Raw genomic sequence first — 222,374 nt, 5'->3', positions numbered from 1 at the left:
CGCGCGATCGTATTCGGCGCGCTGCTCGCCGCTGCCGGCGTGCTGGTGCTGACCCTGGTCACGCCGTGGCAGGCATCATTGGCGGGCTATGTGCTGGTCGGCCTCGGTTGCGCCAACATCGCGCCCGCGCTGTTCTCGCTGGCCGGCCACCAGACCCGTATGCCCGGCGCGCTGGCCATCACCGCCGTTTCCACGCTGGGCTTTGCCGGCATCCTTGCCGGACCGGCGTTGATCGGCTTTGCCGGCAATCATTTCGGTCTGATTGCTGCGTTCATCGGTGTGGCCACGGCCTTGTTGCTGGTGGCCGTGTCCACACGTTGGCTGCGGGTTTAGTCCAAGGCATCAGCGCCGCCTGCGCCGCAGCTTCATCCGCAACCGGCGGTAGCCGATCACCGTGGCCGTTGCACACAACGCAGCGCCAGCCAGGCTCAGCAGCAGCAACACCGCCAGCCGGGCGGTGTCCTGACGCAGCATCGCCGGCAGGTCCCAGCTGTGCAGGAAGTAGAACAGCCAGCGACCCACGCGCTCGCGACGCCCCATCGTCAGCAACGGATCGCCAGTGGCCAGATCGAGGTAGACCCGCGTCGCCTCGGCATCGCCGAAATCAGCCACCGCCACCGGGAAGCGGCGTACCGCTGCGCCGTTCATGGCTTCCGGTGCACGCGGGTAGAAGTACGCATCCGCTGCGAGCTGGACCCAGTACCCCTGCATGGGCGCATCCGACAACGCCCGCACCTTCTGCTGCAGCCATGCGGCCGGCAGCAACCGCGCAACCTGCAGATGACCATCACTGCCGGACACAATGCGGGTCTCGCCCTGCCCGTCCAGCAACACCGCGAACAGCTCACCATCGATGCGTCGCCACTGGATCTCCACCGGCTTGAAGCGCGCGTCGTCGACGGCCGCCAGCAGCGCCGCCGGTTCACCCAACGCGCCATCCACCGCCACCGTACCGCCACGATAGCGTCCGCTGTCGATCGCTTCACGCGTGCTGCTGAAAACTCCCAACGGATTCATCGACATCAGCCCGCTGAAGATCCAGGTGAATACGAAGGCCGCAGCCACCAGCCCGATCAGATGGTGCCAGCGCATCCAGGGCTCGACGTACGGCGTCTTCGCGCCAGTGCGGTAGTGCCCGCGGAAGCGCCAGCGCCACACACCCACCACGATGCCGCTGATCGCCGCCACCGTGCACAGCGCGGACAGCGCGATCACCCCCCACGTCCACACCGGGTCCACCGACTGCATGCGCAGGAAGTACAACCAGTGCAGCCAGGCGCCCACATAGTTCCAGCGCTGCTGCACATGCGGTGCGTCCTGCACCACTTCGCCGGTGTGTGAGGACACATACACATCCCCTGGCTGCGCGCCGCCCACTTCAACCCGGTACAGCGGCCGATGCGCATCCAGCGCACGCGAATGCGTCCAGCGGTCCTCGTCCACGCGTGTCGCGCCGACGAAGGCTTGGCCGCCCGCGAACTGTGCGGCGGATGCTTCGGCTCGCTGTGCCGACACCGGCAGCAGCGCCTGGCCGGTGTACGCCGACCAGGCGCCCACGTTGCGGCCATTGCGCACCACATACGCAGGCTCGCCACGCAGCGTGGTCAGTGCCACGCTTTCCGGCTCGGCCTGCACCGCCGCCGGCAGTACCGACAGTCCCTGCAGATCGCGGGCATCAGCCAGCACCGGCAACGCCGCCAGCCGCTCACCGGGTGTCAGCTTCGGGTAACCAATGAACAGCATCACCATGCCGCTGACAAACCACAGCAACATCAGCAGGCATCCGCCGATGCCCAGCCAGCGGTGCACCAGGTAGGTCCAGCGCTTGGCGGTGGATCGCAACGTCATCGCCAGCCTCCTCAGAAGCGATGGTCGACGGTGAACTCGACGCGCCGGTCCGCACCCAGCAGCCACTGCGTGCTGGTGTAGTACGCGGTGGCGTAGTAAGCCTTGTCGAACACGTTGAACAGCCGCGCCGACAGCCGCGTGCGCGGTGCCGCCTGCCAGGTCAGTGCCAGGTCGGTGGTGCTGTAGCCGGGCAGCTCCAAGGTGTTGGCGTTGTCGGCGTAGCGCTTGCCGACGTAACGCACGCCACCCGCCGCACTCCAGTCCGGTGCGAACTGCCAGCTCAGCCACACATTGGCCAGGCGCTCGGCCACGTTCGGTGGCACATTGCCATCACGCGACACCAGCACCGCCGGCGAACCGGTGGTTTCCAGGAAGTCCTCGAACTCGGCCTTCAGCACCGTGGCGTTGGCATCGAGCGACCACCGCGGCGCGAAGGCCCAGTTGAGCGATGCCTCGATGCCGCGCGAGGTCTGCGCGCCCACCTGTACCCGGCGATCCGGCACCAGCGGGTCGCGGCTGAGCAAGCCGGTCTTGCGGATGCGATAGGCCGCCAGGGTCCACTCGCCACCGTCGAATGCCTGCTTCAGGCCCACCTCGACCTGCCGTCCCTTGGCCAGGTCGAAGGCACCGTTGGCCGGGCTGATCATCAACAGGCCACTCACCGGGTCCGCCGCCTGCGAGTACTGCGCATACAGGTTCAACGTCGGCTGCAGCGCGAATACCGTGCCTGCACGCCAGCCGGTGCTGCGGTAGGTCTTCGAGAACGCGTTCTGGCCGCTGATCAGATCGGTACGATCAATGCGCGCGCGGTCGTGGCGCAGCCCACCCAGCACCGACCAGCGCTCGCTCAGCGCCAAGCGGTCTTCCACGAACAGCGCGTACTGCTCGGCACGATTACGGTAGCGCGGCAGGTTCGGCGCGTCGCTGGTGAACTGGCCCGGCACCGGATCGAACGGATCGACCGGGCCCGAGCTGCCGGCATAGGTGTTGTTGGTGTGCTTGAAGTGCGCGCGGTTGGCATCGAGGCCCACGGCGAAGCTGTTGGCCAGGCCCGCAATGTTCCCCTGTACCCTCAGCGTCGAGGTCAACCCGGTCTGGTCCTGGTCGTGGGTGATCTCGGTATTGCCTGAGCGATCGATCAAGCCGGTAGCGCGGTTGTAGACGTAGGCTTCGGCATTGCGCCAATCGCGCTGGCTGTCGATCTGGTAGAGGCGCGTGCGCCATTCGACGCTTGCGTTCGGCGTCCACAGCGCATCGAGCTGGGTCCAGCGGTCGCGGTAGCGGATGTCGCTGTCTTCCACGTTGTAGTTGCGGTGGCGCAGCGCCTCCAGCTTGCGGCCATCCACCAGTGGCGTGCCGAAGTAGCGCATCGGTTGCTGATAGCCTTCCGCATGGGTGAGCGACAGCTGCAGATCCGCACGCGGTTGCCACAGCAGTGCGCCGGAGAAGGTGGCATCACTACTGCGCCCGCGATCAACCCAGCCACCGCCGTAGTTGCCACTCACATCCAGCCGGTAGGCCAGCTCGGGCGTCAGCGCGCCGCCACTGCCGAAGCCCAGACGTGCGGTGTCCTCGCTGCCCACGGTCACGCTGATCTCGTTCTCGATGGCACCGCGCGTCGGCTTCTTCGGCACGATGTTGATGACCCCGCCAATGGCACCATCGCCATGGATGACCGAGGCCGGACCGCGCAGCACTTCGATGCGCTCGATGGACCAGGTATCGAACGGAAAGGTGATGCCCACGCCGCCATACTGGCGCAGCCCGTCATACAGGCGCATCACCGAGGCACCATCGGTGAAGCCACGGCTGGACAGCGCACTCAGGCCGTTGCCCGGGTGCGGCATCGCACTGATCGCACCGGCGCGGCTGATCGCATCATTGAGGTTGGTGTCGCCGCGCTGTTCCAGCTGCCCGCGCGAAATCACCGTCAGGCTGGCCGGTGTCTGCAGCACGCTCAGGCCCAACGCAGAGCCTGCGCTGGAGGTGGAAGACAGCTCGCCGCTGCGGGTATCGACCACGCGCACGGTATCCAGCGTGGTCGGTGGTGCCGCATCGGCGGCAAGGGCGGGCACGGCGTGCAGCAGGGACATGCACAGCGCAGGCAGCGCCGCCCTGCGCAGGCGCGCGGAGTTGGGGTTGGTTTTCATTTGTTCACGGCATGCAGGGCCACCCCGCAGTGGCAGGGCAGCTCAGGGAGTTCGGGGAACGCGCACGCAGTAGTGCCAGGCCATGCCTGGCAGCTTGGGAAAATCAATCCAAAGGCGTGCGCGCAGGGCTCAGACAGCCATGAAGACCGGCGGCCCACGCGCTCCCAATGTGCCGCTGATCCGTTGCGGCAACGCCCGCACCGCACCGCGCAACGCGCGGCATACCGGCGCCATCGGCGCCAACAGCAGCAATGCCGCCACCAGCAGGGTGATCAGCCGCGCGGCGATCAGGCAGTAATCGCAATCCACGCCCATCTCATGGTCGGCATGTGGATCGGCAACCGGCTTCGGCGTCGATTCGCCGTGCTGCATCGCCATCGCGTGATGGTCGTGGTGCCCGTCCATCGCGTGCTGCGCATGGTCTGCGTGCATCGCATGGTCCATCGCCGCCACCGGCGCAGCGGTAGCCACGTGACCGTGCGCCAGCCAACGGCTCACCAACGGGGCGAGCAGCACCAGCAGCATGGCAAGCCATGCCAGGGACTGGAACCGGCGGTGGAGGACAGAACGACGCACGCCGCCATTCTACGGGGCTGCCGCCAACCCTGGACCACGTTCAGGATTTCCAGAAGGGTGGTGCGACGTTATGACGCAGCCACGGACGCAAGCGCTCTCCATGACACCAAGGGGGACGGAAGGCACCCATACGGCCCCTTCCGTCCCCGCATCACATCGCTAGAACCGCGCCGGTTGCTGCACCGCGCGCTCCAGGAACATGAAACCCGCCTGCAGGCTGTTGCGGGCGTTCTCCAACCAGCGCTCCGGATCGGCTACCGCAAATCGCTCCTGTGCATCCAGATCACCCGAGTCGGCCAGATCAGCCAGCTGCAGATGGATGTGGTTCTCCACCAGGCTCACCAGCACGGCGAGCTCGGCCGATAAACCGGCGATGCGTTCGGTGAAGCCAGCGTCGTTGCTGTTCAGAGACATGTCCCCTGTTCCTATGCGTTGCGGTGTTGATGGATGGCTTCGAAACGCTCGGCACAGGCAGGCCCGCAGAACAGTCTTGCCGGATCGTTGTCGAAGTCCTCGCTGCAGTCCGGGTTGTGGCATTCCCCCATGGGAGTGAGAGGGGCAACGTTGCTGGCCCGCGTTGCGTGCTGGGCCAGGGCGCGTTGCAGGTGGCGCGCTTCCATTTCCTGCGCTTCGTCGATGGTGTCCGTCATGCGGGTTGTATTTTATCGAGGGGTGGTCGCACCGGTTGAGAACGTCGCAACGACGGTCAACGACGCGGATTCCGCGGCGGATCGGCGTTCGTGGTTGCAGTGGATTTCAGGCATGCAGGCTCCTTGTGCACGGGCGCCCGAAGGCGCGATGGAGAGAAACGATGGGCCGTCGTTGACGGCGATCGCATCATCCGAAAACCGGTTCTCGCCAACTGCGACGCATCGGCACGATCACAGTGATCTGCGAACGCCATCGCAGATCCAACGCGTACTGGGTGGCGCCATCGCGGTCAGGGATGCAAGGTGTTGGAAGGTGTTGCAAATGAAGCCCCGTTCCGACACCATGACCGTATCACCACTCCCATCACATCCTGACCACACTGCGTCGGTCGGCCGCTGCGTGACCTGCGCACGCCGGACACTGCACAGCACGTTGGCCGCCATCGGCCGCGGTGGACCGATCCACGTTCCCAGGGGCCTTGTCGAATGCACACACCGCATCCCACGCAGGACATCGTTCCCGCGTTCCTGCAGGCCATGCACGCGCACGGCATCGTGCCGGACGCGCGCGGCCGCGACGCGCTCAACGCCGATGGCACGCTGGTGCGCTTCCATGTGGAAGGCGACCGTCGTGGCACGCGCAATGGTTGGGCGGTGTTGTTTGGAGACCACGTGCCGGCCGGCGAGTTCGGCAGCTGGCGGACCGGCACCCGCCATGCCTGGTGCGCGAAATCGCCGACCGCGTTGAGCGCCGCCGAGCAGCGTGCCATCAGGCAACGCCAGGAGGCGGCCCGCAGCGAGCGCGAACGGCATCAGCGCGAACGCGAGGACGCCGCCGCCAGGGCGGCCAACGTGCTGTGGAACCGAGCCATTCCTGCCGATGCCCACCACCCCTATCTCGTACGCAAGGGCATCCATGCACATGGCCTGCGTGTGGCGCCATGGCCGGTGCGCAACAGCGATGGCCTTGTCTTCCGCCACATCAACAGCGCCCTGCTGGTACCGGTGATGAACAGCGCGGGCCGTATCGTCTCGTTGCAGGCGATCTTTCCCCGCGTGGATCCAGCACTTGGCCGCGACAAGGACTTCCTTTCCGGTGGCCGCAAGCAGGGCTGCTTCCATGTCATCGGCAAGCCGGTTACCGGCCAACCGATCGCCATTGCAGAGGGCTATGCCACCGCCGGATCCATCCACCAGGCCACGGGCTGGTGCGTGGTGGTGGCCTGGGATGCAGGCAACCTTGGCGCGGTCGCCCGAGCCTGGCGCGGCGCCATGCCGGACGCGTCATTCGTGCTGTGTGCCGACAACGATCAGTGGACGCGGCAGCCGCTGGACAACCCTGGCGTCACCCTGGCCACGCAGGCTGCCGCGGACATCGATGCCCGCGTGGTCTGGCCCGAGTTCGCCACGCTGCATGGCGACGATGACCGCCCTACCGACTTCAACGACCTGCATCTGCGCGAGGGGCTGGACACCGTGCGTGCCCAGTTGTTGCCCCCCATGCCGCCGGCAGTGGGCGACGACGTGGCACTGGACGATGCGCCGTCATCGGCCAGCGCGCGCTACCAGGTGCCTGGCAACCTGTCCGCATTCGATGCCTTCACCCCGTTTCCCGATACCAACGCGCGCGGGCGGCCGTTGCCAACCGCCCGCAACCTGGCCGAGCTGTGCCGTCGTACCGGTGTGACCGTGCGCTACAACGTCATCCGCAAGGATCTCGAGATTCTGGTCCCTGGGCTGCAGACGACCGTGGACAACGCCAAGGAGGTCGCGGCGGGCGAAGTGATGGATTGCATGCACCGCGCCGGCATGGCCACCGCCAGCTTCGAGACCAACCTGTGCCAGGTGGCCGAAGCCAATCCCTACAACCCGGTCGCCAGCTGGATCACCTCACGGCCGTGGGATGGCCAGTCCCGCCTGCAGGCGTTCTTCGATACCGTGCAGGAAGCCAAGCCCACGCACATGGCCGACGGCCGCGTGCTGAAGGAAGTCCTGATGCGGCGCTGGCTGATCTCCGGCGTGGCCGCGGCGTTTGAGCCCGATGGCGTGGTCGCGCGCGGCGTGCTGACGTTCGTTTCGAAACAGAACCTGGGCAAGACACGCTGGGCGCGGCAGCTGGCGCCGGTAGAGCTGCAACTGATCGCCGACGGGGTGGTGCTCGATCCGGCCAACAAGGACAGCGTCAAGCAGGTCATCTCCAAGTGGATCGTCGAACTGGGCGAAGTCGATGCCACCTTCCGCCGTACCGATATCGCGGCACTGAAATCATTCATCTCGCGCAGCCATGACGAGATCCGTCGCCCCTACGCGCGCACCGAATCCCGCTATGCGCGGCGCACCATCCTGTTTGCCAGTGTCAACGACGAACGCTTCCTCCGCGATGCCACCGGCAACACCCGCTGGTGGACCGTGCACGCCGTGGCGCTGGGCGAACCGGCGCGGATCGACATGCAGCAGGTCTGGGCTGAGGCCCATGCGTTGTACTGCAGTGGCGAGACCTGGCACTTGAGTGCCGAGGAACTGGATGCGCTCAATGCCACCAACAGCGAACACGAGCCCATCTCGCCGATCGCCGAACTGATCGATCGTCATTTCGACTGGTCGCTCCCTGCCGAGTACTGGAGCGCGCACTACCGCGCCACCGAGATCGTCATCGCGGTGGGCATCGACAGGCCCAACCGTCGCGAGGTGAACGAGGCCGCCGCCTACGTGGTGAAGCGGCATGGTGTGCGCACCCGCGTGGTGGGCAAGGAGCGCGCCAAGGTCTGGCTGATGCCACAGCGCAAACGCAGTCTGGCCGAGCACGCGGCAGGGCCGTTCTAGATGCCGCGCCTCCATGATGGTCGCGACGTTGACAGCAGCAGCGGCGACTGGCGCCTGCACTGCGAAGCACGTCGCCTGCTGCAACTGGACGGCTACCGGCGCGTGGGCACCGACGGGCGCTGGACGGTGGTCAGTCCGCGCCGGCACCGCCAACAGTATCTCGAGGGTGTCCTGGCCGCACGCGGCCCGGTTGAGCGTGAGCGCCTGGCAGCAGCGGCATTGCGGCTGTGGATCGCCAGCCCGCCCGCCCAACCGCACCATGATGCAAGTAGATGAAAGGTGTTGACTAGAGGCGTCTACAGGGGCAAGATGCCGGTATCGGCCCGCCACCTTCCAGGAGCGCTTCCGCCATGTCCCGTCCCCGACTGCATGCCTTCGAAGGTGAGCAGCTGACCGTGCAGCAGATCCACCAGCGGGTACCGGTGCTGTCCGAGCGGACCATCCGCGACCACCTTGCTGCCGGCCGGCGTACCCGCACCGCCATGTTGTGCTTTGACCCGATCGCCGCAGCGGCCCGGGGCGGACGCATCACCCAGCGCATCCTCCGCGCCCGCAGCATCGCCGGTCGCGATTCCTGATCCTCCGGCACCTGCCGCATTTCTCCAGGAGTAGATTCCGCATGATTCCCGCCTCCCTCGACAGCGGTCATCGCCTGATTGCCGACACACTGGCCGCGTTCCGTGCCGGCCCTGCACTGGGCAGCATCGCCCTGCGGCCGGCGCCACGCTCTCGTGTGCCGCTCTACATCGGCATCGCCGGCAGCAAGCGCTCGGGCAAGGACACACTCGCCAATGGACTGGCGTCGGCGTTGTCACTGCCATGCGACAGCTTCGCGGCCCCGCTGCGGCAATTGGTCGCCTCCCTCCTCGGGCTCTCCCTGCACGAACTGGACAGCCGCAAGGAGGACGCCATCGACTGGCTGGCCGAACTCACCCCGCGCCACCTGATGCAGACCGCCGGTACCGAGTGGGGGCGTGACCGCGTCCATCCCGAGCTGTGGGTACGCTCGCTGTTCGCACGCCTGCCCGAGGGCGGGCTGGTACCCGACGTCCGCTTCGCCAATGAGGCCCGCGCGATCCGGCGCCGTGGTGGTGTCGTGATCCGCGTCAATCGCCCAGGCCATCGCAGCAGCGACCCTCATGCCAGCGAGCAGCCGCTGCCGCATGAGCTGGTCGACATCGAAGTCGACAACGACAGCACCGCGGCCGATCTGGTCCGCAGATCGCTGGACCAGCTGCGTTCGCGCGGTGTGATCTGATCCGGAATGCCGGCCCGCCATCCGGTCCATCCCCCGAACCCAGCGCAGGCCCCGACCCATCATCGGCGAAAATGATGTAAGGTCATCCCCCATCACCGACGACACCTGTCGTCACCCTGCATCCCCAACCCATTTCGCAAAGAGGAAACGCCATGGAGGTCGAACAGTTCACGTCGACGCGCCTGAAGGCCATCGAGTTGTTCAAGTCCCAGCCCAAGGGCAGCAAGGACACCGTGAGCCTGGATGCGATCTTCATCTCGCTGTGCACGCTGGCCACTGCCCGGGCAGGCGCAGGCAGCGCCCAGCAGGCGCGTACCGTGGCCCGCCCGGGCAGCCAGCAGCCGCCCGCGCCATGGTTCGTCGAAACCCTTGCGGCCCTGAAGGGCAAGGGCGAGTCGATCACCGTGGCGCGCTTCCTGATGTTCGCCAACCGCTTCCCGGTCAAGCGCATGGACCAGGTCAACGCGGCACGCTGGCTGCGCGACGCCGGGTACATCCCCCGCAAGACCGGCGGCAACCTGGTGTTCGATCTTTGATCCAGCGCCCCCCGCAGTCCTGAAGCCCCGGCATCGTCCGGGGCTTTTTCGTTTCCGGCCAGTACACAGCGCATGAGGCTGTGTGGCAGGTGGCCGTCCTCACCCTGTACCTGCCCCATCCCCTTGATCTGCCTCTGTTCCTGCCAGGTGAGGACAACGAGTACGGATGCACAGAAAAACACCAGCGGCCAGAGCAAGCGGATTCGGCTCACTGCAAGCAGGCGTGTCGTGCTCCTCCCCCCTCCTCACGCACGACTGAACGTCTTCAGCGCACCGATATAAAAGTAGATGAAAGGTGTTGACTGGTCATGCGGGATGGCAACAGTGGAGATCAATGCCACTGAAGACATCCTCCATGAACGCCCTGCCCGACAGCATCCAGACCCTGGCCGAGGTCATCGGCGAATCCGCAGCCCTCACGCTGGTGCGTGCCTGGCCGCCGACCACCTCCAGCACCACCGGCCGTCACCGCGTCATCGTCTACGTACCCTCAACCCTGCCCGACCAGCACCGGCTGATCGACATCCTTGGCCACGACGTCGCCCAGCGGCTGGTCGCGCACTTCGGCGGCGAACTGTTGTTCCTGGCATCCTGCTTCGCTGCCGGCGCGCACGAACGCCGCGAGCAGATTGCCCGCGCGGTCGCCAGCGGCATGCCACGCGACCATGTCGCGCGTGAGTTCGGCGTCTCACAGACCACCATCAAGCGCGCCCTGCGCGGTGCGCGCACCGCGTTGCCACCGGCTGTCCACCCGGCCCTGCTCAAGGGATACGCACGCGCATGAACGAGAGCGACCTGCTGGCCGGCGTGCCGGATTGGGCCAAGTACCTGGGCGGGACCTCGGGCGTGCTGATCGCAGTGTCGCTGTGGCTGCGCCAGTGGCTGTCATCGGCCAAGGTCGACCGCACCGCCGATGAAGCCACCAGCAACACCCTGCGCACCCTTCAGGAACAGCTCGCGGCCGAACGTACACGCGCTGATGGGCTGATGCACGAGCGCGAGGCAATGGCCCAGGAGATCGGGCAGCTGCGCGGTGAAGTCAGCGCCCTGCGTGCACAGATCGCCCAGCAGAGCGTACAGATAGACGCCCTGCTGGCCCTGGTGCGCAAGCAGCCGGGGGCCGCCGCATGACCGCCGCTGCAGCCAGCGCCCTCGGTGGCACCAACGTTGCTGCGTTCCTGGACATGCTGGCGGTGTCCGAAGGCACCGATATACCCAGCCAGCGTTCGCGTGACCGCGGCTACGACGTCATCGTCGGTGGCCAGCTGTTCACCGACTACCGCGACCATCCCCGCGTGCTGGTGTCGCTGCCGCGCTACGGCATCAAATCCAGCGCCGCCGGCCGCTACCAGTTCCTGCGCAGCACCTGGGATGACCTGCGCGCGCGACTGGGTCTGCCTGACTTCGGGCCAGTCTCCCAGGACCGTGCAGCAGTCGCCCTGCTGAAACAGTGCGGTGCCTACGAGCTGATCCGGCTGGGACGCTTCGATGCCGCCGTCACCGCGGCCCGGCGCATCTGGGCATCGCTGCCGGGCGCCGGCTACGGCCAGAAGGAGCACGCACTGGAAACACTGCGCGCGGCGTACCGTGCCGCCGGCGGAGCCCTGCAGTGACGCCCGCGGGACTGAGGTTGGGCATCGGGTTGCTGGTCCTTGCCGGTAGCCACGCGAGCTGCGCCTGGCTGGGATGGACCCTGCGCGACCGCACTGCGGACCTTGCCGTTGCCACCACCCGGGCAGCGCAGCAGGAGGCCCGCACCGATGCAGTCCAGCGCGCGCACCAGCAGGCCCTCGCCAACAGCGCCGCAGGCGCGCAGGCCGAATCACAGCGCCTGGCCCACCAGGCCCGGCACACCGAACAGTTCAACACCCTGCAACGGGACATCGAGACCCATGCCAAGACTCCTGGTCGTGATCGCGGCGACGCTGACGCTGAGTTCGTGCGCATCTGGCGCGAGGCCAACGCCGGCCACGCCCTGCCGCGCTGACCTCAGCATCGCACCTGCCCAGCTGCTTCCCCCACCCCGCCTGCCGGACCTGCACGCAGCCAGCGATGACGCGCTGCTGCGCAATCACGTTGCGGTCGCACAGCAGTACCACGCGCTGGCCGACCAGCTGAGTGCGCTGCTGTGCAGCCTCGGCAGCCAGCGCGGCATCACCATCAATGGCGCCGCGCCGGCAGCACCCGCCGACTGCGGCAGCAGTGCCACTCCCACGCACTGAGCCTTCCGGACAAGGCCACGCCTGCAATGCCGCCTCACTGCGGTGATGGCAACACTGGCTGCAGACCGTGCGCGCCTTGCAGCGCTACGCCCCTCCTTCCTTCCCTGCATGAGCTGACATGGCGAACGATTCCTTCCCTCCCACGCTCGATCCGCTGATTGCCGCGATCGAAGCCGCTATCCGCGCACGCTTTCCGGGGTTTGCAAGCGTCGAGTTCCATCGCGAGGCCAACGCTGAGGGGATGCCCCTGCCGGCCTGTCTGCTGGCGATGACCCGCTGTGACCGCAGCAGGGACAACAATGATGGCAGTGGCCTGCTGCAGGCCACGCTTCGCTTCGAAGCGCGCATTGCGCTGCCGGCGACCGATGCAACCACAGCGCTGCAGCTGCGCAACGCGGCCCTCGCCCTGGCGACCTGGCTGCACCAGCTCGGCCGCTTCCCCGGCGTTGCCAGCGGTGCGATCAATGTGATTGCAGCATTGCCGGAAGACCCCGCGGCGGCACAGCCGGGCCTGCGCACCTGGATCGTCGAGTGGTCACTGCCGGTCGCGCTGGGCGACAACCCTTGGGACGACGCTGGCGGCGTGGTGCCGCAGGCGTGCTACAGCTTCGCGCCGGAGATCGGCCGCGTCCATGAGTCCCGCTACCAGCCATTGCCGGAGCGCGCACCATGAGCGCCGAACACGCGCGGTTGATCGGCAACCTGCTGATGATCGGTGTGGTACGCGAACTGGACGAGGCAAACGGACGCGTTCGCGTCGATGCCGACGGCATGCTTACCGACTGGATTCCCTGGCTGGAGCGCCGCGCCGGACCGGGCATGCGCAGCTGGTGCGCACCCGAACCCGGCGAGCAGGTCGTACTGGCGTGCCCCTATGGCGACCCGGGCCAGGCGCTGGTACTCGGCAGCCTGTACCAGGACCGCTTTCCGCCGCCGGCCGACTCGCGCCTGCGGCAGCGCACCGAGTTCGCCGACGGCAGCAGCGTCGAGTACGACCAGGAAACCACCACGCTCAATGTCCATGTCGGCAGCGGCAAGGTCATCGTCACCTGCGCGAATGCACAGGTGATCGCCAGCGAATCGATCGTGCTCGATACACCCTCGATCAAGGCCACCGGCGATCTGGATGTCAGCGGCGCGATCAGCGCCGGCAAGGACATCAGCACACCGGGCGAGGTCAAGGCCGGTGCCATCGGCCTGAAGGCACACACGCACACCGCACAGGGCCCAACCGCCCCGACCACGCCGGCCCAGGCCTGAGCGGCCACGCCTGCAATGCCCTGAAAAACCGCACTCCACGACGATAGAGGCCATGCGAGGAATCGACGCCAACACCGGCAAATCACTGGATGGGCTCGCCCATCTGCACCAGTCCGTGCGTGACATTCTCACCACGCCCCTTGGCTCCCGCGTACTGCGCCGCGAATACGGTTCACGCGTATTCGAACTGATCGATGCGCCGACCAACCGCTCGCTGCGCATGGACCTGATCGCGGCCACCGTCGACGCGCTGGCGCGATGGGAACCGCGTCTCCACGTCGAGAACGTCGACGTCTCCCTCCCCGCCCCCGGCGTGATGATCCTGGCAGTGACCGGGATCCACCTGCCGGACGGCGAGGCCATCACCATCGAAGGAATCGAGGTTCGCTAACCGTGGCATCCGGCTCGTTCACCAGTGTCAATCTGTCCCAGCTGCCTGCACCGGCGGTCATCGAAGTGCTCGATTTCGAAGCCATGTTCGATGAATCGCTGACCGCACTGCAGGCCCTGGATCCCACCTTCGACGCGCTGCTGCCGTCGGACCCGGCCTTCAAGATCCTGGAGGTCTGCACCTACCTGCGCCTGCTCGATCGCCAGCGTGTCAACGACGCCGCGCGTGGCGTGATGCTGGCCTATGCCGGTGGCAGCGACCTGGACCACCTCGCCGCGATCTTCGGCGTCGCCCGCCAGGTGCTCGACCCGGGCAGGCCGCAGGAAGGCATTCCACCGCGATATGAGAGCGATGAGGACTTCCGCCGCCGCATCCAGCTGGGCCCGGAAGGGTTCAGCGTGGCGGGGCCGGAAGGTGCCTATGTATTCCATGCGCTGAGCGCCGACCCGCGCGTGCTCGACGCCAGTGCGACCAGTCCCGCCCCCGGCGAAGTGGTGGTCTCGGTGCTGTCGCGCGAAGCGGATGGAACCGCCACCCAGGGGCTGCTGGACATCGTCGAGGCGAAGCTGAGCGCCGATGACGTGCGACCGCTGACCGACCACGTGCTGGTGAAGCCGGCCACGATCGTCACCTACTCGGTCGACGCCACGCTGTTCACCTTTGCTGGCCCGGATTCGCAGGTCGTGCTTGCCGAAGCGCGCACCCGCCTGGACCGCTACATCAGCGAGTCACATCGCCTCGGCCGCGATGTCACCCGTTCGGGGTTGTTCGCCGCATTGCATGCCGAGGGCGTGCAGCGCGTGGAGATCGTCCATCCGGCTGCAGATGTGGTGGTGGACCGAACCCAGGCCACCCACTGCGCCGGCGTGACTCTGACCCACGGCGGCACCGATGAATGAGCCGAGCACGCGCCTGATCAACGCGCGCCTGCGCGGCGCGATCGATGGCCGCAACCGCACCTTCCGCCACCCCGGCGGCACGCTGGCGAGCCTGCAGGCGGTGTACCGCACCGATGCACGGGGGCGGCAGCCGTTGCAGGGCAGCGTCATCGAGGGCAGCAGGGTCACCCTGGCCGCTGCACCGGCGCCCGGCGAGGTCATCGATGGTGACGCCCAGGTGGTGGTGCCCTCGGCGGCAAAGCTGCTACCCGCCAACGCCACCCGTGCCGAGCGCGCGCTTGCCCGCGCCATCGTTGTACGTCCGTTGCCGGTGGACATCACCGCGCTGTGGGATGCCGATCGCTGTCCGACCGCACTGCTGCCCTGGCTGGCCTGGGCGCTGTCGGTGGACGAATGGAAGGCCTACTGGCCCGAGGCCGTGAAGCGCGCCCGGGTGCGTACGGCCATCGCCATCCAGCGACGCAAGGGCACCGCCGGCAGCGTGCGCGACGTGGTGGCCGCCTTCGGCGGCTCGGTGCTGATCCGCGAGTGGTGGCAGCTGCAGCCCAGGGGCGCGCCGCACACCTTCGAAGCGGTGATGACCATCGCCAACCAGGATGGCCAGTCCGCCACGGCGATGTTCGTGGAGGACGTCATCGGCGAAATCACCCGGACCAAGCCGGTGCGCTCGCATTTCACCTTTACCCAGGGCATGCAGGCCGACGCCGCCATCGGCGCACTTGCAGCCGCCCACGCCACGGCCTTCCGCCGCCTTCAACTGATCGGAGAGTAACCCCCGCATGCGCCTGAAAATCACCGATGCCGGCTTCGCCAAGCTGGTCAATCCGCCGAACACCGGCACCAACGCCGTCCTGATCACCCAGATCGGCCTGACCTCGACCGCCTTCGTGCCGTCGGCGGGGCTCACCGCACTGCCCGGCGAGATCAAGCGCGTCGCCACCTTCGGCGGCCAGGCCGTGGGCGATGACACCGTGCACGTCACCATCCGCGATGACAGCGCCACCTCCTACACGCTGCGCGGTTTCGGCCTGTACCTGGCTGACGGTACGCTGTTCGCCAGCTACGGCCAGGCCGATCCGATCATGGAGAAGTCGGCCGCATCGATGCTGCTGCTGGCCACCGACACACGCTTCAGCGGGATCGACACGACGCAGATCCAGTTCGGCGATGCCGGCTTCCTCTATCCACCGGCCACCACCGAGGTCGTCGGCGTGGTCGAGCTGGCCACCAGCACCGAAGCCGAAGATGCGACCGACACCCAGCGCGTGGTGACTCCGCGTGGCATGCGTGCTTACACCGACAAGCGCTTCGGCGCCAGCGCCCCGACCGCGCTGGCGAAGACACTGCTGTCTGCGGCGAACACCGCGGCGGCGCGCACTGCGCTGGAACTGAAGAGCGCCGCGCTGAAGGACACCGGGCATGGCAACGGCCTGGACGCCGACACCCTGGATGGCAAGCACGCCTCCGAGTTCGCCCTGGCCGGTGACTTCGCCACCGTGGGCCACAAGCATGTGATTGCTGATGTGACCGGGCTGCAGTCGGCACTGGATGGCAAGGCGTCCAGGGGCGGCAACACGTTCACCGACCAGCAGTTCATCAGCGGCACGTATCCGTTGCTGGGCTTCGGTGCCGCCGGTGCCGAGCAGTCCTTCATTGGTGGCTGGGCAAATTCCAGCCTGTGGCGCGTGTGGAGCGCGGACCGCAGCGCCAGCAGCGAGATAACCATCAAGCATGGTGATGGCCCGCGCTGGAATGGATCGGTGATGTGGCATGCCGGGAACTTCGCGCCTGAAGCGAAGATGGACAAGAGTGGCGGGACGTTCACTGGACACGTCGGCGTGAATGGAAACTCGCTTCGTTCCTATGGATGGAATGGTGTGGCCAATGACGGCGTACTCGTGCTCGGCGATACCAACTCCTACATTTTCAAGAACGGCTCGAACTTCACTTTCGCCAACGCGGCAGGCGGATACACCGCCATGCTCAACGCGGGCGGCACTGTCTGGACCAGTGGAAACTTCGATCCAGCAAGCAAGGTAAGCAAAGCCGGCGACACGATGACCGGCGAGTTGAAGAATCTCTCGCACATCACCGCTGGCCCGGCAGCCAGCAATAAAGTTCGCATCACTGTTTCCGGGGACGGCTTCCCGTGCATCATGGGTACCAACCCAGCTGTCGATGCATATGTGCCGATGAACTACTACGGCACGCGGCACAACTTCAACTCCGGAATTTTCGCGAGCGGGCCGTCATTGTTCCGTGCTGCGGGCGATTCCCAGCCAGGCATCCGATTCCACTCGCAGACTCTCAACGGCTATCCACGTACAACGATTGAAGCCGTCACCGGTGACAGCAGCAGCTTCGCGGAGATGCATGCGATCAGCAACGGCTTCCACTTCTACAACCCCTCGTTGCGACGTGGTATCCGCATGTCCAACTCGGGACAAGTGACCACTACGCCGGAGTTCACTAACCCCGCCACCGGCATCACAGGTTTTGGCTTCACTTCGGAGGGTTCATTCGGCGGCGGATTCGGCATGCTGGACAACTCCATCCAGGGTGGATGGTGGATGGCCGCCGGCACCATGCAGTGGGGCATCAGCACCTATCCGAACAGCATGGGTGCAGCAATGATCCTTGGTGGTAACGGCGCGCTCACTACGACGGGTGGTTACGACTTCGGATCTTCGCGCAAGCTGAAGAACATCGATGGCGAACTCTCCTACGGTCTGGCTGTTGTAGAGAAGATGGAACTGGCGGCCGGTCACTACAAGCCCGAATACAACGACGACGGTCGCCGTCGCCTGTTCTTCGTCGCCGAGCAGCTGGCCGAATTGGTGCCGGAAGCGGTCGACCTGGAAGGCGTCGAGTTCCAGGGCGAGCGCGTGGCATCGGTCAAGCTCGACCAGCTGCTGCCGGTGATGGCCAAGGCCATCCAGGAACTGGCCGCTGAAGTGCGCGCACTGAAAGCGGAGCGCTGACATGCCCAGCGGATATCGCTCTTCCGGTGTCGACTTTGACGACCTGTTCGATCCGTACGTTGAAGGTCCACTGGCGCAGGATTCGGGCCGCCGTATCGGCGGCGGCGACCTGAGCCGCCGCTATGCCCACATCCAGTACGGCAGCAAGCGTGCCGACGTAGGCCATCGCATCAACGGAATGGACGTGTCCAACCTGTGGGCGGCCCGGGGCACCGCAAGCTACCGGCCGCCCTTCCATGGCAAGGACTACTCAGCCGGCAATGGCGCCAAAACAAACTCATTCGGCGATGTCACGGCGTCGGTGCAGATCAGCCTGCTGTCCGACGGCAACTTCACCGTCCACAGCAACAGTTACGGCGGTGGCAACGATGCCACCGCCCAGGTGGATTCCGGTCGCTGGGCACCGGCGGGTGCAAACCCCAGCCAGTACGAAGTGCAGTTCACGGCCAGCAACACAGGGGCTGCTTCGTTCAGCACAAGCGCACCGTCATTCTCCTCACTTGCGACATCGCGCTCGGCAACCGTATCCATCAGCATTCCTGCGGCATCTTCCATGTACGAGAGCATCACGGTTGAGATAGCCGTTCATCTCCGTCGTTCCGGTAGCCCCGCTCAGGTTTCAACCGTATACGCCAACGTCGCCGTTTCGGGCTGGTACTGATTGCACATCGGGCCACCGCTGCAATTATCGCGACCGCCACATTCTCCGAACATTACCCCGTCGCCTGCACAAGCCGGCACACACCCACACCGAGGAAGAACCCCGAATGACCGAATTTCTCCATGGCGTACAGGTCGTCAACATCGATACCGGTGCCCGATCGATTGCCATCGCCTCCAGCAGCGTGATCGGCATCGTCGGCACCGCACCGCTGGCCGACACCGAAGCGTTCCCCGTCAACACGCCCGTACTGGTGACCTCGCCGTCGCAGGCCGCCAAGCTGTCGGCGACCACCGGCACCGATGCCGGCACCCTGCCCGGTGCGCTCGACACGATCTTCGACCAGTCCAGTGCCGTCGTCGTCGTCGTCCGCGTCGAGAAGGGCGCCAATGAAAGCGCCACCCTGGCCAACGTGCTGGGCGGCGTGAACGCCCAGACCGGCGCCTACGAAGGCGTGCATGCGCTGCTGGCCGCCAAGTCCATCGTCGGCGTCAAGCCGCGCATCCTGGTCGCACCCGGCTTCACCCATGTGCACCCGGCCGATCCGGCCAAGCCGGAGGCCGTGCTGGCCAACCCGGTCGTAGCGGAACTGCTCGGCATTGCCGACAAGCTGCGCGCAGTGATCATCAAGGATGGGCCGAACAGCAACGACGACGCTGCCAAGTCTACCGCCGCCCTGACCGGCTCCAGGCGCGTCTACGTGGTCGACCCCGCGCTGCTGGTGCAGTCCGGTGATGCCATCGTCACCCGCCATGCCTCCGGTGCCGTGGCCGGTGCCATCGCCCGCAGCGACAACGAGCGCGGCTGGTGGGCGTCGCCGTCGAACCTGGAACTCAACGGCGTGGTCGGTACCGCGCGTGCGATCGACTTCGGCCTGTCCGATGCCACCAGCCGCGCCAACCTGCTGAACCAGGCCAACGTGGCCACAGTCATCCGCGAAGGGGGCTTCCGCCTGTGGGGCAACCGCACCACCAGCATCGATCCGAAGTGGCAGTTCCTGTGCGTGGTGCGCACCGCCGACATCATCGCCGACAGCCTGGAAGCCGCCCACCTGTGGGCCGTCGACCGCGGCATCAGCAAGACCTACGTCGATGACGTGCGCGAAGGCGTCAATGCCTTCCTGCGCGGCCTGAAGACCCAGGGCGCGATCCTCGGCGGCAACTGCTGGATCGACCCGGAACTGAACGCAGCGGACAGCGTGGCCCAGGGCCGCTTCTACTGGGACTTCGACTTCACTCCGACCTACCCGGGTGAGCAGCTGACCTTCCGCATGCACATGAACAACAACTACGTCTCGGAGATCTTCTAAGCATGGCGCGCAAGATCCGTAAAAACTTCAACTTCTACGTCGACGGCAAGGGTTATGCCGGCAGCGTGATGTCCTTCACCGCCCCCAAGCTGTCGCTGAAGACCGAGGACTTCCAGGCCGGCGGCATGCTCGCCCCGACCGAGATCGTGCTCGGCCATGAAAAGCTGACCGCCGATGTCGAGTTCGCCTCCGACGACGCGGAGATCATGAGCAAGTTCCACGTCATCGAAAGCAAGGAATACGGCTTCACCGCCCGCGAGGCGCTGGAAGGCGACGACGGCGAAGTGACCCAGGTCGTGCACAACATGCGCGGCAAGGTGAAGCTGCTGGACCGTGGCGAAACCAAGGTCGGCGAGAAGGGCACGATCAAGGTCAGCCTGGCGCTGAGCTACTACAAGCTGACCCATGGCGCCCAGGTCGTGCAGGAGATCGACGTGGTCAACATGATCGCCCGCCAGGGTGGCGTCGACGTCCTGGCCGGCATCCGCGGCGCGCTGGGCATCTGAGCCCACGCCGCACCGAAGAACCCGGGGGCGCCTCGCGCCCCCGCATCCATCGCACTGCATCGCATTCCAGGAACGCACCCATGTCCAGCAAGACCAAGACCCCCACCGACACCGTCATCGAGCGCGATGGCTTTGCCGAGATCACCCTCACCCGTCCGCGCCAGGTCAATGGCATGGAAACCGCCGTGCTGCGCATGCGCGAGCCGACCGTGGAAGACATGGAGCGCTACCAGGACGACAAGGGCAGCGACGCCCAGCGTGAGGTGCGGATGATCGCCAACCTGTGCGAGATCTCGCCGGACGACGTGCGCAAGATGCCGTTGCGCGACTACGCCCGACTGCAGGCAGGCGTCGCGCTTTTTACCACCTGACCCTGCCGCAGATCAGGCAGGGAGTGCTCGCCCTGGCCGGACATACCGGCTGGGGCCTGCGCGAGATCATGACGCTGCGGGTGTCGAAGTTCATCTGGTGGATTCAGGGGTTGCCGGTACATGGCCAATAACGTTCAAACGACAACGATCACGATCGGCGGCGAGGTGTCCAAGTCGCTGAAGGACGCATTGTCCTTCGCCAATGATGGCGTGAAGCGCCTCGGCGATGAAGCCGGCAAGCTGGAGCTCAAGCTCGCCGCGATGAAGAAGTCGGGCACCGCATACACCCGCATGCGCGCGCAGGCCGATGCGCTGCGCGCCTCACAGGAAGCGCTGGAGCGTGTCGAAGCCAAGCGCACCGCCAACCTGGAGAAGCGCGAGAAACTCGGCGCCTCGTTCAAGGCAGCGCGCGGCACACTCGGCACCGCCGTCACCGCACTGGCCAAGCCGGTCGAGAACGCCTCCGGCTTCGCCCGCCAGAACCAGCAGATCGGCGTGGCAGCCAACCTCAGCCGCGCGCAGGTGAGTGCGCTCGGCCAGGCGATCCTGCAGCAATCGCGTGCAACCAACCAGGGCGCCGACGATCTGCAGCGATCGATCAAGCTGATGGTCGCGGCCGGCATGGACGCACAGTCGGCCCAGGCCAGCCTCGGTGCTGTCGGGCGGACCATCACCGTCACCGGTGCCAGCATCGATGATGTGGCCCAAGCTGCGGCCGCCCTGCAGCAGTCGTTCGATATCGATCCCTCGCGCATGCAGAACGCGCTGGACGTGCTGGTGGTGAACAGCCAGCAGGGCGGCCTGGGCCTGAAGGACATGGCCCAGGTGCTGCCGGTGCTGGGTTCCTCGTTCGAGGCGATGAAGCTGCAGGGCACATCGGCGGCGGCTACGCTGGGTGCGGCACTGGAAGCCACGCTGGACTCGGCAGGTGGCGCCGACAAGGCCGCCAGCAACATGAAGAGCTTCATATCCGAGGTGCTCTCGCCGGACATTCAGGAGAAGGCCAAGAAGAGCCTGAACCTGGATCTGCGCAAGATCATCGGCGATGCACAGACCAGCGGCGGCAATCCCTTCGATGCTGCGATGCAGGGAATCATCCAGGCGACCGCGGGCGACCAGAAGAAGATCGGCACCCTGTTCAGCGATGCACAGGCGAAGAACTTCGTCCAGCCCATGATCGAGAACTGGGACACCTACATCCGTGTCCGCGACAAGGCCTTGAATGGATCGGCGGGTACCACCGATGCGGCCTATGCCGACGCGATGCAGACCGATCCGCAGAAGATCGACGGCGCCAAGATCGCCGTGGACAACCTGTCCAAGGCGTTCGGTGCGGCGCTGCTGCCCGCGGTGGGCGAGGCCGCGGTCAAGCTGACCGAGCTGTTGAACGGGGTTACCACGTTCGTACAGGAAAACCCGAAGCTGATCGCCAACACCACGCAGATCGTGGTCGGCATGCTGGGCATGCGCACGGCTGTGCTCGGCGCTCGCTACGCCTGGACCTTCCTGCAGGGCCCGATCCTGGGCGTGCAGAAGGCCTTCCAGCTGTTCCGTGGCGGCAGCCTGCTGGCACAGCTGGGGCGCTTCGGGCCGATGGCCATGCGCCTGGCATCGGGTTTCCGCATCGTCGCAACTGCCATTGGTGCCATCGGCGGTGGCTCCATCGCCGTTGCGGTCGCCGCCATCACCGCCGGCGCCCTGCTGGTGCGCAAGTACTGGGAACCGATCAAGGCATTCCTGGGCGGCGTCTGGGAAGGCCTGAGCGGTGCAGGCACCGCAGCGATGGGTGAACTGATGCGCGCGGTTGAACCACTGCGCCCCGCCTGGGAAGTCATGAGCGGGCTGATCGGCCAGGCCTGGGACTGGCTGTCGAAGATGCTGGAACCGGCGCAGTACACCGGCAATGAATTGTCACGCGTCGCCCAGATCGGCTCGCTGGTGGGTGAGGCGCTGCTGACCAATTTCCGGTTGGTGATCCAGGTCATCGGCGGCGTGGTGGGGGCGGTGGTGTGGCTGGGCGAGATGCTCGGCACCGTCGCCGGCTTCATCAACGAAACCCTTGGCAACATCTGGGAGTCGATCAGCCAGAAGGCGACCGCAGCGTTCGACCGCATCCTGGAAAAGCTCAAGCCAGTCATCGAAGGCGTCGGCTGGTTCATGGACAAGCTTGGTGGTGGCGTAGGGGCTGCCAACGACAAAGCGCTGGAGGTCGCCGAGGGCGGGCTGCAGACCGCAGTGGGCGCCGCCAACATCTACAGCGGCATGAAGGCGCGCGGCGGTGGTGGCATCGGCGACATGGCGCGCGTGGCGTACGCGGTCGGCACCAACGACAACGATGGCCTGAACCGCCGCATGGCCGAGCTGAGCGGCGCGCAGGGACGCCGTGCGCCGGACATGCCTTCGCCCACCCCGCGCAGCGCCACCACGGTGCAGCAGCAGCAGACCAACCACATCACCATCCACCAGCAGCCAGGCGAATCCAGCGAAGCGGTGGCGCGCCGCACGGCCGACGAGCTGCAGCGTCGCAACGCGGTTGCCGCCCGTGGTGGCCTTGCAGACAGGAACTGAGCATGAAACGCGAATTCGTAACCGGCACTGTGGACAAGCTGCTGTCGCAGTTCAAAGCCAATGACTCCGGCAACGCCCCGGTGCTGCTGATGCTGGGCGGCTTCAAGTTCAGCCTCAACACCGCGGTCTTCCGGGAGATCCAGCAATCCAACGAGTATCGCTGGCAGGCGCAGGACCGCATCGGCCAGATGGCGGCCCTGCAGTACACCGGCCCGGGCTCAGCCAGCATGACCCTGCCGGGCGTCATCTACTACCAGTTCCGCGGCGCCGGCAATGAGCTCTCACAGCTGCGCAAGCTGGCCGCGCAGGGCACACCTCATCGACTGCTGACCGGCAAAGGCGGCAACCTGGGCCTGTGGGTCATCGAGAAGATCGATGCCACCGCCAGCGAGTTCACCGCCGACAGCGCGATCCTGAAACAGGAATTCACCCTTTCACTGCGGAAGCACAGCAATGGCACGAACGTATAGCACCCGCGACGGCGACGTCGTAGACCGTATCGCGTACGCGCATTATGGCGAGCAGTCACCGGCCATCCTGCGTGCGGTGTTCGATGCCAACCCGGGCCTGGCCGCACGCGGCCCGGTACTGCCTGCCGGCGTAGCGATCACCCTGCCGGAGGTGCAGCGCCCGGCCAGCGAGCGCAAGGGAGTCGCCCTGTGGGATTGAACATCACACCGGCCTTCCGCGTGGTGGCCAACAGCCAGGACATCACCGACAAGATCATGGCGCGCTTCAAGTCGCTGCGCATCACCGACGAGACCGGCAACACGTCCGACACGCTGGAACTGCAGCTGGCCGACCACGATCCGTCCGACCCGATCCAGCTGCCACCGGTTGGCGCGGAACTGGAGGCCTTCATCGGCTATGACGGCGAAGTGCGGCGCGTAGGCCTGTACATCTGCGACGAGGTGGAGATCTCCGGCTTTCCCGGCAGCATGACGCTGCGCGCCCGGGCGGCACCGTTCGAGACCAGCAAGGGGGGCAAGAGCGACCTGCAGACGCAGAAGACACGCACCTGGAAGAAGGGCACCACGATCGGCGACATGGTGCGACGCATGGCCGGCGAGCATGGGCTGAACGCAGCGGTGAGCGCATCGCTGGCGTCCATCGTGCTGCCGCTGACGGTGCAGTCGCAGGAGTCGGACATGAACCTGCTGCTGCGCCTGGCCAAACAGCACGATGCCATCGCCAAGCCCGGAGGCGGGCGCCTGGTGTTCGTGAAGCGGGGCGAATCCACCAGCGCCAGCGGCGAGCGCATTCCCGATGTCACCCTCACCCCGGCCGATGGCAGCGACTACCGGGTAACCCTTGCCGCACGCGAAGATGCCGGTACCACCATTGCGTACTACCGCGACGTGCGCAGTGCCAAGCGCCAGGAAGTGAAGGTCGGCAGCGGTGAACCGATCATGCGCCTGCGCATGGCCTATGCCGACCGGGAGAGCGCAGAAGCGGCGGCGCGCGCCAAGCATCGCGAACAGGCACGGCAGACGCGGACGCTCAGCTACACCCTGCCCGGCCGCGAAACACTGATGGCCGAAGCCACCGTGGTGATGCAGGGGTTCCGCGAGGGCGTGGATGGCCAGTGGTTGGTCAAGCGTGCCGAGCACAGCATCGGCAGCGAGGGCTATGTCACCCGCATCGAATGCGAACAACCCAACAGCGCCGACGCAGTGAAAGCGGCCAGCAATGCCCCGGCCAGCGAAGGCGAACAGGTCGGCAGCGAGGTGTAGATTCACGGCATGCGTGGTGCTTTCCGCGCATCAACTCACGTACTGCGCCACGCCATTACCGAAGGACCAGTTCTCCTTCTTTACTTCAACAAGATTGATGAACACATCCTCGCGGCGGATGCCCACCGCCGCGTGCAGTCCATCGGCGATGCCGGCGTACAACGCCTTCTTCTGCTCCAGCGTACGCCCTTCGTTCCAGGTGATCTGGATGCAGATGAAATCGTCAGTGCGGTCCACGCCCAGGTAGCTGGGGTCGTAGATCAGCGTGCCGGCGTCGTGCTGCTGGAAGATCTGGAAGCGGTCGTTCTCCGGCACGCCCACCGCGCGCATGGCCTGGTAGATGGCTTCGCCGACACGTTGCAGGTAGTCGGCGGATTTACCTTTGCGAAGATCGATGCGGGCGAGCGGCATGGTGGCACTCCAGGGAATGGGGGCACGGCACTGCCTCGAGAGTACGCCGGCCGTGAACCACGGAACAGCGCATGGATGGAATCCTATGCCCGCATCGGTGAAGTGCGTCCCCCGAGCGCTTCGCGCGGTTGAGGGAGCCGGTGAGTCGCGCTGCCAACGATGCCGGAAAGCCGCGCTGATGGTCAGGCAACAAAAAAGCCCCCATTTCTGGAGGCTTCTTTCGTTCTGCAACATGGTGGGCGGTACAGGGATCGAACCTGTGACCCTTGCCGTGTGAAGGCAATGCTCTACCGCTGAGCTAACCGCCCGGTGTGTTGCTGAGCCGCTCATTATAGGGGCTTTTCAGAGGCCGTCAACACTTTTTCACATTGGTGTTCACGGGCGTTTCGAGGCATGCAGCCGCATGGCCCGGCGCTACCTCACATCGTGTGGGTCGGCTTGTCCGAACCGGTCAGGCCGGCCAGCAGGGTCTCGATCTTGTGGCGTACGCCCTCGCCTTCTGCACCGTCGGCCAGCTGCACGCCGATGCCGGCGGTACGGTTGCCCTGCGCGCCGGCCGGGGTCACCCAGATCACCTTGCCGGCCACCGGCAGGCGCTCGCTGGAATCGGGCAGCGTCAGCAGCAGGAACACCTCGTCACCGAGGAAGTAACGCTTGGGCGTGGGCACGAAGATGCCGCCGTTCTTCACGAACGGCATGTACGCGCTGTACAGCGCGGCTTTGTCCTTCACGGCCAGGGACAGGATGCCCTGGCGGGCGTTGCTGGCACTCATCGATTTCCCCTTGCGGCAGGCCGCTCGTTCACCTTGTTCCAGGCCAGCAGCAACTCGACCACCGCAAGGTCTGCACGCACCGTGGTGCGCAGCAGGTCGCGGGTGCGGTTGGCCGCATCGAACCAGGCTGCAAGCTTGTGCAATCGCTCCGGCGTGGTCAAGGCATCGGTGCTGGCCTGGGCCAGCGCCAGGTCGGCGGCAAAGCGCAGGCGCAGCGCCGCGTTGTCGTCACCACACCACTTCTGCGCCAGCTCCACCGCGCCGGTCTTGCCGGCGGCCAGCTGTTCCAGATCTCGACCGACTTCGCGGCGCAGGCTCAGGCCGTCTTCGCGCAGCCAGTTGTCGGCCTGGCCGGGATGGCCGCGGGCGGCCTCCAGCGCTTCGCGCGCCGATGCTTCGCTGTGGCCCTGCTGCTGCAGCCAGGCCAGCGCTTCGTGCTGCGGCGGCAGCTTGAATTCCAGGCGCTGGCAACGGCTGCGGATGGTCTGCGGCAGGCGCGCCGGGTCGCTGCTGATCAGCCACAGGTAGCGGCCGGGCTGCGGCTCTTCCAGCGTCTTCAGCAGCGCGTTGGCCGCCGAGCGGTTGATCGCATCGGCCGGGTCCACGATCACCACCTGCGCCACGCCGTACTGCGGGGTCAGCGCCAGCTTGTCGGTGATCTCGCGCACCTGCTCGATGACGATCTCGGTGCGCAGCTTGTCGCCGCTCTTGTTTGGAATGAAGCTGACCAGCTGCAGGTCCGGATGGGTACCGGCGGTGATCAGCTGGCGCGTGCGCGTGGCATGCGCGGCATCACCGCGCGCCAGCACGTGGTCGGCCAATGCCAGCGCCACCTCACGCTTGCCCAGCCCGGCCGGCCCGCAGATCAGCAGGCCATGGCCGAGGCGACCGGCATCGAGCGCGGCCACGGTCTGGTCGAACGCGCGCTGCTGCCAGGGCGAAAACGTGCTCATGCGCCCTCCCCGTCCTGCAGCCAGCGCTCGACACGCGCGACCACATCGGCGGCCACGCGCGCCTGCTCCTGGCCCGCATCAATCAACGCAAAGCGCTGCGGATCCTGCTGCGCACGGCTGCGGAACACTTCGCGCACGCGCTGGAAGAAATCATCCTGTTCGCTCTCGATGCGGTCCGGCCACAGGTCACGGCCATTGGCGCGTGCCCGGCCGACGGCCACGTCCACGTCCAGCAGCAGGGTCAGGCCCGGCAGCAGGCCCACCGCGCGGCGCTCCAGATCGGCAATCCACTGCGGATCGAGGCCACGGCCACCGCCCTGGTAGGCATAGCTGGAATCGGTGAAACGATCGCTCAGCACATAGGCACCGCGCTGCAGCGCCGGCTGGATCACCTGGCGCACATGCTGCGCACGTGCAGCGAACACCAGCAGCAGCTCGGCTTCGGCGCTGAGCGGTTCGGCGGCGATCTCGGCATCGGGCTTCAGCACCAGGCCGCGGATGCGCTCGGCCAGCGGCGTACCGCCCGGCTCGCGGGTCAGTACCACCTCATGACCGTGGCTGCGCAGGCAGTCACGGATGGCATTGATGGCGGTGGTCTTGCCCGCGCCCTCGCCGCCTTCCAGGCTGACGAAACGCGGGTGGCGAAGCAGCGCGGGACTCATTGCGCCGGGGTCTCCTGGGTACGTTGCTGGCGCAGCTGCTGCAGGTAGCGGGCGACTGCGGCGTTGTGCTGGTCCAGGCTGGGCGAGAACACGTGCGCGCCGCTGCCATCGCCCACGGCGACGAAGTACAGCGCGTCGCCCGCTGCGGGTTGCGCGGCGGCCATCAGCGCGTCGCGGCTGGGCATCGCGATCGGGGTCGGGGTCAGGCCGGCACGGGTGTAGGTGTTGTACGGCGTATCGGTGGTCAGGTCGCGACGGCGGATGTTGCCGTCATACGCGGCACCGAGGCCGTAGATCACGGTCGGGTCGGTCTGCAGGCGCATGCCGATCTTCAGGCGGCGCATGAACACGCCGGCAATCTGCGGGCGTTCGCTGGCCAGCGCGGTTTCCTTCTCGATGATCGAGGCCATCGTCAACAGCTCGTAGGGCGTGTTGATCGGCAGGTCCGGTGCACGGCTTTCCCAGGCCTCATCCAGCGCCTTTTCCATTGCGGCATGGGCGCGCTTGAGCACGTCCAGATCGCTGTCGCCACGCTGGTAGACATAGGTCTCCGGCAGGAAGCGGCCTTCCGGATGCTGGCCACCGAAGCCGAGGCGCTGCATCAGCGCGGCATCATCAAGATTGTCGGTGGTGTGCAGCAGCGGCTCGGCGCGCTTGAGCGCAGCACGCAGCTGGCGGATGTTCCAGCCCTCGACGATCGTGACGCGGTGCTGCAGCACCTTGCCCGCGCGCATGCGCAGCAACAGCTCGCGCGGGGTCAGGTCGGCGCTGAGCGCGTACTCGCCCACTTTCAGTTTGCCGGCGGCGTCGAGCTGGCGCGCCAGCAGCTGCCATTGGGTGTCCTGGCCCTCGTCCACGCCGGCATCGCGCAGCTTGCGCAGCACGCTGTTCATGCCATCGCCGCTGGCGATGACCACGCTCTCGGCAGTCGGGGTGATCGGGGCATCGGCGAAACGCGTCTGCTGGTAGAAGAACCACGCGCCCACGCCGGCCACGACGGCGCCCAGCACCACCACCAGCGTTACCACGAACAGACACCCGCGCTTGGCTCCCGCCATGGACTACCTCTGAACTCGATTCCGTCGTGCAGGATACCGTGCTGGTGGATTGGGGTCATGACCGGGGCCACGCAGCCGTGCCGACCAACGGTCGGCACCCACCGGAACAACGGCACCCGCCGGTACCGGTAGTGCCGGCCGCTGGCCGACAATCGCGTGGATCGTGGATGAATGAGGTTGCCGGCCAGCGGCCGGCACTACCCCTGCTGGCCCAGTGCGCGCAGCAGGCCGCGGGCCTTGGCGCGGGTCTCGTCCAGCTCCTTGTCCGGGTCCGAATCGACCACGATGCCGGCGCCGGTGCGGAAGCTCACCTCGTGGCCATCCACTTCGGCGGTACGGATCAGGATGTTCAGGTCCAGGTCGCCATCGCGGTTCAGCCAGCCGAACGCGCCGGTGTAGGCACCACGCGGCACCTGCTCCAGCTCGCTGATGATCTGCATGCAGCGCACCTTCGGGCAGCCGGTGATGGTGCCACCCGGGAACGTGGCGGCGATCACCTCGCCGGGCGTGACCTCCGGGCGCAGGTGGCCGCTGACGTTGCTGACGATGTGGTGCACGTGCGCGTAGCTCTCCACGGTCATCAGCTCATCGACCACCACGGTGCCCGGCAGGCAGATGCGGCCCAGGTCGTTGCGCTCCAGGTCGATCAGCATCACGTGCTCGGCGCGCTCCTTGGGGTGACCGACCAGTTCCTGGATGCGCGCGGCATCGTCGTCGCCTTCGAAGCGTGGACGGGTACCGGCAATCGGACGGGTCTGCGCATGGCCGGCGTGCACCGACACCAGCCGCTCCGGCGAGGAACTGACCACATGGCGGCCGTGCGCGCTGAACAGGCCGGCAAACGGCGCCGGGTTGGCACGACGCAGCTGTGCGTACAGCGCCTGCGGGCTGACCGGCGCAGCGAACTGCGCGTTCCAGCGCCGCGACAGGTTCACCTGGAACACGTCGCCGGCGCGCAGATACTCGATCACCCGGCGCACGCCATCGGTGAAACGCTGCGGCGCGTCCTCGTCGACCGCCTGCGGTGGCTGCCAGCCCTGCCCGGCTTCGGGCAGCGCGGCCGAGGCCAGTGCCACCAGCGCATCCAGCAACGCCTGCTCGCCGGCTTCGGCGATGACGAAGCTGGCATCGTTGTGATGGTCATGCAGCACCGCGGCCGGGCAGCGCAGCGCCAGCGCGGTCGGGCGACCATCCCCGCGAGCACGCGCCAGCAGCACTGGTTCGATCTGGCTGGCCACTTCGTAATCGAGCATCAACGCCCAACCGCCGCGGAACGGCAGGCTGTGGCTGCCGTCATGCGGCAGGCGCTCAAGCTGCCAGGCGCGATCCAGTGCCTGCAGGAACGTGCCGGGCTGCACCACGTCGTGCTGGTCGCGCACCTGGCCGTCGGCATCCAGCCGCAGGCCATCGCCCTGCGCGACCAGCAGCAGGCTCCAGCGGCCCTGGGCGGTGCCCGAGGCGGTGGATTCCATCAGCAGCGGGAAGCGCGCCGGGTCGTGCTGCTGCAGGGCCAGCAGATCGATCGGGTGCGGCAGCGGGTGGATCAGCGGTGCGTGGGTCATGGCAGCCAGTTCGGGAATTCAGATGCACGGAAGCCGCCTTGCGGCGGCTCCGTGGTGCACGGCGTTGATCCGTTTGTCGGATTGCCGATGGGTAGAGTCGACTGTCAGTCGACTGCTTTCCCATCAACGATCACCGCGGCGGATCGAAAGGCAGTCAACTAACAGTCGACTCTACCAATGCGACGTCGAGCGTGGCGCGGCGTCGCAACACCGGTCAGACGCGCTTGAAGATCAGCGTGCCGTTGGTGCCGCCGAAGCCGAAGCCATTGGACATCACCACGTCCACCTTGGCCTGGCGTGCTTCGTTCGGCACGTAGTCCAGGTCGCAGCCTTCGCCCGGCTGTTCCAGGTTGATGGTCGGCGGAATGACGTTGTCCTGCAGCGCCATCACCGAGAAGATCGCTTCCACGCCGCCGGCAGCGCCCAGCAGGTGGCCGGTCATCGACTTGGTGGAGCTGACCATCATCTTGTAGGCGTGGTCGCCGAAGGCGGTCTTCATCGCCATGGTCTCGCCCAGGTCGCCCAGCGGCGTGGAGGTGCCGTGCGCGTTGAGGTAACCCACCTGCTCCGGGGTCACGCCGGCGTCCTTCATGGCCATGACCATGCAGCGCGCGGCGCCTTCGCCGTTCTCGCTCGGCGCGGTCATGTGGTACGCGTCGGAGCTTGCGCCGAAGCCGGCCAGTTCGCAGTAGATCTTCGCGCCACGTGCCTTGGCGTGCTCGTACTCTTCCAGGATCAGGATGCCGGCGCCGTCGCCCAGCACGAAGCCGTCACGGTCCTTGTCCCACGGGCGCGAGGCCTGTTCCGGGGCATCGTTGCGGGTACTCATGGCCTTCATCGCGCAGAAGCCGCCCAGCGCGGTCGGCGACGAGCCACGCTCGGCACCGCCGACCACCATCACGTCGGCATCGCCATACTGGATCATGCGCATCGCGGTACCGATCGAGTGGTTCGAGGTCGCGCACGCCGAGACCGCCGAGAACGACGGACCCTTCAGGCCGGTGATGATGCTCAGCTGGCCCGGGAGCATGTTGATGATGGTCTTGGGTACGTAGAAGGGCGAGATCTTCTTGCCCTCGTGGAACTCGATGGTCTGCTCTTCGATGCCGAGCAGGCCGCCGATGCCGGCGCCGACGATGGCGCCGATGCGCTCGGCATTGGCGTCGGTGATCTCCAGGCCCGAATCATGCAGGGCCATGAACGAGGCACCGAGGCCGTAATGGATGAACGGGTCCATCTTCTTGGCATCCTTGCCGCTGACCCGGAACTTGCCGAACAGTTCATTGTCGGCGGTAATGTCGAATCCCTTGACCTCACCTGCAATCTTGGTGGTGAACCGATCCACGTAGGCATCAGCAACGTTGGTCAGCGGACCGATGCCCGAACGACCGTGGGTGATGCCTTCCCAGCTGCTGGCCAGATCATTGCCCAACGGCGAGACGATACCCAGGCCGGTTACGACGACGCGACGCTTCATTGCTGTTTCTCCTGACCCGGATGATTTCTACGGGTAACTCGGTTTGCTTCGATGTGATGCCCAAACACACGGGGCCGCAACAGCGGCCCCATGGGGTGCGGTGCGCGGCAAGGAAATACCTGCACGCGCACTGCCGTCTGACATCAGGCCTTGACGTGGGCCTTGACGTAGTCGATGGCGGCCTGCACGGTGCTGATCTTCTCGGCTTCTTCGTCCGGGATCTCGCACTCGAATTCTTCTTCCAGGGCCATCACCAGCTCGACGGTGTCCAGCGAGTCAGCGCCCAGGTCATCGACGAACGATGCGCTGTTGGTGACTTCTTCTTCCTTGACGCCAAGCTGTTCGACGACGATTTTCTTGACGCGTTCTTCGATGGTGCTCATGGGATCTCGCTCCAGATGGAGTTGTGGTTCAAAAGTGGTCGCCATCAAAGGCGATGGCCGTGGGATAGTGTAGTGGAAACCGGCGCGGCCTTGCATCGCAGCAAAAACCTCAGCAGATCAACCACTTGCGGCGCAATCCCTGCGCCCCTTGCTTACGGCATGTACATGCCACCGTTCACATGGAGGGTTTCGCCGGTGATGTAACCGGCAGCCGGGCTGGCCAGGAAGGCCACCGCATGGGCGATGTCCTCCGGCGAACCCAGGCGTTCGAGGGCGATGTCGTTGATCAGCGCGGTGCGCGCTTCTTCCGGCAACGCCTTGGTCATGTCGGTGTCGATGAAGCCGGGAGCAACCACATTGACGGTGACACCGCGCGAACCGATTTCCTTGGCCAGCGACTTGCTGAAGCCGATGATGCCGGCCTTGGCGGCCGCGTAGTTGGCCTGGCCGGCATTGCCGGTCACGCCCACCACCGATGCGATGTTGATGATGCGGCCCTTGCGTGCCTTCATCATGCCGCGCATCACCGCCTTGCTGGTGCGGAACACGCTGGTCAGGTTGGTGTCGATGATCGACGCCCAATCCTCGTCCTTCATGCGCATCAGCAGGTTGTCGCGGGTGATGCCGGCATTGTTGACCAGGATCGAGATCGGGCCGAACTCCTTGGCGATGCCGTCCAGCACGCTGTCCAGCGCGGCAGCGTCGGTCACGTTCAGTGCACGGCCGTGGCCGCCGTGGGCGGCCAGGCGCTCACCAATCGCGGCAGCGCCGGATTCGGTGGTGGCGGTGCCGATGACGGTGGCGCCCTGGGCGGCCAGCAGATCGGCGATGGCGGCACCAATGCCACGGCTGGCGCCGGTGACCAGTGCGATTTCACCCTGCAGGGGCTTGCTCATGATGTTTTCCTCAGGCTGGGGCGGCCGCCGTACCCGTACCGCGTGCAGCGGCCACCGGTACGGTCGGCAGGAACAGGGGGAGTCAGGCCGACCATGCCTCGCGGGCGGCTTCGAAGTCGCCCGGGGTGGCCAGTGAACGGCCGTCGATGGCCTTGTCGATGCGCTTGACCAGGCCGGTCAGCACCTTGCCCGGGCCGCACTCGGCGATCCGGGTGATGCCACGGCCGGCCAGCGCCTGCACGCATCCGGTCCACTGCACCGGCTGGTACAGCTGCTGGACCAGCGCGGTACGGATCGCGTCGATACCGTCATGCACCTGGGCATCCACGTTCTGCACCACCGGCAGCTGCGGCGCCTGCCAGGACAGGCCGGCCATCACTTCGGCGAGGCGGTTGGCGGCTTCGCGCATCAGCGGGGTGTGCGAGGGCACGCTCACGGCCAGCTTGACGGCCTTGCGCACGCCCTTCTCGGCCAGCAGCGCCAGCGCGCGGTCAACCGCATCTGCGTCGCCGCCGATCACGATCTGGCCCGGCGAATTGAAGTTGGCCGGCACCACCACCTGGCTGCCCGCGGCTTCGGCGCAGACGTCCAGCACCAGCTGGTCTTCAGCACCGAGCACGGCGGCCATGGCGCCGACACCGGCCGGTGCGGCTTCCTGCATCAGCTGGCCGCGCAGGCGCACCAGGTGCGCACCGTCATGCAGGCTCAGCGCGCCAGCGGCGACCAGGGCGGTGTACTCGCCCAGGCTGTGGCCGGCCAGCACCGACGGGCGCGGACCGCCCACGGCGTTCCAGGCACGCCACACGCCGATGCTCGCGGCCAGCAGGGCCGGCTGGGTGTATTCGGTACGGTTGAGCATTTCCTCCGGGCCACCCTGGGACAGCGCCCACAGGTCGACGCCGGCACCATCGGATGCTTCGGTGAAGGCTTCACGCACCTGCGGGTGCAGTTCGGCCAGCTCGGCCACCATGCCCACAGACTGCGAGCCCTGGCCGGGGAAGACAAAAGCGAGGGTGGATACGGTCACGCGGTCATCCGCTTGTTGCAATCGAAGCGGGCCATGATAAGGGCGAATCCGCTGTGTCGTCTGTACGTGCGCGTATGCAGGCGTATGGAGCGCGGCCGGGCAAGCGCAACGGGGTCAGATCCCTTTTCCGCAGGAAAAGGGATCTGACCCCTGTCAGCCATCAGCAGAACAGCTGCAGCACGTCCAGGTCGCCGTCGGCGAGGAAGTCCACGCACAGGCCCACCAGCATCAGTACGCCCGCCGTGCTGGCGCCATGGGCGATGAAGATCGAATGCGCCAGCGCGCGCGCTGAACGGCCCAGCTTCATGCAGACCCGGGCCAGGCTGCGCAGGCGGCCGCTGACCGCGTGCACGTGTTCGCGCACCGGCGCCTGGGCCTCGCCCATCGCCTCGGCCATCATCGCCTGCAGCTGCTCGGGGCGGTCGGCGTAGTACTTGGCCACGCCGTAACCGAACATCAGCCAGTCGCGGGCCTGCGCTTCGGACAGATCCATCACTTCCAGCGGATCTTCCTCGAAGTCGATGAAGCCCACCTTCTGCCCATCCCAGGTGAGGTTGCGCGGCAGCGGCTGGCCGAAATAGGCGCCGCGCGCATGCGCTTCGGCGATGGCCTGCATGGCCGCCATCACCAGCCGGTCGCGGCCGGCCTCGTCGGCCTGGCGCAGGCAGGTATTGAACGAGCTGCCGTTGTCACCGATCACCAGCGCGGCGTGGCCGCTGCCCAGCACGTCGGGCACGTTCACGCCCTGCGCCTGCAGTTCTCCCAGGCGACGGGCTTCGGTTTCTCGCGCGGCATCACCACCACGGTGCGGCGGTGGCCGCAGGGCGTCCAGATGGAAACGGCGGGCAACGAAATTGAGCAGGCCCAGGGCCACTGCGCGGCTTCCCTTGCCGTACTGCTTCAGCCAGGCGCGCTGCCCTTCGATGACGATGGGCTCAACCATGACGTGTACTCCTTTAAACGCGTTACGGCCCCAGAGGGGCCGTAACGACAAAACTTCACATTGTCGTAACTTGCACTATCAATAGCGCAGCAGGGCCGAACCCCACGTGAAGCCGCCGCCGAAGGCTTCCAGCAGCAGCAGCTGGCCGCGCTCGACGCGGCCCGAACGCACCGCGGCGTCCAGCGCCAGCGGCACCGAGCCGGACGAGGTGTTGCCGTGCTTGTCGACAGTCACCACCACCTGGTCCATCGACATGTCCAGGCGCTTGGCGGTGGCTTCGATGATGCGCAGGTTGGCCTGGTGCGGAATCAGCCAATCCAGGTCGGACTTGTCCAGGCCATTGGCAGCCAGGGTCTCGTCCACGACCGAGTCCAGCGCCTTGACGGCGTACTTGAACACGTCGTTGCCCTTCATGTTGATGGTGCCACCACCGTTGGCGCCGTCCTTGAAGCCGGTCGAGACGCCCACCGGGTTCCACAGCAGCTCCTTCTTGCTGCCGTCGGCATGCAGGTGGGTACTGAGGATGCCGGTTTCCTCGTCGGCCTTGAGCACGACGGCGCCGGCGCCATCGCCGAACAGCACGCAGGTGGTGCGATCGTTCCAGTCGACCATGCGGGTCAGCGTTTCGGTGCCGATCACCAGCACGTGCCTGCAGTCGCCGGAACGGATGAACTTGTCGGCCACGCCCAGCGCGAACACGAAGCCCGAGCAGGCGGCGTTGACGTCAAAGGCAGGGCACCCCGCAACACCGAGCTTGGCCTGGATCAGGCACGCGGTGGAGGGGAAAATGAGGTCGGGCGTGGTCGTACCGACCACGATCATGTCGAGCTGCGAAGCGTCGATACCGGCCGCTTCAAGTGCGCGCAACGCGGCCTGGTAGCCGAGGTCGCTGGTGGTTTCGCCTTCGGCCGCGATGTGCCGTTCACGAATTCCGGTGCGCGACTGGATCCACTCATCCGAGGTTTCGACCATTTTTTCCAGGTCGGCGTTGGTCAGGACTTTTTCCGGCAAATAGCTACCGGTGCCCGCGATCCTCGAATAGATCCGCTTGCTCATCATGTTTCCTGTTGCGCGGGCCGCCGATCACCGGCACGCCCGGGAAAGAAGGCAAAGGCCGCTGCCCGGGGGCAGCGGCCTTCCCGGCACATCAATCTTCTTCGACGGCCGAGGTCTTGGTCTGGATGACCTTCTTGCCGCGGTAGAAACCGTCGGCAGTGATGTGGTGACGCAGGTGCACTTCGCCGGTGGTCGGGTCGGTCGACAGCTGCTTGGCGCTCAGGGCGTCATGCGAACGGCGCTGGCCGCGGCGGGACGGGGTAACACGGGATTTCTGCACAGCCATGGGATTGCTCCAAACTCGGTTCGTTTTGCTTCGTCGTATCGTCGCGCAGGACGCCAGCGCCCAGCACACTTTCGCTTTCGCCGCAGCCGCCGACGACAATCCGGCTGCTATTGTTTCTTCAATGCCGCCAATGCCGCGAACGGATTGGCCTTCTTTGTTTCTTCTTCGCTCGGCGCCCAGTCCTTGTCGACTGCTTCACCGTCGGGCGACAGTGGAACCACCGGCACCGCCAGCACCAACTCGTCTTCGACCAGGTCCAGCGGACGCAGCTGGCCGTCTTCCGGCACCAGCAACGCCTCGTACTCCTCCGGCAGGGACGATTCCTCGTCCTCGTCGCGGATCAGGCCAAGCCTCTGGGTCACCTTCACCGGCAACAGGAATCGCTGCATGCTGCGCTGACAGGTCAGCGGCAACGCGGTGTCGATGGTCAGTTCCACATAGGATACCCGCAGGACTTCGTCGCGACCGAATTCAAGCGAGTAGGAACACTCGCCGTCGGTATCTGCGACCAGCCCCTGCAGGCGGGTCAATTCAGCCAGGGAGACCTGGCCGTCGAAGCGCCTTCGCGCTACGACCATCCGCCAAGCATCCAGCGATTCGGGCACGTTCGCGGACATAAGCCGCTGAATACTAAGGATCGGGGGGGCTGCTGTCAAATGCCCGCCATACAGCACTTGCTGCTGGCGCTGCGCACAGGCCAGACTGCCGCACCCTGCCCCGGTATTCTCGCATGTCACTGGTCCTGGCCTCCACCTCCCGCTACCGCCGCGAGTTGCTGCAGCGGCTGGGCCTGCCCTTCGACTGCGCGCGCCCGGAGGTGGATGAAACCCCGTTGAACGGTGAGACGCCGCTGGCCCTTGCAACGCGCCTTGCCACGGCCAAGGCAACCGAAGTCGCCGCCCGCCACCCCGGCGCCTGGGTGATCGGCTCGGACCAGGTGGCGGACCTGAACGGGCGGCCGCTGGGTAAACCGGGCACGGCCGGGGCGGCCTGCGCGCAGCTGGCGGCGATGTCCGGGCAGACAGTACGCTTCCATACCGCCATCAGTCTCACGCGAGACGGAGAATCATTCAGTGCCGTGGATCTGACCGAGGTCCGTTTCCGCGCGCTGGGCCAGGAGGAGATCGCACGCTACGTGGCCACCGAACAGCCCCTGGACTGTGCCGGCAGCTTCAAGTGCGAGGGTCTGGGCATCAGCCTGTTCGAAGCGATCGACAACCGCGACCCGACCGCGCTGATCGGCCTGCCGCTGATCGCGCTGTGCGGGTTGCTGCGCCAGGCAGGGTTCGCGGTGCCCTGAAGGCGACACACTGACTGCCGGCACCGATCGCGGAAACAGGCCGGACATGGGCCGGGTAGGACCTGAGCCGGGTAACGTCGACTGTCAGTCGACCATCGCGCCCAGCGCGGGGTTTTGCCGGCGGCTGGAAGAGCAGTCGACTAACAGTCGACTCTACCAGCGTGGAGCCCCCGACCAACCTGGAGCACCCGACCAACCTGGAGCACGCAACCAACCTGGCGCGCGACCACCTGGACCGCGCTCCGCCTCAGCGCCCGCGAACCTCGAACGGCTGCTCCTGCCATTCCTCTACGCTGCCATCGCGACCGTGCAGGCGCAGGCCCAGCCAATGTCGTCCCGGCGCCAGCGTGCTCGTGTCCAATGAAGCATCGAAGCCCACCGCCGGATGCCGCGGATCGGTGCTGTCCGGCCAGGTCTGGCGCACGTCGAATGCGCGGCCATAGCGCGCATCCCCCATCGAGCGGCCATCGACCAGCACCTCAACCCGTGCCAGGCCGACACCATCCTTGAACGCCCATCCCTTGATCGCCAGCGTGCCAGACACCTTTTCGCCGTTGGAAGGAGTATCCAGCCACGCCATTGCCGGAGTCACGCACGCCCCGGGCGCGCGCTGCGCCGGCAGCCGGAACAGCAGGAAACGCTGGAAGCCATGGTCACTGCTGACCACCCGCGGCGCCGGCAACGGCCCCACCTGTCCGCAGATGGCGTGATAGCGCGCCAGCAGATCGCGGTAACGCTGGTCGCTGGGTGAAAGCACCAGCAGCATCGGCGTCGAGCGCTTGCCCTCATGCAGCAGTTCCCACTGCGCCAGCTGCGCGGTGCGCCCATGCTTGTCGTTGAGCGGATGCGGCAGCACTTCGATATCGCCATTGCCGAGCTGGAAGCCCAGCTCGGCGCCAACCTTGAAGTTCCCCGCCAGCACCCGCGTGCCCGCCGGCATCTGCTGCAACTCTTCGCGCACCGCCATCGCCAACGGCTGCCAGCCAGCGAAATTGCGCGGGTGGTACTTGCTGCCTGCCAGCTGCTCACGCAACGCAGGCGTGGAGGCCATCAGGTAATAGCCGAACGCCAGCACCATGCCTGCGCCCGCCAGCCACCAGCCGGTGCGCCGCAGCCAGCGTGGCCAGCCGTTGAGCACCACCGGCACCGCCACCAGCAGGGCCAGGTAGCCCGGCAGCGGCCAATGGAAACTGATCCGCTCGACGTCGGTGAAGAAGCCCAGCAGGAAGATGCCCAGCGTGGATACGCCCCCGACCAGGCCGAAGTAGCGCCACTGCACGCGCGTGCCGCCGCCCCTGCGGGTACCGGCCAGCGCCACCTTCCACATCGCCATGCACAGGATCGGGGTGACCAGCATGGGCTGGATCACCAGGAACCACAGCCCGTTCCATTCGAACGTCCAGGGATGGCGCTCGACCACCTGGAACTTCAGGCCGGCGTCGTGGTTGTCCGCGTTCCATGCCAGCAACGGCAGCCACGCCAGCACGCCCACCGCCAGCGCGACCCATACGCGCGGATCGGCCAGCATGCGCCGCCCCTGCGGCAGCGCCAGCAACGCGATGAAGCCAACGCCGATGACACCGATGAAACGGTAGTGACTGAGCGCACCGATCGACAGGCCCAGCGCAAGCTTCATCGCCGACGATGCATCAACGTTGTGCAGCAGCCGCGCACCGGCGTGCAGGCAGATCACCGCGGCCAGTGCCATGGGCACATCCGGCACCGCCAGCAGGCCCAGCGTCGCCGACAACGGCATCAACAGCGTGAGGCTGCCCGCTTGCCAACCGGCCACATTGCCGAACCAGCGCGTGGCCGTGCGCACCACCAGCAACGGCAGCAGCGCGCCGATGGCCAGGAACGGCAGGCGCAACGCGAGCACATGGTGGCCACCGATCTCCACACCCAGGCGCGCCAACCACGCGGTCAGTCCGGGAAGGTCCGAATACGCAGCGGCCAGATGCTGGCCTTCCTGCCAATAGAACGCCTCGTCAACAAACAGTGGTAGCCGCGCAGCCACTACCAGCTTGGCCGCTGTGACCAGCGTCCATAACCAGAGAAATATTGTCCGCGCGCGCTGTTCGCCCTGCATTGCTCTATGGATAATCGAATGGATTCCAGACCTGAGACGATCATGCCAGCCTCGTCCCCCAATCCCAGCATGCTAACCGATCAACTGCGCCAGGCCCTGCGGGAGGCACAGGATCAGGTAAACGCACTGGTGCTGGGCAAGGTGCCGGAAGTCAGGCTGGCTTTCGTCGCCCTGCTTTCCGGTGGCCATCTGCTGATCGAGGATCTGCCCGGCCTGGGCAAGACCACGCTGGCGCATGCGTTGGCCAGCAGCCTGGGCCTCAGTTTCCAGCGCGTGCAGTTCACCTCCGACCTGCTGCCCGCCGATGTACTGGGCGTTTCGGTATACGAGGCCGGCAGCCGCCAGTTCCAGTTCCACCCGGGGCCGGTGTTCACCCACGTGCTGCTGGCCGATGAGATCAACCGTGCGCCGCCGCGCACGCAGAGCGCGCTGCTGGAGGCGATGGCCGAACAGCAGGTCACCCTGGATGGGCAGACCCATCCCCTGCCCGATCCGTTCTTCGTGATCGCCACGCAGAACCCGGTGGACCTGTCCGGTACCTTCCCGCTGCCGGATTCGCAGCTGGATCGTTTCCTGCTGCGCCTGGCGATGGGCTACCCCAGTGCGCAGGCCGAACGCGAACTGCTGCGTGGTACAGACCGCCGCGACCTGATCGCACGTGCCGTACCGAAGCTGGATGACACCCAGGTACGCGCGCTGCGTGAAGCCGTCAGCCAGGTCCATGCCAGCGATGCACTGGTCGACTACGTGCAGGCCCTGCTGACCCGCAGCCGCCAGCACGCCGGCGTGCGCGTGGGCCTGTCACCGCGTGCCGGCCTTGCGCTGCTGCGCGCGGCCAGGGCGCATGCACTTCTGCTGGGCCGCGGCCACGTGGTGCCCGAGGACGTGCAGACCCTGTTCGTGGCGGTGGCCGGTCATCGCCTCGTGGCCGAAGCCGAGTCCAGCTCGGGGCCGGCACTGGCACGGGCCATCCTGCAGACCGTTGCGGTGGATTGAGGGTGGCCACGCGCTGGGCACGACTGCAACTGCTGGCACGCCCGCGCAGGCCTGAAGCACTGCCGCAGCGCCTGGACCGCCATCGCATCTACGTGCTGCCCACCCGTTTCGGCCTGTTCGTCGCCGCGCTGCTGGCGGCAATGCTGCTGGGCGCACTGAACTACAACAACAACCCGGCGTTGCTGCTGGCCCTGCTGCTGGCGGCAGCGGCGATCGCCAGCGCCATCGCCGCGCACCTGCAGCTGTCCGGCGTACAGATCGACGCGATCTCCGCCGAGCCGGTTCCTGCCGGGCAACCACTGCGCCTGCGCGTGGACCTGTCACTGCGTGATCCGCGCGCACGCCACGGCCTGCACCTGCAGCTGGGTGACAGCGAAGCCTGGACCTCGCTGCCTGCACACGGCCGCGGTGAAGTGGAGCTGCACGTTCCCAGCGAACGCCGCGGCTGGCTGGAGCTCCCGCGCATCCGCCTCTCCACCACCCAGCCACTGGGCCTGGTGCGGGCATGGTCGTGGGTGTGGCCGGAACAACCGCTGCTGGTCTATCCGCAACCCGAGGCGCTGGCCCCTGCACTGCCGGAAAGCGGCAACGATCCGCTGCACACGCGCGCCCATGCCAGTGGCGAGGAACTGCATCAGCTACGGCCCTATCGTGCGGGCGATGCGCCACGCAGCATTTCGTGGAAGCACTCGGCACGCCGCGACAGCCTGCTGGTGCGCGAGTACGAAAAGCCGGTTGGCATCGAAGTCATCCTCGATTGGCGCACGCTGTCCCCGCTGGGCCATGAAGCACGCATCGCGCGTTTGGCGCGATGGGTCGACATGGCCGAGCGCGAAGGCCGCCGCTACACCCTGCTGCTGCCTGCACACCCGCCGTTCGGGCCAGGCCAGGGCGCCAGCCACCACCACCTGTGCCTGCGTGCACTGGCATTGATGCCGCATGACTGAGACCACGCCCGCGCTCGACCGCAATGCCCGCAACTGGACCCTGGCCAGCGCGGCGTTGGCGCTGTTGCCGTTGCTGCTGCAGTTGCCGCCCCTGCTGGCGGGCGTGATCGCGGCCGCAGCGCTCGTGACTGCGGTCCTGTCGTGGCGGAAGGTGCTGCCCATGCCGGTGCGCCTGCTGCTGGTGCTGGCCATGCTCGGTGCCATCGCCTGGCAGATGGGGATGGTCCGACCTGGGCGCGATACCGGTTGCGCCCTGCTGGCAGCGATGCTGGCGATCAAGTCCAGCGAACTGCGCAGCCGGCGCGATGCCCGCAGCCTGCTCGGGTTCGCGCTGTTTTCCCCGTTTGCGGCGTTCCTGCTCGACCAAGGACCACTGACCACGGTGTTGGCCGCACTGGCGGGGATCAGCGCGCTGCTCGCCCTGCAACGGCTGGCCGGGGATGAAGGCCACGCCGCGCCGCTGCCCTTGCGAGGGCAGCTGCGCGGCGTTGGCCGCCTGCTGGCGATCGGCCTGCCGCTGGCATTGGCCTGCTTCTGGCTGTTCCCGCGCCTGGCCACGCCACTGTGGGGTGTTCCCGAGCGCGCCGTGGGTACGCCGGGGTTGTCCGACAGCATGGAGCCCGGCCAGTGGCTGGACCTGATGGCCGACGATGCCCCGGCGCTGCGCGTGCAGTTCTTCGGCGCGGTACCCGAGCCGATGCAACGCTACTGGCGAGGACCGGTACTGACCGCCTTCGATGGCCGGCGCTGGACACGTGACCGCGCCAGCGAGCGACGGCCGGCGGCCGTGGTCGAGGCCGGCACGCAGGGCTGGGACTACCAGATCGACTACGAACCCACCGACCGCCGCCAGCTGGTGGCACTGGACCTGCCCAGCCGCGCGCCTGCAGGCAGCACGCTGGATGCGGACATGAGCCTGAGCAGCGAGCGGTCACTGGCGTCGCTGAGCCGCTGGCGGTTGCATTCGGCGCCACCACAACGCTTCGACAGCACGCTGTCACCCTATCTGCGACGGGCCGCGCTGCAGTTGCCCAGTGGCTTCAACCCGCGCACCGCCACGTTGGCGCAGCAATGGCGGCAGCAGGCTGGCAGCGATGACGAGGCCATCGTGCGCCGCGCGCTGCAGTGGATCACCACCGACTTCTCGTACACGCTGGACACCCCTGCGGCAGGGCGCGACCCGATCGACGAGTTCCTGTTCGGCTACAAGGCCGGCTTCTGTGAACACTTCAGCTCGGCCTTCGTGGTGTTGATGCGCAATGCCGGCGTCCCGGCACGGGTGGTGACCGGCTTTGCCGGTGGCACCTACAACCGCCTTGGCGACTACTGGATCGTGCGGCGGATGGACGCCCATGCCTGGGCCGAGGTATGGCTGCCGCAGCGCGGCTGGGTACGGGTTGACCCGACCGCAGCCGTGGCACCGGAACGCATCCTGGACACACTGGACGACCGCCTGCAGGCCGGTACGGACACGCCACTGCAGCAACGCTGGCAGCAGCTGGGGCAGATGGGCGACTGGCTGCGCCGCGGCTGGAACGACCTGGTGCTCTCGTTCGATGCACGCCGCCAGCAGCAACTGCTCACGCCGTTCGGGCTGGATGATCTGGGCCCCACGCAACTTGTCGCTGGCTTCGTGGTGGCAACGATGCTGGCCTTGGCGTGGATGGCCTGGCTGCTGGCCCGTGGCGAGCGCGAACGCGACCCGCTGCTGCGCGCCTGGCACCGGCTCGGACGGCGCTACGCCCGCCTCGGCCTGGCCCGTGAACCGCACGAAACCGCACAGGACTGGGCCCAGCGGGTGCACCGGCAGCGCCCTGACCCGGCCCTGCTCGCACTCAGCCAGCGTTTCGCCGACGCGCGCTACGCTGGAACTTGCACCGACCTCGCTTCATTATTGCGGGACCTGCGCAGGCATCGCCCGACTTCCGGAGCCTCCCCATGAACACCAAGTTCCTTCTCACCGCTGTGGCCACGCTGGCCCTGTCGGCCTGCGCCACGGCCCCCAAGCCGCTGCAGGGACAGTTCAGCCTGGTCTCCCCGCGCGACTCGGTCGCTACCCAGCAGGTCGGCACGCCGGTCCGTTGGGGCGGTCGCATCATCGAAACCAAGCCCGGCCAGGGCGAGACCTGCTTCCAGATCATCTCGCGCCCGCTCAATGGCAGTGGCCGCCCGAACACCACCTCGTCCGACGCCAGCGACGGTCGTTTCATCGCCTGCCGTGCCGGCTTCTACGACCCGGCCGTGTTCGAAGCCGGTCGTGACGTGACCTTCATCGGCAAGATCGACGGCTACCAGAACACCCGCATCGGCGAGTACGACTACCGCCTGCCCAAGCTGTCGGCCGATGTGATCTACCTGTGGCCGGAACAGCGCCAGGTCGACGTGGTGCCCTACCCCTATGGCCCGTGGGGCCCGGGCCCGTATGGTCCGTACTGGGGCGGCTATGGTCGCTGGGGCTGGTGGTGATCGTCACCGCACAGGCATGACGGAAAAGGCCGCCCTCGGGCGGCCTTTTTCATCCGCGCATGGCGTGGACAGGGGCTTCAACGCCCAGGCGCACCGAAATGCCCCAGCGGCGCACCGGCCAGCAGGTGCATGTGGATATGGAACACGGTCTGCCCGGCATGCTCGCGGCAGTTCATCACGATGCGGTAGCCGTCCTGTGCGAAGCCCTCGCGGCGCGCGTACTCGGCGGCAGCCAGCGCCAGCTTGCCGATCAGGTGCGCCTGCGACGGCTGCAGGTCATCCAGGGTCGGAATGATCTCGTTCTTCGGAATGAACAGCACGTGCACCGGTGCCTGCGGTGCGATGTCCTTGAAGCCCAGCACCTCGTCATCCTCGTAGACGATGGTGGCCGGGATCTCGCGACGGATGATCTTGCTGAAGAGGGTTTCGTTGCTCATGGTCGGCCTCGGCGGGGATGTCATCCGCATTGTAGGCCGGCCGCGCCGGGGGATGCCCGGCCGGCATTCAATCGCGGAATTCGCTGCGCGTTCCGAACGCGTGCGAGAGCGTGCCGCGATCGACGTATTCGAGTTCACCGCCAAGTGGCAGGCCCTGCGCCAAACGGCTCGGCTGCACCTTGCGTGCGCGCGCCAGCTGCGCCAGGTAGTGCGCGGTGGCCTCGCCCTCGACAGTGGCGCTGGTGGCGATGATCAGCTCCTGCACCTCGCCTTCGGCCAACCGTCGCTCCAATTGCTCCAGGCCCAGCTCGCGCGGGCCGATGCCATCGAGCGGCGACAGCCGCCCCTGCAGCACGAAGTAGACACCGCGGAAGCCGGTGGCGTTCTCGATGGCCAGGCGGTCGGCCGGCGATTCGACCACGCACAGCTGGCTGCGCTCGCGGCTGCCGTTGGCACAGGTCGGGCACAGCTCAGTTTCGCTGAAATCGCGGCACTGCACGCAGTGGCCGATTCGCTCCACCGCCAATGCCAGTGTCTCGGCCAGACGCTGGCCACCTTCGCGCTCGCGCTCGAGCAGGTGATAGGCCATGCGCTGTGCAGTCTTCTGGCCGACGCCAGGCAGCACCCGCAATGCGTCGATCAATTGTTCAAGCAGGGGTGCGGACACGGCGGCATGCTTTCATGGCGTCGAGCACGCTCGACAGCTGTCTGTAGAGTCGAGCCATGCTCGACCGAGGGTTGGAGCGGGCACCTGCAGCGGCAGGCGCCCCCTGGGAAATCAGAACGGCAGCTTCATGCCCGGCGGCAGCTGCATGCCGGCGGTGGCCGACCCCATCTTCGACTTCGACTCGGCATCGATCTTGTTCGAGGCATCATTGAAGGCGGCGGCGATCAGGTCTTCCAGCATCTCCGGGTCGCTGGTCAGCGACGGGTCGATGCGCACCTTGCGGCATTCCTTGGCACCGGTCAGGGTCACGCTGACCATGCCGCCGCCGGCGCTGCCGGTCACTTCGATCTTGGCGATTTCTTCCTGGGCCTTCTGCAGGTTTTCCTGCATTTTCTGGGCCTGCTGCATCAGTTGTGCGATGTTTCCGCGCATGGTGTCTTACTCGTCAAAAGAACGGATGGAATCGGAAACAACCCGGGCACCGTGCTGTTGGATCAGCACCTGCACTTCCGGGTCGTCCATGAAAACGGCCTCTGCCACCTGCTGCCGCTCACTACGCTGGCGGTCGGCACGCTGGTGCAGGGTCTCGGCCGGAACGTGTTCGGTTTCCACGGTCTCGACCACGATCTTCGGCGCCTGGCCGAGGGCCTTCTCCAGCATCTCGCCCAGGGCGGCCAGCGCGCGCTCCGAGCGCAGGTATTCAAATCCGGGCGAAAGGCCCAGTTTCAAGGTCCCGTGCTGGCAACTGATGAAGGCGGCGTTGGCGGCCAGCTGCCGCGACGGGCCGCTCAGGCCACTGTTGGCGACCAGATCCAGCCAGTCCTCGGCGCTGGCCAGGTCGCTGACACCTTCCAGCGGCGCGTTCTCCTGCACTGGCGCCGGCTCGACCGGCGCGATGGCAATGCCTTCCGTGCGGAACGGGCGTGCGGGCGGTGCAGGCTCGCTGGGAGCCGCGACGGGAGCCGGCGGCTCATGCCAGGGCGCCACCATGGCAGCTTCCGGCCCAGCCATCTCGGCCGCCAGCGCCTCGTCACGTGCCTCGGCTTCGTCGGTGGCCCACGGCGGCAGGTCGTCGCCCGCTTCTGTTTCAACGGACGGCGGCGCCGCTGCTTCGGCCTTCACCGGCGGCGGTGACACCGGCTCTTCCACCGGAACCGGCTCGGGCTCCGGCGTCGGGTCCGGTTCGGGTTGCGGGGCCGGCTCAGGTTCGGGTTCAGGTTCGCGCGGCGCGGCCTGCACCGGAGCGGCCACCTGCGCGACCACGGCCGGGCTTGCCGAAGCAGCGGCAGTCGCCGGCGTCGCTTCGTGGGTACCCGCACCGGTGCCACCACCGGCAGCATTGCCACCCGGCGCATTGCCTGCCCCCTCCACCGACTTCGGCACCGGCGGGACCGCCGCGGCCGGGCGGAACGCCAGCATGCGCAGCACGGCCATCTCGAAGCCCGCGCGCGGGCTCGGCGCCATCGGCAGGTCACGACGGCCGTTCAAGGCCATCTGGTACCAGAGCTGCACCACTTCCGGGCGCAGGCGCTCGGCGAATGCGGCGGCATCCAGGCCTTCGGCAACGGCCGCACCCGGTACCAGCTGCTGCACCTGGATGCGGTGCAGGCCTTCGGCCAGCGCTTCCAGCACGCCACTCCAGTCCGGCGAGAATTCGGCCAGCGCGGCCACCACCTGCAGCAGGCGCGGGCCATCGCCGTTAGCCAGCGCATCGAGCATCGCCGCCACCTGGGTGCGGTCGACCGTGCCCAGCATGGTACGCACCACGTCCTCGCGCAGCGCGCCGCCGGCATAGGCAATCGCCTGGTCCAGCAGCGACAGGCCATCCCGCAGGCTGCCATCAGCGGCCTTGGCCAGCTGCACGATGGCACTGCCGTCGGCCTCGATCTCCTCGGCCGCCAGGATGCGGGTCATCTGGCCCTGGATCTGGTCCTCGTCCAGGCGCTTGAGGTTGAACTGCAGGCAGCGGCTGAGCACGGTGACCGGCAGCTTCTGCGGATCGGTGGTGGCCAGCAGGAACTTCACGTGCTCCGGCGGCTCTTCCAGCGTCTTCAGCAGCGCGTTGAACGCCGCCTTGGACAGCATGTGCACTTCGTCGATCAGGTAGACCTTGTACTTGCCACGCGAAGGCATGTACTGCGCGTTCTCGATCACCTCGCGCACGTCGTCCACGCCGGTGTTGGACGCGGCGTCGATTTCCAGCAGGTCGATGTAGCGGCCGGCGTCGATATCCAGGCAGGCTGCACACTGGCCGCAGGGATCGGCACTGGTGCCCTGTTCGCAGTTCAGCGACTTGGCGAAGATGCGCGCGATGGTGGTCTTGCCCACGCCGCGGGTGCCGGTGAACAGGAACGCATGGTGGACCCGGCCGCTGTCCAGTGCGTTGCTGAGCGCACGGACCACGTGTTCCTGGCCCACCAGCTCGGCAAAACGCTTTGGACGCCACTTGCGGGCAAGGACGAGATAGGACATCAGGCCACCGTTTTCCATCGGATGTTCCATTGTGCCATGCCTGTCCAGCCCCCCTCGCCTCCGGCACATCTTTCGCGGGTTCCTGGCCGGGGTGCTTGTGAAGTGCCGCGCAGCCCGCTAGAATCTGCGCCCCTGCTGAGGCGTTTGCCGATGGCAGGGATCCGGAGAGGTGTCCGAGTGGTTGAAGGAGCACGCCTGGAAAGTGTGTAAGCGTCTAAACCGCGCTTCGGGGGTTCGAATCCCCCTCTCTCCGCCAGATCAATGCAAACCCCCTGATTTATCAGGGGGTTTTGCTTTTCTGGGGTGACCTTCGGCGGGACACAAATCGGGACACAACCCGATGCGAATTCCCCACCATCTCATCCGCTCCCCCGCTGGCCGTTGGTCCTTCCGGCAGCGAGTCCCGTCCGACCTCCAAGCTAGGCTTGGCCGGACGATCATCAAGCGAAGTCTGCGAACCACGGTTCTGCGCCAAGCCCAGTTGAAGGCGATCATCTTGGCGTCGCGTTATGCTCAGGTCTTCGATGCAGTTAGGGGACTGCCGATGGACCAGATCACTACTAAGGATGTGGACGCGCTCATCGAGCGTTTGACCAAGGAAACGGGTCGGCAAGATCTGACGCTCCATCGCACCCAAGCGCCTGATGGGACCGTCAGTGAGCGCTGGCAGATCGACAACGACGAAGACGTTCGGCTCTTTCGAAAGGCCCAGGTCTGGAACGGTGCTTCGGAAGTAGCGGGCATTGGCGCTCTTCCCCTAGATCTTGTTCGCCAGCCGGAAGCACAAGCCAAAGTGGCCGAAGTCATCTCGCTGCGCAAAGCCCGAGAGGGTTGGCTTGCATCGTTGAAGGCGACAACGCTTCCGAAGACGTATGTGATCAAGAAGTCTGCCATCGACTTCTTCGTCAAATACATCGGTGAAAAAACCAAGGTCCACACGATCAAGCGACCCGACTTGGCCCGCTGGTATCAGCACATGCGGGAAGGTGGTGCTTCGACCCCTACGCTGACCAATAAGCAAAGTTACATTGGCGGCAAGGGCGGTTTTTTCGAGTGGTGCATGGCCTCGGGCTACTACCCGCAAGGCGACAACCCAGCCAGTGGCCACATCACCTATTCTGTTCGCGAAAAACGGGTTCGGCGTAAGTTGGGCTTCAAGGCGTATGACTTGCGCCAGATCCAGGCGCTTTTTGACCCAAGTAATTTTGAAAAGCTTTCACCTAGTGCGAGGTGGGCAGCATTGATTGGACTCTACACGGGAGCAAGAGGCTCGGAAGTTGGCCAACTTCTGCTCTCTGACGTCTTCAAAGATGGCGACATTGTTTGCATCCGCATCAATGATGAAGGTGAGTTCCAAAAGGTCAAAACGGAATCGAGTCTTCGAACTGTCCCCATTCACCCCGACCTTTTGAAGCTTGGTTTCTGGGAATGGACCGAAGAACTTCGATCCAAGGGCCATGACCGGCTTTTCCCACAAGCCAAAGCCAATGCAACCAATGGCGCTGGCAACTGGATCAGTAAAGCATTCAGTCGTCATGTCGCGGAGGTGGGGAAGAACTGGCCCAAGGCAAGGCGTGGCTTCCACTCTTTGCGCAAAACACTGATTCAAGAGATGCAAGGCGCGGGTGTGCCCTCGGAACTGAGGGCTCAGATCGTTGGGCATGAGCTCGATGACGAGCATCATGCGACTTACAGCAGAGAGTTCACCAATGCAGAAAAGCTTCATGGGCTTGGCTCTCAGCCTGGTGGACTCAGCGCAGTAAATTACGGATTGAAGATCACACGCCTTTCAAATTTTAGAAATTAAACGGAATTTGGAGAAGACAATGATGTCCAACGAAGCTAATCAAGCATCTCCCGAAGAAAACGAACTAGCATCCGAAAACATTACCGCCGTTGAAACATCTGGAATCATTAGACGCCGAATTCCAGAGGAAGCGCTAGCGGACTTTGATTGGGAGGGTGAGCTTCGCGATCATGACTGGACAATGCATCGCTACGGGGCGGTCTTAGCGGTTCGGGAGCGAGCGAAAGCCTTCGAAGGCCAGGGCGAATTGGCTAAGGCGGGTCTACTTCAACTCCTGGCTGCCGTCATTTCCATGCACCTGACGGGAACGACATCGAAGCCGTTCACCGCATTGATGCGAGATGGTAATAAGAGCACGGCGATGCCAGAGCATCTTGACCAACAAGATGTCAAATTCCTTTACGAAATGGCCGACAATTGTTCAAGTTCCTGGCTCCGAGCGCGCATTGCAGACGTCGCTTGTGTCGCTGGACGTGAGCTCGGTGTGCCGGAATGGAGGATTGGCCCAGTCGCAGCGCACGCCTACTTGGAAGAGGCCAAGAAGTTCATTGACGGCACCGAGCCGGTCCGAGCGATGGACGCGGTCAAGTATCTTCAAAGAGCGCTGCAATTGGGCTGGGTCTACGCTAAGAAGGATCCAGTCTTTCAAGCCGACCTCTGGACAACAACTCAGTCAGCCTTTAATACCGCGCTTGAAAAGCGCCTCTTGGGAATTCTCTTCCCATTGGCAGAAGAGATCATCCAAAGACGACCTGACTTAGCATCTTTGCATGCGACGAAACTGGAAGAATTAGCTGAGAGTTGGTGCAGCGACCCCGACCCCAGTGCTCTGGATTTCGCTTCGCGTGCGTTCAACCATGCGGCACGTCTTTGGAATGCGGCAAAAAATGATGCACGATCCAGAGCCTGCTACTTAAAATCAGGCGAAGCTTTGATCGAAAAATCGAGGCAACCTAGTCAGGCTATGGCACGGGCCGAATGGATGAGCGAGGGCATTGCAATCCTACGCCGCCATGGCGGAGATCGACCCACTATTCAAAAACTGCAAATCGAGCTCGCAGATGTGCGTCAATCGATCCAAGGTGAGATGCATGTGATTAGCCACCCATTCGATGTCAGTGAGATCATCGAACATGTAAACCAAAGAGTGAATGCTAAAACTTTCCCGCAAGCGCTATTGCAAGTTGCATTTGCCTTTTCCCAATTTAAATCGGCAGAAGGCATTAGAAAAGAAGTTGTCGAGTCAAACGAGAGAAACGTATTCCAGCAACTCTTCCCACGCGTTACCTACAATGCGGAAGGTGTTCCAATCGTTCGGTCAGCGCCTCTTGATATCAGCGACCAAGTAAGTATGGAGCGACACATGGTTCAGACCTTGTGCGAGGTCCACCATACACTTTTGGCAGATGTTGCCATTGTTCGTTCTATCAATATTTTACGCCATAGCTTTGAGCCGTCGTTCAACGACATCATGACCATTGTCCGTGCCTCGCCTTGTGTGCCAGAAGGTCACCATTGGTCTTTGTCTCGCGGACTATTAGCGGGGCTAGATCATAATTGGCGCGAGGCGGCAGTTTTTCTCATCCCACAAGCAGAGCCATTTATTCGAGCGGCTTTCAAGCGCCTCAATATCAATACTATTTCAGTAAAAGAGCACGGAGAAGAGGAAAAGCCCTTGAATGAACTACTGGATCATCCAGACGTTTCGGAGGTGCTTTTCCCTGATTTGGCGTTGGAGCTAAAAGCGATCCTTACCCACAAGGCTGGTCACAACCTCCGCAATCGCTATGGACATGGGCTTATCAAGGACGATGAATTGGCATCGACGGCCATCATCATGCTGTGGTGGACTATTTTGCGCCTTATTTTGTGGCCATATCGTCAGGAGATTGTGGACATAGAAACAAGTGAAGCCATAGACTGATGCCGGAAAACCAGCAAAACTATGCTGGTTTCCGAAATATTGCTGCGAATTCTGGCTTAGAGGATATCAGCCTTCTCCCAAGGGACGCCCTTCCTCACTACCCCTCAAAGGCGTGGGTTGCGAAACCTAAGTTGCCAACTGCCTGCCGCAGAGTTATCGACCTGGTCGTCCTGGCTATCCGGAGGTAGACTCGGACCTCTTGTCGCCACCTTAAAATACTTTTTCAAATTTTCGCATGCGTCCCTCATCGTTAGCCTTGCATATGCGGTCCTTCGCACCTGAACTTGCAAGATGCGCTTAGACACCAAATATTTCTTCCGTTGGTATATCTGCCGCGCCCGAGCTGCTTCTGGTGAGTTCGGATCATCGTCATGTTCAGAGAGCTTTGCTGTTGCCATAAGGAGCGCTATGCGGGCTCTGTGTGGCCTTGCGATCATGCATGCATAGCGCATGACGGATTTTGCTAACGCTTCCGTGTCCTCGAACAGGAACGGCTTTCCGGAGTAGTCTCCTGGCGAACGACATACGAGCACATCGTAGGCCTCTTGGAAGGACGGCTCCACTTCGATGCCTGGTATCGTTCGAAGCAGATCAAGTGAGTCCTCAGCCGCCTGGCGCTGGACGTCGAGCCACTTCTCAATGAGCTTGGCCTCGGCATTGAGCACTTCTGCATCGCGACCGTGCGAGCGAGCCAATCGAGCGGTCCGGCTGAGATGTCGAGTGAGATTTGGAGCCGACTGACGGACTCTTGGGCCAAGGGGATGTTTTGGACGGCCAACGGGACCCGGAGTCACGTGCCCTATTGGAGAGAACCTGATCTCCGAATTATTTTGCCCAGCACAAGCCCTTGATCTTCTCTCTCTCAGACGGTCACGCAGTGCTGCTCCGTGACTATGACCTTGGGGTGCTTCGTGCGTTGCTTTGTCAAACATGGCTGAAATCAGGTCAAGCGTCAGCTTCTTCACCTCGGCCTCTGGGCCGGTGATCTTCGTCGACAACTTCGTCTTTCTCACCATAGCGACCTGGCTTTTTCCCAAGTGCTTGGTGGGTTGACGGGTCAGCTCATGTGCTCGCTCAAAGTCACCACGGAATGCAGCATCCGCAGCTTGTGCTCGCAATGAACGATGATCGACCTTGGCCGATGCCCCGCATCTTCTCAGATGCTCATTGATCACTTCACCAACGACTTTGCGCAAGCCACGAATGGCCTTTGCGCCTCCACCCTGTTTGGCATCAAATTCCAGACAAGCCCGTCCGCCTAGGCCTTCGTCTGTGATCGTTCTAGCAGATAGAAGAAGGTGGACATGATGGTTGCGCTGATCGCCTTGTCCGCTTGGGTGATGGATCGCAACAAGCACTGCAACTTGATAGCGGTCTACGAGCATTTGACCCAACGCTAATGCCAAGATCTGGCGCTGCCCTTCATCGAGTTCGGCAGGCAAAGCAATCTCTACCTCTCGGGCAACGCGTGCGTTTGCTCTGGTTTCGTGAGACTCGTTGATGTCCCAAAATAAATGTGGATCGAGACACCAATCGGGTGCATGCCTGGGTGCGAGCATGTGGTGGGACGCTACGCCGGAGCGTTTCGAGTAGTCGTATCGGATCGATGTCCGTGAGTCGATGAGGTGGAGGCCAGCCCGATAAGCAGCTGCTGCGACCGAAGACTCCCCTTTGCCGCGTCCAAACGATTTCATACTTGTGTGATATATAGCCAATTTTGTCGCCCATTCAGTTAAATGAAGGATTGATCAAAAGTGCTGGAAATCTCTTGTCTAGCCCCCAGAGCCGTTTTTTATCGTGAGAAAAATCACAGGGATTGCGCAACATTTTCGTTACCACTGCAAAAGTAACGCCGTGCGAAGCCCACTGCTTTTCATCGCAAAGCGATGCGCACGGAATTTGCGGAGCAAAATCCATAAGTGCGCTCTTACCTCTCCTTTTTTTGAGATTTTACACAAACAACTTTATCGGAGAGAACGCTGGACTGTTGTCACCTAGAATCTCACCATGCGCTCCACTTGTAGAATTTGTGCTTGCTTGGAACGCAACAATGAGCGAGCATCTGGCTTGGGTTCTCAACAAGGATGCCTTACCAGAACAATGGAAGGCGTTGCCAAATGATTGAAAGATTCCGAATTGACTTACGTCTTGGCTTGCTAAATATCTCAGGTAAATATAGGAGGAATTTTTTATGGTGAAGAAGTTGCAAGCAAGATTTGGCGAGTTGGTTGAGCAGCTCGACCGTATCGGCTCCACTAGGCAGTCCCAGCATTCGGAATATACTGGTAGCTATGAGGAGGTCGATGCAGATCTGCTCCTCGGGTGGCTCGTTAAAGCGCGAAATTTGCTCTCGACTGCGTGCGGGAAAGAATCGGAGCACTACGAATCCTTCGCCAAGGCTGAAACTCCTGGCATTTATGAAAGCAACTTCACAATATACAAGCGGGTTCGAGCTGTATTCATGGCCGCGAAAGAGGATTTCGAAGGGGGCTATTTGGTGTCAGTGCGCCATTTGGTTCAAGCCGAAATTGCCGACTCAGAGCTGGACCAAGCGAGGGAGTTGCTAGCGTCTGGCTACCATACCGCTGCGGCTGTGGTGGCAGGAATTGTGCTGGAAACGACGCTCAGAAGCCTCTGTGATGCCCAAGGAATTGCGCATGGCAAGTTAGACAAAATGAACGCTGACTTAGTCAAGGCTGGCCAGTACAACTCGCTTGTCCAAAAGAAGATCACATTTTTGGCTGGCGTCAGAAACAGCGCAGCACATGGTAAGCCTGAGGAGTTTAAACCCAGCGATGTCGAGTCAATGATTTCTGAAGTCGAACGGTTTGCCAGCGACGCCTATTCTTGAACCTTCTGATTCACTGCGTAATCTTTTACACGAGCAAGTGGTTTGGTGATATTTCTACATCAGGCTATTTCAGTGTTTTCCCCCGAATCGCATCAAGAATTTCCTTTTGTTCCCCACTCGACAGCGATGTGAATTCCTTGATGAGCTCAGCAAGCTCATCTGTCTCTGCATAGAGATAAGCCAATGACACGCCCAGCGCCTTGGCCATCTTCTGGGCCGTCTCCGTATCGCAATCGTGCACAGCCCGCTCGTATCGGTTGATCCGAACGCCTGCAACGTCCTCTGGCAGTCCCATCGCCACTCCTAGTGTCTTCTGACTAATCCCGAGATCGCGCCTCAGCTTTTTCATACGGAGGGCGAAAATTTCTCGGGCACTGCGGGCGTTGGGAGCATTCATGCCCCAAGGATGAACGTAAGCTACGTTGCTCGTAAATTACGTTGCCCGTAGCCTACGTTTATCGTACTCTACGCCCTGTAGCAACCCGGTCTTGCACTGCCCACCCCCTCTCAAAGGACCCGTCATGTTGAAGTCTCGCCTTGCCGTCATTGGCGCGCTGATCGTCTCTCTGGCTGCCTGCTCCGGTGGCGGCCCGTCCCATGACGACCGTCAGAACGCATTCTTGCAATACGTCAAAGACAACAGCAACGACAAGGCAAAGATCGGGGATTTTGAAAGCGGCAAGTGCGTCAAGGCCGAGGGCACCCCCAGCTACAACTGTGCGGTGTCGAGTCAGGTTGAAGCCATGCAACGAGACTTCGGCCACGAGATGGATGGCGTCTACACGTTCACCGAAGTCGGTGACACTTGGAAGATCACTGGGCGAGTGCAGTGACCGGCTCGCCCACCCCGACCCCCGCCTCGCACCAGGAGCGTCAATGACTGTTGGCACCTTTCTCCTTCTGCTTGTCCTGTGCGCAGCGGTGCTGGTCGTCATTGCCGTCAATCGGACCTTCCAGTTCCGTAGCCAGCGGGAGAACTTTGGTCGGGACTTTGAACGCTCCTACTTTGGTGGGCAAGGCGGCTTGGCGTTCTCCGTCGAGCGGTCCAGGTTGAAGATCCGTGCTGGCAAGGCAGTGAAGATCTATCCCTTCATGGATGTGCGTTCTTGGGAGAAGCACTGGCATAAGTCGAAGCAGGAGGGGACGATCACAGTCAGTGTTCGCGATTTGGATCATCCGGTCTGGACCATCCAATTCAGTAGCGAAAGCGAGATGAACCGGTGGTATGAAATTTTTAACCAAGCCATCAACGACACTTGAAGCTTGGCGAGCCGGAGTTGAGGAAGGCACTACGTTGAATTATAGAAGCCCCTCTTGGGGCTTTTATATTTTGGGGAAGGTCGATTCTGAAAAGGAATCCAAGCGACTCGTTTAGAATCGCCACAATTTAAGCGCTTTGGCCATTCCGGGATTGTGATGCCCTTGACTAGCGCTGATTCTGGACTATTAATCGGTTATGGAAAACGACCGCATAACCGAAGAAGAGTGGAAAGAATTACTGACAGATCCGGGCTTCCGAAGATCTTTGGTGGACCTCGCCATCGAGAAATATACAAACAACGACGGCACGATCACGATGGAGATCACCGCTGAGCTGCTGAGGTTCTTAGACTTTTCTATCGACGATGAAGGTCTCGACGCGGCCCTTGGTCGGGTGGAGAACGGGGACAAGCTCCACTGATCGGATTTTCCTATAGATCAGGCGCAAACAACGTAACACTGCAAAGATGCTTGCAGCGCATAGGGTTTCGGATTTTTGCTAATTTATTAGAACCCCTCGAAACAGATGCGATTTACGGCGCGCATCTATATTATTTATTTATTTTGCCAACCAGATTGACAGGATACGACTTCACGTTAGGTTCTCCAGATGAACGAGGACAGCTCCAACAGCATCAGCCAAGACGTCAACAGATGCTCCACCGGAAAAATCACGGTCGGGCCATTGACCATAGACAATATTCAATTCGAGGGGCCTAATGCTGCCCACGAATTTAGAAGAACGCTCCGAGAGCTTTTTGATCAAGCGCACAAGAAAGGATATACAGCAGTCCCGTCCTCAAATCCAGATGGGGAAATGGACGTAGGTCCACTGTCGATAGAAATAGACAAGTTCATCACGGGGATGCATCTTGACAGAGACACGCCTCAAAACATAACTACCACGCATCACACCCTCAAATTGCTCTTAGGGATTATTGGAAATAAAAGAATTGCGGATATCAATCAGGACGACATTCATGCCTTCAAAGACGGAATTAGGTGGTGGCCAGCCAAAGCCAATCTTAAAGCGGCCTATCGCGGCCTTTCGGTAAAACAAATTATTGACCATGGCAAATCGCTGGGCCTGGACGAACCGTCTGGTCATACAGTGAACAACCACATGGCCAAGCTCAATAAATTCTTTAGCAAGCTTGTTCGCCAGAGAAAACTTAAATATTCTCCTCTTGCAGGCATATCCCTCCGAGTCAATGGACACGTTGGTCCGATTGAAGAGCGTTATTATTCGGAAGCTGAACTTGGTAGCATATTCAACGCTAAGGCATATTTGCGCTGGGCGAAAGGCAGACCACATCGCTACTGGCCGCCACTCCTAAGCTACTACACAGGGGCTCGCATTAATGAAATTGCGCAGCTCAAACTTAGTGATTTTGAGACTGTCCGGGGCGTCTTGTGCATCCATATTCGCGTCAGCAAAGATATAGGAGAGGACGGTCTTCCGCTGGATACAGTTAGCCAAAAGTTGAAGACAAAATCCTCAGCCCGAACCATTCCGGTGTCACCCGAGCTCATCGCTCTCGGCCTGAAAGACTATCTTGAAGACGTGCGTGTAACCGGGCATGCACGTCTATTTCCTCACTTGTCTGCGGGCATTTCCGTCAAGAACGGCAGACGGCAAGTGCTTGGTTACTCGCATAGCCTTACCCCACCCTTTTCGAGATACCTGAAAATCAAGGGTTTCCCATCCGGTGTTGTCTTTCATGCTTTTAGGCACACCTTCGTGAGCGTGCTTTACGAGCAAGGAGCGACAATTGAGCAGATCGAGAGCATCACTGGCCATCTCGACTCACCTGGAAATCGAGGTGGCAGGACACTGCATCGCCACTATCTTCACAAGAAGTCTAATGGAAGCATCCAAGAAGCGCTTGAAACCCTAAAATTGCTGCGTCCAATAGATGGTGTGCCAGCCTATGAGTCGAAGCTATTTGCCGCATCATTGGGTGAAAAGAGCAAATTCCAACCATAAGAGAGCCCCACATGGGGCTCTCTTACTCCTCGACTGTAAGACTAATACGATTTACTGGGACCCTATTTTATCGCCCAGCCCCGAAGACGCGATCAAGTAGGAACTCCGTGAAATTCGACGAACGAGCCGGAGAATTTCCCCTTGCATTCTGGGAGCGGCGGTCACGACTGTAAAGGAAATCCTTTTCCGCCTGCTCCGCAAGCTTGAATGCTGTGGTCACTGCGAGAGAGAATTTTTCCGGCGCCATGCAGACTTCCAGAATACTATCGCAGAGCTTATCCACGGACTTCGCACTTGCTATCGGCAGAATTCTGTCATTAGCGATAACGGCGGCAATAAGCATCGCAACATGGAATCGGAACCTCATAAGATGGGCCCCTCTGGGGTTGCCATTTGCATGCTCGTTTATTTTGTAAACCAACATGGCAGATGCAAGATAAGGCGAGAACTTATGGTCCTTACCAAAAACTGCGACGCTGCCCTTTTCGCGGAGGATGGAGCTTGGGTTGTTCGCCATGACCATGTGTGGCTTTTGCATGAACACGGCAGCATAAGCTCGCACCATGCCATGAAGACCGACGACTCTCTTCTTATCGGGGGCGTCATCCAAAAGAGTGAACTCTCGGGAGCGTCGTTCATAGTAGAGGCTCTCGCCTATTCTTTTGGATTCCAGGGAAACATACTCCTGAAGGTCCTTATGCCACTTATCCAGCGTGAGGAATGCCTCATTCGGAACAGGTGTTTGCCTATTGTTTGCCCTAATGATTTTCGAGACAACATCAGCGTCGGAGGTATGGACAACTTTAATAGGTATCAGCGCGTCGTCGAAGCCGGGCTTTCCTTGGTTAGAGAAAAGGACGTTACTAGTCTGGCAACCATTCACGATCTGGTAATTGCGGAGCAAGAAACGATGTGCGCCGAGATTCTTCATAAATGAAGAGACGACTGTGACGCCGTTATTGTATAGCACGAACTTATCGGAGGAATCCTTAGATGAAACAGCCTCGGCGATTTCTTTATTTACCGAATTATCCTCCCCCTGGAAGTCTCTAACGTTGTCGTAGAAGACATTTCTGCGAATTCCGCCGTCCGGCGCTCTTATCAATTTTATGAATTCACCGACTTCCACGAAGCCAATATATGCTTGATCAACGCCGCGAATGGTGTCGAGCGTTAGGTTATTCTTAATCCGCAACTCGACTTCGAACTGGTTCTCTACCTGCTTAAACGACTCGATTAGGCTTTCCGCGTTCCAATACTCAAAGGTAAAGCTCTTGAAATCGGAAACGCTTTCTTTCAGCTCTTCACATTTTCTCTCTGCAAGCTCGCTTAACTGCGCCGAGGGCATATGGCCGCCTGCGTAAGCAAATACCATCCTACACGACGGAGAATCGGAAGAAAGCAGCTTTACAATTTGGGAAGAAAAAATGTGACACAAGAGCATCGCTGGGTTTTGAAGAGCATCTTGGTCGCTCGAAGCATATTCATCAAGGCGCTTTAAAAAATCCTTAGATCCTTCGATAAATTTAAGTACCTCTCCAGAATCCAAGCTCTTTGACGTCTTCGCTTGAATGAGCAAAACCTGCACATCCAAATTCCTAGACTTTGCTAACTGATCAATTTCGTCGGTCGATTTTACCAAATTGTTATTGACAAAAATTGCCACGGCATCGAGACCGAACGTTCCATCTTGGTCGACGTCGACATCTGACAAGTCCGCCACTTCCGAAAACGCCTCCGGATGAACCTGCGACATGATGGTGTAGTTTGCAAAATACTCGAACTGCTTGTGCTCAGGCAGTCCGTCTATTTGTGACTTTCGTCCAAAATCTTGAACGTAAGTTGATAAAATTCGATGTTCCATATCCGTTCCTTGCGCCACTGCGCTCTGCTTATTTAATTTCTACTGCAATATTTTTTTGGCCTGACTCCTACTTCACTGCGGAGTCGTCGTGGATAAATATATCCAGTTCCGACTTGGCAAAGCGTTCCTTTAGCCATGATCTGGAATGCTCAAAAAAGCCCCTTGCGGGGCCTTTTTATTTCACCCCGGATACTTGGGGAATTTCTCATCTGGATGCTTGGCCTTCCACTCCTTGTAAGCGGCGGAACCTTCCCATGCTGCGAAAGCACGCGGCGTGCGGCCACGGCCAGTCCAGGTCTCTTGGGTATGCGGCAGCCAATACTTCGGGGCGACCTCTTTGCGCGTGCCAGTGCCAGCAGACTTCTTCGGGCGACCTGGCCCATTGGAAGAACTGCCAACTTGGCTGGCGATATCGGCCTTCTGCTTAGCGGTGAGGTGCTGCCCGTAACGGCTTAGCAGATCCGAAATCTGCAAGAACGCGTCAGACGCTTCGTCTTCAATGAGCTTCGCTTCTTGCTCTTCAAGCTTGCGCAGTTCTTCGGCCAGCTTAGCTTTGGCCGAAGCAATTGAATCAAGGGTCGGTTTGCTCATTTCGCATAGCCTTGGAGATTGGAAGAAAATTATAACAACGAACTGCGCCACAGGTTCAATTGAGGCACGAAATTTTCGAGAAACCTATACGGTTGACAGTTCAATGGATCGCATTAGAACTAGGGGGCCGCCATCGAAGGAGCAACCATTGAAATTTCTCATTGAAGTCATTCCATCTAACGAATATCCGGTATCTCTGACGTCCCAGATCGCCGACAAAGGATATGTTGATACCAATGCCCCTCCAAAGTTCTTCCAGTGCTTCGTGATGGGAGATGACCAACTGACCACCACGCCTTCTTTCATTCAGTGCCCAGTGCTAAACGAAATAGAGCCAGGCTCTCTCCTTCGGATAACCAAATTATCCGAGCCTGAGACCTAGGTTCGCATTCTGGCAATTCATTTCCGCCTCTTCAACGTTATCGTAGACAGGGCCGACATACGTGTTGGTCTGTGTATCGTAGATTTGATAGCCATCCTTTTTCCCAGGGCGACTGATAACTTGCACACGATACCGCTTCTTCTTGCTTGTAAATTTTCCCATTGTCAGATCCTCACCTTCCCACGAACGATCTAAGATACATTTTCAGAATGGTAGAAGGGTAGCGCTCTCAGTCTTCCTCGACCTCTTCTCCTTCTTCCAATGTCAAGAGTGTCAAGGTGCGGCCATACGAGCCTAAGCCAATCGCCTCTTCTGTGAGGTAAACGCCACTCTTTGCGCCGAAGAACCAATCACTGGCTTCTGCACTATCACTGTCTTCCATCGCGATTTTTATTGCATCGGGATCATCAGCCAACCTCTGAGTAGCGCTGTCGGAGGGGACCTTTGTGTTGCGACCCAATGGCTTTGCCCACCCAACGTGGGATTGGAGTGGATAGGTCGCACAAAACTCAACGCGACCATTCAAACACTGCAAAACTCCCGTGGGCAAGTGCCCGATTTCAGCATAACGCAGTGCGGCGGCAGTCAATGAGGTATTGCAAGCTTCCGCCAATGAACGAACAGCAGCCATGCCATCGCCATTCTTATTAATAATAGGCTTGCATAGCGATTTTGGCATCATCAAACACGATGCAAAATAATCCGCCTCTCGCTCAATAGGATCTGAGGATCCAAAGCCACCTCGAGATGCGTGCTCGCTGCCTTGCTTAAAAATATGTTCGGGATGACCATCGAGGCAGAAGTGGCCCAATTCATGAGCCACGCTGAAATTTTGAAATCCGGGGCTTTCGATATGCGTGGCGTAAATGATGGCAAAGTCATTCCCCTGACGCACTAGCCATCCTGATGCACCCGAGGAACCAGCCGGTTTTGCATGCACTTGGATGTCCAAGTGCTTTGCAATGTCTATGGGATTAATTGGAAGTGATACAACTCCCGCATCGTTGAGCATGTCCTGCGCTTTGGCTTCGATCTGCTGCCGACGATAACTATCCATCTCTCTTCCTTGTATCGGCCAGTGACTTGGCGACGGCTTCAAGCATCTTGATGTCGTCTTCCGTGGCCTGTCCCAAATGGCGAGCAATTCTGGAAGCGGCTGCCATGTCATCTGGGCTATCAACAAGCCCCATCAGGTAGTCAGTGCTCACGCCCAGAACTTTGGTCAGACGACGCAAGTTATCAAACGAAGGCTTCCTTGATCCACTCTCAAAGTGGGAGATGGTCGTGGACGGCAGACTCGCTTCCTTGCCCAGATCCGCTTGCGTCAGACCTCGCCTGTCCCTGGCCTCTCTCAAACGGGCTGGGAAGAGATCAGACATGGGGCAATCCTAAATCGTGGTGGGTGACAAATCATACTTGACGAAGTCGACAACAGGGGAGTATTGTCGCTTCCGTCAAGTCCTTGTAGTCGGAAATCTTCTGACTGGCTTGGCAGGAGAGAGTCTTATGAGCACCCGTAAGCCTGTCGGAACGACCGCCAAGACTGGCGAAACCTGCCCTGAGAGTGGTGTGTGGCAGCCCTCTGGCTACTCCACCACTGCACCCATCGCTAAGGGCAACCGCATGCCGCCCTACGATGGGAAGGCCGTGACCTGGGTGTTGAAGCAACACGCCTGAGCAAGAGGGGCGGCGGGCCAGCTGCCGCCCCTTCTTAGGGCAGTTTTGAGTGACTGCTGGTCCAAAAGAATCCCCAGCAACTCGATCTCGGAGGACATGCTATGGCTGTTTATGTTGTGACCTGGAACCTGAACAAAGAACGCAGCAACTATGATGTGGCGCGCCGCCAGTTCATCCAGCACTTGGAGCGGTATCCCAACGCGCAAGATGGCGGATTGGAAAGCGTTCGTTGGGTGCAAAGCTCAGGGACTGCCCAGCAGCTGAGCGATGACCTTCGTCAAAAGCTCGACAACAATGACCGCATTTTCGTTAGCAAACTCAATGCCGGGCAATTTGGGGGGTGGCTCAACAAGGACGTTGGCAGCTGGATTAACGCTCGCCTGTAATAGGCAAAACGCCACCTTCGGGTGGCTTATTTTTTTCAGTGGTGTATACGAATCGCCCCTGAGGGACTTTTCGCAGCCTATAATTTACGGACACAACACAGGACACAGGTCCGGTTTGCGTTCCGGTTGAAGATCAGGGTGTTAGAGCTGATTCAATAAGCTCCCCCTCTCTCCGCCAGATAAATGAAGAAGCCGCCCACTGGGCGGCTTTTTTATTTGGGTGGCGGGAAGCGCGGCAGGTACTACCGAACTGAACAGGCCCTGCCGCCAGGGGCAGGTCCAACGGTCCGCCCGTCGACAGCGCGCGATCCGCTGCGAGTCACCTGCGCCGGAGCAGTCCCCGCACGCAGACGCCGACGAACGCCAGCCCCAGCAGCATCCACACGACCGTCATTCCCCACAGCGCACCGAACGTATCCAGGACCGGCTCCAGGCGCGGTTGCGCCGGATCGTACAGCACGCGTACCGGCTGTCCAGGCTCATAGCCGAAGATCATGCCGCCCTGCGGGTAAGAGACGCGTTGGCCGGTCGCGGTGGTGAACGCAATCTGCGGATGCGATCCGCCCGCGTTCAGGCGCTCGACCTGGCCATCGACGGCCTGCGCGATCTGCAGGAACTCAAGGCGATGCGTCACTTCGAAGGCGGCCACGGCAAGGATCAACAGCCCCACCGCGCCAAACAGCAGACCGCGCATGACCTGGGCAGTCCGGGAAAGAGAAGGGTCGGGCATCGCTGGGCAGCTCCGTTGCAGGCAGGAAGACGAATGGGGCCGGCGGATCCTGCCGCGCGGTCAGTCCCACGTGTCGAAAGCATAGCCCAGGAGCCGCCGCGCCCCGCTGCATGCCATCGCGGCCGCATGCGCCTCGCCACTGACGCACCCGCCTGGTGCAGGCGCCTGTGTTCCGCACAGTCATTCGAAGTGGGCGAAATCATCCGTGAGAAGATCGACTCCGCTCCATGTACCTTGGAGCACTTCGGCGCCCCTGCGGCCTCGTCGTGCGATACCCCCCTCGAGAAGGACAACGTCTGGACGGTTGAAATGCGCCCGGGCAACGCCAAGGCATTTTCCATGAACCTCCGCCTCTACCGCCCCGCCGATGCCAGCGCCTGCCTGTCGATTTTCGACAGCAACGTGCCCACCTACTTCGCGCCCGAAGAGCGCAGCGACTTTGGGCGCTTCCTGCAAGAACAGGCCATGGACTGTGCATTCCAGGTCATCGAGCGAGATGGCAGCATCGTGGCGTGCGGCGGCCTGTCGCGACGCGGCGACGGCAGTGCCGGTTTCTGCTGGGGCATGGTACAGCGCGCGCTGCACCGGCATGGACTGGGCCGGGAACTGGCGCTGGCACGCCTGCGCCAGGCCGAAGCGGATCCCTCGATCAAGCGCATCACGCTCAGTACCAGCCAGCACACCCAGGGCTTCTATGCTGGCCTGGGCTTCCAGGTGACGCGGATCGTTTCCAATGGCCACGGCGCCGGGATCGATGCCGTGGAGATGGAGCGGAGGGTCTAGCCCTCCGCACCGCCCTGGATCCACGCAGGCGTGGATCCAACGTCGCCCCACTCTCCTCAGAAGCCCACACGCAGGTTGATCTGCCCGCCCACGTCGCGGCGGCCATCGCCGTGCTGGCCCTGCACGAACATCGACAGCTGGCTGTTGCGGCCGAGGCCCACCGCCACGCCCACCTGACTGACCAGCGCATTGCGTGCCATCACCGCGCTGTAGACGTCGAAGGCATTGCCGCCCACCGCGAAGCGGTTGCGGCTGGCCACATCGGTATCACCCGATGCATGCTGCCAGCCCAGGCCAACCGTCAGCTGCGCCGGGAAGCGCTCGCCGCTGCCCACATCCCAACGGCCGCGCACGCCCACGGTGCTGACATTGAGCGTGTCCTTGCCGCCTTCCAGCACCAGCGCAGCCGTGCCGCCCTGCTCCACCGCACGATCACTGTCGACCCAGTGCCTGGTGAACTGCACATACGGCTGAAGTTGGGTCCTGCCATGGGTCCAGGTCCAGCTGCCCTCCACCTGCGCGATGGTCACATCCGAGTCCTGGCGGCTGTACAGGGTCTGGCCCAGCAGCGGCACCTCACGCGTGGTACGCGTGCGGTAGTCACCGCGCGATACGCTGCCACCGACCGCAAAGCCGTTGTTCCACTGGCCCTGCGCATACAGGCCGAACGTGTTGCCGCGCAGGCGGGCCCGCGAGCTGCGATCGTACAGGCGCGTATCCAGCCGCTCGTTGCCTGCGGCCGCACCCAGCACCACGTGTTCGCCCAGCTGCCAGTCCACGCCCGCCATCAGTGCATTGCGGTTGGAGCGGATGTCGTCGCCGTTGCCGTCACCGTCCTGGCGGAACACCTTGCCGCTGCCGGCCAGCCAGGCGGAGGCACGCTCGCCACGCACGGTCGGCAGTTCGCTGCCGAGACGCTGGCGGATGCCCTCTTCCAGGTAGTTGTCGTACAGCAGCACCGCACGGCTGGCCGCATGCACCTCGCCGGACAACTGGTCGAACGCCGCACGCGCGGTACCCGCGTCATACATCAGCAGCGTGTTGTACAGGCCCAGTGCCGAACCACTCTGCGGCAGACTGTCCAGCGCTGCAGCGGTGTTGTACTGGTTGCGCGTCTTCGCCGCCGTGGTGAATGCCGCGGTCTGCGCTACGTCGATCTGCAGGTTGGCCGTGTTGGCGGTATAGACCGGGGTGATGGTCAGGAAGGCCGACGGCGAGGTCGCCGAAGCGAACTGCCCGCTGACGCCACCACCCGCGTTGATCACGGTGTACTGCTGGCCCTGCTGGTAGCTGGTGTTCGGCGAGATGGTATTCACCTTGACGATGCTGCCACCCACGTTGGCGCTGCCGCCCACCTGTACCGTATCGCTGCCGGTGGCGCCCAGGTCGACGCCCAGCGTGCTGCCCGGCGACAACGTCAGGTTGCCGCCCACCGTGATCGTGCCGGTGCCATTGCCTGCACCACTGCCGTTGCCCGGGCCATTGCCCGGCGACAGCACGCCGCCGCTGGACACCGTCACGCCGCCACCCGTGCCACCGATGGTCCCGGTACCGGACAGCGTGGTACCGCTGCCGATGGTCCACTGGCCACCGATGTTGCCGGTGACATTCAGGCCACCGCCGGTGACCTGGCCGGTGCCGCTGAAGCCGCCGCTGTTGCCGCCCAGGTTCAGGCCGCCCGGGCCTGCCTGCACGATGCTGCCACCACCGCTGATGGTGCCGCCCAGCGTAGTGGTGCCGCCGGTGTTGATGACCAGGCCACCGTTGTTGGTGATGTTGCCGGTGATCGAGCCGCTGGCGCCGCCATTGCCGACCTGCACGGTGCCGCCGGCATTGATGGTGGTGCCGCCGGTGTAGGTGTTGTTGCCGGTCAGGGTGACCGTTCCGGTGCCGGCCTGGGTCAGGCCACCACTGCCGCTGATGGTGCCTCCGACGGTGGTGTTGCCGCCCACGTTGAACACCAGGCTGCCGTTGTTGCTGACGTTGCCGGCGATCGCACCGCTGGCGCCGCCATTGCCAACCTGCAACGTGCCGCCGGTATTGATGGTGGTGCCACCGGTATAGGTGTTGTTGCCGCCCAGGATCAACGTGCCGCTGCCGGCCTGGGTCAGGCCACCGCTGCCGCTGATGGCGCCACCGACCGTGGTATTGCCGGCCACGTTGAACACCAGGTTGCCGTTGTTGGTGACGTTGCCACCGATCGCGCCGGTCGCACCGCCGTTGCCGACCTGCAGCGTGCCGCCTGCATTGATCGTGGTCGGCCCGGTGTAGGTGTTGTTGCCGGTCACGGTCAGAGTGCCGCTGCCGGCCTGGGTCAGGCCGCCGCTGCCGCTGATGGTGCCACCCAGCGTGGTGTTGCCGGCCACGTTGGACAGCAGCGTGCCGTTGTTGGTGACATCGCCAATGATCGAGCCGGTCGCGCCGCCATTGCCCAGCTGCAGCGTGCCGCCGGCGTTGATGGTGGTACCCCCGGTGTAGGTGTTGGTGCCGGTCAGCACCAGCGACCCACTGCCCGCCTGGGTCAGGCCACCCGTACCGCTGATGGTGCCGCCCAGCTGCGTGTTGCCGGCCACGTTGGAGATCAACGCGCCATTGTTGGTGATGTCTCCAGCGATGGCGCCGGTTGCCCCGCCGTTGCCGACCTGCAGCGTACCGCCGGTATTGATCGTGGTGCCACCGGTATAGGTGTTGTTGCCGACCAGGGTCAGCACGCCGCTGCCGGCCTGGGTCAGGCCACCGCTGCCGCTGATCGCGCCACCGACCGTGGTGTTGCCGCCCACGTTGAATACCAGGCTGCCGTTGTTGGCAACGTTGCCGGTGATCGCACCGGTCGCACCGCCATTGCCCACCTGCAGGGTGCCACCGGCATTGACGGTGGTGCCGCCGGTATAGGTGTTGTTGCCGGTCAGCACCAGCACGCCGCTGCCGGCCTGGGTCAGGCCTCCACTGCCGCTGATGGTGCCACCGAGCGTGGTGTTGCCGGCCACGTTGGACACCAGCGCGCCGTTGTTGGTGATGTCGCCGACGATCGCACCGGTCGCACCACCGTTGCCGATCTGCAGCGTGCCGCCGGCATTGATCGTGGTCCCTCCGGTGTAGGTGTTGTTGCCGGTCAGCACCAGCGTGCCGCTGCCGGCCTGGGTCAGACCGCCATTGCCACTGACCACCGCACCCACGGTTGCCGTGGTGCCGAGGTTGTAGACCAGGCTGCCATTGTTGGTGATGTCGCCCAGCACCGAACCGGTGCTGCCACCGTTGCCGATCTGCAGGGTGCTGCCACCGTTGATGGTGGTACCGCCGGTATAGGTGTTGTCGCCGCTCAGGGTCAGCGTACCGGTACCTCCCTGCACCAGGCCGCCGGTGCCACTGAGGACGCCAGCGAACACGGTGCTGGCGTTGTTGCCGCCGGTGGTCAGCGTTGCACCGCCCAGCGCCACCGTGCTGCCGGCCACACCGGCCAGGCCGCCGATGCTCTGGTTGCCACCGGCACTGATGTCCAGCGTGCTGGTGCCGGCCAGGTTCACCGTGCTGGCGCCAGACAGGCTGCCGCCCGCGCCCACCGCCAGCGTGCCGCTGTTGATGGTGGTGGTGCCGGTGTAGCTGCTGGCGCCGCCGAGGGTAACCGTCGCCGCGCCATCCTTCAGCAGGCCACCGGCACCGCTGATCGGTCCATTCAAGGTCAACGCGTTGCTGCCGGCCAGGGTCAGCGTACCGCCGGCCAGCTGCACGCTGTTGGCCAAGGTCAGCGCGCTGGTGCCGTCCAGGCTGGCGTTGCCGCCTACGGTCAGCGCGCCGATGCCCAGCGAACCGCCGTTGCCCAGCAGCAGGCCACCGGCATTGAGGGTCACGCCGCCCGTGAAGACGTTGACGCCAGTCAAGCCCTGGATGCCTGCGCCGTTCTTTACCAGGCCACCGGCCCCTCCGATGGTGCCGGCGAACGTGGTATTGCCCACGCCATTGAGGGTCAGCGTGCTGCCGCCCAGCGCCACGGTCGAACCTGCCACGCCTGCCAGCGAACCGATCGCCTGCGCACCACCCGCGCTGATGTCGAAGGTGGTACCGGCGTTGGCCAGGGTGACCGCACCGGTCGCTGCAAGGCTGCCGCCGGCACCGATCGCCAGCGTGCCGGCGTTGATGGTGGTGCCACCGGTGAAGGTGTTGGTGCCGGTCAACGTCTGGGTGCCCGAACCTTCCTTGATCAGGCCACCGGAGCCGGCCACCGAACCACTGAAGGTGCCATTGGCAGGGCCTCCGATCGTCAGCGTGTTGGCGCCCAGATTCACTGTACCGCTGCCGATCAGGGTACCGAACTGCTGCGTGCCGCTGCCTGCTGACAGATCGAAGGTCGCCCCCGTGGCCAGGTTGACGGTGCCTGAGGAGGCCAGGCTGGCGCCAGCACCCAGTGCCAGAGTGCCGGCGTTGATGAAAGTACCGCCGGTATAGGTGTTGGCACCATTCAAGGTCAGCGTCGCGGCACCCTCCTTGGTCAGTGAGCCGGTACCACTGAGGATGCCGTTGAGGGTGAGGTTGTTGCTGCCGAGGACGGTCAACGCGTTGTTGAGGGTGAAGTTGTTGGCGAGGGTGACCGCCGTGTTCGAATCGAGCGTCGCAGCGCCTCCGACCGTCACCGCACCGGTGCCCAACGCAGCATTGTTGCCGACCACCAGGCCACCGGCGTTGAGCGCTACGCCGCCGCTGAAGGTGCTGGCGCCGTTGAGCGTCTGCACGCCTGCGCCGTTCTTGACCAGGCCGCCGTTGCCACTGATCGCACCGCTGAAGGTGCTGTCCACGGTGCCGCCCAGGGTCAGCGTGCTGCCGCCCAGCGCCACCGTACTGCCGGCGACGCCGGCCAGCGAACCGATGGCCTGGTTGCCCGCCGAAATGTCGAACGTGCCGGCACCGGCCAGGTTCACTGCGCCGGTCGCGGCGAGGCTGCCACCAGCACCGATCGCCAGCGTGCCGCTGTTGATGGTGGTGCCACCGGTGTAGGTGTTGGCGCCGCTCAGGGTCACCGTGGCCGCACCGTCCTTGATCAGCCCGCCCGTGCCGGAGATCACGCCACCCAGGGTCAGCGCCTGGCTGCCAAGCAGATCGAGGTTGGCACCCGATGCGAGGTTGATGCTGTTGGCCAGGCTGACGCCGGTCGATGCATCCAGCGTCGCATTGCTTCCCACCGTCAGCGCACCGCTGCCGAGCGCAGCGTTGTTGCCGACCACCAATGCGCCGCCATTGAGCGCGACGCCACCGCTGAACAGGTTGGCACCGCCCAGCGTGAGGCTGCCGGCGCCGTTCTTGACCAGGCCGCCGGTGCCGGAGATCGCGCCATCGAAGATGCTGTTGCCAACGCCGCCCAGGGTCAGCGTCTGCGCGCCCAGGCTCACCGTCGAACCCGCCACGCCGTTCAACGCCCCGATGGTCTGGTTGGCGCCGGCAGTGGAGATATCGAAGCCCGTGCCTGCCGCAGTGAGCGTCACCGCACCGGTCGCGGCCAGACTGCCGCCGGGGCCGATCGCCAGGGTACCGGCGTTGATGAACGTGCCGCCGGTGTAGGTGTTGGCACCGGTCAGCGTCTCGATGCCGGCACCGACCTTGGTCAGGCCACCGGTGCCTGCGATCGAGCCACTGAAGGTGCCATCGGTGGCGCCGCCCACTTCGATCGAGTTGGCACCGAGGTTCACCGTACCGTTGCCGACCAGCGTGCCGAACTGCTGCGTGCCACTGCCGGCCGACAGGTCCAGCGTGGCGCCGGTGGCAAGATTGACGGTACCGCTCGCGGCCAGGCTGGCACCGGCCCCCAGCGCCAGCGTGCCGGCGTTGATGTTGGTGCCACCGGTGTAGGTGTTGGCGCCATTCAACGTCAGCGTCGCGCTGCCATTCTTGGTGAGGCTGCCGGTACCGGAAAGGACGCCGTTGAGCGTCAGTGCATTGGTCCCGATTACGGTCAGCCCGGCATTGAGCGCAATGTTGTTGGCCAGCGTTGCCAGGCCGGTGGTATCCAGCGTGGCAGCACCACCGACGGTCAATGCGCCCGTGCCCAGCGCTGTGTCATTGCCGAGCACCAGTCCGCCTGCATTGAGCGTCACGCCGCCACCGAAGGTATTGGCGCCGGACAAGGTCTGTACGCCCGCGCCCACCTTGACCAGGCCACCACCGCCGCTGATCACGCCATCGAACGCGGCGTTGCCGGCGGTACCGAAGGTCAACGAGTTGCCGCCCAGCGTCAGCGTGCTGCCGCCCGCGCCGTTGAGCGCGCCGATGGTCTGGTTGCCGCCGGCACCGGAGATATCGAAGCCTGCGCCTGCGCCCAACGTGATATCACCGACTGCGGCGAGACTGCCACCCGTGCCCAACGCCAGCGTGCCGGCGTTGATGGTGGTACCGCCGGTGTAGGTGTTGGCACCGGACAGCTTCAGCGTGGTGCCGCCATTCTTGATCAGGCTGCCATTGCCGCCTACCACGCCCGACAGCGTCAGCGCATTGCTGCCGGGCAGCGTGAGTGCGACGCCCGAGCCCAGCGTGACCGCATTTCCGAGCGTCACTGCAGTGCCTGCATCCAGCGTGGTGCTGGCATTGACCGCCAGCGCACCGGTACCGAGCGCACCATTCGCGCCGACCACCAGGCCACCACCGTTCAAGGTCAGCCCGCCACCGAAGGTGTTGGTGTTGTTGAGGGTCAGCAGGCCCGCACCATTCTTGACCAGGCTGCCATTGCCGCTCAGCACGCCTCCGAATGCAACGTCACTGGTTCCACCCAGGGTGAGCTGGGTGCCGGCACCGAAGTTCACCGCGTTGGCCAGATTCAATGCCACCGTGCTGTCCAGCGTGGTGGTGCCGCCAATACCCAGCGCACCGGTACCAAGCGCACCTGCATCGCCCAGTACCAACCCACCCGCGTTGAGCGCAAGGCCACCACTGAACGTGTTTGCACCGGACAGCGTCTGCACGCCCGTGCCGGTCTTGACCAGGCCGCCGGTACCACCGATCACACCGGCAAAGCTGCCATTGCTGGCACCGCCAAAGGTCAGCGACTGCGCGCCCAGCGCCAGCTGGCTGCCCGCCACGCCATTCAACGCGCCGATGGTCTGTGCCGCACCGGCTGCGGAGATGTCCAGTGTCGCGCCCGCACCGGCAAGATTCACCGCACCGGCTGCGGCGAGACTGCCGCCTGCGCCCAGCGCCAGCGTGCCGGCGTTGATGGTGGTGCCTCCGTTGTAGGTATTAGCGCCCGACAACGTCAACCGCGCCGTGCCGTCCTTGATCAGCCCACCGGCACCGAATACCGGACCGGCCAGCGTCAGGTCATTGCTACCCAGCACGGAAAGGTTGGCACCGGCAGCGAGACCGATGGTGTTGCCCAGCGCCAGCGCCGTTGTGGCCTCCAGCGAAGCGTTGCCGCCCACGTCCAGCTGACCGGTACCCAATGCCAGTGCATTGCCCAGCTGCAGCACACCCGCGTTGAGGCCAACACCCCCACTGAAGGTATTGGGGCCGTTCAACGCCAGTGTCGCCGCACCGTTCTTGACCAGGCTGCCGGTGCCGGCGATGACACCGCCCAGCGCTACATTCTGGCTGCCCAGCAGGTTAAGCACTGCACCCGTTCCAAGATTGACGCCATTGGCCAGGTTCAGCGCCACCGAACTGTCCAGCGTGGTATTGGCGCCCACCGACAGCGCACCAGTGCCCAACGCACCGGCATTGCCCAGCAGCAGGCCGCCACCGTTGACGGTCACCCCGCCGCCGAAGGTGTTGGCGCCATTGAGGGTCAAGGTGGTGGCACCGTTCTTCACCAGCCTGCCCGCACCGGAGACCACCCCACCCAGCGTGATCGCCTGCGAGCCCGGCAGCGACAGCGCGGCACCCGCGCCCAGGGACACATTGTTGCCCAGGCTCAGCGCTGCACTGCCATCGAGCGAGACGTTGCCGCCAATGCCCAGTACCCCCGTCCCCAGCGCTCCGCTGTTGCCCAGCAGCAGGCTGCCGGCGTTTGCGTTCAGTCCACCGCTGAAAGTGTTGGTGCCGTTCAAGGTCAGTATCGACGCGCCATTCTTGACCAGGCTGCCGGTGCCGGTGATGTTGCCGCCCAGGGTCAGGTTCTGGCTGCCCGGCAGGGTCAGCGCCGCGCCGAGGTTGATCGCATTGCCCAGGTTCAGCGCAGCAGTGGTGTCCAGCGAACCGTTGCCACTGACCGTCAGCGCACCGCTTCCCAGCGCACCGGCGTTGCCCAGCACCAGGCCACCGGCTGCAAGATTCACCCCACCGCTGAAGGTGCTGGCGCTGGTCAGCGTCTGCACGCCGGTGCCCTGCTTGATCAGGCCACCGGTGCCGCCGATGACGCCGGCGAAGGTCTGGTTGGTGGCATCACCGAAGGTCAGCGTGCTGCTGCCCAGCGACAGGGTGCTGCCAGCCACGCCGGACAACGCACCGATGGTCTGGTTGCCGCCGAGCGAGATGTCCAGGTCCGCGCCAACGCCGGCCAGGCTGACCGCACCGCCGGCGGCCAGGCTTCCGCCGCTGCCCACCGCAACCTTGCCGGCATTGATCGCCAGGCCGCCGGTGAAGGTATTTGCGCCACCCAGCGTAAGCGTGGCTGCACCGTTCTTGACCAGGCTGCCGGTGCCACCGATGGCGCCGCCCAGCGTCAATGCACTGCTGCCCAGTACATTCAGCAGGCCACCTGCGCCGAGGTTGATGTCATTGCCCACGCTCAGCGCCGCGCTGGCATCGAGCGTTGTCGCACCGCCGACATTCAGCGCGCCGGTTCCGAGCGCGCCGGCATTGCCCAGGACCAGGCCACCGGCATTGAGCGCCAGCCCACCACCAAAGGTATTTGCAGCGTTGAGGGTCAGCGTGGTCGCACCACTCTTGACCAGGCTGCCGGTGCCACCGATCACGCCGTTGAACGTCAACGCCTGGTTGCCGAGCAGATTGAGGCTGGCACCCGAACCGAGGTTGACCGCGTTGGCCAGTGCAAGCGCCCCCGTGGTTCCATCGAGCGTCACGTTGCCACCGACACTGAGCGAACCGCTGCCCAGCGCAGCAGCATTGCCCAGCAGCAGGCCACCGGCGTTGAGTGCCACGCCGCCACTGAGGTTGTTCACGCCCGACAAGGTCTGCACGCCGGTGCCCAGCTTGATCAGGCCACCCGTGCCTGCGGCGAACGTACCGCTGTAGCTGGTATCGCCCAGCCCGGCGAGAGTGAGCGTGTGGCTGCCCAGGTTGACCGAGCCGCCGAGGCCCGCAAGCGAACCGATGGTCTGGTTGGCGGCCGCCGACAGGTCCAGGGTGGTACCGACGCCGACCGTGATCGCACCGGTGGGCGACAGGCTGCCGCCCGCGCCCAGCGCCAACGCGCCTCCGGCCAGGTTGAAACTGCCGGTCAGCGCATTGGCGCCGTTCAGGGTGAGAGTGCCGGCGCCGTTCTTGGTCAGGTCGCCGGCACCGGAGATCGAACCGTTCAATGACAACGCATTGCTGCCCAGCAGGTTCAGCGAGCCCCCGCCATTGATCACCAGATTGTTGCCCAGGGTGAAGCCCGACGTCGTATCCAGTGAAGCGCTGCCACCCACGGTCAGGTTGCCGCTGCCCAGCGCGCCCGCATTGCCCAGCAGCAGGCCGCCGGCGTTGAGGTTGACGCCGCCGGAGAACAGGTTTACGCCGCCGAGCGTGACGATGCCGGTGTTGTTGACCGTCAGCCCGCCAGTACCGGACAGCACGCCACCCAGTCTGAACGCATTGGTCCCGCCGAGGGAAAGGTTGCCGCCAAGGTTGAAGGCGTTGGTCAGGTTCAGACCGGCCGTGGAGGCGGCGATGGCACCGCCGTTGGCGGTGAACAGCCCTGTGCCGAAGGAACCGGCATTATTGAAATTGACCAGGCCATCATTGAGCGTGGTCGTGCCTGCACCAGCCCACGCACCCTGCAGGTTCCAGGTACCGCTGTTGACGGTGAGCCTCTGGAAGTTGATGTACTGGTTCCAGCCCAGCGTGGTCACCGCCCCACCGGTACCGCTGCCCGGGCCGGTGGCGCTGTTCTGCAGCACCAGGCTGTTGTTGGACGCCGAACCACCGTCGACGATGCCGGCCGCGGCCAGATTCACCGCAAGCGCGCCGACCTGCCCGGCCACGCCGATACCGGCGGTATTGACGCTGGAACCAGACACGGCGGTGAAGGTGTTGCCGGAGACCGAACTGCCCAGGTTCACACTGCCGTTGATGGTTCCTGCGTTGAGGAAGGTATTGCCGGCTCCCGCCGTGGCCGAACCCTGGAACCCTATGCGGCCGGTAATGGTGCCGGTGTTGTCGAGAGTGGTCTGCGCACCACCGTAGCTGACGATCGATGCCGCATCGGCCGTGGTCAACAGGCCTGCACCAAAGATCGACATGTCCACATTACCGGCATTGACGATGTTGCTGACACCGCCGGAAGCGTTCTGCACCACCAGCGCCTGTCCGCCGAAACCGAGGATGGAGCCGATGTTGACCAGGCCTTTGATCGCCCCGCCTGCCTGATTGTTGACGCTGATGGTGTTTCCACCGACGGTATTGTTGCCCAGCACCATGCCCGACGCTGCCAGGCTCAGGCCACCGTTGATGGTGGGATCGACCGTGCCCTGGTTGTTCACGGTTATGCCGTTACCACTCAAATTCACTGCACTTCCGCCAACGATCGGCGGCACGCTGAGCTCGGCGCCGGTCTGGATATTCAGCGTCACGCCGTTGATGCTGTTGGTCAGCGAATTGGTATTGGAGCCGGTGGCGCAGGTCACCGTCGTACCTGCGGTAGTGCAGGCCGCAAACGCCGACCCGCTGGCCAGTGTTGCGGCCAAAGCCACCGCCAGCTGGTGCGCCCGCAATCGCGGCACCCGCCCTGCGCTGACCGCGCTTCCGCCGGGATTCCGGGCGACCTCCGAAGCAACCTGCATTACCCCAAGGGCACGATTGAAAACCAGACGGTAAATGCGGTTCATCGGTAAATCTCCATGAAAAGACCGGATGGCACAGCTGGCAGGTTTTTTTGGAGACAATGCGGCCCACCCCGGCTCCCGATACGGAAACAAGGTTTGAAGGCATTAACTCCTGAAAATCTTCACATCTTCACGCTGTCGCACCCGGTGACAGGTACGACAGCGTGTCCCTCAAGGCGAAAACTCCCCGGTTTCGCCCGACGAATGGCGGCACTGTGCGACCGTCGGTGCCAGCGGCATGTGAATCACGCTCGTTATTTTCATGACGTACGTCAAATAAAACGGGCGGACAAAATGGTCTTGCCGAAAATGCATATACCTGCTGGAAGCGGAGATTCCTTTCCCCGCCATAAGTAAATCATTCAGCTGCTCGAGAGTTTCATCAGCACCAGGCCGGAAACGATCAGCACCGCTGCACCGATCCGCATCGGGCTGACCTGCTCGCCGAGGAACACGATGCCAACCACGAACGCACCGACCGCGCCGATGCCGGTCCAGATCGTATAGGCGGTGCCCAGCGGCAGGCTGCGCATGGCTACCGCCAGCAACCAGAAGCTGGCGATCATGCCGACGATCGTGACCACGGTGGGGGTGAGCTTGGTGAAGCCTTCGGACTGCTTCATGGACACGGCCCAGACGATTTCCAGCAGGCCGGCGAACAACAGATAGATCCAGGCCATGACGGCCCTCCTCTTGGTAGGGCCAGGCCGTCCTGGTCTTTGATTCCCGATGTGGGGGAGGCCGTTCCTCCTGGCCGGCATTCTAGCAACGGCGGGTGGCCCGGGCCGCCATGGGCGGGAACGGGTTACAGCGGATTCAGCGCGTGAAGCTGGCGTCGATGCGCCTGCCTGCGCTAGACTACGCCTCTGCCATCGGCCAGCCGATGCGCAGTCCGGCTGTGGTCTCTGGCGCATCGCGCGCTGCTTCCCCTGGTCCGTGAACTGGCTGCCCTCCGGGCGGCCGACGTCTCTATGGTGGCCCCGTCGGCCCCTCGCGACGCTAGGTCGAAAACCCCGCCAGGGCCGGAAGGCAGCAACGGTATCGATCGACGCGGGCGCCGAGGTCAGCCGGCGGGGCCATCGCCTTTTCCGGCGACGCCCCGCCCCTGGCAGGTGCCAACCCTGGTTGGCGCCCTTCGCCGGACATGGCCCGGTCCTACCGTGCCTCGGGCGTGCCCTGGTGGAACAGCATGCGCCATCCATCCCCGTGCCGGCGCCACAGCGAGCTGCGCAGCACCCAGCCTTGCGGCTGGCCGTCGAGGTAATGGCGGCTGCGATAACGCACCTGGGCCAGACCGTCGGCCAGCAACCACACCGCGTACTGTTCCGATTCGATCAGCACCTGCGCGCGCTCCAACGGAATCTCCTGCAAGGCTGCATCACGGCCGTAGCATTGCCCGGAACTGCCGATCTCGCTGAAATCCTCGTCCAGCAATGCGTCAAGGCGCTCAGGATCGGCCCGCACCGCAGGCGCATGCAGCGCGCGCTCCAGCACCTCCAGCTCGGCGGCCAGCGCCGCGTCGGCGGGCTGGCCGGCACCGCTCACGGCGGATCCTGCGCCAGCACGTGCGGTGCAGTCGGGGTTGCCAGCGGCACGCACTGCCCCGGCTGCGCCACGCGGTGGCCGCGCGCGGCCAGCGCCACACCATCAGCCACGCTGGCGTAGTGGTAGAGCATCATCCGCGCCTGCAGTTCCGCGCTGTACTCGCGCTCCAGGTCGTCCACACCGGTATGCGACGGATTGCCGTGCAGGCCGCAGTCGTGGGCGATCAGTTCGTTGTCATTGGCGAAGCGGGCCAGCATCTCCGGAATCGGCCGGGTATCACCACTCCAGGTCAGCGCGCCCTGCAGGCGCAGGCCGTAGGCCGTCTCCGGCCAGTGGTGGCGTACCGGGAATACTTCCAGGCGCACGCCCTCGTGCCAGAACGCCTCGCCCACCACGATCAACTGGAACGCATCCCAGAAGTTGGCACCGCCCTCGGCCAGCACGTTCGGGTAGTCACCGATGCGCTTGTGCAGCAGCGGCACCACGGTGGCAGGCACATACAGGCGCACCTTGCCGCGGCGCTGCGTGCTGAAGAAGGTATCGACGAACAGCCGCTCGAAACCGGCCACGTGATCCAGGTGCACATGGGTGACGAACAGTGCCTGCGGCATGTGCCCATAGTGCGCCTTGAACGCGGTCAGGCCTTCGCCGCCGCAGTCGATCGTCAGCCATGGCCGCCCGTCCCGCTCGATCACCGACATCGGCGACCCCAGCTCGACCGCCGACGCGTTGCCGACGCCGAGGAAACGCAACGACCAGCCCATCAGGTGCCCCGGTTCCAGGCCATGTCATAGGCGCGCCTCAGCCGCGCGTAGTCCTTCTGCACGTCCTCCACGCTGCGCTCGCCGCGCAGCTTGATCAGCGAGCGCAGCAGGCGCTTGAGGTTGCGTTCGCGCCAGGCGGTGGCCGGAATGCGGATCACCCCACGGTCGAAGTCGATCAGCCAGCCATGGCCGTTGCCATCGAACAGGATGTTGTGCGCGTTGAGGTCGGCATGGTCCAGGCCGGCACGGTGGAAGCGGGCGATCAGCCGCCCGGTCTCTTCCCAGGGCGCGCCCCGTCCGGCGACCAGCGCACGGTCGGCCAGCGAGCGCACGCCCTCGATCCGCTCCATCAGGATTGCCGCCCGGTAGCGCAGGCCTTCGCGCATGTAGTACGCGGCGATCGGCCTGGGCACCGGCAGCTTCTTCTCGCGCAGGGCGCGCATCAGGCGGAATTCGGCAAAGCTCCGGGTCCGGTCCGAGCCACGCCAGAGGTACTGGTCATGGCTGATCTTCGCTGCCAGGCCGCCGCGCAGGTAGTGGCGCAGCACGCTGGCGCCGAACGGCGCATCGATGAACCAGGCGCTGCCGCGGCCGCCCTCGCCGACCGGCCGGGCCTTGCTGCCCCAGTGCTGGGGCGAGAACAGGCCAACCTCGGCTTGCCGCAGCCGCTCGCGGTCGAACAGAATGGCCCCGATGCCGCGACCCTCGCGGCATGGCGTCAGCGCTTCATTGGCGTCGAATGCGACCATTTCATTGAGTCTAACAACACATGGCATCAGCGTCCTCCTCCTTGTGCCTCCTGCGCCTGTCCGCACTCGGCGATGTCACCCACGTGGTGCCCCTGGTGCGCACCCTGCAGGCTGCGCGTCCGGACACGCCGATCCACTGGATCATCGACAAGGTCGGCCACAAACTGCTCGATGGCCTGCCCGGCGTCACCTTCCACGCCTACGACAAGAAGAGCGGCATGGCAGGGGTCAAGGAGCTGCGCAAACAGCTGCCACCGGGGCGTTTTGAAGCGCTGCTGCAGATGCAGGTGGCGTTCCGCGCCAACCTGCTGTCGGCGTTCATTCCCGCCGAGCGCCGCATCGGCTACGACCGCAGCCGTTCCAAGGACCTGCACGGGCTCTTCATCAACGAGCGCATTCCCGACCGCCCCGGCGTCCATGTGCTGGATGCCATCGGCAGCTTCTGCGAGCCGCTGGGCCTGCGCCAGACCGAGGTCAGCTGGGACCTGGCCGTGCCACAGTCCGCATATGACTGGGCCGCTGCGCAATGGCAGGACGATGGGCGCCCGGTGCTGATGATCTCGCCCTGTTCCAGCCACGTGCGCCGCAACTGGTATGCAGACCGCTATGCAGCCGTGGCCAACCACGCCGCGCAGCGTGGTTGGCAGGTGGTGCTGTGCGGTGGCCGCAGCGAACTGGAGCGCAGCATGGCCGATGCCATCCAGGCACAACTGCTCACGCCGGCGCTGGACCTGGTCGGGAAGGACACCTTGAAGCAGCTGCCTGCCCTGCTTGCCCGTGCCAACCTGGTGATGACTCCGGACTCGGGCCCGATGCACATCGCCAACGCGATGGGCGCCAAGGTGCTGGGCCTGCATGCGGCCAGCAACCCGAACCGCAGCGGACCGTACTCGGACCGCCGCTACTGCGTGGACCGCTACGACGACGCCGCACGCAAGTACCTGGCCAAGCAGGCTGCCGATCTGAAATGGGGCACCAAGATCGAGTTCGACGATGTGATGGAACTGATCACTGTCGAAGACGGCATCGCGGCTTTCGAGCGTTACGTGGCCGATCATCTGGGGTGATGGGCCGGCCGGGCGTTGGCCTGCGCCCTGCGGTTTCATCCACGCGTGGCGTGGACCTCCCCCTTTTGGCCGCCGGGATTACGCGCGCTGCGCGTAATCCTGGTAGGACTTCTCTTCCACGTACGCCGAGCCCAGCGCCAGGTTGATCGCCTTCTTGATGCGCGCACGCTCGTCGTTGCGCAGGTAGACGCTGCGCGCCAGGTCGACGAAGCCCTGGTCGAACGCCTGCGCCTTTTCCTTCAGGCGGATGTCGTCCTCGATGTCCCACAGCTGCTCGTTGACCGCCTTCAGCTCGGCACGCAGCTTGGCGATGTCCTTCACCGCCGCCGGGTGCGCCATCCAGGTCTGCTCCAGCGCCGACAGCTCCCTGCGCACGTTGGCCAGCTTGCCCTCGTCGCTGATGCGCTCGGACTTGATCTGCAGGATCGAGATCTTGTCCAGCAGCTCGCCGAAGGACACGGGGACAAGGATTTCAGCGCTCATGGGGGAAGGCTCCAGCAGGTGATGCATACATGGTAACCCGCGCGGCGCAAACGCTGCGCCCCGGCGCCTGCATGGTCAGCCGAGCGCGATGACTGGGGGAGAACCCCCCGCAGCTGCGTTAGCGGTCTGGAGAGGCGGCCTGTCGCCCTCCTCGCCCGGCAAGTCCAACGGCCGAGCGCGCGCGACCCGCCCTGCCCACGCCGCAACGTGTTGAAACCACGCCGCATCAGCGTGTTCATGCAGCGAAAAAGGGGCGGCATCCGCACTTCACTCCTTTCCGTGGAACTCCGCATGCATCGATATCCCGCCCTCCCCACCCGTCGCGCCACCGTCCTCGGCAGTGCCCTTGTTGCAGCACTTCTCGGCATCGCTGCCTCGCCGCAGGCCCATGCCAGTGCCTTCCACGTGAATGGAGACACGCTCTACTACACCGGCAACGTACTGGCGACCGATCCGCAGACGCTGGAGGCCTACATCCTGGCCGCGCAGGCCCGGGGTACGCCGCTCCGCCAGGTGGTGTTCCGCAACTCGCCGGGCGGGGCCGCCTCCGGTGGCGTGGGCATGGGTGCCATCATCCGCCAGCACGGGCTGGATACCGTACTGGACGGCGGCTGCTACTCGGCCTGCGCCGACGCCTTCGTTGCCGGCGTGAAGCGCAAGGTCACGCAATTCGGCCTGCTGCCGGCGCACGGCAACTACACGGAGACGGTGCTGGGCATCCATGGCGAATCCGGCCCGAACGGCCCTACCCCGTACCCGGGGCAGGACAAGTACATCAAGTACTACCGGGACATGTTCGGCCCGACCGACTTCGCGGTCATCGAAGCGCGCATCGTCCAGGCGCACTATGAACTGACCCAGCAGTCGGGCTTCCTGCGCTACTTCGACCCGAACGTGGCGGCCGTGGCCACGCGCTTCTGCCCGACCCGCGACCAGAGCGCGGCAGGCAACTGCACCGCGTATCCCGGTGTGACCTTCTACAGTGATCGCGTCGTCACCGAAGCCGGTTACGTCCAGACCGGCGACGTGCTTTCCGTCGACAAGGACGTGAGCGGAGACCTCAATCCGAACCTGGCCGTGCGCGGGCGCTACACCAATGCGCTGGCCAACCTGCGCTACTTCCAGCAGTCGGCCCCGGACATCCGGCTGGACGACGCCTTCGGTGTGATCCGTATCGGCAAGGGCGGGGTCTGGTCGCTGGATACCGCTTCCGCCGCCCAGTATGTGGTCGCCGATGGCGGCACCCTGCGCCTGCAGCAGAATGGCTGGATCCACCACGCCGAAGCCATCGGCGCCCGCAATGGCGGGCGCATCGAACTGCAGCAGGGCGCACTGCGCAGCCTGACCGTGATCGAACGCGGCGGCGTGCTGACCGGGCACGGTTCATTGAATGCCACGATCGACATCAACGAGGGCGGAACGCTCGCGCCGTCCGGCATCGTCATGCGCCCCTACTCGCTGGAAGCACTCGCACCGGGTGGCGACGACGTGTTCACCAGCGAGCGCTTCCGGATCGGCAAGGGTCGCTACATCAACCTCAATGACGGTGCGAACCTGGCCTTCGAGGTCGACAGCCAGCGCACTGCACCGGCACTGACGCTGGAAGAAGCCCGCTACTTCCTGGTCGATGAGGACCGGCAGACGGGGGACTACAACCTGTTCGGCAACATCAACCGCGCCGTGCTGAGCATTGCCCCCGCCGCCAGGCTGACGCTGGACGTCAAGCAGGCGTTCTTCCCGGCCGGGCAGCAGAACCACCTGGTGGGAACCCAGGTGGATGCCAGCGCCCTGCAGCTGCCCATCGCCCCCTGCAGCGCGTCGAACGGTGAGTACGCTGGCCTGTGGTGCCGCACCGCTACGCCCGATACCCTGACCCGCGCAGCGCCGGTGTCGGACTTCATCGAAGGGCGCTTCCAGTACGTCGAGCGCAGTGGCGAGGCCGGCAGCGCGGTGGACCTCACCGCTCCCGGCGCTGTATTCCGCCCTCGCCACAATTCACTGCTCAGCTTCACCGTCAATCAGACCGGCAGTGGCCTGTGGCTGACCGCCAATCCCTCCTTCGACGACACACGCTTGTTCGGCAATGCCCCGTCCGGCGACGGCCTGGGCATCGCACTGCAACAGGCGGCTGCACAGCGCACTTCCTCGATGAGCGGACTGCTGGGCGCCCTGCAGTTCGCTGACCGCGATGACATCGCGCGCCAGGCGGGAGCACTGCGTGGCGACGGGCATGCCAGCCTGCGCCTGGCCGATTCCGCACTGGTCGGCAGCATCGGCAACGTCGTGCAGCAGCACCAGGCAGCATCACGCAGCGGTGGCGATGCGGACGGCCTGGCTGCACAGGCCGCACAGACGGCCTCGGCACAATCTGCGATGACCGGCAATCGCCTGTTCAACCAGCTGGCGATGCACCTGGTCGCACCGGCGGATGCGGGCAGTGATGCGGGCGACGCCGGACGCAACCGCAGCTTCTGGGCGCGGGGCTTCGGCAGCCACGGCCGTATCGAGGGTGATGCCGGCGTCGCCGGCCTGAGCCACACCATCGGCGGCATCGCACTTGGTGCCGATACCCGCCTGGCAGACGACCGTGTGACACTGGGCGTGAGCCTTGCCGCGGCCGACATGTCGACTAGGCCCAGCGAAGGTGCAGGATTCAGCGGCGATGTCCGCGCGCTGGATATCGGCGGCTACGTGGACGCGCTCTATTCGCGCGGCTACCTGTCCGCCGCTGTCCGCTACACCGATCTTCGCCACGATACCCGTCGCAGCATCGAGGGGATCGAGGGCCTGCAGGCACCGCTGCGTGCGAAGTACAGCAACGACGCGATTTCCGCGCGCGTGGAGCATGCGTTCTCGTTCACCACCGGCAACGGCCTGGTGATACAGCCGCTGCTGCCGGTGATCGACTACATGCGCACCTCGGCCACGCACTTCAACGAAGGCCAGGACGCAGCCGCACTCATCGGCCGCAGTGGCAGCCTGGAAAGCATCCGCGTAGGCGCCGGCCTGCAGTTGTTCAAGACCTTCGACGGCAACAACGGCGAGCGCATCACCCCGCGGGCCCGCGTGGTCTGGCAGAAGGAGCTGGGCGATACCCAGGCCCGCTACAGCAACGGCTTCGCCGCCGCCCCGGACCTGCTGTTCAGTGCCAGCAGCCAGCCCGTCGGTGAGCAGGTCCTGGCCTGGAACCTGGGCGTGACCAGCCGTGCCAGCAAGCGCCTGTCGGTGATGGTTGATTACGTGGGCGAGCGGCGCGACGGCCAGACCCAGAACGGCATACAGCTGGGGCTGGGCTACACGTTCTGAGCACACGCCATTCGCACAGGGCATGGATCCCCACCCTGTGCGAATGGCCTTGCCTTCCACGCCGTGCGTGGATGCACCCAGCGGGCAACGAGCGGCGCAACGTCTCGGGCGACGCGCGAAACGCGCGTCGCGTTCCCGCGCCAGATGAAAGAAGAAAGGCTGCCTTTCGGCAGCCCTCTCCAGTCGAGGGGATGATCACCGAACTCATCCAGGCAATGACTTGCATCCGCCACACAGGGAATCGCCGGGTGAAACAAGTCCCTCTGTTGAGGGGCTGCCCCGACAGGGGCGGGGAGAGGCAGGCAAAGGGAGGGGCCCACGCGTTGCCACGCAACGTGTGGGGCGACGCGCGAAACGCGCGTCGTGTCCCGCGCCAGATAAAAGAAAAGGGCTGCCTTTCGGCAGCCCTTTTCTTTTATCTGGCGGAGAGGGGGGGATTCGAACCCCCGAGGCGCTATAAACGCCTGCCTGATTTCGAGTCAGGTACATTCAACCACTCTGCCACCTCTCCGGGTGGTCCCCGGCGGACCGGGGACGCGCATCATACGAGGAAGTGAGGCCGACGACAAGTCATTCCGGCCAACGAACTGAAAATTTCCTGGGCGCATGCCTTGCCGGATGCCTGCGGCCACCCGATGATGCCTGTCTCCCCCGGCAATACCCCGCCCTGCCTACCATGATCGAATTCGGACACCTCACCCACCCCGGCATGCGCCGCGAGCTCAACGAGGACACCTACTACGGTGACAGCGAGCTGGCCCTGTGGCTGGTGGCCGACGGCATGGGCGGGCATGCCTGCGGCGAAGTGGCCAGTGCACTGGCACGCGAAACCATCGTGCGCGAGATTCGCCGCGGCGCACCGCTGGCACAGGCCATCCGCACTGCCGACGAAGAGATCATCCGCGCCTCGCGCCGGCGCAACGACACGTTGCCGATGGGCACCACCGTGGTCGCCGCGCGCGTGCAGGGCAACCGCTATGAAGTGGCCTGGGTCGGCGACAGCCGCGCCTACCTGTGGCGCGACGGCCAGCTGGCGCAGCTCAGCCAGGACCACAGCGTGGTGCAGGAACTGGTCGCGCAGGGCAACCTGACCGCCGAACAGGCGCGCGCGCATCCGCATCGCAACGTGGTCACCCAGGCACTGGGCGTGACCGATCCAGCCCACCTGAACGTGGCCACCACCAGTGGTGAGCTGCGTCCGGGCATGCAGCTGCTGCTGTGCAGCGACGGTCTCACCGAGGAAGTGGATGACCGCGGCATCGCCCGCACCCTGGCATTCGAAGATGCCAGCGCGCAGGAATGCGTGGATACGCTGGTCGCCGCCGCACTCGATGGCGGTGGCCGTGACAACATCAGCGTGATCCTGGTGCGCTGCCATTAACCGGTAGAGCCTCGCCATGCGTGGAGGCGGTAGTGCCGGCCGCTGGCCGGCTCACGCGGGGAACCTCGTATCAGGACGATGCCGGCCAGCGGCCGGCACTACCTCGATGTATTACGCGCTGGCGGGCTCTTCCACCTTCGGGCCATCCCACAGCGCGTGGCCGGCCTTCTTGCGCAGCCGTTCCAGCCGCGCAGCGTGCGCTTCCAGTTCCGACGGCGTAGCCACCACGCGCGGACGAGGCAGCAGCTTGCTGGTATCGAAAGCCTGCAACGCCGCGCCGGTACCGCCGCCATCTTCCTCGCCCAGGCCGAAGCCGATCTCTTCCTGACCCGAGGTCAGTGCGATATAGACATCGCCAAGGATCTGCGCATCGAGCAGGCCGCCATGCAGCGCACGGTGCGAGTTGTCCACGCCCAGCCGCTTGCACAGCGCATCCAGCGAGTTGCGCTGGCCCGGGAAGCGCTCACGCGCCATCGCCAGGGTATCAATCACCGTGCAGCGGTCGGTGATCTTTCCGTACTGCGGCCCCAGCAGCGACAACTCGTTGTCGAGGAAGCCAAGGTCGAACGCCGCGTTGTGGATGATCAGCTCGGCGCCATCGATGAACGCCAGGAACTCATCGGCGATCTGCGCGAATTCAGGCTTGTCATCGAGGAACTCCAGGGTCAGGCCGGTGACTTCCTGCGCGCCCTGTTCGAACTCGCAGTCCGGCTTGATGTACTGGTGGTAGTTGTTGCCGGTCGGGCGGCGCTTGAACAGCTCCACGCAGCCGATTTCGACGATGCGGTTGCCCTTCTTCCACTCCAGGCCGGTGGTTTCGGTATCGAGGATGATCTGACGCATGGGCTCAGTTTACCGGGCTGGCGTCGCGGATCTGGATCGCCGCGTTGCGGGCCAGGGTATCCACCCGCTCATTGTCCGGGTCGCCGGAGTGGCCCTTCACCCAACGCCAGTCGATCTGGTGCCGCAGCGTGGCCGCGTGCAGGCGCTCCCACAGCTCGCGGTTCTTCACCGGATCACCGCCAGCGGTCTTCCAGTTCTTGCGGATCCAGCCGGGCATCCACTGGGTCAGGCCCTGCCGCACGTACTGCGAGTCGGTGTAGAGCACGATGTTGCACGGCTCGGTCAGCGTCTCCAGCCCGGAAATGGCCGCCATCAGCTCCATCCGGTTGTTGGTGGTGTGCGCTTCACCGCCACTGAGCTCGCGCTCGTGGCCCTTGTAGCGCAGCAACGCAGCCCAGCCGCCGGGGCCGGGATTGCCGAGGCAGGATCCGTCGGTGTGGATTTCGATGGTTTTCAATACAGCTCCAGAATCAGGTAGCAACGGTGCCGTGCCAGCGCACCGGCAGCGGTTTCGGCCCGGGCAGGGCCAGCGTGCGTTTCTCCGCATGGAACAGGCAGGCCGCGCGCAATGGCGCCCAGCCCCCCGGGCGACGGCTGCCGGCACCGCGCCAGAGCGGGCCGAGGTAGCGCATATCGTCGCACTCCAGGCCATGGCGGCCGAGCAGCAGGCGGATCCGCTGCGGCGTACGCACCACCAGCCCATGCTGCCGCCAGTGCGTGCGGTAGGGGCTGAACGGATTGAGGCTGCTCAGCCACAGATGGCCGCCCGGCATCAATACGCGCTCGCACTCGTCGAGCAGCAGGTCGGCATCGCCGGTGGTGACATGCTGCAGCACGATCGCATTGACGCTCTCGTTGGCCAGGGGCAAGGGCAGCCCGCAGCGGGTATCGCCGTCATAGCCCGGTCCCGCCCCCTGCCGGTACAGGCGCAGGCCGCGCCCACCCAGCTGCGCATCCTCCAGCCAGGCCGCACTCGGCGCGATCCACAGCCAGGGCTGCGCGGGCAGCGCCGACAGCTGCGGAAGCAGCAACTGCCGTTCCAGGACGCGCAGCGCCGCCGCCGGCTCACTGTCGAACCACGGGGTCTGGCTCGCTTGACGGGTGCTCTGCAGCGCGGGCATGGTCCAATTCTATGCGACTGACTGCCCTGCCCGCATTTGCGGATAACTACATCTGGACGCTGATCGCCGACGATGGCACTGCCGTGGTCATCGACCCGGGTGACGCCGCGCCGGTGCTCGCACTGGCCGATCAGGGCCTGCGCGTGGACACGATCCTGCTCACCCACCACCACGACGACCACATCGGTGGCGTGCCCGCACTGCAGGCTCGTTTTCCCGGTGTACGGGTCATCGCGCCGGTCGAAGAGCGCATCCCCACGGCCACCGAACGGGTCGGCGAAGGTGAACGCGTTCAGGCACTGGGCCGGACGTTCCACGTACTATCCGTGCCCGGGCATACCCGCAGCCACATCGCGTTTCACACTGCTGAACATCTTTTCAGCGGAGATTCGTTGTTCAGCCTGGGCTGTGGACGTCTGTTCGAAGGTACGCCGTCCCAGCTGCTGGCATCGATGCGCAAGCTGGGTACCTTGCCCGCGCAACTGCTGCTTTGTTGCGCCCACGAGTACACCGTGTCAAATGCCGTCTTCGCGCGGCATGTCGACCCCGCCAACGCTGCCCTGTGGCAGCGCCAAGAGGAGGCTTTGGCCATGCGCCGCGATGACCGTTCCACCCTGCCGGTAACCCTGGCCAACGAATTCGACTGCAATCCCTTCCTGCGTGTGCACGCGGCGCCGATCCGTGCGTCGGTCTCGGCACACCTGGGCCGTGACCTCGTTGACGACGCCGACGTGATGGCCGGTCTCCGGCACTGGAAAGACGGCTTCCGCGCATGATGCGCCGAAGTCTGCCGCTGGCCCTGGGCCTTGCCCTGGGGCTGGCCGGAACCGCGGGCGCACAGTCGCTGGGCGCCGGCATCAGCCAGAACCTGACCGCCGCTGCGGCCCTGCCGCTGGATCCGGCTGCGCTGCCCGCCGCTTCGGTGCGCAACGGCCAGGAGATCTTCACCAGCTTCCGCGACGGACTGGCCGAACCCAGCTGCGACGCCGAGGCCACCAGCCCGCGCTGGCAGAAGCAGTTCGCCCACGCCCCCTCGCGCCTGGCCAACCAGGATGATGATGCGCTGGTCCTGTTCGGCTACGTGGTCGAAGAGCTGCGCAAGGCCGACCTGCCCACCGAGTTCGCGCTGATTCCCTTCGTGGAAAGCGGCTACCGGCCCAATGCCCGCAATGGCAGCGGCCCGACCGGCCTGTGGCAGTTCATCGCCACCACCGCGCGCAACCATCGCGTGCCGATGACCAACGGCTATGACGGCCGCCTGTCGGCGGTCGATTCGACCCAGGCCGCAGTGCGCTACCTGAAGACCCTGCACGGCATGTTCGGCGGCGACTGGCGCCTGGCCACGATGGCCTACAACGCCGGCGAGTACCGCGTGCTGCAGTCCATGCGCAAGGCTGGCATGAACGCGCAGAACGCCAAGCCTTCAGCGCTGCCCGGCCTGTCGCCGGTCACCCATGCCTACGTCGAGAAGCTGCATGCCCTGGCCTGCGTGCTGGAAGACGTGGAAGACCAGCCTGGCGTGATGGCCTCGCTGGACCGCACCGTGCCGGTGCTGAAGGACCACACCCTGCCTGCGGGCACCAGCGTGCAGCAGTGGGCCACACAGCGCGCCCTGGACCCTGCCAGGATCGCCCGCCTCAACCCGGCCCTGGCCTCCGGTGGCCGTCCCTCGGGTACCACCCGCGTGCTGGCGCCGGTCTCGGCCGCAAATGCGACGGTAGCGGAGGCAGCGACCGCGCTGGTCGCCACCACCGCACCGGTGGCGGCCGCTGTACCGACGCCGCAGGTCACCAGAACCGTCGCCGCGATCGCCGACCGTCCGCGCAGCCGCCGCCACACCGTGCGTGATGGCGAGTCGGCCTGGACCATCGCCCGCCGCTACGGCATGCCGGTGAAGGCCCTGCTGTCGCTGAACGGCCTGAGCGGCAGCAGCGTGCTGAAGCCTGGCGCGGTGCTGCGCGTCGAGGATTGACGCACAGGCCAAGCGCCTCCCGTATAGAGCCGAGCCCATGCTCGGCTTTTTCATGCCTGCGCCCAGCGGATGCAGTCGAGCACGGCTCGACTTTACAAACGGCGGTCGAGCAAGCTCGACCACTACCAGAGGCCAAGCGCGCCACAAACGACGCGAAGACAAAAAAAGGCCCGGCATTGCCGGGCCTTCTTCGATCCTGCCCGCCGCGAGGCTTACAGGTTCGCTTCGGTGGTCTGGATCACGAACTTCTTGCGCATCGCCTCGACATAGGCCTTGGCCGCAGCCATGCCATCGATCTGGCTCAGCTGGTCCTTCAGCTGCTTCTGCTGCTCGGCGGTCACTTCCTTCACGTCGCCCGGGTTCACCTTGTTCACCGCGAACAGCAACGCATGGCCGTTGACATCGACCTTGCCGTAGCTCGGCTTGCCATCGGCCGGCACCGGCGCGCTGAAGATCGCGCGGTTGATTTCCGGGGTCGGCACCGGCTGGCTGCGCGGCAGGCCGGGCATCGGGCTCAGCTGCAGCTTCTCGCTGGCCGCCAGCGACTGCAGGGTGGCGCCCGCCTTCAGCTTGGCCAGCACGGCATCGGCCGCCTTGTCGCTGGCCTGGCGCTGACGGTCGGCACGGATCGCGGCGATCACCTGCTCGCGCGCCTTGTCCAGCGGCATGGCCTGTTCCGGGGTGTGCGCGGCCACGCGGATGACCACACTGTGGTTGGTCGCGCCGCCCAGCGCGATCGGGTCGCTGGCGGTCCCGTCCTGCACCAGCACGTCGGAGAAGGCCGCACGCAGCACGCCCGGGTCAGCGGCGATGCCACTGGCGGTGGCACGGGTGATCGGGCCCAGCGTCTGCAGCGGCAGGTTCACTTCCTTGGCCGCGGCAGCCAGATCGCTCGGGCTCTTGTTGATGGCGTCGACCAGACGGCCGGCCAGTTCGTTGAAGCCGCGCTCGCCGTCGGCCTTCAGCTGCTCGGCAGCCAGCGTGTCACGCACTTCCTCGAAGGACTTGCCCTGGCCGCCACGGACCGCAGCAACCTTGATGATGTGATAGCCGAACTCGGTCTTGACCGGACCAATCACGTCACCGGCCTTGGCAGCGAACAGCGCATCTTCGAACGGCTTGACCATCGCGCCGCGTTCGACCCAACCCAGGTCACCACCCTGGCCCTTCGAACCCGGGTCTTCCGAGTTGGCCTTGGCCAGTGCAGCGAAGTCGGCGCCGGCGGCCTTGGCTTCGGCGGCAATCTTGTTCGCCTTGGCTTCGGCACCGTCGCCGGTGATCAGGATATGCGAGGCCTGGCGCTGCTCCGGCGTGGTGAACTTCGCCTTCTCGTCTTCATAGCGCTTGCGCAGGGTGGCTTCGTCGGCGGCGGTCGGTGCCGGCAGGTTCGCACCATTGATCTCGACGTACTCGAGCGAAACGCTCTCGGCCTGGCGGAAGTCCTTGCCATGGCTGTCGTACCACTGCTTGATCTGCGCGTCGGTCACCGGCGCGGTATCGGCCGGCACTTCCGGCAGCGCGGCCAGCTCGACATCGCGGGTCTCGCCCAGCAGCTTCAGCAGGCGCTCGGTCTCGGACTGGGTAACGAAGCCCGAGTTCTGCAGGCCCGACGGGATCACCGACTGCTGCAGGCTCTCACGCACCAGTTCCTGGAACTGGGTCGGCGTGCGCGGCGGATTGCCACCGGCAAGCGCCAGGCGGTAGTTGTTCTCGTTGAACTTGCCGTTCGAATCGAGGAAGGCCGGGATGGTGGCGATGTACTCGCGCACCGCGCCATCGCCGATCACGACACCGGCCTGCTCGCCGACCAGGCGCACGACCTGTTCGTCGATCAGCTGATCGAGCACGGCCAGCTTGTTTTCGGTGCTTTCAAACGCGCGCGGGTCGAAATTCTCGCCCTGCTGCTGGCGCTCACGCATGCGCTCCTGCTCGAAGCGGGTGCGGAAATCCTGCGCGCTGATCTCATGGTGCTGCCACAGCATGCGCACCGGCCACCACGACGGTGCCGAACGCCACCAGGTCGGCGGCGCGGAAACCTTGGCCACGTTCTGTGCGCCAACGCCACCGAGGTAGCTGTTGTCGATCACGAACAGGAACGGAATCATCAGCAGCCCCAGGATCACGGTGACGATCCAGCCTGAGGTCTTGTCGCGGAGTTTCTGCAGCATGGTGAGGAATCACAAGGCCTGATTGGCGAGCCCGGCAGTGTAACCCGCTTCGTCGCAGGGACCAAAAGCAGCACCGGCGTGGCCTGCGCACCGCTTCCGACGGCACAAAGAAAAAGCCCCCGGCTTGCGCCGAGGGCTTTTAGAGTTGGCGGAGCGGACGGGACTCGAACCCGCGACCTCCGGCGTGACAGGCCAGCATTCTAACCAGCTGAACTACCGCTCCGCGCTGAAACTTTGCAGGCGCCCAGTATATCCGAAGACTCCCTGGAAACCCAGCCCGGTGAACACTTTTTTCAAAGTTTTTTCACAGGGACTTAAGAATTCTGCAATGGCGGAGCGGACGGGACTCGAACCCGCGACCTCCGGCGTGACAGGCCAGCATTCTAACCAGCTGAACTACCGCTCCGTTCTTGCAAAACCTTTCGCCTTCTTCCCGAACCTTCCGGGGAGAAGACAAGGCCCCCGGCTTCAGGCCGGGGGCCTCGATGTAGTGGCGGAGCGGACGGGACTCGAACCCGCGACCTCCGGCGTGACAGGCCAGCATTCTAACCAGCTGAACTACCGCTCCGCATTGTTGCTTTTTTTGCTTTCCAGCCGGCCTGGACCGGGAAGAAAACAAAGCCTCCAGCTTTTGGCCGGAGGCCTCGTTGAATGGCGGAGCGGACGGGACTCGAACCCGCGACCTCCGGCGTGACAGGCCAGCATTCTAACCAGCTGAACTACCGCTCCACACTCAAACTTTTACCGCGGTGCTGTGGTGGGTGCTGAGGGTTTCGAACCCCCGACCCTCTCCGTGTAAAGGAGACGCTCTACCGCTGAGCTAAGCACCCCAGCGAGCCGCTTAGTTTACAGCATCCTTCAGGGCCTTGCCAGCCTTGAACGACGGATTCTTCGAAGCAGCGATCTTGATGGTGTCGCCGGTCTTCGGGTTGCGGCCGGTGCGTGCAGCACGGTCGCGGACCTGGAAGGTACCGAAGCCAACCAGGGTGACCGCATCGCCGTCCTTCAGCGCCTTGGTGATGGCAGCAACGACGGCATCGACAGCGCGGCTGGACTCGGCCTTGGTCAGGTCGGCAGCTTCAGCAACGGCATCGATCAATTCGGTCTTGTTCATTCTCTACAACTCCTTTGGCGGTGGGTTCCGCTTATTCGACAGGGAAGCAACCGCATGCCTTCTGCATGCGGCCACCATGTGGAAACGGTTCGCCGATTCAGTCATCGCTGACAGCGATCACTCATTCGCGAGTGCTGCTTTTATACCAGTGGCCCTACCCCCACGCAAGCTGGAAAGCCAGCAATGACGCGGGTTTCGGGCCATTGGACAGCGCGCGTCAATGCTTGACGCGCGCGCTTCCACTCGGTTTGGCCTTGCTGCGCACCGTGACACGCTGCGCACTCTTGCGCGCCTTCTTCGGTGCCAACGGACGCTCCAGCGCCAGGTCCAGGACCTCTTCGATGTACTTCACCGGGACGATCTTCAGATCGCGGGTGACGTTGGCCGGAATGTCGGCCAGGTCCTTGCGGTTCTCTTCCGGGATGATGACCGTGCGGATGCCGCCACGCAGTGCCGCCAGCAGCTTTTCCTTCAGGCCACCGATGGCGGTGACGCGACCACGCAGGGTGATCTCGCCGGTCATCGCCACGTCGGCACGCACCGGCACCTTGGTCAACATCGACACCAGCGAGGTGACCATTGCCGCACCGGCGCTCGGGCCGTCCTTCGGGGTGGCGCCATCGGGCACGTGCAGGTGCACGTCGTGCTTCTGCAGGAAGTCGCTGTCGATGCCGAAGCCGACCGCGCGCGAACGCACCACCGACAGCGCCGCTGAAGCCGATTCCTTCATCACGTTGCCGAGCTGGCCGGTCAGGATCAGCTGGCCCTTGCCCGGCACCAGCGTCGATTCGATCTGCAGCAGATCGCCGCCGACCTCGGTCCAGGCCAGGCCGGTGACCAGGCCGATCTCGTTCTCTTCCTCGGCACGGCCGAAGTCGAAGCGACGCACGCCCAGGTACTTGTCCAGGTTCTTGCTGGACACGCTCACCAGCGCCTTCTTCTTCGCGCCCTTCTTCGCCTTGGCCGGCTGCGGGCCGGCCAGCGCGATCTCCTTCACCACCTTGCGGCAGATCTTGGCGATCTCGCGTTCCAGGTTGCGCACGCCCGATTCGCGCGTGTAGTAGCGCACGATGTCCTGGATGGCATCGCTGCCGATCTCCAGCTCTTCCGGCTGCAGGCCGTTGGCCTTGACCTGCTTGGGCACCAGGTAGCGGGTGGCGATGTTGAGCTTCTCATCCTCGGTGTAGCCGGGGATGCGGATCACTTCCATGCGGTCCAGCAGCGGGCCGGGAATGTTGAGCGAGTTCGAGGTGGCCACGAACATCACTTCGGACAGGTCCAGGTCCACTTCCAGGTAATGGTCGTTGAACGCGTTGTTCTGCTCCGGGTCGAGCACTTCCAGCAGCGCCGAAGACGGATCGCCACGGAAGTCCATCGACATCTTGTCGATCTCATCGAGCACGAACAGCGGGTTCTTGCTGCCGACCTTGTTGAGGTTCTGCACGATGCGGCCCGGCATCGAACCGACGTAGGTACGACGGTGGCCACGGATCTCGGCCTCGTCGCGCACGCCGCCCAGCGACATGCGCACGAACTTGCGGTTGGTGGCCTTGGCGATGGACTGGCCCAGCGAGGTCTTGCCCACGCCCGGCGGCCCGACCAGGCACAGGATCGGGCCCTTCATCTGCTTCACGCGCGACTGTACCGCCAGGTATTCAAGGATGCGTTCCTTGACCTTCTCCAGGCCGTAGTGATCGGCGTCGAGGGTGTCCTGCGCAGCCTTCAGGTCCTTGCGCACCTTGCTGCGCTTCTTCCACGGCACGCCCAGCAGCCACTCCAGGTAGTTGCGCACCACCGCGGCTTCGGCCGACATCGGCGACATCTGCTTGAGCTTGTTCAGTTCGTTGCGCGCCTTGGCTTCAACGGCCTTCGGCATGCCGGCTTCGGCGATCTTGCGGGCCAGTTCTTCCAGCTCGCCCGGTGCGTCGTCCAGGTCACCCAGTTCCTTCTGGATGGCCTTCATCTGTTCGTTGAGGTAGTACTCGCGCTGGCTCTTCTCCATCTGCGACTTCACGCGGCCGCGGATGCGCTTCTCCATCTGCTGCACGTCGATCTCGCCGTCGACCAGGCCGACCAGCATTTCCAGGCGGTCGCCCACGGCCAGCGTTTCCAGCAGGCGCTGCTTGTCGGCCAGGCGCACGCTGATGTGCGCGGCGATGGTGTCGGCCAGGCGCGCCGGCTCATCGATGCCCGACAACGTCTGCAACAGCTCCGGCGGCAGCTTGCGGTTGGTCTTGACGTACTGCTCGAACAGCGACATCAGCGAGCGGGCGATGGCCTCGACCTCGCGCGCTTCGCGCTCGTCAGTGGCCTCGATCTCCACCGCCTGGCCGTGCAGCGAGCCGTTGCGCTCGTCGACGTGGGTGACCTGTACGCGCGACAGTCCTTCGACCAGCACCTTGATGGTGCCGTCGGGCAGCTTCAGCAGCTGCAGCACCTGCGCCAGCGTACCGACCTGGTAGAGGTCGGCCGCATGCGGGTCGTCGGTTTCGGCCGACTTCTGCGCCAGCAGCAGGATGCGCTTGTCCGCCTCCATTGCCTGTTCGAGCGCGTGCATGGACTTGTCACGGCCGACGAACAGCGGGATGACCATGTGCGGGAACACCACTACGTCGCGCAGCGGCAGGACCGGCAGGTCGAGGGTTTCACTTGGGGAACGGGCCATGGGGGCTCCAGGGAAGGGGGAAAACCGCCTCCGGGAGGGCATCTTCCGGAGACAAAAAAAGCCGATGGCCCCGTTATGGGGCCATCGGCTTTCAGATGCAAGGCATTCCTTGAAAATCCTTTCCAATCAACAACCTGGAAGGATCACTCGGCGCCTGCGGCCTTCTGTTCAGGGGCCGCTGGCGTCTGGTAGATCAGGTACGGCTCGGACTTGTGCTCGATCACCGACTCGTCCACCACCACCTTGCTGACGTTTTCCTGCGACGGCAGGTCGTACATGGTGTCCAGCAGGACCGATTCGACGATGGTGCGCAGGCCGCGGGCACCGGTCTTGCGCTTGAGCGCCTTGCGGGCAATGGCCGACAACGCGTCCGGGCGGAACTCCAGCTCGACGTTCTCCATCTCGAACAGCTTCTTGAACTGCTTGGTGATGGCGTTCTTCGGCTCGGTCAGGATCTTGATCAGGGCCGGCTCGTCCAGCTCCTCCAGGGTCGCCACCACCGGCAGGCGGCCGACGAACTCCGGAATCAGGCCGAACTTGATCAGGTCTTCCGGCTCGACTTCGGCCAGCACCTTGCCCACTTCCTGCTTGCGCTCGCTGCTCTTCACCTTGGCACCGAAGCCGATGCTGCCGACGTCGGTGGAACGGGCCTGGATCACCTTGTCCAGCCCGGCGAACGCGCCGCCGCAGATGAACAGGATGTTCTTGGTGTCCACCTGCAGGAATTCCTGCTGCGGGTGCTTGCGGCCGCCCTGCGGCGGAACGCTGGCCACGGTGCCTTCGATCAGCTTCAGCAGCGCCTGCTGCACGCCTTCGCCGGACACATCGCGGGTGATCGACGGGTTCTCGCTCTTGCGCGAGATCTTGTCGATTTCATCGATGTAGACGATGCCCTGCTGCGCCTTCTCGACGTCGTAGTCGCACTTCTGCAGCAGCTTCTGGATGATGTTCTCCACGTCCTCGCCCACGTAACCGGCTTCGGTCAGCGTGGTGGCGTCGGCCATGGTGAACGGCACGTTGAGCAGGCGGGCCAGGGTCTCGGCCAGCAGGGTCTTGCCCGAACCGGTCGGGCCGACCAGCAGGATGTTCGACTTCGCCAGTTCGACGTCGTCGTTCTTCTGCCGGCTCTCGATGCGCTTGTAGTGGTTGTACACGGCCACGGCCAGGGTGCGCTTGGCGCGGTTCTGGCCGATCACGTACTGGTCGAGCACCTCGAGGATCTCGCGCGGCTTCGGCAGCGAACTGCGCGCCGACTGCGCCTTTTCCTCAAGCTCCTCGCGGATGATGTCGTTGCACAGCTCCACGCATTCATCACAGATGAACACGCTCGGACCCGCAATCAGCTTGCGCACTTCATGCTGGCTCTTGCCGCAGAAAGAGCAGTAGAGGATCTTGCCGGTGTCCGTGGAACGACCTTGGCGGTCTTCGCTCATGCTTCGCTTACCCAGTTACCCCACCCGCTGAACGGGGGTTCGATTCGAGAATAGCACAGGGCCGAGGGGACACCAGTCCCGCCCGACCCTGCAGGAACGAGGCCTCCATGGCCCCGTGAAGGCCGGTCAACCGGCCTGGATCGACTCATCCGGACGACGCTCCAGGACCTGGTCGACCAGACCGTAGGCCTGCGCCTCGAAGGCGCTCTTGAAGTTGTCGCGCTCGGTGTCGCGGGCGATCGTCTCCAGCGACTGGCCGGTGTGCTTGGCCAGCACCTCGTTCAGGCGCGAACGCAGGGTCAGGATCTCACGCGCGTGGATGTCGATGTCGGTGGCCTGGCCCTGGTAGCCACCCAGCGGCTGGTGGATCATCACGCGCGAGTTCGGCAGCGCATAGCGCTTGCCGGCTTCGCCCGCGGCCAGCAGCAGGGCACCCATCGAGGCAGCCTGGCCGATGCAGGTAGTGCTCACATTCGGCTTGATGTACTGCATGGTGTCGTAGATCGCCATACCGGCGGTGACCACGCCACCCGGCGAGTTGATGTAGATGTTGATGTCCTTTTCCGGGTTTTCCGATTCCAGGAACAGCAACTGCGCCACCACCACGTTGGCCATGTGATCGTCGATCGGGCCCACGAGGAAGATCAGGCGCTCCTTCAACAGGCGCGAATAGATGTCGTAGGCACGCTCGCCGCGGCTGGTCTGCTCGACCACCATCGGAACCAGGTTCAGGGCTTTGGTTCGGTTGTCCATTACGTGAGGTACCTATCTTGGGGGGCAACAACCCCGCGCCGGCAAAGGCACGGGGCATCCGGTGATCCGCCCGGGCTTACTGGCGGATCGCGTCCTGGAACGACAGCTTCTCTTCGGTGTGCTGGGCACGCTCGGCGATCCAGTCGATCACCTGCTCTTCCATCACACGGTTCTGCAGGCCAGACATCAGCTGGGGGTCGTTGCGGTACATCTCAATGACCTGCTCCGGCTCTTCGTAGGTCGAAGCGATCAGACGCATCGTTTCGTTCAGGCGCTTGGCTTCCAGGCGCAGGTCGTTGATGCGGGCCACTTCACCGACCAGCAGGCCGACCAGCACGCGCTTGGCGGCCGCTTCCTTGAAGCCTTCGTGGGCATCGGCCGGGATCTCGCCGACGTTCTGGCCGTTGCGGCGGATCTGCTCGACCTGCTGGGCCAGCATGGCACGGGCTTCGTTCTCAACCAGGCGCGGCGGCATTTCCACCGAGGAATAGGCGGCGATCAGCTGCTCGCCCACTTCGCGGCGCAGGCGGTTCATCAGCGCGCCCTTCAGCTCGCGCTCCAGGTTGGCGCGGATGTCGCTGCGGAACTGCTCCACGTCGCCGCCCTTCACGCCAAAGCTCTTGATGAAGGCTTCGTCGACCGCCGGCACGACCGGCTCGGACACTTCGGCGACCTTGACGGTGACCTGCACGGTCTTGCCGGCCAGCACCGGCACGCGCCAGTCAGCCGGGAACTCGACGTCCAGGGTCTTCTCTTCGCCCTTGGCCAGGCCGACCAGGCCCTTTTCAATGGTCTCGAACATCATGCCCTGGCCGAGCACGATCGAACCCTTCTCGGTGCCTTCGGCCGGCAGGCGCTCTTCGCCGGCCTGCGACCAGGTTTCCACCGCGACCAGGTCACCGTCCTGCGCGCCACGGCTGACCGGGGCCCAGGTACGACGCTGGTTCTGCAGGTTCTCGATCATCTGGTCGATGTCGGCGTCGGTGATTTCGGCGCTGTGGCGGACGACGGTCAGCTTGCTGACGTCGATGTCGCCGAAGTCCGGCACCACTTCCACGGTGGCCACGAAGGAGAACTCACCCTCGTCGCCCTTGTCGATGCGCGGGCTGCCGACGATGCGCAGGTCGTGCTCGCGCACGGCCGCGTCGAAGGTTTCGCGCAGCAGGCCGTCCAGCGCCTCGCCACGGACCTGCGCGCCGAAGCGCTGCTCGATCACCTTGGCCGGCACCTTGCCCGGGCGGAAGCCCTTGATGCGGGTGGTACGGGCGATTTCGCCCAGGCGGCCGACGATGTGGCTCTGCAGACGCTCTTCCGGCAGCGAGAAGCTCAGGCGGCGTTCCAGGTTGCCGGTGGATTCGATCGAAGCTTGCATGTTGACTCCTGCCACCGGTGGCCCAGGCCCCCGGCTCGATGATTGGGATGAAACGGTTGTAAGGACACGACGTCTGGGACGCGCCTGCTTGCCGCAGCCCTTTAGTTTCGCCCAATTCGGCCTGCACTGCCAGCGCGTGCCGGTCAAGGGGGCTTGAACCTGGCTCCCGGCAGACCCTCCGCCCGTGCCCGGCGAGCCCGCCCCGCGTTCAGGCATGCCCCATGGTGGGCCACACACATCAAAAAAAGGGCGCCAATGGCGCCCTTTTCCAGTACGGGACAGCGTCGCGGTCAGAGGACCTGGCAATCCTTGGACATCGGCGTCTTGCCGACATCACCACGACCGGTGCAGACCAGATTCACGGTCTGACCCTTCTTCAGGGTGCCGATGACCTCCAGGTGAGCCTGGCTGAACGAGAACTGCGGCTCGATGAACAGGCCCGCGCGCAGGCTCACGTAGGGGTCGCCCATCAGATCGGTGTTGATCGAGTCCACCGTGCCGGAAACGCGGTAGCGCTTGCCCTTGAACTTCTGGTCGGCGGCAACGGTGTTCTCCTCGTAGGCCTTGGCCAGCTCGGCAACAGTCACCTGCGGCAGCGCGTCGAGCGCAGCACGCTCTTCGTCGAGCTTCTTCTGCTCGGCCTCGGCCTTGGCGCGCTCCTTCGATGCCGCAGCGTCGGCCTTGGCCTGCTCCCTGGCGGCAGCGGCTTCGGTACGCTGCTGCTCACGCGCAGCGGTCTCGGCTGCACGCTGCTCAGGCGTCTTGTTGGCGTCGACCAGCATGCCGAGTGCCATCAGGCCCACGAACAGGACCACGATCACGATGATCGCCCACTTCAGAAACTTCTTCATGAATCCCCCCTTCCTTGTTGTAAGCGCAGCAAATCCGGCCACGCGATGCGGTCAACAAGTATAACGACTATGTGAAGACCGCTGGCCAACACATGGGCAGATGCGGCATCTGCCAGTGGCATTGCAGGGGGAGTGGCTGGCCGGCCATGGACGCACCTGGGCTGGTGCGAAAGGGGGGACTCGAACCCCCACGCCTTGCGGCACTGGAACCTAAATCCCGAAGCCCCTGCCGATTAGTGCTGACCACTCAACTACTTACAGCGTTCCAGTCTATCAGGTGACGCTTCGGGTGACATATAGGTGACGCCGGGTGCCGCGACAGGTGACACCAGGTGACGCCGAATAAAGTGGTCATCTTCGGCGGACCTCCTCCTAGGACAACCATTCAGAACTACTCATTGCTGTTCACCACCGAGGACTACTACAGTTCCACATAGGTCCACCCAGGACCAACAACCGAACCACTCAGGACCGTACCGGGCAGCCCCCGGTGCGGTCCTCCCGTTTTGACTTTTGCATCCCCCGAGGGCAAACGATGACGACTTGGCAAGAGAACGACCTGCACGCCGCCCAGCTCGAACTGGAGAAGGAAAGCACCAGCCTGGGCATTGCCCGCTACGAGAAGATCAGGGAGCAGCGCCAGGAGGCCGAGACCGGCCCCGGCCGCAAGCTGGTCATGGAGAGCATCGACGCCACCGCCGCCGCGATCATGGCGTTCGTGGCCGAAGCCGACACCGGCAAGCCGGGCAAGCGCCACGCCGCCCTCAAATTCATCCGCCACCTGAACCCCCACGCCCTCGCCTATCTGACCAGCTTCACCTGCGTCAACGCGCTGGTCGCCGATCACCGCAAGGCGGTGTCCGTGGCGATCACCCTGGGCCACGAGGTCGCCAACGAGATCAACTTCTCCCTGCTCCGCGAGAAGCACCCCGGCCTGTACCGGGTCGTCCAGGAGCAGCTCAAGAAGTCCACCTCGGCCCGGCACTCCACCGCCGTCATGCGGCACGTCATCGCCGACGCCGAGTTCGCCCCCGAGGACGACAAGCGCCTCTACCTGTCCGACAAGGACGCGCTGCTGGTGGGCATGAAGCTCATCGAGCTGTTCGTCGAGGCGACCGGGCTGGTCGAGCTGGTCACCGTCGCCGAGCGCGGCAAGCGCCACCTGCTCATCGCCGGGAATCAGAAGGTGCTCGACTGGCTGACCAAGGCCCACGACAGCGCCGCCCTGTACCAGCCGGTGCTGATGCCGATGGTCGTCCCGCCCCGTCCGTGGACCACGCCCCGCGACGGCGGCTACCTGACCGACATCGGCGGCCGGGCTGACCTCGTGCGTACCCGCAACCGCGCCTACAAGCGCGAGCTGGCGCTGGTCGATATGCCCAACGTCTACCAGGCCCTCAACGCCATCCAGGCAACCGCCTGGAAGGTGAACGTGCCCGTCCTAGAGGTCATGCGCGAGCTGTGGAACGCAGGCGGCGGTGTCGCCGGGCTGCCGGAGCGTGAACTGATGGACCTGCCGAGCCGCCCTGCCCTGCTGGAGACCGACCCGGACTACTTCAAGGAGCACCACGCCGACGAGTTCAAGGAATGGAAGCGCGACCGCGCCAAGGTCTACGAGGCCAACGCGCGCAGCGTGTCCACCCGCCTCGCCGCCGCGCAGAAGATCGCCTTGGCGGAGAAGTTCGCCGAGTACCCCGCGATCTACTTCCCTCACAACCTCGACTTCCGCGGCCGGTGCTACCCCCTGCCCCCGACGCTGACCCCGCAGGGTGATGATGCGGCCAAGGGCCTGCTGACGTTCGCCCAAGGCGTGCCGCTCGGCGAGGACGGTGCCTACTGGCTCGCCATCCACGTCGCCAACTGCTTCGGCGTGGACAAGGTGTCGTTCGAGGAGCGCGTGGCCTGGGTGCGCGAGCACGAGGAGCAGATTCTCGACAGCGCCCTCGATCCGCTGGACGGCCAACGCTTCTGGATGGACGCCGACAGCCCGTTCTGCGCGCTGGCAGCGTGCTTCGAGTGGCTCGGCTACAGCCTCAACGGCCGCGATCACGTCTCCCATCTGCCCATCGCGCTCGACGGCTCCTGTAACGGCCTCCAGAACTTCTCGGCCATGCTCCGCGACTCCGTGGGCGGTGCAGCCACCAACCTGATCCCGCAGCCGAAGCCCGCCGACATCTATTCGCGCGTGAAAGACGTGGCCCAGGAGAAGCTGCGCGCCCGTGCCGAGAGCGGCGACCCGCTGGCGATCAAGCTGGACGGCCAGCTCACCCGCGACATCGTGAAGCAGCCGGTGATGACGCTGCCCTACGGCGTCACGAAGTCGGGCATGCGCGCCCAGGTGCTCTCCAAGTTCAAGAAGCTGGGCATGGAGGACGATTGGGAGACCGCCGAGTACCTGGCGACCCTGCTGTGGGAGTGCATCGGCGAGGTCGTGATCGCAGCCCGCGCGGCGATGGACTGGCTGCGTGACGCCTCCAAGGTCGCCTCGTCGGCCGACCTGCCGGTGAGCTGGACGACCCCCGCTGGCTTCCCGGTCCTCCAGGAGTACCGCGAGGAGGAAGGCGTCCGCATCCGGCCGCACGTCGGAGGCCGCGAGGTGAATTTAGTGGTCAACATCGGCGGTACTAAGCTCGACCGTCGCAGGCAGACCCTCGGGATCAGTCCGAACTTCGTCCACTCCTGCGACGCCAGCCACATGATGCTGACCACCTGCCTCGCGGCAGAGAACGGCATCGAGTCGTTCGCCATGATCCACGACTCCTACGGTACGCACGCGGGCCAGGCAGCAATCCTCGCCGCCGCACTCCGGCAGGCGTTCGTCGATCAATACAGCGGCGACGTACTGGCCGACTTCCGACAGCAACTCGTCGAGCAGCTCCCGCCAGAAGCGGCAGAGAAACTCCCACCCCTCCCGCCGCATGGCGACCTGGACCTCAGCCTGGTGCTGGAGTCGCGCTATTTCTTTGCCTAGTCCATCCCCCTTTGGCAATTGATACCCCAAGCGAGAACATCAACATGAGCATCAACTACCAGCACGCACTGAACACCTACGTTGCCCAGGACCACTTCGGTGTGGTCCTCGGCATCTACAACCCGGCCGAACACGGCACGGTCGAGGAGTTCAAGCACCGCATGACGGAGCTGCACGCAGGTGCGTGATCGCGTCATCGACGGACTGCACTCACGTTCTGCCGAGAGCGCCGCACGCGGCGCTTTCGTAGTGATCGACAGCGTGCAGTCCCTCGGCCACCCGGCCGATCAGGTGATCGGCTTGGCGTGCGCCTTCAAGAACTTCTGCGAAGTGCTCGGCCTCGATCCGATGGAAGTGCTGCGGGTCGTCTCGCGCATGGAGCAGGACTGCCGCTACCGGCAGGTCAACACCCTCAACGCCGTGCGCCGCTACGCGGAGCGCGAGCTGAAACCGCACTACCCGTGATGCGTGACCCGATCACCGACGCCTTCATCGACGAGGCGCTCATCGGCTTCGACATCGACGAAGCCTTCGGCATTTCCGCCGACACCCCGTTGACCGCCGCCGCTGACCTGTGGCGCGCGGGCATCTATCTCCCGACCAACTACGAGACCGACAACTGATGGCAACCAAGAAGCGCGAACGATTCGTCTCCCCCAAGGGCACCGCCGTGTGGCCGCGCCTGAACGAACCGGACACCAAGTTCAAGCCGGAAGGCGAATACACCGTGAGCCTGGCGTTCGACCCGAACGACAAGGACTTCAAGGCGCTGGCGAAGAAGCTGGAAACCCGGCGCGACGAGCTGTTCCAGGAGTTCCTGAGCGAGAACCCGAAGAAGAAGAAGGGTGCCGAAGTGGCCCCGGTGTTCACCGAAGAAACCGACGAGAACGGCGATGACACCGGCCGCGTGCTGGTGAAGTTCAAGATGAAGGCCAGCGGCGTCAGCAAGCGCACCGGCAAGAAGTTCACCATGCGCCCGGACATCTTCGACGCCCGCGGCAAGAAGATCGACAACCCGCCGCAGATCGGCGGCGGCAGCGAACTCAAGGTCTCCTACGAGATCGGCGGCTCGTTCGTCGAATCGGCCAAGAAGTTCTACCTGACCTGCTACATGGTCGCCGTCCAGGTGATCGAGCTGGTCGAGTTCGGCCAGCGCAACGCCAAGGACTACGGCTTCGGCGAGGAGGACGGCTACGAGGCCGCCGACAGCGCGCCGTTCAGCGACAGCGATGACGACTCGGACGACGACAGCGACTCCGACGACGAGGGCGATGACGGCGACTACTGATCCGCTGTCGGTCATCGTGAACACCGCGAGGGGGGCCAAGCATTTGGCCTCCCTCACGTTCCCGTTTGACCCGGTGCCCGCCTCGCGCCCGAAGGTTTCGCGCTGGGGCGTCTACTACGGCAAGACCTACAAGACCTGGAAGGAAGCCGCAGAGAAGCATCTGCCAGCCGGTGATCTGGACCTGTCGCCGACCGATCCGGTTTTAGTGGTCATCATCGCGGTATGCAAACGCGCCAAGACCTCGAAGGCCGCGTTTCCCAAGGGCGACGTGGACAACCTCGCCAAGGGGCCGATGGACGTTGTGACCAAAGCCACCGGCTATTGGGCCGACGACAAGCAAGTCATGTGGCTGCTCTCCGGTAAGCGCTGGGCGCAGCCGGACGAAGAACCACGCACCGAAGTCCACCTCTACAAACTCTAAGTGCGCCTCAAACCTCTGGAATCGGTAGAGGCGCTGTTCGTCCTCGCCAGCATGACCCGCCCCGAGCAGGTCACGACCGGCGAAGAACTCGCACGCCTGCACCGCTCGCAGGGCTACTCGAAGATCGCCGTCCACTTCGTCATCGAACGTGACGGCTCGATCTACGACGGTCGCCCGCTGAATCAGCCCGGCGCTCTCGCCGGTAAGCACAACCAATCCGCATACCAAGTCTGCCTCCTGGGCGGCGTCAACGACGCCATGCAGCCCGAGGACAACTTCACCGAAGCCCAACACGCCGCGCTGCGACGCCTGCTCGCCGCCTACGGCAAGCCCGTCGTGTGGGCACCTGACTTCCCTCGATAGGAGAACCCAACGTGAAACCGCTGCCCCCGCAAACCCAGGTCGTCCTGGATCACCTGCGTCGCCACTCGCACCTGACCTCGTGGCAGGCCGAAGGCGTCTACCGCATCCGCCGCCTCGCCTCGCGCGTCGATGAGCTGCGCGCTGCTGGCTTCGAGATCGAAACGCAGACCTGCGAGGACGCCTCGGGGCAGCGGTACACGCGCTATCGCCTGTCGCGCCGTCAGCGCCGCAGCAAGGCTCCGCTCCTGGAAGCGCGCCGCGCTCCGAAGCAGTACCGCGTCGATGCGCTGCTCCAGCTGTATCGCAACTACTGCACCGACGAGCTGGGCCTCGACGCCAACGATGCGACCGAAGAAGTCGCCGCATTCACCAAGTTCCTGCTGGAGAAGAACGCATGACCAACACCGCTACCACCGTCATTCCGTCCGCGATGCGCCTGGCTTTCGAGCGCGCATGGGCGCGCGCCGACAAGCCGTTCCGCGGCCTGGGCCGCACCGTCAAGGGTGCGCTGAATCGTCGCCTCGGCATTTCCTACCGCAAGCGCATGTGGTCCGTGGAGCGTGCAAAGCGCTGACTCCGAATACCTCCACAAAGAGCCGTGCCCGAACTGCGGCAGCAAGGACAACCTTGCGCGCTACAGCGACGGGCACGGCTACTGCTTCGGCTGCGGTCACTACGAGCCAGCCGAAGGCGAGGAGGTCTCTCAACCCACCAGCAGGAAAACCATGAGCGACTTTGCGAAGGGTGAACCGCAAGCCCTGGCGAAGCGCGGTATCACTGAGGAAGCATGCCGTAAGTACGGCTACTGGATCGGCAAGGACAAGCACGGCAAGACCGTGCAGATCGCCAACTACAAGCGCGATGGCGGCATCGTCGCGCAGAAGCTCCGCTACCCCGACAAGAAGTTCTCATTCATCGGCGACTCGAAGGCGTGCGGGCTGTTCGGCCAGCACCTCTACGAACCGGGGCGACGCCTCGTCATCACCGAAGGCGAGATCGACGCGCTCTCCGTGGCGCAGGCACTCGGCCTCCGCTGGCCGGTGGTGTCCGTTCCGAACGGAGCGCAAGGCGCGGCCAAGTCCATCAAGCGCGAGCTGGAGTGGGTCAACGGCTTCGACGAGGTTGTGCTCATGTTCGACATGGACGAACCGGGCCAAGCCGCCGCGCAGGAAGTGGCGCTGCTGCTGACTCCCGGCAAGGCCAAGATCGCACAGCTCCCGGCGAAAGACCCGAACGAGCTGCTCCAGCGTGGCGATGCCGAGGCGATCACCCGCGCCATCTACGAAGCGCAGACCAAGCGCCCCGATGGAGTGGTGACGTTCGGCTCCCTCAAGGAGAAGGCACTCAAGCCGGTCTCGATGGGCATGCCTTGGCACGACCCGCGCCTCACCGCGCTGACCTACGGCAAGCGGTACGGCGAGGTCTACACCTTCGGCGCGGGCACCGGCATCGGCAAGACCGACTGGCTGATGGAGGAAGCAGCCTTCATCGCGCAGGAAACCGGCGACCGCGTTGGCCTGTTCTTCCTGGAGCAGCAGCCGGTCGAGACGGCGAAGCGCATGGCAGGCAAGGTTGCTGGCCGCCGCTTCCACGTCCCCGATGGGAGCTGGACGCAGGAGGAGCTGGAAGCCGCGTTCGAGATTCTCGACAAGGGCCAGGTGTTCATCTACGACCACTTCGGCTCGTCCGAGTGGGACGTGATCGAAGCCAAGATGGCCCACATGGTCGTCGCCGAGGGCGTCAAGCACATCGTCCTCGACAACCTCACGTCGTTTGCAGCCGGTGCCGAGGACGAGCGGAAGATGCTGGAGGACACGATGGCGAAGATCGCGCAGTTCGCGCAGCGCCACCTCATCTGCATCTACCTGGTCTCGCACCTCGCCACGCCGGAAGGCAAGCCACACGAGGAAGGCGGGCGCGTGATGCTCCGCCACTTCAAGGGCAGCCGCGCGATTGGCTTCTGGACGCACTTCGCGTTCGGCCTGGAGCGCAACACGCAGGCCGAGAACGAGGCCGAGCGCAACTGCACGACCTTCCGCGTCCTAAAGGATCGCTTCACCGGCCAGTCGAACGGCCAGGTTCTCTACTACAGCTACGACCACGCATCCGGCCGCCTGCTCAATGCAGATGCTCCGGGCGAATACGGCGACTTCGCCGACGAGTCATCCGATGTATCCACCTCCGACTACTGACGGCCGCTCGGTCGTCGGCTTCATCCCAGCTGATGCGCCGCTCTCCTTCGCTGAGAGCCTCGTTCTCCCCTACCAACTCCCGCGCTCCGACCAAGCCTGCCGTGTCATGTACGGCAAGCCTGGGCGGCGCGTGGTCATCCACATCAAAGCCGAGGAACTACCCCAATGAAAGAGATCGTCGCCATCGCAATCGACCTGCTGACCGCTCCGTTCCGCAAGGACACCGTGACCGACGTGGTGAAGGTGCTGGAGGGCCAGGTGGACAAGCTGTTCAAGATCAGCGCCGACCGCATCGCCACCGCATCGACGCTGCGCGACAAGGCCGATGTCCTGCACTCGCAGGCCGACGAGCACGAGGAAGAAGCCGAGCGCGCCCTGCGCGTCGCCGAGCGCTTCACCAACCTGATCCGCTAAGGGACCAACCATGACTGCCGAGCAACACGCTCGGTCCCTGTTCGACGTGTTGCCGGCCGAAGTCCGCCACCTGGTGATCCTGGGTGGCGGAAGCCTGCGCGCGTTCTACGACGGGACCGAAATCAAGGACATCGACTGCTTCTTCGTGTCACTGGCGAGCTACACCTACGTGGCCGCGTACCTGAGCGGCCGTAACGACTGGACCAGCGAGGCCGCTCCGAACGGCATCCGCAACTTCCGCTCGCCCGAGGGTCACCTCGTGAGCCTGATCGGCTTCGAGTTCGGTACGCCGCACGAGCACTGCGCCCGGTTCGATCTGCGGTGCTGCGCCCACGTCGCCATCTACGAACCCAGCACCGACGAGGTGGTGGTCGTATCCCTCGAAGGCGCGGTTGCCGACGCATCGGAGAAGCTGCTGTTCGTGCTGAACAACAACGGCACCGAGCGCACCATCCGCCGCATCACGCACTACGTCGAGGATTACGGCTACACGCTGCATCCCGACCAGCCCGAGCAGGACGAACTGTTCGAGGACGACGACTTCCCCGGCCACGCGCCGCAGGGCGTCCACACGCCGCCGAAGGCCCCCGAGCCGGAGTACATCCTCCGCGCCCGCCGCCGCGTCCGCGCAATCCCCGTAACCAACCACGGCTACCCGTAAGGAGGACCGCCGTTGATCCTCGTATTCGACTGCGAGACCAATGGCCTCCTCGACGAACTTGACACGATCCACTGCATTTCCCTCCAAGAGGTAGATGAGACCGGCGCACCGCGCGGTCCCATCCTGTCCGCCAACGATCACGGCACGGGCGAAATGACAGTCCGTCAGGCCGTCGAGAGGCTCAAGAAGGCCAAGCGCGTTGTCGGCCACAACATCGCCGGATTCGACATTCCGGCTATCGCCAAGGTGTTCCCGGACTTCAAGGTCCAGGCGTACTTCGACACGTTGCTGATGTCCACGCTGGTCTACCCGGACCTCAAGGACCGCGACTTCAAGGCCCGCAAGAAGCAGGGAGCGAACCCGGTGTTGCCGGGCAAGCTGATCGGCCGCCACGCCCTCGAAGCGTGGGGCTACCGCCTCGGTCGCTGGAAAGGCGACTACGCGGCGCAGATGGCCGCACGCGGCCTCGATCCCTGGGCACAGTGGTCTCAGGAAATGGACGACTACTGCGACCAGGACGTTGCGGTCACGCAAGCGCTGTTCGCGTTGCTGATGAGCAAGGGCCTCCCTACCGAGGCCATCGAGCTGGAGCAGGCCGTCGCGCCGATCCTCTCGCGTCAGCAGCGCTACGGCTACCTGTTCGATCAGGAGAAGGCGCGTGAGCTGGAGTGCATCCTCGTGTCCCGGCGCACTGCGCTGGAGGCCGAGCTGCGCAAGGTCATTCCGCCGTGGAAGGTGGTGAAGCGCAAGTTCGTACCGAAGCGCGACGACAAGCGCCGCGGTTACGTCAAGGGCGTGGAGGTCACGACCTACAAGGACGTGGTGTTCAACCCGGCAAGCCGCCAGCACATTGCTGACCGCTTGACTGCAATGTACGGCTGGCAGCCCCAGGAGTTCACCGAGAAGGGCCAGCCGAAGATCGACGAAGAAGTCCTGGGCGCGCTCAAGTTCCCGATCATCCCGCTCCTGCTGGAGCACTTCATCGTCAACAAGCGCCTCGGCCAGCTCGCCGAAGGCGACGAGGCGTGGCTCAAGGCCATCAAGAAGGACGGCCGCATCCACGGCAGCGTGAATCAGAACGCAGCGGTGACCGGCCGCATGACGCACTCGAAGCCGAACATCGCTCAGGTGCCGAAGGTCCAGCACTCGAAGGAGAAGGGAATCCTCAAGGGCCAGGAAGGCGGCTACGGATTCGAGTGCCGCTCGTTGTTCTGCGTCCCAACAGGGAAGCTCCAGGTCGGCGCGGACGCCTCGGGATTGGAGCTGCGCTGCCTGGCGCACTTCATGGCAAAGCACGACGGCGGCGAGTACGCCAAGGTCATCCTCGAAGGCGACATCCACTCCGTCAACCAATCGGCGGCAGGACTGCCAACCCGCGACAACGCCAAGACCTTCATCTACGCCTTCCTCTATGGGGCAGGCGACGCGAAGCTCGGCTCCATCGTTGGCAAGGGTCGCCAGGCCGGGGCGAAGCTCCGCTCGAAGTTCCTGGCCGGGCTGCCTGCGCTGGAGAAGCTGGTACGCGGGGTCAAGAAGCGCGCGGCCGAGAAGGGATACCTGATCGGTCTCGACGGCCGGAAGCTGCACATCCGCAGCGACCACGCCGCGCTCAATACCCTGCTCCAGTCGGCCGGTGCGCTGGTGATGAAGAAAGCCCTGGTGATCCTCGACGCCGACCTGCAAGCCGCAGGGTTGGTGCCGGGCGTCCACTACGAGTTCCTCGCCAACGTCCATGACGAGTGGCAAATCGAAGTGGACGAGGACAAGGCCGAGTTCGTGGGCAAGACCGCCCAGGCTGCCATCCGCAAGGCTGGCGATTACTTCGGCTTCCGCTGTCCGCTCGATGGCGAGTTCAAGATCGGAAGGAATTGGGCCGAGACGCACTGACCCGCGGCAAGCGGGACATTGCACTCGCCCTGGTGCGCCAAGCGAAACGCCGGGCAGCTAGGAAGGGACTGCCGTTCGACCTCACGTCGGACGACATCGTGGTCCCCGACTTCTGCCCGGCACTGGGCATCCCGCTGTACCGCGCTGTCGGGCGCAAGGCCCAAGGCCCCAACTCACCCACGCTCGACCGCATCGAACCTGACCTCGGCTACGTCCGGGGCAACGTGCGCGTGATCTCCGCACGCGCGAATCAGATCAAGTCCGACGCGACTCCCTCGGAGCTTCTGCGAGTCGCCTGTTACGTCCAAGAGAACCGATGAACCCAACCAACATCCTGCGCGCCCTCGCGGCGCTGCTGGTCGTTGCCGCGCTCGCGGCAGGCGGCTTCGCAGCCTGGAAGTACACCGCAATGGCCCAGCGCGTGACGGAGCTGGAGGAGTCGGCAAAGGAACTGGCCGACCTCAAGCAGACCGTCGAGACCCTCAACCGCGAAGCCGTGCGCCGCTCTGCCTTCGATGCAGCGCTGCGGAACGCCCGCGCCACCACCAACCGCTCTGTGGAGATTGCAGCAAATGCTGACCCGGAAACTGGCGATTACCTGTCTCGCCGCATTCCTGACGAGCTGCGCCGCGCACACCTCGAAAGTCGTGCCGGAGCAGTTCCTCCAGCCGACCGTCATTGAGGGCACGCACTCCTCACTCGACGCCGTGATGGCTGACCCGACCACCACCACCTACGACCTCTACCGCTTCGGCGGCAACGCCGAGGACGGCCTCCAGCGTTGCAACGCCGACAAGGCGAGCGCCCTGGAAGTCCTCAAGGAATCGAACCGATGAACGAGAACCGGCTTCGCGTGCATTTCATTGGCGGCCCCGCTGACGGCGATGTCCGCGTGATCGATCCGTGTACCACCTACCGCGTGGCTGTGCTCGAACACCAGCCCGAGGTTCATGCCTACAACGCCAAGTGCCCGTGCTGCACCGAGCGCATGCTGCGCCCCGTGGAGTGGAGCACCGCGACCTACTTCATCCGCCGCGTTAGCGAGAAGTGCTGGGTCGCCGTACACGAGAGCATGGTATGAAGCGCGCTCTCCTGATCCTGGCGCTGTGTGCTGGCCTCGCTGCGTGCGATATGAAGCCCTGGCCGCCGAGTGCGGACTATGGCTCGTGCCTGAAAGGGCACAGCGAGAACTCCTACATCATCATGTGGCAGTCGATGTGTACGGGGAACTCCTGCACGCAGATTCCGTACACCATCCCGACCACCGACTTCGTGTGCGACGAGCACGAGTACCCGCTCGGCGACGGCCCGGAGTACCAGGCCGGAATGAAGCGCTACGCCGCCGAGCTACAGGCGTGGTATGAGCGCCACCCGGAGAAGCGGCCATGACTTCCTACGTCACCTATCGGCCACCGCAGGCGGCCGGTTCCTGGGTCATTGGCGGCAACTTCTTCGTGCAGGTCCGGGAGCGTCCGAACTGGCTGCACCGCTGGTTCGCGCTGGCGTTCCTGGGATGGCAGTGGGTGGACGCATGAACAAGCGCGGCCCCCTGCTACTGATCGACGCCGATGTGCTGCGCTACCAGCTCGCGTTCTCGAACACCGCGAACATCGACTGGAACGGCGACGGCAACAAGGTCGAAGCGATCCAGCCCGAGCGCGCGAAGGCGAAGCTGGAGGACTACATCGACGAGATCGTCGAGAAGTTCGGCGCGCGTGATTACCTGCTGGCCCTGTCCTGCAAGAAGCACAACTTCCGCAAGGACATCGACCCAACCTACAAGCTCAACCGTGCCAGCAAGGACAAGCCTGCCCTGTGGTACGTGCTCGACGAGTTCGTCTACGACGAGTTCGGCGACAAGATCGTGGAGATCGAGAACCTGGAAGGTGACGACGTGCTGGGGCTGCTGGCCTCGCACCCGAATCCGAAGCGCGCGCCAGGCAGCCGCATCGTCGTGTCCATCGACAAGGACATGCAGACGATCCCCGGCATCCGTCTCTACAACCCCAACCGTCCCGACGTGGGCGTCCGGCCGATCTCGGCTCACGACGCTGACCTGTTCTGGATGAAGCAGGTGCTCACGGGCGACCAGGTGGATAACTACCCCGGCTTCCCCGGCATCGGCCACAAGGGCGCGGACGAGCTGCTCATGCCCATCCACGAGGCGTACCGCGATGCGTCCGTCGAGGAGCACCTCGGCGCGCTGTGGAACACCGTCGTCACCACCTACACCACCCGCATCCCCCGCGGCGGCACCGAGCCGCTGTCGAAGCACGATGCGATCCGCCAAGCACGCCTCGCGCGAATCCTGCGCTACGGCGACTACAACCCCAAGACCAAGGAAGTGAAGCTGTGGAAACCCTGATCCTGTTCATCACCATCGTCGCCGTGCTGGCCGTGCTGTTCGCCTTCGTCGCCTACGGCGCTGCCTGGCTGTGGTGGCGCAGCCTCAACACCCTCGAACGCACCCTGTACCGCTCGGCTGGCAGCGTCAAGCTGTGGCCGGCCGCTGTCGGCGTTGCTGGCGCGGCTTGGCTGATCGCCCGGTGTTTCGCCTGACGACAACCAAGCCACCTGATCCTGCTTACCGCAACTCGTCCACGTAGAACTGCTTCCAGTGTGCAATCTCTGACGGATTCCGACTTACGGGTTCTCGGCTATTGAAAACCCAAAGCTGGATCGCCTTCGGCGTAGTCAACGTTTCATACGTGCAGCTGAACTCAGTGAGCTTATCTGTGATGAGCTGCTTGGCCGCATCGTAGCGCTCTCGCTGAATTCCTTGTGCTTGCCCTGATGCCACGAGCGCATCCATCGCCTCCTGTAGGCCATAGAGCTTCTGTGCAAGCTCAGAGATTTCCGCTCCGTTTGTGTTACTCGGCGTAGAACTCGCCATACCTGTCTCCTTCCATAACGAACACGAATTGTACCCGGCTAAGGCCGGGTTTCTCTTTTGGAGTCCCCATGAAGATCATCGGAATCACCGGCCGCGCCCGCAGCGGCAAAGACACCCTGGCCGAGTTCCTGGTCAGCGACCACGGCTTCGTGAAGCTGTCCTTCGCGGCCCCGATCCGCGCCTTCGTGGCGGACATCACCGGCCTGCCGGTGTCCGCGATGGAGGACGGCCCGCTCAAGGAGGAGCCGCTCGACTGGCTCAACGGGCAGACCCCGCGCCGCCTGATGCAGACCGTGGGCACCGAGTGGGGCCGTGAAATGATCGACCGCGACCTGTGGGTCAAGGTGGTCGCGCAGAAGATCCGTCAGGCCCGCCGCGACGGCGCTGCTGGCGTCGTGGTGTCGGACGTTCGCTTCGACAACGAGGCGCAGTTCATCCGTGAGTGGGGCGGCCAGGTGGTCCAGGTGCTCCGCGACAGCGCGGCCCCGGTCTCGGCGCATGCCTCCGAGGCAGGCGTCCACGGCGACCTGATCGACACCGTGATCGACAACAACGGCCCGATCCACCGCCTGCGGATGGTCGCGGAATCGCTGGCCCGACTCTAAGGGTTTAGTGGTCATCATCGGGGGAAACGACAGTTTCCCCACCTATTCATAACCCAGGAGTTCTATGCAAATCCCTCTGCACTCCTACGACCTGATCGACCTCCTGGACGAACTGCACCCCGAAGTGATCTACGACCCCGCCAAGCCGAAGGAGGAGTTCCTGCTCCGGCAGGGCGAGCGCCGCCTGATCCTCCGGCTAAAGGCGCTGCGGAAGGTCGAGCAGATGGAGCACCGCGCCCGCTAATCATGTGCAGCAAGCCCAACATGCCGGACCAGCAGGAGAAAGACCCGATCCTGCTGACCCGCCAGGACACCCAGCCGACCGGCCACGCGGCCGATCAGCGGCGTAAGTCCAAGGTCCGACTGGACCTGAACAACGCAACGCAGTACCAAGGACTGACCATTCCGAATGGCTGACGCCAAGCAGACCTCGGCCGAGAAGCAGACGGCCGCGAAGCGCTACGGCGATCTCAAGTCCAACCGCAAAGAAGCCGAGACGCGCGCCAAGCGCTGCGCCAAGGTTACCCTGCCCCGCCTGTGGGTGGACGAGGGCGCGAAATCGCGTACCCCCGGTTCCGCCTACATCGACACCGGCCCGAAGTGCGTCAACGCCCTGGCCTCGAAGATCGTGCTGGCCTGGCTCCCGCCGAACGCCTCGGTGTTCAAGCTCGCGCCTGACCAGGCAGTCGCCGAGAACATCGCCGAGCAGGCTGGCGTGGAGACCTCCGAACTGGAGGCCGCGCTGGTGGACGTGGAGCGGGTCATCGTCAACGACCTGGAGACCAGCGGCGTCCGCCCGGTCCTCAGCGAGGCGGCCAAGCACGCCATCGTCCTCGGCAATTTCCTGCTCTACGACCCCGACGAGGGCAAGCCTAAGCTGTATCCGCTGACCTCCTACGTGACCGACCGCGACGGCCTGGGCAACGTGCTGGAGATCATCACGCTCGACAAGATCGCCCCGGCCATGCTGCCGGACTCGATCCGCGCGGCGGTGATGCAGAAGCTCGCCCAGGAACGCGACGAAAAGACCAAGAACGACGACGTGAACCTCTACACCTGGGTGCGTCGCTCGGAAGATGGCAAGGAGTGGGAAGTGGTCCAGGAGGTCGAGGGCGTCGAAGTCCCCGAGACCGTGGGCACCTACCCCATCGACGCCTGCCCGTGGATTCCCCTGTGCGCGCCGCCGTCCCTCGTGGACGACTACGGCGAGGGCTTGGTCTACGACTACGTGGGCGCGTTCGAGTCGCTGGAGGCGCTGCGCAAGGCGATCCGTAAGGGTGCCGCCGCGCTGGCGAAGATCATCATGTTCCTCAAGCCGACCTCGACGATCCGCGAGCGCCAGCTCACCGAGGCCGAGTCCGGCGCGGTGCTGCGTGGCGAGGCCAGCGACGTGACCACGCTCCAGCTCCAGAAAGCCTACGACCTGAACTTCGTGCGTCAGGAGGCCGAAGGGCTGGCGAACTCGCTGGAGCTGATCTTCGGCGTGAAGTCCGCCGTGCAGCGCCCCGGCGAGCGCGTGACCGCCTACGAAATCCGGGTGCTCACCCAGGAACTCGACGACGCCCTCAGCGGCTTCATGGCGATGTCGGGCGAGCAGCTCTTGCTGCCGCTGATCCGCCGCCGCCTGCACAAGCTCCAGAAGCAGGGTCGCCTGCCCGAGCTGCCGCAGGAACTCATCAAGCCGCGCATCACCGTTGGCATCGCCGCCCTCGGCCGCGGCCACGACCTGAACAAGCTGATCGAGTTCGGTCAGGCAGTGGATGCGCTTGTCGGCGCAGAGGAGAAGGCGCGCCGCCTCAACAGTGGCGAGGCGATCTCCCGACTGGCCGCCGCTTCCGACATTTCCACCAAGGGCCTGATCCGCTCCGACGACGAGCTTGCTGCCGAGCAGCAGGACGCCTCGGCGCAGGAGGCGATGGTCCGTGCCGCTCCGAATATCGCCTCAGCGATGACCCAAACCCCGTAACCCCGAGAAGGACGCAATGTCGAACGAAACCACCGAGAAGCCCGCCAAGCCGACCAAGGAAGCCCCGAAGGCTCCGAGCGTCGAGCGTAAGGGCAAGGCCGAGATCACCCGCAAGACGAACGGCCTGGTCATCGTCAACTACAAGCCCGAGGACAAGTAATGTCGCAGCCGGGCAAGTCCGAAGTGACCGTCAGCCTTGACGGCATCAACGGCCAGCCGACCCCAGGTCAGCAGCCGCCGCAGAACTCCCAGGACACCCAGCAGCCCGCACCGGGCGCGCAGGGTGGCACCGATGGCGAGCGCCTGTTCGGCGGCAAGTACAAGACCGTGGAGGAGCTGGAAGCCGCCTACGCACAACTGAGCACGCCAGCCGACGACAAGGGTGGCAAGGGCGGCCCCGCGACCATCGACGACGCCACCGCGGATGACGCGCGTGACGCCTTGGCGCGGGCTGGCCTGAACCTGGACGACTTCGCCACCGAGTTCAACTCGAACGGCTCGCTGTCCGAGGAGAGCTACAAGAAGCTCCAGGACGCGGGCTATCCGAAGGAGCTGGTGGACGTGTACGTCGATGGCCTGCGCGCTCGCGTGCAGACCTACGAGAACGCCGTCTACTCGCCCGCAGGTGGCAAGGCCGGTTACGACGGCCTGGTCCAGTGGGCTAAGACCAACCTGAGCGCCGAGCAGAAGCGGGCGTTCAACGAAGCGGTGCAGTCCGGCGACGCCGGCCGCGCAGCGCTGGCAGTCCAGGGCCTCGTCGCCCTCCGTGGCGGCAACGGCCGCCTTCTGAATGGCAAGACCGCATCGAACGCCGATGCAGGCCCCAAGCCGTTCCAGTCGCAGGCGCAGGTCGTCGAAGCGATGCGCGATGTGCGCTACCACCGTGATCCGGCTTACCGCGCGGAAGTCTCCGCCCGCCTGGCCGTGTCGCCGCTGTTCAAGTAATCCACTCAACCTCAAGCAAGGACTAAATGTCGGACGCAATCCCCTCCCGCCTGGGTCAAGCCCAGGCCAACGGCGACGCCTGGGCGCTGTTCAAGCAGAACTACACTGCTGAAACCATCACCAGCTTCGTCGAGAACTACAAGCTGGACGGCCGCGTGTCGGTGCGCAACATCGAGAGCGGCAAGTCCGCCTCGTTCCCGAACGTCGGCACCATCGGCTCCGAGTACCATGTGCCGGGCACCGAGATCAAGGGCCTGGTGGTCGAGCACAACGAGACCATCATCACCCTCGATCCGATGCTGATCTCGCACGCCTTCATCGCCAACATCGACGAGGCGATGAACCACTACGACGTGCGTTCCGAGTACACCCGTCAGCAGGGTGCGGAGCTGGCGCTCAAGCGCATGCAGAACGAGCTGCGCTGCGCGATCCTGGCCGCTCGTACCACCGAAGGCAAGGTCGAAGGCCAGCCGGGTGGTGCCATCATCAAGGCCGCCACGATGGCCTCCGATCCGACCGTGCTGGCCGATGCGTTCCGCAACGCCCGCATGCTGTTCGACGAGAAGCTGCTGCCGGACAACCCGCAGGAGTTCACTGGCGCACTGGCCCCGGCTCAGTGGTATCTGCTGACCGAGAACAAGGACTTGATCGACCGCGACATCAACGCGGAATCGAACGGCTCCTACGGCCAGGCGATCATTTCCTCGGTCGCCCGCATCCCGCTGGTGAAGATCAACGCGATGCCGCGTGTCGATGAGTCGGCCCTGGCCTCGATCCCGGCCAAGTACCGCGGCAACTTCGCGGACACCGTGGGCGTGATCTTCCACCGCTCGGCGGTCGGCACCCTCAAGCTGCTGGACCTGTCCCTGGAGGACGTGTACCAGGGCGAGAAGCAGGGCACCCTGATGCTGGCGAAGTACGCGCTGGGTCACGGCATCCTGGCTCCGCGCGGTGCCATCGAGCTGTCGAAGGCCCCGTAAGCAATACCGCGCCGTTGGGCAAATCCCGCGGCGCTTCAATCTCTCTCCATCTACGGGGGACATCCACATGGGTGTCCCCCGTTTTTTTGCCCCGAATCCATGAACCTCGAACTCACTCCGACCACGGAACTCGAAGCCGTCAATGTGCTGCTCGGTGCTATCGGCGAAGCGCCGATCAGCGACCTCGAAGCGCTCGGCAACCTGTACGCCTCGCAGGCGCGCGACACCCTCCGCGCGGTGAGCCGCGAGGTCCAAACCGCTGGCTGGTGGTTCAACACCAGCGAGTCGTTCACCTTCACGCTCAACGCGGAAGGCAAGGTGCTGCCGCCGCAGTCGATCCTCAAGCTCGTCCCCGCACGCGGAAGCGAGCCGCTGGTGATCCGAGGCACGCGCCTCATCAACCCGCTCACCCTCGCCGACACGTTCTCGTCGGCCCCCACCGCCGACTTCGTGACCTGGTTCCTCGCCTACGAGGAGCTGCCCGAGTCGGCCCGCCGCTACATCGCCGTGCGCGCTGCGCGTCTGTTCCAGACGAGCGTGCTGGGTAGCGACCAGCTCTACGTGTTCACCGAGAAGCACGAGGAGGAGGCATACCTCATCTTCGCGCAGGAGCACGCCGACTTCACCTACGCCCGCGGCCACAACTTCCTCAGTGGCTCGACGGACGTGTCTGATATTTGGGACCGCTGATGCCGCTAATCACGGGGGACTATCCCTCGTTCCTGGGAGGCGAGTCGCAGCAGGACGATACCGTCCGCTCGCCGAACCAGCTCACCAAGGCGATCAACGCCTGGCTGCATGCCGCAATGGGCGCTGGCAAGCGCCCGCCCGCCGAGTTCGTTGCTGGCCTTGGCGTCACCCTCGATCACGACTGTGCCTTCCACTCCATCGTCCGCGATGAGAACGAGCGCTACATCGTCGCCGTGGGTCACCGCAGCATCCGCGTGTTCGACCACGAGACCGGCAAGGAATACACCGTCAACGCCACGGGCGACGCGCTCAACTACCTGGACACCCAGGGACAGCGTGCGTGGTCGTGCTTCGCGCTGGCGACGTTCTCCGACACCACCTTCATCGTCAACCGGCTGGTAGACGTGAAGCAGAGCGATGAGCTGTCGCCCGGTTCGCTGTACGGATCGGCGCAAACGATGTCCGACCTGCCGAAGCCCGGCGACAAAGGCTCGGCCGTTGTGCCGACCGGCGCGATCTACAACATCATCGGCTCGTCCGAATCGCAATTCGACGACTACTACGTCCAGAAGCAGTCCTCCTCGGTCTACCTGGAGGTCGCCCGGCCGGGCATCAAGCACCGCTTCGATGCCAAGACGATGCCGCACATCCTCAAGCGCATCCCCGATCCAGTGCATGCGGACGGCTTTTGGTTCTCCTTCGGTGGACCGGAGTGGACCGCGCGCCTCGCGGGTGACGAGCAAAGCAACCCGTTCCCGTCCATCGACGGCCAGCGCATCCGCGAGGTGTTCAAGCACCGGGACCGCCTAGGCTTCCTGGCCGGGGAGAACGTGCTGATGTCCGAGGTCTCCGATCCGTTCAACCTCTGGCGCACTTCGGTGACCCAGGTGCTCGACGCCGACCCCATCGACGTGAGCGTCAGCGGGTCTAACGGCGTCACCACGCTCTACCACGCAGTCCCGTTCCAGTCGGCCCTGTTCCTTGCCGCTGCGGGCGGCCAGTTCCTCCTGACCGCCGAGCCGTACCTGGCCGCCAAGAACGTCAAGAGCGATCCGGTCAACAGCTACAGCAGCTCGCCGTACATCCGGCCGAAGCTGATGGGCGAGTCGCTGTACTTCACCGAGGACAGCGGCGCATACGCCAGCGTGCGCGAATACTTCATCGACGACCTGTCGGTGACCGGCGACGCCGCCGACGTGACGGCGCATGTGCCCAAGCTGATGCCGGGCCGCATGCGAGCGATGGCGAGCGCAAGTGGTGCCGACTGCGTGTTCTTCGCTCCTGACGAGCCGACCGACGCGCAGCTCTACGTCTACTTCGTCCGCTGGATCGGCGACGAGAAGCAGCAGTCCGCATGGACGCGCTGGTCAATCTCCGGCGTCGGTCGCATCGTCCACATGCACGCCATCAACGACGTGCTGTACGCCGTCGCGGAAGCCCCAGGCGGCGGCTGCGAGCTGCTCAAGTTCCGCATGGTGCTCAACCAGCACGACACGGATGCCACGGGCGACTACAACTTCCTGCTCGACCGCATGCTGGTGGTGCAGCCCACCTATCAGCAGTTCGGCAACGAGACCTGGATCGACCTGCCCTACATCGTGCCCGATGGCATGACGGTCACCGTCCTCAAGACGGACGACTGGCAAGACCCCGGCGCGTACCTGGACATCACCAAGGCGCGCTGGGACAACGCCCGCACCCGCCTTGCGCTCCCCGGTAACCACACCGAGGGCCGCGTGGTCGTCGGCATGGACTACGAGCACCGCCTCACCCTGACCAAGCCCATCGTTCGCGGTGGGCAGAACCAGGCCGTGCTGGTGGGCCGCACGCAGGTGCGTGACATCGAGGTCGCCTACAAGGATGGCGCGTACTTCGAGCTGGAGGTCGAGCAGCACGGCAATGGCCGCGTCGAGACCTACGTGGCGTCGCACTCCGGTGCGTACACCGCGCGCGTCCTCAACGACTCGGTGTTCCGCACCAGCGCCCCGACGTTCCACTCCGGCTCTCGCCGGTTCCCCGTGCTGGGCGACGCCAACAGCGTCCGCATGCACCTCGTCAACCGCCTGCCGTTCCAGTGCTGGTTCCAGTCAGCACAGTGGCGCGGCATGTTCGTCTCCCGCAGCCGAGTATGACCCTGACCTATCGAAGCCCCACCGCCAGCGACATCCTCCACGTCGCCGAGAACATGCGGCAGGAGGACATCCTGGAGGTGGCGGCTTCGCATGGTCACACCCCGCTCCAGGCGCTCGCATTTGCAGTGACCGCGAGCGACCGCAGTTTCGCCGCGATGCACGACGGTTCCCCCGTGTGCATCTTCGGCTTCAGCCAGCACGCCGAGGGTATCGCCTCGGTTTGGCTGCTGGGCACCGACGCCCTGGTGGCTCCCACGTTCTGCCGCACGTTCCTCCGAGAAGCTCGGCGGATCAGCGACGAGTGGTCGGCCACCTTCGGCACCATCTTCAACTTCGTCGATGTCCACGCCGTCACCACGCGGCGATGGCTCGGCTGGCTTGGCTTCCGCGAGAGCGGCGTCGAGTCCGCCTACGGCTTCGCCAAGACACCCTTCGTCCGAGTAACCAAGACCCCATGTGCAACCCCGTAGCAGTCCAGGTCGGTATCGCCGCAGTCAGCGCGATGGCGACCATGTACGGCCAGGATCAGAACAACAAGGCCATCGAGGAAGCCGCGGAGCGTCAGCAGGAGCAGATCAACGACCAGGCCGCCGAGCGCACCCAACAGCGCATGGAGGAGGCCCGCGCACTGCGATCCGCGATGCGCGCCTCCGCAGCAGAAGCGGCAGTGTCCGGCAACTCGGTCGAGCTGCTGGCGAACGACATCATGGCCCAGGCTGGCCGTGACGTGGCCCTCATCGAGAAGAACCGCAGGAACGGAGTCGTCGAAAGCGGCTCCGAAGCACGCGCTCGTATCCGCACCGGCAATGCCGAGGCGCTGGGCGGCGTGATGCAGTCAGGCGCGAATGCCTACAGCAACATCCAAACCTACAAGCGCTATTCCATTCCCGGAGACGAGTAACCCGTGGCTCGCACGAAACCCCAAGAGATCATCCGCCGCGCGCAGGTGCCGCAGCGTCTCGCCGAGCGCCCCGTTCTGGCGGTGCAGGCTGACCAAGCGTCCTCCGCTGGTGCCGGTGTCCTCTCTCGCACCGCCGCTGCGGTGCTGACGCGCGTCTCGGATTCCGTCAACTCGCAGATGATCTCAAACAGCCGCGAGCAGTACAGCGCCGCGGCGACCCAACGTATGCAGGAGGACGCCGAGGGTACGCCCCGGCAGGCCGAGGACTTCGTTGCCCAGCAGTCGGAGTCATGGCGTCGCGGCTACCTCAAGGCAGACGGCATCATCCGCGTCCGCGACTGGCAGATCGAAGCGGCCAAAGAGATCGCCAAGGCCGAACCCGGCACCGACATCGAGCCGCTCATCAAGGAGCGGATGGCTGCGCTGACGCAGAACCCCGAGTTCCAAGACCCGCAGGTCCGCAAGGCCCTGATGCCGGTCGCCATGCGCGCCGCGCAGCAGGTCCGCCAGCAGTGGCAGGCCGACTCGATGCGGGAAATGCTGGTCCGGCAGAAGGAGTCGCTGACCGCGATCATCCGCGACGGCATCAAGGGCGGCACGTTCCTCACTTCCGAGGGCATGAACGGCCTGTACGCGATGCTGGACCAGGAGGAGTACGCCTATCTCAACAAGCGCGACGTGGACGAACTCTACGTCGAGGCCGCCAAGGAGGAGCTGGCCGCAGGCAACCGCGATCCTCAGTCGATCCTGGCGTTCCTGGAGCAGGACCGCGGCGACGGCCAGCCCGGCTTGATGAACACCGAGCACGGCGACGAGCTGCGCGCGGCGGCTGCCGCTGGTGCCCGCGTGATCGCACACCGCGAGGACGAGGCACGCAAGCAGGCGATGGCCGAGGCAGAGTGGACGCTCCAGGGCCTCGCGGATCGCGGCCAGCTCACCCACAAGACCATCGACACCTGGGCCAGTAAATTCGGCCTGAGCGGTGGCGACCTCCAGTCCTTCAAGCGATACTGGAACAACCAGCAGGAGCAGACGCTTCGCCGCTGGGAGCAGGAAGCGAAGGAGCGCGCCCGAGAGGAGCGCATCCGCAAGCTGGTAGCCGGGGGCAATCCCTACGAGATCAGCGACGCCGACCTCAAGAAGCAGGCCGGTAAGGAGTGGGAGGAAACCCCGCAGGCCGCACGCGGCCAGGTGCTCCAGAAGTGGGCACGGCAGGGCATCGTCATCCCCCAGCTCGAACGCATCCTCAAGCGCGCTGACCCGGCGTTCCAGGAGAACTTCCAGAACGCCGCGACGCTGTACGAACAGCTCCGCAAGGTCTCGCCCAAGTACGCCGATACGGTCGCTGGCGGCGAGGCTGCCGCAATGCTGGACCAGTACCTCTACGACACCCGGCGCAGCGGTCAGTCTCACCAGGAGGCCGCTCGCGTCCTGACGCAACCGAAGCGGGAAGTCGAGGAGGCCCGCTCGGTCATCAACGACACCTGGAAGTCCGGCATCAAGGACTACCTGGAGATCGACGGCAAGCCGCGTGACCCGCGTGAGCTGCACCGCATCCGCCAGGAAGCCGAGCGCATCGCCTCGCGTGGCGGAGTGTCCGGCGAAGCTGCCATCCGTGCAGCGGTCGGTCAGATCGACGCCCAGCGCACGACCGTCAACGGCCGCCGCGTGCCAAACATCGGCATGCCGCAGGGTGCCGAGCCAGCGGTAGACGAGCTGATCCAGACGGTCGCGCGCAAGCTCGGCCGCGACCCGGATGAGCTGTCGGCCCTGCCCAATCCCCGCAATCCGGGGCAGTGGCAGATCGTCGGCCCCGACAACTGGCTGATCCCTGACCCGGACACCGGCCGCGCCATCGGTTTCGACCCGCGTGCCATCGCGGCACAGCACCAGCGCTGGAAGGGAGACCTTGCGGAATCCCAGGCGCGTCGTCGGGTCGAGCAGCGCACCACCTGGGCGGACCAGTCCCGGAACATCCGCGACCTGCGCTCGCAGTCGGCGACCACGGAAGTCCCTGCGGCCATCGCCAAGCGCGACGCCAGCGCCGCCGAGGCTCCCGCCTTCGAGCTGCCCAAGTTCGACCTCACCAAGCCGCTGGTTCCCAACGCGGGCACCAAGCAAACCACCACCACCCCGGCAGTCCCCGAGGACTTCCTGGAGTACCTGACGAGGAAGTAAGACCGCATGTTTGAATCCCTACCCGGCGCAGACGAGAACATCGTCAAGCCGGCAACCCAGCAGCCCATCGTGCAAGCCGTGCGCGAGCGCAAGGAGCAGCGAGAGGCCGCGGAGCGCCGGAAGGATCAGACGACCGTATGGGACGGATGGGGCGCTGCCCAGGCAAAGGGCGGCATCGGCTTCATCGACCGCTTCATCACCGAGCTGGGCTACGAGCCGCAGCAGGGCTATCGCATTCCCGCAGACGCGCGCAAGCGCTGGGAGTCGATGGGCCTGCGCCCGGAGCAGTGGGAGCTGTTCGGCCGGGCCACGTCCGACGAGCACCTCTCCTATCTGGAATCCGTGGCCTTTATGAATCAGATGGCGGACGACGACCTGGCGCAGTTCGGCCTGGGCGGACAGATCGCCCTCGGCTTCACCGACCCGGTGGCAACCGGCCTCGATCTCGCCACGGGCGGCCTGGGGTACGCAGCCAAGGCCGGACGCCTCGCCAACGCGGTGCGTTCCGGTCTACAGGCTGCGGGCACCTCCGCGCTGATGTCGGCCGCAACCTCCACCTACGACCCCGAGCAGACGCTCGCGGATGGCGTGCAGAGCGCCGCCCTGTCGTTCGCGTTCGGTGGTGCCCTCGGCGCTCGCCGGGGTGCCCTGTTCGACGGCGAGGTGAAGCCTGACGTGGTGAAGCGGCTGGCCGGTGACGACTCGCTGTCCGCCGCCCGCGTGGCAGGCACCGCCGCCAACGACCTCACGCCAGGCGTCCTCCCGCTGCGCAACGAGAGCGCATTCGAGCAGGAGTTCACCGACAAGGCGCTGGTCAACGCGCACATCACGCCCCACTTCGCCACCGTCCGCCGCGACCTTGCTGCCCGCATGGGTAGCGCCAAGTCGCCGCTGGTGCGCGAGGCGGGCCGCCTGCTGTTCCGCGATGGCGTCGGCTACACCGATCGCTCCGTCGCGGTCCAGGAGTCCACCAGCGAGTTCGCCAAGCGCCACCTGGCCGTCATGGAGACGGAATGGCGGAGCGGAGTGAACGCCGCATGGGACGCCTACAAGCAACGGACAGGCACCCATTGGTGGAACTTCTCCGAGCGCGCAAAGTTCAACGAGGAGGTCGGCCGTGCCGTGCGCGGTGCGCCTGACGTATCACCGGAAGCCGCCAAGGCGGCCGGCAGCGTCGCCAAGGCGATGCGCGATGCGCTCAAGCTGGCGCAGGACAGCAACCTCGACGGCTTCGCCAACGTGGCGCAGAACGGCAGCTACCTGCCGCGCTACTGGAGTGGCAAGGGCTTCAAGCGCCTGTTCGGCGAGATGCAGCTTCACCAGGACGACGTGATCGAGCAGCTCATCAAGCCCGCCATGCGTCGCGCCTGGGAGGCCACCACCGACGAAGGCGACGAGATCGACGACGAGCTGCTCGGGGCGGTTGCACGCTCCTACCTCAAGCGCGCCCAAGCGAACTTCGAGGGCGACGGGATGGACCTGCTGGTCCGCCCGCTGGACAGCGATTCGGTCGAGGAGATCGGCAACATGCTGACCGAGGCGGGCGTCTCGCCCGTGCGGTCGCAAGAGCTACTGTCCAAGCTGGAGCGCAAGACCTACGAGTCGGGCAAGCTCGACCGCGCGAAGAAGCGCATCGACCTCGACGAGACCTACTCCACCACCATCCGCAACGAGGCTGGCGAGGACGTGCAGGTCTCGATGGCCGACCTGTTCGACAACGACGTGGACTCGGTGATGACCCGCTACATGCGCGAGATCACCGGCTGGTCGGCGCTGTCGTCGAAGGCTGGCATCAAGAACCGCGCACAGCTCGACCGCTTCGTGTCGAAGCTCAAGAGCGACGCCCGCAAGTCCGGCGACGACGTGAAGGACATCGAGCGCCTGATCGACATCGGCCTCAAGTCCACCTTCGGCCGCAGCACCGAACTCGATCCCGCCAGCCGAGGCGCACGCTACGCGCGGTTCCTGCGCAACTGGAACTTCGCCCGCGTGATGAACCAGGTCGGCTTCTCGCTGTTCGCCGAGCTTGGCCCGACCATCGCGCATGCCGGTCTCCGCAACTTCTGGAACTCCGTGGGTGCCGCCCGCGACTTCCTGGTGCGCGGCGCTGACGGCAAGCTGTCCTCGCAGGAGGCGCGCGTCATGGAGCGGCTGTTCGCACCCGGCACCGACTGGCTGCGCAACCCGCCGTTCCTGCGCCTGGACGAGGATGCGCTAGTGCCGCAGACGTTCAACGTCAAGCACGGCGAGAAGATCGACAACGCGATGAACATGGCGACGCACGTCACCTCGGTCGCATCCGGCATGGCCCCGATCAACACGATGCTCCAACGCATCGCCGGTCGCGCCACGCTGCTGCGGCTGCTGGACATGGCGAACGCCAAGAAGCTGTCGGACGCCGAAGTGGCCCGCCTGCGCACCTGGGGCCTCGACGAGAAGGCCCAGGCCGACGTGTTCGGCTACCTCAAAGGCAAGCGGCAGATCGAGCAGATCGACCCGGACAAGCTGCCGTTCCAGACGCGCGAGCGCATGGCGGCCTTCCTGTTCCGCGTGACGCGACACCAGGTTCTCGAAGGTGACGCCTCGGACAGCATCGAGCTGATGCACTCCACCACCGGCCGCATCGTCACGCAGTTCCGCAGCTTCATGGTCAACAGCTACACCCGCCACTTCCTGAACTCCGTCCACCACTACGACGACTGGCGCACCTACGCGATGGTCGTGCTGTCCACTTCGGCAGCAGGCATGGGCTGGGCGGCTCGCACGTACATCAACACTGCGGGCAACCCCGAACAGCGGAAGAAGCAGCTGACGCAGGAGAACTTCTACAAGAACGCTGTCGCGCAATCGAGCTGGTCGAACGTGATCCCCGCGGTCACCGACGCCGTGTGGGCGGACGCCTTGGGTAACGACCCGGTGTTCGCCAACAACCGCTCGACCGGCCTGGAGAACGGCGTGATGGGCATCCCGTCCATCGACCTGTTCAACAAGGTCTACGGCAGCACGCGGATGATCGGTTCGGCCATCCGCGACGATGAGGAGATCACCGAGAAGCAGATGCGCGACTTCTGGAAGATTTGGTGGTTCAACAACATGACGGGCGTCCGCAACATCGCGGATCAAGCCCTACAGCAGTTCCCTGACCGCAAGGACGGGACTGATCGACCGTAACCAGGAGGCCCTTCGGGGCCTCCACCTTTTTGAGGACGCATGATCGAACTATCGCGCGGCCTTTCCTTCGTGCTCTACACCTACGAGGGAGGCCCTACGCGGTTCACCGTGCCGTTCCCGTACATCGCCCGCGAACACATCCGGGCGTTCGTCGGTGAACCGGACGCGGCCCGCGCTGTCTCCGTGTCGTGGGTGGACGCCAGCACCATCGAGATTCCGTCGCAGGATGGCGTGCTCGACGCACCCTACACTGTGACCATCCGGCGATTCACGCCGATTGACGCCCTCCTGGTCAACTACAAGGAAGGCGCAAACCTCCCGGCGCGCGACTTGTCCAAGTCGTTCCGCCAACTGCTGTACGCACACCAGGAACTCGCCGAGTTCGGTGGTGGCAGCGGCCTCCCCGGTGGCGGCCCCGGTAACCCCGGTGGCGACCCGGACCTCAACGCAATCATCGAGCAGCTCCTCCGCTCGCCAGCACTGCAAGACCTGCTGACCCGCATCGACCTTATCGACGTGAACGCCGAGGCGATCCTGGAGGAAATCATGCGCTCGCACGAGTTCTTCGACGTGCAGCGCGACTATGGCGACAAGATCAGCACGGCCACCCACGAGATCGGACTGCTGACCGAAGGCAACAAGGTCATCGCGCAGCAGATCATCGACCTGTTCGCGCGGGTGGACTACGGCGAGCAAAGTAGCCAGGCACGATTCCTGGAGGTCAATCGCGCCATCGCTGACGAGCGCTCCGCGCGCGTCGAGGCGATCACCGAGCTGCAAGGCCAGGTGGTCGAGAACGGCAAGACGATCTCCGCAGCGCTCAACCAGCGCATCGACGAGGTGGAGAGCACCACCGAAGCGGCGCGTGCGGCCACCGAGCAGCGCCTCGGCGCAGAGATCGAGGACAGCGCGGCGCAGGTCCGCACCGCGGTCATGGCCGAGGTTGACGCAACCAAGGCCCGCGTGTCCGACGTTGAGACGGCAGTAGTCCGCCACGGCGAGAACATCGCTGGCCTGGCCGAGACCACCGAAGCCCTGACGGACGCCGAGGGTGCCAACACGGCATTCCGACAGCAGATGGCGGCCAGCTACGGCGCGAACGTGCCGCAGGGGATTGCCAATGAGATCGACGGCCAGGTGTCGGCGGTTTCGGCCGCCTTCGAGCAGCGCATCGACACCGAAGCGTCCGCGCGCGAAGCCCTGGCTTCCCAGGTATCCACGCTGGAGACCAGCACCGCGCCGACGATCTTCTCGGACGCGCAGCCCTCCCCGCCCGCTGGCGGCTTCAAGGTTCCGACCTTTTGGGTCAAGACCGTGCAGACCGGCGCGTACCTGACGCAGATTTGGGATGGCACCGGCTGGCGCAAGGCCGACCTGGATGTCACCTCTCCGACCGGCGCGCTGGTGCAGCAGCTCAACACCACCAAGATCACCGCCGAGCAGGCACAGGCCATCGCGGCCACGCAGGTCCAGGCGTTCAAGGACGGCGACTTCGCCACCATCCGGCAGGAGTTCAACGTGGTCGCCGGGCAGCACTCCGGCATGTACGGTCAGTGGCAGGCCAACTACTCGGTCAAGATCAACGCGGGCACCATCAACGGCGTCCCCGTGGTCGCCGGTATCGCCCTCTCCGCCAACCCGCAGACCGGCAGCGACTTCATCGTCACCGCGGATCGCTTCGCCTTCGTCCACCCGCAGTACACCTCGGGCGGCACCTTGGCGAGCATCAAGTATCCGTTCGTGATCGGCACTGTCGGCGGCCAGTCCACCGTGGGCATCCAGGGTGCGCTGGTGGTGGACGGGACGATCACTGCGGACAAGATCAGGGTGAACTCCCTGGCCGCGCTCACGGCAAACGCAGGCACGATCAACGGCGGCACGTTCAAGACCCACACCCTCGACGGCAACGGCAACATCGTCAACGCTGCCGAGTTCCGCGTGGAAATCTCCAACCTCGGCGACTGGCCCCTGTGGGTCGGCTCCGGCGCGAAGAACGCCAACAACGCGGTGTTCTACGTGGACCGCAACGGCGGCGCGTTCTTCCGAGGCCGCGTCAATGCTCCCAACATCGTTGGGCAGTTCCAGTCGGCGACCGGCGTGTGGTGGACCGGGGCAACGAGCCTCTGCTACCAGGCGGGCAACAACTTCATCCCGCTCGGCGATTGGGTGGCGATCCACGAGTTCTGGCTCGGCGCTCCGGTGCTGGCTGGCGAGGGTCATACGCCCTCCGTGTCGGTGACCGTCACCGCGAACACGCGCGTCTACGGGCTGCACGTCATCTTGGAGGAGCTGCGCGACTCTGTGTGGGTCGTCATCGCCTCGCACGAGCCGCCGATGTACCGCGCGTTGATTCAGCAGATGGGCGGCGACGGCAACACCTTCACCGCGTCCAACTTCTACACCTACGAGCAGTCGGTGACGCTCTCGGCGTCCGGCGCATGGACAGGCGGTGCCCGCGCATTCCGCGTGCGGTGCCGCGCATCCAGCCCGCCTCCGCAGGTCCACGGCTACGACGCCCCGGCCTACCCGAACTACCTCATCACGTCGATTGGCGGCTTCGCCTTCGGCATCCGATAACCCTCAGAGAGAACCCAAGCACCGCATGAGCACTACCCCCGGCTACGTCTCCAACGCCGAGCTGGCCTCGCGCCTCTCGACGCTGGTAGACCGCTGGAACCGGCGCGAGAATCAGATGATCGCGCTGCTGACTCAGGAGGAAGGCACCGTCGTCGTGACGGACGGCCTGGGCAACAACCACACCCTCCTCTCGTTCCCGCAGCTCCAGAAGGACGTGGCCGGGCTGACCGACGAGCTGACCGGCTCGGTCGTGCAGGTGCGCGACCTGGTGTCCGTGGCAACCGGCATGGCGAACGCCGCGCAGGCGTCCGCAGATGACGCCTCTGGCTTCGCCGACGCTGCCGAAGCATCCGCCGTGCGCGCTGCGGAATCCGCCGCGAGCATCGACGACGACGTGCAGGCCACCGCCGACGCGGCGACCTTCGCTGCTGCCAAGGCGGCCGAGGCTTCCGACAGCGCGACCGAGGCGGCAAGCTCCGCAGTGGACGCCGCCGCTTCGGCGACGGCCTCGGCCACCTCGGCGCTGGCTTCGGCTGGCTCCGCAAGCCAGGCGGGCACGTCGGCCACCGCAGCGGGTCAGGCGCGTTCCGACGCGCAAGCAGCGGCGACTGCTGCCGCCACGTCACGGGATCAGGCGCAGACCATCCTGGGCTATGCGACCGACGCGGCCGACCGCGCGGAAGCTGACGCCACCGCTGCCGCAGCATCGGCTGCCGCAGCCGCCGACAGCGCGACCGCCGCAGCGACCTCGGTCACTCAGGCGACCACCCAGGCCAACCGGGCGGAAGCCCAGGCGTCCGCCGCGGCGACCAAGGCTGGCGAGGCTGCTGGCTCGGCGACCACCGCAGCCGGTCATGCCTCCGCTGCGTCCGGCTCGGCGTCTGCCGCCTCGATCTCGGCGCAGACCGCATCGTCGGCCAAGGCCGCTGCCGAGGCTGCCCGCGACAAGGCTGGCCTGTACGCGAACGCGCCGCAGGGCACCGAGGTCTCGCCGGGCGAGTTCTCGGCGAAGCATTGGGCCGCCCAGGCGCAGGCTGCCGTCACTGGCTCGCTGGTCTACATGGGATCGTGGGATGCCGGCACTGGTGCGTTCCCGGCCAACCCGGTGAAGGGTCACTTCTACAAGGTGGTCGGCGAAGGCACTGTGGGCGACATCCACTGGCGAGTCGGCGACCAGGCGCTCTACGGCGCTACCTGGGAGAAGATCGACAACACCGATCAGGTCACCAGCGTCGCCGGTAAGCAGGGCGACGTGACCCTCGTGGCTGGCGACATCGGCGGCCTGGGCGCGCTGGCGACCCGCGACGACGTGGACTTCAACACCCACGTCACCGGGAAGCCGACGACCTACCCGCCGAGCACCCACACGCACACCAAGGCGCAGGTCGGCCTCGACAAGGTGGACAATACCGCCGACCTCGACAAGCCGATCAGCACCGCGACGCAGACGGCGCTCGACGGCAAGGCGGCGGCGACGCACACGCACACCATCGCCAACGTGACCGGCCTCCAGTCCGCGCTCGACGGCAAAGCGGCGGCGTCCCACTCGCACACCATCGCAAACGTAACCGGGCTGCAAGCGGCGCTCGACGGGAAGTCGGCAATCGGCCACACGCATACCGCCGCCGAGATCGCCAACGTCGTCAACGTGACCGACGATCAGTCCATCGGTGGCGTCAAGACGTTCGCCTCCGGGCAGATTCGTGTGCAGGGATTTGGCGGCGAGGCCACGTCCGGCGTCATGTACCTGGGGTCGCTGGATCGCTATGTGTACGTGCCGCCAGCTGCGAACTCGCTGGAGTTCCGATTCGGCGATGGCACGGGTGGCGTCGCGTCCCTCAACGCTGGCGGCACCGTCTGGACCTCGGCGAACTTCAACCCGGCAGGAAAGGCCGACGCCGGTCACACGCACACCATCGCAAACGTCAGCGGCCTCCAGTCCGCACTGGACGGCAAGGCGAGCCTGGGTGGCGCAACCTTCACCGGGCAGGTCACTCTGGCCTATGGCGCGCCGCTGCGGTTGACCGGCATGGGTGCAGCGGGAACCGCGTACATCCACGGAACGAACGGCGCTGGCGATGACGTTTGCTCGATCACCCGCGTGAACACGAACAGCTGGTACAACCTGTACTGGAACGGTGCTGCGAACATTGCGGGCCGCCTGACGGTCGGCGATCAGATTTACCTCAACGCTGGCTGGTTCCGCTCCCAGCAGTCCGGCACCGGCTGGTACTCGGAAGCGCACGGCGGCGGCATCTGGATGCAGGACAGCACCTGGGTTCGCACCTACGGCGGCAAGGGATTCCTTATCGCTGGCCCAGGCGGTAGCGGTGGCGACCTCCGTTTGGAGAGCTACTCGCCAACCATCACCTGTTACGACTCCGACAACGGGACCACGCACTGGCTCCATTGCAACGACAACAACCACGGCTTCCTCGCCAGCAACGCCTTCTCGTGGTGCGCCTACCGCGACGGCAGCAACAATTGGGTCGCCACGGGCAACATCGTCGCCTATGCGTCCGATGCGCGTCTAAAGAAGAACATCGTGGACGCCTCGGCCTCCAAGGTGGCCGACTTCTTCGACCGCTTCCGTGTACGCGAGTTCGATTGGGATGCCAAGGCAATCGCCGAGCTGAATCCCACGTTCCACCCGAGCGCGGATCACGAGGTCGGCGGCATCGCGCAGGAGGCCGAGGAGGTCTACTCGTTGATGGTCGCCACGCACGCAAACGGCATCAAGACGATCCAGTGGGAGAAGGCTATTCCCTTCCTTATCGCTGAGGTGCAGGCGCTGCGTAAGCGCGTCGCGGACCTTGGGGGAGGTGCCTGATGGCCCTCCCCGGCTCCGGCCCTATCTCCTGGGAAATGATCCGCGCCGAGTTTGGCGGCGGCTACCCGATCTACGCGGACCAGTATTACCGAGGACGTGGATTGGTGCCCGACGTTCCGGCCAACTACGGCGTCCCCACGAGCGGCCCGATCTACGCCTCGCAGTTCTACAACGCGGTCAAGGCGACGCCGTTCCAAGCATCGCTGTCGCCGAGCTACCTGATGGGTAACTGGCCTCAGTCCACCAACGGCACGGTCAGCGAGTCGTTCAGCGTTTATTGCTCGGGCGGCACCGGCAACTACTCCGTGGTCTCCCGCTCCGTCACAGGCGGCGCGTCGATCTCCGGCAGCGGCCTCGGTGGCACTGTGACCGCCTCTGGGCGGAACACCTCCCGCATGGGGCAGTTCACAGTCGTCGTCACCGATGGCGTCACGCAGATCACCCTGACCGGCAACTACGAGTACAGCTTCGGTCGTCCGCTCTAACGCATCCACCACCTACAAGAGACCTAATGCACGATGAAGTGAAGCTGGTCGGCGCTCTCGCGGGCGTCGGCCTCATCGTGGGCATCGCAAAGATGCTCACGTCGAACGATCCGATCACCTGGAAGCAGGCGCTCGGCCGCGCAATCCTCTCTGGCGCTACCGGCCTTGCCGCTGGTGCCATCGTCATTTTCATCCCCGGCGTCTCCTTCGTCGCCCAGGTCGCGCTCGCGTGCATCCTGGCGTCGCTCGGCACGTCCGCGCTGGAGACCGTACTGAACCGCGTCGTCAACAAGTGACCGCCCCCAAGGATGCCTTGGAGCGACTGCACGCCGCAGTCGCTGACAAGCTCGCCGAAACCATCGACTCGATGGAGTCGGACGCGAAGGGCCTGGCCTCGATCCTCAACGTGGCCCGGCAGTTTCTCAAGGACAACGGCATCGACGTTGCGGCCACGCCGCCCGGCTCACCGCTGGGCAAGCTGGCCGACAAGGTGTCCGAGTTCCCGTTCGATCCCGCTGAGGATGGGCGGCTGAACTGATGGAGGGCATGACGAGCCTCCACGTTCGTCACCCTTTCGAGGACTTCCGCAACTTCGCCTGGTACGTCTGGAAGGAGCTGGGGCTACCAAGCCCCACTCCGATCCAGTACGACATCTGCGAGTTCCTGAAAACCGGCCCGCGCCGTCGCGTCATCATGGCGTACCGCGGCGTCGGCAAGTCCTGGGTGACGGCCGCCTACGTCTGCTGGCTCCTCTGGAAAGACCCCCAGCACAAGATCATGGTGGTCTCGGCATCGAAGGAACGCGCCGATGCGTTCTCGGTGTTCGTCAAGCGCCTGATCGAAACCCTGCCTGAGCTGCAACACCTGCGCCCGCGTCCCGACCAGCGCAACTCGAACCTGGCGTTCGATGTCGGTCCCGCGCAGCCCGATCAGTCGCCCTCGGTGAAGTCGGTCGGCATCAACGGCCAGCTCACCGGCTCCCGCGCCGACACCATCATCGCGGACGACATCGAAGTCCCAAAGAACTCCATGACCGTCGTGCAGCGCGAGAAGCTCGCCGAGCTGGTCAAGGAGTTCGACGCGGTGCTCAAGCCTGGCGGCGAGATCATCTACCTCGGCACTCCGCAGACCGAGGAGTCGCTCTACAACAAGCTGCCCGAGCGCGGCTACGTCATCCGCATCTGGCCTGCGCGCTACCCGAAGGACACCAAGCACCGTCAGGTGTACGGCGACCGCCTCGCGCCGATGATCGCCGATGCGTTCGACGCGAACCCCAAGCTCGCCTGGAAGAACTGCGAGAGCGTCCGCTTCTCCGATGAGGACTTGATGGAGCGCGAGGCGTCCTACGGACGCTCCGGCTTCATGCTCCAGTTCATGCTCGATGCGTCGCTGTCCGACGCCGAGAAGTACCCGCTCAAGCTGTCCGACCTGATCGTGATGGACGTGGACCGCGAGGTCGCTCCGATCCGCGTGGTCTACAGCAGCGGCCCGGAGTACATCGTCAGCGACATCCCGTCCGTGGGCTTCACTGGCGACCGCCTGTACCGGCCCATGTACCTCGCCTCGGAAATGGAGGAGTTCACCGGCAAGGTACTCGCCATCGACCCCTCGGGCCGAGGTGGCGACGAAACCGGCTACGCGGTCGTCGGCATGCTTCGCGGCATGCTCTACGCGCGCCGCGCTGGTGCGACCAAGGGCGGCTACGACGACGACACGCTGGAGACCCTGGCGCACATCGCGCGCGCCGAGAAGGTCTCCGCAGTCCTCATTGAGGCGAACTTCGGTGACGGCATGTTCGCCAAGATGCTCTCCGGCGTCCTGGCGCGCGTGTACCCGTGCTCCATCGAGGAGGTGAAGCACTACGGCACCTCGAAGGAGAACCGAATCATCGACGTGCTGGAGCCGGTGCTGAACCAGCACCGCCTGGTGGTCGATGCCTCGATCATCCGCGCCGATCAGAAGTCCGAACAGAAGTACCAGCTGTGCTACCAGCTGACGCGCATCACGCGCGACCGCGGCGCACTGCGCCACGACGACCGCCTCGAAGCGCTGGCGATGGCCGTGAAGTATTGGGCCGACCAGCTCTCCCGAGACGTGTCCAAGGAGGAGCAGCGCTACCTGGAGGAGCTGCTCGACCGCGAGTACGCCTCCTTCATCCAGTCCGTGACCGGCCGCATGCCGTCACCCGACAACTACCTCGACATCCTGTAGGAGACCCAATGTCCAACACGCTCGCTGCGTGGCTGATGGCGCTCGCCGCCGCTGGCCTGCTGTACCTGTTCCTGCGCCGCAAGAACGACGACGACAACGACGGCCCGAGCGCACCCGCGCCGGTAACGCCGTGCGACTGCAACCACGCTCCCTGCTGCCACACCCAGGGCGGCCAGTCGAACCCCTACGCGCCGGTATGACCGACGCAAAGCTGCCGAGCCTCGTGGAGGTCAGGGACAACCTGATCCCCGCGGCGGCCCGGCTGCTCCCCGGCGTGGCCTTCACTCCCGAAGCGAAGGTCATGCTGCTCGCCATTGGTCTCCAGGAATCTCGCTTCGAGCACCGCAGGCAGATCAAAGGCCCCGCACGCGGCTTCTGGCAGTTCGAGGCGGGCGGCGGCACCGCAGGTGTACTCCGTCACCCGGCGACCTCCGCACGCGCCTCACAGCTCGTCTCCGCGCGTCTGGAGCGTCCCTCGACCGCTGCGGTCAACGAGGCGCTCGCCTCCGACGACGTGCTCGCCTGTGCGTTCGCTCGCCTGCTGCTGTTCACCGATCCGCGTCCGCTGCCCGCCCTGGGTAACCCCCAGGCCGCATGGGACTACTACGTCCGCAACTGGCGGCCGGGCAAGCCGCACCGTGACACCTGGGACGCGCTCTACGCGAAGGCCCTGGCAACCATCCGCAACACCTAACCGGAACCCATGAACTTCAAGACCATCTACAACCGCGCCAGCGAGCGCCTGGTGCGCGCCTACGAGCGCGCTAAGGGGTACGTAGCGCTACGCATTGCCCTCGCCTCGCAGTGGCTCCTGGAGCGCCTGCGCGAGACCTCCCGTCGCACCTACACCGGCTGGCTGTTCGTCGTCGTGTTCCTGGCGCTGCCCTACGTCGTCCTCGGCGGCCTGTGGGAGCACCTGCGGAATGCCGCGGAGCGCCTGTGGGATGACGTGAACGACATCGAGTGGGCTGCGTTCACCCCGAGCTACTGGCGGGAGCACATCAAGCAGTGACCACGCTGGCCTTTGACGGCCGGCTCGTTGCTATCGACTCGCAGGTCACCGCTGGTGATCTGCGGTACGAGGAGGAGAAGTTCTACCGCACCACCGACACCACCGGGCGCGACCTGGTGGTGTTCGGCGCGGGCACCACTTCCCACATCCAGCGAGCCGTGCGCGAGCTGTCGGAGGGATTCGACGAACTGACCAAGGGCGAGTACACGATCCTCGTGGTCGGCCTGCGGGACAACCCGGTGGCCTTCTACCACGACGGTCTCCCTCTCGACCTCCGGCGCGACTTCCTCGTCGCCGGTAGTGGTGGTGCGATTGCCCTGGCCGCCATGAAGGCAGGCCACAACGCGACCGAAGCAGTCCTCATGGCCTGCTCGACGGACCTCTACAGCGGTCCTCCGGTGCAGACCTACGACACGGTTACAAAGCGTTTCCTAAAACGCCGGACCTGAACTACTGGCGCATGGACGCGCCTAAACAGGAATGCCGATTTGGCGAGTCCTATCAAGGGCGCTCATGAGTTCTTTGATGCGGTACGGCTTCGGGAGAAAGGTCGCCCACTGGTGAGCGTCAGGGAGCTGCGGGTTCGGCACCCCGGACGCGAACATGTAGGGAATTCGGTGCGACAGCAGGTAATCGGCGACGGACATTGATGCTCCGTCCTGCGTCTGGATGTCTAAGATCGCCGCGTGAAATGCTTTCGCCTCTATGCGGTCGAATGCATCGGCAGCGGAGGCGACCACATCGACCTCGTAACCCTGCATCGCCAGGATTTCCTTCAACATCCCTGAGAGGTCAGGATCATCTTCCATGACCAACAACGAGCCGAGCCGACCCTGGCTGTATGCATCCGTAGCCATCGCGCGTTCTCCCACGCCTACGTTCCCCAAACGGTTCGTACCGTACACGACGGCCAGTTAAAAGACAGGAAACGACTCTACCTGAAAGTGAACAGTTCAGCTATCACGCCAATTCTTCATCCTTGAACCACCACATTACAGCCAAGACGACAAACCAAACGATCAGCGGGACGCCAATCGTGAATTCCACGAGTAGGCCTCTCATGTGCTCGTGCTGCGCGGCCTCAGTCAGTGCAGAATCCAGAATTGGCACCGCATCGGCCACCACGCTGTACGAGGTCGTGTCATCGTTTATGACCTCGCGGGTACGTTCGACCAGCTCCCGTGCTGCTCGAAGCTTCGCGTGCTGATATGCGGCGGGCACTCCAGCACAGACCAGCGAGAGGACAGTGACCAGCGCCGCCAAGCGAATGAGGAGGGTATTGAGCGATGCCATAGATGCTCGTTGTAATGTCTATGCCAACCGCTAAGTTTATTCGACCACGGAGCACTGGGAGGGCTTGACAAGGGTGCTATCATAGTAAGACCTAAGTATTACTCTAGCAGGACTATAGAGTTCTATTCATTGGTATTCACCATCAAGTAGAGCTACAGTTCTCCTATGCACTCCTGGGGTGTTCCTCTGTCCTCCTTGGGTGCCACTGCGGCGGACTAGACCTCCGTCCCATCCTTGATGACCCATAGCACCACGCCCGCACCAATCCAAGCGAGCGCCGGGATGCCCAAAGCGAGCTGGAGAAACAGGTTGCGGGAATTGCGGTTGCTGATGAGGTCATTCGTCGCGGCGTCAAACGTCCGCACCGCCTCATCAACCAACACCTGCGGCGAGGCGTCGTTCTCGATGATCTGCTCGTTCCAGGAACGCAACTCCTCAGCGCTCCTTACGCCGGTCTGAAAGTACGCGGCAGGGAGTCCTGCGAGCACTAAGGCCAGGACGGTGATCGCGGTAGCGGTTCTTATCGTGTATCGGCGGGCGTACATAACGTCTCCTCGAAGTGACAGAGGTGGTCGAAAGGTTTGCGGCAAATTTCCGAAGGAGTATCCAACTACTTGGAACGGCGCGATCACCCCCCGTAGGGGGTCGCCCCCTGTAGCGTAAGGCACGATGCGCCCCCTTCGCGTCACCTGCGGCGTCACCACCTCGGCTAACCTACTGATTCCAAAGGTGAACCACCGGATTAGGTATCCAGTGCCTAGGCAATCCCATGCGATACCTGGGCAACCTGCGGACATCCGCGCTCAAACGTTCGCGCCCCTGTCTGTCCCTATCTGTCTTTTTGCCCTGACCGCCACGCGCCCACCTCGGCACCACCTCGGCACACCTGCCGACCACCTCGGCACACCCTGCCCGGCCTATGCCCACCTGCCGCCCACCACGGCCAGCCAATGCGCCACCACGGCCCACGCAAGGCCCGCCACGGGCACCCCTACCGCCCCGCCTATAGAAGCTCCCCACGCGCGCGCTAGGCGCTCCCTGCGACCATCCAAAATCGTTGCCATCGGGGTATTGACAGCCATGCGGGGATTGATCTAATCTATACCCGTCGCCAGCAACACGGCGGCAGCGGAAAAGGCGGCGACAGACGTGCGACCGATGGATCGACAGCACCTAGAGCTTATCCCGCCAGCACTGAGGACTAGCCCCAAAGGCCCCTAAGCGCACCGCAGGTAACGTCCGGCTCAACCATCCCCCTACCGGGAGTGATTGACAAACCGGGAGCAAAAGGGCATAATGCCCACCATCGAACAACGGCCGCAGGGTGCGGTCGGGACAGTAGGAAAGGGGCAGGCAGGAGCGCCGCCCACGGCAGAACGCGGGGAGCTGGGAACACTAGCCGCGCCGGGAAGTGTAAGGGCCGATGAAGGCCGCCACGGATACCGGGTCACCGCCAGAAAGAGCGGGGCCATCTGTACGGGATTCCTAGGCGAGCTGGAGGCGCTCCCGGAAGCTGGCGACGGTCAGATTCCATGCCTTACGAGCATGAGTCTGACCGCCAAAGCGCCCCTACCGTTGTGATGGGGCGTTTTGGTGGTCCGATTCACTGGAGAGCAACCCATGACGATGATCCCGTTTGATATGACCGCCCGCGACTACTACGTGGCCGGTTGCATCCGCCGCGGCATCCGCGAGCACCGCGCCCGACTCAACGAGCGGGAGCGCCAGGCACACAAGAACCGCACCCAAGTTGCGCCTTGTCCATCCCCCGTTGTCATCTGATCCCCTTTCGTCAACCCGGTTTTCCACACCCCGCCGACGTGTGACGGCGGGTCTTTTTTGGAGCTACCATGAGCACCAATGGACCACTGGAGGACTTGCAAGTGCGCAAGCTCACCGCTGAGATTCGCAAGATCAACCGCGAGAGCGACAAGCTGATGATGGAGACCCGGTGGTATCCGCTGGTGGTCGCCACGGCCTTTGTGGCTGGCATCGTCACGCTGACCAAGCTGTTCCTCTAACAGCGCCCTACCCCAATCCCCCGAAGCCGCCGCAAGGCGGCTTTTTTGTTGCCCGGAGAAAGCTATGAACAAAATTCCTTCCGCCCTGATCGCCGCCGCTCTGCATGTGGCCCCCAAGAATGACGTTCGCTTCTACTTGAATGGCGTGCTGATTGAGTCGCACGCCGATGGTGCGATCATCGTTGCTACAGACGGCCACCGCATGCTTGTGGTGCGTACCAGCCTGCCGTGGGACATTGGCAAGATCATCGTGCCGCGCAATGCGTGCGAGCTGGTCGCCAAGATGAAGGGCGATGTCTATTTCAGCGCCGTGGGCGATGCCAGCCGGTTCAAGGCGGAGCGCGGAGGCCAGGCCATTGAGTTTGCTGCCGTTGATGGAACCTACCCGGACTGGCGTGCTGCGGTGTCCAAGCCGAACGAACTCAAGCTGTCCGGATTCGCGCCTGCCGTCCTCGAAGGCGTAGTGAAGGCGGCCGGTGTAATTTGCAAGGCATTCGGCGGCAAGGCCACTTCACTGATTCCGGTGACTGGCGGCGACGTGGCGGCCATGTTCGGTATTGGCGGCATCACCGATCCGAGCATCAGGTGCGCGTCTTTGATCGTCATGCCAATGCGCGACTCGTCATACCCGGAAGCCCTGTGCAGCGACGCGCTCCGCGCTTAACCCGAACCCATCAGCCGCCGCAAGGCGGCTTTTTTGTTGCCCGGAGAAAGCCATGAACCTCGACAACTACGCCCCCGAGAGCGCGAAGCGCATAGCCGTGGCGCTGGTGGATGCCGCCCTCGCCGCTGGTTACTCGCTCGGCGTCTACGACGGCGAAGAAACCACGGTGCGGCACAGCCGCGACCGGCAAGAAGTGTTGGAGGCCCTCGCCTCTACCGACCACGATCACCTGCGGTTCTACCGCCCGGACGCAACAAAGGCGGGGTTTGTGCTCCTGATTTGGGAGAACGGGGACGACGCCGCGAGCGACTGGAGCGACAACGACGAGACCAACGCGCTGGTGATGCCGGTGCTGCGCGGGCTGGGGGTGCTGTGATGGAACTGCGCACCTACGGAACCCGCAACGTGTTCCTGGCACAGCCGGGGCGCTATCACGAACAACTGGCGGCGACCGCGATGACGCCGCAGCAAGCCGAGGAGTTCGCCACCGTGGTCAACCGCGCAATCAGGGATACCGACTTCGACCCCATCGACCTCGCGCAGCTGGCGAGCGGGTGGACGTGGCCCGAGCCGATGAGCACCGCGCCGCTGGGCATTGAGGACTCCGAATTTCTTGTCGAGGTGGCGCGCATGCTGCACCGCCTCTGGCAGGAGGTCGGCGAGCAGTGGAGCGGCGTTTGGGCCTACGACATCGCCGACCCGCTGGGCGGGTGGCTGTCGAGGAACGGCATCAACCACGAGACCGCCGATGGCGTGGCCCGCGCCGAGCAGCAGGCCCGCGCATGGATCGCCGAGGGCATGGGAGCCGCGCGATGAGCTACCGCGAGGAGGACATCTTGTTCGAGACCGAAAAGGCATGGGTGCTGCGCAAGGGGCCGAACCATTTTGAGGTCTACAAAATCGGCCTCACCCACTCGACACGCCACGGCATTTTTCACAACATCCCCGGCGCACTGGATCGCGCCATCGAACACGCAAAGGGCCTGTCGCAATGAGCAATGACAACGAGCTGGCTGTACCTGCCGGTGACAAGCTGGTCACCCTGGGCGACCGATCGGTCTCCTACGGTCCCCGCCAAGAGTTCGACGGGAGCGTCGAGCCTTGCGCACCGATGGCCGCGCAGTTTTGGGGCGTCTACCGCTGGGCCGGTAAGGACCGCTGGTGGTGGATTGCCGACGTGGCCGACGAGGACACCGCCCGCGCAGTGGCCGCCGCCTACCTGCTGAACGTCAAGCCCGATTGGGCGCACTGACCGATAACCACCCCTGATCCCGAGGCCCGCCTAGTGCGGGCCTTCGCATTTCTGGAGCACACCATGCAAATCTACGTTGCCTGCCTTGCCTCATATAACGCTGGCGTCCTGCACGGCGAGTGGATCGACTTGGAGGGACGCGACGCCGACGACGTGCGCGATGAGATTGCCCGCATCCTGCGCGAGTCGCCGCACCCGAACGTGACCGTTGATTGCCCGGATTGCGGCGGTACTGGAACCACATACGTCCCCCGAGTATTCGGCGGGGCGGAATGCACGGCGTGTGGCGGAAGCGGCAAGGTCGCCAGCGCCGAGGAGTGGGCCGTCCACGACTACGACGACGTGTTCGGGGATACCTGGGGCGAGCACCCCGACCTGGACAAGCTGTGCGCATTGCAAGAGCGGCTGGACGAGTTGCACAACGACACCGAACGCGCTGCCTACACGGCCTTCTGCGACCACGAGGGCCTCGACGATGTGACCGTGGAGCAGTTCCACGAAGCCTACGTGGGCCAGTTCGATAGCTGGGCCGACTTTGCCGAGAACTATGTGGACGAATCGGGGCTTCTCCACGGCGTGCCCGACGCCCTCTCCCGCTACTTCGACTACGAGAGCTATGGCCGCGACATTCGGCTCAACGGTGACGCGTTTGAGGTGAGCGGCTTCTACTTCTGGAGCCGCTAACGCCGCTTCCGCAAGACCCTGCGCCAATACAGGTATGTGCGATGCGCCGGCACCGAGCTAGTCCACACCCATACGACTAGGTGAAGGGCCGTAATGGCGACTTCTACGCGGGGGTCAATCATCGAACGGTCCTTGGGGTCGGGAGTGGCGATCACGCCCTTCAGCCCTAATCATAAGGCCAATCTCGATATTTGGCACTCATTGTTCCATTTGTAGCACTTGCATAACAGGAGACTTACATATGCGTAACGCAGATTTCACCGCAAACTCGACCCTGGTGATCGTCAACGTGGCCCTCCGCGTCCACCAGTTCGGCCCGTTCTTGGTATTCGAGCGGGAGGTTTTGGTCCTGCATGAACGGACCTACGAGGTGCCCGAATGATTCGGACCATCAATTTCGACCATAACGAGAAGCGCGGCGCTCTCCGCGCGATGCTCGGCCTACTCAACGAGCGCGTCCAGTTCTCGGTCGTCCCCGAGGACTGTGGCTGGCGGGTGTCGTATCCGGTCCCACCCGCGGCCCCAACGGAGACCCCGCGGCCATGACTTCACTGCACCAGTCGGGATCAATCTCTCCCGTGGTACTTGATTCCTACGGACGCGCCATCATTGTGGCCTGTAGTCTGCCCGACGGCAGCGTCATGCTGTCGGGCTGCGCATCCGCAGACGACCAGGGGGGCGTTCTCAGTCTATGAGTACGGTGAGACGGACAATAGCCAGCGCGGTAGTCCGCGTAGGGCAAGGACTGTTTTTTGCATCCGTGGTCGGGGCCATTGTGACCCTGGCGGCGATGCTGGCACTACCGTTCTTAAAACACTGAAACGTAAGACCTTTTTGTGGAGCGCAGCCGGGGGTGGCGGCGCATTACAACGCCGTGAGCAGGGGACAGGACGGCCCCTTCGCAGGGCAGAAGTACCTGGACCTGTTCGTGAAAGCCTTTGGATATGAGATCGGAATCGACCCCTCCCCCACGCCTTGGCAGCGTGGTTTCTGGATGGACAAAATTGGCAAGAATGCCATCAACATTGGCTTGGGCCTTGTAATCCTTACATTGCGGCTCCAAGATAGACCCTGATGGTTTCCCAAGGGGGAACCATCCCCTTACGGAAAATGAGCGCACCATGAATCTCTCGCAGAAAGAACTGACGGCCATTCTCACAACCGCACTGTCAGCCTTCCGGGAAGAGATCGACGAGGACATCACCGCCACCCGCATCCTCACCCTACTCGCCGTTGTGGACGAGCCGGGCATTCAGCAGGTGGACCTTGAGCGCGTCCTCGGCGGACTCTCTCCCTCCGCAGTGAGCCGCAATGTGCTCGACCTGTCGTCTATCAAGCGTAACCGCGAGCCGGGGCCTGACTTCCTAGAGCAGCGCCCTGATCCCGCCTACCGCAAGCGCAACCTGATCTTCCCGACGACCAAGGCGCTGCACTGGCTGGCTTCGCTCGCAGAACGTGTCAACCGCAAGGTGACGGCGCGCGTCGCAGCCGCCTAACCCCCAACACCCCGTTGTGCCCCGAGGCCCGCCTAGTGCGGGCCTTTTTCATTTCTGGAGATACACATGGCCCTTCGCCTCAAAGGGACCGCGCCCAAGCCGGGTGCGCCCGATAAGCGCTACTACATGCTCGACGTGCAGGAGGGATACCGGCGCGTGCGCTTGTCCACCGGCACCCGCGACCGCGTGGCAGCCGAGCGCAAGGAGCAGGCGGTCCTCGACGCCCTGCGCGACGACCCCGAGATTGCAGAGGACGCGCTGCGGGAGCTGATTCGGGGCAAGTCCCGGTCGGTGCAGATGGCCGTGGCGAAGGCCAAGGTCCGCCAGCGCACCCTCAAGGACGCGATGGACGACGCGCTGGACGACCGCAACTTTTGGGGCAAGCTCCGGTCCATCGACACCGTGCGTACCAACTGCAAGGTGGTCCAGAGCTACCTGGGCGAGGAAACGCCCATCAACGACATCACGCAGGCCGCGGTCAACGACATGGCGCAGCGCATGCTCGCCGACAAGGCGGCTCCCGCCACCGTGAACCGCAAGATGCAGTGCCTCCTTGCCCTACTGAAACGCGAGAGGAAGGCCGGCCGGTTCTTGGGAGAGCTGCCCGAGTACAGCTTGGCCGACGAGAGGGACAACGCACGCACGTTCGTCCTGAACGTTGAGGACGAGGAATTGATCCTGGCGCGGCTGCTGGAGTGGGACACGCTCCCGAACGGCCCTGCCGGAGGGCACCCACGGGTGCGCGACGGGGCGGACTACCGCGACCTGTTCGTGTGCCTCGCCGACCTGGGCTGCCGCATGAGCCAGGCCATCGGCATCCGGTGGTCCGAAGTAGTCGATCAGGGCGGAAGGCTCCACGTCCGCTTCTGGCGGCACGCTACGCTCAAGAAGGGGCGTCCCCGCACCCTACCCTGCACCGCCCGTGTCGCCGAGGTTCTACAGCGGCGCAAGGACGCCCTGGCGGCCACATCGGACGGCCCCTTCACGATGCTCAATCGCACGCGCGCCGACCGGCTGTGGCAATGGGCCATCAAGGGGACACATCTCGCTTCCGAGAAGGAGTGCGTACCGCATGCGCTCCGCCATACGTGCGCCACTCGGCTGCTGCTGGCGACCGGCAACATCAAGCTCGTGCAGGAGTGGCTCGGACACCGCGACATCCAGACCACCTCAGCGGTCTACGCGAAGGTACTGGCCGAGCAATCGCTCCAAGGCATGTCTGCACTGGAGCAGTTCCGCCTCCCAGCCGCCTCGAACGGAACAGGTGACGTTCCGAGACAGGGATCAATTGCCAAAGCGGGAATCCAATAGGACAACTGACCGTCGCCAGCTTATTTTTCAATCACTTAGGCAATCTGTGCTCGGCCAGATGGTGCGAAAGGCGGGACTCGAACCCGCACGAGGTCACCCTCACTGGAACCTAAATCCAGGGCGTCTACCAATTCCGCCACTTTCGCGTGGCCGGCACAGGCGTTCATTGTCGCAGGCGGGGGCCGGAAGCGGAAGGCCTGCACAAAGCTGAATACGTCACCCCGGGCGACCGACCGCCGCCCGGAGTGACCGTGGATCAGTGCTGCTGAGGTTCAACGCGTGCCGTGTCGGCACCGTGCCCGGACACTGCGTCCACTTTGCGGATCTCAACGCCCCCGTCGCTGGTCCTGCGCAACTGCACCGCCTCGGGCCGGGTCACCCCTTCAGCTGGCGCCATCGGCTGCATCTGCATCGCCTCACTGACTGGCGCGGCGGGAGCGTGCAGCGTGTCGGCGTCGCGCTGCACGGTCTGCGCCGGGTCGCCGGGCTGGCTGCAGGCAGCGAGCGCCGCCAGCGCGAACGGCAACAACAGCACCTGGCGCAGTCGATTGATATCACCCATCAGGATCGTCCTTCATGCATGCGCCATCGGCGCGGAAGAACCATTGGGTGCGATGCAGGACGCGATGCGATGAGAAACAGCGCACAGCATTGAAAACACTGATGACGCATGTGACCCCGGTTTCATCATCGCTTCAGTAGATCCACGCCATGCGTGGATGCGGCCTCCGCCTTCTCCACGCATGGCATGGATCTACCGGCTTGGCGACTTGGCGCCCTCAGCCCGGCCACAGGCAAGAAAAAAGCCACTTGGCTGACCAAGTGGCTTTCGTCTGGTGGGCTGTCAAGGATTCGAACCTTGGACCTATTGATTAAGAGTCAACTGCTCTACCAACTGAGCTAACAGCCCGAAATCGGGGCGCGAATTATGACCCGATCCGCTCGGTGGGTGCAAGCACTTTTTTCAACATCGTTGAAACCAGCGCTGCAGTCCCGTTGCCGCTGCAGAACCCCGCCAGGCGGAGCGCTTCAGCGCGTGATCCATCGAAATGACGGGGTCACACTTATAAGAAAAAAGCCACCTGGCGTACCAGGTGGCTTCTGTCTTGGTGGGCCGTCAAGGATTCGAACCTTGGACCTATTGATTAAGAGTCAACTGCTCTACCAACTGAGCTAACGGCCCGTGAAACTCAGACGCACATTGTAACGTGCATTCTGTTTATTGCAATACCGCTCCGGCTGCGCCGATACGGTTGAAACAGTGGGGTGGCTGAGGGGATTCGAACCCCCGACCACCGGAATCACAATCCGGTACTCTAACCAACTGAGCTACAGCCACCACTGAAACTTCTGCTCCCCTGCCGATGCTGCCAGCAGTGGAACCTGATGCGTTGCGACCGGGTGGGACCAGAAGGCCGTCCCCTGAAGCGAGTCCGGCATTTTCCGGGAGTCGCGAAGGAATTGCAAGCATTTCTTCACATTGATGTGCCGGTCGCCATTCCGGCCCGCGTCGCGCTGCGCACGCGCCCGCCTCAGCGCCGATCCTCATCCAGCAGTGACTTGAACAGATCGGCCGACGGCATCTGCGAAAGCGGGATTTCCGCCATCTTGAACCACTGCGTCGGCGCTTCCGGATGGGGTCCCGACAGCACCACCCTGCCCTTCCCGTGGCGATACGACGCAGCCGCAATGTCGCCATTGGTGTAGCGGGAAATCACCTTGAACCCTTGGTCGCGTGGCGCCTTCGGCAGGTAGGGACCGTCCTGGAAGTACACCGTCTGGCGACGCCCGTCCCAGACGACGGGAATCACGGCATCGTCTTCATCCTGTACCGGGAATCCCGGCCTGCCGGCCTCGGCGTCCAGGTCCTGCGCCAGCAGGCCCAGATGCGATGCACCGGCCAGGTAGGCCCCCATGCACAGGCCGATGTAGGTTCCGCCTGCATCGACGAAACGACGGATGACTGCCGCCCCCTCTTCGCCCACCGCCGCCATCGCGGCGTCGATGTCCTGCCCGCCCCCCGGTTGCACATAGGCCCGGTAGCGCGACGTGGCCAGCGAATCGACATCGACGGCCTCGCCCGGGCCGACGAACACCACGTGATAGTCCGGACGCGAACGATGGATGGCCTGTTCGACGGCCTCCGAACACCCTGGGCAACCGGCCTCGCCGCGGTAGACCGCAATCACGGGGGCATTGGCGGACGCCTGCACGGCAAGCCCCAGGCCCATCGCCAGCAGCAGACAGCGCGATCGCGCAACGGTGTTCATCAAGGGATGGCTCAGCGCAGTCACCCCGGCATGGGGCAGGCCGACTATGCCTCGGCCACGACGGACCAGATTGAATGCGCGCCAACACAGCGCTGGACCAGGCAGAGGCCGGTAACGACAGGACCTGCAGGAGATGGGTGAAATGGCGCGCCCGACAGGAATCGAACCTGTAACCGCCGGCTTAGAAGGCCGGTGCTCTATCCAGTTGAGCTACGGGCGCCCGGACCGGAACGGTGTCCAATCCGACGTGATGTGGGATTGGTCGGGGTAGAGGGATTCGAACCCCCGACATCCTGCTCCCAAAGCAGGCGCGCTACCAGACTGCGCTATACCCCGGTCTTGCAATCCCCTCGGGCCAGGCCCGGGGAGCTGGTCATTGTGGCCAAGCGCATCATGAACTGTCAACGCGGGCGACTCGAACCCGACGCCTGGCACGGCACCACGTGCAGCCATCGGCTATGCTCCCGGTCATCGGCCGGATGGCCGTCCAGCCCCTCATCCGCACGGAGAACACGCATGCGCAGCGGCAACCCGGCTCTTTCCGAGTCGACCTTCCTCGACCTCGCCAGCGGCTCGGTGGTGACCAGCCCCGACCAGGTGATGACCCTCAACGGCACCGCCAACAAGACCGGCATCCTGCTGTTGTTGACCGTGCTGACCGCGGCGTTCGCCTGGAGCCAGGCGGTCGACGAGTACGGCCAGATTTCCGGCAGCGCGAGCCTGTACGCCATCGGTGGCGCGATCGGCGGCCTGGTGCTGGCATTGATCACCATCTTCAAGAAGGAATGGTCGCCGGTCACCGCGCCGATGTACGCGCTGGTCGAAGGCCTGTTCCTGGGCGCCGTGTCGGCGCTGTTCAACATGAAGTACCCGGGTATCGTGTTCCAGGCCGTACTGCTGACCTTCGGCACCCTGGCCGCCCTCCTGGTCGCGTACCGCAGCGGCGTGATCAAGGCCACCGAGAACTTCAAGATGGGCGTGGTCGCCGCCACCGGCGGCATCGCCCTGCTCTACCTGGCATCGTTCGTGCTGGGCTTTTTCAACATCAACGTGCCGGTGATCCATGACTCCAGCTGGCTGGGCATCGCTTTCAGCCTGTTCGTGGTGGTCGTGGCCGCATTGAACCTGGTGCTGGACTTCGACTTCATCGAGACCGGCGTGGCCCAGCGCGCGCCGAAGTACATGGAATGGTATGGCGCATTCGGCCTGATGGTGACCCTGGTCTGGCTGTACGTGGAGTTCCTGCGCCTGCTGTCGAAGATCCAGCAGCGCTGAGTCGGAACATGCCATAGACGACAAAGGGCGCCTCTCGTGGCGCCCTTTTTCGTTCCTCCCTCAGCGCGCCAGCAGCGTCGGCAGCGACGAGGCCAGCAACGCAATGCCTGATGCGGTCAGCAGGCCCAGTACGAGCTGCCTGAAGCGCAGCTCGCTGACGCCGATGTAGACCCGCGCGCCCAGCAGGGTCGGCACCAGCATGGCTGGCGCCACGATGGCGAAGTACGGGAGCATCTGCCGGCTCACCAGGCCACTGCCGACATAGGTGGCCATGGTCACCGCCAGCATGGCCAGATTGAAGTTCTGGATGACCGCGCGCTGCTCGTCCTTGCCGAAGCCGCGCAGCGTGCTCCACAACGTCGGCACCGGCCCGGCGAAGCCGCCGATGCCGCTGAGCACGCCACCGGCCATGCCAGCAATCGCATCACCGATACGGCCGCCGACGCGGACCGGAGGCAACGAGCGCGCCATCAGCATCACCGGGCACCACAACGCCAGGAAGCCGCCCAAAAGCGCCTTGAACCAGTCCATGTCCAGCTGCGGCAGCACCATCACGCCCAGCGGAATGCCGGCCAACCCGCCCAGCACGAACGGCAGCAGCAGGCGCAGGTTGAATCCGCGGCGCACGGTGAACACCGCGACCAGCTGGCCGACCAGCGCGCCGAACACCGACAGCGTGGCCGCCAGTCGCGGCTCCAGCCCCCATGCCCAGAACGACATCGCCACCATGCCAAAGGCGAAGCCGGACAGGCCCTGCACGAATCCGGCGACGATCGCGCCCAGTGCGACCAGCAGATACACCGACTCCATCACCACCTCGGCTGCAACCGCGCGACTACCCTGCCGCGCCCACCTGTGCAGCGTAGTGCGCCGCAAGGTGCTCGACCAGCGCGCGCACTTTCGGCGCCAGCGCACGTGCATGCGGATACAGCGCGAAGTAGCGCCGCTGTCCGGCGTGCCAGGCCGGCAGCACACGGATCAAACGACCGGCGCGTAGGTCTTCCTGCACCGTCAGTGCGGTGAACAGGCTGATGCCCATGCCAGCCAGCGCGGCGGCGTACAACGCTGGCGTCGCATCTACCCGCAGGCGTTGCCCGGCCTCGACGCTCGCACTGGCACCACGCGGCCCCTGCAGCTGCCAGGGCGGCATTGACGGTGTGGGACTGAAGCCCAGCAGCGTGTGCTGCGCGAGATCCGATGCCTGACGCGGCAGGCCATGACGCGCCAGGTAGGCTGGCGCGGCCACCAGGATGCGAGGGCAGCTGGCCAGTTCACGTGCGACCAGCTGGCTGTCCGGCAACGCATGCGCGATCCGCAGGGCCAGGTCGAAGCCACCACCGACGACATCGACCAGCTGATCATCGGCCGACAGATCCAACGAGACGTGCGGGTAACGCTGCAGGAACGACGGCAGCCAATGCGGCAACTCCTGGCTGGCCACCACCTGCGGCACGCTGATGCGTACGCTGCCACTGGGTTGCGCCTGCCCGGCGCGGGCACGGTCGTCCGCCTCCTGCAGGCGATCCAGCAGCGTTGCCGCCTCGCGGTAGTAGTCGCGCCCGGCCTCGGTCAATGACAGCCGGCGGCTGTTGCGATCGAGCAAGCGAACCTGCAGATGCTCTTCCAGCTGGCGCAGTTGCCGTGACATCGCCGAGTGGGTGGTCCCCAGGCGTTCAGCGGCCGCGGTGAAACTGCCCGCGTCAACGATGGCGCGCAGCGCACGCAGGGCGGCGAAGTGATCCATCGGCGGGCAGCTCCATGTGGCGGGGCCCACGGCATGCGGGCCCCGCCAGCTTATCAAGCGCCGTCGCCGGCCTTGCGCACCGGCAACGCCAGGATCGCGTCGGTACTCATGACATCACCGAAGGCGTCTTCGATCTGCGCCAGCGAGGCATCGTGCAGCGCGCGATGATCGATGCGCTGGCCACCGGCCAGGTCCAGGTCACGGCTGGCGCTGGCATCGGACGACACGATCACCCGGTAACCACGGGGTGCGGCCGCCGCGTCGCGCGCGGCACCGGCCACACAGGCATGGGTCTGCAGGCCGGTGACGATCAGGGTGTCGATGCCGGCATCCTTCAGCACCGTGTCGAGTACCGCGGCCGAGTTGCCAGCGAACACACTGACGTTGTCCTTCTGCACGACCGTCTCACCCTTGCGCGGCTGCAGGTCGCGATGGAAGTCGGCATTGACGCTGCCCTGCGCGAACAGCGGTGCACCGGCCGGCAACACGTGCTGCACGTGGATCACGCGGATGCCGTGGGCATCGGCGAACGCGACCACCCGCTTGGCCTGGCGCAGTGCGGCCACGCCATCGGGAATGACCATGCGGCCACCGGCAAAGCCCGGCGCGGCCTTGGCATCGAAGTACTCGTTCTGGAAGTCGATCACCAGCACGGCGGTCTTCGCCGCATCCAGCGAGGTCGCGACCGGCGCGCCGGCCATGTGGCGGATGGTGGGATGAGACGGTTCGGCAGCGGCGACCGGGGCGGTGGCGGCCATGCCGATCAGGCTGGCCAGGCCGAAGGCGGTGAGATTCATGGAGCGACTCCTGTGCAGTGGAAAGTGGGCACAGGATGCGGAGCGGATGGCGCACGAACCAGCCCTGCAACAGCACATGATCTGTGCGAGATACGCACAGACAACCCCCTGTAGGGCCACCCCATGGGTGGCTGCGGACCAAAGCCACGCCATCCACGCATGGCGTGGATCTACGAGTCAGCCCACAACGCAACGGGGCGCCCGAAGGCGCCCCGCTGTGGATCCAACCGAGGTCGACCGGCCGCTTACAGGCGGCTGGCGATGGCCTGGGCAAAGCTCATGGTGGTGCCGGTACCGCCCAGGTCGCCGGTCAGCGAATCCTTGGCTTCCATGGTGGCCACGATGGCCTTGCGCAGGCGCTCGGCGTTTTCCGGCTGGCCGATATGGTCCAGCATCTGCGCGGCTGCCAGCAGCAGCGCGCACGGATTGGCCTTGCCCTGGCCGGCGATGTCCGGCGCGGTGCCGTGCACGGCTTCGAAGATCGCCGCGTCCTTGCCGATGTTGGCACCCGGGGCCAGGCCCAGGCCACCCACCAGACCGGCGCACAGGTCGGAGATGATGTCGCCGAACAGGTTGGTGGTAACGATCACGTCGAACTGTTCCGGACGCATCACCAGCTGCATGCAGCAGTTGTCGACGATCATTTCCTGGAACTCGATCTCCGGGTACTGCGCGGCTACTTCACGGGCGACGTTCAGGAACAGGCCCGAGGTCGACTTGATGATGTTGGCCTTGTGCACAGCGGTGACCTTCTTGCGGCCGGTGCTCTTGGCCAGCTCGAAGGCGTAGCGCACGATGCGCTCGGAGCCCTTGCGGGTGATGCGGGTGCCGGAGAAGGCGGTCTCGCCGTCGGCCGACACTTCCTGGCCTTCGGCCAGGTAGGCACCCTCGGTGTTCTCACGAACGGTGATCAGGTCGACGTTGTCGAAACGCGACTTGGTGTTCGGGAAGGTGTGGGCCGGACGCACGTTGGCGTACAGGTCGAAATGGCGGCGCAGGCTGACGTTGATCGAGGTGAAGCCACCACCGACCGGGGTGGTCAGCGGGCTCTTCAGCGCGACCTTGTTGCGCGCGATCGATTCCAGGGTCACCGCCGGCATCAGGTCGCCGTGCTTTTCCAGGGCCACCAGGCCGGCGTCGGCGTCTTCGTATTCCAGCCCAGTCTTGAGCTGGTCGAGCACGAACAGGGTGGCGTCCATGATTTCCGGGCCAATGCCGTCGCCGCGGATGACCGTAATTTTCTGCGTCATTGATCGATGTTCCGAACAGGGGGAAAAACGCCGTCCGGACGTGCCCGGAAACGCCGGCGCAAAGGAAGTTTCACCGGCAATTATGCCTGAGACGGGGCCGAGGTCCCAAATAGACCATGGTCCCAGTGCCCGGCTCAGGCAGAATTGCCCGCGCATTCTTCCTCTACCCCCGCCTGTCGGCGCGCCCCTTCAACAAGAAGGGGCTCCTGGGCTGCTGGATCGCGGGACAGGCCCCCTCGCGGGCCCGGTAGTGCCGGCCGCTGGCCGGCAACCTCGGCCAGGTCGAGTTCAGGCGATGCCGGCCAGCGGCCGGCACTACCCTCAGTGCTCGTGCGCTGCCGGAGCGCTGGCGCCGCCTTCAAGCTGGTCGAGGAAGTCGACCGCGCGGCGCAGGTGCGGGATCACGATGGAACCGCCCACCACCAGGCCGACCGAGAAGGTCTCGAAGAACTCTTCACGGGTTACCCCGGCGTCCTTGCACTGGGCCACGTGGTAGCTGATGCAGTCGTCGCAGCGCAGCACCATCGAGGCCACCAGGCCCAGCAGTTCCTTGGTCTTCACGTCCAGCGCGCCGGCCTGGTAGGTCTGCGTGTCCAGTGCGAAGAAGCGCCGCACCACCTGGTTCGGTTCGCCCAGGATGCGTTCGTTCATGCGCTTGCGGAAGTCGGTGAATTCGGCGATGCGGTCCTTGCTGCCGTCGTCGGCCGCGCTCATGCCTGGCCCTGCCCGGCCAGCAGCGGCTCGAGCTTGCCTTCACGGTGCAGGGCCATCATGTCGTCGTAGCCGCCCACGTGGACGTCGCCGACGAAGATCTGCGGCACGCTGGTGCGGCGGGTCAGTGCCATCATCTTCTCGCGCTCGGCCGGGTCCAGGTCGATGCGGACCTCGGTCCACTGCTGGCCCTTGCTCTTCAGGAAGTTCTTGGCGGCCACGCAATACGGGCAGACGGCGGTGGAATAGATGGTGATGGCGGGGGCGCCGCCGGCGGTCTGGGCTGTCACGGGAAACTCCACGATGGATCGACGGTCTACATATGGTACCGGTGCGCTGGAAATTCCACGCCACCGCCGCAACACTGTGGGTTAACGAATGGTTGCCCCCTGCCCTGCCACGCTTGGCGCGCCCTGCCCGAGGACCTTCCGCTTGCGAGCCCTGCTGCTGACTACCGCCGTTACCCTGGCCCTGGCCATGCCGCTGGCCCAGGCCCAGGAGAAGCTGCCCGACATCGGCTCCTCGGCCGGCGAGCTGCTGACCCCGGCGCGCCAGGCCGAGTACGGCGCGATGATGCTGCGCGAGCTGCGCAACTATGGCTACCTGCTGGATGACCCGCTGGTCAACGACTGGCTGCAGACCATGGGCACCCGGCTTGGCTCCAACAGCGACCAGCCGCGCCAGCCCTACACGTTCTTCGTGATGAAGGACCGCCAGATCAACGCCTTCGCCACGCTGGGCGGCTATATCGGGGTCAATGCCGGCCTGGTGCTGACCGCCGAGCGCGAGGACGAGGTGGCTGCAGTGCTGTCGCACGAAATCGCCCACGTCACCCAGCAGCACGTGCTGCGCGGGGTCGAACGCGCCCAGCGCGACCAGATACCGATCCTGCTCGGCATGCTGGCGGCGGTGGTGGCCGCGCAGGCCAGCAACAGCACGTCCTCCGGCAACGCGACGATGGCCGCGATCAGCTCCGGCATGGGCCTGATGCAGCAGCGGCAGATCAACTACACCCGCTCCAACGAATCGGAGGCCGACCGCCTCGGCATCCGCACCCTGTCGCGCAGCGGCTACGACGTGGATGCCATGGCCGGCTTCTTCGAGCGCATGTCGGCGGCGATGCGCGGCAACGAGGGCGGCTACAGCGTGCCCGAGTTCCTGCGCACCCACCCGGTCAACATCACCCGCATCAGCGAGGCCAAGGCCCGCGCCGAGCAGATGAAGAAGGACACGGTGCTGCTGACCACCAGTACCCCCAGCGGCGAACGCAAGGAGCGGGTGAATCCGGCCGACCCGGGCCTGGCCGAGCCGCTGCTGCGAGGAAACAACCCGTTGCTTCCCAGCAGCGTGCTGCGCGTTCCGGTCGGCCAGCTGGCCCGTGGCGCCAGTGGCGACTTCGAGTGGGCGCGCGAGCGCCTGCGCGTGCTGAGCGCCGATTCCACCGCCGAACTGGAGCGCGAATACGCGGACATGGCCAAGCGGCAGAAGGACGGTCTCAACGACGCCCAGCGCTATGGCCAGGCGCTGGCGGTCATGCGCGGCGGCCGCAGCGGTGCCACGCAGGCCCGGCAGACCCTGGCCAGCCTGCTGCAGACCCGCCCGGACAACCTGTGGCTGGCACTGGGCCTGGGCGAGGCCGAATCGCGTGCCGGACTGGGCGCGCAGGCCAACACCCGTTTCGAGCAGCTGCTGCGCGAGCACCCCAACAGCCGGCCCGTGGCCCTGACCTACGCCGAGATCCTGAACGAACAGGGCACCCGCGAGGCGGGCCAGCGCGCGCAGGCCATGCTGCGGCCCCTGCTGTCGCAAAGTGGTAACGATCCGGTCTTCCAGCAGCGATACGCCCGCGCCAGCGAGCTGGCCGGTGACAGCGTGCGCGCCAGCGAGGCCTATGCCGAGGCCGCCTTCCTCAGCGGCCGCCCGGAGCAATCGTTGATGCAGCTGCAGGCCCTCAAGCGCAACCCGGCGCTGGACTACGTGGGCCGGGCGCGGGTGGATGCGCGCATCGAGGCGATCACCCCCACCGTGCTGGAGCTGCGCCGCCAGGGCGTGCAGGACCCGGACCTGGACCGCCGCTGAGTGTTGCATGACCGGTCGATGGCAATCCCGACCGGTTCCGGCCAGGTAGTCACAAACATGTCATCAAACCGTAGTCTACTGGCACCACTCCAGTAACCGAGCCCTACGGTGTCCTCGTGCAGAAACGCATCCTGATCGTCGATGACGAGCCCGCGATCCGTGAAATGGTCGCCTTCGCCCTGCGCAAGGGCGATTACGAACCGGTCCACGCCGGCGATGCCCGTGAGGCCCAGACCGCCATCGCCGATCGCGTCCCCGACCTGATCCTGCTGGACTGGATGCTGCCCGGCACCAGCGGCCTGGACCTGGCCCGCCGCTGGCGCAAGGAAACGCTGACCCGCGAAGTGCCGATCATCATGCTGACCGCCCGCGGTGAAGAGAACGACCGCGTAGGTGGCCTTGAAGCCGGCGTCGACGACTATGTGGTCAAGCCGTTCTCGGCGCGCGAACTGCTGGCCCGCATCCGTGCGGTCATGCGCCGCGCCCGCGAGGACGACGAGGACGGCAGCGTGGCCGTCGGCCCGATCCGCATCGACGGCGCCGCCCATCGCGTGTTCGCCAACGACCAGCCGGTGCCGATCGGCCCGACCGAGTACCGCCTGCTGCACTTCTTCATGACCCACCCCGAGCGCGTCTACACCCGCGCCCAGCTGCTGGACCATGTGTGGGGCGGCAGCGTGTACGTGGAGGAGCGCACCATCGACGTGCACATCCGCCGCCTGCGCAAGACGCTGGAACCGTTCAACGCCGAGAACATGGTGCAGACCGTGCGCGGCGCCGGCTACCGCTTCTCCACCGCGACCTGAGTCTCGTCGTGCCGACGCCGCGCACCCGCGGGTGCCGGCGCCGGCAACTCTGCTATAACCCTCGGTTCACCCCAGTGAACCGCCGCACTTCAACGACGAGATCGCAATGCCCCGCCACATCCGCTCTGCCTGGTTGAAGACCCTGGCCACCGTTGCCGCGGTACTGCTGTTCTCCGGACTGGTGGGGTGGTTCACGGGTCACCTGTGGCTGTGCATCGCACTGGGCGCGCTGGCCACCCTGGCCTGGCATTACTGGCGGCTGCGCAGCGTGCTGCGCCGGCTGACCGCGCGCCAGCGCTGGGATACCGCCGAGGAAGGCACCGGCGTCTGGAACGAGCTGGACCGCCTGCTGTACCGCAACCAGGTGGAAATGCGCGTTCGCAAGCGCCGCCTGCTCGACATGCTGCGCAGCTACCGCGCCGCTGCCGCCGCGCTGCCCGATGCCGTGGTGGTGCTGGACCGCAACAGCCAGCGCGTGCAGTGGTTCAACGAAGCGGCCACCGCCCTGCTTGGCCTGCATCATCCGGGCGACCTCGGCGAGGCGCTGGTCGAACGCCTGCAGCCGATGCCGCTGGCGCACTGGCTGGCCGGCGGCCGCAACGCCGAGCCGATCCTGGACGTGCCCTCACCGGTCGATCCTGCGATCCGCCTGAACCTGCGACTGATTCCGTATTCTTCGGACTACTGGCTGCTGATCGCCCGCGACGTCAGCAAGCTGCTGCGCCTGGAACAGGTGCGCCGCGACTTCGTCGCCAACGTTTCACACGAACTGCGCACGCCGCTCACCGTGGTCCACGGTTACCTGGACATGATGGACCCGGAGGATTTCCCGGGCACCGGTCCGATGCTGGAAGAAATGCGCAAGCAGAGCCAGCGCATGGCCCAGCTGGTGGAAGACCTGCTGACCCTGTCGCGGCTGGAATCGCAGGAGCACAGCGAGGAAGAGACCGTCGCCATGCAGCCGATGCTGGCCACACTACGCCGCGAGGCCGAAGCGCACAGCCAGGGCCGCCACCAGATCAGCATCGACGATCTGGCCGGCGTCGACCTGCAGGGTTCCACCAAGGAGCTGCATAGCGCCTTCTCCAACCTGGTCACCAATGCGGTGCGCTATACGCCGGCCGGTGGCCGCATCGCCGTGGAGTTCCGTCGCGAAGGCGAGGGCGCGGTGCTGGCGGTGCGCGATTCCGGTTACGGCATCCCGGCTTCCCACCTGCCACGCCTGACCGAACGTTTCTACCGTGTCTCCAGCAGCCGCTCCCGCGAAAGCGGCGGTACCGGCCTGGGCCTGTCCATCGTCAAGCACATCCTCGGCCTGCACCACGCGCGGCTGGAGATTGAAAGCGAGGTCGGCAAGGGCTCGGTGTTCTCCTGCCATTTCGATGCCGACCACGTGCGCCCGCGCGAGTCCGCCCCCCTGACTTCCATCGAAGAATGACGCCATGAGCAGCCTCGGATCCCTCCCCCTCCCCGTGAGCCCGGACAACGATCCGTTGCGCGACCCGGCGCTCTACATCAACCGCGAGCTGTCGCAGCTGGATTTCAACTTCCGCGTGCTGGCGCAGGCGATGGATCCGCAGGTGCCGCTGCTGGAGCGCCTGCGCTTCATGTGCATCTCCTGCACCAACCTGGACGAGTTCTTCGAGATCCGCGCCGCCGCCGTCCGCCACGCGCAGGAATTCGGCCTGCCACCGGCACCGGACGGGATGAGCCCGCAGGCCATCCTCAACGCCATCCACGACCGCGCGGCACAACTGGTCGACCAGCAGTACCGCTGCTGGAACGAGACGCTGCGCCCGGCGCTGATGGAGGCCGGCATCGGCGTGCTCGGCCGCCACTCCTGGACCGATCGGCAGAGGCGCTGGCTGCGCGCCTATTTCCGCAACGAGATCATGCCGGTGCTGTCGCCGCTGGGCCTGGACCCGGTGCACCCGTTCCCGAAGATCCTCAACAAGTCGCTGAACATCGTGGTGGTGCTGAAGGGCACCGACGCATTCGGCCGCGCCGGCCATCTGGCCATCGTGCGTGCGCCGCGCTCGCTGCCGCGCATCATCCAGCTGCCGGAGAAGCTCGGCGGGTCGCAGAATTTCGTGTTCCTGTCCTCGGTGCTGTCCACCTTCGTCGATGAGCTGTTCCCGGGCATGGAAGTCCAGGGGGCCTACCAGTTCCGCGTCACCCGCAACTCCGAGCTGGTGGTGGACGAGGAGGAGGTGGAGAACCTGGCGCTGGCACTGCGCGACGAACTGGTCGATCGCGGCTACCGGCCGGCGGTGCGGCTGGAAATCGCGCAGGACATGCCGCGCGAGATCGTGCGCACCCTGCTGCAGAACTTCGGCCTGACCGAGAACGCGGTGTACCGCATCGACGGCCCGGTCAACCTCAACCGCATCATCCAGTTGTACGACCTGATCGCACAGCCGGACCTGAAGTACCCGCCAATGACCCCGCGCACGCTGCGCGACAGCGACGGCATCTTCGAAACCGCGGCGCGCCAGGATCTGCTGCTGCACCACCCGTTCGATGCTTTCACCGCGGTGCTGGACCTGATCCGGCAGGCGGCGATCGACCCCAACGTGCTGGCGATCAAGCAGACCCTGTACCGCACCGGCAAGGATTCGCTGATTGTCGATGCGCTGATCCAGGCCGCGCGCAACGGCAAGGACGTGACCGTGGTCGTTGAACTGCGCGCACGCTTCGACGAAGAGGCAAACCTGGGCCTGGCCGATCGCCTGCAGGAAGCCGGCGTGCAGGTGGTGTACGGCGTGGTCGGCTACAAGACCCACGCCAAGATGCTGCTGATCGTGCGCCGCGAGGGCCGCAAGCTGCGCCGCTATGTACACCTGGGCACCGGCAACTACCACAGCGGCACCGCCCGCGCGTACACCGACATCAGCCTGATCACCGCCGATGCGGACATCGGCAACGACGTGCACCTGCTGTTCCAGCAGCTGTCCGGGCTGGCCTCGAAGATGAAGCTCAAGCGCCTGCTGCAGTCGCCCTTCACCCTGCACACCGGCATCCTCGGTCGCATCGAGCGCGAAACGCGCATCGCCGCCGCCGGCCGCCCCGCGCGGATCATCGCCAAGATGAACGCGTTGAACGAACCGCAGGTGGTGCGCGCGCTGTACGCCGCCTCGCAGGCCGGCGTGCAGATCGACCTGATCATCCGCGGCGCCTGCACCCTGCGCCCGGGTGTGCCGGGCATCTCGGACAACATCCGCGTGCGCTCGATCGTCGGCCGCTTCCTGGAGCACAGCCGCGTCTACTGGTTCGGCAACGACGGCGCACCGGAGATGTACTGCGCCAGCGCCGACTGGCTGGAGCGCAACCTGCTGCGCCGGGTCGAGACCTGCTTCCCGATCCTCGACCCGGAGCTGGCCAAGCGGGTCTACCGCGAGGTGCTGCAGAACTACCTGGACGACAACCTCAACGCCTGGGAACTGGATGCCGACGGCATCTACCACAAGCGTGCCCCGGCGCACGACGAAGCCCCGCATTCTGCGCAGATGGCATTGATGCAGGGCCTCTGATCCGGTACGTGTCGACCAAGGTCGGCGCGTTTGGACTCATCCACGCATGGCGTGGATCTACCGTGTCGACCAAGGTCGACACCCACCAGCAGCCGCACAGCACGCCGTCCCGGCAGATCGCAGGGAACTGTCGAAGGCGGGGTGGGTCCGGTTGCGGGGGTGTCCGCGGCATGGATGCCGCGGCCAAGCCCCCAAGGATGGGTTCACGGCGTCCCCCGCAACCGGATCCACCCCGCCATCCCACGGATACCGCTTTTGACGTTGACGTTGACGTTGCCTCTGCGGGTGCAGGGCGCAGCCCTGCCGCACTCCCCTCTTCCAAAATGTGAAGGCCGCGCGGTGACGAGCACACCGCCCCTTCGGCTAACATTCGCCCATGCCGCATACCACTACGACTCCGCCCGCATTGCAGGATGGCGACCTGCTGGCCGCCATCGACCTTGGCTCCAACAGTTTCCACATGGTCATCGCGCGCTACACGCTCGGCCAGCTGCGGGTGATCGACCGGCTGCGCGAGACCGTGCGCATGGCCGATGGCCTGGATGGCAAAGGTGGGCTCTCTTCCGCCGCACGGCAGCGCGCGCTGGAATGCCTGGCCCGTTTCGGCCAGCGCATCCGCAATGTGCCGCCGCACCGGGTACGCGCGCTGGCCACCAACACCGTACGCCAGCTGCGCTCGCCGCAGTCGTTCCTGGTCCCGGCCGAAACCGCGCTGGGGCATGCCATCGAAGTGGTCAGTGGCCGCGAAGAAGCGCGCCTGATCTACCTCGGCGTGGCCCACGCGCAACCGCCCAAGCCCGGCCAGCGCCGGCTGGTCATCGACATCGGCGGCGGCTCCACCGAATTCATCATCGGCATGGGCATGCAGACCCTGGAGCGTGAAAGCCTGCAGGCCGGCTGCATCGCCAGCACCCGCCGCTTCTTCCCCGGCGGCAAGCTGAGCAAGAAGCGCTGGAAGGACGCGCTGGCCGAGATCGGCCGCGAGTTCCAGCCCTTCGCCAGCAAGTACCGCGCACTGGGCTGGCAGGAAGCGCTCGGATCTTCGGGCACGCACAAGGCAATCAGCGAGATCTGCGCGACGATGAAGCTGAGCAAGGGCGCGATCACCGCCGAGGCCCTGCCCCAGCTGCGCGACGAGCTGCTGAAGGCCAAGAAGATCGACGACATCCAGTTGCCGGGCCTGTCCAGCGACCGCCGCCCGATCATCGCCGGCGGCATCCTGGTGCTGGAGGCCGCCTTCCAGGCCCTGGGCCTGCAGAAGCTGCTGGTCAGCAAGGCGGCGATGCGCGAAGGCATCCTGTACGACATCGTCGGCCGTGCCGGTGAGAACGACCTGCGCGACGAATCGGTGGCCGCGCTCAGCCAGCGCTACGGCATCGACACGGTACAGGCCGACCGCGTGCAGGACACCGCGCTGTCGCTGCTGGAGCAGGTGCAGGAGCGCTGGAAACTCGATGCCGACGACGCACGCATGCTCGGCTGGGCCGCGCGCCTGCACGAGCTGGGCCTGATGATTGCCCACAGCGGCTACCACGTGCATGGCAGCTACGTGCTGGAACACTCGGACATCGCCGGCTTCTCGCGGCAGGAGCAGCAGATGCTGGCCGCACTGGTACGCAGCCATCGCCGCAGCGTGACCAAGACCGCGTTCGACGCCCTGCCCGAGCGCCTGCTGCTGACTGCACGCCGGTTGGCCGCCCTGCTGCGCCTGGCGGTACTGCTCAACCGCGCCCACGAGGACGATCCGCTGCCGGCATTGGAATTGACCGCGGACGACAATCGCCTGTCGCTGATCGTGCCGCAGGCCTTCATCGATGCGCGCCCGCTGCTCCGCGCCGACCTGATCGGCGAGACCGACGGCATCGCCGGGCTGGGCATCCAGTTCCGGCCGTTCGTGGCCTGATCCCTACGGCCAGGGCGGCACGTCATGACGCGTCGCCAAAGGCCTGTTCCGCGCGTGTTCGACAAACTGTTGAAGCTCTACGACCCCGGCCCTTCGGAGCCGTGGTCTTTTCTGTTTCCGCGCAGGCTGTCGCTGCCAACAAATGCCATGACGCTTTCGGTCCAGAGTCGGGGCGAGGGTGCATCGTCCATCGCTCCGCCGTCGATCAGATCAATCGATTGATTCACTTCCGGTTTGTGCGGAAGCGTCATGCGGCTCCATGGCGATTTCGTCCTTTCCCCATACCTCTCCCTCTCCTCCTTCACTAGGTTCGAACAACCACCGCCTGCGGTGGCGTTGGCGCGGCCCGCTTGGCTGCGCACCGAAGACTTCGAAGACTGAGAGAGAGACACCCATGACCATCCGTATTCCCGCACTGGGGCTGGCGATCCGTCGTGCGCTTGCAATCACGGCGACCACAAACCTGGCCGTTCCAGCGCTCGCGCAGCAGGCACCGGAAGCCACCACGCTGGACCGCATCGAAATCACCGGCTCACGCATCCGCCAGGTCGACCTGGAAACCGCACAGCCGGTGCTGACCGTCAGCCGCGCCGACATCGAGCGACAGGGCTTCAACTCCGTTGCCGACATCCTGCAGAACCTGACCGCGACCGGCAGCCCGGCATTGAGCCGCGCCAGCCCGTTGAGCGCCGGCGAAGCCGCCGGCGGCAGCTACGTGAACATGCGTGGCCTCGGTGCCCAGCGCACCCTGGTGCTGGTCAACGGCAAGCGGCTGGGCATGACCACTTCGGGTTTTCAGGACATCTCCAGCATTCCTGCCGCTGCGGTGGAACGCATGGAAGTGCTCAAGGACGGTGCCTCGGCCATCTACGGGTCCGACGCGATGGCCGGCGTGGTGAACATCATCACCCGGCGCAACGTTCAGGGTGTAACCGCCAACGTCTATCACGGCCAATACAGTGAAGGCGACGGTGCCCGTACCCAGTACGACGTGGTTGCCGGCTGGTCCAATGACCGTGCTTCCATCAGCGTTGCTGCCGAGCATGTCGAAGAAAAGGGCGTCTGGGCCAGGGACCGCGGCTTCAGTGCCTATACCTATACCGACGGCCACGCGGATGACGGCTGGACCACGGTCGGCCAGTGGGGTCGCATCACCGGCTTCAAGGGCCCCGGCTGCAGCAACAGCCGGGGCTGCAGCTATTCGCTCGACCGTGGCAGCCAGCCGGGCGGGCCGGACAGCTTCCACCTCAGCGACAACACACCGTTCACCGGCGATGTCAGCAACAGCAACGAGCAGATGCATCTGCAGACGCCGATCAAGCGCGATTCAATCTTCGTCGATGCGCGCGTGGAGCTGAACGACCAGGTCCGTTTCAACACCCAGCTGGCCTACAACCGGCGCACCACCACGCGCCAGATTGCCGGCTATCCCTTCCAGTCCGGCCCAGCCGGCATCACCCCGATGTCGGCCGACAGCTGGTTCAATCCGTTCGGCAGCCATCACGGCTACGACACGCCCAGCGATGTGCACTGGAACCGTCGTACCTGGGAGATTCCTCGCGTCAGCACCAGCGATCTGACCACCTGGCAGGCCGTCGCGGCACTCGAGGGCAACTTCGAATTCGGCGGTCGCGACTTCGACTGGGAAGCGGGTTACCAGTACAACCGCAGTGAGCTGACCCAACGTGCCACCGGCAACCTGCACAAGCAGCGCGTGGCCGATGCCACCGGTCCTTCGTTCTACAACCCGGCAACCGGCAAGGTCGAATGCGGAACGCCAGATGCGCCGATCGCAGGCTGCAAACCCTGGAACCCGCTGGTTCCGTATGGCCAGGACGATCCCTATGGCCTGACCGGTAACACGGAGCTCCAGGATTGGCTGTTCCCGGAAGAACTCACCCGCGGCCGCACCACCACCCGCAACCTGTTCGCCAACCTCAGCGGCAGCCTTGCCAGCCTGCCCGCCGGTGAGCTGGGCTTCGCCGTGGGGGCCGAGAGCCGCCGCGAGGACGGCCGCTTCATCCCTGATGCACTTGCGCAGACCGGTGCCACCACCAACCTGGCGGCAGGCCCCACCGGTGGCGGCTACCGCGTCGACGAGGCCTACCTGGAACTGAGCGTGCCGGTGCTGCGCGAGCTCGCCGGCGCCCGCGAACTGACCCTCAGCGCGGCGACGCGGTACTCGGACTACTCCACCTTCGGCGGAACCCTCAACAGCAAGTTCGGCTTCACCTGGAAGCCGATCGATCAGCTGCTGGTCCGCGGCACCTGGGCACAGGGCTTCCGTGCGCCGACCATCGCCAACCTGTACGGCGGCGGCTCGGAGACGTTCACCACCGGCTTCCGCGATCCCTGCGATACGGTCCATGGCGCAGCCGCGAGCAGTGCCGAGGTCCGCGCGCGCTGTGCTGCCGACATCGCCAACGCCGACACCTACCGCCAGCTCGGCCAGGGCAATGAACCCATCACCGGCAGCAGTGGGCAGACGCCCCTGCCCTTCACCAACGGCTCCAATCCCGACCTGCAGCCGGAAACTTCGACCAGCCGCACTCTGGGCCTGGTCTGGAGCCCGACGTTTGCCGAAGGGCTTCACATCGCACTGGACTGGTGGAAGATCCGCATCGACAACACCATCGTCTCCGACCATCCCAACGACATCCTTCGCGACTGCTACGAGCTGGGTATTGCCGAGCGCTGCAGCAGCTTCACCCGCGACCCGGAGCTGGGCATCGTCAACAAACTCAACTTCGGCAACCGCAACAGCGGCTTCCGCCAGGCAGAAGGCTACGACCTGGAGATTGGCCACAAGGTCGAAACCCGCTGGGGCAGGTTGAGCGCTGACTGGAAGTCCACCTATGTGGTCAACGCCGAAGAGAAGACCACCAACGAAGCCGGCGTACCGGCCATCCCCAGCAATGGCATTGCCACCAACGGCGGCATCGGCTTCCGCGTGCGCTCCAACGCGTCGCTGGGCTGGGAGCATGGCAACCTCGGCCTGACCTGGGGCCTGCGTTACTTCTCCGCCGTCAAGGAACGCTGCCTGGGTGCGGAGGATTATCCGAACGAGTGTTCCCATCCCGACCAGCGCGCGCCGTGGTTCAGCGGTACGCGCGACTACAACCGTCGTGGATCGGTCACCTTCCATGACGTGCAGGCGCGCTACAGCCTGCCGTGGGACGCCACCGTTTCAATCGGCGCCAACAACGTGTTCGGCCGCCAGGGCCCGGCCATGTACAGCCAGCCGAGTGCCAACTTCTCCTACTACGGTGGCTTCGACATCGGCCGTTTCATCTACATGAAGTACCAGCAGCGCTTCTGATCCACGCACCACGCACGGTGCCCACCACGGCCCTTCGGGGCCGTGGTGGCGTACGCTTCCGGCCGCGTCATCTGCCGGTCGCAAAGCGGTCACATCGGCTACATCGCCAGGCCCGAGCATGCCGGAAACCCGGAGGCCCGCCATGCGCTATGCCATCGTCACCGAGACCTATCCGCCGGAAGTGAACGGCGTTGCCCTCACCGTACAGGGGCTGGAGCAGGGACTGCGCAATTCCGGCCATGAGATCGACCTGATCCGGCCCCGCCAGGCCAACGAAGCGCTGGACTCCGCACCGGGCACCCTGTTGGTTCCCGGCGCCGCCCTGCCGCGCTACCCCGGCCTGCGCTTCGGCATGCCGGCACCGATCCGGCTCGGTCGCCATTGGCAGCAGCAACGCCCGGATGCCGTCTATGTCGCCACCGAAGGCCCGCTGGGCTGGTCGGCGGTGCGCACCGCACGGCGCCTCGGCATCCCGGTGGCCAGTGGCTTCCACACCCGCTTCGACGAGTACCTGCCCGACTACGGCGTGGCCTGGCTGCAGGCCGCCGCGATGCGCTGGATGCGCCGCTTCCACAACCAGGCCGATGCAACCCTGGTGCCCACCCGCGAACTGCAGCAGTTCCTCGGCGAACAGGGCTTCGAACGCGTGCGCCTGCTGGCGCGCGCGGTCGACAGCCAGCAGTTCGATCCGAACCGTCGTGACCCTGCCCTGCGCGAAGAGTGGGGCGTGGACGGCAACGGCCTGGTCGCGATCTATGTCGGCCGCATCGCCGCGGAGAAGAACCTCGGGCTGGCGGTGAAGGCCTTCCGTCGGTTGCAGCAGATCCGTCCGAAGGCCCGCTTCGTGTGGGTGGGCGATGGCCCGGCCCGCGAAAAGCTGGCGCATGAAAATCCCGACTTCATCTTCTGCGGCGTCCAGCGTGGCGATGCGCTTGCACGTCATTTCGCCAGCGGCGATCTGTTCCTGTTCCCCAGCCGCAGCGAGACCTTCGGCAACGTGACCCTTGAAAGCATGGCCAGCGGCGTGGCAACGGTGGCCTTCGACTACGGCGCGGCGCGCGAGTACCTGCGCAATGGCGAGAATGGCGCCGCAGTGGACAACGACGAGCAGTTCATCGACGCGGCCGTGCAACTGGCCGCGGATGACGCGCAGCGCCACGTGCTGGGCAGCAACGCCGCACGCGCCATGAAGCGCCTGCATCCGCAGCAGGTGGTGGCGGAATTCGACGCCCTGCTGGCCGAACTGGCCCAGTCGCGGAGGACCGGCCATGCGCACAACGCGGCTTGAACTGCTGGCCGACCGCGAAGCGCGCCTGTGCCGGCGGGCCAACCACTACTGCCGCCGCCGCCGTGTGCGCCGCCTGTTCGCGGTCATCAGCCGGCTCGGTGATGGCGTGTTCTGGTATGTGCTGATGGGCGCCCTGGTGCTGCTTGATGGCTTCGATGGCCTGCGCGCATCGGTGCACATGGCCGCCACCGGCCTGGCCGCGCTGTTGCTGTACAAGGGCCTCAAGCGCTGGACCCGGCGCCCGCGCCCGTATGCCGCCGACCTGCGCATCCGTGCCTGGGTGGCACCGCTGGACGAGTTCAGCTTCCCCTCCGGGCATACCCTGCACGCGGTGTCGTTCACCATCGTGGCGCTGGCCTATTACCCGTGGCTGGCGCCACTGCTGGTGCCGTTCACCGCGGGCGTGGCGCTGTCGCGGGTGGTACTCGGCCTGCACTACCCGTCCGATGTGCTGGCCGCCACCGGCATCGCCATCGGGCTGGCCTCGGCCAGCCTGGCCTGGTTACCGTTGCCGGTGTAGCCCCCGGGGTCAGATCCGTTTTCCTTCGGGGAGGGATCTGATCCCCACGATGCCGGCGGCGCTACCGTCATCGTTGATGCCCTAGAATGCCCGCATGACCACGTTGTTCATTTCCGACCTGCACCTGGACCCCAGCCGTCCGGAGATCACCGACCTGTTCCTGCGCTTCCTGCGCGAGCAGGCGCCCGGCGCCGATGCGCTGTACATCCTCGGCGACCTGTTCGAAGCCTGGATCGGTGACGACACTCCCTCGCCCGCCGCCGACGCGGTGGCCGATGCACTGAAGGTGCTGTCCGACAGCGGCGTGCCGGTGTACTTCATCCGCGGCAACCGTGATTTCCTGCTTGGCGAGGACTACGCGCGCCGTGCCGGCCTGCGCATCCTGCCCGACCCGTGCATGATCGACCTCTACGGTCGCCCGGTGCTGCTGCAGCACGGTGACCTGCTGTGCACCGATGACATTCCCTACCAGCAGTTCCGTGCACAGACGCGTGACCCGGCGTTCCAGGCACAGTTCCTGTCACAGCCGCTGGCAGCGCGTATCGCGTTCGCGCAGAAGGCGCGCGAAGCCAGCCAGGCCCGCCAGTCGGAAATGAAGCAGGGTGATCGCGCGCAGTTCGAGACCGTCACCGACGTGGCGCCGTCCGAAGTCGATGCCACGTTCGCGCGCCATGGCGTGGACACGATGATCCATGGCCACACCCACCGCCCGGCGATCCATTCGCTGCAGGCCGGTGGCCGTGCCTGCACCCGCATCGTGCTGGGTGACTGGTACGAGCAGGGATCGGTGCTGCGCGTGGATGCCGGCGGCTGGTCGCTGGATACGCTCGCGCGCGAATGATGGGTCCGAAGGTGCCAACCAAGGTTGGCATCTACCCGGGCAGGTGCACGTGCCCGGGTAGACGCCGCGCCTGGTCGGCGCCTGGCCTCAGCGGAAGGCCGCGATGGTGGCCTTGGTATTGACCAGCACGCGCTGGTTGTCGGCGGTACTGGCGTTGCCCATCGGGATGCCGTTGTAGCTGATGTTCGGGTTGGACCAGTAGTTCAGGCGCGGGCAACTACGGGTGCAGTTGTAGGCCATGATCGTGCGCCAACCGGTGCCGGTGGCAGGCTCGTAGCGATAGCCGTGGCCATAGGCGTAGGGCGAGGTGCTCGAGTCGGTGGCGATGTCATGCCGCGCGCTCTGCAGATGGCCGATCTCGTGCGCGAACGAGTAGTAGCCGGTTGCGCAATCCCAGTACACCGCCGCGAAAGCGGTCGACGCGGTCGAGCCGATGCCCGAGGCCAGGCCGCAGTAGGCACTGTTGTTGATGAGCAGCACGCCGACGTCGGCTGCGGTGGTGTTGCGGCTGGTGTGGATGCTGTCCATGTAGCCGTCGCTGGTGCCGCGGAAGCGCGCCAGATCGGTATCGAAGCTGCCGGACTCGGTGTAACTGGTGGTCTCGTAACCGGCCAGCTGCATGGTGATTCCAACGTTGCTGTTGACGTAACCCTGGTTGGACTCGGCCACCGCCAGCTGCACCAGCGACTGCATGTTGCCGCCATAGGCAGTGACCGCCGCATTGGTCGCCACCACCAGCACGCGGATGGTCGCCGGCGTTCCCGAAGAGGCCTGCGCGATGCCGATGTGGTCGTTGTCGGCCATCGGGATCTTCGGCAGCTGGTTGTAGTCAGCCGGATGATCGGCTGGCATCCTCGATTCGTCGACTTCGACCAGCACGTGGCGGTTACCCAGTGGACGCAGGCGATAGAGCTTGCCGTCCTTGCGGATCGAACCGGTGATGGTGTCGCCCGAACGTACCAGGATCAACGAATTGCCCGGATCGTCCTGGCCGCTGGAGGTGGCGGCGGTCAACCGGTCGGACGGCGAACGGAACTGGCCGTACCAGATGCTGCCACCATCGGGCAGCGCCTCGACCTTGCTGCGCACCGCCTGCACCCGTTTGCCGAGCAGCTCGAATTCCAGCTGCGGCTGCGCCGTAGCCGCCGCGTCGACACGCACTTCCTGCACCGTCGCCGTGGACGGGGTGGCCAGCAGCTTGCCGAGTGCAGGCTCGCTGTTGGCCGATGCCCGGCTGATGACCGTCACCGGTTCGAACAACGGTGCCGCATGCGCGGCTGCCGCCACCGACAAACCCAACACCAGGCCACCTGCCGCTTTGCCAATCGATCTGGACAACATTGCGTCGCTCCTTGAATGATGTGAACAGCGTTGATGCAGCACGCCCGGGTTTGCCGGGTTTGGCCATATGGCCTGCGCGGGTCGTGTGAATTCAATAGAAGATGGGAATGAAAATCAGGAACTGTGATCGACCGCATCTGCGTTAAGTAAGGTCAAAAGCGTCACTACACTTCGCCAATACACCGCTTTCGCGCTACCGTGACGCGGCCACGACGGGGAATGCACATGGCACCAGCGAAGGACACGGACGAAGATGTCGGCTTGCTGCGGATCGGCCTGTTCTTCGACGGCACCCGCAACAACGCACACAACCTGGCGCGCGGCCGTCTGCAGGTTCCGCAGCCTCGACCGGCGCAGCTGCGCGCGGACGATGATTCGACCTACCAGAGCCGGCTGACCAGCAGCTACGACAACGGCCTGACCAACATCGCGCGCCTGCAGCAGCTGTATCCGGACAGCCGCCGTGATGCGATGGCCGCTCCCTCGCTGTCGATCTATGTCGAAGGCGTGGGTACCCGCGATGATGCCGACGACGATCTGATCGGGCTGGCCTTCGGCATCGGTGCCAGTGGCGTTCGCGCGAAAGTGCAGCGCGCGCTGCAGGTGCTGCTTCCGGCCGCACTGTCGGGACTATCCGCACGCTGGCAGCGACCGCTGCATGGCGTGCAGCTGGACCTGTTCGGTTATTCACGCGGTGCTGCTGCCGCACGTGACATCGCCAACCAACTGCAGGGTTGGGACGGCGTGCGCTGGCGCCAGCTGCTGCAGGCCGCCGGCCTGTCCTGCACTGCGAACTTCGCCCCAGCCACGCCGGTGCTGCGCTTCATCGGGCTGTTCGACACCGTTGTCGCAGTCAATGGCGGCCGCGCCGATGAGCGGCCGCAGCTGGCCCTGCACAGCGGCATCGCCGGTCGCGTCGTGCAGCTCACTGCACGCGATGAACATCGCCAGCACTATCCGTTGACCAGCGTGGCACCGCCGTTTGCCGAGATCGCCCTACCCGGCGTACACGCGAATATCGGCGGTGGCTACAACCAGCTGGAAGAAGGTCCCAAGCTGCTCAGCCGCCCGCGCCGGCAACAGTTGCGCCGCCCCGCGGTTGCCGACTACCAGGTCCCTCCACTGGCGTTGCTGCGGGCCACCACGGTCTACGCTGAAACGCAGGCCGATGCCGAACGCTGGCGCCAGCAACTGGGCGTGGACGAGAAAGAAATCTGGGTGGATGTCTGGCACCAGTGGCAGCAGCAGCGTCGCGCCGGCAGCCGCAGCGTGCTGTTGTCACCGGCGCTGTATGTGACCGCCGCGGTGGTGCTGCGTCGGCGCATCGACTGGCGTTACCAGCTGATCGCACTGCAGGTGATGCAGCAGCAGGCCATCGACGCCGGCGTGCAATGGACCGCCAATGCCGCCGAGGTTCCTGGCTGGGAGCTGCCGTCCGCCCTGCAGCCGATCGCACGGCGCCTGGTGGCCGGACAGCCGCTGACGCAGACACAGGAGGCGCTGCTGCGCCGGCGTTACCTGATGCAGTCGGCGCACTGGAACTTCGATGCACTGGGCGACACCGCACTGACCTACGCCGCCGATGCCGGCGTCAGCGAACTACCCTACCGGCCGGGTCCCGGCCTGTTCTACATCAACCGACCGACGGTGGATGGCAAGCGCGTGGTGTTGCCGAACGTCTGAAAAAAGGGGACGGAGGGGATTAAGTCGTTTGTGCCACAAACGACTTGATCCCCTCCGTCCCCTTTTCTTCAACCGGCCTGTTCGACCAGGTTGGCGAGCTCATCCGCGTCGAAACCGGCCAGCAGGCGCGCTTCCATGTTGAACGGTCCGTGCAGGTAGCCGCCGGCGTACTCCACCAGCAGTTCCTTGAAACGTGCACGCGGTTCGACGCCGGCGCGGTCGCAGTACCAGCGGTACCAGCGCGAACCGGCAGCCACATGTGCCACTTCCTCGCGCAGGATCACTTCCAGCACATCGGCGGTCTCGCCATCACCGACATTGCGCAGTTTCTCGATCATGCCGGGCGTCACGTCCAGGCCGCGCGCTTCCAGCACGCGCGGCACCAGCGCCATGCGTGCCAGGCCATCGTGCGCGGTCTTTTCGCACATTTCCCACAGGCCGTTGTGCGCGGGGAAGTCGGCGTAGTCGTGGCCATGCACCTGCAGGCGCTCCCGCAGCAGCATGAAGTGCCGCGATTCGTCGTCGGCACAGCTGACCCAGTCGGCATGGAATGCCGGCGGCAGGCCGCGGAAGCGGTACACCGCGTCCCAGGCCAGGTCGATCGCGTTGAGTTCGATATGCGCGATGGCGTGGATGAAGGCAGCCCGACCTTCCACACCGCCCAGTCCGCGCCGCGGCACTTCGCGCGGGTGCACCAGCACCAGCTGCGCCGGCCGGCCCGGCATGCGGATCGGCTCTGGCGGTAGCGCGCCGGCAGCCACCTTCAGGCGGCCGGCACGGAACGCAGCGGCGTAGGCCTGGGTCAGCGCAACCTTGCGCAGCGGGTCGGCTTCGGCCAGGCACTGCTGCGCTGCGCGCAGCAGGTCGCCAGCAACGTCGGGTACGTCAACCACGCCTGGTCCTCAGGCGCGGCGCTTGTGCTTGGCGTCGTCCGACCGCAGCTGCTGGATGCGCTCGAAGTAGCCCGGTTCAATGCCGGTCGGGTAGTGGCCGTTGAAGCAGGACGAATCGAAGTTGCGCAGCGCCGGATTGCCCTCGCTCACTGCCGCTTCCATGTCTTCCAGGTCCTGGTAGATCAGCCAGTCGCAGCCCAGGTGGGCTTCGATCTCTTCCACGGTGCGGTTGTGCGCGACCAGTTCCTCGGCCGCCGGCATGTCGATGCCGTAGATGTTCGGGTAGCGCACCGGCGGCGCGGCGCTGGCCAGGTAGACCTTGCGCGCGCCCGCGTCACGGGCCATCTGCACGATCTGCTGGCTGGTGGTGCCACGCACGATCGAATCGTCCACCAGCAGCACCACGCGGTTGCGGAACTCAAGGTGGATCGGGTTGAGCTTGCGACGCACCGACTTCACGCGTTCGCCCTGCCCCGGCATGATGAAGGTGCGGCCGATGTAGCGGTTCTTGATGAAGCCTTCGCGGTACTTCACGCCGAGCACGTTGGAGATCTCAAGCGCAGCGTCGCGCGAGGTATCCGGGATCGGGATGATGGTGTCGATGTCGTGGTCCGGGCGCAGGCGCAGGATCTTCTCGCCCAGCTTGATGCCCATGCGCATGCGCGCCTTGTGCACCGACACGTTGTCGATCATCGAATCCGGGCGTGCGAAATACACGTATTCGAAGATGCACGGGGTGTGCTCGGCCGGCTCGGCGCAGATCTCCGAGAACAGCTCGCCACGCGCGGTGATCACCAGCGCTTCGCCCGGCTGCACATCGCGCACGCGCTGGAAGCCCAGCACGTCCAGCGCGGCCGACTCGGACGCCACGATGTACTCGTCGCCCTCGGCATGGCTGCGCTTGCCCAGCACCAGCGGACGGATGCCATGCGGGTCGCGGAAGGCGACCAGGCCCAGGCCCAGCACCACGCTGACCACTGCATAGCCACCCTTGCAGCGGCGGTGCACGCCAGCCACCGCGCGGATCGCGGCTTCCGGGCTCAGCTGGCGCTGCTGCTCCAGTTCGTAGGCGAACACGTTCAGCAGCACTTCGCTGTCCGAATCGGTGTTGACGTTGCGGCGGTCCTGTTCGAACACCTGCTGGCGCAGCGCCTCGGTATTGATCAGGTTGCCGTTGTGGGCCAGCGCGATGCCGTACGGCGAATTGACGTAGAACGGCTGCGCCTCGTCCATGCCTTCCGAACCGGCAGTCGGGTAACGCACGTGGGCGATGCCGACGCTGCCTTCCAGGGTGGACATGGTGCGGGCATCGAACACATCGCGGACCAGGCCGGTGGCCTTCTGCACGCGCAGGCGGCTGCCGTTGGCGGTGGCGATGCCCGCCGCGTCCTGGCCACGGTGCTGGAGGACGGTCAAGCCGTCATACAACTGCCCGGCGACGTTCTGGTTGCCGACGATTCCGACGATGCCACACATGGTGCGAGGTCTCCGCTGGGCTGTGCCCAGTTACAAGGAAGGTGGCCGTACCTGGCCGCGGTGGTCGCCGCGCCTGCGGTCGACATTGGCCGGATCGCCCGGCTCGATACTGTCCGGCAGTGCTGGGGCGTCCGGACGCACTTCGGCCGGATCGTAGGAATCGCCCTGTTCCGCTTTCGCAGGCCGCAGCCATCCGCTGCCTGCCACTACCTGGTTGAGGATGCCATTATCGCCTGCCGCGCCCGGCTTTCCCAACCCGGCGCCTGCGTTCTTGCCCAACTCCATCAATGCAGATGGGGACAGCGCGTCGGTCGGCAAGGCCTTGGGCAGCAGATCGGCCCCGGGAACCTCCCAGTGCGGCAGCTTGCTGTTCATCCAGGCAACGGTGGGGTTCAGCAGTGGCCGCACCGCCGAGCGCTGCCAGGAAGGCTCGGCAGTCAGCGGGGTGAAACTGCCCAGCAGCAGCAGGATCGCGGCGATCAGGCCGCCCCGCACGGCGCCCAGCACCCCGCCCAGCAGGCGGTCCAGGCTGGTCAGCATGCTGCGGTGGACCAGGGCCTTGATGACCATGCCGATCACCGCAACCACGATCATCACGCCGATGCCGACCCCCAGGTAGCCACCGACGAAGTGTTCGCCACCGGGGGCCGCCGGGGCGGCCCACCAATGTGCGGCGTCATTGCCGAAGGCGAAGGCCGCCCACGCGGCCAGCAGCCACGACAGGGTGCCGATGACGATTCCCACGAAGCCGCGCAGCATCCCCAGCAGGGTGGAGGCGGCGATCACGATCAGCAGCACCACGTCGATCATGGCGCCCCGCTCCTTCGGCGGCGCTGGCAACGAGGCTGCGCGTGGGTCATGGGTGCGGTCGGACCATGCCGGCCACGCCGACCTTGGCGGCAACCTGCGCCTTCAGCTGCTCGGCATCGCCACGGTTGGCCACCGGCCCGACGCGGACGCGATGCAGGGTGCCCTTTTCGGTGCGCACCTGCTCGACAAAAGCGCTGAAGCCGGCGGCGCGGACCTTGTCGCGCAGGGCGTTGGCATCGTTGGCCTGGCCGAACGCGCCCAGCTGCACGGCAAAGCCGACGCCGCTGGCGGCCGGCGCTGCCGGCGTGGCCGGGGCCGTTGCCGGCTTGCTGGCGGTGGCCTCCGGCTTCGGCTCGGGCTTCGGGGTTTCGGGCTTCGGCGCCGGCTTCGGCGGCTCGGGCTTGGCCGCCGGAGTGGTCGTTGCAGTCGGCGTACTCGGCGGCAGGCTTTCACTGCGCACCGGGTTGCTGCTGGCCGACGGCGCGGTGGCGGCGGATGGGGTACTGGCGCTCGGCGTAGCCGGTGCCGGGGTGGCTGCCACCGGGGCGCTGCTGTCCGCTGCGGCATCCAGGGTGATCACTTCGGCCTTCACATCGGCACGGATCTTCACCGCCTGCAGGCGGGCGGCCTCGGCCTGTGCTCGGTCGGCGTACGGCCCCACGCGCACGCGCCATGCCTGGCGGCCGTTGATGGTCGCCGTTTCGGCGAAGCCCGGCAGCTGCGAGCGCTTCAGGTAGGCGATCACCGCGTCGGCGTCGGCCTTGCTGCCGTAGGCACCGAAGGTAACCGCATAGTTGCCGGCGGCGACCGTCGGCGAGGTGTCCACGGTCGGCGGAGTGGCCGGCGTCGCGGCGTCCTGCAGCGGCTTGGCCTGCCCGGTCTGCAGGCCGGTGGCACCACCGGCCGGGGCGACCAGGGGCAGTTCACGGGTTTCGAACTGGCCATCGGCCGGTGCATCCGGCGCGGCGATCGGCACATTGGCCACGCCGCTGTCCGGTGCCGGCCCCTTGACCAGCATCGGCAGGAAAATCACGGCCAGTGCCACCAGCACGATGGCACCAATCAGACGCTGTTTCAGAGGCGTATCCACGTGAGGCAGGCAACTGTCCGGAGATTGGCATCGATTATACGGGTGCCGGACCGGACGGCGTCGGCGTTGGCTGAACGCGTATCAGGCATCGCCCTGCAGCCATTGCAGGGCGGCGGCAGCGGTATGGAAGGAGCCGAACACCAGCACGCGGTCACCGCGCTCGGCCTGGGCCAGCACCTGCGCCAGTGCCTGTTCGACGCTGTCAGCCAGCAGCGCCGTGGCGGCGGCGGTGCCGGCCAGGCGTGCCTGCAGCTGGGCGGCGCTCTGCCCGCGCGGGCCTTCCAGCCCGGCCAGGGTCCACTCGCCCACCACGTCCTCCAGCGCCTGCACCACCCCCGCTGCGTCCTTGTCCTGCAGCGCGGCGTACACCGCCAGGGTGCGCCCGGCCGAGACCTCGGCCTTCAGCGCACGCGCCAGCTGGCCCGCCGCCTGTGGGTTGTGGCCGACGTCGACGCGGATTTGCACGCCATCGCGCTCGAATGCCTGCAGCCGGCCGGAAATGCGTGCCGCTGCGACACCGGCGGCCCACGCCGCACGCGGCACCGGCTTGTCCAGCGCGCGCAGCGCGGCGATGGCGGCACCCGCATTGGCCAGCTGGATCGGGCCGGCCAGCGCCGGGGTCGGCAGTTCCATGCGCAGGCCGACATCGCGCCAGCGCCAACGCTGGGCATCGATCGGCTCGTAGAAATAGTCGCTGCCACCACGGATCGCATTGGCGCCAACCAGGTAGGCACGGCGCAGCACGCTCGACGGCGGATCGGTCTCGCCCAGGATCACCGGCTTCCAGCCGCGGATGATGCCGGCCTTCTCGGTCCCGATCGCCTCGCGATCCTCGCCCAGCCACTCGGCATGGTCGATGTCCACGGTAGTGATCACCGCCACGTCGGCGTCCACGATGTTGACCGCATCGAGGCGGCCGCCCAGGCCCACTTCCAGTACCGCCAGGTCCAGCCCGGCGTCGGCGAACAGCTGCAGCGCGGCCAGCGTGCCGTACTCGAAATAGGTCAGCGTGATCTCGCCACGCACGGCTTCGATCGTATTGAACGCGGCGACCAGCGCGGCATCGTCCACGTCCTGGCCGTCGATGCGCACGCGCTCGTTGTAGCGCAGCAGGTGCGGCGAGGTGTAGGCACCGACCTTCCAGCCGGCGGCGCGTGCAATGGCTTCGATGAAAGCCACGGTTGAGCCCTTGCCGTTGGTGCCACCGACCACGATGGTGCGCTTGGCCGGCGCGCCCAGGCCCATCGCCGCGGCCACGGCGCGCACGCGCTCCAGGCCCATGTCGATGCTCGCCGGGTGCTGGCGTTCAATGTAGTCCAGCCAGTCGGCCAGGGTGGTCGGGGTGTTCGTCACGGCAGCGGTTCCAGCAGAAGCAGTTGATGCGGGGGATGGATCAGAGGGCGCGGTGCTTGGCTTCGCCGAAGAACGGCGTGTGGTGGGCGCAGTCGTTCAGGCGCACCACTTCCAGGCTGTCCAGGTCGGGGCCTTCGAGCAGGTTGAGCGTGGTCGGTGCCTGGCGGAAGGTCCACAGGCGGGAAAGCGGCAGGCCCAGCACCTTGCACAGGATCACGCGGTTGACCGCATCGTGCGCTACCACCAGCAGAGTGTCGTGCTCGCCGAGGCCTTCGGTGGCACGCGCCAGGCCGCGCCAACTGCGCTCCAGCACCAGGCGCAGCGATTCGCCGCCGGGCATCAGCACCGTATCCGGCTCCTCGCGCCAGGCCTGCAGGCGCGACGGATCCTTCTCGTGGATCTCGCTGGCGAGCAACCCTTCCCATTCACCGTGGGCGATTTCCTGCAGCTCCGGCTCGGTCAGCAGCATGTCGGCGCGGGCGGCGCCAAGCGCCAGCTGCGCGGTGCGCTGCGCGCGCGACAGCGGCGAGGCGACGGCACGGGTGATGTCCACCGAGGCCAGGCGGGCACCCAGTGCCTGGGCCTGGGCTTCACCGATCGGCGAAAGCGGAATATCGATCTGGCCCTGGTAGCGGCCTTCGGCGTTCCACGGCGTTTCGCCGTGGCGGGCAAGCAGGATGCGCATGCGTGCAAGGGGTCCTGGGGGGAGGAGGTTTCCGCGTTTCGTTCACATCCTGTGAAGTACGCGGAACAGGGATGATACCTGTTCGGCGCACCGGGCCGGGCCGGGCATGAAAAAACCCCGCGACGTGAGTCGCGGGGTTTCGGAAACTCCGGCTGTCTGGTCGAGGTTGCCGGCCAGCGGCCGGCACTACCTCACTTCGCCAGGTTCAGTTCCTTCAGCAGCTGCGGCGCCGGCGCCACTTCCTGCATGATCCACTGCATGTAGCGGCTGTCGACGGCGATCATGCGGGTCATCACCGGGTCGAACACCCAGTTGGAGCTGACCGATTCCCAGTTGCCATCGAAGGCCAGGCCGACCAGCTTGCCGTTGGCGTCCAGCACCGGCGAACCCGAGTTGCCACCGGTGATGTCCAGGTTGGACAGGAAGTTCACCGGCACCGAACCAATGCGCTTGTCTTCCAGGCCGCCGTAACGCTTGGCCTTGACTGCATCAAGCAGCGCCTTCGGCGAATCGAACGGATCCTCACCGGTTTCCTTCGCCGCCACGCCTTCCAGGGTGGTGAACGGGGTGTACTTCACGCCGTCCTTGCCATAGCCCATGACGTTGCCGAAGGTGATGCGCAGCGACAGGTTGGCGTCCGGGTAGACGAACTCACCCTGGCTCTTCTTGTAGTCGGCCACGGCCTGCAGGTACAGCGGGCGCGCGGTCAGCGATTCGCCTTCGCGGATCTTCTTCTGCTCTTCCTGCTTCAGCAGTGCGGGCATGACGGCCACGGCGTACTGGATGGCCGGATCGTTGCTGGCCTCAAACGCGGCGCGGTCGGCCTTGAACCATTTCAGGCGTGCGTCCAGGCTGCCCAGCTCGGTGCCCGACAGCTTGCCCACCAGCGATTTCACCGCAGCGGCATCGCTGCCGGCCAGCCACTTGTTCAGCACTTCGTTGTCGCGCTGTGCGGCCGGCAGGGCCACGTACTGGTCCAGCCAGTAGGCCTGCAGCTGCTGGTCCATCTTCGCCACGTAGCGACGATCCATCTGCTTCAGGCCACCTTCGATGGTGGTCAGGTCGCGTTCCTGGTAACCGGCTTCGCGTTCGGCATCCGGCTTGCTGCGCTCGATCGACAGGCGGTACAGGGTGATCGCCGCGCCAACGGCCGAGGTGTTGTTGAACTGACCGACGAACAGGTCGCGTTCGCGGGTCGACTTGCTGGTATCCAGATGCTTGAGCAGCTGCGCGTGTGCCGCCAGGGCCGGCTTGCCGGCAGCGCCCTGCTTCTTCAGCCACGCCAGCACGGCGGCTTCTTCAGCCTGCTTCTGGCCAGCGGCGTCGATGCGCTTGAAGCCTTCCAGCTGGCCCAGGTAGTTCTTGGCCACGTTGTTCATGCTGGCGGCGGTGGCGGCGTACTTCACCTTGACGTCGGCGTCGGCCTTGCCGGCGTCGGCGATCATCTTCAGCACGGCGTTGTAGTGCTTGGCGATGGTCGGGTAGGTGAAGCTGGCGGTTTCGTTGAATTCACCGGCCAGTGCATAGCGGTTGGTGCGGCCCGGGTAGCCGGCCACCATCACGAAGTCGTCGGCACCCAGCGGCTGGTCGGCGAACTTCAGGAAGTGCTTGGGCTGGTACGGCACGTTGTCGGCGGCGAAGGCGGCCGGTTTGCCGTCCTTGCCGACGTAGGCGCGGTAGAACGAGAAATCGCCGGTGTGGCGCGGCCACATCCAGTTGTCGACGTCGCCGCCGAACTTGCCGACGCTGCCCGGGGGCGCGTAGACCAGGCGCACGTCCTTGATTTCCATGTTGCGGAACAGGCGGTAGGTGTTGCCGCCGGAGAAGCTGTACAGGCGGCAGCGGAAGCCGGCATCGGCTTCACAGGCGGCGACCTGGGCCTTGTCGAAGGCGTCCAGCGCGCGGCTGCGGGCCAGCGGGTCGTTGCCGGCGGCAGCGATGGCGGCCTTGGCCTGGGTGGTGACGTCGGTGATCTGGTCGAGCACGAACACGCGGGCGTTCGGGCCGGCGCTCAGTTCGTCCTTCAGGGTCGGCGCGTTGAAGCCGTCCTTGATCAGGTTCTTCTGCGCGGTCGAATTCAGCTGGATGGCGCCATAAGCGCAGTGGTGGTTGGTGACCACCAGGCCCTGCGGCGAGACGAAGCTGGCGGTGCAGCCGCCGAGGGCGACGACCGCGCCCATCGGGTCGCCGGTCAGGTTGGACAGCTGTTCCGGGGACAGCTTCAGGCCGGCCTTCTGCAGCGGGCCGGCGATTTCCGGCAGCTGCTGCGGCACCCACATGCCTTCAGCGGCATGGGCGACTTGGGCCAGCCCGAGGCTGGCGACGATGGAGAATGCAAGCAGGTTCGAGCGCATGGAGCGGCCCCTGGTAGTGGAACCCTCGATTGTAGCCCGCCGCCCTGCCCCGGCCCGAACCCCGGAAGTCATGGGCCTACTTCTTGCGCTGCCATGCGCACGTCGGCCGCGCACATGGAATGGTCCAGAGGGGGCGTGGTCACCCTGGTCGGGACCGTTGGCGCCATGGGCCGGGCGCATGCGACTGGCGGGTTGGGCAGGACGCCCAACCCCGGTCTTGCCGTGTGCGCAGGACAGCGCGCACGAGCAAGGCGCCATCGAGCACCATGGATGGGCTTTTGCGTGTCCCGGCCAGGGTGACCACGCCCCCTCCCCCGGAATCAAGGAGGCGCTGCTGTTTGCGGCACGTTCGAAACGCCCGCCGGCGCACGCCTTTCGTTCCGCCAATGCACCCGCAGCGCAACATGGGAAATCCGCGCGGCACCCTATAATCCGCGCTTTCCCCCTGATGAGTTCCACCCCGATGGCGCAGCAAACGATGAAGGCCCTGGTCAAGCGCGAAGCGGCCAAGGGCATCTGGCTGGAAGAAGTTCCGGTGCCGACCCCGGGCCCGAATGAGGTCCTGATCAAGCTGGAGAAGACCGCGATCTGCGGTACCGACCTGCACATCTACCTGTGGGACGAGTGGAGTCAGCGCACCATCAAGCCGGGCCTGACCATCGGCCACGAATTCGTCGGTCGCGTCGCCGCACTCGGCTCGGCCGTGACCGGCTATGAAATCGGCCAGCGCGTCTCGGCCGAAGGCCACATCGTCTGCGGCCACTGCCGCAACTGCCGTGGCGGCCGCCCGCACCTGTGCCCGAACACCGTCGGCATCGGCGTCAACGTCAACGGCGCCTTCGCCGAATACATGGTGATGCCGGCCAGCAACCTGTGGCCGATCCCGGACCAGATCCCGTCGGAGCTGGCTGCGTTCTTCGACCCCTACGGCAACGCCGCGCACTGTGCGCTGGAATTCAATGTGATCGGCGAGGACGTGCTGATCACCGGTGCCGGCCCGATCGGCATCATCGCCGCCGGCATCTGCAAGCACATCGGTGCGCGCAACGTGGTGGTGACCGACGTCAATGATTTCCGCCTGAAGCTGGCCGCCGACATGGGTGCCACCCGCGTGGTCAACGTGGCCAACCAGTCGCTGAAGGACGTGATGAAGGAACTGCACATGGAGGGCTTCGACGTGGGCCTGGAAATGAGCGGCAACCCGCGCGCGTTCAACGACATGCTCGACTGCATGTACCACGGCGGCAAGATCGCCATGCTCGGCATCATGCCCAAGGGCGCCGGCTGCGACTGGGACAAGATCATCTTCAAGGGCCTGACCGTGCAGGGCATCTACGGCCGCAAGATGTACGAGACCTGGTACAAGATGACCCAGCTGGTGCTGTCCGGCTTCCCGCTCGGCAAGGTGATGACCCACCAGCTGCCGATCGACGACTTCCAGAAGGGCTTCGACCTGATGGAAGAAGGCAAGGCCGGCAAGGTTGTTTTGAGCTGGAATTGACCCTTCGCCGTGCGCGATGGGTGGGTGCCGAGCTTGCTCGGCACACCTTGAAATTGAAAAAGGCGCCCGATGGGCGCCTTTTTCTTTGGTGTTGCCGGCCAGCGGCCGGCACTACCCGTAACGCCTGCGGCGTTACTTGCCGACGGCGACGCTCAGCATCACCCGGCTGTGGGCCAGCTTGCCGGAATTGTCACGGCCGTTGCCGTCGGTGCCGTAGTAGCCCAGGCCGACGTTGAACAGGCCGAACTGGCGCGCGACGCCGACGTTCCAGTCGGTGTAGTCCTTGGCGATGCCGTCCTCGAAGGTGCTGCGACCGACGTTGGCATTCAGGGTGAAGTCCTTCGGCAGGCCCCAGCTGCCGCCCAGGCCGAAGTACCAGCCATCGGTGCTGCTGTTCCAGACATCGTTGGTGTAGGCCACCGTCAGCTTGTAGGTGTCATCCAGCGTGGTGGTGGTGATCAGCTCGTTGTAGTTCTGGTGGCTGGACTTCAGGTAGGTGTAGCGGTTCAGCAGCACGTCGAAGTTGACGCGCTCGGTGACGTCCACGCCGTAGCCGATCAGGTAGTCGACCTCGGTCTTCGGGTCACCCGCACCAAAATCCACGCCCGAGCCCCACACGCCTGCGTACAGGCCAACCGGGCTGGTGTAGGTGAAACCGGCCTGCAGGGTCGGATCCTCGTCGGTCTGCGACACACCACGGAACAGGTAATCGGAAACAGCGGTGACGTTCCAGCTGTACGGCGATTCGTTTTCCTGGGCGCTGGCGGCGAACGGGGTGGCCAGGGTCAGGGCAGCGGCAATGGCGAGGCAGGCACGGGCGTGCTTCATGGGCGTCTCCGAGGGTGGCGGGGGCAGGAAGGGGGAGCGGGCAACCGGCGCCAGACAGGCGCGGTTCACGAATTTTTAACCCGTTTGCTATTGCGATGCAACATGTGCCACCCGTGGCGGTGCCCTGCCCGGCCCGGTCGAAGGCCGTCGTAGCCCGGTAGAATCAACGGTTTCCCCGTTCAGAGCCGTGCCCACGCCATGACCGACGCCTCCTCCGCCCTGACCCGCCACTACGCCGAGGAACTGGACGCCATCCGCGCCCAGGGCCTGTTCAAGTCCGAGCGGATCATCACCAGCCCGCAGTCGGCCGAGATCACCCTCGAGGATGGCCGCAAGGTGCTGAACTTCTGTGCCAACAACTATCTGGGCCTGGCCGACCATCCGGACCTGATCCAGGCAGCCAAGGATGCGCTGGATACCCACGGCTTCGGCATGGCCTCGGTGCGCTTCATCTGCGGTACCCAGGACCTGCACAAGCAGCTGGAGAAGCAGATCGCCGACTTCTTCGGCAAGCAGGACACCATTCTGTACGCGGCCTGTTTCGACGCCAACGGCGGCCTGTTCGAACCGCTGCTCGGTGAGAACGACGCGATCATTTCCGATGCACTGAACCACGCCTCGATCATCGACGGCGTGCGCCTGTGCAAGGCCAAGCGCTTCCGCTACGCCAACTGCGACATGGCCGACCTGGAAGCCCAGCTGCAGGCCGCCGATGCCGCCGGCTGCAAGACCAAGCTGATCACCACCGACGGCGTGTTCTCGATGGACGGCTTCATCGCCCCGCTGGACGAGATCACCGCGCTGGCGAAGAAGTACAACGCGCTGGTGCACATCGACGAATGCCACGCTACCGGCTTCCTCGGCGCCACCGGCCGTGGCTCGGCCGAAGTGAAGGGCGTGCTGGAAAAGATCGACATCATCACCGGCACCCTGGGCAAAGCCATGGGCGGCGCACTGGGCGGCTTCACCTGCGCCAGCGCCGAGGTGATCGAGCTGCTGCGCCAGCGTTCGCGGCCGTACCTGTTCTCCAACTCGCTGCCGCCGCATGTGGTGGCCGCCGGCATCAAGGCATTCGAGATGCTGGCCGCCGCTGACGACCTGCGCGACACCCTGGTGGAGAACACCCGCTACTTCCGCGAAAAGATGGTCGCCGCCGGTTTCGACGTGAAGCCGGGCGTGCACCCGATCAGCCCGGTGATGCTGTACGACGCACCGCTGGCGCAGAAGTTCGCCGAGCGCCTGCTCGAAGAAGGCATCTACGCGATCGGTTTCTTCTTCCCGGTGGTGCCCAAGGGCCAGGCCCGCATCCGCACCCAGATCAGCGCTGCGCACAGCCGCGAGCACCTGGACCGCGCGATCGATGCGTTCACCCGCATCGGTGTCGAGCTGGGCGTGATCAAGGGTTGATCCCAGCGGTCAAAGCGTGCCGACCAAGGTCGGCACCTACCAGAGCTTGAGGGCGTGCCGACCGAGGTCGACACCTTCCCGGCATCACTTCTTTTTCTTCTTGCCCTTCGGCTCGTCCTTGCTGGCCACCACCACCGGCTTGGCGGCAGCGTCCTGGCCGTTGCCCTTGGCAACGCGGATGCCGTTGGCCTTCATCCAGGCATCAAACTCGTCGGCGGTCATCTTCTTGTCGCCGTTGCTCATCAGGAAGCGGTAGCTGCCGCGGCCATCCAGCTCCGGGGTCTTCACTTCCACCACCGGGGTTTCGGCCGGCGTTTCTGCCTTGGCCACCTTCTTGTGGCCACCACAGGCGGTCAGCAGCACCATCGGCAGCAGCAGGCCTGCGCAGCGCAGGGTTTGGTTGAGGGTCGGGTGGTACATGGGCAGGCTCCGTTCGGGAAGTTCAGCAACCAGGCGCCCCCTACGCCTGGAACGGTGGCCGGCAACCGCCGGCCGCGGGCGATGATCAGCCCGGTGCAGCGGCCCCCAGCCGCTGCTGGTCATTGACCTCCAGCATCCGCCACTGACCCTTGCCGAGATCGCCGAGCTGCAGCCCGCCGATCGCAACCCGGACCAGGCGCAGCACCTGCAGGTCGAAGGCCGCCAGCAGGCGGCGGATGTGGCGGTTGCGGCCCTCGTCGAGGACCACCTCCAGCCACGCGGTCTTGTCGCCGCTGCGCAGCACGCGCACGGCCTGGGCCACGAGGAACTCGCCCTCGTCCTCCACGCCGGCCTGCAGGGCCGCCAGCGTGGCGTCATCGGGCAGGCGGTCGACCTGCACGTGGTACGTCTTCTGCGGACCCGTTTCCGGATCGGTCAGGCGCGCGGCCCACTGCGGATCGTTGCTGAACAGCAACAGCCCTTCACTGGCCTTGTCCAGGCGCCCGACCGGCGCGATCCACGGCAGCCCTGCACCATCGAAACAGCGGTAGACGGTGTCGCGGCCACGCTCGTCCTGCACGGTGGTCACCACCCCGCGTGGCTTGTTGAGCATCAGGTACAGGCGCTGCGGCGCGCCCATCGGCTGGCCATCGACCTCGATCGGTGGCGCCGGCTGGCCAATCGGGAACTCGGGATCCCGCACGATGCGGCCGGAGACGCGTACGCGGCCCTCGGCAATCCAGCGCGCGGCCTCGCTGCGCGAGCAGACGCCGGCCTTGGACAGCACGCGCGCCAGGCCATGACGGACACCGGCGGCTGTGGCAGCGGGAGTCGCACGCCCACGCGATGCGTGGGAGCGGGCGGCGGGGGCGGCAGGTGGGCGGCGCGTGCGCAAGCCTCTGCTCCCCGCGGCGCTTACTTCTTGTCGACCGGCTTGGTCTCAGCCGGTGCTTCGGCCGGGGCCGGAGTGGCGGCCGGAGCCGGACGCGCCTTGACCACACGCACGCCACGCGCCTTCATCCAGGCGTCGAACTCTTCGGCGGTCATGCGCTTGCCGTTCTGGCTCATGTCGAAGCGCCAGGGCGTGTTGTCGAATTCGGTCTGCGGCTTGTAGGCCGCCGGATCGTTCGGCTTCACCGCCGGTGCGCTCGGAATGGCCTTGGCGATGTTCTGGCAGCCATCGATGCGCAGGCGCTGCAGCACCTGGTCCAGCGACTGCGACGGATCGTAGTTGCTGCTCAGCACGCCGGCCGGCATGCCCAGCTGGTTGCCACGGATGTAGAGCTCGTCGGCCACCGGCGCGATGGTCGTGGCCGGCAACGGCAGCGGCGAGGCGCTGGTGTTTACCGAGCAATCGACCGCAGCATGGGCGGCGGGAACCAGGGCCAGCGCCAGGACGGCGGCCGATGCAGAGCGCAGCATGAAGGGCATCCAGGAAAGGAAGTGACGCGGCGAGTTTAGCAATGCCACGACAGCTTTCAAGCGCCACTTTCAATGAATACGACAACCCATTGGTTTTACGGACAAAAACCCGACGAACGGTTAGCCCCCCCGGAGCGGCAGGCACCGGTTGCCGGGCCGCAGAAACAACAAGACCCGGCCGAAGCCGGGTCCTGCTGTGTCCTACTGGCAGAGCGTCAGAACTTAGTTCTGGACGTTCAGCTCGGTACGACGGTTCTTGGCGCGACCTTCCGGGTTGTCCGAACCATCCGGGTTGGTGTTCGGAGCAATCGGACGGCTCTCGCCGTAGCCGATCGGGCCGACCAGGCGACCGGCGTCAACGCCGTTCTTGGTCAGGTAGTTGTACACGGCGGTAGCACGACGCTCCGACAGCTTCTGGTTGTAAGCGTCGGTACCCTTCGAGTCGGTGTGACCGGCGACTTCAACGCGCAGATCCGGGTAACGCTTCAGGATCTCGGTGGCTTCGCTCAGGATCGCCACGGCGTCCGGACGCAGGTTCGACTTGTCGAAGTCGAAGTTGACGCCCTTCAGGTCGATGGAGACCGGCACCGGGCAACCGTCCGGACCGATGGTCTGACCCGGCTGCGAGTTCGGGCACTTGTCGTCGCAGTTGTTGACGCCGTCACCGTCGTCATCCAGGTCGGCGCAGCTCGGGGCAACCGGAGCCGGAGCCGGAGCAGCCGCGACCGGAGCCGGGCCCAGCGGGATCACGACGCCGACCGAAGCCAGCACGTCGCCGAACCAGCTTTCATCGTTGCCGGCACGCTTCGGGTTCACGCTCTGGTCGTCGAAATCAGCGCGGTAGGCGACTTCGGCACGGACAGCGACGCGCTTCTCGAAGGTGGTCTGCAGACCGACGCCGACCTTGGCGGCAAAGTTGCCGTCCTTGCGGTCAGCCAGGCCACCGCTGATCGGGTTGTACTCTTCTTCCGACTTCTGGTAGCCCAGGCCGGCCAGCAGGTACGGGTTCCAGCCGCGGCCTTCCTTGATGAAGTGGCGACGCAGGTCCAGCGAGACGCCGTACTGCGACCAGTTCATGTCCTTGTTGGCGTCGAAGTTCGGGTTCTGGTAGTTCAGCTCACCGTCCAGCGACCAGTTCGGGCTGATGAACTTGCCCAGGCCCAGGGTGACGAACGGAGCGTCATTGGTCAGGCGGTCGCTGTCCTGGAAGTTGAAGCCGGCCGAACCGGTCAGGTACCAGCGGTCATCGAACTCCTGCGCGGACGCAGCCTGGGCGAAAGCCAGACCACCCAGCAGCGCGGCAGTAAGGATCTTCTTGTTCATTGAGTACAGCTCCTATTTCGGGGGTATGAAACCGGTAGAGGCATGGGCCAGCACTAGTGCGTCGATGTTCGACAGCCGATTCAGCACGCCACCGCCGCGAACATTATGCTCAGGCGGGTGAAGGTCATGTTAACAGTCCCGTAACATGTGAAGTATCGCGCCCGACCCTCCACCGGTCCGACGTTGAAACCCTATACAGGATGATGAAAATCCGCAAGACCCTCACGCTGCAAGGGTTTGACGGGATTTAGGTGCGGAGTACGACATATTGCGCAACAGCTTGCGCCGCCCGATTCAGCGTATCTGCTGAAACGTGAGGAACTCTATGATGGAGCCACGTACCCAGCCGGAGCCGAGATGAAAGCCGTCGCCCTGAGTCGTGAATCCGCCCCCGCCCTCTGCGATATCCACCTGCCCCCGCCGCTGCCTCCGCGTGGCCGCGACCTGCTGATCCGGGTCGAGGCCGTCTCGGTGAACCCGGTCGACGGCAAGCAGCGGGCGGCCACCGATCCGGCCACGCTCGAAGCACCCCGCGTACTCGGTTGGGACGCCGCCGGGGTGGTCGAAGCGATCGGCGAGGACGCCAGCCTGTTCGCGTCCGGCGACGAGGTCTACTACGCCGGTGATGTCACCCGGCCAGGCTGCAATGCGCAGTTCCATCTTGTGGACGAACGGCTGGTAGCGCGCAAGCCGACCACGCTCGACTTCGCCGAAGCGGCCGCACTGCCACTGACCACGCTCACCGCATGGGAACTGCTGTTCCAGCGCATGCCATTGCAGCTGGATGATCGCCGCCATGCCGGCCAGCACCTGCTGGTGATCGGCGGAGCAGGCGGTGTTGGATCGATGGCGATCCAGCTGGGCCGGCATGCTGGATTCGAGGTGATCGCCACCGCCTCGCGTGAATCGTCGATCGACTGGTGCCGGCAGATGGGTGCCCAGCATGTAATCGACCACCGGCAGCCGCTGCTGCCCCAGCTGCAGGCATTGGGCATCGACGCAGTACAGGTCGCGCTCAACCTGGCCGACACCGACCATTACTGGGATGCGTTGGGTCAGCTGCTGGCGCCACAGGGCCATGTCGGCCTCATCGTCGAACCGCGCGGCGCGCTGCGCATCGGTGATCCCTACAAGGCCAAGTGCATCGGCATCCACTGGGAGTTCATGTTCGCGCGTTCGCGCTTCGCCACGGCGGACCGCATCGAACAGCACCGCATCCTCAGCCGCGCGGCCAGCATGATCGACGCTGGCCAGCTGCGCGGCACCCTCAGCGAGACGCTGGGCGCGATCAATGCGGCGAATCTGGACATCGCGCATCAGCGCTTGGCCAGCGGGCGCACGGTGGGCAAGCTGGCGCTGGCCGGCTGGGGCGACTGAGCCAGGCTGGAACGCCGGTGCAGTACCGAGCCATGTTCGGCTGGCGGTGCCAGGCAAAGCAGCCGGAGCATGGCCCAGCTCCACAGAACGGCCCATACGCAGGATCGACGACTCCTGTAGCGGCGAATCGGCCGGCATCTGTATCTATGGGAGTGAATGAATCGGGATTACGGTGGAAACAGATCCCTCCCCTCTCCCCGAGCGCCGTCATGCCCACCGCCCTGCCCCTGCGTCTGCTGCAACTGATCATCGGCCTGTTCCTGTACGGCTTCGGCGCCTCGCTGATGATCCGTGCAGCGATCGGCGTGGCCCCCTGGGACGTGTTGTCGCAGGGCATCGCCGCACAGACGCCGCTATCGTTCGGCCTGGCCACCAATGTGATCGGTGCACTGGTGCTGCTGCTGTGGTGGCCATTGCGACAGAAGCCGGGTGTCGGCACCGTGCTCAACGTGATGTTGATCGGCCCATCCGCGCAGTTCGGGCTGTGGTTGCTTCCCCCGGCGGTCGGCCTTGGCTGGCAGCTGGCGATGTTCTGCGCCGGCATGCTGCTGGTCGCCCTGGCCACCGGCCTGTACATCGGCGCCAAGCTCGGGCCCGGCCCGCGCGACGGCCTGATGACCGGCCTGCATGCCCGCACCGGCTGGCCGATCTGGAAGGTGCGCAGCCTGATCGAGGGCAGCGTGCTGCTGCTGGGTTGGTGGCTCGGCGGCAACGTCGGTGTCGGCACCCTCGCCTTCGCCCTGCTGATTGGCCCCCTGTGCGGAGTAACGCTGGGCTGGTTCGGGATTGGGCGTCCCCCGGTAGTGCCGGCCGCTGGCCGGCAACCGCAATCACCCTGAGCTGATCGAATGCCGGCCAGCGGCCGGCACTACCGCCCCCCGGAGTTCGGGGGCAGCGCCGCAGGCGCGGGGGGTGGAGGCCGGTAAGTGGGGCCCGCGGTTCGCGCAGCGAAATGCGGGAGCGACAGCACGCATGTGCCGAGCGTACCCGGCCAGCGGCCGGCACTACCGCCCGCGCCCCTTGCCCCAGCCGCCGTTTCCCGGCACGCTTCGCGCTTCCGTACGCAAGCGTATCGATCATGTCGCCAGCCAACGAAAGCGCCTACCCCCACCTGTTCGCCCCGCTGGACCTGGGCTTCACCCAGCTGCGCAACCGCGTGCTGATGGGTTCGATGCACACCGGCCTGGAAGATCGCGCCCGCGACTTCCCGCGCCTGGCCGCCTACTTCGCCGAACGCGCCGAAGGTGGCGTCGGCCTGATCGTCACCGGTGGCTTCGCGCCGAACGTGGTCGGCTGGCTGAAGCCCTTTGGCGGAAAGCTGTCCTGGCCCTGGGAAGTGCGCCCGCACCGGCAGCTCACCGCGGCCGCGCACCAGCACGGCGCGAAGATCTGCCTGCAGCTGCTGCATGCCGGCCGCTATGCCTACCATCCCCTGTCGGTGGCACCGTCGAAGCTGAAGGCGCCGATCAACCCGTTCACCCCCCGTGCGCTGTCGGCCAGCGGCGTCGAGCGGCATATCGCCGACTACGCACGCAGCGCAAAGCTGGCCCGTGAAGCCGGCTACGATGGCGTCGAAGTGATGGGCTCGGAGGGCTACCTCATCAACGAGTTCATCGCCCCGCGCACCAACAAGCGCTCCGACCGCTGGGGTGGCGACGCCAACCAACGCATGCGTTTTGCAGTGGAGATCGTGCGCCGCATCCGCGAGGCCTGCGGCCCGGACTTCATCATCATCTATCGCCTGTCGCTGGTGGATCTGGTTGACGACGGCAGCAACTGGGAAGAGATCGTGCAGCAGGCCCAGGCCATCGAGGCGGCTGGCGCGACGATCATCAATTCCGGCATCGGCTGGCACGAAGCGCGCATCCCGACCATTGCCACCTCGGTGCCGCGCGCCGCCTTCGCCGCTGTCACCGCCAAGCTCAAGCCGCATGTAACGGTGCCGCTGGTGGCGACCAACCGCATCAACATGCCCGACGTCGCCGAGCGCATCCTCGCCAGCGGCGGCGCCGACATGGTGTCGCTGGCGCGCCCGCTGCTGGCCGACCCGCAATGGCCCAACAAGGCCCGCGCCGGCCGAGCCGAGGCGATCAACACCTGCATCGCCTGCAACCAGGCCTGCCTGGACCACGTGTTCGAGAACAAGCTGGCCAGCTGCCTGGTCAATCCGCGTGCCGCACACGAGACCGAGCTGGTCTACCGCCCGGCTGCCACGCCGAAAAAGGTCGCGGTGGTCGGCGCCGGTCCGGCCGGCCTGGCTTGCGCCACGGTGGCCGCCGAGCGCGGCCACCAGGTCACCCTGTTCGATGCCAACGACGAGATCGGTGGCCAGTTCAACGTGGCCAAGCGCATCCCCGGCAAGGAAGAGTTCCACGAGACCCTGCGCTATTTCCGCCACAAGCTGGCTGAAACCGGCGTGCAGCTACGCCTGGGCACGCGAGCAGATGCGGCCAACCTGGCCGGCTTCGACGAGGTGGTGCTGGCCACCGGCATCACGCCGCGCAAGGTCGACTTCCCCGGCGCCAACCACGCCAAGGTGGTCAGTTACCTGGACGTGCTGCTGGGCCGGGTCGAAGTGGGCGCCAGTGCGGCGATCATCGGCGCCGGCGGCATCGGCTTCGATGTCGGCGAGTTCCTCAGCCACACTGGTGAGTCCCCCTCGCTGGACCCACAGCGCTGGATGGCCGAATGGGGCGTGGACAGCACATTCGAGGCCCGCGGCTCGCTGGCCAGGCCGCTGCCCGAGGCATCGCCGCGGCGGCTGTGGCTGCTGCAGCGCAGCCCCGGCAAGCCCGGCGCGCGGCTGGGCAAGACCACCGGCTGGATCCACCGCGCCACGCTGAAGGCCAAGGGCGTGCGCATGCTCGGCGGCGTCGAGTACCTGGGCGTGGACGACGAAGGCCTGCGCATCCGCGTGGAAGGCAGCGAACAGCTGCTGCCGGTCGACCATGTGGTGATCTGCGCCGGGCAGGAACCGAACCGCGTATTGCAGGCCGAGCTGCAGGCCGCCGGCATCAACGCGCAGCTGATCGGCGGTGCCGATGTAGCGGCCGAACTGGACGCCAAGCGGGCCATCGACCAGGGCAGCCGGGTGGCCGCCGCGCTCTGATGAGCGCCTGAATGGGGGACGGAATGTGATTTCCGTCACCCCTCCCGAACCTGAATGTCAAGCCGGACGGTTCACGATGCGTTCGGCTACGCCCCCCTACCTTGCGCCATCTTTCCGCTCACCAGCCAGTTTCCGGTGAGCCGGCGCAGCCCCACGATCGGTACTGGTCGTTTCTTTTGGGGCTGCCCACGGGGCGGCCCCGATGGCCGCCTCCCCATGACGCCAAGTCGTACCCCGCATCCTGTCGCCCCCGCGACTGGAAGCGGAGAGTGCGGCCCATACGGAGCAAGGAGTTATATGAAACTGGCCTGGATTCTCTGGCTGTCGCAGTTGTTGCCGCAGCCGGCCGCTGATTCACTGTGTCTGAGCACCACCGTTTACCTGGAAGCCCGCGACCAGACCCTGCGCGGCCAGCAAGCCGTTGCCGAGGTCGCCCTGCGCCGCCTCGACAGTGGCCTGTGGGGCGACTCGATGTGCCAGGTGGTCACCGCGCGCAAGCAGTTCGCGCCGACCATCGTCTCCCCCGGCACCCAGCTGGGCAATGACGCGGCCTGGAGCGAGGCAATGAACGTGGCCTTCGACGCCGAGCGCAACTGGGCGCTGCCGGCCGGCGAGCGCCGCGAGATCGTGCCCGGAGCCAGCCACTTCGCCGCGTTGTCCATCGCCAGCCCGAACTGGCGCAACGCCTACCAGGTGGCCACCATCGGCGATCACACCTTCTATAAGGTGCAGAACCTCAAGCCGCGGCAGTCGTAACGATCCGTGCTGGCGGCAGCGTTGCCGCCCGCTGGCAGGCTCTGGGATAGTGGGCGTTTCCCGCCCGCATCACCTGGAGTTCCCATGAAGCTGTACAGCAAGCCCGGTGCCTGTTCCACCGCCGACCACATCGCCCTGCAGTGGACCGGCCAGCCGTTCGAGGTCGAACTGCTGAACAAGGACACCCTGAAGGGTCCGGAATTCCTCAAGATCAATCCGGCCGGCGCCGTTCCCGCGCTGGTCGATGGCGACTTCGTGCTGCTGCAGAACGCCGCGATCATGGGCTATATCGCCGACACCTACCCGCAGGCCGGCCTCGGCGGCGATGGCAGTGCGCGCCAGCGTGCCGAAGCCACCCGCTGGCTGGCCTTCGTCAATTCCGACGTGCATCCGGCCTTCTCGCCGTTGTTCGCACCGGGCAAGTTCATCGCCGACGAAAGCCAGTTCGACGCGATCCGCGCCGCCGCACACAAGCGCCTGCGTGGCCTGTTCGAGACCGCTGACAGGCAGCTGGCCGACAAGCCCTGGCTGGCCGGCTTCCGCAGTTTCGCCGATCCGTACTTCTACATCACCCTGCGTTGGGCCGCCGGCACCAAGGTCGACCTGTCGGGCCTGGACAACCTGGCCGCCTACAAGGCACGCATGGACGCCGATGCCGGCGTGCAGGCCGCACTGAAGGCCGAAGGCCTGGCCTGAGCCTGACCCGGGGTCGGATCCGTCTGCACAGCCGGCGGCTCTGACCCCACCGGCGCCATCACCACACTCAGCCGATCTGGCGGATCACTTCACCGTTGGCATCGCGCAGGTAGGTCGGCACCACTTCGATGCGCAGCGCTCCCGCCACCGGGTAGATGCCACGTTCGGCACGCACGCCCGCCAGGGCCTGCAGCCCCGTCTCGTCCAGCGCCCAGCGCGTGCTGTCGGCCGATACCTCGCCGGTTTCACCGCGCGCTGCCGGAATGAATTCCCACTGCCGCTCGCGGCTGGCCAGTTCCAGCGATTTGCCGTGGCGCAGGCGCAATGGCAGCAGCTCGCACACACTGGCCACCTGGCCGGCGCCGAGCACCAGGGTGGTGACGCCCGCCTCCTGCCGCCAATCCAGTGTCTCGATGAACAACATGCCGGTGCTGGAGCCCTCGCGCTCGCTGCCGGCCCGCACCTGTGCGGCGAGTGTCGGATCCTCCAACAGGTTGCCGCGATGCAGGTCGCTGATCCACAGCGGCATCGCCGGTTGCAGCGCCTGCAGCACGCCGCGCGTCGACCAGCGCTTGACCGCTTCCATCTCCTCATCGGTCAGCCCGACCAGCTGCAGGAACTGCAGGTGGCCATTGGCGGTGTCGCGCGCAGGCAACTGCGGATCGGCGATGAAGGCCAGGTGGCACAGGCGCGTGCCGGTCTCCAGCGCGATCGGGCCGTTGGCGTTCAGATGGTGACCATCCTCGAACACGTTGCCGCTGCCAAACACGTAGCGCGCCAGGTTCTGCAGCAGGTTCATCGGCCACACCGGCGGGTTGCTGCCGGCGTGCTCACCGGCTTCAGCAGCCAGGCGGAAGGTCATCTCGAAACCATAGCCGCTGGCGGCGGCATCGCTGCTCTCCTTGGTGTACAGCTCGGAGAAGCCGTAGGTGATGTAGTGCCAATGCGGCACCGGTGCATCCACCCAGTAAACGCTGATGCCATCCAGTGGATCCTGGCCACCCAGCGTGTACGGCAACGCCGTACCGTAGTGACGGGGTTCCTGGCCGGCATACAGCGGCGCCAGCGCCGCATTGATCGCGTCCCAGCCTGGGGTGTCGGTGTCGTCGTGGTCGTCCTGCACGCGGGACTCCTTGTGGGGAAGTGAACCGATCACTTTACGCGGTGGCTCATGCCTGCACGACCTCGCCGCCACCATTGACCACGGCGGCCTGGGTTTCCTGCCACCAGCGCTGCGCCAGCGCCGGGCTGCGCGCCTTGCCCACCGCCGCCAGCAGTTCCGGGCACAGGCGTTCCAGTGCAAGTGCATCGGTGCAGCGTTCAATCTTCAACTGCATGAAGTAGCCCTTCAGGCCCAGGTGGCGCCGCACCGCCTCGCTCATCGCGTCGTACAGCTGCTGGTACAACGCCGGATCCTGTTCGCGGCCGGTGCTGATGCCACGTACCGGTGCCACCTCGGCATTGCCACCGATCACTTCGATCAGGCCCTGCGCTTCCAGCTGCTCCAGTGCATCGGCCGGCGCGCGCAGGCCTTCGAACAGGCCACGCAATTCAGTGTCATCGCGATGGCCGTCGACCATCAGCAGGATCGAACGCAGTGCCGCCGGCAGGCGCCGGCCACGGTCTTCGATTTCCTGACGGCCAGCAGCCGTCTTGGCGTGCAGCAATGCCATTGCCTCCCCCTCCCTCGATGCACAATGCCGGCGCGCCCTGACGGGCACGCTCCCCTGTGTGTCATCCCCGGACGGCACGCGCCTTCCCCGGCGCGCGCCGCGTATTGCAGGTCGATGACAGGCCGAGCTTAGCGCAAGTGCCGCGGGTAGTGCCGGCCGCTGGCCGGCAACCTCGGGATTGATGGGGGTGCCGGCCAGCGGCCGGCACTACCGGATCAACGGCCCAGCGCGCGGCGGATCTCCTCCAGCGCGCTGGGGTCGTCCAGCGTCGACAGGTCGCCCGGATCACGCTGTTCGGCCAGCGCCTGCAGCGAGCGCCGCAGCAGCTTGCCGGAGCGGGTCTTGGGCAGTGCATTGACCACGTGTACGTGCGCCGGGCGTGCGACCGCGCCGAGCGAGGTGGTCACCGTCGCCATCATCTCGGCCACCACCGGCGCCGGATCCTCGCCATCCAGGCCCTGCTTGAGGGTGACGAACACCAGCGGCACCTGCCCCTTCAGTTCATCCTTGACCCCGATCACGGCGGCCTCGGCCACCCGCGGATGGCTGGAAATGGCCTCCTCGATCTCTCGCGTGCCCAGACGGTGCCCGGCTACATTGATGACATCATCGGTGCGACCGAGGATGAAGGTGTAGCCATCGTCGTCGCGGATCGCCCAGTCCAGCGAGCTGTACAACAGTTCCTTGAAGTGGCTGAAGTAGCTCTGCAGGAAGCGGCTGTCATCGTTCCACACGGTGCTCATGCAACCCGGCGGCAACGGTGGCGACACCACCAGCACGCCCTTCTGCCCCGGCGCGACCTCCTCGCCGGTGTTCTCGTCGATCACCTTCATCCGGTAACCAAGATTGGGGAAACCGGGCGAACCGAAGCGCACCGGCTTCATTTCCAGGCCCGGCAACAGGGTCAGTGCCGGCCAGCCGGTTTCGGTCTGCCAGTAGTTGTCGATGATCGGCTTGCCGAGCGCTTCGCTGATCCAGTGCGCGGTCGGCTCGTCGAGCGGCTCGCCGGCCAGGAACAGGTACTTCAGCGCGCGCAGATCGTGGCGATGGATGAAGTCCGCGTCGTGCTTCTTCAGCACGCGGATGGCGGTGGGCGAGGAGAACATCGTGCGCACGTTGTACTGCTCGCACAGCGCCCACCAGATGCCCGGGTCCGGGTTGGTCGGCAGCCCTTCGTACAGCAGCGAGGTGCAGCCACCGATCAGCGGGCCGTACACGTTGTAGGAGTGGCCCACCGCCCAGCCGACATCGGAGGTGGAGAACATCACCTGGCCCGGCTTGCAGTCGAACACGGTCTCCATCGACTGCGCCATCGCCACCGCATAGCCGCCCACATCGCGCTGCACGCCCTTCGGCTTGCCGGTGGTGCCGGAGGTATACAGCAGATAGCTCGGCTCGCTCGCTTCCAGCCACTGCACCGGCACATCCACTTCCCCGATCTGTGCATGCAGCGTGGCGTAGTCCACATCACGGCCCGGCACGCGGGGTTCGGCGGCATCCAGCCCGCGCGACACGATCAGCACATGCGGTGGCGGCGACGCCGCTTCGGCGCAGGCGGCGTCGACCATCGGCTTGTACGGAATCAGCTTGCCACCGCGCATGCCGGCGTCGGCGGCGATCAGCAGCTTGGGCTTGGCATCGTCGATGCGCAGCGCCAGGTTGTGCGCGGCGAAGCCACCGAACACCACCGAGTGCACCGCACCGATGCGCGCGCAGGCCAGCATCGCAAACACCGATTCGGCCATGTTCGGCATGTAGATCACCACGCGGTCACCGTGGCCGACACCGAGGTGCTTGAGTACCGCGGCGAAGTCGTTCACTTCGCGGTACAGCTGGCGATAGGTGATCTCGCGTGTGCTGTTGGTTTCGGTGGAGATGGCGACCAGCGCGAGCTGGTCGGCGCGCTCGGCCAGGTGGCGGTCGACGGCGTTGTAGCAGAGATTGGTTTCGCCGCCGACGAACCAGCGCCGGAACGGCGGGTTGCTGTAGTCGAGCACCTGCTGCGGCGGTTTATGCCAATGGATGCGCTTGGCTTCCTCGCCCCAGAAGGCCTCCGGCTCGTCGATCGAGCGACGGTAGGTTTCCTCGTAGTTCATGACGCAGCCCTCCCAGACAAAGTCATGGGTTCGAGGATAGTCCGGCGCTGCCGCGCGGGCCGCCCTACCTTGGTAGGGGGTGGGGTTTGTTATGCAGGGCTTGCAGCCCTGCACCTGCGGTAGTGCCGGCCGCTGGCCGGCAACCTCAGAAGCAACAGCCGAAGCAACAGCAGAAGCTGGCTTACTGGGGGATGGCGGGGCGGGTCCGATTGCGGGGGACGCCGTGAATCCGTCCTTGGAGGCTCGGTCGCCGCTTGCTCGTGTGCGCAGTCCTGCGCACACGGCAAGACCGGGGTTGGGCGTCCTGCCCAACCCGCCCGAGGCATGCCTCGGGCCCATGCGGCTCACGCCCCCGCAACCGGACCCACCCCGCCTTCGACAGATTCCGCGATCTGCCGGAACGGCATATTGTTCTGGTCGGTGTCGACCTTGGTCGACTGCTCTGGTAGGTGTTGACCTTGGTCGACGCGGTAGATCCACGCCATGCGTGGATGGTTCATTCGATATCTGACAGAAAAATCGTGTCGACCAAGGTCGACACCTACCAACAGCTGCGCGGAACAACGGCCACCGCTACCGACAGCCGAGTGAACCTGTCGAAGGTGGGGCGGTGTCGAAGTGCGGGGTGTCAGCCGCATGGATGCGGCTGCCAAGCCTACACGGACGTACTTGCGGCGGCCCCGCACTTCGACACCGTCCCGCCAACCCACGTATAGCCCGCTTTTGACGTTGACGTTGATTCTGCGGGTGCAGGGCTGCAAGCCCTGCCGACCCCCTAGAACGGAGCCGCGGACTCGAACGCGAGCGCCTCGCCCGTCAGCGGATGCGTGAACCGCAGGCTGCGTGCATGCAGATGCACGCGGTGCGCCGGTGCCGCGTCATACAGCACGTCGCCAACAATCGGATGGCCAATACTGGCCATGTGCAACCGCAGCTGATGGCTGCGGCCGGTGATCGGTTCCAACGCCACGCGCGTGCGCCGCGCTTCTACATCACGCGCCAGTACGCGCCAGCGGGTCAACGCCGGCTTGCCGCGTTCGTGATCGACCATCTGCTTCGGCCGGTTCGGCCAGTCAACGATCAACGGCAGGTCCACTTCGCCGGAATCACCCTCGAGCAGCCCCTGCACCACCGCTTCATACCGCTTGCCAACCTGGCGCTGCTCGAACTGCATCGACAACGCCGCCTGCATGTCCTTGCCACGCGCATGCAGCAGCAGGCCCGAGGTCACCTGGTCCAGCCGATGCACGGTCAACGCATCCGGATACAGCGCCTGCAGGCGCGCGACCACGCAGTCCTGGTTCTCGGCGCTGCGGCCGGGTACGGACAACAGGCCAGCCGGCTTCTCGGCCACCAGCAGTGCGTCATCGATGTAGTGCAGGTGGATCATGCGGTTCCAGGAATTCCAAATGAAAACGGGGAAGCCGAAGCCTCCCCGTTTTCTGCGTACCAACCAACGGTCGGTACCTACCTTGATCGAAGACGTACCGGCCGGAGCCGGTACCGCCTGCATCAGCCCAGCAGGTGGGCGACGCCGGCGCGCTCTTCTTCCAGCTCGGCCAGGGTCTTGTCGATGTACTTCTGGCTGAAGTCGTCGATCGGCAGGTCCTTGACCAGGGTGTACTTGCCGTTCTCGGTGGTCACCGCGAAGCCGAAGATCACGCCTTCCGGAATGCCGTAGGAACCGTCGGACGGCACGCCCATGGTGACCCACTTGCCGTTGCTGCCCAGCACCCAGTCACGCACGTGGTCGATCGCTGCGTTGGCGGCCGAAGCAGCCGAGGACGAGCCACGGGCTTCGATGATCGCCGCGCCGCGCTTGCCGACGGTCGGGATGAAGGTGTTGGCGTTCCACTCCTGGTCGTTGATCGCATCGGCGATCGACGCACCATCGGCGGTGGCGAAACGGTAGTCCGGGTACATGGTCGGGCTGTGGTTGCCCCACACCACCAGCTTCTCCATGCCACCGACCGGCTTGCCGAGCTTGGTCGACAGCTGGCTCAGCGCGCGGTTGTGGTCCAGGCGCAGCATGGCGGTGAAGTTTTCCGGCTTCAGGTCCGGGGCCGACTTCATCGCGATGTAGGCGTTGGTGTTGGCCGGGTTGCCGACCACCAGCACCTTCACGTCACGGCTGGCGACCTTGTTCAGCGCTGCACCCTGGGCGGTGAAGATCTTGGCGTTCTCCAGCAGCAGGTCCTTGCGCTCCATGCCCGGGCCGCGCGGACGTGCGCCGACCAGCAGGGCGATGTCGGCATCCTTGAACGCGACTTCGGCGTCATCGGTGCCGACCATGCCGGCCAGCAGCGGGAAGGCACAGTCTTCCAGCTCCATCATCACGCCCTTCAGGGCGGCCTGGGCCTTGTCCACCGGCAGTTCCAGCAGCTGCAGGATGACCGGCTGGTCCTTGCCCAGCATTTCGCCGGAGGCGATGCGGAACAGCAGGGCATAACCGATCTGGCCGGCGGCGCCGGTCACGGCAACACGAACGGGTGCTTTCATGGGGGTTTCCTCTTGCTTGCAAGCGTTTGATGGGACGCCGCGGGCAGAGCCACGCAGGCCAGGCGGGCGGCGGGGAACAGGGAAACGGCCACCCATGGGTGGCCGTTTCGAAGGGGGATCAGGCGGCGAGGTGCTTGTTCCACTCCGCGACGCGGTCGGCCTGGGCGGCCAGCACGGCGTCGACGTCGCCTTCCAGGGTGATCGAATGGATCACGTCGCCCTGCTTGACCGAATCAACGATGGCCTGGCCTTCCAGGACCTTGCCGAAGACGGTGTGGCGGCCGTCCAGCCAGTCGGTCTTGATGTGGGTGATGAAGAACTGGCTGCCGTTGGTGTTCGGGCCGGCGTTGGCCATCGACAGCGAGCCGACCTCGTGCTTCACGCCGTTCTTCTCGTCTTCGAACTTGTAGCCCGGGCCGCCGGTGCCACGACCCTGCGGGCAGCCGCCCTGGATCATGAAGTCGGCGATCACGCGGTGGAAGATCAGGCCGTCATAGAAGCCGTGCTTGACCAGGTTCACGAAGTTGGCCACGGTCAGCGGCGCCTTGTCGGCGAACAGCTCGACCTTGATCGGGCCCTGGGTGGTGTCGAAAGTGGCGATGAGGGACATGAAGATCCTTGATGCAGAGGGGAACGCGTCTAGCCACCTAGTTTACACCTGCCTCGTGGCGGCGGCGGCTTCGACCATCGGTGAAGAACCCGGCTTCAGCCCATGGACGGGAAGCCGCGTCTCCGGGCGCGGGCGGCCCCGGCCGACGCGGCGGACAGCCAGCTGAATGGGCCCCGCGACGGATGTGAAATCCACCTTTTCGCGAATCGTCAAGTTCGACGTATAATGTTGGACTTCTTTTTCCAAATCCGGCGCCGACTGGCCCCCTTTCGTATGTCCATCGAAAATCTTCGCAACATCGCCATCGTCGCCCACGTCGACCATGGCAAGACCACCCTGGTCGACCAGCTGCTGAAGCAGTCCGGCACCCTGTCCGAGCGCACCGTCCTCGCCGAGCGCGTGATGGACAGCAACGACCAGGAAAAGGAACGCGGCATCACCATCCTGGCCAAGAACACCGCCATCACCTGGGAAGACAAGAAGACCGGCATCAAGAACCGGATCAACATCGTCGACACCCCCGGCCACGCCGACTTCGGTGGTGAGGTCGAGCGCGTGCTGTCGATGGTCGATACCGTGCTGATCCTGGTCGACGCGATGGACGGCCCGATGCCGCAGACCCGCTTCGTGACCCAGAAGGCCTTCGCGATGGGCTTCAAGCCGATCGTCGTGGTCAACAAGGTCGACCGTCCGGGCGCCCGTCCGGAATGGGTGATCGACCAGGTCTTCGACCTGTTCGACAAGCTCGGCGCCACCAACGAGCAGCTGGACTTCCCGATCGTCTACGCCTCGGGCCTGAACGGCTATGCCGGCCTGGAAGACACCGTGCGCGACGGCGACATGACCCCGCTGTACGAAGCGATCATGCAGCACGCGCCGAAGCCGGAAGTGGATCCGGAAGGCCCGTTCCAGATGCGCATCAGCCAGCTGGACTACAACAACTTCGTGGGCGTGATCGGCATCGGCCGCATCCAGCGTGGCACCCTGAAGAAGAACATGCAGGTCGCGGTCATCGACCGTGAAGGCAAGAAGCGCAACGGCAAGGTGCTGCAGGTGCTGGGCTTCATGGGCCTGGAGCGCATCGAGCAGGATTCGGCCGAGGCCGGCGACATCGTGGCCATCTCCGGCATCCAGGAGCTGACCATCTCCGACACCATCTGCGCACCGGACTTCCCGGAAGCGCTGCCGGCGCTGACCGTCGACGAGCCGACCATCTCGATGACCTTCCAGGTCAACAACTCGCCGTTCGCCGGCAACAAGGACCTGTCCGGTGGCAAGTTCCTGACCAGCCGCCAGATCAAGGACCGCCTGGACCGTGAAAAGGTCCACAACGTGGCCCTGAAGGTCGAGCAGCTGGAAGACGCCGACAAGTTCCTGGTCTCCGGCCGTGGCGAACTGCACCTGTCGGTGCTGATCGAGAACATGCGCCGCGAAGGCTACGAGCTGGCCGTGTCGCGCCCGGAAGTGATCATCAAGGAAATCGACGGCCAGCTGATGGAGCCGATCGAGCAGCTGGTGGTGGACATCGAAGAAATCCACCAGGGCGGCGTGATGGAAAAGCTGGGCACCCGCAAGGGCCAGCTGAAGAACATGGAATCGGACGGCAAGGGCCGCGTGCGCCTGGAGTACCAGATCCCGGCCCGTGGCCTGATCGGCTTCCAGAACGAGTTCAAGACCCTGACCCAGGGTTCGGGCCTGCTGTTCCACGTGTTCGACCACTACGGTCCGAAGGAACAGGGCGCGATTGCCAAGCGCATCAACGGCGTGATGATCGCCAATGCACCGGGCACCACGCCGGCCTACTCGCTGGGCCCGCTGCAGGAGCGCGGCAAGCTGTTCGCTGCTGAAGGCGACAACGTGTATGAAGGTCAGCTGGTCGGCATCCACTCCAAGGACAACGACCTGACCGTCAACGCGATCAAGACCAAGCCGCTGACCAACATGCGCGCTTCGGGCAAGGACGATGCGATCCAGCTGACCCCGGCGATCAAGTACTCGCTGGAACAGGCCCTGGACTTCATCGAAGACGACGAGCTGGTCGAGATCACCCCGAAGGAGATCCGCCTGCGCAAGAAGTTCCTGACCGAGAGCGATCGCAAGAAGGCTTCGCGCGGCGGCTGAGCCAGCACCCCGTGAACCAGAGCGGCTACAACCCGGATCCACACCGGCATCCGGGTCTCCACGTCATCGCCCTGCTCGAAGCGAGCAAGGCGATGCTGGCGCTGTTGGCCGCCACCGGGCTGGAAGTGCTCGGACCGCAGCCGCTGCGGCACGGCATCATGGCCCTGATCCGGCGTTTCAGCCTGGATCCGGACCATGGCACCCTGCCCTCGCTGCTGCACATGATCAGTCCCGACGCGGTCCACCTGGCCGCGGCGGGGATGATCGGCTACGGCCTGCTGCACCTGGTCGAAGCCTGGGGCCTGTGGCGGGCCAAGGCCTGGGCGTCCTGGCTGGGCTGCCTGACCGCCGCCCTGTACCTACCTTTCGACATCTTCGCGATCATCCGCCATCCCGGTTGGCCGTCATGGACGATCCTGGCGATCAACCTGATCGTGGTCTACGTCCTCGCCCGCGACCTGCGCAAGCGCCACCGCTGAGCACCGGCTACACTGGGGATTGGAGCCGACCAAGCCGCCCCATGCGCCCGTCCTTGCCGCCTCTGCTGACCTGCCTGCTCGCCGCGCTGCCGGCGCTGCTTTCGGCTGGCTGCAGCCCGGCCACGCCCAGCGCGCATGCGGCCGAACCTGCGAGCCGCAACGTGCCGTTCCCGTACGCCGAAACCGATGTCGCCGACCTGCAGGCGCGGATGACTGCCGGAGATCTGGACAGCACCACCCTGACCCAGGCCTACCTGCAGCGTATCGCCGCCCTGGACCGCACCGGGCCCCGCCTGCGCGCGGTGATCGAGCTCAACCCCGACGCCCTGAAGGAAGCCGCCGCACGCGACCGCGAGCGCCGCGAAGGGCGCCTGCGTGGGCCGCTGCATGGCATCCCCCTGCTGCTGAAGGACAACATCAACGCCGCACCGATGGTCACCAGTGCCGGCTCACTGGCCCTGCAGGGCTTCCGTCCGGACGATGCCTACCTGGTACGCCGGCTGCGCGAGGCTGGCGCCGTAGTGCTGGGCAAGACCAACCTCAGCGAGTGGGCCAACTTCCGCGGCAATGACTCCATCTCCGGCTGGAGCGCGCGCGGCGGCCAGACCCGCAACCCCTACCGCATCAGCCATTCACCGTGCGGTTCCAGCAGCGGCAGCGCGGTGGCCGTGGCCGCCAACCTGGCCAGCGTGGCGATCGGCACCGAAACCGACGGCAGCATCGTCTGCCCGGCCGCGATCAACGGCGTGGTCGGTCTGAAGCCGACGGTCGGGCTGGTCAGTCGCGATGGCATCGTGCCGATCTCCTTCAGCCAGGACACCGCCGGCCCGATGACCCGCAGCGTCGCCGATGCTGCCGCCGTGCTGACTGCGATCGCCGGCCGCGATGACTCCGATCCCGCCACCGCGACCATGCCCGGCCGTGCGGTCTACGACTACACCGCGCGCCTGGACCCGCAGGGTCTGCGCGGCAAACGCATCGGTCTGCTGCAGACGCCGCTGCTGAAGTACCGCGGCATGCCGCCGCTGATCGATCAGGCAGCGACCGAGCTGCGTCGCGCCGGCGCCGTGGTGGTGCCAGTGGAGCTGCCCAACGAGGGCGCGTGGGCCGAGGCTGAGCGCACGCTGCTACTGTACGAATTCAAGGCCGGGCTGGAGCGCTACTTCAGCACCCACCGCGCGCCACTGCGCAGCCTGGCCGAACTGATCGCCTTCAACCAGGCGCACAGCAAGCAGGAACTGGGCCTGTTCGGCCAGGAGCTGCTGGTGGAGGCCGATGCCACCACCGGCCTGGCAGACCCTGCCTACATCCGCGCGCGCAGTGATGCGCGCCGGTTGGCCGGTCCGGAAGGCATCGATGCAGCCCTCGCCGCCCATCAGCTCGATGCGCTGGTGGCGCCGACCACCGGTGTGGCGTGGCCGATCCGCAGCGAAGGCGACGACTTCCCCGGCGAGAGCTACAGCGCCGCTGCCGTGGCCGGTTACCCCAGCCTGACCGTGCCGATGGGCCAGATCAACGGCCTTCCCGTCGGCCTGCTGTTCATGGGCACCGCCTGGAGCGAGCCGAAGCTGATCGAAATGGCCTACGCCTACGAGCAGCGCACCCGTGCGCGGCGGCCGCCACACTTTGATACCGATGCGCTGATCGACGCCGGCGAGCCCTGAGCTCCGGTGACGCCGCGACATCTTGCTTCCGGTAGTGCCGGCCGCTGGCCGGCAGCTCGATCGCTCCGGCGTTGCCGGCCAGCGGCCGGCACTACCGATCCTGTGGCTCCACCGGCACGATCGCCGCCTCACCATCTTCAGCACCTGGCGAACGCACATCCGAGGTGCGTGCACGTGGACCACGCGGCATATCCAGCTCGTCTTCGTGTTGCAGCCGCGCACGCACCTGCGGCAACGACTGCGGATGCTCACGTGCGAGGAAATCGAGCATGCGTTCGCGCACCAGGCAGCGAAGATCAAAGGCATCACCGGAACTGCGCGCGCTGACCAGCAGGCGCACCTGGATCGCGCGCTCGTTGGTTTCGGTCACCTGGGTCACGCAGACGCGCCCATCCCATAGCGCCTGGCCATGGCAGATGCGCTCCAGCTCGGCACGGATCGCCGCGATCGGTGCCCGATAGTCCAGCCACAGAAACGCAGTGCCGAGCAGATCGGCACTGCGCCGCGTCCAGTTCTGGAACGGGTTTTCGATGAACCAGGTCAGCGGCACCACCATCCGCCGCTCATCCCAGATCCGCACGACCACATAGCTGCTGCCGATCTCCTCGATGCGGCCCCACTCGCCCTCGACGATCACCACGTCATCCAGCCGGATCGGCTGCGTCAGTGCGATCTGCAGGCCGGCGATGAGGTTGCCGAACACCGGCTTGGCGGCGATGCCCGCCACCAGCCCGATCAGGCCCGCCGACGCCAGCAGCGCCGTGCCGATCTTCTGCACCATCGGGAAGGTCAACAGCACCAGCGACGCACCGAGCACGATGATGCCGCCCATCAACACCCTACTGAGCACGCGCGTCTGGGTCTGGATGCGGCGTGCCTCCAGGTTGTCGGAGACATCGATGGGATGGCTGCGCAGGATCGCGCGCTCGCCCGCCGCCACCGCGCGTACCAGCAGCCAGACGAAGCAGGCCATCAATGCAATGTGCAGTCCGTGCTGCAGATGGCCCAGCAACGGATCCTGCAGCGGCGTCGCCTGCAAGGCGGGAATCAGCAGCAGCAGCGGCCACGCGGTGGCCAGCGGCAACCCGAGTACTCGACCGATACGCGCACGTCGGCGATCACGCCCTTTCAATCGATGATAGATCCACAGGATCAGCCACGCGCCGATGCCGCCCACCACTACGGCCAATCCCAACGGCCATGCGTAGGCCTGTGCGCTCTGCCAGTGCACCGTTGCCACCTCCAGTCGAACAACCAGGTGGACAGCCTCGCGCATGGCGCATGAGCGTCACGTCAGCCGTTCGTAAGCAGGGTGTTGGTCGGCAGGGCTTGCAGCCCTGCACCTGCGGACGCAACGGCAACGGCCGAAGCAACAGCAACAGCAAAAGCGGGTATTCCGTGGGATGGCGGGGGGGGTCCGGTTGCGGGGGGCGCTGCAAGTACGTCCCTAAGCTCGGTCGCCGCTTGCTCGTGTGCGCAGTCCTGGGCACACGGCAAGACCGGGGTTGGGCGTCCTGCCCAACCCGCCCGAGGCATGCCTCGGGCCCATGCGGCTCGCGCCCCCGCAACCGGACCCACCCCGCCTTCGACAGTTTTCTGCGATCTGTCGGAAGCTGCTGCTGATGGTGGGTGCCGACCGTTGGTCGGCACGGGGTCGGAGCCCATTTTGAATACTGCTATCTGACAGAAAAATCGTGTCGACCAACGGTCGACACCTACCAACAGCCGCGCATGCCAATCGCCGCAGTTACCAGTAGATCCACGCCATGCGTGGATGATTCATTCGACATCTGACAGATGTGCCGACCAACGGTCGGCACCCACCAATAGCGACCTGAACCTGTCGAAGGTGGGGCGGTGTCGGAGTGCGGGGTGTCAGCCGCATGGATGCGGCTGCCAAGCTTACAGGGACGTACTTGCAGCGTCCCCGCACTCCGACACCGCCCCGCCATCCCACGGAATACCCGCTGTTGCTGTTGCCGGCCAGCGGCCGGCACTACCGCAGGTGCAGGGCTGCAAGCCCTGCCGAAAACCCATTACCGCACTTGCTCCTGCTTGCGCACGATCGCCATCGCGATCTCCAGCGACTGCTCGTAATTCAACCGCGGGTCCACCGTTGAGCGATACGCACGCTCCAGGTCACGCTCGGTCAGTTCGCGCGCACCACCGGTGCATTCGGTCACGTCCTCGCCGGTCAGCTCCAGGTGCACGCCACCCAGGCGCGTGCCCGCGGCCGCATGCAGATCAAACGACATCTCCACTTCGCCACGCACATTGTCGAAGCGACGCGTCTTGAAGCCATTGGCAGTGCTTTCGGTGTTGCCATGCATCGCATCACACACCCACAGCACGCGGCGGCCATCACGCTTGACGGCATCCAGCAGCGGCGGCAGCTTCTCGGCGATCTGCGCCGCACCCATGCGGTGGATGAAGCTCAGTCGACCCGGTTCGTCGTGCGGGTTGAGCACGTCGATCAGGCGCAGCAGCTGGTCCGGCGTCACCGACGGGCCGACCTTGATCGCAATCGGATTGCGCACGCCACGCAGGTATTCCACGTGCGCGCCATCGAGCGCAGCCGTGCGCATGCCGATCCACGGGTAATGCGTGCTCAGGTTCAACCAGCCCTGCTGGCGCGGCACCTGGCGGGTCAGCGCCTGCTCGTAGGGCAGCAGCAGTGCTTCATGCGAGGTGTAGAAGTCGATGCGGTTGAGGTTGTGCACGCGGGCCCCGGCCAGGGTCTCCATGAAGTGCACCGCATCGCCGATCGAGGCCACCATCTTCTGGTACTCGGCCGCCAGCGGCGAGTGGCTTACCCACTCCAGGTTCCAGTATTCGGGGTGGTGCAGGTCGGCGAAACCACCGTCGATCAGCGCACGCACGAAGTTCATCGTCATCGCCGAATGCGCGTGGGCCTGCAGCATCCGCTTCGGGTCCGGCAGACGCGCTGCTTCAGTGAAAGCGGGTGCGTTGATCACATCGCCGCGGTAGCTCGGCAGGGTCACGCCGTCGCGGGTTTCGGTATCGGCCGAACGCGGCTTGGCGTACTGGCCGGCGAAGCGGCCGACGCGGATCACCGGCTGGCGCAGGCCGTGCACCAGCACCAGGCTCATCTGCAACAGTACCTTCAGCCGGTTGGAGATGGTGCCCGATTCGCAGTCGCTGAAGTTCTCGGCGCAGTCGCCGCCCTGCAGCAGGAAGCGCTTGCCTTCCTGGGCCTCGGCCAGCTGCTGCTTCAGCGCCAGGATCTCCCAGGAGGTGACCAGCGGTGGCAGCCGCTTAAGCTCGTGCAGGGCCGCCTCCAGGGCTACCGGGTCGGGATAGGTCGGCATCTGCAGCGCGGTCTTGCCCCGCCAGCTCTCCGGCGACCAGGCAGCGCCGGCGGCGGTCGCGGCGGGATCGGGCACGGGCGGAACGGCGGACAGGCTCATTGCAGACTTCCGGGATGGGGGGCGGTCATGGTCGCAGAGCCGGCCGCTGACGCAAAGGGCCGGTCCGGCCTACCGGCTCGCCTGAACGGCAGAGAAAGGCCGACGCCAGCGGCCAGATCCTGCATGGTCAGCCGCCCGGGACAGGCGCATGATTTGTTACGGAGTAACACTTCAACGTCATGGACCGGCCCCTTCCACATCCAGCCGCCACCTCTCCCACCATGAAGCCCTCGCCCCTCGCTACCGGCATCACCTTCGCCCTGGCCCTGGCCAGCCTGCCCGCCTTCGCCTCGGCAGCCGACGCCCCCGCTTCGTCCGTCAAGGATCTGGATGCGGTCACCGTCCACGCCCAGCTCGACCAGGCCCGCAACACGCTGTCGCCGGACATCGGCAGCAGCCAGTACCAGATCACCGCCGAGGACATCCAGAAGCAGCCGCTGGGTGCCTCCGCGCCACTCAGCCAGGTGCTGCTGCAGGCCCCTGGCGTGGTTCAGGACTCCTATGGCGGCGTGCATGTGCGTGGCGACCACGCCAACCTGCAGTACCGCATCAACGGCGTGCTGCTGCCCGAATCGATCTCCGGCTTCGGCCAGACCCTGGACGCGCGCACCATCAAGAGCATCCGCCTGATGGACGGCGCACTGCCGGCGCAGTTCGGCGAGCGCACCGCAGCGGTGGTCGACATCACCACCCGCAACGGTGCCGAGCTGGGCAATGGCGGCAGCGCGGGGCTGACCACCGGCTCGTTCGGCAAGATCAATCCGAACGCCTCCTGGTGGGGCAACCAGGGGCGCTGGAGCTGGTTCCTGACCGGCAACTACGACCAGCATGAGGTCGGCCTGGAGAACCCCACCAACTCGCGCAAGCCGCTGCACGACGATACTCACCAGGGAAAGGCCTTCGCCGACCTCACCTACCTGGTCAACGACAACACCCGCCTGAGTGTGTTCGCCGGTTTCGCCAACAACCGCTTCCAGATCCCGGTCAACCCGGGCCAGACGCCACAGTTCGGATATCTGGACACCACCACCTTCGACTCCAGCCAGCTGGATGAGACCCAGCGCGAGACCACCCGCTTCGGCATGCTGGTGCTGCAGGGCACGCTGGGCAGCACCGCGTACCAGCTATCGGCCGGACAGCGCTACAGCGACGTGGCGTTCAACCCGGACGTGGTGGGCGACCTGGTGTTCAGCGGCGTCGCCTCGCAGGTCCAGCGCAGCAACCGCGCCAACACCCTGCAGGCCGACTTCTCAACGCCGTTGGGCAACGACCACACGCTGCGCTATGGCCTGTACGGCAATTACGAGAACGCGCGGGCGAACAGCAACAGCTGGGTGTTCCCGGTTGATGACGGCGGCCAGCAGTCCGGCACGACGCCGCTGTTGATCCCCGACCGCAGCGCGTTCCACGCCAGTACGCTGGCACTGTACGTACAGGACGAGTGGAAGATCGGCGACGACTGGACCGTGAACTACGGCCTGCGTGGCGACCGCTACAAGGCCTTCGGCCGCACCGAAGGCCAGCTCAGCCCGCGCGTGGGCGTGGTCTGGAATGCCAGCGACAGCACCACCGTGCACGCCGGCTATTCGCGCTACTTCACGCCACCGGCCAGCGAGTTGATTGCCAGCAGCGACATCGCGCTGTACGACGGCACCACCAACCAGCAGCCCAGCGGCGGCAACAACACGCCGCTGGCCGAGCGCAGCGACTACTACGACATCGGCGTCTCGCAGCAACTGGGCGAGCACCTGACCCTGGGCCTGGACGCGTATGACCGACGCGTCGCACGCCTGCAGGACGAAGGCCAGTTCGGCGCTGCCTACATCTATTCGACCTTCAACTACCGCCGTGGCCACATCCGCGGCCTGGAGTTCAGCGCCGACTACAGCAACGGTCCGTTCAGTGCCTACTTCAACGCCGCGCTGAACAAGGCCATCGGTACCGACGTCATCACCAGCCAGTACAACCTCGACCCGGAAGCGCTGGCCTATGTGGCCAACCACTGGATCCACCTCGACCACGACCAGAAGCTGACATCATCGGGTGGTCTCAGCTACGCCTTCGCCGGACACAACCGGATCGGCGCCAACTACGTGTTCGGCAGCGGCCTGCGTTCGGACATCGAAGGCGTACCCAACGGCGGCGAGCTGCCGTCGTACCTGCAGGTGAACCTCAGCGCCGGGCACGACTTCAATGCCGACAGCGGCCATCCATTGCACGTCCAACTGGCCGTGATCAACGCACTGGATCGCAGCTATCAACTGCGCGACGGTGGCGGTGTCGGCGTCTTCGCCCCGCAGTGGGGACCGCGCCGAGGTGCTTACCTGAGCCTGCAGCAGGACTTCTGAGGTAGCGCCGGCCGCTGGCCGGCATCCTCACGGTGTGCCGGCCAGCGGCCGGCACTACCCTGCGTCAACGATTGGGGTCAGAGCCCTTTGCGATGCCAAGGGACGCGACCCCGTTTCGCTTTCAGCGCTTGACCTTGCCCAGCGACACCACGAGCGCCCACAACGCCAGCAGCACGAACCACGCGCCCGACCACATCGGCATGGTCAGGCCCAGGAAGGTCCAGTCGATGTTGCCGCAGTTGCCGGTACCGGTCAGTACCGTGCGGAATACTTCCAGCGGCCCCATGGTCTCGCTCAGGAACGCCAGCGGCGGGCCACAGGTGGAACCCATTTCCGGGGGCAGCATCTGCACGTAGACGTGGCGCGCGGCGATGCCGGCCCCCACTGCGGCGGCAATGAACGCCAGCACGCCATAGGTCGCGCGTCCCGGGCGGTTGGAGGGCCCGTGCAGCGCACCGATCAGGAACAGCAGGCCGAGCGCGGCAAAGGCCAGGCGCTGGAAGATGCACAGCGGACACGGCTCCAGGCCCATCTTCAACTGCAGGAAGATCGCGTAGCCAAGCAGGCCCGCGCAGATCAGGAAGCCCAGGAAGAACTGGGCGCGGAAGGGCCAGCGCAGTGGATTCATCGTCAACGCTCAAATGGATCAGGCGCCAAGCGTAACCGAGAGTGCGTGCCATTCGAACCGCCACAGGTGACGCCTGTCGGAACGGTGCGGGTCAGATCCCAGTGCGAATGCAAAGGGCTCTGGCCTGCGGTGCTGCCTGCCCGGGGTCAGGGCCCTTTCCTGCGGAAAGGGATCCGAGCCCTGGAAACGCAAAAGCCCGGCGGAGGCCGGGCTTTCGCTGTGTCGCGTTGGAGCGGTCCGATTACTCGGCCACTTCCTCGGCCACGACCGGACGGTCAACCAGCTCGACGTAGGCCATCGGCGCGTTGTCGCCGGCGCGGAAGCCGCACTTCAGCAGGCGCAGGTAGCCGCCCGGACGGTTCGCGTAGCGCGGGCCCAGGATGGTGAACAGGTTGCCCACGGCTTCGTTGTCGCGCAGGCGGGCGAAGGCCAGACGGCGGTTGGCGACGGAGTCGACCTTGGCCAGGGTGATCAGCGGCTCGGCAACGCGGCGCAGTTCCTTGGCCTTCGGCAGGGTGGTCTTGATCAGCTCGTGCTTGAACAGCGAGGCGGCCATGTTCTTGAACATCGCTTCGCGGTGGGCGCTGGTGCGGCTGAACTTACGGCCAGACTTCTGGTGACGCATGGTGATATTCCTTGGTTAATGATGTGGCTGTGTGGATCGTTGTCGCCATCCTGGCGTTGCTGCGCGGACTGCGGATGGTCCTGGCCGCCCGTCCTGGACGACCTGCCGCGCGAACCTGCGGTTCGTCATGGCATGGTGTGTTGCGTTGAAGGCCCCACCGCGAACGGTGGAGCCTTCAGGCATTACCGATCTCAGCCCAGCATGCCGTGGCTGGCGACACCGGCCGGCGGCCAGTTCTCCAGCTTCATGCCGAGCGACAGGCCGCGCTGAGCCAGCACTTCCTTGATCTCGGTGAGCGACTTCTTGCCCAGGTTCGGGGTCTTCAGCAGCTCCACTTCGGTCTTCTGGATCAGATCGCCGATGTAGTAGATGCTTTCAGCCTTCAGGCAGTTGGCCGAACGCACGGTCAGCTCCAGATCGTCGATCGGGCGCAGCAGCACCGGATCCACGCCGTTGTTGGCCGGCTTGGCCGCACCGCGGTCGCGGTGGGTGAAGTCACCGAACACCGACAGCTGGTCGCTGAGGATGTCGGCGGCGGTGCGCACGGCTTCCTCGGCGTCGATGGTGCCGTTGGTCTCGATATCGATGACCAGCTTGTCCAGGTCGGTACGCTGTTCGACGCGGGCCGCTTCCACGGCATAGGCGACGCGGCGGACCGGCGAGAACGAGGCATCCAGGACCAGGCGGCCGATGGCACGGGTTTCTTCGTCCGGACGACGACGCGCGGCAGCCGGCTGGTAGCCGAAACCACGTTCGATCTTCAGACGCATGTTGATTGCCGTGTCCTTGGTCAGGTGGCAGATCACATGGTCGCCGTTCAGGATCTCCACATTGTGGTCGACCTTGATGTCGGCAGCGGTGACAACGCCCGGGCCCTGCTTGGACAGGGACAGGGTGGCGCTGTCGCCGGAGTGCATACGGATGGCCACGTCCTTGAGGTTCAGCAGGACTTCGAGCACGTCCTCCTGCAGACCTTCGACCGTGGTGTACTCATGCAACACGCCGTCGATTTCGACTTCCGTGATGGCGAAGCCCGGGATGGACGACAGCAGCACGCGACGCAGGGCATTACCCAGCGTATGCCCGTAACCCCGCTCCAAAGGTTCGATAACGACCTTTGCACGAGTGTCGGTAAGGCGTTCGATCTGCGGACCGCGAGGACGCAGAACCTGGTTGGCGGTAACCGTCATGTTGCGGGTTCTCCTAGTGAACCCCCGGCCGTCGCCGGGGGCTCTCCAATGTGAATTACTTCGAATACAGCTCGACGATCAGCGCTTCGTTGATGTCCGCAGGCAGATCCGAACGATCCGGAACAGCCTTGAAGATGCCGGTGAACTTGCCGGAATCCACTTCAACCCACGACGGGCTCAGGTCATGCTGGGCGGCGACGGTCAGGGCTTCCTGGACGCGCAGCTGCTTGGCAGCCTTTTCAGACAGAGCGATGGCGTCGCCAGCCTTGACCTGGTACGAAGCCAGGTTGACCGACTTGCCATTCACGGTGACGCCGCGGTGCGACACCAGCTGACGGGCAGCCGGACGGGTCACAGCGAAGCCCATGCGGTAGACGACGTTGTCCAGGCGGGTTTCCAGCAGCTGCAGCAGGTTCTCGCCGGTGTTGCCCTTCTTGGTCGAGGCCTTCTTGTAGTAGTTGCGGAACTGACGCTCCAGCAGGCCGTAGATACGCTTGACCTTCTGCTTTTCACGCAGCTGGGTGGCGTAGTCGGACAGCTTGCCCTTGCGGGCAGTGGCGCCGTGCTGGCCGGGCTTCTGCTCCAGCTTGCACTTCGAGTCCAGCGCACGCGCCGGGCTCTTCAGGGACAGGTCGGCGCCTTCGCGACGGGCGAGCTTACAGGTAGGACCGATATAACGAGCCATTTCTTATCGCTCCCTTTAGACGCGACGCTTCTTCGGCGGACGGCACCCGTTGTGCGGGATAGGCGTCACGTCGATGATGTTGGTGATCTTGTAGCCGACGTTGTTCAACGAACGCACGGCCGACTCACGGCCCGGACCCGGGCCCTTGATGCGGACTTCCAGCGACTTCACGCCGTAGTCCAGCGCAGCACGACCGGCCTTTTCAGCGGCCACCTGGGCAGCGAACGGGGTCGACTTGCGCGAACCGCGGAAACCAGCGCCACCGGAGGTCGCCCACGACAGAGCGTTGCCCTGGCGGTCGGTGATGGTGACGATGGTGTTGTTGAACGAAGCGTGGACGTGGGCAACGCCGTCGGTGACGACGCGCTTGATCTTCTTCTTGGTCTTAGCAGCGGGCTTAGCCATTTCTCAGTCCCTTACTTCTTGATCGCCTTGCGCGGACCCTTGCGGGTGCGGGCGTTGGTACGGGTGCGCTGGCCACGCAGCGGGAGGCCACGACGGTGACGCAGGCCGCGGTAGCAGCCCAGGTCCATCAGGCGCTTGATCGCGATGCCGATCTCACGGCGCAGATCGCCTTCCACGATGTACTTGCCGACTTCGGCGCGCAGGCGCTCGATTTCCGGCTCCGACAGATCGCGGATCTTGGTGGTCGAAGCAACGCCTGCGACTTCGCAGACCTTCTTCGAACGGGTACGGCCGATGCCGTAAATGCTTTGCAACCCGACCCAGACATGCTTCTGGGCTGGCAGGTTGACGCCTGCAATACGCGCCATGACGCGGTTCTCCAGCTGAGTGATGGCCGACAGCGCGCCTCGGGCACGCCAATCCGGCAGGATGGATCAAAAAAGTGAACTAGCGATACTAACAAGGTTCCGGTTTACATGGAAGCCCGTGAAACCATTGGTTTCATGAACCCGGCCTGGGGAGTGTGCCCAGGCTCCGGCGCCGGATGGGGTTGGACCTGGGGTTTCCCCCGGGGCCGCCCGCGCTACTCCAGCGCGGGACCACCTCATCACACCCCCACCCGGAACCGCTGCGGGGGCCGCCCTTCGTTTGTGTGGCCGGAGTCCGCGAAGCGGAGGGACCATCACGTCAGGAAGACGAAAGTATAACAGGCCAATCAGCCGCGGGCAAAACCGCCGCGGTTGCCGCCCTTCAGGTTGGCCTTCTTCAGCAGGCTCTCGTACTGGTGGGACATCAGGTGCGCCTGCACCTGGGCGATGAAGTCCATCACCACCACCACCACGATCAGCAGCGAAGTACCACCGAAGTAGAACGAGGCGTTCAGCTGCGTGCGCATCAGTTCCGGCAGCAGGCAGACGATCACCAGGTAGGCCGAGCCGGCTGCGGTCAGGCGGGTCAGCACGCCGTCGATGTAATCGGCGGTGGCCTTGCCCGGACGGATGCCCGGAATCAGCGCGCCCGACTTCTTCAGGTTGTCGGCGGTTTCCTGCGAGTTGAACACCAGCGCGGTATAGAAGAACGCGAAACCGGTGATCAGCGCAGCGAACACGATCATGTGCAGCGGCTCGCCCGGGCCGAGGGCATTGGCGACCTTCTGCAGGACCTGGCCGAAGCTGCTCTGGTTGGCAGCCTGGCCGGACCACATGGCCAGGGTGGCCGGGAAGGCCAGCAGGCTCGAGGCGAAGATCGCCGGGATGACGCCGGCCATGTTGAGCTTCAGCGGCAGGAACGAGGTCTGGTTCATGTACGCGTTGCGACCGCCCTGGCGGCGCGCGTAGTTGACCGTGATCCGGCGCTGGCCACGCTCGACGAACACCACGAAGAAGGTGAAGGCGAGCACGACGATGGCGATCAGCAGCAGCTGGATGAACTGGATGTTGCCGTCGCGGTAGGCGTCGAAGGTGTGGATGATCGCACCCGGCAGGCCTGCGACGATACCGGCGAAGATGATCAGCGACACGCCGTTGCCGATGCCGCGCTCGGTGACCTGCTCACCGACCCACATCAGGAACATGGTGCCGGCGGTCAGCGCGACCACGGCGGTGAGCACGAAGCCCATGCCCGGCGCGTACACGACCGGAGCGCCCGACGGCGAGACCTGGCCCTGCAGGGCCAGCGCGATCGAGCCGCCCTGCACCACTGCCAGCAGCACGGCGCCGATGCGCGAATACTGGGTGATCTTGCGGCGGCCGGACTCACCTTCCTTCTGCATCGCCTTCAGGGCGGGGAAGATGTGCACGGCCAGCTGCATCACGATCGATGCCGAGATGTACGGCATCACGTTCAGCGCGAAGATGCTGAAACGGTGCAGGGCGCCGCCCGAGAACATGTTGAACATGTCCACGATGCCGCCGCCCTGCTGTTGCATCATGGCAAGCATGGCATCGGGATTGACGCCCGGCACCGGCACGTAGCAGCCGATGCGATAGACGATCAAAGCCCCGACGACGAACAGCAAACGTTGGCGAAGTTCAGTGAACTTGCCCATTCCGCCCGCGAGGTTACCGATGCCAGCTTGCGCCATGATTTTCTTACTCCGTTACGCTGCCGCCGGCAGCTTCGATCGCGGCCTTGGCACCCGCCGTGGCAGCAATACCCTTCAGGGTGAACGCCTTGGTCACTTCGCCCTTGACGACGACCTTGGCCTTCTTGGCAGTGCTCGGGACCAGCTTGGCAGCACGCAGGGCGGCGAAGTCGATCTCACCGGCCGGCAGCTTGTCCAGCGCGTACAGCAGCACTTCAGCGGTGTCCTTGGCGATCGGCGAACGGAAGCCGATCTTCGGCAGACGACGCTGCATGGGGGTCTGGCCGCCTTCGAAGCCAGCCTTGATCTTGCCGCCACCCTTGCGGGCGAACGAACCCTTGTGGCCGCGGCCGGCAGTCTTGCCCAGGCCCGAGCCGATACCGCGACCGACGCGGGTACGCTCGGTGCGGGCGCCCGGTGCCGGGCTCAGTTCATTGAGACGCAGAGTCATGGTCGATTACTCCTCAACCTGGACGAGGTACTGAACCTTGTTGATCAGGCCGCGCACCTGCGGGCTGTCCTTCAGTTCACGCACATCGTTGAGCTTGTTCAGGCCCAGGGCACGCACCGACAGGCGGTGACGCGACTGGGTGCCACGCAGGCCACGCACCAGGCGGACCTTGACAGTCTTGTTGGACTCATTAGCCATGGTTGAGTTCCTCCACCTTCTTGCCGCGCTTGGCCGCGATGCGGGCCGGCGACTGCGCAGCAGACAGGCCCTTCACGGTGGCACGCACCAGGTTGATCGGGTTGCGCGAACCGGTGGCCTTGGCCAGCACGTTCTTCACGCCAACCGCTTCCAGCACGGCGCGCATGGCACCGCCGGCGATGACGCCGGTACCTTCCGAAGCCGGCTGCATGAACACGCGGGCTGCGCCGTGACCATCCTTGATGGTGTGCCACAGGGTGCCGTTGTTCAGGTCAACGCTGACCAGGTTCTTGCGGGCCTGTTCCATCGACTTCTGGATGGCGACCGGCACTTCGCGGGCCTTGCCATAACCGAAACCGACCTTGCCTTCGCCGTCGCCGACAACGGTCAGGGCGGTGAAGGTGAACTGGCGGCCACCCTTGACGGTCTTGCTGACGCGGTTGACCGCGACCAGCTTTTCGATCATGCCGTCGTCGATCTTCTCTTCGCGGTTACGGTCGCGATCGCGACCCCGCTGCTGACGCTCTTCTGCCATGTTGATTCCTTGGTTGTTTGGGTATGTACGGCTCGAAGCCGCTTATGGTTGTGGCGTGACGCGGCGTTCCGGTGGGCCGCTGCAGAAGAGCGGCGCCGTCCAGCCTCACTCAGGCTGGCGAGCAGGCAGGCAGGAGGCCAATGGCCCCCTGCCCTTGTCCCTTAGAACTGCAGGCCGGCTTCGCGGGCCGCTTCTGCCAGGGCCTTGATGCGGCCGTGGTAGCGGTAGCCCGAACGATCGAAGGCAACCTTCTCGACGCCGGCGGCCTTGGCGCGCTCGGCGACGATGCGGCCAACCTTGGCGGCGGCATCGGCGTTCTTGCCGTTCTTCAGGCCTTCCATGACGTCGGTCTGGGTGGTGTTGGCGGCAGCCAGCACCTTGGAACCGTCGGCGGTGAAGACCTGGGCGTACAGGTGCTGACCGGTGCGCAGCACCGACAGGCGGGCGACGCCGAGCTCACGGATGTGGGCGCGGGTCGACTTGGCGCGACGCAGGCGGGCGATGTTCTTGTTCATTTTGATTATTCCTTGAAAGCTGAAGGAAGAGCTTTTCCCTGAGAAGTCCGCACAGGGATGTGCGGGCTCTTGCGAGGGACTCGCGCTTATGCCTTCTTGGCTTCCTTACGGATGATGACTTCGTCGGAGTACTTCACGCCCTTGCCCTTGTACGGCTCCGGCTTGCGGAACGCACGGATCTTGGCGGCAACTTCACCGACGACCTGCTTGTCAGCGCCCTGGACCAGAATCTCGGTCTGGGTCGGGGTCGACAGGGTGATGCCTTCCGGCGCCACGAACACGACCGGATGCGAGAAGCCCAGCGACAGGCTCAGGTCCTTGCCCTGCATGGCAGCGCGGTAACCCACGCCGACCAGCTCCAGCTTGCGCTCGAAGCCTTCGGACACGCCCTTGACCATGTTGGACAGGATCGCACGCACGGTACCGGTCAGTGCGACCAGGTCAGCGTTCTCGGTGCTCAGGGTGGCAACGCCGTTGTCGACGTTGATGGCAATACCGGCCGGCTTGGCCAGCGACAGGGTGCCCTTCGGGCCCTTGGCGGTGACGCTGTCCGACTGGACGTTCAGTTCAACCTTACCCAGGTCGATCGGCTTCTTGGCTACGCGGGACATAGTTCTACTCCTTTCGCCTTAGGCCACGAAGCACAGGACTTCGCCGCCGACGCCCAGCTGGCGCGCCTGCGCATCAGTCATGATGCCCTTGGAGGTGGAAATGATGGAGATACCCAGGCCGTTCATGACCTTCGGCAGCTCGCTCTTGCCGCGGTACTGGCGCAGGCCCGAACGCGAGAAGCGCTTCAGGGTCGCGATGACCGGCTTGCCTTCGAAATACTTCAGCACGATTTCCAGCTCGGACTTGTTGTTTTCCAGCTGGGTCACGCGCAGGTCGGTGATGTAACCCTCGTCCTTCAGGACCTGGGCAATCGCAACCTTGATCTTGGACGACGGGGCTTTCACCGTCTGCTTGCCAACCGCGGCCGCATTCTTGATGCGGACCAGCAGGTCGGCGATGGGATCAGTCATGCTCATATGAGTACCTTTGAGTGCACCGATATCCGCTTTCGCGAAAATCTGTTGTCTCCTGGAAACGGGCCAGGTCCCTTGTTGCAGTGGGCCGGAAGCCCACTCCTACAACCCCGTCTGCACAGGGCAAGACGCGGGAGTATACGCCAAAAGAGCCCGGCTTGCGCCGGGCTCTTCGGTTTTTTTGCGTCGGGAAAGCTGAATGCCTCCCCTGCCCGGTTCAGGAACCCCCGAAGGGGCTCCTGATCGCAGGGCCGGCTGGGATCACCAGCTGGCCTTGCGCAGACCCGGGACGTCGCCACGCATGGTGGCTTCACGCAGCTTGTTACGGCCCAGACCGAACTTGCTGTAGACGCCACGCGGACGACCCGACAGCTCGCAACGGTTGCGCTGGCGGCTCGGCGACGAATCGCGCGGCAGCTTGGCCAGCTTGGTTGCGGCGTCGATCTTCTCTTCGTAGGTCGCGTCCACGGAGGACACGATCTTCTTCAGAGCTGCACGCTTTTCAGCGTACTTCTTTGCCAGCTTTTCCCGCTTGATGTCGCGGTTGACCATGGAGGTCTTTGCCATTTCGGTTTCCTCGACAGATCAGTTACGGAACGGGAACTTGAACGCTGCCAGCAGCGCCTTCGCTTCCGCGTCGGTCTTCGCAGTGGTGGTGATGGCGATATCCATACCGCGGATCGCGTCGACGGCGTCGAAGTCGATTTCCGGGAAGATGATCTGCTCCTTCACACCCATGTTGAAGTTGCCGCGGCCGTCGAAGGAACGACCGGAAACACCACGGAAGTCGCGCACGCGCGGCAGCGAGATGTTGATCAGGCGATCCAGGAACTCGTACATCTTGTGGCGACGCAGCGTGGTCTTGCAGCCGATCGGCCAACCATCGCGGATCTTGAACGACGCAACCGACACACGCGACTTGGTGACAACCGGCTTCTGGCCGGAAATCTTGGTCATGTCGCCGACGGCGTTTTCCAGGATCTTCTTGTTGGTGGCCGCTTCGCCGACACCCATGTTCAGGGTGACCTTGACCAGCTTCGGCACTTCCATCGGATTGGTGTAGCCGAACTGCTTCATCAGCGCCGGCACCACTTCGTCCTTGTAGAACTTTTCGAGACGGGAACTCATCTTCTCATTCCTCAGGCGTCGAGCGCCTCACCGCTGGAGCGGAACACACGCAGTTTGCGTCCATCCTCCAGCACCTTGAAGCCAACGCGTTCGCCCTTGCCCGAAGCCGGGTTCAGAACATTCACGTTGGAGATATGGATCGAAGCTTCGCGCTCGACCACGCCGCCGGCAACACCTGCCTGCGGGTTCGGCTTGGTGTGGCGCTTGACGATGTTCACGTTGGCGACGACCACACGGTCGCCGTCGACGCGGACGACTTCGCCCTGCTTGCCCTTGTCCTTGCCAGCGTTGACGACAACCTGGTCGCCCTTCTTGATACGGTTAGCCATGATTATCTCCTGTCGCTCACAGCACTTCGGGAGCGAGCGAGACGATCTTCATGAACTTCTCCGAACGAAGTTCACGGGTCACCGGCCCGAAGATACGGGTACCGATCGGCTCCTGCTTGCTGTTCAGCAGAACGGCAGCGTTGCCGTCGAAGCGGATCAGCGAGCCGTCGGCGCGACGCACACCCTTGCGGGTACGCACCACGACGGCGTCATACACTTCACCCTTCTTGACCTTGCCGCGCGGAATCGCATCCTTCACGGTGACCTTGATGATGTCGCCGATGCCGGCGTAACGGCGCTTGGAACCACCCAGCACCTTGAAGCACATCACCTGCTTGGCACCCGAATTGTCCGCGACGTCAAGGTAGCTCTGCATCTGGATCATGATTCAGCTCCTTATTCAGCCGCGCGCGTGATGACTTCCACCACGCGCCAGTTCTTGGTCTTGGACATCGGAGCAATCTCGGTCACGCGGACGACATCGCCTTCCTTGCAGGCGTTGTCGGCATCGTGGGCGTGCAGCTTCGTCGAGCGCTTGATGTACTTGCCGTACAGCGCGTGCTTGACCTGACGCTCAACCAGGACGGTAACCGTCTTGTCCATCTTGTTGCTGACGACACGGCCTTCGACCGTGCGCAGCGTCTTCTTTTCAGTATTGTCGCTCATAGCGGCCATCCTTACTTCGTGCTGCCGAGCAGGGTCTTGACGCGAGCAATCTCGCGACGGACCCGGCGAATGTCGTGGGTCTTCGGCAGCTGGCCGGTGACCTGCTGCATACGGACAGAGAACTGTTCCTTACGCAGGTCGATCAGGTGGGCCTTGAGTTCGTCAGCCGACTTTTCACGGAGAGTTTTGATATCCATCAGCGCACCGTACGGGTCACGAAAGTGGTGGTGACCGAGAGCTTGGCGGCGGCCAGGCGGAACGCCTCGCGAGCCACTTCCTCGGAAACACCCTCGATTTCATAGATCATGCGGCCGGGCTGGATCTGGGCCACCCAGTATTCCACGTTACCCTTACCAGAACCCATTCGGACTTCGATGGGCTTCTTGGTGATGGGCTTGTCGGGGAACACGCGGATCCACATCTTGCCGCCGCGCTTGACGTAGCGGCTGATCGAGCGGCGGGCCGCTTCGATCTGACGCGCGGTCAGCTGACCGTGTGCGGTTGCCTTCAGGCCGTATTCGCCGAAGCTGACAGCGTTGGCGCTCCAGCTCAGGCCATCGTTACGGCCCTTGTGTACCTTGCGGTACTTGGTTCGCTTGGGTTGCAACATTGTCGTTACCTCGCTTCACGGGCCGGGCGCTGACGGTCACCACGGTCGCCGCGATCGTGACGATCGTTGCGCGACGGGGTGTCGTCCTGCTTTTCCTGGCCAACCTGGGAGAAATCGAAGACCTCGCCCTTGTAGATCCAGACCTTGATGCCGATGATGCCGTAGGTCGTCTTGGCTTCAGCGAAGCCATAGTCGATGTCGGCACGCAGGGTGTGCAGCGGCACGCGGCCTTCGCGGTACCACTCCGAACGGGCGATTTCTGCACCGTTGAGGCGGCCACCCACGTTGACCTTGATGCCCAGGGCACCCAAGCGCATCGCGTTGCCGACCGAGCGCTTCATTGCGCGGCGGAACATGATGCGACGCTCCAGCTGCTGGGCGATCGACTCGGCAACGAGCTGCGCGTCCAGTTCCGGCTTGCGCACTTCGGTGACGTTGATGTGCGCCGGGACGCCCATCATCTCGCTCACTTCCTTGCGCAGCTTCTCGATGTCCTCACCGCGCTTGCCGATCACCACGCCCGGACGGGCGGTGTGGATCGTCACGCGAGCGGTCTTGGCCGGACGCTCGATCAGGATCTTGCTGATGCCGGCCTGAGCCAGCTTCTTGCGCAGCATTTCGCGCACTTTCAGGTCGGCTGCCAGGTAACCAGCGAACTCGGCCTTGTTGGCGTACCACTTGGAGTTCCAGTCCTTGGAAATGCCGAGGCGGATACCAATCGGATGAACTTTATGACCCATGGTCTTTTCCTTATCCGCTTACTTGGCGGCGCCCACAACCACAGTGATGTGGCTGGTGCGCTTGAGGATGCGGGTACCGCGGCCTTTCGCCCGCGCCATGAAACGCTTCAGGGTCGGACCTTCATCAACCATGATGGTCTGAACCTTCAGCTCGTCGACGTCGGCGCCCTGGTTGTTCTCGGCGTTGGCAATAGCCGACTCCACCACCTTCTTGATCAGGTGGGCAGCCTTCTTGTCCGAGAACTTCAGCAGGTTGACCGCACGCTCGGCCGGCAGACCGCGCACCTGGTCAGCGACCAGACGAGCCTTCTGCGGGGAGATGCGCGCAGTGCGCAGGATGGCTTTCGCTTCCATTGTCATCTCTCCTTACTTGCCCGACTTCTTGTCACCACCGTGACCCTTGAAGGTCCGGGTGATGGCAAATTCGCCGAGCTTGTGGCCGACCATGTTCTCGTTGACGAGAACCGGGATGTGGTTCTTGCCGTTATGCACGGCAATGGTGACGCCTACCATGTCAGGCAGGATCATCGAACGGCGCGACCAGGTCTTGATCGGCTTCTTGCTGCCCGCAGCGGCCTCCACCTTCTTGACGAGGTGGTGATCGACGAACGGGCCCTTCTTGAGTGAACGTGCCATGGTCGATTAGCCCCTACGATCGCGGACGATGAACTGCTGAGTGCGCTTGTTATGGCGCGTCTTGTAACCCTTGGTCGGGACACCCCACGGGGTGACCGGATGCGGGTTACCCTGGCCGGCCTTCGCCTCACCACCACCGTGCGGGTGGTCAACCGGGTTCATGGCAGCACCACGAACGGTCGGGCGGACGCCGCGCCAACGCTTGGCACCAGCCTTGCCCAGCTTTTCCAGGCTGTGCTCGTCGTTGCCGACTTCGCCGATGGTGGCGCAGCACTCGACCGGAACCTTACGCATTTCACCCGAGCGCAGGCGCAGGGTGGCGTAGATGCCTTCGCGAGCCACCAGCTGCACGGCCGCACCAGCGGCGCGAGCGATCTGAGCGCCCTTGCCCGGCTTCAGTTCGATGCAGTGGATGGTGGTGCCGACCGGGATGTTGCGCAGCGGCAGGGTGTTGCCAGCCTTGATCGGGGCATCCGAACCAGCGATCACCTGATCACCGGCCTTCAGGCCCTTCGGGGCGATGATGTAGCGACGCTCACCGTCGACGTAGCACAGCAGAGCGATGTGCGCGGTGCGGTTCGGATCGTATTCGATGCGTTCCACGCGCGCCGGGATGCCCAGCTTGTTGCGCTTGAAGTCGATGATGCGGTAGTGCTGCTTGGCACCACCACCGACGTGACGCACGGTGATGCGGCCATGGTGGTTACGACCACCCGAGCGGCTCTGCGACTCGACCAGCGCAGCGTGCGGAGCACCCTTGTGCAGGTCGGGAGTGACCACGCGCACGGCCGAACGGCGGCCGGGGGAAGTGGGCTTGAATTTCATCAATGGCATGGGATGTACCTCAGGCCTTGGCCGTTACATCGATCGACTGGCCATCGGCCAGGCGAACGTACGCCTTGCGCCAATCGCCGCGGCGGCCAGCACGGTTACGGAAGGACTTGTTCTTGCCCTTGACGTTGACCACGTTGACGGCTTCGACCTTGACGTCGAACAGCTGCTCAACCGCGGCCTTTACATCGGCCTTGGTGGCTTCGTTCGAAACTTCGAAGACATACTGGTTGGAGAGTTCCTGCAGGCGCGCGGTCTTTTCGGAGACACGCGGGGCACGCAGCACGCTGAAGATTTTTTCGTTGCTGTTCATGCCAGCCACTCCTCGACCTTCTTGACCGCGTCAGCGGTGATGACGACCGTGTCGGCACCCACCAGCGAGACCGGATCCAGACCCTGGACGTCACGCACCTGCACGTACGGCAGATTGCGGGCGGACAGGTACAGGTGCTCGGACGCTTCTTCGGTGACGATCAGCGGGCGCTTGCCCACTTCCAGGCCGGCCAGCTTGGCGATCAGACCCTTCGTGTTGGTCACTTCGACGTCGAAGGACTCCACGATGGTCAGACGGCCCTGACGGTTCAGCTCGGACAGGATCGCGCACATGGCGGCACGGTACTGCTTACGATTGACCTTCTGCTCGAAGCTGCGCGGCTTGGCCGCGAAGGTGACACCGCCGCCGACGAAGATCGGAGCCGTCAGTGCGCCATGACGCGCGCCGCCGCCCTTCTGCTTCTTCGACTTCTTGGTGGTACCAGCCACTTCGGAGCGAGTCTTCTGTGCCTTGGTGCCGGCGCGACCGGCGTTGCGGTAGGCAACGACGACCTGGTGGACCAGATCTTCGCTGAAATCGCGACCGAACACGGCGTCGGAGACCGAGACCTTGTTGTTGCTACCCGTGATAACGAGTTCCATCGTCATCTCTCCTTATGCCTTGCTCGCCGGACGGACGATCACGTCGCCACCCGCCGCGCCCGGAACGGCGCCGCGAACGGCGATCAGACCGCGCTCGACGTCGACCTTGACCACTTCCAGGTTCTGGGTGCTCTGCTGCACCGCACCCATGTGGCCCGACATCTTCTTGCCCGGGAAAACGCGACCCGGGGTCTGGCGCTGACCCAGCGAACCCGGCGCGCGATGCGACAGCGAGTTACCGTGGGTTGCATCGCCCATACGGAAGTTGTGGCGCTTGATGGTGCCCTGGAAGCCCTTACCCTTGGTGACACCCTGGACGTCGACGATCTGGCCGACTTCGAAGATGTCCGCCTTGACTTCGCCGCCAACGGCGAAATCGCCGAGCTGCGCGTCTTCAACGCGGAATTCCCACAGGCCACGACCCGCTTCCACCTTCGCCTTGGCGAAGTGGCCGGCTTCCGGCTTGTTGACCAGGGCAGCGCGACGCGCGCCGACGGTCACCTGCACGGCGCTGTAGCCGTCGGTTTCGACGGTCTTGATCTGCGCGATGCGGTTCGGGGTTGCTTCGATCAGGGTCACCGGGATGGAGCGGCCATCTTCAGTGAACACGCGGCTCATGCCAGCCTTGCGGCCCACGAAGCCCAACGAATACTTCTTCGTCATGGTCGTAGTCCTCAGGTCAGCTTGATCTGAACGTCGACGCCGGCAGCCAGTTCGAGCTTCATCAGCGCGTCCACGGTCTTGTCATTCGGGTCAACGATATCGAGCACGCGCTTGTGCGTGCGGGTCTCGTACTGGTCACGCGCGTCCTTGTCGACGTGCGGGGAAACGAGAACGGTGTAACGCTCGATCTTGGTCGGCAGCGGGATCGGGCCACGCACTTGCGCGCCGGTCCGCTTTGCCGTTTCAACGATCTCGCTGGCCGAACGGTCGATCAGACGATGATCGAACGCTTTCAGCCGGATCCGGATCTTTTGGTCCGCCATGGCGGTAGGTTCCTTCGTTAAAAGAGCGACAGACAAAGCCTCTGGGTTGCTTTGCCCCATGAAATTCCTGAATACGGACGGCCCGCACTCCTGCAGGCCGCCAAGGTCAATCCATAGACCTCAAAAACGTAGGCAGACCAGTTTCCCGGCCTGCCCAGACGTAGAAGCATAATGGCACGCAAGGCAGCTGTCAACAGTCGCCTGTTGACGCCGCCTGAATGGCATTGACCCTTCCTGGTCCGGGGAACACAAGGCACATCCTGTGCCTGCTTTCCCATTTGATACGCCCCGATGCCCTACCCAGGCAACATCGGGGCGCAGATACTACCAGATTACTCGATGATCTTCGAGACCACGCCGGCGCCGACGGTACGGCCGCCTTCGCGGATAGCGAAGCGCAGGCCTTCGTCCATTGCCACCGGGTTGATCAGGGTGACGACCATCTTGACGTTGTCACCCGGCATCACCATTTCGACGCCTTCCGGCAGAGCAGCTGCGCCGGTGATGTCGGTGGTGCGGAAGTAGAACTGC

At 65.0% G+C, this 222,374-nt stretch carries 232 protein-coding genes, 14 tRNA genes and 1 other RNA gene (1 of these 247 running past the window's edge); 122 read left to right on the top strand and 125 right to left on the bottom strand.

What is annotated here, in order from left to right:
- Positions 1-333: the 3' end of an MFS transporter gene (locus tag AC5P7E_RS13160; RefSeq protein ID WP_162792563.1), read on the top strand. 801 nt of this gene lie to the left of the window's left edge; 333 of the gene's 1,134 nt are visible here — the last part of the coding sequence; its start codon lies off the left edge, out of view; it ends in the stop codon at positions 331-333.
- A 9-nt stretch (positions 334-342) separates the two neighbouring features.
- On the opposite strand, the gene AC5P7E_RS13155 is transcribed toward AC5P7E_RS13160, so the two are convergent.
- From AC5P7E_RS13155 to AC5P7E_RS13135, 5 genes are all read right to left on the bottom strand, one after another.
- Positions 343-1,848: a PepSY-associated TM helix domain-containing protein gene (locus AC5P7E_RS13155; RefSeq protein WP_114618875.1), complete on the bottom strand. Its 1,506-nt coding sequence runs from the start codon at positions 1,846-1,848 to the stop codon at positions 343-345.
- A gap of 11 nt (positions 1,849-1,859) precedes the next feature.
- Complete coding sequence (locus tag AC5P7E_RS13150; RefSeq protein ID WP_133050770.1) at positions 1,860-3,998, bottom strand: TonB-dependent receptor; 2,139 nt, start codon at positions 3,996-3,998, stop codon at positions 1,860-1,862.
- Between the two features lie 129 nt (positions 3,999-4,127).
- Positions 4,128-4,523 (bottom strand): DUF2946 family protein, encoded by a 396-nt coding sequence (locus tag AC5P7E_RS13145; RefSeq protein ID WP_114618873.1) that lies wholly within the window; start codon positions 4,521-4,523, stop codon positions 4,128-4,130.
- A gap of 210 nt (positions 4,524-4,733) precedes the next feature.
- Positions 4,734-4,988 carry a hypothetical protein gene (locus AC5P7E_RS13140; protein WP_114618872.1) on the bottom strand — a complete coding sequence of 85 codons (255 nt, stop codon included), beginning with the start codon at positions 4,986-4,988 and terminating at the stop codon, positions 4,734-4,736.
- A gap of 11 nt (positions 4,989-4,999) precedes the next feature.
- Positions 5,000-5,224, bottom strand: a complete 225-nt coding sequence (locus AC5P7E_RS13135) for a hypothetical protein (RefSeq protein WP_005408344.1) — start codon at positions 5,222-5,224, stop codon at positions 5,000-5,002.
- 486 nt (positions 5,225-5,710) lie between these two features.
- Here AC5P7E_RS13135 and AC5P7E_RS13130 point away from each other — a divergent pair, with 486 nt between their 5' ends.
- The 9 genes from AC5P7E_RS13130 to AC5P7E_RS13090 all read left to right on the top strand — a co-directional run bounded on the left by AC5P7E_RS13130 (position 5,711) and on the right by AC5P7E_RS13090 (position 11,828).
- Positions 5,711-8,047: a VapE domain-containing protein gene (locus AC5P7E_RS13130; protein ID WP_114618871.1), complete on the top strand. Its 2,337-nt coding sequence runs from the start codon at positions 5,711-5,713 to the stop codon at positions 8,045-8,047.
- Positions 8,048-8,323, top strand: a complete 276-nt coding sequence (locus tag AC5P7E_RS13125; protein WP_033835996.1) for a DUF7696 family protein — start codon at positions 8,048-8,050, stop codon at positions 8,321-8,323.
- A 74-nt stretch (positions 8,324-8,397) separates the two neighbouring features.
- Positions 8,398-8,625, top strand: a complete 228-nt coding sequence (locus tag AC5P7E_RS13120) for a hypothetical protein (protein ID WP_099481189.1) — start codon at positions 8,398-8,400, stop codon at positions 8,623-8,625.
- Positions 8,626-8,666: 41 nt separating this feature from the next.
- Positions 8,667-9,305, top strand: coding sequence for a deoxynucleotide monophosphate kinase family protein (locus AC5P7E_RS13115; protein ID WP_099481188.1), 639 nt, complete (start codon positions 8,667-8,669; stop codon positions 9,303-9,305).
- A 152-nt stretch (positions 9,306-9,457) separates the two neighbouring features.
- Positions 9,458-9,841 (top strand): hypothetical protein, encoded by a 384-nt coding sequence (locus tag AC5P7E_RS13110; protein WP_043033660.1) that lies wholly within the window; start codon positions 9,458-9,460, stop codon positions 9,839-9,841.
- A 355-nt stretch (positions 9,842-10,196) separates the two neighbouring features.
- Positions 10,197-10,625: a helix-turn-helix domain-containing protein gene (locus tag AC5P7E_RS13105; protein WP_223846372.1), complete on the top strand. Its 429-nt coding sequence runs from the start codon at positions 10,197-10,199 to the stop codon at positions 10,623-10,625.
- A complete protein-coding gene (locus AC5P7E_RS13100; RefSeq protein WP_043033662.1) occupies positions 10,622-10,972 on the top strand; it encodes a hypothetical protein in 351 nt (116 codons plus the stop codon). The genes AC5P7E_RS13105 and AC5P7E_RS13100 overlap by 4 nt, the downstream gene beginning before the upstream one ends.
- Positions 10,969-11,454: a glycoside hydrolase family 24 protein gene (locus tag AC5P7E_RS13095; protein ID WP_049459412.1), complete on the top strand. Its 486-nt coding sequence runs from the start codon at positions 10,969-10,971 to the stop codon at positions 11,452-11,454. Before AC5P7E_RS13100 ends, AC5P7E_RS13095 begins: the two co-directional genes overlap by 4 nt.
- The gene (locus AC5P7E_RS13090; RefSeq protein ID WP_059033345.1) at positions 11,451-11,828 is read left to right on the top strand and encodes a hypothetical protein; all 378 of its coding nucleotides are present in this window, start codon (positions 11,451-11,453) and stop codon (positions 11,826-11,828) included. The genes AC5P7E_RS13095 and AC5P7E_RS13090 overlap by 4 nt, the downstream gene beginning before the upstream one ends.
- Positions 11,829-11,912: 84 nt before the next feature.
- Here the strand turns inward: AC5P7E_RS13090 and AC5P7E_RS13085 are convergent, their stop codons facing one another.
- On the bottom strand, positions 11,913-12,056 hold the full coding sequence (locus AC5P7E_RS13085) for a hypothetical protein (protein ID WP_158079763.1): 144 nt from the start codon (positions 12,054-12,056) through the stop codon (positions 11,913-11,915).
- Between the two features lie 125 nt (positions 12,057-12,181).
- Here AC5P7E_RS13085 and AC5P7E_RS13080 point away from each other — a divergent pair, with 125 nt between their 5' ends.
- The 14 genes from AC5P7E_RS13080 (at position 12,182) to AC5P7E_RS13015 (ending at position 24,742) form a co-directional block, all read left to right on the top strand.
- Positions 12,182-12,736 carry a hypothetical protein gene (locus AC5P7E_RS13080; protein WP_114618870.1) on the top strand — a complete coding sequence of 185 codons (555 nt, stop codon included), beginning with the start codon at positions 12,182-12,184 and terminating at the stop codon, positions 12,734-12,736.
- Positions 12,733-13,323: a phage baseplate assembly protein V gene (locus tag AC5P7E_RS13075; protein ID WP_012479303.1), complete on the top strand. Its 591-nt coding sequence runs from the start codon at positions 12,733-12,735 to the stop codon at positions 13,321-13,323. Before AC5P7E_RS13080 ends, AC5P7E_RS13075 begins: the two co-directional genes overlap by 4 nt.
- 52 nt (positions 13,324-13,375) lie before the next feature.
- Positions 13,376-13,714 (top strand): GPW/gp25 family protein, encoded by a 339-nt coding sequence (locus AC5P7E_RS13070; protein ID WP_005408332.1) that lies wholly within the window; start codon positions 13,376-13,378, stop codon positions 13,712-13,714.
- 2 nt (positions 13,715-13,716) lie between these two features.
- Positions 13,717-14,613 (top strand): baseplate assembly protein, encoded by an 897-nt coding sequence (locus tag AC5P7E_RS13065; RefSeq protein WP_005412462.1) that lies wholly within the window; start codon positions 13,717-13,719, stop codon positions 14,611-14,613.
- A gap of 223 nt (positions 14,614-14,836) precedes the next feature.
- Positions 14,837-15,385 (top strand): phage tail protein I, encoded by a 549-nt coding sequence (locus tag AC5P7E_RS13060; protein WP_231347571.1) that lies wholly within the window; start codon positions 14,837-14,839, stop codon positions 15,383-15,385.
- A 7-nt stretch (positions 15,386-15,392) separates the two neighbouring features.
- Positions 15,393-17,594 (top strand): tail fiber domain-containing protein, encoded by a 2,202-nt coding sequence (locus AC5P7E_RS13055; protein WP_111686946.1) that lies wholly within the window; start codon positions 15,393-15,395, stop codon positions 17,592-17,594.
- A gap of 1 nt (position 17,595) precedes the next feature.
- Positions 17,596-18,255 (top strand): hypothetical protein, encoded by a 660-nt coding sequence (locus tag AC5P7E_RS13050; RefSeq protein WP_111173608.1) that lies wholly within the window; start codon positions 17,596-17,598, stop codon positions 18,253-18,255.
- Between the two features lie 106 nt (positions 18,256-18,361).
- Positions 18,362-19,564 carry a phage tail sheath C-terminal domain-containing protein gene (locus AC5P7E_RS13045; RefSeq protein WP_114618868.1) on the top strand — a complete coding sequence of 401 codons (1,203 nt, stop codon included), beginning with the start codon at positions 18,362-18,364 and terminating at the stop codon, positions 19,562-19,564.
- A 2-nt stretch (positions 19,565-19,566) separates the two neighbouring features.
- A complete protein-coding gene (locus AC5P7E_RS13040; RefSeq protein ID WP_005412457.1) occupies positions 19,567-20,070 on the top strand; it encodes a phage major tail tube protein in 504 nt (167 codons plus the stop codon).
- 80 nt (positions 20,071-20,150) lie between these two features.
- Positions 20,151-20,441, top strand: a complete 291-nt coding sequence (locus AC5P7E_RS13035; protein WP_005412456.1) for a phage tail assembly protein — start codon at positions 20,151-20,153, stop codon at positions 20,439-20,441.
- Between the two features lie 120 nt (positions 20,442-20,561).
- On the top strand, positions 20,562-23,009 hold the full coding sequence (locus AC5P7E_RS13030) for a phage tail tape measure protein (RefSeq protein WP_197596110.1): 2,448 nt from the start codon (positions 20,562-20,564) through the stop codon (positions 23,007-23,009).
- Positions 23,010-23,011: 2 nt separating this feature from the next.
- Positions 23,012-23,479 (top strand): phage tail protein, encoded by a 468-nt coding sequence (locus AC5P7E_RS13025; protein WP_005408323.1) that lies wholly within the window; start codon positions 23,012-23,014, stop codon positions 23,477-23,479.
- A complete protein-coding gene (locus tag AC5P7E_RS13020; protein ID WP_005408322.1) occupies positions 23,463-23,678 on the top strand; it encodes a tail protein X in 216 nt (71 codons plus the stop codon). Before AC5P7E_RS13025 ends, AC5P7E_RS13020 begins: the two co-directional genes overlap by 17 nt.
- Positions 23,669-24,742, top strand: a complete 1,074-nt coding sequence (locus tag AC5P7E_RS13015; protein ID WP_051187995.1) for a phage late control D family protein — start codon at positions 23,669-23,671, stop codon at positions 24,740-24,742. Before AC5P7E_RS13020 ends, AC5P7E_RS13015 begins: the two co-directional genes overlap by 10 nt.
- 30 nt (positions 24,743-24,772) lie before the next feature.
- Here AC5P7E_RS13015 and AC5P7E_RS13010 read toward each other — a convergent pair whose 3' ends face one another.
- The 15 genes from AC5P7E_RS13010 to AC5P7E_RS12940 form a co-directional block, all read right to left on the bottom strand.
- Positions 24,773-25,153, bottom strand: a complete 381-nt coding sequence (locus tag AC5P7E_RS13010; RefSeq protein ID WP_162792562.1) for a tautomerase family protein — start codon at positions 25,151-25,153, stop codon at positions 24,773-24,775.
- A 233-nt stretch (positions 25,154-25,386) separates the two neighbouring features.
- Positions 25,387-25,461 (bottom strand) — tRNA-Val (locus tag AC5P7E_RS13005).
- Positions 25,462-25,572: 111 nt separating this feature from the next.
- On the bottom strand, positions 25,573-25,926 hold the full coding sequence (locus AC5P7E_RS13000) for a PilZ domain-containing protein (protein ID WP_005412452.1): 354 nt from the start codon (positions 25,924-25,926) through the stop codon (positions 25,573-25,575).
- Positions 25,923-26,879, bottom strand: a complete 957-nt coding sequence (locus tag AC5P7E_RS12995) for a DNA polymerase III subunit delta' (RefSeq protein ID WP_012479293.1) — start codon at positions 26,877-26,879, stop codon at positions 25,923-25,925. The genes AC5P7E_RS13000 and AC5P7E_RS12995 overlap by 4 nt, the downstream gene beginning before the upstream one ends.
- Positions 26,876-27,541 carry a dTMP kinase gene (tmk, locus tag AC5P7E_RS12990; protein ID WP_005412450.1) on the bottom strand — a complete coding sequence of 222 codons (666 nt, stop codon included), beginning with the start codon at positions 27,539-27,541 and terminating at the stop codon, positions 26,876-26,878. Before tmk ends, AC5P7E_RS12995 begins: the two co-directional genes overlap by 4 nt.
- Positions 27,538-28,599, bottom strand: coding sequence for an endolytic transglycosylase MltG (mltG, locus tag AC5P7E_RS12985; RefSeq protein WP_049403323.1), 1,062 nt, complete (start codon positions 28,597-28,599; stop codon positions 27,538-27,540). The genes tmk and mltG overlap by 4 nt, the downstream gene beginning before the upstream one ends.
- 197 nt (positions 28,600-28,796) lie before the next feature.
- A complete protein-coding gene (locus AC5P7E_RS12980; RefSeq protein WP_111193434.1) occupies positions 28,797-30,161 on the bottom strand; it encodes an aminodeoxychorismate synthase component I in 1,365 nt (454 codons plus the stop codon).
- A 214-nt stretch (positions 30,162-30,375) separates the two neighbouring features.
- Positions 30,376-31,638: a beta-ketoacyl-ACP synthase II gene (gene fabF, locus AC5P7E_RS12975; RefSeq protein ID WP_012479290.1), complete on the bottom strand. Its 1,263-nt coding sequence runs from the start codon at positions 31,636-31,638 to the stop codon at positions 30,376-30,378.
- Positions 31,639-31,781: 143 nt separating this feature from the next.
- Positions 31,782-32,021 carry an acyl carrier protein gene (gene acpP, locus AC5P7E_RS12970; RefSeq protein ID WP_005408313.1) on the bottom strand — a complete coding sequence of 80 codons (240 nt, stop codon included), beginning with the start codon at positions 32,019-32,021 and terminating at the stop codon, positions 31,782-31,784.
- Positions 32,022-32,173: 152 nt separating this feature from the next.
- A complete protein-coding gene (gene fabG, locus AC5P7E_RS12965; protein WP_005408312.1) occupies positions 32,174-32,917 on the bottom strand; it encodes a 3-oxoacyl-ACP reductase FabG in 744 nt (247 codons plus the stop codon).
- An 82-nt stretch (positions 32,918-32,999) separates the two neighbouring features.
- Entirely contained in the window at positions 33,000-33,944 is a 945-nt protein-coding gene (gene fabD / locus AC5P7E_RS12960; protein ID WP_059033318.1) for an ACP S-malonyltransferase, read from the bottom strand.
- Positions 33,945-34,104: 160 nt separating this feature from the next.
- Complete coding sequence (locus tag AC5P7E_RS12955; RefSeq protein WP_005408310.1) at positions 34,105-34,887, bottom strand: BUD32 family EKC/KEOPS complex subunit; 783 nt, start codon at positions 34,885-34,887, stop codon at positions 34,105-34,107.
- A 78-nt stretch (positions 34,888-34,965) separates the two neighbouring features.
- The gene (locus AC5P7E_RS12950) at positions 34,966-35,943 is read right to left on the bottom strand and encodes a beta-ketoacyl-ACP synthase III (RefSeq protein WP_005408309.1); all 978 of its coding nucleotides are present in this window, start codon (positions 35,941-35,943) and stop codon (positions 34,966-34,968) included.
- 91 nt (positions 35,944-36,034) lie between these two features.
- Positions 36,035-36,229, bottom strand: a complete 195-nt coding sequence (rpmF, locus tag AC5P7E_RS12945) for a 50S ribosomal protein L32 (RefSeq protein ID WP_005408308.1) — start codon at positions 36,227-36,229, stop codon at positions 36,035-36,037.
- A 107-nt stretch (positions 36,230-36,336) separates the two neighbouring features.
- Positions 36,337-36,846, bottom strand: coding sequence for a YceD family protein (locus tag AC5P7E_RS12940; RefSeq protein WP_012479287.1), 510 nt, complete (start codon positions 36,844-36,846; stop codon positions 36,337-36,339).
- A gap of 113 nt (positions 36,847-36,959) precedes the next feature.
- Here AC5P7E_RS12940 and AC5P7E_RS12935 point away from each other — a divergent pair, with 113 nt between their 5' ends.
- Positions 36,960-37,529 (top strand): Maf family protein, encoded by a 570-nt coding sequence (locus tag AC5P7E_RS12935; RefSeq protein ID WP_012479286.1) that lies wholly within the window; start codon positions 36,960-36,962, stop codon positions 37,527-37,529.
- A gap of 247 nt (positions 37,530-37,776) precedes the next feature.
- Here the strand turns inward: AC5P7E_RS12935 and AC5P7E_RS12930 are convergent, their stop codons facing one another.
- Positions 37,777-39,618 carry a glycosyltransferase family 39 protein gene (locus tag AC5P7E_RS12930; protein WP_111193435.1) on the bottom strand — a complete coding sequence of 614 codons (1,842 nt, stop codon included), beginning with the start codon at positions 39,616-39,618 and terminating at the stop codon, positions 37,777-37,779.
- Between the two features lie 42 nt (positions 39,619-39,660).
- Here AC5P7E_RS12930 and AC5P7E_RS12925 point away from each other — a divergent pair, with 42 nt between their 5' ends.
- Genes AC5P7E_RS12925 through AC5P7E_RS12910 form a run of 4 tightly spaced genes read left to right on the top strand, consistent with a single transcriptional unit; the run spans position 39,661 to position 44,027 of the window.
- On the top strand, positions 39,661-40,614 hold the full coding sequence (locus tag AC5P7E_RS12925; RefSeq protein ID WP_005408304.1) for an AAA family ATPase: 954 nt from the start codon (positions 39,661-39,663) through the stop codon (positions 40,612-40,614).
- 2 nt (positions 40,615-40,616) lie between these two features.
- Positions 40,617-41,561, top strand: coding sequence for a DUF58 domain-containing protein (locus tag AC5P7E_RS12920; RefSeq protein ID WP_043033683.1), 945 nt, complete (start codon positions 40,617-40,619; stop codon positions 41,559-41,561).
- Entirely contained in the window at positions 41,554-43,503 is a 1,950-nt protein-coding gene (locus AC5P7E_RS12915) for a transglutaminase TgpA family protein (RefSeq protein WP_012479283.1), read from the top strand. The genes AC5P7E_RS12920 and AC5P7E_RS12915 overlap by 8 nt, the downstream gene beginning before the upstream one ends.
- Complete coding sequence (locus AC5P7E_RS12910) at positions 43,500-44,027, top strand: Slp family lipoprotein (protein ID WP_005408301.1); 528 nt, start codon at positions 43,500-43,502, stop codon at positions 44,025-44,027. The genes AC5P7E_RS12915 and AC5P7E_RS12910 overlap by 4 nt, the downstream gene beginning before the upstream one ends.
- A 77-nt stretch (positions 44,028-44,104) precedes the next feature.
- Here AC5P7E_RS12910 and AC5P7E_RS12905 read toward each other — a convergent pair whose 3' ends face one another.
- The 4 genes from AC5P7E_RS12905 to dnaX all read right to left on the bottom strand — a co-directional run bounded on the left by AC5P7E_RS12905 (position 44,105) and on the right by dnaX (position 47,603).
- The gene (locus AC5P7E_RS12905; RefSeq protein WP_005408300.1) at positions 44,105-44,464 is read right to left on the bottom strand and encodes a histidine triad nucleotide-binding protein; all 360 of its coding nucleotides are present in this window, start codon (positions 44,462-44,464) and stop codon (positions 44,105-44,107) included.
- Positions 44,465-44,531: 67 nt separating this feature from the next.
- Complete coding sequence (recR, locus tag AC5P7E_RS12900; protein ID WP_005408299.1) at positions 44,532-45,131, bottom strand: recombination mediator RecR; 600 nt, start codon at positions 45,129-45,131, stop codon at positions 44,532-44,534.
- 111 nt (positions 45,132-45,242) lie between these two features.
- Positions 45,243-45,563, bottom strand: coding sequence for a YbaB/EbfC family nucleoid-associated protein (locus tag AC5P7E_RS12895; RefSeq protein WP_005408298.1), 321 nt, complete (start codon positions 45,561-45,563; stop codon positions 45,243-45,245).
- Between the two features lie 6 nt (positions 45,564-45,569).
- Positions 45,570-47,603, bottom strand: coding sequence for a DNA polymerase III subunit gamma/tau (dnaX, locus tag AC5P7E_RS12890; protein ID WP_185805982.1), 2,034 nt, complete (start codon positions 47,601-47,603; stop codon positions 45,570-45,572).
- 163 nt (positions 47,604-47,766) lie between these two features.
- Here dnaX and AC5P7E_RS12885 point away from each other — a divergent pair.
- From AC5P7E_RS12885 to AC5P7E_RS12875, 3 genes are all read left to right on the top strand, one after another.
- Positions 47,767-47,859, top strand: a tRNA-Ser gene (locus AC5P7E_RS12885).
- 84 nt (positions 47,860-47,943) lie between these two features.
- The gene (locus AC5P7E_RS12880) at positions 47,944-49,410 is read left to right on the top strand and encodes a site-specific integrase (protein ID WP_329761646.1); all 1,467 of its coding nucleotides are present in this window, start codon (positions 47,944-47,946) and stop codon (positions 49,408-49,410) included.
- A 22-nt stretch (positions 49,411-49,432) separates the two neighbouring features.
- Positions 49,433-51,334, top strand: coding sequence for a DUF7380 domain-containing protein (locus AC5P7E_RS12875; RefSeq protein WP_329761647.1), 1,902 nt, complete (start codon positions 49,433-49,435; stop codon positions 51,332-51,334).
- Positions 51,335-51,438: 104 nt separating this feature from the next.
- On the opposite strand, the gene AC5P7E_RS12870 is transcribed toward AC5P7E_RS12875, so the two are convergent.
- Positions 51,439-53,028: a MobA/MobL family protein gene (locus tag AC5P7E_RS12870; RefSeq protein ID WP_329761648.1), complete on the bottom strand. Its 1,590-nt coding sequence runs from the start codon at positions 53,026-53,028 to the stop codon at positions 51,439-51,441.
- Positions 53,029-53,528: 500 nt separating this feature from the next.
- Here AC5P7E_RS12870 and AC5P7E_RS12865 point away from each other — a divergent pair, with 500 nt between their 5' ends.
- Complete coding sequence (locus tag AC5P7E_RS12865) at positions 53,529-54,185, top strand: hypothetical protein (RefSeq protein ID WP_495222847.1); 657 nt, start codon at positions 53,529-53,531, stop codon at positions 54,183-54,185.
- 64 nt (positions 54,186-54,249) lie between these two features.
- On the opposite strand, the gene AC5P7E_RS12860 is transcribed toward AC5P7E_RS12865, so the two are convergent.
- Complete coding sequence (locus tag AC5P7E_RS12860) at positions 54,250-54,534, bottom strand: helix-turn-helix domain-containing protein (RefSeq protein ID WP_329761661.1); 285 nt, start codon at positions 54,532-54,534, stop codon at positions 54,250-54,252.
- A gap of 172 nt (positions 54,535-54,706) precedes the next feature.
- Here AC5P7E_RS12860 and AC5P7E_RS12855 point away from each other — a divergent pair, with 172 nt between their 5' ends.
- From AC5P7E_RS12855 to AC5P7E_RS12840, 4 genes are all read left to right on the top strand, one after another.
- Entirely contained in the window at positions 54,707-55,018 is a 312-nt protein-coding gene (locus AC5P7E_RS12855) for a hypothetical protein (protein ID WP_329761650.1), read from the top strand.
- A gap of 43 nt (positions 55,019-55,061) precedes the next feature.
- Positions 55,062-55,445 (top strand): hypothetical protein, encoded by a 384-nt coding sequence (locus AC5P7E_RS12850; RefSeq protein ID WP_329761651.1) that lies wholly within the window; start codon positions 55,062-55,064, stop codon positions 55,443-55,445.
- A 196-nt stretch (positions 55,446-55,641) separates the two neighbouring features.
- Positions 55,642-55,866, top strand: coding sequence for a hypothetical protein (locus AC5P7E_RS12845; RefSeq protein WP_329761652.1), 225 nt, complete (start codon positions 55,642-55,644; stop codon positions 55,864-55,866).
- A 189-nt stretch (positions 55,867-56,055) separates the two neighbouring features.
- A complete protein-coding gene (locus AC5P7E_RS12840; RefSeq protein ID WP_329761653.1) occupies positions 56,056-57,432 on the top strand; it encodes a site-specific integrase in 1,377 nt (458 codons plus the stop codon).
- 67 nt (positions 57,433-57,499) lie between these two features.
- On the opposite strand, the gene AC5P7E_RS12835 is transcribed toward AC5P7E_RS12840, so the two are convergent.
- The 4 genes from AC5P7E_RS12835 to AC5P7E_RS12820 form a co-directional block, all read right to left on the bottom strand.
- Positions 57,500-59,296, bottom strand: a complete 1,797-nt coding sequence (locus AC5P7E_RS12835; RefSeq protein ID WP_329761654.1) for an AIPR family protein — start codon at positions 59,294-59,296, stop codon at positions 57,500-57,502.
- Between the two features lie 180 nt (positions 59,297-59,476).
- Complete coding sequence (locus tag AC5P7E_RS12830; RefSeq protein ID WP_329761655.1) at positions 59,477-59,887, bottom strand: H-NS histone family protein; 411 nt, start codon at positions 59,885-59,887, stop codon at positions 59,477-59,479.
- A 611-nt stretch (positions 59,888-60,498) separates the two neighbouring features.
- On the bottom strand, positions 60,499-61,326 hold the full coding sequence (locus AC5P7E_RS12825) for an ImmA/IrrE family metallo-endopeptidase (protein WP_329761656.1): 828 nt from the start codon (positions 61,324-61,326) through the stop codon (positions 60,499-60,501).
- Positions 61,319-61,648 carry a helix-turn-helix domain-containing protein gene (locus tag AC5P7E_RS12820; RefSeq protein ID WP_033830473.1) on the bottom strand — a complete coding sequence of 110 codons (330 nt, stop codon included), beginning with the start codon at positions 61,646-61,648 and terminating at the stop codon, positions 61,319-61,321. Before AC5P7E_RS12820 ends, AC5P7E_RS12825 begins: the two co-directional genes overlap by 8 nt.
- A gap of 399 nt (positions 61,649-62,047) precedes the next feature.
- On the opposite strand from AC5P7E_RS12820, the gene AC5P7E_RS12815 reads away from it, so the two are divergent.
- Positions 62,048-62,332 (top strand): hypothetical protein, encoded by a 285-nt coding sequence (locus AC5P7E_RS12815; RefSeq protein WP_329761657.1) that lies wholly within the window; start codon positions 62,048-62,050, stop codon positions 62,330-62,332.
- A 319-nt stretch (positions 62,333-62,651) separates the two neighbouring features.
- Here the strand turns inward: AC5P7E_RS12815 and AC5P7E_RS12810 are convergent, their stop codons facing one another.
- Entirely contained in the window at positions 62,652-63,062 is a 411-nt protein-coding gene (locus AC5P7E_RS12810; RefSeq protein ID WP_223846475.1) for a DUF3592 domain-containing protein, read from the bottom strand.
- A gap of 339 nt (positions 63,063-63,401) precedes the next feature.
- Here AC5P7E_RS12810 and AC5P7E_RS12805 point away from each other — a divergent pair, with 339 nt between their 5' ends.
- Positions 63,402-63,845, top strand: a complete 444-nt coding sequence (locus AC5P7E_RS12805) for a GNAT family N-acetyltransferase (protein WP_012479278.1) — start codon at positions 63,402-63,404, stop codon at positions 63,843-63,845.
- 56 nt (positions 63,846-63,901) lie between these two features.
- Here the strand turns inward: AC5P7E_RS12805 and AC5P7E_RS12800 are convergent, their stop codons facing one another.
- Both AC5P7E_RS12800 and AC5P7E_RS12795 read right to left on the bottom strand, forming a co-directional pair.
- Positions 63,902-74,809: an autotransporter-associated beta strand repeat-containing protein gene (locus AC5P7E_RS12800; protein ID WP_329761658.1), complete on the bottom strand. Its 10,908-nt coding sequence runs from the start codon at positions 74,807-74,809 to the stop codon at positions 63,902-63,904.
- A gap of 359 nt (positions 74,810-75,168) precedes the next feature.
- Positions 75,169-75,486, bottom strand: a complete 318-nt coding sequence (locus AC5P7E_RS12795) for a DMT family transporter (protein WP_005408286.1) — start codon at positions 75,484-75,486, stop codon at positions 75,169-75,171.
- Positions 75,487-75,786: 300 nt separating this feature from the next.
- Here AC5P7E_RS12795 and ffs point away from each other — a divergent pair.
- Positions 75,787-75,883, top strand: an RNA gene (ffs, locus tag AC5P7E_RS12790) — signal recognition particle sRNA small type.
- Between the two features lie 78 nt (positions 75,884-75,961).
- Here ffs and AC5P7E_RS12785 read toward each other — a convergent pair.
- The 3 genes from AC5P7E_RS12785 to AC5P7E_RS12775 are packed head-to-tail and all read right to left on the bottom strand — an operon-like array spanning position 75,962 to position 77,864.
- Positions 75,962-76,351: a nuclear transport factor 2 family protein gene (locus AC5P7E_RS12785; RefSeq protein WP_005408285.1), complete on the bottom strand. Its 390-nt coding sequence runs from the start codon at positions 76,349-76,351 to the stop codon at positions 75,962-75,964.
- On the bottom strand, positions 76,348-77,115 hold the full coding sequence (locus AC5P7E_RS12780; RefSeq protein ID WP_005408284.1) for an MBL fold metallo-hydrolase: 768 nt from the start codon (positions 77,113-77,115) through the stop codon (positions 76,348-76,350). Before AC5P7E_RS12780 ends, AC5P7E_RS12785 begins: the two co-directional genes overlap by 4 nt.
- Complete coding sequence (locus AC5P7E_RS12775; RefSeq protein WP_012479275.1) at positions 77,115-77,864, bottom strand: 3-deoxy-D-manno-octulosonic acid kinase; 750 nt, start codon at positions 77,862-77,864, stop codon at positions 77,115-77,117. The genes AC5P7E_RS12780 and AC5P7E_RS12775 overlap by 1 nt, the downstream gene beginning before the upstream one ends.
- A 20-nt stretch (positions 77,865-77,884) precedes the next feature.
- On the opposite strand from AC5P7E_RS12775, the gene AC5P7E_RS12770 reads away from it, so the two are divergent.
- Positions 77,885-78,931: a glycosyltransferase family 9 protein gene (locus tag AC5P7E_RS12770; RefSeq protein ID WP_012479274.1), complete on the top strand. Its 1,047-nt coding sequence runs from the start codon at positions 77,885-77,887 to the stop codon at positions 78,929-78,931.
- Positions 78,932-79,009: 78 nt separating this feature from the next.
- On the opposite strand, the gene AC5P7E_RS12765 is transcribed toward AC5P7E_RS12770, so the two are convergent.
- On the bottom strand, positions 79,010-79,414 hold the full coding sequence (locus AC5P7E_RS12765) for a DUF6165 family protein (RefSeq protein ID WP_005408281.1): 405 nt from the start codon (positions 79,412-79,414) through the stop codon (positions 79,010-79,012).
- Between the two features lie 291 nt (positions 79,415-79,705).
- Here AC5P7E_RS12765 and AC5P7E_RS12760 point away from each other — a divergent pair, with 291 nt between their 5' ends.
- The gene (locus AC5P7E_RS12760) at positions 79,706-82,720 is read left to right on the top strand and encodes an autotransporter outer membrane beta-barrel domain-containing protein (protein WP_114618861.1); all 3,015 of its coding nucleotides are present in this window, start codon (positions 79,706-79,708) and stop codon (positions 82,718-82,720) included.
- A gap of 420 nt (positions 82,721-83,140) precedes the next feature.
- Here AC5P7E_RS12760 and AC5P7E_RS12755 read toward each other — a convergent pair.
- Positions 83,141-83,231, bottom strand: a tRNA-Ser gene (locus AC5P7E_RS12755).
- A gap of 165 nt (positions 83,232-83,396) precedes the next feature.
- Between AC5P7E_RS12755 and AC5P7E_RS12750 the strand changes: the two genes are divergently transcribed.
- Positions 83,397-84,101 (top strand): PP2C family protein-serine/threonine phosphatase, encoded by a 705-nt coding sequence (locus AC5P7E_RS12750; protein WP_005408277.1) that lies wholly within the window; start codon positions 83,397-83,399, stop codon positions 84,099-84,101.
- Between the two features lie 111 nt (positions 84,102-84,212).
- Here the strand turns inward: AC5P7E_RS12750 and dnaQ are convergent, their stop codons facing one another.
- The 3 genes from dnaQ to AC5P7E_RS12735 are packed head-to-tail and all read right to left on the bottom strand — an operon-like array spanning position 84,213 to position 86,065.
- Positions 84,213-84,944 (bottom strand): DNA polymerase III subunit epsilon, encoded by a 732-nt coding sequence (gene dnaQ, locus AC5P7E_RS12745; RefSeq protein WP_114618860.1) that lies wholly within the window; start codon positions 84,942-84,944, stop codon positions 84,213-84,215.
- Positions 84,945-84,948: 4 nt separating this feature from the next.
- Positions 84,949-85,401 carry a ribonuclease HI gene (gene rnhA / locus AC5P7E_RS12740; protein WP_005408275.1) on the bottom strand — a complete coding sequence of 151 codons (453 nt, stop codon included), beginning with the start codon at positions 85,399-85,401 and terminating at the stop codon, positions 84,949-84,951.
- Between the two features lie 13 nt (positions 85,402-85,414).
- Entirely contained in the window at positions 85,415-86,065 is a 651-nt protein-coding gene (locus AC5P7E_RS12735) for a class I SAM-dependent methyltransferase (RefSeq protein WP_005408274.1), read from the bottom strand.
- An 11-nt stretch (positions 86,066-86,076) separates the two neighbouring features.
- Between AC5P7E_RS12735 and gloB the strand changes: the two genes are divergently transcribed.
- Positions 86,077-86,841 carry a hydroxyacylglutathione hydrolase gene (gene gloB, locus AC5P7E_RS12730; protein WP_114618859.1) on the top strand — a complete coding sequence of 255 codons (765 nt, stop codon included), beginning with the start codon at positions 86,077-86,079 and terminating at the stop codon, positions 86,839-86,841.
- The gene (locus tag AC5P7E_RS12725) at positions 86,838-88,037 is read left to right on the top strand and encodes a lytic transglycosylase domain-containing protein (protein WP_099485206.1); all 1,200 of its coding nucleotides are present in this window, start codon (positions 86,838-86,840) and stop codon (positions 88,035-88,037) included. Before gloB ends, AC5P7E_RS12725 begins: the two co-directional genes overlap by 4 nt.
- A 212-nt stretch (positions 88,038-88,249) precedes the next feature.
- Here the strand turns inward: AC5P7E_RS12725 and AC5P7E_RS12720 are convergent, their stop codons facing one another.
- From AC5P7E_RS12720 to AC5P7E_RS12665, 12 genes are all read right to left on the bottom strand, one after another.
- On the bottom strand, positions 88,250-90,205 hold the full coding sequence (locus AC5P7E_RS12720; protein WP_005408271.1) for a peptidyl-prolyl cis-trans isomerase: 1,956 nt from the start codon (positions 90,203-90,205) through the stop codon (positions 88,250-88,252).
- Positions 90,206-90,351: 146 nt separating this feature from the next.
- Positions 90,352-90,428: transfer RNA gene (locus AC5P7E_RS12715), tRNA-Asp, on the bottom strand.
- 106 nt (positions 90,429-90,534) lie between these two features.
- A tRNA-Asp gene (locus tag AC5P7E_RS12710) sits at positions 90,535-90,611 on the bottom strand.
- Positions 90,612-90,696: 85 nt separating this feature from the next.
- Positions 90,697-90,773, bottom strand: a tRNA-Asp gene (locus AC5P7E_RS12705).
- Positions 90,774-90,857: 84 nt separating this feature from the next.
- Positions 90,858-90,934, bottom strand: a tRNA-Asp gene (locus AC5P7E_RS12700).
- Positions 90,935-90,960: 26 nt separating this feature from the next.
- Positions 90,961-91,035 (bottom strand) — tRNA-Val (locus tag AC5P7E_RS12695).
- An 11-nt stretch (positions 91,036-91,046) separates the two neighbouring features.
- Positions 91,047-91,319: an HU family DNA-binding protein gene (locus AC5P7E_RS12690; RefSeq protein WP_005408270.1), complete on the bottom strand. Its 273-nt coding sequence runs from the start codon at positions 91,317-91,319 to the stop codon at positions 91,047-91,049.
- 217 nt (positions 91,320-91,536) lie between these two features.
- Complete coding sequence (gene lon, locus AC5P7E_RS12685; protein ID WP_049460497.1) at positions 91,537-93,984, bottom strand: endopeptidase La; 2,448 nt, start codon at positions 93,982-93,984, stop codon at positions 91,537-91,539.
- A 143-nt stretch (positions 93,985-94,127) separates the two neighbouring features.
- Entirely contained in the window at positions 94,128-95,417 is a 1,290-nt protein-coding gene (gene clpX, locus AC5P7E_RS12680; protein ID WP_004154600.1) for an ATP-dependent Clp protease ATP-binding subunit ClpX, read from the bottom strand.
- 126 nt (positions 95,418-95,543) lie between these two features.
- Entirely contained in the window at positions 95,544-96,170 is a 627-nt protein-coding gene (gene clpP / locus AC5P7E_RS12675) for an ATP-dependent Clp endopeptidase proteolytic subunit ClpP (protein WP_004146318.1), read from the bottom strand.
- 76 nt (positions 96,171-96,246) lie between these two features.
- Positions 96,247-97,542 carry a trigger factor gene (gene tig / locus AC5P7E_RS12670; protein ID WP_043401326.1) on the bottom strand — a complete coding sequence of 432 codons (1,296 nt, stop codon included), beginning with the start codon at positions 97,540-97,542 and terminating at the stop codon, positions 96,247-96,249.
- A gap of 290 nt (positions 97,543-97,832) precedes the next feature.
- Positions 97,833-98,393, bottom strand: coding sequence for an OB-fold protein (locus AC5P7E_RS12665; protein WP_052504338.1), 561 nt, complete (start codon positions 98,391-98,393; stop codon positions 97,833-97,835).
- A gap of 535 nt (positions 98,394-98,928) precedes the next feature.
- On the opposite strand from AC5P7E_RS12665, the gene AC5P7E_RS12660 reads away from it, so the two are divergent.
- The 21 genes from AC5P7E_RS12660 (at position 98,929) to AC5P7E_RS12560 (ending at position 111,149) form a co-directional block, all read left to right on the top strand.
- Positions 98,929-101,364 carry a DNA-directed RNA polymerase gene (locus AC5P7E_RS12660; RefSeq protein WP_005412423.1) on the top strand — a complete coding sequence of 812 codons (2,436 nt, stop codon included), beginning with the start codon at positions 98,929-98,931 and terminating at the stop codon, positions 101,362-101,364.
- 44 nt (positions 101,365-101,408) lie between these two features.
- Positions 101,409-101,552, top strand: coding sequence for a hypothetical protein (locus AC5P7E_RS12655; protein ID WP_005412422.1), 144 nt, complete (start codon positions 101,409-101,411; stop codon positions 101,550-101,552).
- On the top strand, positions 101,545-101,829 hold the full coding sequence (locus AC5P7E_RS12650; protein ID WP_005412421.1) for a hypothetical protein: 285 nt from the start codon (positions 101,545-101,547) through the stop codon (positions 101,827-101,829). The genes AC5P7E_RS12655 and AC5P7E_RS12650 overlap by 8 nt, the downstream gene beginning before the upstream one ends.
- Complete coding sequence (locus AC5P7E_RS12645; RefSeq protein WP_154267700.1) at positions 101,829-101,987, top strand: hypothetical protein; 159 nt, start codon at positions 101,829-101,831, stop codon at positions 101,985-101,987. The genes AC5P7E_RS12650 and AC5P7E_RS12645 overlap by 1 nt, the downstream gene beginning before the upstream one ends.
- Positions 101,987-102,652, top strand: a complete 666-nt coding sequence (locus AC5P7E_RS12640) for a hypothetical protein (protein WP_004154595.1) — start codon at positions 101,987-101,989, stop codon at positions 102,650-102,652. Before AC5P7E_RS12645 ends, AC5P7E_RS12640 begins: the two co-directional genes overlap by 1 nt.
- Positions 102,636-103,073 carry a RusA family crossover junction endodeoxyribonuclease gene (locus AC5P7E_RS12635; RefSeq protein ID WP_157178715.1) on the top strand — a complete coding sequence of 146 codons (438 nt, stop codon included), beginning with the start codon at positions 102,636-102,638 and terminating at the stop codon, positions 103,071-103,073. Before AC5P7E_RS12640 ends, AC5P7E_RS12635 begins: the two co-directional genes overlap by 17 nt.
- The gene (locus AC5P7E_RS12630) at positions 103,074-103,436 is read left to right on the top strand and encodes an N-acetylmuramoyl-L-alanine amidase (protein ID WP_004154593.1); all 363 of its coding nucleotides are present in this window, start codon (positions 103,074-103,076) and stop codon (positions 103,434-103,436) included.
- An 11-nt stretch (positions 103,437-103,447) separates the two neighbouring features.
- A complete protein-coding gene (locus AC5P7E_RS12625; protein ID WP_004154592.1) occupies positions 103,448-103,834 on the top strand; it encodes a helix-turn-helix domain-containing protein in 387 nt (128 codons plus the stop codon).
- Positions 103,831-104,010 carry a hypothetical protein gene (locus AC5P7E_RS12620; protein ID WP_004154591.1) on the top strand — a complete coding sequence of 60 codons (180 nt, stop codon included), beginning with the start codon at positions 103,831-103,833 and terminating at the stop codon, positions 104,008-104,010. The genes AC5P7E_RS12625 and AC5P7E_RS12620 overlap by 4 nt, the downstream gene beginning before the upstream one ends.
- Positions 104,011-104,161: 151 nt before the next feature.
- Positions 104,162-105,628, top strand: coding sequence for a toprim domain-containing protein (locus AC5P7E_RS12615; protein ID WP_005412418.1), 1,467 nt, complete (start codon positions 104,162-104,164; stop codon positions 105,626-105,628).
- A 165-nt stretch (positions 105,629-105,793) separates the two neighbouring features.
- Complete coding sequence (locus tag AC5P7E_RS12610) at positions 105,794-106,042, top strand: hypothetical protein (RefSeq protein ID WP_005412417.1); 249 nt, start codon at positions 105,794-105,796, stop codon at positions 106,040-106,042.
- Positions 106,043-106,052: 10 nt separating this feature from the next.
- Positions 106,053-106,703 carry a Gabija anti-defense Gad2 family protein gene (locus AC5P7E_RS12605; protein WP_005412416.1) on the top strand — a complete coding sequence of 217 codons (651 nt, stop codon included), beginning with the start codon at positions 106,053-106,055 and terminating at the stop codon, positions 106,701-106,703.
- A gap of 12 nt (positions 106,704-106,715) precedes the next feature.
- Positions 106,716-108,590: a DNA polymerase gene (locus AC5P7E_RS12600; RefSeq protein ID WP_049417451.1), complete on the top strand. Its 1,875-nt coding sequence runs from the start codon at positions 106,716-106,718 to the stop codon at positions 108,588-108,590.
- Positions 108,572-108,910: a hypothetical protein gene (locus AC5P7E_RS12595; RefSeq protein WP_050483582.1), complete on the top strand. Its 339-nt coding sequence runs from the start codon at positions 108,572-108,574 to the stop codon at positions 108,908-108,910. The genes AC5P7E_RS12600 and AC5P7E_RS12595 overlap by 19 nt, the downstream gene beginning before the upstream one ends.
- Entirely contained in the window at positions 108,907-109,272 is a 366-nt protein-coding gene (locus AC5P7E_RS12590; RefSeq protein WP_005412414.1) for a hypothetical protein, read from the top strand. Before AC5P7E_RS12595 ends, AC5P7E_RS12590 begins: the two co-directional genes overlap by 4 nt.
- Before the next feature lie 28 nt (positions 109,273-109,300).
- Positions 109,301-109,426 (top strand): hypothetical protein, encoded by a 126-nt coding sequence (locus AC5P7E_RS12585; RefSeq protein WP_005412413.1) that lies wholly within the window; start codon positions 109,301-109,303, stop codon positions 109,424-109,426.
- Positions 109,423-109,671 (top strand): hypothetical protein, encoded by a 249-nt coding sequence (locus AC5P7E_RS12580; protein ID WP_005412412.1) that lies wholly within the window; start codon positions 109,423-109,425, stop codon positions 109,669-109,671. The genes AC5P7E_RS12585 and AC5P7E_RS12580 overlap by 4 nt, the downstream gene beginning before the upstream one ends.
- A complete protein-coding gene (locus AC5P7E_RS12575) occupies positions 109,668-109,979 on the top strand; it encodes a hypothetical protein (RefSeq protein ID WP_043033722.1) in 312 nt (103 codons plus the stop codon). Before AC5P7E_RS12580 ends, AC5P7E_RS12575 begins: the two co-directional genes overlap by 4 nt.
- Positions 109,976-110,125 carry a hypothetical protein gene (locus AC5P7E_RS12570; RefSeq protein ID WP_005412410.1) on the top strand — a complete coding sequence of 50 codons (150 nt, stop codon included), beginning with the start codon at positions 109,976-109,978 and terminating at the stop codon, positions 110,123-110,125. The genes AC5P7E_RS12575 and AC5P7E_RS12570 overlap by 4 nt, the downstream gene beginning before the upstream one ends.
- Positions 110,122-110,955 (top strand): hypothetical protein, encoded by an 834-nt coding sequence (locus AC5P7E_RS12565; protein WP_004154583.1) that lies wholly within the window; start codon positions 110,122-110,124, stop codon positions 110,953-110,955. Before AC5P7E_RS12570 ends, AC5P7E_RS12565 begins: the two co-directional genes overlap by 4 nt.
- Positions 110,943-111,149, top strand: coding sequence for a hypothetical protein (locus AC5P7E_RS12560; RefSeq protein ID WP_005412408.1), 207 nt, complete (start codon positions 110,943-110,945; stop codon positions 111,147-111,149). The genes AC5P7E_RS12565 and AC5P7E_RS12560 overlap by 13 nt, the downstream gene beginning before the upstream one ends.
- A 25-nt stretch (positions 111,150-111,174) precedes the next feature.
- On the opposite strand, the gene AC5P7E_RS12555 is transcribed toward AC5P7E_RS12560, so the two are convergent.
- Positions 111,175-111,483, bottom strand: coding sequence for a hypothetical protein (locus AC5P7E_RS12555; RefSeq protein WP_032961816.1), 309 nt, complete (start codon positions 111,481-111,483; stop codon positions 111,175-111,177).
- Between the two features lie 68 nt (positions 111,484-111,551).
- Between AC5P7E_RS12555 and AC5P7E_RS12550 the strand changes: the two genes are divergently transcribed.
- From AC5P7E_RS12550 to AC5P7E_RS12440, 23 genes are all read left to right on the top strand, one after another.
- Positions 111,552-112,088, top strand: coding sequence for a deoxynucleotide monophosphate kinase family protein (locus AC5P7E_RS12550; protein ID WP_004154581.1), 537 nt, complete (start codon positions 111,552-111,554; stop codon positions 112,086-112,088).
- Positions 112,089-112,152: 64 nt separating this feature from the next.
- Positions 112,153-112,332, top strand: coding sequence for a hypothetical protein (locus tag AC5P7E_RS12545; protein WP_005412407.1), 180 nt, complete (start codon positions 112,153-112,155; stop codon positions 112,330-112,332).
- A gap of 20 nt (positions 112,333-112,352) precedes the next feature.
- Entirely contained in the window at positions 112,353-112,505 is a 153-nt protein-coding gene (locus AC5P7E_RS12540; protein WP_005412406.1) for a hypothetical protein, read from the top strand.
- On the top strand, positions 112,498-114,054 hold the full coding sequence (locus AC5P7E_RS12535) for a portal protein (RefSeq protein ID WP_005412405.1): 1,557 nt from the start codon (positions 112,498-112,500) through the stop codon (positions 114,052-114,054). Before AC5P7E_RS12540 ends, AC5P7E_RS12535 begins: the two co-directional genes overlap by 8 nt.
- 16 nt (positions 114,055-114,070) lie before the next feature.
- Positions 114,071-114,214 (top strand): hypothetical protein, encoded by a 144-nt coding sequence (locus AC5P7E_RS12530; RefSeq protein WP_004154577.1) that lies wholly within the window; start codon positions 114,071-114,073, stop codon positions 114,212-114,214.
- Complete coding sequence (locus AC5P7E_RS12525) at positions 114,214-114,999, top strand: capsid assembly protein (protein ID WP_005412404.1); 786 nt, start codon at positions 114,214-114,216, stop codon at positions 114,997-114,999. The genes AC5P7E_RS12530 and AC5P7E_RS12525 overlap by 1 nt, the downstream gene beginning before the upstream one ends.
- A 26-nt stretch (positions 115,000-115,025) precedes the next feature.
- Complete coding sequence (locus tag AC5P7E_RS12520; RefSeq protein ID WP_005412403.1) at positions 115,026-115,979, top strand: major capsid protein; 954 nt, start codon at positions 115,026-115,028, stop codon at positions 115,977-115,979.
- A gap of 99 nt (positions 115,980-116,078) precedes the next feature.
- Positions 116,079-116,669 carry a phage tail tubular protein A gene (locus AC5P7E_RS12515; protein ID WP_005412402.1) on the top strand — a complete coding sequence of 197 codons (591 nt, stop codon included), beginning with the start codon at positions 116,079-116,081 and terminating at the stop codon, positions 116,667-116,669.
- Positions 116,669-118,801 (top strand): phage nozzle protein, encoded by a 2,133-nt coding sequence (locus AC5P7E_RS12510; RefSeq protein ID WP_005412401.1) that lies wholly within the window; start codon positions 116,669-116,671, stop codon positions 118,799-118,801. Before AC5P7E_RS12515 ends, AC5P7E_RS12510 begins: the two co-directional genes overlap by 1 nt.
- Positions 118,798-119,271 carry a hypothetical protein gene (locus tag AC5P7E_RS12505; RefSeq protein WP_005412400.1) on the top strand — a complete coding sequence of 158 codons (474 nt, stop codon included), beginning with the start codon at positions 118,798-118,800 and terminating at the stop codon, positions 119,269-119,271. The genes AC5P7E_RS12510 and AC5P7E_RS12505 overlap by 4 nt, the downstream gene beginning before the upstream one ends.
- Before the next feature lie 32 nt (positions 119,272-119,303).
- Positions 119,304-119,702 (top strand): virion core protein, T7 gp14 family, encoded by a 399-nt coding sequence (locus AC5P7E_RS12500; RefSeq protein WP_032961812.1) that lies wholly within the window; start codon positions 119,304-119,306, stop codon positions 119,700-119,702.
- Positions 119,703-119,705: 3 nt separating this feature from the next.
- Positions 119,706-121,880, top strand: coding sequence for a hypothetical protein (locus AC5P7E_RS12495; RefSeq protein ID WP_032961810.1), 2,175 nt, complete (start codon positions 119,706-119,708; stop codon positions 121,878-121,880).
- A 6-nt stretch (positions 121,881-121,886) separates the two neighbouring features.
- Entirely contained in the window at positions 121,887-125,051 is a 3,165-nt protein-coding gene (locus tag AC5P7E_RS12490; protein ID WP_005412397.1) for a hypothetical protein, read from the top strand.
- 39 nt (positions 125,052-125,090) lie between these two features.
- Positions 125,091-127,628, top strand: coding sequence for a phage tail fiber domain-containing protein (locus AC5P7E_RS12485; protein WP_005412396.1), 2,538 nt, complete (start codon positions 125,091-125,093; stop codon positions 127,626-127,628).
- 25 nt (positions 127,629-127,653) lie between these two features.
- Positions 127,654-130,458, top strand: a complete 2,805-nt coding sequence (locus AC5P7E_RS12480) for a tail fiber domain-containing protein (protein WP_049427184.1) — start codon at positions 127,654-127,656, stop codon at positions 130,456-130,458.
- A complete protein-coding gene (locus AC5P7E_RS12475) occupies positions 130,458-130,943 on the top strand; it encodes a hypothetical protein (protein WP_126411773.1) in 486 nt (161 codons plus the stop codon). The genes AC5P7E_RS12480 and AC5P7E_RS12475 overlap by 1 nt, the downstream gene beginning before the upstream one ends.
- Positions 130,944-130,969: 26 nt before the next feature.
- Positions 130,970-131,239, top strand: a complete 270-nt coding sequence (locus tag AC5P7E_RS12470; RefSeq protein WP_005412393.1) for a phage holin family protein — start codon at positions 130,970-130,972, stop codon at positions 131,237-131,239.
- Positions 131,236-131,481, top strand: a complete 246-nt coding sequence (locus AC5P7E_RS12465) for a DNA packaging protein (RefSeq protein ID WP_425523815.1) — start codon at positions 131,236-131,238, stop codon at positions 131,479-131,481. Before AC5P7E_RS12470 ends, AC5P7E_RS12465 begins: the two co-directional genes overlap by 4 nt.
- 8 nt (positions 131,482-131,489) lie before the next feature.
- Positions 131,490-133,154: a phage terminase large subunit gene (gene terL, locus AC5P7E_RS12460; RefSeq protein ID WP_032961836.1), complete on the top strand. Its 1,665-nt coding sequence runs from the start codon at positions 131,490-131,492 to the stop codon at positions 133,152-133,154.
- 8 nt (positions 133,155-133,162) lie between these two features.
- Positions 133,163-133,354: an LPXTG cell wall anchor domain-containing protein gene (locus AC5P7E_RS12455; protein ID WP_005412390.1), complete on the top strand. Its 192-nt coding sequence runs from the start codon at positions 133,163-133,165 to the stop codon at positions 133,352-133,354.
- Positions 133,351-133,848, top strand: coding sequence for a hypothetical protein (locus tag AC5P7E_RS12450; RefSeq protein WP_065426719.1), 498 nt, complete (start codon positions 133,351-133,353; stop codon positions 133,846-133,848). Before AC5P7E_RS12455 ends, AC5P7E_RS12450 begins: the two co-directional genes overlap by 4 nt.
- A gap of 9 nt (positions 133,849-133,857) precedes the next feature.
- The gene (locus AC5P7E_RS12445; RefSeq protein ID WP_005412388.1) at positions 133,858-134,166 is read left to right on the top strand and encodes a hypothetical protein; all 309 of its coding nucleotides are present in this window, start codon (positions 133,858-133,860) and stop codon (positions 134,164-134,166) included.
- A complete protein-coding gene (locus AC5P7E_RS12440) occupies positions 134,163-134,615 on the top strand; it encodes a hypothetical protein (protein WP_005412387.1) in 453 nt (150 codons plus the stop codon). Before AC5P7E_RS12445 ends, AC5P7E_RS12440 begins: the two co-directional genes overlap by 4 nt.
- A 21-nt stretch (positions 134,616-134,636) precedes the next feature.
- Here AC5P7E_RS12440 and AC5P7E_RS12435 read toward each other — a convergent pair whose 3' ends face one another.
- The 3 genes from AC5P7E_RS12435 to AC5P7E_RS12425 all read right to left on the bottom strand — a co-directional run bounded on the left by AC5P7E_RS12435 (position 134,637) and on the right by AC5P7E_RS12425 (position 136,004).
- Positions 134,637-135,038, bottom strand: coding sequence for a response regulator (locus AC5P7E_RS12435; RefSeq protein ID WP_125899042.1), 402 nt, complete (start codon positions 135,036-135,038; stop codon positions 134,637-134,639).
- 88 nt (positions 135,039-135,126) lie between these two features.
- The gene (locus AC5P7E_RS12430) at positions 135,127-135,459 is read right to left on the bottom strand and encodes a hypothetical protein (RefSeq protein ID WP_043033726.1); all 333 of its coding nucleotides are present in this window, start codon (positions 135,457-135,459) and stop codon (positions 135,127-135,129) included.
- Positions 135,460-135,674: 215 nt separating this feature from the next.
- Positions 135,675-136,004 (bottom strand): hypothetical protein, encoded by a 330-nt coding sequence (locus AC5P7E_RS12425; RefSeq protein ID WP_032961796.1) that lies wholly within the window; start codon positions 136,002-136,004, stop codon positions 135,675-135,677.
- Between the two features lie 1,075 nt (positions 136,005-137,079).
- Here AC5P7E_RS12425 and AC5P7E_RS12420 point away from each other — a divergent pair.
- The 11 genes from AC5P7E_RS12420 to AC5P7E_RS12370 all read left to right on the top strand — a co-directional run bounded on the left by AC5P7E_RS12420 (position 137,080) and on the right by AC5P7E_RS12370 (position 142,887).
- On the top strand, positions 137,080-137,241 hold the full coding sequence (locus AC5P7E_RS12420) for a hypothetical protein (protein WP_154267699.1): 162 nt from the start codon (positions 137,080-137,082) through the stop codon (positions 137,239-137,241).
- A 68-nt stretch (positions 137,242-137,309) separates the two neighbouring features.
- Positions 137,310-137,480 (top strand): hypothetical protein, encoded by a 171-nt coding sequence (locus AC5P7E_RS12415; RefSeq protein WP_004154558.1) that lies wholly within the window; start codon positions 137,310-137,312, stop codon positions 137,478-137,480.
- A 64-nt stretch (positions 137,481-137,544) separates the two neighbouring features.
- On the top strand, positions 137,545-138,144 hold the full coding sequence (locus tag AC5P7E_RS12410; RefSeq protein ID WP_005412385.1) for a DNA polymerase III subunit beta family protein: 600 nt from the start codon (positions 137,545-137,547) through the stop codon (positions 138,142-138,144).
- 52 nt (positions 138,145-138,196) lie between these two features.
- Entirely contained in the window at positions 138,197-138,520 is a 324-nt protein-coding gene (locus AC5P7E_RS12405) for a hypothetical protein (protein WP_005412384.1), read from the top strand.
- Positions 138,520-138,960, top strand: coding sequence for a hypothetical protein (locus tag AC5P7E_RS12400; RefSeq protein ID WP_005412383.1), 441 nt, complete (start codon positions 138,520-138,522; stop codon positions 138,958-138,960). The genes AC5P7E_RS12405 and AC5P7E_RS12400 overlap by 1 nt, the downstream gene beginning before the upstream one ends.
- On the top strand, positions 138,957-139,139 hold the full coding sequence (locus tag AC5P7E_RS12395) for a hypothetical protein (RefSeq protein WP_032961794.1): 183 nt from the start codon (positions 138,957-138,959) through the stop codon (positions 139,137-139,139). The genes AC5P7E_RS12400 and AC5P7E_RS12395 overlap by 4 nt, the downstream gene beginning before the upstream one ends.
- Positions 139,136-139,396, top strand: a complete 261-nt coding sequence (locus AC5P7E_RS12390) for a hypothetical protein (RefSeq protein WP_032961791.1) — start codon at positions 139,136-139,138, stop codon at positions 139,394-139,396. The genes AC5P7E_RS12395 and AC5P7E_RS12390 overlap by 4 nt, the downstream gene beginning before the upstream one ends.
- A 63-nt stretch (positions 139,397-139,459) precedes the next feature.
- On the top strand, positions 139,460-140,080 hold the full coding sequence (locus AC5P7E_RS12385; RefSeq protein ID WP_032961789.1) for an antirestriction protein ArdA: 621 nt from the start codon (positions 139,460-139,462) through the stop codon (positions 140,078-140,080).
- Between the two features lie 241 nt (positions 140,081-140,321).
- Complete coding sequence (locus AC5P7E_RS12380) at positions 140,322-140,462, top strand: hypothetical protein (protein WP_005412379.1); 141 nt, start codon at positions 140,322-140,324, stop codon at positions 140,460-140,462.
- A gap of 739 nt (positions 140,463-141,201) precedes the next feature.
- Positions 141,202-141,576 carry a winged helix DNA-binding protein gene (locus AC5P7E_RS12375; protein ID WP_005412378.1) on the top strand — a complete coding sequence of 125 codons (375 nt, stop codon included), beginning with the start codon at positions 141,202-141,204 and terminating at the stop codon, positions 141,574-141,576.
- Between the two features lie 66 nt (positions 141,577-141,642).
- Positions 141,643-142,887 (top strand): tyrosine-type recombinase/integrase, encoded by a 1,245-nt coding sequence (locus AC5P7E_RS12370; protein ID WP_049417433.1) that lies wholly within the window; start codon positions 141,643-141,645, stop codon positions 142,885-142,887.
- A 59-nt stretch (positions 142,888-142,946) separates the two neighbouring features.
- Here AC5P7E_RS12370 and AC5P7E_RS12365 read toward each other — a convergent pair.
- The 8 genes from AC5P7E_RS12365 to AC5P7E_RS12330 form a co-directional block, all read right to left on the bottom strand.
- Positions 142,947-143,033, bottom strand: a tRNA-Leu gene (locus AC5P7E_RS12365).
- 110 nt (positions 143,034-143,143) lie between these two features.
- A complete protein-coding gene (locus tag AC5P7E_RS12360) occupies positions 143,144-143,449 on the bottom strand; it encodes a hypothetical protein (RefSeq protein ID WP_114618858.1) in 306 nt (101 codons plus the stop codon).
- A gap of 272 nt (positions 143,450-143,721) precedes the next feature.
- Positions 143,722-143,797 (bottom strand) — tRNA-Lys (locus tag AC5P7E_RS12355).
- Between the two features lie 197 nt (positions 143,798-143,994).
- Positions 143,995-144,070, bottom strand: a tRNA-Lys gene (locus AC5P7E_RS12350).
- Between the two features lie 79 nt (positions 144,071-144,149).
- Positions 144,150-144,226: transfer RNA gene (locus AC5P7E_RS12345), tRNA-His, on the bottom strand.
- Between the two features lie 193 nt (positions 144,227-144,419).
- Positions 144,420-145,157 carry a BPL-N domain-containing protein gene (locus AC5P7E_RS12340; protein ID WP_005408266.1) on the bottom strand — a complete coding sequence of 246 codons (738 nt, stop codon included), beginning with the start codon at positions 145,155-145,157 and terminating at the stop codon, positions 144,420-144,422.
- A 143-nt stretch (positions 145,158-145,300) separates the two neighbouring features.
- Positions 145,301-145,377 (bottom strand) — tRNA-Arg (locus AC5P7E_RS12335).
- 39 nt (positions 145,378-145,416) lie between these two features.
- Positions 145,417-145,493 (bottom strand) — tRNA-Pro (locus tag AC5P7E_RS12330).
- Between the two features lie 180 nt (positions 145,494-145,673).
- Here AC5P7E_RS12330 and AC5P7E_RS12325 point away from each other — a divergent pair.
- Positions 145,674-146,432, top strand: a complete 759-nt coding sequence (locus AC5P7E_RS12325; RefSeq protein WP_005408265.1) for a Bax inhibitor-1/YccA family protein — start codon at positions 145,674-145,676, stop codon at positions 146,430-146,432.
- 60 nt (positions 146,433-146,492) lie between these two features.
- On the opposite strand, the gene AC5P7E_RS12320 is transcribed toward AC5P7E_RS12325, so the two are convergent.
- The 6 genes from AC5P7E_RS12320 to grxC form a co-directional block, all read right to left on the bottom strand.
- Positions 146,493-147,242, bottom strand: a complete 750-nt coding sequence (locus tag AC5P7E_RS12320; protein ID WP_111686929.1) for a sulfite exporter TauE/SafE family protein — start codon at positions 147,240-147,242, stop codon at positions 146,493-146,495.
- A 25-nt stretch (positions 147,243-147,267) separates the two neighbouring features.
- Positions 147,268-148,176 (bottom strand): LysR family transcriptional regulator, encoded by a 909-nt coding sequence (locus AC5P7E_RS12315; RefSeq protein WP_005408263.1) that lies wholly within the window; start codon positions 148,174-148,176, stop codon positions 147,268-147,270.
- 53 nt (positions 148,177-148,229) lie between these two features.
- Positions 148,230-148,973, bottom strand: coding sequence for a cysteine hydrolase family protein (locus tag AC5P7E_RS12310; RefSeq protein WP_111117983.1), 744 nt, complete (start codon positions 148,971-148,973; stop codon positions 148,230-148,232).
- 245 nt (positions 148,974-149,218) lie between these two features.
- On the bottom strand, positions 149,219-150,223 hold the full coding sequence (locus tag AC5P7E_RS12305; RefSeq protein ID WP_005408261.1) for an isocitrate dehydrogenase: 1,005 nt from the start codon (positions 150,221-150,223) through the stop codon (positions 149,219-149,221).
- A gap of 321 nt (positions 150,224-150,544) precedes the next feature.
- A complete protein-coding gene (locus AC5P7E_RS12300; RefSeq protein ID WP_005412372.1) occupies positions 150,545-150,937 on the bottom strand; it encodes a carboxymuconolactone decarboxylase family protein in 393 nt (130 codons plus the stop codon).
- Complete coding sequence (grxC, locus tag AC5P7E_RS12295) at positions 150,934-151,224, bottom strand: glutaredoxin 3 (RefSeq protein ID WP_004154541.1); 291 nt, start codon at positions 151,222-151,224, stop codon at positions 150,934-150,936. Before grxC ends, AC5P7E_RS12300 begins: the two co-directional genes overlap by 4 nt.
- Positions 151,225-151,366: 142 nt before the next feature.
- Here grxC and AC5P7E_RS12290 point away from each other — a divergent pair, with 142 nt between their 5' ends.
- The 5 genes from AC5P7E_RS12290 (at position 151,367) to ppx (ending at position 159,252) form a co-directional block, all read left to right on the top strand.
- Entirely contained in the window at positions 151,367-153,013 is a 1,647-nt protein-coding gene (locus tag AC5P7E_RS12290) for a M48 family metalloprotease (RefSeq protein WP_043033734.1), read from the top strand.
- 116 nt (positions 153,014-153,129) lie between these two features.
- Positions 153,130-153,819: a phosphate regulon transcriptional regulator PhoB gene (gene phoB, locus AC5P7E_RS12285; protein WP_005408258.1), complete on the top strand. Its 690-nt coding sequence runs from the start codon at positions 153,130-153,132 to the stop codon at positions 153,817-153,819.
- 106 nt (positions 153,820-153,925) lie between these two features.
- Entirely contained in the window at positions 153,926-155,257 is a 1,332-nt protein-coding gene (gene phoR, locus AC5P7E_RS12280; RefSeq protein ID WP_005408257.1) for a phosphate regulon sensor histidine kinase PhoR, read from the top strand.
- 4 nt (positions 155,258-155,261) lie between these two features.
- The gene (ppk1, locus tag AC5P7E_RS12275; RefSeq protein WP_005408256.1) at positions 155,262-157,349 is read left to right on the top strand and encodes a polyphosphate kinase 1; all 2,088 of its coding nucleotides are present in this window, start codon (positions 155,262-155,264) and stop codon (positions 157,347-157,349) included.
- A 376-nt stretch (positions 157,350-157,725) separates the two neighbouring features.
- A complete protein-coding gene (gene ppx, locus AC5P7E_RS12270; protein ID WP_005408255.1) occupies positions 157,726-159,252 on the top strand; it encodes an exopolyphosphatase in 1,527 nt (508 codons plus the stop codon).
- A gap of 77 nt (positions 159,253-159,329) precedes the next feature.
- Here the strand turns inward: ppx and AC5P7E_RS12265 are convergent, their stop codons facing one another.
- Positions 159,330-159,503: a hypothetical protein gene (locus AC5P7E_RS12265; protein WP_162792568.1), complete on the bottom strand. Its 174-nt coding sequence runs from the start codon at positions 159,501-159,503 to the stop codon at positions 159,330-159,332.
- Positions 159,504-159,646: 143 nt separating this feature from the next.
- On the opposite strand from AC5P7E_RS12265, the gene AC5P7E_RS12260 reads away from it, so the two are divergent.
- From AC5P7E_RS12260 to lpxH, 4 genes are all read left to right on the top strand, one after another.
- Entirely contained in the window at positions 159,647-162,571 is a 2,925-nt protein-coding gene (locus tag AC5P7E_RS12260) for a TonB-dependent receptor plug domain-containing protein (RefSeq protein WP_114619169.1), read from the top strand.
- Positions 162,572-162,713: 142 nt separating this feature from the next.
- On the top strand, positions 162,714-163,859 hold the full coding sequence (locus tag AC5P7E_RS12255) for a glycosyltransferase family 4 protein (protein ID WP_005408252.1): 1,146 nt from the start codon (positions 162,714-162,716) through the stop codon (positions 163,857-163,859).
- Positions 163,840-164,379 carry a phosphatase PAP2 family protein gene (locus AC5P7E_RS12250; protein ID WP_005408251.1) on the top strand — a complete coding sequence of 180 codons (540 nt, stop codon included), beginning with the start codon at positions 163,840-163,842 and terminating at the stop codon, positions 164,377-164,379. Before AC5P7E_RS12255 ends, AC5P7E_RS12250 begins: the two co-directional genes overlap by 20 nt.
- 94 nt (positions 164,380-164,473) lie before the next feature.
- Complete coding sequence (gene lpxH / locus AC5P7E_RS12245; RefSeq protein WP_012479257.1) at positions 164,474-165,220, top strand: UDP-2,3-diacylglucosamine diphosphatase; 747 nt, start codon at positions 164,474-164,476, stop codon at positions 165,218-165,220.
- An 87-nt stretch (positions 165,221-165,307) separates the two neighbouring features.
- Here lpxH and AC5P7E_RS12240 read toward each other — a convergent pair whose 3' ends face one another.
- Positions 165,308-166,561 (bottom strand): zinc-dependent metalloprotease, encoded by a 1,254-nt coding sequence (locus AC5P7E_RS12240; RefSeq protein WP_005408249.1) that lies wholly within the window; start codon positions 166,559-166,561, stop codon positions 165,308-165,310.
- Positions 166,562-166,786: 225 nt separating this feature from the next.
- Here AC5P7E_RS12240 and AC5P7E_RS12235 point away from each other — a divergent pair, with 225 nt between their 5' ends.
- The gene (locus AC5P7E_RS12235) at positions 166,787-168,244 is read left to right on the top strand and encodes a T6SS phospholipase effector Tle1-like catalytic domain-containing protein (protein WP_114619168.1); all 1,458 of its coding nucleotides are present in this window, start codon (positions 166,787-166,789) and stop codon (positions 168,242-168,244) included.
- 68 nt (positions 168,245-168,312) lie between these two features.
- Here the strand turns inward: AC5P7E_RS12235 and AC5P7E_RS12230 are convergent, their stop codons facing one another.
- The 7 genes from AC5P7E_RS12230 to AC5P7E_RS12200 all read right to left on the bottom strand — a co-directional run bounded on the left by AC5P7E_RS12230 (position 168,313) and on the right by AC5P7E_RS12200 (position 176,905).
- On the bottom strand, positions 168,313-169,137 hold the full coding sequence (locus AC5P7E_RS12230; RefSeq protein WP_049395711.1) for a ferritin-like domain-containing protein: 825 nt from the start codon (positions 169,135-169,137) through the stop codon (positions 168,313-168,315).
- Positions 169,138-169,146: 9 nt separating this feature from the next.
- Entirely contained in the window at positions 169,147-170,613 is a 1,467-nt protein-coding gene (gene purF / locus AC5P7E_RS12225) for an amidophosphoribosyltransferase (RefSeq protein WP_005408246.1), read from the bottom strand.
- A 30-nt stretch (positions 170,614-170,643) separates the two neighbouring features.
- Complete coding sequence (locus tag AC5P7E_RS12220; protein ID WP_012479253.1) at positions 170,644-171,423, bottom strand: CvpA family protein; 780 nt, start codon at positions 171,421-171,423, stop codon at positions 170,644-170,646.
- A gap of 46 nt (positions 171,424-171,469) precedes the next feature.
- On the bottom strand, positions 171,470-172,513 hold the full coding sequence (locus tag AC5P7E_RS12215; protein WP_005408244.1) for an SPOR domain-containing protein: 1,044 nt from the start codon (positions 172,511-172,513) through the stop codon (positions 171,470-171,472).
- A gap of 81 nt (positions 172,514-172,594) precedes the next feature.
- The gene (gene folC, locus AC5P7E_RS12210) at positions 172,595-173,866 is read right to left on the bottom strand and encodes a bifunctional tetrahydrofolate synthase/dihydrofolate synthase (protein ID WP_059033280.1); all 1,272 of its coding nucleotides are present in this window, start codon (positions 173,864-173,866) and stop codon (positions 172,595-172,597) included.
- A gap of 40 nt (positions 173,867-173,906) precedes the next feature.
- Entirely contained in the window at positions 173,907-174,551 is a 645-nt protein-coding gene (locus AC5P7E_RS12205; RefSeq protein WP_012479251.1) for a histidine phosphatase family protein, read from the bottom strand.
- Positions 174,552-174,742: 191 nt separating this feature from the next.
- Positions 174,743-176,905 carry a S46 family peptidase gene (locus AC5P7E_RS12200; protein ID WP_005412359.1) on the bottom strand — a complete coding sequence of 721 codons (2,163 nt, stop codon included), beginning with the start codon at positions 176,903-176,905 and terminating at the stop codon, positions 174,743-174,745.
- 478 nt (positions 176,906-177,383) lie between these two features.
- Between AC5P7E_RS12200 and tdh the strand changes: the two genes are divergently transcribed.
- Positions 177,384-178,406 carry an L-threonine 3-dehydrogenase gene (gene tdh / locus AC5P7E_RS12195; RefSeq protein ID WP_010483949.1) on the top strand — a complete coding sequence of 341 codons (1,023 nt, stop codon included), beginning with the start codon at positions 177,384-177,386 and terminating at the stop codon, positions 178,404-178,406.
- A 132-nt stretch (positions 178,407-178,538) separates the two neighbouring features.
- On the opposite strand, the gene AC5P7E_RS12190 is transcribed toward tdh, so the two are convergent.
- A complete protein-coding gene (locus AC5P7E_RS12190; protein WP_060379944.1) occupies positions 178,539-179,234 on the bottom strand; it encodes a TorF family putative porin in 696 nt (231 codons plus the stop codon).
- Between the two features lie 198 nt (positions 179,235-179,432).
- Here AC5P7E_RS12190 and kbl point away from each other — a divergent pair, with 198 nt between their 5' ends.
- The gene (gene kbl, locus AC5P7E_RS12185; RefSeq protein WP_005408238.1) at positions 179,433-180,641 is read left to right on the top strand and encodes a glycine C-acetyltransferase; all 1,209 of its coding nucleotides are present in this window, start codon (positions 179,433-179,435) and stop codon (positions 180,639-180,641) included.
- Between the two features lie 84 nt (positions 180,642-180,725).
- Here kbl and AC5P7E_RS12180 read toward each other — a convergent pair whose 3' ends face one another.
- The 4 genes from AC5P7E_RS12180 to AC5P7E_RS12165 all read right to left on the bottom strand — a co-directional run bounded on the left by AC5P7E_RS12180 (position 180,726) and on the right by AC5P7E_RS12165 (position 183,806).
- Positions 180,726-181,061: a hypothetical protein gene (locus AC5P7E_RS12180; RefSeq protein WP_005412356.1), complete on the bottom strand. Its 336-nt coding sequence runs from the start codon at positions 181,059-181,061 to the stop codon at positions 180,726-180,728.
- 85 nt (positions 181,062-181,146) lie between these two features.
- Positions 181,147-181,956, bottom strand: a complete 810-nt coding sequence (locus AC5P7E_RS12175; RefSeq protein ID WP_033835451.1) for a pseudouridine synthase — start codon at positions 181,954-181,956, stop codon at positions 181,147-181,149.
- Positions 181,957-181,976: 20 nt separating this feature from the next.
- Positions 181,977-182,483, bottom strand: a complete 507-nt coding sequence (locus AC5P7E_RS12170; protein WP_005408235.1) for a hypothetical protein — start codon at positions 182,481-182,483, stop codon at positions 181,977-181,979.
- 222 nt (positions 182,484-182,705) lie between these two features.
- Positions 182,706-183,806 carry an OmpA family protein gene (locus AC5P7E_RS12165; RefSeq protein ID WP_005408234.1) on the bottom strand — a complete coding sequence of 367 codons (1,101 nt, stop codon included), beginning with the start codon at positions 183,804-183,806 and terminating at the stop codon, positions 182,706-182,708.
- A gap of 357 nt (positions 183,807-184,163) precedes the next feature.
- Here AC5P7E_RS12165 and AC5P7E_RS12160 point away from each other — a divergent pair, with 357 nt between their 5' ends.
- The 5 genes from AC5P7E_RS12160 (at position 184,164) to AC5P7E_RS12140 (ending at position 189,744) form a co-directional block, all read left to right on the top strand.
- Positions 184,164-185,183: a zinc-binding alcohol dehydrogenase family protein gene (locus tag AC5P7E_RS12160; RefSeq protein ID WP_049459798.1), complete on the top strand. Its 1,020-nt coding sequence runs from the start codon at positions 184,164-184,166 to the stop codon at positions 185,181-185,183.
- Between the two features lie 209 nt (positions 185,184-185,392).
- Entirely contained in the window at positions 185,393-186,022 is a 630-nt protein-coding gene (gene yczE / locus AC5P7E_RS12155) for a membrane protein YczE (protein WP_005408232.1), read from the top strand.
- 239 nt (positions 186,023-186,261) lie between these two features.
- Complete coding sequence (locus tag AC5P7E_RS12150; protein WP_049459796.1) at positions 186,262-188,292, top strand: NADPH-dependent 2,4-dienoyl-CoA reductase; 2,031 nt, start codon at positions 186,262-186,264, stop codon at positions 188,290-188,292.
- 297 nt (positions 188,293-188,589) lie between these two features.
- Positions 188,590-189,048 (top strand): cell wall hydrolase, encoded by a 459-nt coding sequence (locus AC5P7E_RS12145; RefSeq protein WP_004154513.1) that lies wholly within the window; start codon positions 188,590-188,592, stop codon positions 189,046-189,048.
- Between the two features lie 84 nt (positions 189,049-189,132).
- Positions 189,133-189,744 (top strand): glutathione S-transferase N-terminal domain-containing protein, encoded by a 612-nt coding sequence (locus AC5P7E_RS12140; RefSeq protein WP_005408230.1) that lies wholly within the window; start codon positions 189,133-189,135, stop codon positions 189,742-189,744.
- 67 nt (positions 189,745-189,811) lie between these two features.
- Here the strand turns inward: AC5P7E_RS12140 and AC5P7E_RS12135 are convergent, their stop codons facing one another.
- The 7 genes from AC5P7E_RS12135 to AC5P7E_RS12105 all read right to left on the bottom strand — a co-directional run bounded on the left by AC5P7E_RS12135 (position 189,812) and on the right by AC5P7E_RS12105 (position 196,622).
- Complete coding sequence (locus AC5P7E_RS12135) at positions 189,812-190,867, bottom strand: suppressor of fused domain protein (RefSeq protein WP_114619166.1); 1,056 nt, start codon at positions 190,865-190,867, stop codon at positions 189,812-189,814.
- A 46-nt stretch (positions 190,868-190,913) separates the two neighbouring features.
- Entirely contained in the window at positions 190,914-191,417 is a 504-nt protein-coding gene (locus AC5P7E_RS12130) for a hypothetical protein (RefSeq protein WP_005408228.1), read from the bottom strand.
- A 215-nt stretch (positions 191,418-191,632) separates the two neighbouring features.
- Positions 191,633-193,513, bottom strand: coding sequence for a propionate--CoA ligase (gene prpE / locus AC5P7E_RS12125; protein WP_114619165.1), 1,881 nt, complete (start codon positions 193,511-193,513; stop codon positions 191,633-191,635).
- Positions 193,514-193,857: 344 nt separating this feature from the next.
- Positions 193,858-193,998, bottom strand: a complete 141-nt coding sequence (locus tag AC5P7E_RS12120) for a hypothetical protein (protein ID WP_154329255.1) — start codon at positions 193,996-193,998, stop codon at positions 193,858-193,860.
- Between the two features lie 290 nt (positions 193,999-194,288).
- Positions 194,289-194,903 carry an RluA family pseudouridine synthase gene (locus AC5P7E_RS12115; protein ID WP_114619184.1) on the bottom strand — a complete coding sequence of 205 codons (615 nt, stop codon included), beginning with the start codon at positions 194,901-194,903 and terminating at the stop codon, positions 194,289-194,291.
- A gap of 122 nt (positions 194,904-195,025) precedes the next feature.
- Positions 195,026-196,012: a malate dehydrogenase gene (locus tag AC5P7E_RS12110; RefSeq protein ID WP_004153634.1), complete on the bottom strand. Its 987-nt coding sequence runs from the start codon at positions 196,010-196,012 to the stop codon at positions 195,026-195,028.
- 118 nt (positions 196,013-196,130) lie between these two features.
- Complete coding sequence (locus AC5P7E_RS12105) at positions 196,131-196,622, bottom strand: peptidylprolyl isomerase (protein ID WP_005408225.1); 492 nt, start codon at positions 196,620-196,622, stop codon at positions 196,131-196,133.
- A gap of 273 nt (positions 196,623-196,895) precedes the next feature.
- On the opposite strand from AC5P7E_RS12105, the gene typA reads away from it, so the two are divergent.
- The 3 genes from typA to AC5P7E_RS12090 are packed head-to-tail and all read left to right on the top strand — an operon-like array spanning position 196,896 to position 200,886.
- Positions 196,896-198,743: a translational GTPase TypA gene (typA, locus tag AC5P7E_RS12100; protein WP_005412346.1), complete on the top strand. Its 1,848-nt coding sequence runs from the start codon at positions 196,896-196,898 to the stop codon at positions 198,741-198,743.
- An 11-nt stretch (positions 198,744-198,754) separates the two neighbouring features.
- Complete coding sequence (locus AC5P7E_RS12095) at positions 198,755-199,222, top strand: DUF2127 domain-containing protein (RefSeq protein WP_005408223.1); 468 nt, start codon at positions 198,755-198,757, stop codon at positions 199,220-199,222.
- Between the two features lie 41 nt (positions 199,223-199,263).
- The gene (locus AC5P7E_RS12090; RefSeq protein ID WP_088610969.1) at positions 199,264-200,886 is read left to right on the top strand and encodes an amidase; all 1,623 of its coding nucleotides are present in this window, start codon (positions 199,264-199,266) and stop codon (positions 200,884-200,886) included.
- A 91-nt stretch (positions 200,887-200,977) separates the two neighbouring features.
- Here AC5P7E_RS12090 and AC5P7E_RS12085 read toward each other — a convergent pair whose 3' ends face one another.
- The gene (locus AC5P7E_RS12085) at positions 200,978-202,162 is read right to left on the bottom strand and encodes a mechanosensitive ion channel family protein (RefSeq protein WP_032966454.1); all 1,185 of its coding nucleotides are present in this window, start codon (positions 202,160-202,162) and stop codon (positions 200,978-200,980) included.
- Positions 202,163-202,922: 760 nt separating this feature from the next.
- Positions 202,923-204,314 carry a class II 3-deoxy-7-phosphoheptulonate synthase gene (locus AC5P7E_RS12080; protein WP_012479239.1) on the bottom strand — a complete coding sequence of 464 codons (1,392 nt, stop codon included), beginning with the start codon at positions 204,312-204,314 and terminating at the stop codon, positions 202,923-202,925.
- A gap of 221 nt (positions 204,315-204,535) precedes the next feature.
- On the opposite strand from AC5P7E_RS12080, the gene AC5P7E_RS12075 reads away from it, so the two are divergent.
- On the top strand, positions 204,536-206,662 hold the full coding sequence (locus AC5P7E_RS12075) for a TonB-dependent receptor (RefSeq protein ID WP_088610970.1): 2,127 nt from the start codon (positions 204,536-204,538) through the stop codon (positions 206,660-206,662).
- Between the two features lie 121 nt (positions 206,663-206,783).
- On the opposite strand, the gene AC5P7E_RS12070 is transcribed toward AC5P7E_RS12075, so the two are convergent.
- The 29 genes from AC5P7E_RS12070 to AC5P7E_RS11930 all read right to left on the bottom strand — a co-directional run.
- A complete protein-coding gene (locus AC5P7E_RS12070; protein ID WP_012479237.1) occupies positions 206,784-207,290 on the bottom strand; it encodes a disulfide bond formation protein B in 507 nt (168 codons plus the stop codon).
- Positions 207,291-207,531: 241 nt separating this feature from the next.
- Positions 207,532-207,915: a 50S ribosomal protein L17 gene (gene rplQ / locus AC5P7E_RS12065; RefSeq protein WP_005408217.1), complete on the bottom strand. Its 384-nt coding sequence runs from the start codon at positions 207,913-207,915 to the stop codon at positions 207,532-207,534.
- Positions 207,916-208,106: 191 nt separating this feature from the next.
- On the bottom strand, positions 208,107-209,105 hold the full coding sequence (locus tag AC5P7E_RS12060) for a DNA-directed RNA polymerase subunit alpha (protein WP_005408216.1): 999 nt from the start codon (positions 209,103-209,105) through the stop codon (positions 208,107-208,109).
- 55 nt (positions 209,106-209,160) lie between these two features.
- Positions 209,161-209,790: a 30S ribosomal protein S4 gene (rpsD, locus tag AC5P7E_RS12055; RefSeq protein ID WP_004145446.1), complete on the bottom strand. Its 630-nt coding sequence runs from the start codon at positions 209,788-209,790 to the stop codon at positions 209,161-209,163.
- Positions 209,791-209,805: 15 nt separating this feature from the next.
- Positions 209,806-210,195 (bottom strand): 30S ribosomal protein S11, encoded by a 390-nt coding sequence (gene rpsK / locus AC5P7E_RS12050; protein WP_004145443.1) that lies wholly within the window; start codon positions 210,193-210,195, stop codon positions 209,806-209,808.
- Between the two features lie 11 nt (positions 210,196-210,206).
- Complete coding sequence (gene rpsM, locus AC5P7E_RS12045) at positions 210,207-210,563, bottom strand: 30S ribosomal protein S13 (RefSeq protein ID WP_004154500.1); 357 nt, start codon at positions 210,561-210,563, stop codon at positions 210,207-210,209.
- A 347-nt stretch (positions 210,564-210,910) separates the two neighbouring features.
- A complete protein-coding gene (secY, locus tag AC5P7E_RS12040; RefSeq protein ID WP_005408215.1) occupies positions 210,911-212,278 on the bottom strand; it encodes a preprotein translocase subunit SecY in 1,368 nt (455 codons plus the stop codon).
- Positions 212,279-212,285: 7 nt separating this feature from the next.
- The gene (rplO, locus tag AC5P7E_RS12035; RefSeq protein ID WP_004154498.1) at positions 212,286-212,729 is read right to left on the bottom strand and encodes a 50S ribosomal protein L15; all 444 of its coding nucleotides are present in this window, start codon (positions 212,727-212,729) and stop codon (positions 212,286-212,288) included.
- Between the two features lie 6 nt (positions 212,730-212,735).
- On the bottom strand, positions 212,736-212,927 hold the full coding sequence (gene rpmD / locus AC5P7E_RS12030; protein ID WP_005408214.1) for a 50S ribosomal protein L30: 192 nt from the start codon (positions 212,925-212,927) through the stop codon (positions 212,736-212,738).
- Positions 212,920-213,462: a 30S ribosomal protein S5 gene (gene rpsE / locus AC5P7E_RS12025; protein WP_005408213.1), complete on the bottom strand. Its 543-nt coding sequence runs from the start codon at positions 213,460-213,462 to the stop codon at positions 212,920-212,922. The genes rpmD and rpsE overlap by 8 nt, the downstream gene beginning before the upstream one ends.
- Before the next feature lie 161 nt (positions 213,463-213,623).
- Complete coding sequence (rplR, locus tag AC5P7E_RS12020; RefSeq protein WP_024957318.1) at positions 213,624-213,983, bottom strand: 50S ribosomal protein L18; 360 nt, start codon at positions 213,981-213,983, stop codon at positions 213,624-213,626.
- 80 nt (positions 213,984-214,063) lie between these two features.
- Positions 214,064-214,588, bottom strand: coding sequence for a 50S ribosomal protein L6 (gene rplF / locus AC5P7E_RS12015; RefSeq protein WP_005408211.1), 525 nt, complete (start codon positions 214,586-214,588; stop codon positions 214,064-214,066).
- 18 nt (positions 214,589-214,606) lie between these two features.
- Positions 214,607-215,005 carry a 30S ribosomal protein S8 gene (gene rpsH, locus AC5P7E_RS12010; RefSeq protein WP_005408210.1) on the bottom strand — a complete coding sequence of 133 codons (399 nt, stop codon included), beginning with the start codon at positions 215,003-215,005 and terminating at the stop codon, positions 214,607-214,609.
- Between the two features lie 258 nt (positions 215,006-215,263).
- Positions 215,264-215,569, bottom strand: a complete 306-nt coding sequence (gene rpsN, locus AC5P7E_RS12005) for a 30S ribosomal protein S14 (protein WP_005408209.1) — start codon at positions 215,567-215,569, stop codon at positions 215,264-215,266.
- 18 nt (positions 215,570-215,587) lie between these two features.
- Entirely contained in the window at positions 215,588-216,130 is a 543-nt protein-coding gene (gene rplE / locus AC5P7E_RS12000; RefSeq protein WP_004154491.1) for a 50S ribosomal protein L5, read from the bottom strand.
- A gap of 11 nt (positions 216,131-216,141) precedes the next feature.
- Positions 216,142-216,459: a 50S ribosomal protein L24 gene (gene rplX, locus AC5P7E_RS11995; RefSeq protein WP_004154490.1), complete on the bottom strand. Its 318-nt coding sequence runs from the start codon at positions 216,457-216,459 to the stop codon at positions 216,142-216,144.
- Between the two features lie 16 nt (positions 216,460-216,475).
- Positions 216,476-216,844, bottom strand: coding sequence for a 50S ribosomal protein L14 (gene rplN / locus AC5P7E_RS11990; protein WP_004145357.1), 369 nt, complete (start codon positions 216,842-216,844; stop codon positions 216,476-216,478).
- Between the two features lie 11 nt (positions 216,845-216,855).
- On the bottom strand, positions 216,856-217,125 hold the full coding sequence (gene rpsQ / locus AC5P7E_RS11985; RefSeq protein ID WP_004154489.1) for a 30S ribosomal protein S17: 270 nt from the start codon (positions 217,123-217,125) through the stop codon (positions 216,856-216,858).
- Positions 217,126-217,136: 11 nt separating this feature from the next.
- The gene (gene rpmC / locus AC5P7E_RS11980; RefSeq protein ID WP_004154487.1) at positions 217,137-217,322 is read right to left on the bottom strand and encodes a 50S ribosomal protein L29; all 186 of its coding nucleotides are present in this window, start codon (positions 217,320-217,322) and stop codon (positions 217,137-217,139) included.
- Positions 217,322-217,735: a 50S ribosomal protein L16 gene (gene rplP, locus AC5P7E_RS11975; RefSeq protein ID WP_004154486.1), complete on the bottom strand. Its 414-nt coding sequence runs from the start codon at positions 217,733-217,735 to the stop codon at positions 217,322-217,324. The genes rpmC and rplP overlap by 1 nt, the downstream gene beginning before the upstream one ends.
- Before the next feature lie 5 nt (positions 217,736-217,740).
- Positions 217,741-218,475 (bottom strand): 30S ribosomal protein S3, encoded by a 735-nt coding sequence (gene rpsC, locus AC5P7E_RS11970; RefSeq protein WP_004145350.1) that lies wholly within the window; start codon positions 218,473-218,475, stop codon positions 217,741-217,743.
- An 18-nt stretch (positions 218,476-218,493) separates the two neighbouring features.
- On the bottom strand, positions 218,494-218,829 hold the full coding sequence (rplV, locus tag AC5P7E_RS11965) for a 50S ribosomal protein L22 (RefSeq protein ID WP_004145348.1): 336 nt from the start codon (positions 218,827-218,829) through the stop codon (positions 218,494-218,496).
- Between the two features lie 12 nt (positions 218,830-218,841).
- Entirely contained in the window at positions 218,842-219,111 is a 270-nt protein-coding gene (rpsS, locus tag AC5P7E_RS11960; RefSeq protein WP_004154485.1) for a 30S ribosomal protein S19, read from the bottom strand.
- A gap of 6 nt (positions 219,112-219,117) precedes the next feature.
- On the bottom strand, positions 219,118-219,945 hold the full coding sequence (gene rplB / locus AC5P7E_RS11955) for a 50S ribosomal protein L2 (RefSeq protein ID WP_004145339.1): 828 nt from the start codon (positions 219,943-219,945) through the stop codon (positions 219,118-219,120).
- Between the two features lie 10 nt (positions 219,946-219,955).
- Positions 219,956-220,255 carry a 50S ribosomal protein L23 gene (gene rplW / locus AC5P7E_RS11950; RefSeq protein WP_004145338.1) on the bottom strand — a complete coding sequence of 100 codons (300 nt, stop codon included), beginning with the start codon at positions 220,253-220,255 and terminating at the stop codon, positions 219,956-219,958.
- On the bottom strand, positions 220,252-220,857 hold the full coding sequence (rplD, locus tag AC5P7E_RS11945) for a 50S ribosomal protein L4 (protein WP_004145337.1): 606 nt from the start codon (positions 220,855-220,857) through the stop codon (positions 220,252-220,254). The genes rplW and rplD overlap by 4 nt, the downstream gene beginning before the upstream one ends.
- 12 nt (positions 220,858-220,869) lie before the next feature.
- The gene (gene rplC / locus AC5P7E_RS11940) at positions 220,870-221,520 is read right to left on the bottom strand and encodes a 50S ribosomal protein L3 (protein WP_004145336.1); all 651 of its coding nucleotides are present in this window, start codon (positions 221,518-221,520) and stop codon (positions 220,870-220,872) included.
- Between the two features lie 11 nt (positions 221,521-221,531).
- Entirely contained in the window at positions 221,532-221,843 is a 312-nt protein-coding gene (gene rpsJ, locus AC5P7E_RS11935; RefSeq protein WP_005408208.1) for a 30S ribosomal protein S10, read from the bottom strand.
- Between the two features lie 332 nt (positions 221,844-222,175).
- Positions 222,176-222,374, bottom strand: a 199-nt coding sequence (locus AC5P7E_RS11930) for an EF-Tu C-terminal domain-related protein (RefSeq protein WP_495213722.1), incomplete at its 5' end; no start/stop codon positions are given.

Source organism: Stenotrophomonas sp. YJH_SMC_25, from assembly GCF_059369595.1.
The sequence above is the reverse complement of the archived record's forward strand: the minus strand, read 5'-3'. Positions and strand labels throughout refer to the sequence as shown.

Coding starts and splice junctions, on each gene's coding strand:
- AC5P7E_RS12090 (WP_088610969.1), top strand. CDS start 199,264: ATGCGCCCGTCCTTGCCGCCTCTGCTGACCTGCCTGCTCGCCGCGCTG.
- rpsM (WP_004154500.1), bottom strand. CDS start 210,563: ATGGCGCGTATTGCAGGCGTCAACCTGCCAGCCCAGAAGCATGTCTGG.
- rplX (WP_004154490.1), bottom strand. CDS start 216,459: ATGGCTAACCGTATCAAGAAGGGCGACCAGGTTGTCGTCAACGCTGGC.
- rpsC (WP_004145350.1), bottom strand. CDS start 218,475: ATGGGTCATAAAGTTCATCCGATTGGTATCCGCCTCGGCATTTCCAAG.
- AC5P7E_RS12105 (WP_005408225.1), bottom strand. CDS start 196,622: ATGTCCCTCATCGCCACTTTCGACACCACCCAGGGCCCGATCAAGGTC.
- AC5P7E_RS12540 (WP_005412406.1), top strand. CDS start 112,353: ATGCCGGACCAGCAGGAGAAAGACCCGATCCTGCTGACCCGCCAGGAC.
- rplE (WP_004154491.1), bottom strand. CDS start 216,130: ATGAGTTCCCGTCTCGAAAAGTTCTACAAGGACGAAGTGGTGCCGGCG.
- AC5P7E_RS13075 (WP_012479303.1), top strand. CDS start 12,733: ATGAGCGCCGAACACGCGCGGTTGATCGGCAACCTGCTGATGATCGGT.
- AC5P7E_RS12415 (WP_004154558.1), top strand. CDS start 137,310: ATGAGCACCAATGGACCACTGGAGGACTTGCAAGTGCGCAAGCTCACC.
- AC5P7E_RS13050 (WP_111173608.1), top strand. CDS start 17,596: ATGCCCAGCGGATATCGCTCTTCCGGTGTCGACTTTGACGACCTGTTC.
- AC5P7E_RS12150 (WP_049459796.1), top strand. CDS start 186,262: ATGTCGCCAGCCAACGAAAGCGCCTACCCCCACCTGTTCGCCCCGCTG.
- AC5P7E_RS12775 (WP_012479275.1), bottom strand. CDS start 77,864: ATGGTCGCATTCGACGCCAATGAAGCGCTGACGCCATGCCGCGAGGGT.
- rpsQ (WP_004154489.1), bottom strand. CDS start 217,125: ATGAGCGACAATACTGAAAAGAAGACGCTGCGCACGGTCGAAGGCCGT.
- AC5P7E_RS13110 (WP_043033660.1), top strand. CDS start 9,458: ATGGAGGTCGAACAGTTCACGTCGACGCGCCTGAAGGCCATCGAGTTG.
- AC5P7E_RS12515 (WP_005412402.1), top strand. CDS start 116,079: ATGAACCTCGAACTCACTCCGACCACGGAACTCGAAGCCGTCAATGTG.
- AC5P7E_RS12665 (WP_052504338.1), bottom strand. CDS start 98,393: ATGAAGAAGTTTCTGAAGTGGGCGATCATCGTGATCGTGGTCCTGTTC.
- rpmD (WP_005408214.1), bottom strand. CDS start 212,927: ATGGCTAATGAGTCCAACAAGACTGTCAAGGTCCGCCTGGTGCGTGGC.
- dnaX (WP_185805982.1), bottom strand. CDS start 47,603: ATGTCCTATCTCGTCCTTGCCCGCAAGTGGCGTCCAAAGCGTTTTGCC.
- AC5P7E_RS13025 (WP_005408323.1), top strand. CDS start 23,012: ATGAAACGCGAATTCGTAACCGGCACTGTGGACAAGCTGCTGTCGCAG.
- AC5P7E_RS12565 (WP_004154583.1), top strand. CDS start 110,122: ATGAACAAGCGCGGCCCCCTGCTACTGATCGACGCCGATGTGCTGCGC.
- AC5P7E_RS12795 (WP_005408286.1), bottom strand. CDS start 75,486: ATGGCCTGGATCTATCTGTTGTTCGCCGGCCTGCTGGAAATCGTCTGG.
- rpsH (WP_005408210.1), bottom strand. CDS start 215,005: ATGAGCATGACTGATCCCATCGCCGACCTGCTGGTCCGCATCAAGAAT.
- clpX (WP_004154600.1), bottom strand. CDS start 95,417: ATGAGCGAAGACCGCCAAGGTCGTTCCACGGACACCGGCAAGATCCTC.
- AC5P7E_RS12170 (WP_005408235.1), bottom strand. CDS start 182,483: ATGCTGCGCTCTGCATCGGCCGCCGTCCTGGCGCTGGCCCTGGTTCCC.
- rplV (WP_004145348.1), bottom strand. CDS start 218,829: ATGGAAGCGAAAGCCATCCTGCGCACTGCGCGCATCTCCCCGCAGAAG.
- AC5P7E_RS12995 (WP_012479293.1), bottom strand. CDS start 26,879: ATGAGCACGTTTTCGCCCTGGCAGCAGCGCGCGTTCGACCAGACCGTG.
- fabG (WP_005408312.1), bottom strand. CDS start 32,917: ATGAGCAAGCCCCTGCAGGGTGAAATCGCACTGGTCACCGGCGCCAGC.
- AC5P7E_RS12200 (WP_005412359.1), bottom strand. CDS start 176,905: ATGCGCTCGAACCTGCTTGCATTCTCCATCGTCGCCAGCCTCGGGCTG.
- AC5P7E_RS13120 (WP_099481189.1), top strand. CDS start 8,398: ATGTCCCGTCCCCGACTGCATGCCTTCGAAGGTGAGCAGCTGACCGTG.
- AC5P7E_RS13105 (WP_223846372.1), top strand. CDS start 10,197: ATGAACGCCCTGCCCGACAGCATCCAGACCCTGGCCGAGGTCATCGGC.
- AC5P7E_RS12940 (WP_012479287.1), bottom strand. CDS start 36,846: ATGTCCGCGAACGTGCCCGAATCGCTGGATGCTTGGCGGATGGTCGTA.
- dnaQ (WP_114618860.1), bottom strand. CDS start 84,944: ATGCGTCAGATCATCCTCGATACCGAAACCACCGGCCTGGAGTGGAAG.
- AC5P7E_RS12930 (WP_111193435.1), bottom strand. CDS start 39,618: ATGCAGGGCGAACAGCGCGCGCGGACAATATTTCTCTGGTTATGGACG.
- AC5P7E_RS12180 (WP_005412356.1), bottom strand. CDS start 181,061: ATGTACCACCCGACCCTCAACCAAACCCTGCGCTGCGCAGGCCTGCTG.
- AC5P7E_RS12265 (WP_162792568.1), bottom strand. CDS start 159,503: ATGACGCTTCCGCACAAACCGGAAGTGAATCAATCGATTGATCTGATC.
- AC5P7E_RS13130 (WP_114618871.1), top strand. CDS start 5,711: ATGCACACACCGCATCCCACGCAGGACATCGTTCCCGCGTTCCTGCAG.
- purF (WP_005408246.1), bottom strand. CDS start 170,613: ATGTGTGGCATCGTCGGAATCGTCGGCAACCAGAACGTCGCCGGGCAG.
- AC5P7E_RS13080 (WP_114618870.1), top strand. CDS start 12,182: ATGGCGAACGATTCCTTCCCTCCCACGCTCGATCCGCTGATTGCCGCG.
- rpsJ (WP_005408208.1), bottom strand. CDS start 221,843: ATGGCGGACCAAAAGATCCGGATCCGGCTGAAAGCGTTCGATCATCGT.
- AC5P7E_RS12590 (WP_005412414.1), top strand. CDS start 108,907: ATGAACCCAACCAACATCCTGCGCGCCCTCGCGGCGCTGCTGGTCGTT.
- AC5P7E_RS12390 (WP_032961791.1), top strand. CDS start 139,136: ATGAGCAATGACAACGAGCTGGCTGTACCTGCCGGTGACAAGCTGGTC.
- rpmC (WP_004154487.1), bottom strand. CDS start 217,322: ATGGATATCAAAACTCTCCGTGAAAAGTCGGCTGACGAACTCAAGGCC.
- secY (WP_005408215.1), bottom strand. CDS start 212,278: ATGGCGCAAGCTGGCATCGGTAACCTCGCGGGCGGAATGGGCAAGTTC.
- typA (WP_005412346.1), top strand. CDS start 196,896: ATGTCCATCGAAAATCTTCGCAACATCGCCATCGTCGCCCACGTCGAC.
- AC5P7E_RS12840 (WP_329761653.1), top strand. CDS start 56,056: ATGAACGAGGACAGCTCCAACAGCATCAGCCAAGACGTCAACAGATGC.
- AC5P7E_RS12140 (WP_005408230.1), top strand. CDS start 189,133: ATGAAGCTGTACAGCAAGCCCGGTGCCTGTTCCACCGCCGACCACATC.
- AC5P7E_RS12910 (WP_005408301.1), top strand. CDS start 43,500: ATGAACACCAAGTTCCTTCTCACCGCTGTGGCCACGCTGGCCCTGTCG.
- AC5P7E_RS12450 (WP_065426719.1), top strand. CDS start 133,351: ATGACCGACGCAAAGCTGCCGAGCCTCGTGGAGGTCAGGGACAACCTG.
- AC5P7E_RS12780 (WP_005408284.1), bottom strand. CDS start 77,115: ATGGGCTGGTCGTTGCGTTTCCTCGGCGTCGGCAACGCGTCGGCGGTC.
- AC5P7E_RS12895 (WP_005408298.1), bottom strand. CDS start 45,563: ATGCGCGGAAACATCGCACAACTGATGCAGCAGGCCCAGAAAATGCAG.
- AC5P7E_RS12395 (WP_032961794.1), top strand. CDS start 138,957: ATGAGCTACCGCGAGGAGGACATCTTGTTCGAGACCGAAAAGGCATGG.
- AC5P7E_RS12615 (WP_005412418.1), top strand. CDS start 104,162: ATGAGCGACTTTGCGAAGGGTGAACCGCAAGCCCTGGCGAAGCGCGGT.
- AC5P7E_RS12110 (WP_004153634.1), bottom strand. CDS start 196,012: ATGAAAGCACCCGTTCGTGTTGCCGTGACCGGCGCCGCCGGCCAGATC.
- AC5P7E_RS12765 (WP_005408281.1), bottom strand. CDS start 79,414: ATGAGCGCTGAAATCCTTGTCCCCGTGTCCTTCGGCGAGCTGCTGGAC.
- AC5P7E_RS12120 (WP_154329255.1), bottom strand. CDS start 193,998: ATGGCGTGGATCTACCGCGTCGACCAAGGTCAACACCTACCAGAGCAG.
- AC5P7E_RS12145 (WP_004154513.1), top strand. CDS start 188,590: ATGAAACTGGCCTGGATTCTCTGGCTGTCGCAGTTGTTGCCGCAGCCG.
- acpP (WP_005408313.1), bottom strand. CDS start 32,021: ATGAGCACCATCGAAGAACGCGTCAAGAAAATCGTCGTCGAACAGCTT.
- AC5P7E_RS12905 (WP_005408300.1), bottom strand. CDS start 44,464: ATGAGCAACGAAACCCTCTTCAGCAAGATCATCCGTCGCGAGATCCCG.
- AC5P7E_RS12875 (WP_329761647.1), top strand. CDS start 49,433: ATGTCCAACGAAGCTAATCAAGCATCTCCCGAAGAAAACGAACTAGCA.
- AC5P7E_RS12575 (WP_043033722.1), top strand. CDS start 109,668: ATGAAGCGCGCTCTCCTGATCCTGGCGCTGTGTGCTGGCCTCGCTGCG.
- AC5P7E_RS12915 (WP_012479283.1), top strand. CDS start 41,554: ATGACTGAGACCACGCCCGCGCTCGACCGCAATGCCCGCAACTGGACC.
- AC5P7E_RS13070 (WP_005408332.1), top strand. CDS start 13,376: ATGCGAGGAATCGACGCCAACACCGGCAAATCACTGGATGGGCTCGCC.
- AC5P7E_RS12400 (WP_005412383.1), top strand. CDS start 138,520: ATGGAACTGCGCACCTACGGAACCCGCAACGTGTTCCTGGCACAGCCG.
- AC5P7E_RS13100 (WP_043033662.1), top strand. CDS start 10,622: ATGAACGAGAGCGACCTGCTGGCCGGCGTGCCGGATTGGGCCAAGTAC.
- AC5P7E_RS12725 (WP_099485206.1), top strand. CDS start 86,838: ATGATGCGCCGAAGTCTGCCGCTGGCCCTGGGCCTTGCCCTGGGGCTG.
- terL (WP_032961836.1), top strand. CDS start 131,490: ATGACGAGCCTCCACGTTCGTCACCCTTTCGAGGACTTCCGCAACTTC.
- AC5P7E_RS12475 (WP_126411773.1), top strand. CDS start 130,458: ATGGCCCTCCCCGGCTCCGGCCCTATCTCCTGGGAAATGATCCGCGCC.
- AC5P7E_RS12955 (WP_005408310.1), bottom strand. CDS start 34,887: ATGGTTGAGCCCATCGTCATCGAAGGGCAGCGCGCCTGGCTGAAGCAG.
- AC5P7E_RS12525 (WP_005412404.1), top strand. CDS start 114,214: ATGTCGCAGCCGGGCAAGTCCGAAGTGACCGTCAGCCTTGACGGCATC.
- fabF (WP_012479290.1), bottom strand. CDS start 31,638: ATGAAGCGTCGCGTCGTCGTAACCGGCCTGGGTATCGTCTCGCCGTTG.
- rplP (WP_004154486.1), bottom strand. CDS start 217,735: ATGTTGCAACCCAAGCGAACCAAGTACCGCAAGGTACACAAGGGCCGT.
- AC5P7E_RS12545 (WP_005412407.1), top strand. CDS start 112,153: ATGCAAATCCCTCTGCACTCCTACGACCTGATCGACCTCCTGGACGAA.
- rplN (WP_004145357.1), bottom strand. CDS start 216,844: ATGATCCAGATGCAGAGCTACCTTGACGTCGCGGACAATTCGGGTGCC.
- AC5P7E_RS12080 (WP_012479239.1), bottom strand. CDS start 204,314: ATGAGCCTGTCCGCCGTTCCGCCCGTGCCCGATCCCGCCGCGACCGCC.
- AC5P7E_RS12860 (WP_329761661.1), bottom strand. CDS start 54,534: ATGAAAAAGCTGAGGCGCGATCTCGGGATTAGTCAGAAGACACTAGGA.
- AC5P7E_RS12375 (WP_005412378.1), top strand. CDS start 141,202: ATGAATCTCTCGCAGAAAGAACTGACGGCCATTCTCACAACCGCACTG.
- AC5P7E_RS13095 (WP_049459412.1), top strand. CDS start 10,969: ATGACCGCCGCTGCAGCCAGCGCCCTCGGTGGCACCAACGTTGCTGCG.
- AC5P7E_RS12610 (WP_005412417.1), top strand. CDS start 105,794: ATGAAAGAGATCGTCGCCATCGCAATCGACCTGCTGACCGCTCCGTTC.
- AC5P7E_RS13035 (WP_005412456.1), top strand. CDS start 20,151: ATGTCCAGCAAGACCAAGACCCCCACCGACACCGTCATCGAGCGCGAT.
- AC5P7E_RS12925 (WP_005408304.1), top strand. CDS start 39,661: ATGCCAGCCTCGTCCCCCAATCCCAGCATGCTAACCGATCAACTGCGC.
- AC5P7E_RS12490 (WP_005412397.1), top strand. CDS start 121,887: ATGTTTGAATCCCTACCCGGCGCAGACGAGAACATCGTCAAGCCGGCA.
- AC5P7E_RS12205 (WP_012479251.1), bottom strand. CDS start 174,551: ATGCGCATCCTGCTTGCCCGCCACGGCGAAACGCCGTGGAACGCCGAA.
- AC5P7E_RS12260 (WP_114619169.1), top strand. CDS start 159,647: ATGACCATCCGTATTCCCGCACTGGGGCTGGCGATCCGTCGTGCGCTT.
- rpsK (WP_004145443.1), bottom strand. CDS start 210,195: ATGGCTAAGCCCGCTGCTAAGACCAAGAAGAAGATCAAGCGCGTCGTC.
- AC5P7E_RS12075 (WP_088610970.1), top strand. CDS start 204,536: ATGAAGCCCTCGCCCCTCGCTACCGGCATCACCTTCGCCCTGGCCCTG.
- AC5P7E_RS12220 (WP_012479253.1), bottom strand. CDS start 171,423: ATGATCGACGTGGTGCTGCTGATCGTGATCGCCGCCTCCACCCTGCTG.
- AC5P7E_RS12340 (WP_005408266.1), bottom strand. CDS start 145,157: ATGAACACCGTTGCGCGATCGCGCTGTCTGCTGCTGGCGATGGGCCTG.
- AC5P7E_RS13140 (WP_114618872.1), bottom strand. CDS start 4,988: ATGTCTCTGAACAGCAACGACGCTGGCTTCACCGAACGCATCGCCGGT.
- AC5P7E_RS12660 (WP_005412423.1), top strand. CDS start 98,929: ATGACGACTTGGCAAGAGAACGACCTGCACGCCGCCCAGCTCGAACTG.
- AC5P7E_RS12235 (WP_114619168.1), top strand. CDS start 166,787: ATGGCACCAGCGAAGGACACGGACGAAGATGTCGGCTTGCTGCGGATC.
- AC5P7E_RS12750 (WP_005408277.1), top strand. CDS start 83,397: ATGATCGAATTCGGACACCTCACCCACCCCGGCATGCGCCGCGAGCTC.
- AC5P7E_RS12190 (WP_060379944.1), bottom strand. CDS start 179,234: ATGAAGCACGCCCGTGCCTGCCTCGCCATTGCCGCTGCCCTGACCCTG.
- phoR (WP_005408257.1), top strand. CDS start 153,926: ATGCCCCGCCACATCCGCTCTGCCTGGTTGAAGACCCTGGCCACCGTT.
- AC5P7E_RS12425 (WP_032961796.1), bottom strand. CDS start 136,004: ATGTACGCCCGCCGATACACGATAAGAACCGCTACCGCGATCACCGTC.
- AC5P7E_RS13045 (WP_114618868.1), top strand. CDS start 18,362: ATGACCGAATTTCTCCATGGCGTACAGGTCGTCAACATCGATACCGGT.
- AC5P7E_RS13135 (WP_005408344.1), bottom strand. CDS start 5,224: ATGACGGACACCATCGACGAAGCGCAGGAAATGGAAGCGCGCCACCTG.
- AC5P7E_RS12255 (WP_005408252.1), top strand. CDS start 162,714: ATGCGCTATGCCATCGTCACCGAGACCTATCCGCCGGAAGTGAACGGC.
- AC5P7E_RS12635 (WP_157178715.1), top strand. CDS start 102,636: ATGACGGCGACTACTGATCCGCTGTCGGTCATCGTGAACACCGCGAGG.
- AC5P7E_RS12300 (WP_005412372.1), bottom strand. CDS start 150,937: ATGAGCGCGGCCGACGACGGCAGCAAGGACCGCATCGCCGAATTCACC.
- AC5P7E_RS12500 (WP_032961812.1), top strand. CDS start 119,304: ATGGCGACCATGTACGGCCAGGATCAGAACAACAAGGCCATCGAGGAA.
- AC5P7E_RS12950 (WP_005408309.1), bottom strand. CDS start 35,943: ATGAGCAAGCGGATCTATTCGAGGATCGCGGGCACCGGTAGCTATTTG.
- AC5P7E_RS12520 (WP_005412403.1), top strand. CDS start 115,026: ATGTCGGACGCAATCCCCTCCCGCCTGGGTCAAGCCCAGGCCAACGGC.
- AC5P7E_RS12830 (WP_329761655.1), bottom strand. CDS start 59,887: ATGAGCAAACCGACCCTTGATTCAATTGCTTCGGCCAAAGCTAAGCTG.
- lon (WP_049460497.1), bottom strand. CDS start 93,984: ATGGCCCGTTCCCCAAGTGAAACCCTCGACCTGCCGGTCCTGCCGCTG.
- AC5P7E_RS12870 (WP_329761648.1), bottom strand. CDS start 53,028: ATGAAATCGTTTGGACGCGGCAAAGGGGAGTCTTCGGTCGCAGCAGCT.
- yczE (WP_005408232.1), top strand. CDS start 185,393: ATGCCCACCGCCCTGCCCCTGCGTCTGCTGCAACTGATCATCGGCCTG.
- AC5P7E_RS12580 (WP_005412412.1), top strand. CDS start 109,423: ATGAACGAGAACCGGCTTCGCGTGCATTTCATTGGCGGCCCCGCTGAC.
- AC5P7E_RS12505 (WP_005412400.1), top strand. CDS start 118,798: ATGACCCTGACCTATCGAAGCCCCACCGCCAGCGACATCCTCCACGTC.
- rpsN (WP_005408209.1), bottom strand. CDS start 215,569: ATGGCAAAGACCTCCATGGTCAACCGCGACATCAAGCGGGAAAAGCTG.
- AC5P7E_RS12310 (WP_111117983.1), bottom strand. CDS start 148,973: ATGAATCTCACCGCCTTCGGCCTGGCCAGCCTGATCGGCATGGCCGCC.
- lpxH (WP_012479257.1), top strand. CDS start 164,474: ATGACCACGTTGTTCATTTCCGACCTGCACCTGGACCCCAGCCGTCCG.
- rplW (WP_004145338.1), bottom strand. CDS start 220,255: ATGAACAGCAACGAAAAAATCTTCAGCGTGCTGCGTGCCCCGCGTGTC.
- AC5P7E_RS12430 (WP_043033726.1), bottom strand. CDS start 135,459: ATGGCATCGCTCAATACCCTCCTCATTCGCTTGGCGGCGCTGGTCACT.
- rplD (WP_004145337.1), bottom strand. CDS start 220,857: ATGGAACTCGTTATCACGGGTAGCAACAACAAGGTCTCGGTCTCCGAC.
- gloB (WP_114618859.1), top strand. CDS start 86,077: ATGCGACTGACTGCCCTGCCCGCATTTGCGGATAACTACATCTGGACG.
- AC5P7E_RS12690 (WP_005408270.1), bottom strand. CDS start 91,319: ATGAACAAGACCGAATTGATCGATGCCGTTGCTGAAGCTGCCGACCTG.
- AC5P7E_RS12405 (WP_005412384.1), top strand. CDS start 138,197: ATGAACCTCGACAACTACGCCCCCGAGAGCGCGAAGCGCATAGCCGTG.
- AC5P7E_RS12760 (WP_114618861.1), top strand. CDS start 79,706: ATGCATCGATATCCCGCCCTCCCCACCCGTCGCGCCACCGTCCTCGGC.
- AC5P7E_RS12880 (WP_329761646.1), top strand. CDS start 47,944: ATGCGAATTCCCCACCATCTCATCCGCTCCCCCGCTGGCCGTTGGTCC.
- AC5P7E_RS12060 (WP_005408216.1), bottom strand. CDS start 209,105: ATGACGGTTACCGCCAACCAGGTTCTGCGTCCTCGCGGTCCGCAGATC.
- AC5P7E_RS12480 (WP_049427184.1), top strand. CDS start 127,654: ATGAGCACTACCCCCGGCTACGTCTCCAACGCCGAGCTGGCCTCGCGC.
- rpsE (WP_005408213.1), bottom strand. CDS start 213,462: ATGGCAGAAGAGCGTCAGCAGCGGGGTCGCGATCGCGACCGTAACCGC.
- AC5P7E_RS12805 (WP_012479278.1), top strand. CDS start 63,402: ATGAACCTCCGCCTCTACCGCCCCGCCGATGCCAGCGCCTGCCTGTCG.
- AC5P7E_RS12370 (WP_049417433.1), top strand. CDS start 141,643: ATGGCCCTTCGCCTCAAAGGGACCGCGCCCAAGCCGGGTGCGCCCGAT.
- AC5P7E_RS12315 (WP_005408263.1), bottom strand. CDS start 148,176: ATGGATCACTTCGCCGCCCTGCGTGCGCTGCGCGCCATCGTTGACGCG.
- AC5P7E_RS12720 (WP_005408271.1), bottom strand. CDS start 90,205: ATGCTGCAGAAACTCCGCGACAAGACCTCAGGCTGGATCGTCACCGTG.
- AC5P7E_RS12835 (WP_329761654.1), bottom strand. CDS start 59,296: ATGGAACATCGAATTTTATCAACTTACGTTCAAGATTTTGGACGAAAG.
- AC5P7E_RS13020 (WP_005408322.1), top strand. CDS start 23,463: ATGGCACGAACGTATAGCACCCGCGACGGCGACGTCGTAGACCGTATC.
- AC5P7E_RS12410 (WP_005412385.1), top strand. CDS start 137,545: ATGAACAAAATTCCTTCCGCCCTGATCGCCGCCGCTCTGCATGTGGCC.
- AC5P7E_RS12485 (WP_005412396.1), top strand. CDS start 125,091: ATGATCGAACTATCGCGCGGCCTTTCCTTCGTGCTCTACACCTACGAG.
- AC5P7E_RS13155 (WP_114618875.1), bottom strand. CDS start 1,848: ATGACGTTGCGATCCACCGCCAAGCGCTGGACCTACCTGGTGCACCGC.
- AC5P7E_RS12380 (WP_005412379.1), top strand. CDS start 140,322: ATGCGTAACGCAGATTTCACCGCAAACTCGACCCTGGTGATCGTCAAC.
- rpsS (WP_004154485.1), bottom strand. CDS start 219,111: ATGGCACGTTCACTCAAGAAGGGCCCGTTCGTCGATCACCACCTCGTC.
- AC5P7E_RS12815 (WP_329761657.1), top strand. CDS start 62,048: ATGGCTGTTTATGTTGTGACCTGGAACCTGAACAAAGAACGCAGCAAC.
- AC5P7E_RS13000 (WP_005412452.1), bottom strand. CDS start 25,926: ATGAGTGCCAGCAACGCCCGCCAGGGCATCCTGTCCCTGGCCGTGAAG.
- tig (WP_043401326.1), bottom strand. CDS start 97,542: ATGCAAGCTTCGATCGAATCCACCGGCAACCTGGAACGCCGCCTGAGC.
- ppx (WP_005408255.1), top strand. CDS start 157,726: ATGCCGCATACCACTACGACTCCGCCCGCATTGCAGGATGGCGACCTG.
- AC5P7E_RS12385 (WP_032961789.1), top strand. CDS start 139,460: ATGCAAATCTACGTTGCCTGCCTTGCCTCATATAACGCTGGCGTCCTG.
- tmk (WP_005412450.1), bottom strand. CDS start 27,541: ATGAGTCCCGCGCTGCTTCGCCACCCGCGTTTCGTCAGCCTGGAAGGC.
- AC5P7E_RS12360 (WP_114618858.1), bottom strand. CDS start 143,449: ATGGGTGATATCAATCGACTGCGCCAGGTGCTGTTGTTGCCGTTCGCG.
- clpP (WP_004146318.1), bottom strand. CDS start 96,170: ATGGACAACCGAACCAAAGCCCTGAACCTGGTTCCGATGGTGGTCGAG.
- prpE (WP_114619165.1), bottom strand. CDS start 193,513: ATGAACTACGAGGAAACCTACCGTCGCTCGATCGACGAGCCGGAGGCC.
- AC5P7E_RS12165 (WP_005408234.1), bottom strand. CDS start 183,806: ATGAACAAGAAGATCCTTACTGCCGCGCTGCTGGGTGGTCTGGCTTTC.
- AC5P7E_RS12320 (WP_111686929.1), bottom strand. CDS start 147,242: ATGGAGTCGGTGTATCTGCTGGTCGCACTGGGCGCGATCGTCGCCGGA.
- mltG (WP_049403323.1), bottom strand. CDS start 28,599: ATGGCGGGAGCCAAGCGCGGGTGTCTGTTCGTGGTAACGCTGGTGGTG.
- AC5P7E_RS12240 (WP_005408249.1), bottom strand. CDS start 166,561: ATGTTGTCCAGATCGATTGGCAAAGCGGCAGGTGGCCTGGTGTTGGGT.
- AC5P7E_RS12420 (WP_154267699.1), top strand. CDS start 137,080: ATGACGATGATCCCGTTTGATATGACCGCCCGCGACTACTACGTGGCC.
- AC5P7E_RS12620 (WP_004154591.1), top strand. CDS start 103,831: ATGACCAACACCGCTACCACCGTCATTCCGTCCGCGATGCGCCTGGCT.
- AC5P7E_RS13030 (WP_197596110.1), top strand. CDS start 20,562: ATGGCCAATAACGTTCAAACGACAACGATCACGATCGGCGGCGAGGTG.
- AC5P7E_RS12445 (WP_005412388.1), top strand. CDS start 133,858: ATGAACTTCAAGACCATCTACAACCGCGCCAGCGAGCGCCTGGTGCGC.
- AC5P7E_RS12640 (WP_004154595.1), top strand. CDS start 101,987: ATGGCAACCAAGAAGCGCGAACGATTCGTCTCCCCCAAGGGCACCGCC.
- AC5P7E_RS12325 (WP_005408265.1), top strand. CDS start 145,674: ATGCGCAGCGGCAACCCGGCTCTTTCCGAGTCGACCTTCCTCGACCTC.
- rpmF (WP_005408308.1), bottom strand. CDS start 36,229: ATGGCTGTGCAGAAATCCCGTGTTACCCCGTCCCGCCGCGGCCAGCGC.
- AC5P7E_RS13115 (WP_099481188.1), top strand. CDS start 8,667: ATGATTCCCGCCTCCCTCGACAGCGGTCATCGCCTGATTGCCGACACA.
- AC5P7E_RS12305 (WP_005408261.1), bottom strand. CDS start 150,223: ATGACGCAGAAAATTACGGTCATCCGCGGCGACGGCATTGGCCCGGAA.
- AC5P7E_RS12845 (WP_329761652.1), top strand. CDS start 55,642: ATGGAAAACGACCGCATAACCGAAGAAGAGTGGAAAGAATTACTGACA.
- AC5P7E_RS12550 (WP_004154581.1), top strand. CDS start 111,552: ATGAAGATCATCGGAATCACCGGCCGCGCCCGCAGCGGCAAAGACACC.
- AC5P7E_RS12570 (WP_005412410.1), top strand. CDS start 109,976: ATGACTTCCTACGTCACCTATCGGCCACCGCAGGCGGCCGGTTCCTGG.
- AC5P7E_RS12250 (WP_005408251.1), top strand. CDS start 163,840: ATGCGCACAACGCGGCTTGAACTGCTGGCCGACCGCGAAGCGCGCCTG.
- AC5P7E_RS12605 (WP_005412416.1), top strand. CDS start 106,053: ATGACTGCCGAGCAACACGCTCGGTCCCTGTTCGACGTGTTGCCGGCC.
- rplQ (WP_005408217.1), bottom strand. CDS start 207,915: ATGCGTCACCAGAAGTCTGGCCGTAAGTTCAGCCGCACCAGCGCCCAC.
- AC5P7E_RS12555 (WP_032961816.1), bottom strand. CDS start 111,483: ATGGCGAGTTCTACGCCGAGTAACACAAACGGAGCGGAAATCTCTGAG.
- AC5P7E_RS12800 (WP_329761658.1), bottom strand. CDS start 74,809: ATGAACCGCATTTACCGTCTGGTTTTCAATCGTGCCCTTGGGGTAATG.
- AC5P7E_RS12980 (WP_111193434.1), bottom strand. CDS start 30,161: ATGACCCACGCACCGCTGATCCACCCGCTGCCGCACCCGATCGATCTG.
- AC5P7E_RS12735 (WP_005408274.1), bottom strand. CDS start 86,065: ATGCCCGCGCTGCAGAGCACCCGTCAAGCGAGCCAGACCCCGTGGTTC.
- rplB (WP_004145339.1), bottom strand. CDS start 219,945: ATGCCATTGATGAAATTCAAGCCCACTTCCCCCGGCCGCCGTTCGGCC.
- AC5P7E_RS13125 (WP_033835996.1), top strand. CDS start 8,048: ATGCCGCGCCTCCATGATGGTCGCGACGTTGACAGCAGCAGCGGCGAC.
- AC5P7E_RS13145 (WP_114618873.1), bottom strand. CDS start 4,523: ATGCTGCTGGTGCTGCTCGCCCCGTTGGTGAGCCGTTGGCTGGCGCAC.
- AC5P7E_RS12645 (WP_154267700.1), top strand. CDS start 101,829: ATGCGTGACCCGATCACCGACGCCTTCATCGACGAGGCGCTCATCGGC.
- AC5P7E_RS12115 (WP_114619184.1), bottom strand. CDS start 194,903: ATGATCCACCTGCACTACATCGATGACGCACTGCTGGTGGCCGAGAAG.
- AC5P7E_RS13010 (WP_162792562.1), bottom strand. CDS start 25,153: ATGCCGCTCGCCCGCATCGATCTTCGCAAAGGTAAATCCGCCGACTAC.
- AC5P7E_RS12530 (WP_004154577.1), top strand. CDS start 114,071: ATGTCGAACGAAACCACCGAGAAGCCCGCCAAGCCGACCAAGGAAGCC.
- rpsD (WP_004145446.1), bottom strand. CDS start 209,790: ATGGCTCGTTATATCGGTCCTACCTGTAAGCTCGCCCGTCGCGAAGGC.
- AC5P7E_RS12855 (WP_329761650.1), top strand. CDS start 54,707: ATGTTGAAGTCTCGCCTTGCCGTCATTGGCGCGCTGATCGTCTCTCTG.
- AC5P7E_RS12070 (WP_012479237.1), bottom strand. CDS start 207,290: ATGAATCCACTGCGCTGGCCCTTCCGCGCCCAGTTCTTCCTGGGCTTC.
- AC5P7E_RS12820 (WP_033830473.1), bottom strand. CDS start 61,648: ATGTCTGATCTCTTCCCAGCCCGTTTGAGAGAGGCCAGGGACAGGCGA.
- AC5P7E_RS12655 (WP_005412422.1), top strand. CDS start 101,409: ATGAGCATCAACTACCAGCACGCACTGAACACCTACGTTGCCCAGGAC.
- AC5P7E_RS12130 (WP_005408228.1), bottom strand. CDS start 191,417: ATGGCATTGCTGCACGCCAAGACGGCTGCTGGCCGTCAGGAAATCGAA.
- AC5P7E_RS13040 (WP_005412457.1), top strand. CDS start 19,567: ATGGCGCGCAAGATCCGTAAAAACTTCAACTTCTACGTCGACGGCAAG.
- AC5P7E_RS13055 (WP_111686946.1), top strand. CDS start 15,393: ATGCGCCTGAAAATCACCGATGCCGGCTTCGCCAAGCTGGTCAATCCG.
- AC5P7E_RS12085 (WP_032966454.1), bottom strand. CDS start 202,162: ATGCGCGAGGCTGTCCACCTGGTTGTTCGACTGGAGGTGGCAACGGTG.
- AC5P7E_RS12535 (WP_005412405.1), top strand. CDS start 112,498: ATGGCTGACGCCAAGCAGACCTCGGCCGAGAAGCAGACGGCCGCGAAG.
- AC5P7E_RS12850 (WP_329761651.1), top strand. CDS start 55,062: ATGACTGTTGGCACCTTTCTCCTTCTGCTTGTCCTGTGCGCAGCGGTG.
- AC5P7E_RS12510 (WP_005412401.1), top strand. CDS start 116,669: ATGCCGCTAATCACGGGGGACTATCCCTCGTTCCTGGGAGGCGAGTCG.
- tdh (WP_010483949.1), top strand. CDS start 177,384: ATGAAGGCCCTGGTCAAGCGCGAAGCGGCCAAGGGCATCTGGCTGGAA.
- AC5P7E_RS12935 (WP_012479286.1), top strand. CDS start 36,960: ATGTCACTGGTCCTGGCCTCCACCTCCCGCTACCGCCGCGAGTTGCTG.
- AC5P7E_RS12160 (WP_049459798.1), top strand. CDS start 184,164: ATGAAAGCCGTCGCCCTGAGTCGTGAATCCGCCCCCGCCCTCTGCGAT.
- AC5P7E_RS13150 (WP_133050770.1), bottom strand. CDS start 3,998: ATGAAAACCAACCCCAACTCCGCGCGCCTGCGCAGGGCGGCGCTGCCT.
- ppk1 (WP_005408256.1), top strand. CDS start 155,262: ATGAGCAGCCTCGGATCCCTCCCCCTCCCCGTGAGCCCGGACAACGAT.
- AC5P7E_RS12770 (WP_012479274.1), top strand. CDS start 77,885: ATGGCATCAGCGTCCTCCTCCTTGTGCCTCCTGCGCCTGTCCGCACTC.
- AC5P7E_RS12825 (WP_329761656.1), bottom strand. CDS start 61,326: ATGGATAGTTATCGTCGGCAGCAGATCGAAGCCAAAGCGCAGGACATG.
- kbl (WP_005408238.1), top strand. CDS start 179,433: ATGACCGACGCCTCCTCCGCCCTGACCCGCCACTACGCCGAGGAACTG.
- AC5P7E_RS12470 (WP_005412393.1), top strand. CDS start 130,970: ATGCACGATGAAGTGAAGCTGGTCGGCGCTCTCGCGGGCGTCGGCCTC.
- rplF (WP_005408211.1), bottom strand. CDS start 214,588: ATGTCCCGCGTAGCCAAGAAGCCGATCGACCTGGGTAAGGTTGAACTG.
- AC5P7E_RS12585 (WP_005412413.1), top strand. CDS start 109,301: ATGGCTGACCCGACCACCACCACCTACGACCTCTACCGCTTCGGCGGC.
- AC5P7E_RS12810 (WP_223846475.1), bottom strand. CDS start 63,062: ATGCCCGACCCTTCTCTTTCCCGGACTGCCCAGGTCATGCGCGGTCTG.
- rplC (WP_004145336.1), bottom strand. CDS start 221,520: ATGACGAAGAAGTATTCGTTGGGCTTCGTGGGCCGCAAGGCTGGCATG.
- AC5P7E_RS12455 (WP_005412390.1), top strand. CDS start 133,163: ATGTCCAACACGCTCGCTGCGTGGCTGATGGCGCTCGCCGCCGCTGGC.
- rplO (WP_004154498.1), bottom strand. CDS start 212,729: ATGACTCTGCGTCTCAATGAACTGAGCCCGGCACCGGGCGCCCGCACC.